Below are 205,878 nucleotides of genomic sequence, written 5' to 3' on the forward strand. Positions count from 1 at the left end.
GTCCGTGCCGTACGTGGCGTAGGGGGCGACCCGGACCCGGCCGCCGAGGGCCGCCGTCATGTAGTGGATGGCGGGCAGCTCGGTGACGAGCGTGGAGACGGCGGTGGCGTGCACGGCGTGGGTGTGCACGACGGCGCGCGCGTCCGTGTGCCGGTAGACGGCGAGGTGCATCGGGAGCTCGCTGGTGGGCGCGAGGGCGCCGGTGTGCCGCTCGCCGTCGAGTCCGACGGCGACGAGGTCGTCCGGGCCGAGCCGGTCGTAGGGCACGCCGCTGGGGGTGACGAGGACGGAGTCCCCCACCCGTATGGAGACGTTGCCGGAGGTGCCGACGACCAGGCCGTCGCGCACCGTCCTGCGAGCCGTCTCCACCAATTCTTGCCACGCCTGCTCGAGTTGCGTCATGCGGAGCATCCTGTCAGGCATCCTAAGTCGCATATGGGTACAAAACGACCACAGACGCCGACGCGGGCTGTGCCGAGCAGACACGGGGGAACCATGGCTCGTGACCACCGACCGTCCCGCCGCCGCGCCCGCCTCGCCGTGGCGACCTCGGTGGCCGCTCTCGCGCTGGGGGCGGCCACGCTCGCCGAGCTGCCCGCGCAGGCGGCGGGCAAGCCGAGAGGACACGACGTGTCCTCGCACCAGAAGAAGGTGAACTGGGCGAAGGCGAAGAGCAAGGGGTCCCGGTTCGTCTACGTCAAGGCGACCGAGTCGACCTCCTACAAGAACCCCTACTTCACCCAGCAGTACAACGGCGCCCGCAGCGCGGGCATCATCCGGGGCGCCTACCACTTCGCCCTGCCGAACAGATCGTCCGGCAAGGCGCAGGCCTCGTACTTCGTGCGCAACGGCGGCGGCTGGTCGCGGGACGGGTGGACGCTGCCGCCCGCGCTCGACATCGAGTACAACCCGTACTCCAAGGCCAAGTGCTACGGCATGAGCAAGACGAAGATGGTGTCGTGGATCAAGTCCTTCAGCGCCGAGACCCGGCGCAGGACGGGCCGGTATCCGGTGATCTACACCAATGCGCGCTGGTGGAAGCTGTGCACCGGCAACAGCCGCGCCTTCGCCGCCAAGCACCCCCTCTGGCTCGCGCACTACAGCAGGAGCGCGGGAACGCTGCCGGCCGGCTGGTCCTTCTACACGTTCTGGCAGTACGACAACGGCGGCAGGCTGCCGGGTGACCAGAATCTCTTCAACGGGTCGATGACCCAGTTGCGGCGTTTCGCCAAGGGGTGACGGGACAGCGGCCGAGGCCTCCGGAACCCGGGATTCCGGGCCTTTCCGGGGGCCGATCCGGAACCGCGCACACCGCGCCGCGCCAAGCAGGGTGAGATCACTCCGGATCGGGTCACCATGACGCCCCGCCCAGTTCATCTTCCGTTCACCCTGCTTACTTACGTTCGGCTTGCCACTGACGTCCAACCGAAGCCTGGGTAAATGGAACACATCACGCTGCTCCTGGCGATCGTGATCGTTACCGCGCTGGTCTTTGATTTCACCAACGGTTTCCACGACACGGCCAACGCGATGGCGACGACCATCTCGACAGGCGCCCTCAAGCCGAAGACGGCGGTGGCCATGTCCGCCGTGCTGAACCTCGTCGGAGCGTTCCTCTCCGTGGAGGTCGCCAAGACCATCTCCGGCGGCATCATCAACGAGGACGGCCTCAAGACAGAGGTCATTTTCGCGGCGCTCGTCGGCGCCATCCTCTGGAACCTCGTGACCTGGCTGGTCGGACTGCCCTCCAGCTCCTCGCACGCGCTGTTCGGCGGCCTCATCGGCGCCGCGGTCATGTCGATGGGCTGGTCCTCGGTGAACGGCGGGACCGTCGTCACCAAGGTGCTGCTGCCCGCGGTCGCCGCGCCGATCGTCGCCGGTCTCGCCGCGACGTTCGCCACGCGCCTGACCTACCGCATCAGCAAGCACACCGACGAGCGCGCCACCTCGAAGGGGTACCGCGCCGGGCAGATCGCCTCCGCGGGGCTCGTCTCCCTCGCCCACGGCACCAACGACGCGCAGAAGACGATGGGCATCATCACCCTCGCCCTGATCACCGGCGGCGTCCTCGCGCCGGGCGCCAACCCGCCGCTGTGGGTCATCGTCTCGGCCGGTCTGGCCATCGCCATGGGCACCTACCTGGGCGGCTGGCGGATCATCCGCACCATGGGCAAGGGCCTGACCGAGCTCGCGCCGCAGCAGGGCTTCGCCGCCCAGACCAGCGCCGCGACCGCGATCCTCGCCTCCTCGCACATCGGCTTCTCCCTCTCCACCACCCAGGTCTGCTCGGGCGCCGTGATGGGCGCGGGCCTCGGCCGCAAGGGCGGTGTCGTCCGCTGGTCGACCGCGACCCGGATGTTCGTGGCGTGGGGCCTGACCCTGCCGGCCGCCGGCCTGGTGGGCGCGGGCGCCGAGTTCCTGACGAAGCAGGGGCCCTGGGGCGTCGGCCTCACCGCGGCCCTCCTCGTCGGCGGCTCCGCGGTCATCTGGAAGCTGTCCCGCCGCGAGACCGTCGACCACACGAGCGTCACCCCGGACACGCCGGGCGCCGTGGAGGAGCCGGCCGGAGTCATAACCACAGCCATCGCCGCGGTCTCCCCGCCGCCGGTCGCCGCCACCGCCGACATCGGCGCCTCGGTCGACCTGAAGTCCACGATCCCCGCGATCCCCTCCCCCGCCACGGCCCCGGCCGCGGCCGACCCCGCGCGCCCCGCCGGCGCCACGCTGTAAGGGAACGACAGCCATGAACATCGACTGGGCGGCCCTCGCCTCCGTCTTCGGCGTCAGCCTCGTGACCACCGTGGCCCTGGTGGGCCTGTTCACCCTCGGCATCGTCGGCCTCTCCAAGCGCGAGGCGGCGGGGCGGAGCGGTGCCTCGGCGACGGCGGTCACCTCGGGCGCGTACGTGTGCTTCGCGCTGTGCGCGGCGGCCGTGGCGTACGGGATCTACCTGATCGTGGCCTGACACCTCGTCCGAAGGGTGGGGGCGGGACGCACTGCGTCCCGCCCCCACCCTTCGCCATGTCCTGTGGGTCTCCCCACACTGCGCTCCTCCTGGTCAACAGCAAGTTGACGTGCCTTCGCGCTGCGTGGTGGACTTCCCGGGCCATATTCGGCAGCAGTCCGAGGAAGCCGGTGCGAATCCGGCGCGGTCCCGCCACTGTGAGCCCTCTGTTTTCGGGGGCGAGCCAGGAACTCTCTGCTGCCGGTCTCGTCGAACCAGGGCGTGGACACCCTGAGTGAGGACAACTACCACCATGTTCGCCCCGCGCGGCACGGTGCGGGCCGGGCGCGTGTTCGCGTACGGGGCCGCAGCCGGACTCGTAGCCGACCAGTTGTTCGGTGATCCGCGCCGGGGGCACCCCGTCGCCGGTTTCGGCCGGGCCGCGGGCGCCGTGGAACGGGTGCTGTGGCGGGACCACCGCGGGTGGGGCGCCGCGCACACCGTGGTCTGTGCCGGGGGCGCCGCCGCGCTGGGAGCGCTCGCCGCGCGGACCGTACGTACCCACCCCGCCGCCTCTGTCGCGCTGACCGCCGCCGCCACCTGGGCCGTCGTCGGCGGCACCTCGCTCGGGCGGGAGGCCCGGGGGGTCGGGAGCGCCCTCGATGCCGGGGACGTGGAGCTGGCCCGGGAGCTGCTGCCGCGCCTGTGCGGGCGGGATCCGGAGGGGCTCGACGCGGACGGGATCGCGCGCGGGGTCGTCGAGTCCGTCGCCGAGAACACCTCCGACGCCGTCGTGGGCGCGCTGGTCTGGGGGGCCGTCGGCGGAGTGCCGGGGCTGCTCGCCTTCCGCGCCGTGAACACGCTCGACGCCATGGTCGGGCACAAGTCCGCCAGGTACCGGCGGTTCGGGTGGGCCTCCGCCCGCCTCGACGACGTCGCCGGATGGCCGGGGGCCCGGCTGACCGGCGCGCTCGCCGTGCTCGCCGGCGGGCGTCCGCGCGAGGCCGCCCGCGCCTGGCGCGCCGACGCGGGGCGCCATCCCAGCCCGAACGCGGGCGTCGTCGAGGCGGCCTTCGCGGGCACGCTCGGGGTGCGGCTCGGCGGGACGCTCGCGTACGGGGGCAGGGTCGAGCACCGGCCCGTCCTGAACGCCGCCGGGCGCCCGGTGCGGGTCGGGGACGTCGAACGGGCCGCGCGACTGTCGCGGCGAGTGAGCTGGATGGCCTGGGGAGTGTGCGTGGGCGGGCGGTTGCTGTGGGCACGGCGGCGAGCGGCGAAGGCGGGTGCGCTGCGATGAGCGGGGCCCTGAGCAGGTCGATGACAAGGGGCGGGCTGCTCGTCGCGGGCACGACCTCCGACGCGGGCAAGAGCGTGGTCACGGCGGGGATCTGCCGGTGGCTCGTACGGCAGGGCGTGAAGGTCGCGCCGTTCAAGGGGCAGAACATGTCCCTCAACTCGTTCGTGACGCGCGAGGGCGCCGAGATCGGCCGGGCGCAGGCCATGCAGGCGCAGGCCGCCCGCGTCGAGCCGACCGCGCTGATGAACCCGGTGCTGCTCAAGCCCGGCAGCGATCGCAGCAGCCAGGTCGTGCTCATGGGCAAGCCCGTCGGCGAGATGAGTGCGCGCGGCTACCACGGGGCCCGGCAGGGCGCGCTGCTCGACACCGTCGTGGGGTGCCTGGAGGAGTTGCGGGGCAGTCATGACGCTGTGATCTGTGAAGGCGCCGGCTCCCCCGCCGAGATCAACCTGCGCCGTACCGACATCGTGAACATGGGCATCGCGCGGGCGGCCCGGCTGCCCGTGCTCGTCGTCGGCGACATCGACCGCGGCGGTGTCTTCGCCTCCTTCTTCGGCACGACGGCGCTGCTCGCGCCGGAGGACCAGGAGCTGCTCGCCGGATATCTGGTGAACAAGTTCCGGGGCGACGTCAGCCTGCTCGAACCGGGTCTGGACATGCTCAAGTCCCTGACGGGACGCGCGACTTACGGGGTCCTCCCCTATCAGCACGGGCTCGGCATCGACGAGGAGGACGGCCTCCGGGTGTCGATGCGGGGCGCGGTGCGCGAGTCCGTCGTGGCGCCGCCGGTCGGCGCCGACGTGCTGCGGGTCGCCGTGTGCGCGGTGCCGCTGATGTCGAACTTCACGGACGTCGACGCGCTGGCCGCCGAGCCGGGCGTCGTGGTCCGCTTCGTGGACCGCGCGGAGGAGCTGGTCGACGCCGATCTGGTGGTCGTGCCCGGGACGCGGGGCACGGTCCGAGCACTGGAGTGGCTGCGGGAGCGCGGGCTCGCGGACGCGCTCGCCCGGCGGGCCGCCGAGGGGCGCCCCGTACTCGGCATCTGCGGCGGGTTCCAGCTCCTCGGGGAGCGCATCGAGGACGAGGTCGAGTCCCGGGCCGGTGTCGTGGACGGGCTCGGGCTGCTTCCCGTACGGGTGCGGTTCGCGCGCGAGAAGACGCTTGCGCGGCCGGTGGGTGAGGCGCTCGGCGAGCACGTCGAGGGGTACGAGATCCATCACGGCGTCGCCGATGTCCTCGGCGGGGACCCGTTCCTGGACGGGTGTCGGGTGGGGGCCGTGTGGGGGACGCACTGGCACGGGTCTCTGGAGTCGGACGGGTTCCGGCGGGCGTTTCTGCGGGCTGTCGCCGATGCGGCCGGGCGGGGGTTCGTGCCTGCGGCCGACACGTCGTTCGCCGCGTTGCGGGAGGAGCAGCTCGATCGGCTGGGGGATCTGATCGAGCGGGCCGCGGACACGGATGCGTTGTGGCGGTTGATCGAGGGGGGCGCGCCGAAGGGGCTGCCGTTCGTTCCGCCCGGAGCGCCGTCGTGAGCGGGGGTCTTGTGAGTCGCCCCCGTCGCCCCTTCCCGTCCCGTCCCCGGGGGCTGCGCCCCCGGACCCCCATGCGTTCGTTCGCACGTGCGGGTGCGTTTGGGCTTGGCGCGCCGTTCCCCGCGCCCCTAGGCAGTTCTTGTTCACCGGAGGTTGATCGCTGATGGCCCATCCGTATCCGTTCACCGCGCTCGTCGGGCAGGACGATCTACGGCTCGCTCTTCTGCTCAACGCCGTCTCGCCCGCCGTCGGCGGGGTGCTCGTGCGCGGGGAGAAGGGGACCGCCAAGTCCACCGCCGTACGCGCCCTCTCCGCGCTGCTGCCCGACGTGGACGTCGTTCCCGGGTGCCGGTTCTCCTGCGCGCCGGGGGCGCCCGACCCGCAGTGCCCGGACGGGCCGCACGAGGTCGGGCCCGGCGTGCGGCGGGCCGCGCGGATGGTCGAGCTGCCCGTCGGCGCCTCCGAGGACCGGCTCGTCGGCGCGCTCGACATCGAGCGGGCGCTCGCCGAGGGCGTCAAGGCCTTCGAACCGGGCCTCCTCGCGGACGCGCACCGCGGCATCCTCTACGTCGACGAGGTCAACCTCCTCCACGACCACCTGGTCGACCTGCTGCTCGACGCCGCCGCGATGGGCGCCTCGTACGTGGAGCGCGAGGGCGTCTCCGTACGGCACGCCGCGCGTTTCCTCCTCGTCGGGACGATGAACCCCGAGGAGGGCGAGCTGCGGCCGCAGCTGCTCGACCGGTTCGGGCTCACCGTCGAGGTCGCCGCGTCCCGCGAACCGGAACAGCGCGTCGAGGTCGTCAAGCGCCGCCTCGCGTACGACGACGACCCCGACAGGTTCGCCGCGCGCTTCGCCGGCGAGGAGGCGGAGGTGCGTGAGCGGATCGCCGCCGCGCGGGCCCTGCTGCCCCAAGTGCGCCTGGGAGATGGCGCCTTGACCCGGATCGCCGCGACCTGCGCCGCCTTCGAGGTCGACGGCATGCGGGCCGACATCGTCATGGCCAGGACCGCGACCGCGCTCGCCGCGTGGGCGGGGCGCACCGATGTGCTCGCCGAGGACGTGCGGCAGGCCGCGCTGCTCGCGCTGCCGCACCGGCGCCGCCGCAACCCGTTCGACGCGCCCGGCCTCGACGAGGACAAGCTCGACGAGACGCTGGACGAGTTCGGCCCGGACGACGACCCGGAGCCCGAGGGGCCGGACGACCAGGGCCCCGATGACGGCGGCCCCGAGGGCGGGCCCGACGGGGGGCCTGACGGCGGCAGTGGGATGCCGCCGCAGAACGGGCCCGAGCAGGACGCCCCCACCGAGCAGGACGCCCCCCGCCCGCAGGCGGAGTCCGGCCCGCAGGAAGCCCCCGAGACACCGGCGGCGCCCCCCGCACCCGGCCAGGCGGCGCAGGAGCAGCGCCCCGTCTCCCCCGGCGAACCCTTCCGTACGAAGATGCTGAGCGTCCCAGGCTTGGGTGAGGGCGCCGCCGGGCGCCGGTCCCGGGCGCGGACCGAGCACGGGCGCACGACGGGTGCCGTCCGGCCCCGGGGCGCCCTGACCAAGCTGCACCTGGCCGCCACCGTGCACGCGGCGGCGCCGCACCAGCGGGCGCGCGGGCGGTCGGGCCCCGGGCTCGTCGTGCGCCGCGACGACCTGCGGCAGGCGACGCGCGAGGGCCGCGAGGGGAACCTGGTCCTCTTCGTCGTGGACGCCTCGGGGTCGATGGCCGCGCGGCAGCGGATGGGCGCCGTGAAGGGCGCCGTCCTCTCCCTCCTCCTCGACGCCTACCAGCGGCGCGACAAGGTCGGGCTCGTGACGTTCCGCGGGACCGGCGCCGAGGTGGCGCTGCCTCCGACGTCGAGCGTGGACACGGCCGCCGCGCGTCTGGAGACGCTGCCTACCGGTGGGCGTACGCCGCTGGCCGCCGGGCTGCTCACGGCGCACGAGGTGCTGCGCGTGGAGCGGCTGCGGGACCCGGCGCGCCGCCCGCTGATGGTCGTCGTCACCGACGGGCGGGCCACGGGCGGGCCCGAGCCGGTGAAGCTGGCGGGCCGGGCGGCCGGGCTGCACGCCGCCGAGGGCATCGCGTCCGTGGTCGTCGACTGCGAGTCGGGCATGGTCCGGCTCGGGCTCGCCGCGCAGCTCGCGGGTGAGCTGGGCGGCACCGCCGTCACCCTTGACGAGCTGCGCGCGGACGCCATCGCCGGGCTCGTCAAGGACGTACAGGGACAGCGACGGACAACGAACCAGACCCGCAGGAGGGCCGCCTGATGCCACAGGGACAGCCGAGTGTCGTACCGGACGACGGACTGACGACGCGGCAGCGCCGCAACCGTCCGCTGGTGTTCGTGCACACGGGCGTCGGCAAGGGGAAGTCGACGGCCGCCTTCGGGCTCGCCCTGCGCGCCTGGAACCAGGGCTGGCCGATCGGGGTGTTCCAGTTCGTCAAGTCGGCGAAGTGGAAGGTCGGCGAGGAGAACGCGCTCAAGGTGCTCGGCGCCTCCGGCGAGGGCGGCACCGTCGACTGGCACAAGATGGGCGAGGGCTGGTCCTGGGTCCAGCGCGACGACCAGGCCGACAACGAGGAGAAGGCCCGCGAGGGCTGGGAGCAGGTCAAGCGCGACCTGGCCGCCGAGACGTACAAGCTGTACGTGCTCGACGAGTTCGCCTACCCGCTGCACTGGGGCTGGATCGACGTGGAGGAAGTGGTGGAGGTGCTGCGGGACCGGCCCGGTACGCAGCACGTCGTCATCACGGGCCGCAACGCGCCGGAGAAGCTGGTCGAGTTCGCCGACCTCGTGACCGACATGTCGAAGGTGAAGCACCCGATGGACACGGGCCAGAAGGGCCAGCGGGGCATCGAGTGGTGACGTCCGCATCCGCCGTACCCCGCCTGGTCGTCGCCGCGCCCGCGTCCGGGTCCGGCAAGACGACCGTGGCCACGGGCCTGATGGCCGCGTTCGCCGAGCGCGGCCTCGCCGTGTCGCCGCACAAGGTCGGTCCCGACTACATCGACCCGGGCTACCACGCCCTCGCGACCGGCCGTCCGGGCCGCAACCTGGACGCGTACATGTGCGGCCCCGACCTCGTCGGCCCGCTGTTCGCGCACGGCGCGCAAGGCTGCGACCTGGCCGTGGTCGAAGGCGTGATGGGCCTCTTCGACGGAGTCTCCGGGCAGGGCGAACTCGCCTCGACCGCGCACGTCGCCAAGCTGCTCAAGGCGCCGGTCGTGCTGGTCGTCGACGCGTCGTCGCAGTCCCGCTCGGTGGCGGCGCTCGTGCACGGCTTCGCCTCCTTCGACCCTGAGGTCCGCCTCGCGGGCATCATCCTCAACAAGGTCGGCTCGGACCGCCACGAACAGCTGCTCCGCGAGGCGTTGGAGGAGGTCGGCGTCCCGGTGTACGGGGCTCTGCGCCGCGCCCCGCAAGTGGAGACGCCCTCCCGCCACTTGGGCCTGGTCCCGGTGGCGGAGCGGAGCGCGGGCGCGGTGGAGTCGGTACGGGCGGCGGCGGCAATGGTCCGCGAGGGCTGCGATCTGGAGGGCCTGCTGACGCTGGCGAAGACGGCCCCGCCCCTGTCCGAGGAGGCGTGGAGTCCAGCTCGCTCAGGGGCGCGGGACTGTGCCGATCAGCGGCTCCGCCGCGGGGCGCGACCAGCCACGACGCCGCCGCACCCGCCGACGAAACCGATCGTGGCAGTAGCAGGAGGCGCAGCCTTCACCTTCTCGTACGCGGAGCACACGGAACTGCTCGCGGCGGCAGGCGCCCAGGTGGAAACGTTCGACCCCCTGAACGACGAACATCTTCCGGAGGGCACCGCCGCGATCGTCATAGGCGGTGGCTTCCCCGAGGTGTACGCCCCCGAACTCTCGGCGAACAACCAGCTCCGCAAGGCCGTAGCGGAGCTGGCCCGCACGGGCGCCCCCGTCGTCGCGGAGTGCGCGGGCCTCCTGTACCTGGCCAGATCCCTCGACGGCCAGGAGATGTGCGGGGTACTGGACGCCGACGCCCGGATGACGAAGCGGCTGACGCTCGGCTACCGGGACGCGGTCGCCGTCTCCGACAGCGTGCTTGCCCCGGCGGGGACGCGGCTGCGCGGCCACGAGTTCCACCGGACCGTCCTCGAACCGGGCGCGGGCCCGTCCCCGGCGTGGGGCATGCGGCTCCCGGAGCCGCGCGTCGAGGGCTTCGTACAGCAGGGTGTGCACGCCAGTTATCTGCACACGCACTGGGCGGCGCTGCCGGACATCGCCCGGCGTCTCGTGGACCGGTGCGCCGCGCCATGACCTCAGCCCGCGACGCCCACGACGAGCCAGATGAACGCCGCGCCCGCGACCGTGCACAGCAGGGTGGAACGGGCCGGGTGGTCGTGGTGGGCCTCGGGCAGGATCTCGGCGGCGGCCAGGTAGAGCAGGACGCCGCCGAAGAAGCCGAGATAGCCGCCGAGCAGTTGCTCCGGAATGGTGAACAGGAGCGTGGAGGCGGCACCGACGACGGGCGCCGCCGCGTCGGCCAGGAGCATGATCGTCGCCTTGCGGCGGGCGTTCCCGTACAGGCGCGTGATCGTGTATGTGTTGAAGCCGTCGGCGAAGTCGTGGGCGATCACCGCGAGGGCCACGGCGACGCCCATGCCGCCGCCGACCTGGAACGCGGCGCCGATCGCGATGCCGTCCATCATGCTGTGCCCGACCATCGCCCCGGCCGCCGTGAGGCCCACCTCGGGGGCCCGGCCGCCCTCGTGCCCGCCCGCGCCGTGGGCGGCCTGGCGCTGGGCGAGGAGGTGTTCGAGGACGTGCGCGGCGAGGAACCCGGCGACGAAGAGCAGCAGCGCGGCGGGCACCCCGAAGACCGGCCCGTCGGCCGCGTCGAGCGCCTCCGGAAGCAGGTCGAGGCCGACGACCCCGAGCATGAGGCCGCCCGCGAGTCCGAGCACCAGATGACGCCGGTCGGTGACCCTCCTCGCGGTCCAGCCGCCGACCAGGGTCATCACAAAGGCGCCGAGCGCCACGAACACCGCCATGCGCCTTTGCTAACCCATCCGGTACCCCCGGCGCACGTCGTGGTCGGGGTCGGCGCGCGTGCCGGGGTCTCCGCCGAGGAGGTTCTCGGGCTCGTCCGGGCCGTCCTCGACGAGGCCGGTGCCGGTCCTGACGGCGTCGCCGCCCTCGCGACCGTCGAGGCGAAGGGCCGGGAGCCTGGGCTCGTGGCGGCGGCGTCGAGGCTCGGGGTGCCGCTGTTGTCGTACGCGGCCGAGCTCCTGGCCGACGTTTTGGTGCCGCATCCGTCGGACCGGGTGGACGCGGTCGCCGGTACGCCCTCGGTCGCGGAGGCGGCGGCGCTGGCCGCGTCCCGGGGGGAGCTGGTCGTGCCGAAGCGGGTCTCCCGCGGGCGGGTGACCTGCGCGGTGGCCGCCCTCGGTCCCGGCCGCCCCTTCGTCCCTCTGGTCCCCCGTCACTAGGAGTCCGATCCGTGCTCACCCCTCCCCCGGCCCTGCTCGCCGCCCTGGCGCAGTGCGCCGACCGCTTCCCGTCCGGGCGGGACGACGTGGTGGTCCTGCTCGTGGGGCGCGGCTCCTCCGACCCCGTCGTCAACGCCGAACTCAGCGCCGCCGCACGGCTGTTGTGGGAGGACGGCGGCTTCGCCGGGGTCGAGACGGCGTTCGTCTCGGGTGCCGTGCCGGATGTGGCCTCCGGGCTCGACCGGTGCGCCGCGCTCGGGGCGCGACGGATCGTCGTGCAGCCGTACGGGGATGTCGACCCGGGCGCGTTCTGGGCGGAGGCCCAGGGGTGGGGCGGTGCGCGTCCTGACGTGGAGGTGCGGCTCGGGGCCTCCCCCGTACCGGCGGGCGAGGAGAGCGGGCCCGATCTGCGGCATCACGGGGACGCCGAGGTGCGGGACGACGGCGAGAAGCTGGTCGACCTCGCCGTGAACGTCCGCACCGGGACGCCGCCCGCGTGGCTGCGGGAGCACATCGCCGCTTCCCTGGAGGGGCTCGCGGCGTACCCGGACGGGCGCGCGGCCCGCGCGGCGGTCGCCGCCCGGCACGGGGTGCCTCCGGAGCGGGTGCTGCTCACGGCCGGGGCCGCGGAGGCGTTCGTGCTGCTCGCGCGGGCGCTCGGGGTGCGGCGGCCCGTTGTCGTCCACCCGCAGTTCACGGAGCCGGAGGCGGCGCTCGCCGACGCGGGGCACTCCGTGGGGCGGGTTCTGCTGCCGGAGTCCGACGGGTTCCGGCTCGACGCGGCGCTCGTGCCCGAGGAGGCGGATCTCGTCGTCGTGGGCAATCCGACGAACCCGACGTCGGTTCTGCATCCCGCCGAGGAGATCGTCCGGATCGCGCGGCCGGGGCGGGTGCTCGTGGTCGACGAGGCGTTCATGGACGCGGTGCCGGGTGAGCGGGAAGCCCTGGCCGGGCGGGTCGATGTGCCGGGGCTCGTGGTGTTGCGGAGTCTGACGAAGACGTGGGGGCTCGCGGGGCTCCGGGTGGGGTACGTGCTCGCCGAGCCGGGGATCATCGCGGCGCTTGAGCGGGCGCAGCCGTTGTGGCCGGTGTCCTCCCCCGCGCTGGTCGCTGCGCGGGCGTGTGTGTCCGGGCGGGGGGTCGCCGAGGCGGAGGAGGCGGCTCGGGCTGTTGCCGCGGACCGGGCGTATCTGGTGGGGCTGTTGGAGGGGCTGGCCGGGTTCGGGGTGGAGGTGGCCGGGCCTGCGGAGGGGCCGTTCGTGCTCGTGCGGGTGGACCGGGCGGGTGCGGTGCGGGAGGTGTTGCGGGGGGTCGGGTTCGCTGTACGGCGGGGGGACACGTTTCCGGGGCTGGGGCGGGACTGGGTGCGGGTCGCTGTGCGGGATCGGGGCACCAGTGCGGAGTTTGTGGGGCGGTTGAAGGGGGTTCTGGGGTCCCTCGGGTGAGGGGGCTGGGGGATCGCCTCGGCGCCGTTGTGTGGACCGCCGTCGGCGGGTGCTTGTGCGTCGTGGCTGGGCGCGCCGTTCCCCGCGCCCCTGACGGGGCACCTTCCCGGTGGCACGCCGCGGGTCTCGTCGTTGTTGCTCGCGCCGTTCCCCGCGCCCCTGACGGGGCGCCGGTTGCCCGGCGCCCCGCTTTTCGGGTTACGCCCTCGCTCGGTTCCTGCGGGTCAGGGCCAGGGCGCCGCCGCCCGCTGCGACCAGGAGGACCGCGCCGCCCGCGATGTACGGGGTTGCCGAGCTGCCGCCCGTTTCGGCCAGGTCCGCGGGGGGCTCCTCCTTGCCGCCCTGGGGGATCACCGTGTCGGGGGACGGGGTGGAGACCACCGGGGTCTCCTTCTCGGGGGCGGGGGGCTTCGGGGACTCGCAGGTGGCGCCGGCCAGGGTGACCTCGCCGTCGACCTCGGCGACGTTCAGCTTCAGCGGGTTGACCGAGACCTTGAGCCGGAGCGCGGAGGCCGCCGCCGTGCGGGAGGTCGTCGAGGTGGAGGAGAGGGCCAGGGAGACCTCGCCGACGCCCGGGACCTTGACCTCCGTCGTGCCGCCCGCCGTCAGCGTGACCTTCTTGCCGAGGACCGTGACCGAGCCGAGCAGATTCGATTCCGCAACCGGCTTCCTCCCCGCCTCGCACAGCGCCTTGGACGTGACCTGGTCCACCTCGATCAGGGAGAGGAGAGGAAGGCCCGGCACGTGCACCTTGGCGTGGACGAGCTGGGTGAAGCCCTCCGCCTTCTTCGCGTCGACGGTCGCCCTGGCCTTGGCCACGTCCGCGCGCAGCACGTTGAACGGGCGGCCGTTGTCGACGCCGTCCAGGTTGACGGTCAGCGCGGTCTTCTCGGCGCTCGCGGGGGCCTGCACCTCGTTCAGCGCGACCTTGAGGGGGACGTTCACCGTCTTGTTGAGGAGCGAGACGTCCAGGCCCGTGCGGAGCACGACCGCGCCGGCCTTGCCGCCGTGGTCGCCCGTCGCCGCGGCGGGGGACGCGGTGGCGAGCACGGCGGGGGCTGCGGCGAGCACGGTCGCGACGGCCGTCGCGGCGAGGCGGCGGGCGGGCGTGCGCGGAGCGGTGGTGACAGTGGAGCTGGGCATGCTGGTGGGACCCCCAGGAGAGGACAGAACGGGACAGGTCCGCCGAGGGGCGCGCACAGGGACAGCACGGGCGCCGCCGACGGTGTCGACTGGTCATCGATGAGGAGATCTTTACGCACGAAGAGTGAACGGGGGCCGACAGGCGGTGAGTTCACCCCATCGGGCGGTTTTAGCGCACGCCTTCGAATCTTGCGGCTCGCTTGTTCCCTGCCGCCACTCTGTCGTGGTCCATCACGGGGGCGCGGCCAAGTGCTGTGCAACGAGCGGCGCCCGCCCGGGTAACGCCCCGTCAACGCCTCACCCGACCACCTTTCCCCGCAGCACGATCCTGCGCGGAGCGGCCAGGACCCGTACGTCCTCGCGCGGGTCCGACCCGTACACCACCAGGTCCGCCGGGGCGCCCTCCGCCAGGGCGGGGCGGCCGAGCCAGGCGCGGGCGCCCCAGGCCGTCGCCGAGAGGGCCTCCACCGGGGGGATGCCCGCCTTGACCAGTTCGGCGACCTCGCCCGCGACGAGGCCGTGGGCGAGCGAGCCGCCCGCGTCCGTGCCCACGTAGACCGGGATGCCCGCGTCGTAGGCGTTGCGGACCGTGTCGTAACGGCGGTCGTACAAGCGGCGCATGTGGGCCGACCAGCGCGGGAACTTCTCCTCGCCGCCCTTGGCGAGGTCCGGGAACGTGGCGATGTTGACCAGGGTCGGGACGATCGCCACGCCGCGCTCCGCGAAGAGCGGGATCAGGTCGTCGGTGAGGCCCGTGGCGTGCTCGATGCAGTCGATGCCCGCCTCGACGAGGTCGCGCAGCGAGTCCTCGGCGAAGCAGTGGGCGGTGACGCGGGCCCCGAGCCGGTGCGCCTCGGCGATGGCCGACTCGACGGCGCCGCGCGGCCAGCAGGCGCCGAGGTCGCCGGTGGAGCGGTCGATCCAGTCGCCGACGAGCTTGACCCAGCCGTCGCCGCGCCGGGCCTCCCGGGCCACGTAGGCGGTGAGGTCCTCGGGTTCGATCTCATGGGCGTAGTTGCGGATGTAACGGCGGGTGCGGGCGATGTGCCGGCCCGCGCGGATGATCCTCGGCAGGTCCTCGCGGTCGTCGATCCAGCGGGTGTCGGACGGCGAGCCCGCGTCGCGCAGGAGCAGCGTGCCGTGGTCGCGGTCGGTCAGCGCCTGCTTCTCGGCGGTCTCGGCCGGGACGGGGCCGTGGGCGTCGAGGCCGACATGGCAGTGGGCGTCGACCAGGCCGGGCAGCGCCCAGCCGTGCACCGTCGTCACGTCCAGGCCCGGGGTGCGCGGGCGGTCGTAGGTGACCTTGCCGTCGATCACCCACAGTTCGTCGCGTACGTCATCGGGTCCGGTCAGGACCCGTCCGGTCACGTGCAGCGCCCCCGCCGGGCTCGGCTCACTCATGCGCGAAGCCTATGAGCGGGGTCGGTACGCTCGACAGCGGCATCCGCCCGAACCCCTGAGCATCTGTCCGAACCCGTGAGCGAAGAGAGCACCACCGTGACGCATCCGTTTCTCGATCTGGCCCCCCTGAGCGCCGAGCACTTCGCCGCCGTCGAGGACCGTGTGGCCCGCCTTCTGGAGACTTCCCAGGACGTCGTAATCATGCAGGGTGAGGCGCTGCTCCCCCTTGAGGGCGCGATCCGTGGCGCCGCCGGGCCCGGCACCGTCGCGCTGAACGTGATCACGGGCCCGTACGGGCAGACCTTCGGCGACTGGCTGCGCGACTGCGGGGCCACCGTGCACGACCTGGCGGTGCCCTTCCACACGGCGGTGACGGCCGGGCAGATCCGGGAGGCGTTCGTCGCCCACCCCGACATCGACTTCGTCTCGCTCGTGCACGCGGAGGCGGCGACCGGCAACACCAACCCCGTCGCCGAGATCGGCGAGGTGGTGCGGGAGCACGGCGCGCTGTTCTACCTGGACGCGGTGGCGTCGATCGCCGCCGAGCCGGTGCTGCCGGACGCGTGGGGCGTGGACCTGTGCGTGATCGGCGCGCAGAAGGCGATGGGCGGCCCGGCCGGGGTCTCGGCCGTGTCGGTGAGCGCGCGGGCCTGGGAGCGGATGGCCGCCAACCCGCAGGCGCCGCGCCACTCCTACCTCTCCCTGCTCGACTGGAAGCAGCGCTGGATCGACGGCGGCCGGAAGGCGCTGCTGCACGCGCCCGCGCAGTTGGAGATGCTCGCCCTCGAGGCGTGCGTGGAGCGGATCGAGAGCGAGGGGCTCGACGCGCTGATGGCCCGTCACGCGAGCGCCGCGGCGGCGACCCGGGCCGGAACGCTCGCCCTCGGCGGCGGACTTGAGCCGTACGTGCACGAGGCGCGGGACGCCGCGCCGGTCGCCACGACGCTGCGGGCGCCCGCCGGGACGGACGCGCGCGAGCTGGTCGCGAAGGCGCTCGCCGCCGACCCGGTGCTGCCGCTCGTGGCGGGCGGCGGCGCGCTGGCGAAGGAGATGATCCGGGTCAACCACTACGGCCCGCAGGCGACGCGCGGTGTCGTGCAGTCCTCGCTCGCCGCGCTCGGCGGGGCGCTCGCGGAGGCCGGGTGCACGGTGGACCTGGAGGGGGCCCGCAGGGCGGTCGCCGCCGCCTGGGCATAACCGGAAGCGCATTCCGCAATTCCGCCGTCCACAAACCGGCGCCGCCCCGAAAAGGGCGGCGCTTTTCTTTGTCTCCGCGCGATTGATCGAATGGCATTCTTCAGGTAATTATCAGAGCAGCTTCCCGTACTGCTTCTGCCCGCTTCCCGGGAACGTAAACACTAAGATTTCAACAACACGAGACGGCGCAATCCGGACACCTGTCTGACCAGGCAGAATGGTGTGACGTACTCCACACGGGCTGCACTATGCCCGCTTTTGTCCGTGGCAAATCGGTATATTTCACCGGCTGCTCCTGCGCGTGCTCACCTGCGCGCGATAACACAGATCGCCGCGCCACGTAACCCCGCTCGCAGATGCAATCGCAGAAATTGCTGGGTAAATTCAATTTGCATGACCGCCGTACAAGCGAAATTCCAGCTCGACCAGCCCGGCGTGGCCGACGGTGCCGCGATCTGGCGTATCGCACGTGACTCGAAGGTGCTCGACCTGAACTCGTCCTACAGCTATCTGCTCTGGTGCCGTGACTTCGCCGCCACCTCGGCGGTGGCGCGGGACGAGGACGGCGAGGTCGCCGGGTTCGTCACCGGGTACACACGGCCGGACCGACCGGGCACTCTGGTCGTATGGCAGATAGCCGTGGACTCCGCCCACCGCGGGCACGGTCTGGCCGGCGAACTCCTGGACGGTCTGGCCGCGAGGGTCGTCGCCGAGCGGCAGGTCACCACCGTCGAGACGACGATCACCCCGGACAACGAGGCGTCGCAGGCGCTGTTCCGCTCCTTCGCCCGCAGGCACGGGGCCGGCGTGGAGCGCACCGTCCTGTTCGACGCCGGACTCTTCCCCGACGACGGACACCTCCCCGAAGAGCTGTACCGGATCGGGCCGCTCGCGCCCGCCGCCTGACCGGCCGAGCCCCACAAGCCGAAGCCTTGCAAGCCGAACCCCCGCTACTCCCCTCCCAAGAGGAGCTTTCGCTGTGACCATCACCCAGCCGGACCTGAGCGTCTTCGAGACCCTTGAGTCGGAGGTGCGCAGCTACTGCCGCGGCTGGCCCACCGTCTTCGACCGGGCCCACGGCAGCCGTATGTACGACGAGGACGGCCACGAGTACCTGGACTTCTTCGCGGGCGCAGGGTCGCTCAACTACGGCCACAACAACCCCGTGCTGAAACGCGCGCTCATCGACTACTTGGAGCGCGACGGCGTCACGCACGGCCTGGACATGTCGACGACGGCGAAGCGCAACTTCCTGGAGTCCTTCCAGAACATCATCCTGCGCCCGCGCGACCTGCCCTACAAGGTCATGTTCCCGGGCCCGACGGGCACCAACGCCGTCGAGTCCGCGCTGAAGCTGGCCCGCAAGGTCAAGGGCCGCGAGTCGATCGTGTCCTTCACCAACGCCTTCCACGGCATGTCGCTGGGCTCGCTGGCGGTGACCGGCAACGCGTTCAAGCGGGCCGGCGCGGGCATCCCGCTCGTGCACGGCACGCCGATGCCGTTCGACAACTACCTGGACGGGCAGACCCCGGACTTCATCTGGTTCGAGCGGCTCCTCGCCGACCAGGGCTCGGGCCTGAACCAGCCCGCCGCCGTGATCGTCGAGACGGTCCAGGGCGAGGGCGGCATCAACGTCGCCCGCGCCGAGTGGCTGCGCAAGCTCGCCGACGTCTGCGAGCGCTGGGACATGCTGCTCATCGTCGACGACATCCAGATGGGCTGCGGCCGCACCGGTGCCTTCTTCTCCTTCGAGGAGGCGGGCATCGTCCCGGACATCGTGACCGTGTCGAAGTCCATCAGCGGGTACGGGCTCCCCATGTCCCTGTGCCTGTTCAAGCCGGAGCACGACGTCTGGGAGCCCGGCGAGCACAACGGCACGTTCCGCGGCAACAACCCCGCGTTCGTGACGGCCGCCGCCGCCCTGGAGACCTACTGGACCGACGGTCCGGCCATGGAGAAGCAGACGCTCGCCCGCGGCCAGCAGATCGAGGAGGCGCTCGGCGCGCTGCGCGACGAGTTCCGCGACGAGACCGTGCAGTACCGCGGCCGCGGCCTGGTCTGGGGCCTGGAATTCCGCGACAAGGACCGGGCGGGCAAGGTCGCCAAGCGCGCCTTCGAGCTCGGCCTGCTGATCGAGACCTCCGGCCCGAACAGCGAGGTCGTCAAGCTCCTCCCGGCGCTGACGATCACGCCCGACGAGCTGGAAGAGGGGCTGCGCACGCTCACCAGGGCCGTGCGCGAGACCGCCTGACATCCCTTCAGGGAACGCAACAAAGAGAGGCAGCGACCCACCGTGATTGTCCGTTCGTTCAAGGAGATCGAGAACACCGACCGGCACGTGAAGGCGGCGTCCGGCACGTGGGAGACCAAGCGCATCGTCCTCGCCAAGGAGAAGGTCGGCTTCTCCCTGCACGAGACGATTCTCTACGCGGGCACGGAGACGAAGATGTGGTACAAGAACCACATCGAGGCCGTACTCTGCGTCGAGGGCGAGGCCGAGCTCACCAACGAGGAGACCGGCGAGAAGCACTGGATCGAGCCGGGCACCATGTACCTCCTGAACGGCCACGAGCACCACACGCTGCGCCCCAAGACCGACTTCCGCTGCGTGTGCGTGTTCAATCCGCCCGTGACCGGGCGGGAGGACCACGACGAGCACGGCGCCTACCCGCTGCTGACCGAGGACGAGGAGGCCTGATCCCCATGACCGCCATCTCTGTGGACCACCGCATCGCCGATCTGTACCCGACCCGCGGCACCTCGGAGGTGGCCACCCCGCGCGTCGACCCGGTCGTCTGGTCGGCGCCGGGGACCCGGGGCCCGATCCGCGAGTCCGACCTCGCGGGCTTCGAGCGGGACGGCTTCCTCGCGATCGACGAGCTGATCGGCGCGGACGAGATCGGCACCTACCAGGCCGAGCTCCAGCGGCTGATCACCGATCCGGCGATCAAGGCCGACGAGCGCTCCATCGTCGAGCCGAAGTCGCAGGACGTGCGCTCCGTCTTCGAGGTGCACAAGATCAGCGAGGTGTTCGCGAACCTGGTGCGCGACGAGCGCGTCGTGGGCCGGGCCCGGCAGATCCTCGGCTCGGACGTCTACGTCCACCAGTCGCGGATCAACGTCAAGCCCGGTTTCGGGGCGAGCGGCTTCTACTGGCACTCGGACTTCGAGACCTGGCACGCCGAGGACGGCCTCGCGAACATGCGGACGGTGTCCGTCTCCATCGCCCTGACGGAGAACTACGACACCAACGGCGGCCTCATGATCATGCCGGGGTCGCACAAGACGTTCCTCGGCTGCGCGGGCGAGACGCCGAAGGACAACTACAAGAAGTCGCTGCAGATGCAGGACGCGGGCATCCCCTCCAACGAGGCGCTGTCCAAGTTCGCCGACGCGCACGGCATCAAGCTGTTCACCGGCAAGGCGGGCTCGGCGACCTGGTTCGACTGCAACGCCATGCACGGCTCGGGCGACAACATCACGCCCTACCCGCGCTCGAACGTCTTCATCGTGTTCAACAGCGTGGAGAACGAGGCGGTGGAGCCGTTCGCGGCGCCCGTACGCCGCCCGGAGTTCATCGGGGCGCGGGACTTCACCCCGGTGAAGTGACGCCACCGCGCGCATGAGTGGGGCGGGACCGGTGACCGGTCCCGCCCCACTGCTGTGCGGGCTCAGGGGAGTTCAGAGCCAGGCGAGTCGGGCCGCCTCGTCGAGGACGGTGCGCACGGCCCCGTCGTCGCCCCGCGCGGCCATGGGCACGGTGTGAGCGGCGACGCGGCCGCCGATGAGGTGGCAGAAGTCGACGGCGTCCAGGGTGAGTTCGGCGCGTACGGGTTCGCCCTCCGCGCCGAGGACCCACTCCGTGGAGCGGCCCGCGTCGGTGACGGTCAGGGCGACCGGTTCGGCGGCGGTGCCGAGCGCGAGGCCGAGGATGCGGACGCCGAGCCGCACCAGGCGCCACAGGTGGCCGACGGGCGGCGGGGGCACCGGACGGCCCAGGGCGCGCCCGATGTCGTCGGCGTGGATCCACGCCTCGAAGGCGCGGACCAGGAAGTGGTCGGCGACGGGCAGCCGCGCCCCGACCAGCGTCGCGGGCAGCGCCGCCACTTCGGGGTCGTGCGCGGCCGGGGTCGCGAGCAGCGCGGCGGCCTGCGCGCGCCAGGTGGCGACCGTGGCCTGCGGAGTGCGGCTCCGCTCGTGGGCGATGACCCTGTGGGTGCGGGTGGCCCAGGCCGTGCGCCAGCCGGTGTCCTGCGGGGCCGTCGGTCCCGGCGGCGGCTCGTTGGCCGGGAGACCCAGGTGGACGGCGAGGTGCTCGTCGGCGGCGATGAGGTGGGCGACCGTGTCCCGCACGGTCCAGTCGTGCACGACGGGCGTGCGCCAGACGTCCGGGTCCGGCGCGGCGTCGGGCTCGGGGTCGAGTTCGGCGAGGAGCGCCTGGAGCGCGGCGACGGCGGCGGCGTAGGGCTCGGCGTGCGGGGCGGTGCGGGGCACGGCCGGGCGGCCGCCGAGGACGCGGGCCAGGATGTCGTCGCCCGCGCCGCGGGGGGTGGTGTCCAGGTTCTCCATCGGGCCGTCCAACAGTCGTACGGTCTCTCGCAACCGCTCCGCCTCCGCCGCGCACTCCGGGCAGCGCGCGAGGTGTTCGGGGACGGCGCGCTCCTCGTCGGCGGGCAGGGCGTGGACGGCCCAGGCGCCGAGGAGGTCGCAGATCGCCGCGTGGTCGTAGGCGTCGGTCGCCATCACGCGCTCCTTTCCGTGGCCGGGTCCGGGGGGTCGGCCAGGGTCTCGGCCAGCCGGTGCAGGGCCGTGCGCAGCCGGGTCTTCGCGGTGCCCTCGGGGATGCCGAGTTCGGCCGCCGCCTGACGGTACGTCCGTCCGGCGAAGTACGCCAAGTGGACCACCTGCCGCTGGGGCAGCGGGAGTTCGGCGAGGGCGGAGTGGAGCAGGAGGGCGCGTTCGCGGTCCACGACCCGCTCGTCGGGGCCGGGGTCCTGCGCCGGGATGGCGTGCAGGACCTCGTCGTCGGCGGTGGCCGCCTTGCGGTGTCTGGCCTCGCTGCGCACCCAGTCGACGGCGCGGCGGTGGGCCAGCATCGTCAGCCAGGTGCGCAGGGTGCCGCGGCGCTCGTCGTAGGCGTAGGGCCGGGCCCACAGGTGGGCGAAGACCTCCTGGGCGACGTCGTCGGCGGCGCCGGCCTGGCGGGTCACCCGGACCGCGACTCCGCGCACGAGCCCGCCGTAGGTGTCGTACACCTCGGTGAGCGCGGTCTCGTCGCCGTAGACCAGCCGCCGGTGCAGCTCGGCGTCGGCCGTCGGCTCTGCCCCGTGCTTGGTCCCCTGCTCGCCGGCCACCGGCACCACCACCTCGTCACTGCCTTCCTAGCGTCCGGCGGGCCCGCGCGCCAGGTGTGGCGGCGCGGCAGTGACGAGGGGTGGTCAGTGGGACAGAGCGGTCAGGAGCCGGTCGACGTCCTCGGCCGTGTTGTAGAGGTGGAAGGCGGCCCTCAGGTTGCCCGCGCGGTCCGCGACCTCGATGCCCGCCGTACGCAACTCCCCCTTTTTCGCGCCGAGTTCGGGGACGGAGACGATCGGGGAGCCGGGCGCGGGGACCGGTGTGCGGCCGAGGTCGGCGAGGCCCGCGCGGAAGCGGTCGGCGAGCGCCAGGTCGTGGGCGCGGACGGCGTCCGGGCCGAGCTCCTCGATCAGGGCGAGGGACTGGCGTGCCGCGGTGTACGCGAGGAGGCTCGGCGCCTCGTCGAACCGGCGCCCGGAGCGGGCGGGTTCGGTGACGGGCCCGTAGCAGCTGTCCATCGGGACCTCGCCGGAGACGTAGCCGCCGAAGACCGGCCGCAGCTCGTCCGGGTCCTCGGGGCCGACGAAGAAGGCGGTGCCGCGCGGGCAGGAGAGCCACTTGTAGGCGACGGCGGAGAGGTAGTCGGCGCCGACCTCCTCCAGCGGGTACCAGCCCACGGCCTGCGAGGCGTCGACGTAGAGGCGGGCGCCGTGGGCGCGGGTCGCCTCGCGCAGGGCGGCCAGGTCGGCGACGCGGCCGTCGGCGGACTGCACGGCGCTGACGGCGACGAGCGCGGTGTCCGGACCGACGGACTCGGCGAGCGCGTCCAGCGGGACGACGCGGACCTTGAGGTCGCCCCGGACGTGGAACGGGTTGACGGTGGAGCTGAAGTCGTTCTCCGCGGTGAGGACCTCGGCGCCCGGGGGCAGCGACGCGGCGACCAGGCCGCCGTAGACCGCGACGGACGCGCCGGCCGCGACCCGCGCCACCGGGGCCCCGGTTATCCGTGCGAAGGAGGCGCGGGCCTCCTCCACGTCGGCGAAGAGCGCGTCGAGCGGGCGGCCCGCCGCCATGGTGTCGACGGCGATGCGCACCGCGTCGGCCGCGCGTGCGGGCAGCACCCCGAAACTTGCGGTGTTCAGATAGGTGCCGTCCGGGTGGTACTGGGCGCGGACGAGATCAAGGTCGAGCGCGGGTTCCGGCGGGAGGTCCAGGGCGGGGACGTCGGGCTGGTGATCGTGGAGGGGCGGGTGCGCGGACTCGGGTGTGGTCGGGTGCGCGGACTCGTGCGGGGTCGCGTGCGCGGACTCGTGCGTGGTCTCACCAGTGGTCTGCATGACCTCACTGTGCCCGAGCGGGTGTGCGACCACGCCCCTTTTTCGATCAGCCCCTCCCCCCGGGGTTCAGCTCTGCGGGACCGCGCATCCGTCGGGCCCGCACGCGTCGCCGCCGTCCGCGCTGTCGATCACCGTCAGCGGGGAGCGGCTCTCCCACGCCTGGGTCAGGGCCTGCGTGAAGACCTCGGCGGGCTGGGCGCCGGAGACGCCGAACTTGCGGTCGAGGACGAAGAAGGGGACGCCGTTGGCGCCCAGCGCGGCGGCCTCGCGCTCGTCGGCGCGGACCTCGTCGGCGTACCGCTCGGGGTCGGCGAGCACGGCGCGGACCTCGGCCTCGTCGAGACCGGCGTCGACGGCGAGGCGGACCACGTGCTCCTCGTCGGCGAAGACGGAGCCCTGCTCGGCGAAGTTCCCCCGGTACAGCGCGTCGATCATGGCGTCCTGGACGCCCTTCTCGTGCGCGAGGTGCAGCAGGCGGTGCAGGTCGAAGCTGTTGCCGTAGTCGCGGCCCTCGGTGAGGTAGGGCAGGCCGAGCGCCTGCGCCTGCTGTCCGAGCCCCTGCTCGTTGGCGGCGGCCTGCTCCTCGCTGATGCCGTACTTCTTCGCGATGTGCGGGACGACGAGCCCGGTGTCGCCCATGGCAATGGTCGGGTCCAGCTCGAAGGAGCGGTGCACGACCTCGACCTGGTCCTTGTGCGGGAAGGCGTCGAGGGCCTGCTCGAACCGGGACTTGCCGATGTAGCAGAACGGGCAGTTGATGTCGGTCCAGATCTCGACGCGCATGGGGTCTCTCGCTCCAGTGGATACGTACGGCGCAGGGGGTGCCCTGCGCCGTACGTCAACCGGCCGCAGCCGTGGCTAATTCCCGTCCCGCAGGTCCTTCGGCGCGCCGGGGCGCAGTTCGATGCGGTCGAAGGAGACCTCGCACCCCTCCCCCGTCGGCGACTGCGCGAGGAAGCCGACCTGCGCCGCCGCCGCGGACTCCTCGTCGCCGAGGGCGAAGACGCGGACGAAGGTCCACTGCTCGCCGTCGGTGGAGGCGTGGAAGGCGAACGCGGTGCCGGTGCGGGTGATCCGCAGCCACACCGTGTTCCCGGGGACCACGAAGGAGTTCGCGTCGTCGGAGCGGCCGCGCGTCACGACCGTGCAGATCGTGGGCTCGTCCGGGGAGCGCTCGTAGCAGAGCTTGGCCCACTCCCGCTCCCCCACGTGCAGGTAGAGGACGCCCGCGTCGAACGCCGCCGCGAAGCCGACGGTCACGCGGGCGATCAGCTGGAAGTCGCCCTCGGGCGCGGCGCCGAGGAGGCGGGGCGCGTCGGAGGCGGGTTCGAGCGCGTCGCCGGCCGGGGGCACGAAGCGGTCCTGGCGGGCGCCCGCGCGGCCGGTGAGCACGCCGTCCGCGTAGGCCCAGTGCCCCTCGGGACCGTGGGCGTGCAGCGGGAAGGGCAGCTCGGGCAGGTGGAGTGTCATGATCGTCAGTTTTCCAGGCGGCCGTTGTAGCGGCGCGGCAGGCCCAGCGGGTTGTCGTCGCGCAGCTCCGGAGGCAGCAGCGCCTCGGGCGTCGTCTGGTACGAGACCGGGCGCAGCCAGCGCTCGATGGCCGTGCCGCCGACGGAGGTGGAGGTGGAGGTCGTCGCCGGGTAGGGGCCGCCGTGATGCTGGGCGGGGGCGACGGCGACGCCGGTCGGCCAGCCGTTGACCAGGACGCGCCCTGCCAGCGGGGTCAGCTCGGCGAGGATCTCGGTGCCGCGCCCCTCACCGGCGGCCTCCTCGGCGGAGAGCTGGACGGTGGCGGTGAGGTTGCCGGGCAGGCGGGAGAGGACAGCGGTGATCTCGTCGGCGCTCTCGTAGCGGGCGACGACGGTGACCGGGCCGAAGCACTCCTCCAGGAGCAGGTCGTGCTCCGAGCCCTCGACGGCGAGCTTCGTGGCCGGGACGGTGAGGAAGCCGGGGCTGACGGTGTGCTCGCCGCCCGCGCCGGGCGTCACCGGCGCCTCGACGTCCGGGAGCTGTGCGCGCTCGGCGACGCCCGCGACGAAGTTGTCCCGCATCCGGTGGTCGAGGAGCACGCCCCCGGCGGTGTCGCTGACGGCGGCGGTCAGGGACTTGACCAGTGCGTCGCCCGCGTCGCCGCTCGGCGCGAACACCAGGCCGGGCTTGACGCAGAACTGGCCGACGCCGAGGGTCATGGAGCCCGCGAGGCCCGTACCGATCTGCTCGGGGCGCTCGGTGGCGGCTGCCTCGGTGATCACGACGGGGTTGAGGGAGCCCAGCTCGCCGTGGAACGGGATCGGCACCGGGCGGGCCGCCGCGGCATCGAACAGCGCGCGCCCGCCGCGTACGGAACCGGTGAACCCGGCGGCGGCGATCAGCGGGTGCTTGACCAGCTCGACGCCCGCCTCGAAGCCGTGCACGAGTCCGAGCACGCCCTCCGGGATGTCGTGCCGGGCGGCGGCGCGGCGGAGGACGGAGGCGACCAGCTCGGAGGTGGCGGGGTGGTCCGGGTGGGCCTTGACGACGACGGGGCAGCCCGCGGCGAGCGCGCTCGCGGTGTCGCCGCCGGGGACGGAGAAGGCGAAGGGGAAGTTCGACGCGGAGTAGACGGCGACGACGCCCAGCGGGATCTTGTAGCGGCGCAGGTCCGGGATGGGCGGGGTGGCCGTGTCGTCGGGGTGGTCGATGACGACGCCGAGGAAGGCGCCCTCGTCGACGATGCTCGCGAACGCGCGCAACTGGAAGCTCGTCCGGGCGAGTTCACCGCCGAGCCGGACGGGGCCGAGGGCGGTCTCCGCGTCGGCGGCCTCGACCAGGTGGTCCTTGGACTCGTCGAGCAGATCGGCGGCGGTGCGCAGGAAAGCGGCGCGCACGGTCCGGTCCTTCAGGGCGGAACGGGCGTCGTGGGCGGCGCGGACCGCCTGGTCCACCTCCTGGGCCGTGGCCTCGGTCGCGACCTGTTCCCGCTGCTTCCCGGTTCGGGGGTCGACACTCCAGACTGGTGCTGCTGCCACGGCGAATTCCTCCAGCTTTTCCCGCGGCTCGCCGGACGAGCCACGAGAGTCGTTCGATATACTGAACGCTGTCTCTGTCGATGAACTCTACGGAGACTATTTCTCGTCGAACGAAGGGGTCAAGGGCGATGTCGGCAGACGAGACGGGGGCTGTCGCGGGCACCGCGGCGGGGGCCGCGCAGGGTGGCGCGCAGGTCAAGTCGGCGGTGCGCACGGTCGAACTGCTCGAATACTTCGCGGGCCGTCCCGGCATGCACTCCCTGGCCGCCGTCCAGGAGGCCGTCGGCTACCCGAAGTCGAGCCTCTACATGCTGCTCCGCACGCTCGTCGAGCTCGGCTGGGTGGAGACGGACGCGACCGGCACGCGGTACGGGATCGGGGTGCGGGCGCTGCTCGTCGGCACCTCCTACATCGACGGCGACGAGGTCGTGGCCGCCGCCCGGCCCACGCTCGACCGGCTCTCCGACGACACCACCGAGACCATCCACCTGGCGCGGCTCGACGGCACCAACGTGGTCTACCTGGCCACCCGCCAGTCCCAGCACTACCTGCGGCCCTTCACGCGCGTGGGGCGACGCCTGCCCGCGCACTCCACCTCGCTCGGCAAGGCGCTGCTCGCCACGTACAGCGACGAGCAGGTCCGCAAGATGCTCCCCGAGACGCTGCCCGCGCTGACCGAGCACACGATCACCGACCGCGAGAAGCTCATCGAGGAGCTGCACGCGGTGCGCGAGCAGGGCTTCGCCGTCGACCGCGAGGAGAACACGCTCGGCCTGCGCTGCTTCGGCGTGGCGATCCCTTACCGGACCCCGGCCCGTGACGCGATCTCCTGCTCGGTGCCGGTGGCGCGGCTCACGCCCGCGCACGAGCAGATGGTGAAGGACGCGCTGTTCGACGCGCGGGACCGGCTGACGCTCGCGACGCGCAGGCTCTGATCCCGGCCCCGTCCGGGCTGGATGAGAGCTTCCTGAGAAAACCGGCCTTATCGGAACGATTCGCTCCCGGCCGCTCGTCCTACCGGCGGGATGAACAAGACGATCAGGCGCGCCTCCGTCTTCAGTCTGCTGCTCGTGTTCGCTCTGCTGGTCAGGGCGACATGGGTGCAGTTCTACGACGGCAAGGCCCTCGCGGACAACGACAAGAACCGGCGGAAGACGATCGCGCAGTACGCGTATCCGCTCGGCGACATCATCGTGGGCGGAAAGGCGGTGACAGGGTCGGCGCCGACGGGCGGCGGCAGCGACCTGAAGTACAAGCGGACCTACAAGGACGGCTCGCTGTACTCCGCGGTCACCGGCTTCACGTCGCAGGTGTACGGGTCGACGCAGCTGGAGGCCCTGTACCAGGACGTGCTCGACGGCACGGCGACCCGGCTGAAGAACCCGCTCGACACGGTCACCGGCAAGCGCTCCGCCCCCGGTGACGTGATCACGACCATCGACCCGGCCGTGCAGAAGGCGGCGGCGAAGGCGCTCGGCTCCACCAAGGGCGCCGCCGTCGCGATCGACCCGGAGACCGGGCGGATCCTCGGCATGGTGTCGTCGCCGTCGTACGACCCGTCGAAGATCAGCGGCTCGGGATCGGCCGACGCGAAGGCGTGGAAAAAGCTGTCCGACGACGAGGACGTGCCGACCCTGAACCGCGCCCTCAAGCAGGCGCTGCCGCCGGGCTCGACGTTCAAGCTGGTGGTGGCGGCGGCCGCCCTGGAGAACGGGCTGTACGCGTCGGTCGACGAGAAGACGGACTCCCCGAACCCGTACCTCCTGCCCGGCACCAGCACGTACCTGAAGAACGAGAGCGCGAGCGCGCCCTGCGAGAACGCCTCGCTGCGCACCGCGCTCCAGTACTCGTGCAACAACGTCTTCGGCAAGATCGCCGTCGACCTCGGCCAGGACAAGGTCCGGGCGATGGCGGAGAAGTTCGGCTTCGACGACAAGAAGCAGGACGTGCCGGTGCGCGCCGCCCAGAGCGTCTACCCCTCCGGCATGGACAAGGCGCAGACCGCGCTCTCCGGCATCGGCCAGTTCGACGTGACCGCCACCCCGCTCCAGATGGCGATGGTCTCCGCGACGCTCGCCAACGGCGGCGAGCAGGCGTCCCCGCACACGGTCTCCGAGGTGACGGACGCGGACGGCGACGCGGTCGAGAGCTACCCGGACTCGGACACGGAGCGGGTGGTCAGCGAGTCGACCGCCTCGCAGCTCCAGTCCGCGATGGAGACCGTCGTGACGAAGGGCACGGGCACGAACGCGCAGATCCCGGGCGCGACGGTGGGCGGCAAGACGGGCACGGCCCAGCACGGCGAGAACAACAGCAAGACGCCCTACGCCTGGTTCACCTCGTACGCCAAGGACGACGCCACCGGCAAGGAGGTCGCCGTGGCGGTGCTGGTGGAACAGTCGGACGCGGCCCGCTCAGAGGTCAGCGGCAACGGCCTGGCCGCCCCGATCGCCAAGGCGATGATGTCGGCAGCACTGAAGGATTAGCCTCGGGCACGGCCGCCCCCTGAGATGCCGCACGCAGTGCGCATCCCAGGGCGCGGGGAACGGCGCGAGCAACCACGACGGCGCCGCACCCGGCAACGACCGAAGAGGTGCCGCACGCAGTGCGCACCTCAGGGCGCGGGGAACTGCGCGACCAGCCACGACGGCGCCGCACCTGCCACGCCACCACCGCCCAGCCAAGCAGCAGAGGCACCGCCGCGCCGGCCAACGCACCCGTCACGAACCCCGCACCCGTGCTCGCCTCCCCGTCCGCACGGAGAGTGCGACCGCCGCGACGACCAGCGCCACGGTCGCCAGCCCCAGCGTCAGAGAGAACCGGCGGCTGGAGAACGCGTGGCGGGCGGGGACCGCGGGGGCCGGGGCGGTCAGCTCCGCCGCAGGCCCGAGCGTCGCCGCCTTGGGCCGCTTGTACCACCCGTACACGACCCACGTACCGCACGGCTCCCAGCCCTCGACGGCGAGTTCACGGTCGAGGGCGGCGCGCCCCCGGGTCACCAGCTCGCGGCGGTACTCCCAGCGCTGGGGCCGCTCGGGGTCCCGGTGGCTGACGAAGCGGCCGAGGGCGTCGATGCGCTCGACCTCCCAGCCCTCGTCACCGAAGCGGCCGAGGAGCGCCTCGTCGGCGAAGGTGTCGGCGGTCCAGCGCCAGGTCTCGACGTGCTCGTCGGGCACCGCACCGTCCGGTGCCGCGCTCTCCGGCGCCAGCTGCCGGGCGAACTCCCCGACCGGGCCGAACTCGTCCTCGGGGTCGACCGGGCCGGACTCGGCCAGGTGCGCCGCGAGGTCGTCGAGGGTGGCGGTGACATGGTCGCCGGGCAGCCCGTGATCGCGCAGGAGGCGGCTCAGCTCGGCCAGGTAGTCGTCGGCCTTCATCGCACGCCGCCCTTCGCCAGCATCGCCCGTACCGACGCGTCGAACTCCCGCCACAGCGCCCCCTGTTCGGCGAGCGTGGCCCGCCCCGCGCCGGTGAGTGTGTAGTAGCGGCGGCCCGGCCCCTTCTCGGTGGCGCGGAACTCGGCCGCGACGAGACCCGCCTCTTCGAGCCGGTTGAGCACGGGGTAGAGCGTGCCGCCCTTGATCTGGCCGAAGCCCGCGCCGTCCAGGGTCTTGGCGATCTCGTAGCCGTAGCTCTCGCCGTCGGTGAGGGAGGCGAGGACGAGCAGGTCGAGAACGCCCTTGAACCAGCTGGCGCGGCGGTCGCCGCTCACGCGGTGCGGCCCTTCATGACGGCGGCCGGCAGGTGGACCAGGTCCCGCAGGGAGAGCAGCGCGTGCACGGCCACGGGCAGCAGCAGGCTGCCCGTGGACAGGTACAGCGCGGTGCACAGGGCGCCGAAGAAGGCGAAGACGACGACCCCGGAGCGACCTTGGTAGAGCCCGGCGGCCGCGTAGATCACGAGGGCGAGCGCGGCGGCCACGTACAGGTGCAAACCGAGCGCGCCGACGCCGAAGGCGATGAGCAGGCCCCGGTAGAGGAGTTCGGAGCCGACCGCGTCGACGAGGGCGACGGCCACCGCGTGGCCCCGCTCGCGCCGCGTGCGGGGCAGCATCGCCGCGACCGCGTCCAGGCCGGGCACGTGCTTGCCGTCGCGGGCCAGCGCCCGCATCCGGCGCCCGCCGAGCAGGACGGCCACGAGCAGCGCCCCGGCGAACGCGGTCACCGCCACCGGCCCGTCCCCCGCGACCAGTCCGAGGTCGGTGGCGGTGAGACCCGGCGACAGCGCGTACACCGCGCCGAACGAGGCTCCCAGGACCGCCCAGCACCCCAGCACGGACCGGAAGTACCGGACCAGCGCGGCCGGTTCGGTGTCGCGCCGCCGTGCCAGCGACGCGTACATGCGCCGTCCCACGAGCGGCTCGCCGACGGCGAGGTAGAGGGCGACGACGGCTCCCGTCACCACGGATGCGGTGGTGAGGTGCGGCGAGATGTGCAGAGCGGCGTTCATGGTCATAGACCGTACGGCTACCTAGTTAGGTATGCAACCTAGCTCGGTATCCGATCCCTCTCGTTCCGATCATGTCCGAAATCTCGCACGCCCTTCGAATCGCCGTACGCAACGCTGGTACGCTCTCGCATCCCGTCGAGCCACATCGAGCCGCATCGAGCCGCACAGTGAGGGGAGGGATCCGCGTGAGCACTGTCGTGGACGACGACAACTCCGCCGAGTTCCATGCCTTCTTCGAACGGCACCACGCAGAACTCGCCCGCCTGGCACACCTCCTGACCGGCGAGCCGGACGCCGCCGACGATCTCGCGGCGGACGCGCTGCTCGCGCTCTGGCACCGCTGGGACCGGGTCAGGGACGCCGATCACCCGGTGGCGTACGCGCGTGGTGTCGTCGCCAATCTCGCCCGCACCCGGATCCGCAGCGCGGTCCGGGAGCGGCGGCGCGTCGCCCTGTTCTGGTCGGGCCGGCAGGAGCGCGCCGAGGACCCGGACGTGCCCGCCGTGGTCGACGTGCAGGGCGCGCTGCGCGAACTCCCGTTCCGCAAGCGGGCCTGCGTCGTGCTGCGGCACGCGTTCGACCTGTCGGAGAAGGACACCGCGCTGACCCTCGGCATCTCGGTCGGTACGGTGAAGAGCCAGACGTCCAAGGGCATGGCCGAGCTGGAGAAGCGGCTCGGGTCCGGCGAGCGCGAGGGCCCGGCCCCGCGCCGCGTACGGGCGGTCGGGGCGACGGCGGAGGGGGGCCGGCGGTGAACGAGGAAGTGCGGCGGCGGCTGCGCGAGTCCGCCGACGCGCACCACCCCGACCGGGAGCGGATGCTCGCCCGGATCGAGCGCGGCATGTCCGAGCCGTATCCGGCGCCGGGAGCGCGGCGCCGCCCCGCGCTCGGGTGGGTGCGGATCGCGGGCGCCGTGGCCGGGGTCGCGGGGGCTCTCGCCGTGGGCGCGTTCGCGGTCGGCGCGACCCTGCGCGACGACGACGGCGGCCCGCGCCAGACGGTCGCCGTGACACCGACGCCGGGCCCCAGTCGCTCCGTGGCGCAGGCGCTGTGGTCGGAGGGGACCGTCGACCCCGGGTCGAACCGGTACTGGGCGCAGAGCGACATCACGTTCAAGGCGCGGCGGCAACTCACGGCTCTGACACTGGAGTTGCGGGTCGCCCAGACCGGCGGGGTCGCCGGCACCGGCAACTGGCGGTCGCTGCCCGCCGAGGACTTCACGGTCTCGGTGAGCGAGCGCGGCGGGTTCCTGGTGTACCGGTGGGTCCTGAAGAACGGCCGCACGGTGCCCGCCGGGCAGTACGTGTTCGCCGGGCAGTACAACCACGCCGAGGGCGACCGGGACGCGGGCGGTGACTCGTACTCGGTGTGGGGCCGCACCGTGGGCGGCGAACAGGTGGCCGTGAGCGGCGATTTCGGCTGAGCGGAACGCCCGGCGAGGCAACCGGCGGAGGTCCCCGGGAGGCGGCAACCTTTCCCCGCCACCCGGCGACCAAGGGGCATGACCAAGACAGGCACCCCCTCCCCGCACCGCCACCGGCGCCGCGTCACCCGCCGCCGGGCCACCCTCGGCGGACTCCTCGCGGTGACCCTCACCGGCGCCGCCCTCGCCACGACGGGCATGCTCAGCCCGGCCGGGGCCGCGACCGCCTGGCCGACGGCCACCGGCACCCAGGCCGTGAGCAGCAGCATCTCGGTCTCCGGCACCTACGACGGCTCGTACAAGCGGTTCTACGGCTCCGGCGACCTCGGCAGCGGCGGCCAGGACGAGGGCCAGGACCCGATCTTCAACCTGAAGGACGGCGCCACCCTCAAGAACGTCATCATCGGCTCCCCCGCCGCCGACGGCGTGCACTGCGCGGGCAGCTGCACGCTGCAGAACGTCTGGTGGGAGGACGTGGGCGAGGACGCCGCCACGTTCAAGGGCAAGTCCACGTCGTCCGTCTACACCGTGTACGGCGGCGGCGCGAAGAAGGCGTCCGACAAGGTGTTCCAGTTCAACGGCGCGGGCAAGCTCGTCGTCACCAAGTTCCAGGTGTCGGACTTCGGCAAGCTGGTCCGCTCCTGCGGCAACTGCTCGACGCAGTACAAGAACCGCAACATCATCATCAACGACGTCGACGTGACCGCCCCGGGCAAGTCGATCGTCGGCATCAACTCCAACTACGGCGACACGGCCGCGCTGCGCAGCGTCCGCATCCACGGCGACAGCAGCAAGAAGATCAAGCCGTGCGTCCGCTACAACGGCAACAGCACCGGCGCGGAGCCGACGGAGGTCGGCAGCGGCCCCGACGGCACGTACTGCCAGTACACGGCGTCGGACCTCACGTACGACTGAGCCGGACGGGGAGGCGGCCGGGCGCCCGCCCGGCCGCCGTCCCCGCTGGTCAGGGCCTCAGCCCACGAAGTACGTCGGGTTCGGGAACTTGTACGTCCTGTCCGCGTACCCGCCGTCGAGGTCGGACTGCTGGTCGCCGAAGTTGCCGACGATGTCGTAGCCGAGCGACTCGATGTGCTTGCGGGTGCCCGACTTGTACTGCACGGTCGTGCACTTCCAGGCCCCGGCGGTGGCGCAGCCGCTGAGGTAGGCGGGCGGGTTGTCCGCGTTCTTCAGGTACACGTGGCGGGCGTCGAAGTCCGTGTCGATGCCGACCTTCTTCAGGTTCGTCACGGCGGCGTCGCGCTGCGCCTCGGTGAGCCCGGAGTTGTAGAAGACCTCGACGCCCTTGCTCTCGGCGTACTTGACGAGGGCGGGGGTGCCGAAGACGGCCGGGCGGTCGGCGTCGGCCACGTAGGCCGCCCAGGAGGCGCTGTTGTAGACGTAGTTGGTGCGCACCTCGTAGTCGAGGCTGAGCAGCAGCGTGTCGTCGATGTCGAAGACGACCGCGGGCCTGGTGTGGTGGTGCCGGGCCTTCTCGGCCGCCTTGGCGATGTCCTTCTTGGCGCGCGCCTGGATGCGCGCGAGGTCGTCGGCGTAGGCGCTGTGGGGGTCGGCCCGCCAGGTGCCGTCGGCGTCCTGTGTGGCGCCGTAGTACGACTTGATGTCGCCGACGAGCTTGCCGATGTTGTAGGGCTCCGCCGTGGTCCTGGCGGTGGGGGCGTCGGCGCCGGCCGTGCCGGTGCCGTAGAGGGCGCCGCCCGCGAGGGCGCACGCGGCGGCGATACCCGCGACTGTGATGGACTTCCGCATGGCCGATGTCTACGCGCATCACATGGGGCGGCGCGAGAGCAGTTATTGGATCGATACACGTATCGCTCGAACCATTGCTCAGCGATGGCGGCGGCTTGACCTGGCCTTTGGGCGCCTCGTCCTACGCTCACCCAGTGCAGTCGCCGTTCGCCGTCGCCTCTTCCTCGCACGGGCAGTCGCCCGTGCTGCTCACCGTGTTCGCCGTGGGCGGCGTCATCGCGCTCTGGGCCGGGCTGAGCTGGGCGTTCGACATACGCGGACTGCCCGTACGGCGTACGCACACCGCCGGGCAGCCACGCTTGCTCGGTGCTCTCCTCGCCCTCGCCGGTCTCGTCCTCCTCGCCATCGTGTACGCACTGTGGCAACTGGGCTGACATGTCTCACACAGGCGGACGCCAGTCCCCGAGGTACCGCGCGCGGGTGTGCCGGGCCGCCTCGGCACGGGTGAGCCGCGGCCGGTTCTCCGGCACGGTGACGACCGCGCCGGGGCCGGAGTTGCGGTACTCGGCGAACCGCTGCTCCTGCCACGGGTAGCTGTCGGACATGTTGGCGTAGGGCGCGACGGCGTCGATCCCGGGCCCAAGACAGGTGTCCCGCACGACGAGCATCGGCCGGGCGGTGGTGTCGGAGCTCGGCACCCACGGCCGGGCCAGCTTGTAGTACGCGTCCGGCGCCGCCGAGCTGATCCGGGAGCGGCTGACCAGGTACCCCAGCGGATTGGCCGCGGCGGTGGACGGCGCGAAGACGAAGCCGTACGGGGCGCCCGCCAGGTCGGTGCGGACGAGCGTGCGGAAGTGGCAGTCCTCGAAGACTGCGGTGCCGCGCCCGAAGACGAAGTCCACGCCGCCCTCGACGTAGCAGCCGTGGAAGTACTGCCGCGCGAAGGTGGTGAGGGCGGGCGAGTCCGCGTACAGCGTGTCCTGGTGCCCGAGGAAGCGGCAGTCGAGGAAAGCGGAACGGTCGCCCATGACCTTCACCGCGACCGCCTGCGTCCCGGTGACGCCCGGGTGGTCGGCGCGCAGCCAGTCGTTGGCGAAGGTGATCCCGCGCGCGGTGAATCCGTCGGCCCGCAGCGTCACGGTCGCCGACCCGCTCGTGCCGTAGGTACCGGACCCGTCGGGCTTGGCCGTGCCCGCCGCGTTGTCGAACACGACGACGGTACGACGGGGATCACGGGCGGCGCCGAGCCAGGTCAGCCCGGTGGCGGTGGCGGGCACGGAGACGGTCTCGCGATAGACACCGGGCGCGAGAACGAGGGTGTACCCGTCCCCGGCGACGGCGTCGACGGCCCCCTGCACGGTGGTGTGATCACCGCCCCCACGAGGATCGACGTAGAGCGTCCGCGGACCGAGCCGCCGCGCGGTCGACCCATGGGCCGAGCCGCCACCCCCGAGAGCGAGGGCGGCACCGAAACCGACACCGGCGGAGAGAAACCGCCGCCGCGATGAGCGAACTTGGGAGTGCTGATGAAACACAGTCTGATCCGATCACCCTGGGGGCGCGGGGAACTGCGCGAGCAACCACGCACCCCCCGCACCCGGCGAACAACAGAACCTCAGCGGAGCTGACCGGCCCCGGCGCCCCGCCCGACAACCCGGGCCACAGCCTTCGCCGGGTCGACATGCGTCCGCAGCACCGGTCGCCAGCCGGCCCCAGAGGCAAGCGGAGTCGTGGGATTGGCCGCGTTGTAGGCGGCGATCAGATCAGTCTCCGCACCGTTCACGACATTGCCCGTCGCGGTGAGCGGAAAATCGTTCCACCGGTGCAGGACCGCCGACGCGTCGACCCCCTTCGGCAACGTGAAGGAATTCTTCTCGGCGAAGAGCTGCGACTTGAACCCGATCCCGAACGAGTACCCGTAGTCGGCCCCCGCGACATAGGAGTTGTTGTACGCGTCGACCTGCCCGAACCGCACGCGCGGCGCCCGCTCGACAAGGTTCCGGAAGAGGTTGTGGTGCAGGGTGACCCGAAGCTTGCCCTCGTCGGTCGCGGCCGCGCCGTCGCTGTTGCCGATCATGAACGTCTTGTCGTGGTCCTCGAAGACGTTCCAGGACGCGGTGACGTAGTCGGCGCCCCGGACGACGTCCAGCTCGCCGTCGTGCTGCTGGAAGATCCGGCCGTAGTGGCTGGGCAGCGTCGAGTCGGGGTGGGCGCCGTCGGTGAACGTGTTGTGGTCGAGCCAGACGTGTGTGGCGTTGTAGACGACGGCGGCGTCGTACTCGGAGTTCCAGTTGCCGGTGTCGCCGTCCGTCGGGTCCCACTGCGGGAAGCAGTCGAGCGGCGACTCCAGGGTGAGGCCGCGCACGATGACGTTGTCGACGCCGTTGATCTGGAGGCTGCCGCCGACGATGCCCGCGTCGCGGCCGACGCCGATGATTGTGGTGTTGGCGGGGACGGCGGCCTTGATGGCCTTGGCCTGGGCGGCGGCGGACTGGTTGCGCAAGTACTCCTGGGTGCCCGCAGTCGCCTTCTCGCCCTCCAGGTCGACGTCGTAGCCCCAGACGGCGGGGTCGTAGTCGGCGAGGTACTGGTCGAAGTCGTAGCCGGCGACGGCGAACCCGGAGCAGTCCGCGCCGTCCGCGTCGAGCGTGCCCCTGACCTTGATGATGCGCGGGGCGGTGCCCTCGACGGCGAGGGCCGCCTTGAACTCGGCCCAGGTGGTGACGGTGAAGACCCGGTCGGAGGCGGCTGCCGCGCCGCCGGTGGTGCCGGTCGTCGCGGCGGCCCAGCCGTCGCGCGCGGGCAGCGTCTGGCGGGCGAGGTCGCGGCCGTGGGCCTGGGCGGCGCCCGTGGTGGTGGCGGCGAGGACGAGGGCGGTGCAGCCCACGAGCCCGGCTATGACGCGCGCATGACATCTCCGAGTGTGCACTGTGCGGCTCCTGAGAAGTGAGAGACAGGTTTAAGCGGGGGTGGTGCCGGACAGCCACGTCAGCCGTGACCGCCACACCTCCGACAGTTCGTCGATCTCGTCGCCGAGACGGCGCACGTCGCGCGCGGGCAGCACCCGGCGCTTCAGCAGCTCGGTGGCGACGAGGCGGGCCACGGCGATCGCGCCGGGCGGGTTGGCGTGTGTGTTGTCCTGCTCGGTGGCGGTCCAGTTGAAGTAGACCTTCGTCTCCTCGACGCCGAGCCGCTGCCACAGCGCGAGCGAGAGCGCCTGGATGTCGAGGAGCGCGACGCCCTCCTCGCGGGCGAGGGCGCGCATCGCCGCCGGGTACTCACCGTGGGTGGGCAGCGCGGTGCCGTCGGCGTCGAACTTGCGGCGCTCCACGGAGGTGGCGAGCACCGGGCGGGCCCCCTTGGCCCGCGCCCCGTCGACGTACAGCTTCAGGTACTCCTGGTACGTCGACCAGGGCTCGGTGTAGCGCGTGGGGTCGGCGCTCTTCTCGTCGTTGTGCGCGAACTGGATCAGGAGCAGGTCGCCGGGGCGGATCGCGGAGAGGATCGCGTCGAGGCGGCCCTCGTCGGCGAAGCTCTTCGAACTGCGGCCGTTGACCGCGTGGTTGGCGACCCGGACGCGCGAGGAGAGGAAGAACGGCAGGGCCATGCCCCAGCCGGTCTCGGGCGCGGCGTCCGCGTACTTCTGGGCGGCGGTGGAGTCGCCCGCGACGAACAGGGTCCTGCCCCCGGCCGGTCCGGCGGCGGCCGGGGTCGCCGTCGCGAGGGGCAGTGCGGCGAGCGCGGCGAGGGCCGTTCTTCGGGTCGGCACGATGCCGTTCCTTTCGGGAGTCTGCGGGGTGGCTGGAGGATCCGGCGGCGGGAGTGCGGCGGGGCAGCCTGGTTCATCCCGCCGCCGGACCGGTCTCGTACGGGCGCGTGGCGGCCTCGGGCCCTACTTGGCCTGCGCCTTCCACTCGTCCTGAGCCTTGTTCAGCTGCTCGGCGAGGGTGTCGAGGAACTTCTTGGCGGACTGCTTGCCGAGCATGACCTTCTGCAGGTCGTCCTCGTTGTCGGCCTTGGAGATGGTGTTCCAGTCGGGCAGGTAGTACGGCAGGTTCACGATCTTGGTGGAGCCGGAGGAGAGCGCCTCGGCGGCGAGCCGGGTCGGCTCGGACTTCTGCACCCAGGCGTCCTTGGCGGCGTCGGTGTTGGCCGGGATCTGCTTGGCCTGCTCGTTCCACTTGCTGTTCGAGGCGTGCGAGGCGGCGAACTCGATGAACTTCCAGGCGGCCTGCTTGTTCTTGCTCGCCTTGAAGAGGCCGAGCCCGTCGACGGGGTTGGAGACCTGGACGCGGGTGCCGCTCTCACCGGTCGGGCTCGGCAGGCCGCGGAACTTGTCGCCGAACGCCTTCACGTGGTCCTCGTAGGAGCCCAGGTTGTGGCTGAGCATGCCGATCTGGCCGCTGTCGAACTGGGCGACCATCTTGGTGAAGTCGTTGTTGACGTCGGCGGACGGCGTGGCCTTCTTGTAGAGGCCGACGTACTTCTCCAGGGCGGTCACGTTCTTCGGGTCGTTGACCGTGGTCTTGGTGTTGTCCGCGTCCCAGAACGACGTGATGCCGCTCTGCCCGTACATCGCGTCGAGGGCCTGCGCGATGGAGCCCTCGCCGCCGCGGATGGTGTAGCCGAACTTGTTCTTCCCGGTGTCGGTGAGTCTGGCGGCGGCGTCGAAGAACTTCGGCCACGTCGTCGGCGCCTCCACGCCAGCCGCCTTGAACAGATCGGTGCGGTAGTACAGGACGCCGTTGTTGGCCGAGGTCGGGACGGTGAACAGCTTCGAGCCCGAGCCGCCCGCCGATTTCACGGACTCCACGAAGGCGTCGTTGAGCTTGCCGTTGAGGGAGCTGGTGGCGAGCCGGTCGTCGAGGGGTTCGAGGGCGTTCTGCGCGGCGATCCCGGCGAGCATGGCGGTGCCCACGCCGCCGACGTCCGGGAGTCCGCCGCCCTGGATCGCGGTGTCGTACTTGGACTGCACGTTCTCGGCGGGGATGCCGACGTACTTCACCTTGATGTCCGGGTTCGCCTTCTCGAAGTCCTTGATGATCTCCATCCAGACGTCACGGCGCACCGCCGTGTTGTTGTCCCAGAAGGTGATCTCACCCTTGCCGGAACCCTCGTCGCCCTTGTCACCGCCCGCGCCGCTGCCGTCGTCGCCGCAGGCGGTCGCGGTGAGCGCGAGGACGGTGGTCAGGGCGAGGGCGGTACCGGTGCGGAGCGCGCCTTTGCGCATGCGGATGTTCATGGTCGGCTCTCTTCTTCTGGATCCAACTGAGGGTGTGTCGCGGTGGTGATCTGGAAGTGCGTGAACAGGGCGGTGCCGGCCGGTCCCGGACCGGGCGGTGCCGCCGCGAACAGGGCGAGGAGCGCGCCGACCCAGCGCCAGGGCGTCGCGGCGAAGACCTGGCCCGAGGGCAGGAAGCCGGCGCCGTCGCCGGTGTCGAGGGCGAAGCGGCAGCGCGCCCCGTCGGTGACGTCGATCCGCAGCCGGGCCGTGCCGTCCGGCGCGGGGCGCGCGGTCGCGGCGTCGCGTTCGGCCTCGGCGACCGTCTCGGCGAACCGGTGCACGGCGCGGGCGGTGCCGTCCTCGCCGCGCTCCAGGCCGATCCAGGAGTACGCGTCGCCGAGGACGGCGAGCCCGGCCCGGGCGCCGGGCGCGGTGCTGGTGAGGCTGAGATCCACCTCCACCCGGGACGGGAGCAGGGGCAGCCGCTGGGTGAGCAGGTGCGGGACACGGCGCAGGTCCCGGACCCCGTCGGCGGACCGGACGCAGGTGAGCCGCAGACCGTCCCCGGCGTGCGAACTGGCCCAGCCGTCGCGCGGGTTGGCGGTCCACTGCCACTGCCGGCCGAACCGGCCGCCGGGGAAGTCGTCGTCCGTGGCGGGCGCGGTGACCGGCTGCGCGGGCAGCGCCGGTTTGCGGTGCACGGGGACGGGGGCGCCGTCGTCCCCCAGCACGGGCCAGCCGTCGGCGTCCCAGCGCATCGGTTGCAGATGCACGACACGCCCGTACGGGCCGCGCTGCTGGAAGTGCAGGAACCAGTCCTCGCCCGCGCCGGTCCGCACCCAGCCGCCCTGATGGGGGCCGTTGACGTCGGTCGCGCCCTGTTCCAGGACGACGCGCTCCTCGTACGGCCCGAAAAACGAGCGGGAGCGGAAGGCGCCCTGCCAGCCGGTCTCCACGCTGCCCGCCGGGGCGAAGATCCAGTACCAGCCGTCGTGCCGGTAGGCCTTGGGGCCCTCGACGGTGAACCAGCCGGGGATCGCGTCCCCGTCGATGACGACCTGCCCCTCGTCGAGGAGTTCGCGGCCGTCGGGGCTCATGCGGTGGCCGGTGAGCCGGTTCTTGATGCCGGCGCGCGAGCGGGCGTAGGCGTGCACGAGGAAGGCTTCGCCGCTCTCCTCGTCCCAGAGGGGGCAGGCGTCGATGAGCCCCTTGCCCGCCTTGAGGAGGTGGGGCGCGGTCCACGGGCCGCGGACGGACGGCGCGTTGATCTGGTACACGCCGTGGTCGGGGTCGCCCCAGAAGATCCAGAAGCGGCCGTCGTGGTGGCGCAGGGACGGGGCCCAGACGCCGCAGTCGTGGCGCGGCGTCGTGAACGCCTCTGCGGGTTCGAGCCGGTCCAGGGCGTGGCCGACGAGCGTCCAGTTGACGAGGTCGCGGGAGTGCAGGAGCGGCAGGCCCGGTACGCGGCCGAAGCTGGACGCGGTGAGGTAGAAGTCGTCGCCGACGCGGAGGACGTCGGGGTCGGACCAGTCGGCGGCGAGGACGGGGTTGCGGTACGTGCCGTCGCCCAGGTCACCGGTGATCGGGCGGGCGGCGCTCATGCGGTCACCGCCTTGCGGACCAGGGCGGCGGCGCGGGCCCGGTCCAGGCGGCCGTCGGCGACGACCGTGACGACGCGGCGCACGGCGGTCTCCCCCGCGCCGATCCGCAGCCGCGCCCGCGAGGCGAGCGAGGAGCCGACGCCCGGGTACTCCCCTGTGCGTACGAACCACGGGTCGCGGCGGGTTTCGGCGGTGGCCCCGGCGAAGACGAGGGTCCAGCCGTCGCCCGCGAGGGCCAGCCAGTCGGCGGTGCGGCCGTGCACGGCGGACTCGCCCTCGGCGGCGGCGGTGAAGACGGCGGGCGGGGCCGTTTCCTTGGGCGCGCGCCAGAAGAAGCCTCCGTACGCGGCGCCGGGACGGCCGTTGGTGGCGGGGCTGCCGATGCCGATGTCCTCGCCGCCCGGGTTGGTGAGGGTGAAGGTGAGGTCCAGCGCCCAGGCGTCCGGCGCGAGTCGGGTCGTGGCGACGGTGCGGCGCTCGCGCAGGACGAGGCAGCCGCCGGCCGTCCACTCCAGGTCCTCGACGAAGCCGTCCGGGTCGCACAGCTTGAACTCGACGTGGCGCTGCTCGCCGTGGTTGTCGAGGTCGGTGGGGCCCTGGTCGCGTACGTAGGTGCGGCCGCCCCAGAAGTTGAACCCGGCGACGTCCGGCACGGCGACGCTGACGCCCAGGTGGTGGAGGTGGTCGGCGGGCGCGAACTCGGTGACGGGGGTGCCGCCGAGGGTGCTGACCGGGTGCAGGCAGGGGCGCGGCGAGAGCCGGTGCTCGACGTCGGGGCGCAGGTCGTAGCGGGCGACGGGGCGGCCCGCGCAGCTGAGGGTGAGGGGGGCGGTGATCTGTCGGAGGGAGTGGTTCACGATGCTGCCTCCAGTCCTTGCCGGGCCCAGGGGGCGCCGAGCCCGGCGTAGCCGGTGAGGGAGTCCGCGCTGGCGGCGACGAGTCCGTCGATGCCGTGCACGACACGGCGGGGGGCCGCGCCCTCGCCCGCGCCCGGAGGGGCCGGGAGAAGGGTCCAGGCGTCGGCCGGGAGGGCGCGCGGGTCCGGGGCGCGCCGGATCTCCTCGACGACGCGCATGAAGGCGCCGGTCGCCGCGGGCGGTACGAGGAGGTCGGCGCCGCACGTCAGATGGTCGAGGAGGTTCTCCAGGAGGTCCGTGCGCCCGAAGACCGTCTCCTCGGGACCGTGCCCGGCGCGCTGTACGAGGACGCGGTCCTGCTTGTACCAGAAGGTGATCCGGCCCCGGCTGCCGTGCACGACGACGTACGGCTCCTCGGCGTGCTCGGCGCAGAGCGTGGCGGCGACGGTGACGCGGGCGCGGGCGCCGTCGCGCGGGGTGATCTCGACGAAGGAGGTGTCGTCGGCCTCGATGGCGTTGGCGCGGAAGAGTTCGGTGCGGACGGCGGCGAGGTCGTCGGCGCCGGTCGCGCCGGAGAGGGCGAGGGCGGTGGAGACGGCGTGGGCGAGGGGGTTGGTGAGGACACCGTCGACGACGTCCACGTACCCCGTGCCGGCGCGGTCGGGGAGGCGGCGGTGGCCTGCCCAGGGGGCGCGCCGGAAGTAGGCCTCGTCGCGGACCCAGGCCCCCGCGGCGCCGATGCCGAGCACGTCACCGATGCGGCCCTCGCGCACGAGATCTCGTATATGGGACATCGCGTGCGAGCCCAGCGACTGGAACCCGATCTGGCAGGCGACCCCCGCCTCCGCCACGCCCCGCACCATCCGCTCGTATTCCGTATATGACGGCGCGGGCGGCTTCTCCAGGAGGAGGTGGACGCCCCGGCGCGCGGCGGTCAGCGCCAGCTCCGTGTGCGTGGGGATCGGCGTGCAGATGACCGCGACGCGGGCGCCGGTGGTGTCTAGGAGGGCGCCGAGGTCGTCGCCCTGCGCGACGGGGCCGAAGCCTTCGAGCTCCCGCTCCTCCAGCGGCTTGAGTTCGCAGACCCCGGCGAGCGTGACCCGTCCGGCGTCGGCGAGGCGCCGCAGGTTGTTCAGGTGCCAGCGGCCGTGCCCGCGCGCACCGGCGAGGACGACGGGGACCGGCTCGGCGGGACCCGAGGCTGCGGGGTGCGGGCCGCTCATCCCTTCACCGCCCCGGCGCTGAACCCCGTGACCAGCCACTTCTGGATGAACGCGAAGACGATGACGACGGGGACGGCCGCGACGACACCACCGGCGGCGAGCGCGCCCAGGTCGACGGAGTCGGCGCCCATGAGCGTGGCGAGCCCGACCGGGATCGTCTGCTTGTCCTGGTCCGAGAGGAACATCAGCGCGAACAGGAAGTGGTTCCAGCTGTGCACGAAGGCGAAGGAGCCGACCGCGATGAGGCCCGGCCGAAGGAGCGGGAGCACCACGGCGCAGAAGGCCCGGAAGCGCCCGCAGCCGTCGACCCAGGCCGCCTCCTCCAGGGAGTACGGCACGTTCTTGATGAACCCGCTGATCAGGATCATCGTGAGCGGCAGCTGGAAGACGGTCTCGGCGATGATGACGGAGCCGAGCGAGTTGATCATCTTCAGGTTGGCGAAGATCTGGAAGAGCGGGACCAGCATCAGGGCACCCGGAATGAACTGCGAGCACAGCAGCGCCAGCATGAAGCCCTGCTTGACCTTGAAGTTAAAGCGGGCCAGGGCGTATCCGCCGGCGAGGGCGACGACAGTCGTCATCAGCATCGAGGCGACGCCGACGAGCAGGCTGTTCTGGAAGAAGATCCCGAAGGACCGCTCGTTCCACACCTTGTCGAAGTGGTCGAAGGTCAGCGGCCACGGCACGAGCGAGGTGGACCCGGCGGGCCGGAACGCGAAGAGCAGCATCCAGTAGAACGGGATCAGCGTGAAGAGGAGGTAGACGCCGAGCGGCAGATAGATCTGCCAGCGCGGTACGTCGTCGTAGGAGCGGCCCTTCTTCGACGGGACGGGGGCCGGCCGGTGGCGGTGGCGGCCGGACGTGGTGCGGTCGGGTGCGGTGACAGTGGTCAACTGGGCTTCCTTGACGTTCACTTCTCCTCGCCCCCGAACTTGCTCAGCCGCAGATAGACCATCGAGCAGAAGAGGAGGATCACGAAGGCGATGGAGGTCAGCGCGGACGCGTAGCCGAAGTCGTGGCTGTCGACGGCGATGGAGGCGATGCGCAGCGGCAGGGTGGTCGTCTCACCCGCGGGCCCGCCGCCGGTGAGGGTGTAGAGCAGGTCGACGTTGTTGAACTCCCACACCGCACGAAGGAGCGTGGAGAGGATGATCGCGTCCTTCAGGTGCGGCAGCGTGATGTGCAGGAACTGCCGCCAGCGGCTCGCGCCGTCGACCTCGGCGGCCTCGTACAGGTCCTTCGAGACGGACTGCAGGTCGGCGAGGATGAGGATCGCGAAGAAGGGGACGCCGCGCCACAGCTCGGCGGTGACGACGGCCGGGAAGACGGTCGCGGTGTCCGACAGCCACGAGGTGCCGTAACTGCCCACGCCCACGTCGGCGAGGTAACGGGTGATGCCGGTCTGGGAGTTGTAGAGCAGCATCCAGACGGCGGAGGTGAGCACGCCGGAGACGGCCCACGGGGAGAAGACGAGGGCGCGGGCCATCGCGCGGCCGACGAAGGTCTGGTTGACGACGAGCGCGAGGCCGAGGCCGAGCAGCAGCTGGAGCACCACCTGCACGACGACCCACTGGAGGCTGAAGCCGAGCGTGTGCCAGAAGTCGGGGTCGTCGGTGAACGCGGTGACGAAGTTGTCGAAGCCCGCGAAGCCGTTGCGCCACGGCTTGGTGGGGTTGAAGTGCTGGAGGCTGTAGTAGAAGACGCTGATCACGGGGTACGCGATGAAGCCCAGCATCAGCAGCCCGGCGGGGGCGATCAGCAGGTACGGCAGCCTGCGCGGGGTGGCCGACTTGCGGCGCCGGCCGGGCGGGGCTTTCGCCACGGCAGTGGCTTGGGCCATGACTGGACTCCGATCTCGAAAGCGCTTTCCAGAGAGGGTGCGGTGGGTCTGGGCGCGGGGTGGTCTGGGTGCCGGTGGGAGGGCGACGGGGCGCGGGTCAGCCCGCGTAGGGGTCGGGGACCTCGCCCGGCTTGGCCAGGAAGGCGAAGTCGCAGCCGGTGTCGGCCTGGGTGATCTGCTCGTTGTAGAGCGCGCCGTAGCCGCGCTCGTAGCGCTCGGGGGGCGCGGTCCATGCGGCGCGGCGCCGCGCCAGCTCGTCGTCGGAGACGTTCAGTTGCAAGGTGCGGGCGGCGACATCAAGGGTGATCGAGTCGCCGGTGCGGACGAGCGCCAGCGGTCCGCCGACGTATGACTCGGGGGCGATGTGCAGCGCGCACGCCCCGTAGCTGGTGCCGCTCATCCGGGCGTCGGAGATCCGCACCATGTCGCGTACGCCCTGCTTGAGCAGGTGGTCGGGGATCGGCAGCATCCCGTACTCGGGCATCCCGGGTCCGCCCTTGGGTCCTGAGTTGCGCAGGACGAGGACGGTGTCGGCGGTGATGCCGAGGTCCGGGTCGTTGATGGTGCGCTGCATCGTCCTGTAGTCGTCGAAGACGACGGCGGGCCCGGTGTGCTTGAGCAGGTGCGGCTCGGCGGAGATGTGCTTGATGACGGCGCCGTCGGGGCAGAGGTTGCCGCGCAGGACGGCGACGCCGCCCTCGGTGGCGACCGGGTTCTCACGGGTGCGGATGACGTCGTCGTCGTGGACGGCCGCGTTCGCGAGCTGGTCGCCGAGGCGGCCGTTGACGGTCGGGCGGTCCAGGTGGAGCAGGTCGGTAATGCGGGAGAGGAACGCGGGCAGGCCGCCGGCGAAGTAGAAGTCCTCCATCAGGTACGTCTGTCCGCCCGGCCGGACGTTGGCGAGGACGGGCACGGTACGGGCGATGCGGTCGAAGTCGTCGAGGGTGAGGCGGACGCCCGCCCGGCCCGCCATGGCGATCAGGTGGATCACGGCGTTGGTCGAGCCGCCGAGGCCGAGGACGGTGGTGACGGCGTCCTCGAAGGCGTCCGCCGTGAGGATCGCGGACGGCTTGAGCGCGGTCCAGGCCAGCTCGACCGCGCGCCGTCCGGAGGCCGCGGCCATCCGCTCGTGCGCCGAGTCGACGGCGGGGATCGAGGAGGCGCCGGGCAGCGTCATGCCGAGCGCTTCCGCGGCGGCGGTCATGGTGGAGGCGGTCCCCATGGTCATGCAGTGACCGGGCGAACGGGCAAGCCCGCCTTGCAGCTCGCGCAGGTCGCAGTCGGTCAGATTTCCCGCCCGGTGCTCGTCCCAGTACTTCCACATGTCGGTGCCGGAGCCGAGGGTCTCGCCGCGCCAGTGTCCGGGCAGCATCGGCCCGGCGGGCACGAAGAGGGACGGTACGTCGGCGGAGGTGGCGCCCATGAGCAGCGCCGGGGTCGACTTGTCGCAGCCGCCGAGCAGGACCGCCGCGTCGACCGGGTAGGAGCGCAGCAGCTCCTCGGTCTCCATGGCGAGCAGGTTGCGGTAGAGCATCGGGGTCGGCTTCTGGTACGTCTCCGAGAGCGTGGAGACGGGGAACTCCAGCGGGAAGCCGCCCGCCTGCCAGACGCCCCGCTTGACCGCCTCGGCGCGTTCGCGCAGGTGGACGTGGCAGGGGTTGATGTCCGACCAGGTGTTGAGGACGGCGATCACCGGGCGGCCCCGGTACTCCTCGGCCTCGTAGCCGAGCTGGCGCATCCGGGCGTTGTGCGACCAGGTGCGCAGGGCACCCTCGGTGCCGTACCACTGGTGGGAGCGGAGCTGTTCCGGGGCCAGTCTTGGCAGGTCGCCGGTCATATGGACCACCCCGCGGCGATCTCGGCGACCTCGGCGCGCTCCGCCTCCGGCAGCTCCTGGCTCGGCGGCCTGACCTCGCGGCGGCACAGGCCGAGCGAGGCGAGGGCCTCCTTGACGACGGTGACGTTGTTGGCGGAGGCGTCGGCGCCGCGCAGCTCCTCGAAGCGGCGGATCTGCTCCCACACCTTCATGGCCTTGGGATAGTCGCCGGATCGAAGCGCTTCGATCATGGACAGCGAGACGCCCGGCGCGACGTTCACGAGCCCCGACGTGAAACCGGTGGCGCCCGCCGAGAAGTAGGAGGGCGCGTACGGCTCGGCGAGCCCCGCGACCCAGACGAACCGGTCCAGACCCGCGTCCCGCGCGAACGCGGCGAACCGCGTGGCGTCCGGCACGGCGTACTTCACGCCGATCACGTTGGGGCAGTCCGCGCCGAGTTCGGCGAGGCGGGCGCCGGGCAGCGCGGCGTTCTTCAGGTAGGGGACGACGCCGATCTCGGGGACGGCCCGCGCGATGGCCCGGTGGTAGTCGACCCAGCCGCCCTCGGAGACGTACGGGTGCACGGGCTGGTGCACCATCACCATGTCGGCGCCGAGATCATGGGCGTGGCGGGCGGCCTCGACGGCGGTCGGCACGTCGTGGCCGACGCCGACCAGGACCGAGGTGCCGGGCCGCTCCCCCGTCTCCGCGAGGGTCAGCTCCGTGACGAGGCGGCGCTCCTGCGGGGTCAGCGCGTAGAACTCGCCGGTGTTCCCGTTCGGGGTGAGCGTGCGCACCCCTGCGTCCAGCAGCCGCCGCAGCAGGGCCGTGTAGGTGGCTTCGTCGACCGTCCCGTCCTCGGCGAACGGGGTCACGGGGATCGCCACCACGTCGGCCAGCGCGGTCCGCTGGGTCTGGAACGCGTACGACGCTGTCGTGCCTGTCATGAGCGCGGCTCACCCTTCTGGTTCGGCTGCTGCTTCGGCTGGTCCGGGCCGAGGATCTCGATCTCGGGGAACGCCCGCCGCACGAACGAGGCGATGTGGTCGCGCAGCGCGCGGGAGGCGCCCTGCGCGTCGCCGGCGAGGGCCAGCTCCAGGATCTCCTGGTGCTCGGCGGCCTCCCGGTCCCAGGAGGGGTGCGCGGCCCAGGCCACGGCGGAGACGAGCGCGGCCTGGTCGCGGACCTCGTCGAGCATCTTGCCGAGCAGCGGGTTGCCGCACGGGACGTAGAGCGCGCGGTGGAACTCCCGGTTGGCGAGCGAGCGTTGGGCGGTGTCGCTCGCGGTGGCGGCGCGCTCCAGTGCCTCGCGGGCGACGTCGAGGGAGGCGCGGCGGTGCACGGTGCGGCGCAGCGCCTCGGGTTCGAGGAGGAGGCGCACGTCGTAGACCTCGCGGGCCATGTCCGCGTCCACCATGCGCACCGTGACGCCCTTGTACTGGCTCATCACGACGAGTCCGGTCCCGGCCAGGGTCTTGAGCGCCTCGCGCACCGGCGTCTTGGAGACGCCGAACTGCGCGGCGAGGTCGGTCTCCACCAGCGGCTGGCCCGGCCTCAACTGCCCGGTCAGGATGCGGTGCTTGATCTCGTCCTGCACGTACTGCGTACGGGAGGAGGGGATCGGAGTGGGCACTGAGGTCATGCGCGCCTCTCGCGTGTGGGTGCGGCGGTACGGGTGTCGCTGTTCGTGCATCCCGTATCGCGTATCGCGTCTCATATATGACGTACGAAGTACGACGCGTTGAAGCTAGAAGCACGGCGATGTTTCGTCAACGCTTCCGACGAAAGAAGTTCGGGCGGCTCCGAAAAAGACGACTGCCCTTCGCGGGGTGCTCAAGTGCGTCCCCACGAAGGGCAGTTGGAAGCGGTCGACGGAACTCCGCTTACGCCTTCCAGGCCGGGTCGCGGCCGCTCAGGCCGATGACGCGGTCGAGCAGCGGGGCGTCGTCGGGCACGGGCACGATGGGCCCGAACAGGCCGTCGCCGTTCTCCGCGTCGGCGTCCTCGGCGCCGCCCTGCGGGGCCGCCGGTGCGAGGAGGTCGCGGGCGGCCCGCACCGCCGCCTCGTCGGGGAGGTAGGCCTGGCCGGTGGCGCGGGCCAGGTCCCAGCCGTGCACGACCAGCTCGTCGGCGGTGACCAGGCCAGCGACCGCGCCGGGCAGGTCGAGCCCGCCCGCCCGCGTCATGCCCTCCCAGGCCGCGGGCTCGCTCCAGGTGTCGACCAGCGCGTCCAGCGCCTTGGGCAGGGCGGCGCGCCAGTCGGCCGGGAGTTCGGGCAGCCCGGGGCCCGGATCGCTGCCCTCGGTCTCCTTGCGTCCGGCGGCGCGCAGCCCGGCGGCCAGGCCGACGAGGTGGCCGAGCAGCTCGCGCACGGTGTAGTCGGGGCACGGGGTGGGCAGGCCGAGCTGGTCCTCGCGGACGCCGTGGGCGAGGCGCGCGACGATGCGGGCCTGGGGGCCGAGGTCCACTGCGGTGTCACTCATGACGATGGGGCGCCCTTCCGGTGAGTACGGGGTTCTCCGGCAAGGTGGACTCGCCGGGGACCCGGAACTCATCGCCGCGCGCGGTCACAGCTCGGCGAGCGCCTCCTTCACCGCGGCCAGGTCCGCGTCCGAGGCGAGCCCCGCGTGGTAGAGCCGCAGCTCGTCCGCGCCCAGGTCGCGGGCGGCGCGGGCGTCCTCGGCGAGGGTGCCGGGGCTGCCGCCCATCCCGCGTACGACGGTCAGGTTCGCGGCGACCACTCCCCTGCCCTGCGCGACGAACGGGCGCAGCAGACCCGCGCCGCCCGTGCAGGGCACGACGACGCCGTCGGCGACGGAGAGGATGTGCGCGGGGTCGACCCCGACGTTGGCGCCGCAGTGGTACGGGACCGGGTCGGCGTGGAGCAGCACCTGGAACCCCGGCGGGGCCGCCTCCCGCACCGCCGCCACCGCGGCTTCCTGGAGGGAGCGGGCGGTCGCGTCGCGGTGGGCGCGGGTGGCGGCGGCGGTCTCGGCGCCGAGGAGCTTCTCGACGGTGGGCCAGCCGTCGTCGGAGGCGTGGCCGCGCCAGAGGGGTTCGAGGGCGGAACGGACGGCTTCCGCCAATTGCTGTGCGGACAGGCCGTGTTGGGCGTACCCCCGCCCGCAGGCCGCGCAGAAGCACAGGGACATCAGGTACTGCCCGGCCTCGCCGAGGGCGACGCCGGCCGTCTTGTCGTGGGCGTGCAGATGGGCGAGGCCGTACCAGCCGAGGGACTCCAGTTCGGTGCCGCGCGCGCCGGGCCGGGTGGCGGCCTCGGCGGCGAGGTCGGTCAGGTAGGCGCGGGTGGCGGGCTGCGCGATGCACGGGGCCCACGGGTAGCGGTCGCCGTAGGCGTTGCGGACGGAGGTGTCCGGGTGCTCGGCGCCGAGGCGGCTGTTGTGGGCGAGGACGACCCAGGTGTGGACGTCGAGCCCGGCGTCGGCGAGGGCGGCGGCGGCTTCGCCGTAGGCGTCGCCGGGGGCCCACTCCCCGGCGGGGTACGGCCTCGGCTCCCGCCCCCGCCACCGCTGTTCGTCGACCGGATACAGCGCGGAGGCGTGTTCGGCGGTGACGACGCGGTGGCGCGGGTGGCGCGGGGTGAGGGCGCGGGTGGAGTGGTAGGCGGCGGCGAGGGTGACCTGCTGGACGCCGAGGTCGGCGATGCGGCGGGCGGCGTCCGGGTCGCCGTTGACGTCCCAGGGGTAGACGAACGCGGAGACCTTCACGCGTCACCCGCCTCGGCGCTTTCGAGGAGCGCCTGGCCGCGCTCGATCAGTTCGGCGAGCCGCTTGACGTGCTCCCCGGTCGGCTCCTGGAGCGGCGGGCGGACCTCGCCGACGTCGAGCCCGCGCAGCCGTACACCGGCCTTGACCAGGGAGACGGCGTACCCCTTCCCCTGATTGCGCAGCTCGACGAGCGGCCGGTAGAAGCCGTCGAGGAGCTTGTTCACGGTCGCGTCGTCGCCCGAGTTGAGCGCTGTGTGGAAGGCCTGCGCGATGTCGGGTGCGAAGCAGAAGACGGCGGAGGAGTAGAGGGTGATGCCGATGCCGCGGTAGGCGAGGCCGGTGAGTTCGGCGGTGGGCAGCCCGTTGAAGTAGAGGAAGTCCGCGTCCGGTGCCTCGCCGCGTACGGCGCTCACCGTGCGCTGCATCAGGTCGAGGTCGCCGAGCCCGTCCTTGAGGCCGAGGATCTTGGGGTGGCGGGCGAGCTCGACGACCGTCTCCGGGGTGAAGACGGCGTTGTCGCGCTGGTAGACGATGACGTCGAGGGAGGTCGCCTCGGCGAGCTGCGTGTAGTGGCGCAGGAGCCCCTCCTGTCCGGCCACGACAAGGTAGGGCGGCATCGCCAGCAGCCCGTCCGCGCCCGCCCGTTCGGCCAGACGCGCGTACTGAACCGCGAGAGCCGTGCCGTATCCGGCGCCCGCGACGACGGGCACCCGGCCCTCGGCCGCCTCGACCGCGGCGGCGACGCAGGCCTCGAACTCCTCCGGGGCGAGCGCATGGAACTCCCCCGTGCCGCAGCAGGCGAAGACGGCGGCGGCCCCGGCCTCGACGCCGCGCCGCACATGGGTGCGGTAGGTGTCGAGGTCGATGGCGGCGCCGGTGCCGTCGCCGTCGGGCCCGTACGCGGTGACGGGGAAGAACAGCGGACCGCTGGGGACGCTGAGTCGGGCGGCGAGGGCGGCTGAGGTCACGGGCTCTCCCTGTACATGAGGTTGATCATGTGCACGTATTTGATCCGCGTCTATATTTCTGAACGCGCTCACGGTAAGCCGCCGCAAAGGGGACGGTCAAGCACTTGGACCCGCCCCGAACTCGCCGGGCGAACACCACCCTTGACGGGCTCGGAGGGCGCTCCTTACCGTGGCCCCGCATGTGTCCACGCATGTGAATGCAGCTCACAGACACGGAGACCCGCACATGTCAGTGCCCTCGCCGTCCTCGCCACCCGCCGGCCCCCGCACCATTCTCCTCACCGGCGCCGCCGGCGGACTCGGCACCCTCATGCGGGAGCTGCTGCCCGCGCACGGCCACCGGCTCCGGCTGCTCGACGTGCGCCCCATCCCCGACGCGCCGGACGCGATCGTCGCCGACCTCAACGACACGGAGGCGCTGCGCGAGGCGGTGCGCGGCGTCGACGGCGTGCTGCACCTGGCGGGCATCTCCCTCGAGTCCACCTTCGAGAAGATCCTCGACTCGAACATCAAGGGCACCTACCACCTCTACGAGGCGGTGCGCGCCGAGGCGGAGACCCGCGCGGACGGCAGGGCCCCCCGCGTCGTCTTCGCCTCCTCCAACCACGCGATCGGCTTCACCCCGCGCCCGCACACGGAGGACGGCGCCCCGCTGGTCCCGGTCTCGACGCTGCGCCGCCCCGACACCTACTACGGCCTGTCGAAGTCCTTCGGCGAGGACCTGGCCCAGTTCTACTGGGACAAGCACGGCGTGGAGACGGTCTCCGTCCGCATCGGCTCCTGCTTCAAGGAGCCGACCGACGTCCGCATGATGTCGGTCTGGATGAGCCCCGCGGACGGCGCCCGCCTCTTCCACGCGGCCCTGACCGCCCCGGACGTCGGCCACACCGTCGTCTACGGCTCCTCCGCCAACACCCGCCTCTGGTGGGACCTGACCAGCGCCCGCGCCCTCGGCTACGACCCCCAGGACGACTCGGAGGAGTACGCGGAAACCCTCCTCGCCGAGTTCGGCCCCCTGACCGACGACAACCCGGCCCACCAGTACATGGGCGGCCGCTTCATCAACGACCCCCCGATCTGGCCGTACTGAGCACCTCTCTTCGAACGGGCAGCAGGGCGGACGGGCACCGAACGGGCCCGTCCGCCCTGCTGTTCGGGCATTCAGGGCGCCCGAACAGGCACGCCGCACCGCTTCTCCGCAGGTCCGCGCCGGGAGGCCCGCTTTCCGAACGGGCCGAGACGGGCAGCATCTTGTCCGCAACAGGCCTGGTCACCGCCGCCCGGCGCCGGTAAAACTTCCGGTGCGGGCCCTTCCGGGCCCGAACGGGCAACGGAGCTGCTGCCAGGGAGGCGCGTCGGCATGAGTGCGGAGGAACGTCAGCGGGAGATCGTGCGGACCGCACGCCGCACCGGCTCCGTCGACGTCACGGAACTCGCGATCGAGCTGGGCGTCGCCAAGGAGACCGTCCGCCGCGACCTGCGCGCCCTGGAGGACCACGGCCTGGTCCGGCGCACGCACGGCGGGGCGTACCCGGTGGAGAGCGCCGGGTTCGAGACGACGCTCGCGTTCCGTACGACGATGCACGTGCCGGAGAAGCGGCGGATCGCCTCGGCCGCCGCCGATCTGCTCGGCGACGCCGAGACCGTCTTCATCGACGAGGGGTTCACCCCGCAGCTCATCGCCGAGGCGCTCCCCCGCGACCGGCCGCTGACCGTCGTCACCGCGTCCCTCGCCACGGCCGGCGCGCTCGCCGAGGCCGACAACACCACCGTGCTGCTGCTCGGCGGCCGGGTCCGCGCGGGCACGCTCGCCACCGTCGACCACTGGACGACGAAGATGCTGGCCGGGTTCGTCATCGACCTCGCCTACATCGGCGCCAACGGCATCTCCCGCGACCACGGCCTGACCACCCCCGATCCCGCCGTCAGCGAGGTGAAGGCGCAGGCCATCAGGGCGGCCCGGCGCACGGTCTTCACGGGCGTGCACACCAAGTTCGGGGCGGTCAGCTTCTGCCGGTTCGCACCCGTGGGCGCGCTCGAAGCGATCGTCACCGGCAGCCAGCTCCCCACGTCCGAAGCACACCGGTACTCACTGATGGGCCCGCAGGTCATCCGCGTCTGACCCCGTACACGTCACCAGCACACGTCACCAGCAAGAACACCCCGCACCACCGCTCGGGCACCCCCATGCCCGAAACCGCATCCCCTGTATTCCCTGTTTCCCCTTCATCCCCACACGCCCCATAAGTCCAGGAGCAACCATGCGAACCCAGAGCCGACGGAGGCCGCCGGGCGCCCTGCTCGCCACGGCCGCCGCAGGGACGCTGCTCATCCCCCTCCTGTCCGGCTGCTGGGCCGGCGCCGGCGGGCTCGGTACGGGCGGCGACGCCATCAACGTACTGATGGTGAACAACCCGCAGATGACCCAGTTGCAGAAGCTGACCTCCCGCTACTTCACGCGCGAGACCGGCATCAAGGTCAACTTCACCGTGCTGCCCGAGAACGACGTCCGCGACAAGATCAGCCAGGACTTCGCCAACCAGGCGGGCCAGTACGACGTGGCGACGCTCAGCAACTACGAGATCCCCATCTACGCGCGCAACGGCTGGCTGCACGACCTCGATCCGTACGTGCGGGAGGACACCGGCTTCGATCAGCAGGACATCCTCAAGCCCATGCGCGAGTCGCTGACCGGCGACGACGGCAAGCTCTACGGTGAGCCCTTCTACGGTGAGTCGTCCTTCCTCATGTACCGCAAGGACGTCTTCGCGAAGAAGGGGCTGAAGATGCCCGACCGGCCGACCTGGCAGCAGGTCGCCGACCTCGCCGCGAAGGTGGACGGCGCGGAGTCCGGCATGAAGGGCATCTGCCTGCGCGGCCTGCCCGGCTGGGGCGAGCTGATGGCGCCGCTGACCACGGTCGTCAACACCTTCGGCGGCACCTGGTTCGACAAGGACTGGACCGCGCGCCTGGACGACAAGGGCTTCAAGGACGCGACGAAGTTCTACGTGGACCTCGTGCGCGAGCACGGCGAGTCGGGCGCGGCCCAGGCCGGGTTCGCCGAGTGCCTCAACAACCTCACTCAGTCCAAGACGGCCATGTGGTACGACGCGACCTCCGCCGCCGGTTCCCTCGAGTCCGCGAACTCCCCGGTCAAGGGCAAGATCGGGTACGTGCCCGCGCCCGTCGTGAAGACCGAGGGCAGCGGCTGGCTCTACACCTGGGCGTGGGGCCTGCAGAAGGCGTCCCACAACCCCGACAACGCCTGGAAGTTCATCTCCTGGGCGTCCGGCAAGGGGTACGAGAAGCTCGTCGGCGAGAAGGTCGGCTGGTCCGACGTCCCGGCCGGCAAGCGCGCCTCGACGTACGAGATCCCGGCGTACCGGCGCGAGGCCGCCGCCTTCGTCGACGTGACCCGCACCGCCATCGAGGGTGCCCGGCCGCGCGACCCGGGTGTGCAGAAGCGGCCCGCGCCCGGCATCCAGTTCGTCGGCATCCCCGAGTTCACCGACCTCGGCACCAAGGTCTCGCAGGAGATCAGCGCGGCGATCGCCGGGCGCCAGTCCGTCGACTCGGCCCTGAAGAAGTCCCAAGAACTCGCCGCCGACATCGCGAAGGAGTACGAGGGCCGATGACCAGCACATCGACGCCGCCGGTGCCCGCGGCCCCCGCCGCCGCCACCCGCGTGCCCGACGCCCGCCCCGACGCGCCGGGCAGGCTCCGCGCCTGGGCCACCCGCGCGCCCCTCCTGCCCGCCCTGATCTTCATGATCGTCGTGACCCAGCTGCCGTTCGTGGCGACGCTGGTGATCTCCCTCTTCGACTGGAACGCGCTCTACCCGGACGCCCGCCACTTCACCTGGTTCGGCAACTACTCGGAGGTCCTCTCCGACGCCGACCTGCGCAAATCCGTCCTGACGACCATCATCCTGACCGTCACGGTCGTCATCGTGAGTCTTGTCGTCGGGCTCGGGCTCGCCCTGCTCCTCGACCGCAAGTTCCGGGGGCGCGGTCTCGTCCGTACGCTGCTCATCGCGCCGTTCCTCGTCGTGCCCGTGGCGGCCGCGCTGCTCTGGAAGCACGTGCTCTACAACCCGGAGTACGGGCTGCTCAACGGTCTCCTGCACTACGTCGGCGGGCCGCAGCCGGACTGGATCTCCAACACCCCGCTGATCGCGGTGGAGATGGCGCTGATCTGGCAGTGGACACCGTTCATGATGCTGATCCTGCTCGCGGGCCTGCAGTCGCGCTCCGCCGAACAGATCGAGGCCGCCCGGATGGACGGGGCGAGCCCGTGGCAGATCTTCCGCCACCTCACCCTGCCGCATCTGCGTCGCTACCTGGAGCTGGGCGCCCTGCTCGGTTCGATCTACATCGTGCAGAACTTCGACGCCGTCTTCACGCTCACCTCCGGCGGCCTGGGCACGGCGAACCTGCCCTACACCGTCTACCAGAGCTTCTACCAGGCCCACGAGAACGGCCTGGCCTCGGCCGCCGGCGTCCTGGTCGTCATCGGTTCGATCATCATCGCGACGTTCGCGCTGCGCGTCGTGTCGTCCCTGTTCCGTGAGGAGGTGTCACGCGGATGACCTCCACCGGCATCAGCCAGAACCAGCCCCCGAAAAAGGGCTTTCTCAAGACCCAGGGTCTCGGTCTCGCCGCCTGGCTGCTCGGCATCATCTTCTTCCTGCCCATCGCCTGGATGGTGCTCACCTCCTTCCACTCCGAGGAGGACGCGGCGACGAACCCGCCGTCCTTCGCGGCCTCGCTCACCCTCGACGGCTACCGCGAGTTCTTCGGCGCGGGCGGCGGCGCCAGCCCCTGGCCCGCGCTGATCAACTCGACGGTCGCCTCGCTCGCCTCGACCCTCTTCGTCCTGCTCCTGGCCCTGCCGGCGGCGTACGCGCTGTCGATCCGGCCGGTGAAGAAGTGGACCGACGTTCTCTTCTTCTTCCTCTCCACGAAGATGCTGCCCGTCGTCGCGGGGCTCCTTCCGCTCTACCTCTTCGCGAAGAACACCGACTTCCTCGACAACATCTGGCTGCTCGTCATCCTCTACACCTCGATGAACCTGCCGATCGCGGTGTGGATGATGCACTCGTTCCTCGCGGAGGTGCCGGTCGCGGTCATCGAGGCCGCGCAGATCGACGGCGCCCGGCTGCCCACCGTGCTGACCCGGGTGGTGGCCCCGATCGCGCTGCCCGGCATCGCGGCGACCGCGCTGATCTGCTTCATCTTCAGCTGGAACGAACTCCTCTTCGCACGGGTGCTGACCGGCGTCGTCGCCGAGACCGCCCCCGTCTTCCTGACCGGCTTCATCACCAGCCAGGGCCTGTTCCTGGCGAAGGTGTGCGCCGCGTCGCTCGTCATCTCCCTGCCGGTGCTCGCCGCGGGGTTCGCCGCCCAGGACAAGCTGGTCCAGGGCCTGTCGTTGGGAGCTGTGAAATGAAGGCCGCGATCGTCGAGTCCGTCGGCAAGGTCGTCGTCGGGGAGGTGCCGGACCCCACGCCGGGGCCCCGCGACGTCGTCGTGGAGGTGGCGGCCTGCGGCCTGTGCGGGACCGATCTGCACATCCGGCAGGGCGAGTTCGCCCCCACGCTGCCGGTGGTACCGGGCCACGAGTTCGCGGGCACGGTCGCCGAGGTCGGCAGCGCCGTCACCGAGGTGCGGGTCGGCGACCGGGTCGCCGTCGACCCCTCGCTGCACTGTCACGAGTGCCGCTTCTGCCGTGCGGGGCGCGGCAACCTCTGCGAGCGCTGGGCCGCCATCGGCGTCACCACGGCGGGCGGCGCCGCCCAGTACGCGCTGGCCCCCGTCGCCAACTGCGTCCGCCTCCCCGACCACGTACGCACCCAGGACGCGGCCCTCATCGAGCCGCTGTCCTGCGCGGTGCGCGGCTACGACGTGCTCCAGTCGCGGCTCGCCTCGCACGTCCTGATCTACGGGTCCGGGACCATGGGGCTGATGATGCTGGAGCTGGCCAAGCGCACGGGCGCGGCGAGCGTCGACGTGGTCGACCTGAACCCGGAGCGGCTCGCCACGGCCAAGCAGCTCGGCGTCTCGGCCTCCGCCGCGAACGCCGACGAGCTGGACCGGCCCGAGGGCTGGGACGTGGTCATCGACGCGACCGGCAACGCGGCGGCGATCCAGGACGGCCTCGGCCGCGTCGCCAAGGCGGGCACGTTCCTCCAGTTCGGCGTCGCGGACTACGCGACCCGGGTGGAGATCGACCCGTACCGGATCTACAACCAGGAGATCACCATCACCGGCTCGATGGCCGTCCTGCACAGCTACGAGCGGGCCGCCGAGCTGTTCGCGGGCGGCGTCCTCGACCCGGAAGTCTTCATCAGCGACCGACTGCCGCTCGACCAGTACCCGCAGGCGCTCGACCAGTTCGCGTCCGGGGTCGGCCGGAAGATCGTCGTCGTGCCGTAATCCACTGGAACGCCGGGCACGGCCGGGACTACTCTCCCGGCCGTGCCCACACCCCACGGATTCACCTACACGCGGCGCGCCGACGGCAGCGTCACGATCACTCACTCCGGGCGCGACGCGGGCGTCCTGCGCGGCGCCCGGGCCGAGAGATTCCTGGCCGAAGTGGCCTCGGGCGACGACCAGTTGGTCATGGCCCGCTGGACCGGGAACTACCGCAGGGGGAACGAGCGCCAGGCCCGCTCCCACCCGCGCAACCAGCGGTAGCCGGTCCCGGCCTCAGAGCGCCTGGGCCGCCGGCTTCACCATGCCGCGCACCGTGCGCGATTTCACGAAGTCGCCCATCGCCGTCATCTCCCACTCGCCGGAGAACTGCCGGATGAGCTTGGCCATCATGACGCCGGTCTGCGCCTCCGCGTTCGTCAGGTCGAAGCGGACCAGCTCCTCGCCGCTCGCCGCGTCGAGCAGACGGCAGTACGCCTTGGCGACGTCGGTGAACTTCTGGCCCGAGAACGAGTTCACCGTGAAGACCAGGCCCGTGACCTCCTGCGGCAGGCGGCCCAGGTCGACGACGATCACCTCGTCGTCGCCCGCGCCCTCGCCCGTGAGGTTGTCGCCGGAGTGCTTGATCGCGCCGTTCACGATCGAGAGCTTGCCGAAGTAGCAGCTGTCGATGTGGTTGCGCTGCGGGCCGTACGCGATCACCGACGCGTCCAGGTCGATGTCCTTGCCGCGGAACGCGGGCTCCCAGCCAAGGCCCATCTTGACCTGGCTGAGCAGCGGCTTGCCGCCCTTGACCAGGGACACCGTCTGGTTCTTCTGGAGGGAGACCCGGCCCTTGTCGAGGTTGATCTTCCCCGAGCCGGGCGCGGGCGCGGCCGGTGCGGCGGGCGCCGCGGCGGGCGGCGGGGGCGGCGCGATGCGCGGGTCGACCGGCGGGGTGGTCGGCGCGGGCATGGCGGCGGCCGGGCTCGCGGCGGGGGCGGCGACGGGCGGGGCGGCGGGCGCGGCCGGAGCCGCGGGCGCCGCCGGTTCCTCGACCGAGACGCCGAAGTCGGTGGCGATCCCGGCCAGGCCGTTGGCGTAGCCCTGGCCCACCGCGCGGGCCTTCCATGCCCCGTTGCGCAGATAGACCTCCATGACGACGAGGGCCGTCTCCGTGCCGAGCTGCGGCGGCGTGAACGTGGCCAGGACCGAGCCGTCGTCCGCGCTGCGGATCGTGGCGGTCGGCTCGATGCCCTGGAACGTCTGGCCCGCGGCGTCCGGGCTCGCGGTGACGACGATCTTCTCGATGCCCGGCGGGACGGCGGTGGTGTCGACCGTGATCGAGTCGGGGCTCGTGCCCCCGCCCGACGTGTACGTGACACCGGGGCCCGCGGGCTGGTTGTAGAAGATGAAGTCGTCGTCCGAGCGCACCTTGCCGTCGGCGGTGAGCAGCAGGCCCGACACGTCGAGCCGCACGGGGGCCGAGACGTCCACCGCCACACGCTGCGCCGTGAGCGGGATGTTCGAACCTGGGGTCATTGCTGTCATACCGGGGACAACGAGCGACTCCGCTTTACCGTTCCCTTACCGAAGGCCAATTTTCCGGGCCCCTCCCCCGAACGGAGCGCGCCCTCCCCCGTACGGCGCGCCCCCTCCCCCGTACGGACGACACGGCACAGGACCGGTTGCGTAAGCCACCGATCGGCGCCGCGCAATGCGAGAGTTCCCGGGGTGAACCTGCACAAAGACTCCCACTCAGGACATTCGCCGGACGATCCCACGGCCGCGGAGGGCGTCGCCGACGCGGGCGACCTCGGCTACAGCAAGGCCCTGAAACCCCGGCACATCAGCATGATCGCGATTGGTGGCGCGATCGGCACGGGGCTCTTCCTCGGCGCGGGCGGCAACCTCGCCAAGGCGGGCCCCGCGCTGGCGTTCGCGTACGCGGTCAGCGGCGTCTTCGCGTTCTTCGTCGTCCGGGCGCTCGGCGAGATGGTCGTGCACCGGCCGTCCTCCGGCTCGTTCGTGAGCTACGCGCGCGAGTTCCTCGGCGAGCAGGGCGCGTACATCGCGGGCTGGATGTACGTCCTGAACTGGTCGACCACCGGCATGGCCGACATCACGGCGATCGCGCTGTACGTGCACTACTGGTCGATGTTCACCTCCGTACCGCAGTGGGTGCTCGCGGCGATCGCCCTCGCCATCGTGCTCACGGTGAACCTGATCTCGGTCAAGAGCTTCGGCGAGATGGAGTTCTGGTTCGCCATCGTCAAGGTCGCCGCGATCGTGGTGTTCCTGCTGATCGGCGTCTTCTTCCTGGCGTCGCGCCAGGAGATCGAGGACCATGCGGCGGGTCTCTCGCTGATCAGCGACAGCGGCGGCTGGTTCCCGATGGGCGTGCTGCCCGTCATCCTCATCACGCAGACGGTGATCTTCGCGTACTCGGCGGTCGAGATGGTCGGCGTGACGGCGGGCGAGACCGCCGACCCGGAGACGATCGTGCCGAAGGCGGTGAACTCGATCATGTGGCGTGTGGCCGTCTTCTACGTCGGCTCGGTCGTGATGCTGACGCTGCTGCTGCCATGGACGGCGTACTCGGCGGGCGAGAGCCCGTTCGTGACGGTCCTGTCGAAGATCGGCGTCCCGGCGGCGGGCGGCATCATGAACCTGGTCGTGCTCACGGCCGCGATGTCGTCCCTGAACTCCGGGCTCTACACGACGGGCCGCATCCTGCGCTCGATGGCGATGGCCGGATCCGCGCCGTCCTTCACCGCGCGGATGAGCCGCAGCCATGTCCCCTACGCGGGCATCCTGCTGACGTCGACGGTGGCCTTGTTCGGCGTCGCGCTCAACGCATGGCTGCCCGAAGACGCGTTCGGGATCGTCACCAACGTGGCCTCGCTCGGCGTCATCTCCACCTGGTGCATGATCATGCTCTGCCATCTGGTGTTCGTGCGCCGCGCCAAGCAAGGGCTCGTGCGGCGGCCCGGCTTCCGGCTGTGGGGCTCGCCGTGGACCGAGCTGGTGACGATCGCGTTCCTGCTCGCGGTGCTCGTCATGATGTGGTTCGACACGGAAGGACCGGGCCGCGACACCGTCCTGCTGCTCATCCCGATCGCGCTCGCGCTCGTGGCCGGCTGGTTCGCGGTACGGCGCAGGGTCCACCGGATCGCCTGCGAACGGGAGGCGCCTCCGGTGGACCCGCTGGGCTGAGAACCCGGCTGTTGCGCATCTGGGTCAGCGCTGGCGCTTCCAGGGGCCGGTGATCGCCAGCATGATGCCTGGCGTCTGGATGTTGGCGTACAGGGTGCGGCCGTCGGGCGAGAACGTGACGCCGGTGAACTCGCTGTACTCCGGCTCCTCCGCGGTGCCGATGTTCAGCTCGTTGCGCGCGATCGGGTACGTGTTGCCGCGCTCGGTCGCGCCGAACAGGTGCTGGACGCCCTCGCCGTCCTCGGCGATGACCAGACCGCCGTACGGGGAGACGGTGATGTTGTCCGGGCCGTCGAAGGCGCCGTCGACGGACGGGTCCGGGTTGACGCCGAGCAGCACCTTCAGGGTCAGCGTGCGGCGCTTCGGGTCGTAGAACCAGACCTGGCCGTCGTGCGCGACCGGGCTCTCGGAACGGGCGAAGGAGGAGACGACGTAGGCGCCGCCGTCCGCCCACCACATGCCCTCCAGCTTGCGGGCGCGGGTGACCTCGCCGTCCTTGAACTGCTTGCGCGTGGAGACCGTCTTGGCATCACGGTCGGGGACGTCGACCCAGTCGACGCCGTAGACCGTGCCGGTCTTCGTGGCGCGGGACAGGTCGTCGACGAATCGGCCGCCGGAGTCGAAGCACTTGAACGCCTGGAGGACGCCCGCGTCGTCGGCTAGGGTGCGGAGCTTGCCGCGGCCGTGGCGGAAGCCGTGCGGCGGGACCCAGCGGTAGAGCAGGCCGTTGGGGCCCGAGGCGTCCTCGGTGAGGTACATGTCGCCGCGCTTCGGGTCGACGACGACCGCCTCGTGCGCGTACCGGCCGAGGGCCTTGATCGGCTTCGGGGAGCGGTTGGCGCGTCGATCGGCGGGGTCGACCTCGAAGACGTAGCCGTGGTCCTTGGTGAAGCCGTTCTTGCCGGCCTTGTCCTCGGTCTCCTCGCAGGTCAGCCAGGTGTTCCAGGGGGTGGAGCCGCCCGCGCAGTTGGTGGCGGTGCCCGCGATGCCGACCCACTCGGCGACCTCGCCGCCGCGGCGCACCTCGACGACCGTGCAGCCGCCGGCCGCCATCGGGTCGTAGACCAGGCCCTCGGTGAGCGGCACCGGGTGCGGCCAGTCGGCGCGGGCGCCCGCCAGCTCGTGGTTGTTGACGAGCAGGGTGGCGCCGCGCGGGCCCTCGAAGGTGGCGGTGCCGTCGTGGTTGGACGGCGTGAACTCGCCGGACTCCAGCTTCGTCTTCCCGCAGTAGGTGACGATCTTGTACGAGAACCCGGCGGGCAGCGCGAGGATGCCCTTGGGGTCGGAGCGCAGCTCACCGTATCCGGCGCCGTGGTGGCCGTGACCGTGCCCGTGGTCGTGGCCGTGGCCCTTGCCGGCGAGAGCGGCGTCGTCGAAGTCGTCCGTGGCGGCGAGGGCGCCCGGCGCCGTGGCGAGCGCGCCGACGGACCCGGCCAGGGCGACGCCCGCGCCGGTGGCCGCCGAGCGTACGGCGAAGTCCCTGCGAGTGAGTGACATGGTGGCTGTCTCCTGCTGACGGTGAACGGGGGCGGGGCCGGGTGGGGTCGCGGACCCTGTTTCCGGCCACACGTTCCCGTCCGCGCCTGAACGGCGGTTGAACGCGGCCCTACGTCCAGGGGCCCGCTTCGCCGACTTCCGTGAACGCCCGGGGCGCAGGAGAAGGCGAGGGAAGAATCTTCGTAAGGAAGGTCATCAGCCGCACTTCAGGACCGAAGCCAAGATTTCGCGCGGAACGCCTTGACCCCCTTCCCGGACGGCAATAGACAGGCCCTACCTGCATCACCGCATCACCGCATCACCCGTCTAGGGGGTGGCGAGCCGAGTGGACGCACGCCAGGCACGCGACCTCCATGCCGACCGGCTGCTGCAGCTGGCCAATGTCAACGGGGTCGCCACCGGGAAGGACGAGCACTCGGGCGCGGACGTCATCGTCGTCTTCGTCGTCCGGAAAGTGCCCCGCGACCGGCTCCGTGCGCACGACGTGATCCCCGACGAGCTCGAAGGCGTGCCGGTCCGCGTGCTCGCGGTCGGCGGGCTCGACGCCCAGGAAGAGACGGGCGACGAGCCGTAGGGACCACGTACTCAGGCGAAAGTCAGGGGAAGAGGTGGTCTGGCGTGAACCAGCCCGAATTGATGCGAGGACCCGCCGGCGGTCAGCTCAGCGACAGCTCCCGCCAGCAGGCGACCAGTGACTTCCTGCGGCGCGAGTCGCCGCTCGCCAATGTCGTCGGCTTCGGCCACGGCGTGAAGTGGATCGACGGCAGGCCGACGGGCGAACCGGCGGTCCTCGTCTTCGTGACCCAGAAGCTGCCCGAGTCCATGCTGCCCGAGCGCGACGTCATCCCGCGCCAGATGGACGACGGCACCCCCACCGACATCGTGGCCGTCGGCCAGATCTCCGCCCAGCGGCGCCAGTCGAGGCCGTCGGGCGCCCGCTCCGAGGAGTCCGTCTCCTACGGGCCCGACGGCGGCGTCTCCCAGCAGTTCGGGCAGTACGGGCACGCGCTGCACGAGGACTTCGGGGGCATGGCGACGTTCGAGCCGCAGCTGCTCGTCCGCCGGATGCGGCCCGCGCCGTCCGGGTTCTCCGTCGGCAACGTGGCCGTCACCGCGGGCACCCTCGGCAGCGTCGTCTACGACTTCCTGCCGGGCGCCACCGTCGACCCGCCCGGCGCCGGGCTCGGCACCCCGTCCAAGTTCTACATCCTCTCCAACAACCACGTCCTCGCCGACTCCAACCGGGCCCAGCTCGGCAGCGCCATCGTGCAGCCCGGCACCTTCGACGGCGGCACGAACCCGGCCGACCGGATCGCGACCCTGTCCCGGTTCATCACCATCCAGTTCGCCCCGCAGACCCCGCTCGACCAGCAGAACAACGTGGTCGACTGCGCGCTCGGCGAGGTCCAGTTCCAGGACGCGACCCGCGAGCAGTACTTCAGCGGGGCGCCGCGCGCCTGGCGCCGCAAGGCGAACGTCGCGGTCGGCGACCTCGTCAAGAAGTCGGGCCGCACGACGAACATCTCCTTCGGTCGCATCATCGCGACCGACGCGACGGTCGACGTCAACTACGGCACGGCGGGCACGGCCCGGTTCAAGGACCAGATCATGACCACGAACATGTCGGCGGGCGGCGACTCCGGTTCGCTGGTGACCTCCCTCGACAACGTGGCCGTCGGTCTCCTGTACGCCGGTTCGTCGCAGGTCACCATCGCCAACCACATCGAGAACGTACGCGCGCTGCTGCGCGTCGAGATCGCCGAACTGCTGGCCTGACCACCACACCCCCGAAGGGAGGCCGGTCCATGACCACTCAGGCACGCAAGCAGAAGGGCCAGACCCGCGGCGAGCACCGCTTCCACAATCCGCAGGGCGCGGAGGTCAAGACGCGCGACGAGGCGTTCGCCGCGCAGCAGGACGTGTCCACGGAGGCCGTGTCGGTCGACTGCAAGCTGGAGCTCAACAACGGTGCGGTCACCTTCGCCATCACGGCGAAGATCGACCCCAACACGCACCCCTACGTGGTGACCGGGGGTCAGATCACGTCCGGCATCTGCGGAGCCCCGTGGGACATCACCGGTGGGTTCATCGGTGACACGATCCGGCTCGACGCGAAGCGGGCCGGGCAGGGTTCCTGCGCGAACACGATCACCGTGGTCGGCGAGTACCAGAACCCTCCGGCGTACCGGGGCACGTACGGCTTCGACGGAGCGACGTCATCCTTCAAGCACACGACACGCTATCTCTGCTAGCGGGTGTCGGGCGGGGCTGGTGAGGGCCTGCGCAGGCCCTCACCAGCCCCGCCAGGGGCGCGGGGAACTGCGCGACCAGCCACGACGAAGGCCGCAGACGCGTCTGCCTCGCGAGGTGCTATGGCGCGTGCGGCCTGTACGTGGCTGAGCGCGCAGTTCCCCGCGCCCCTGACGGGGCACAGCTCGCCCCGGACTCAGCCGCGGGCCGACGCGTCTGCCCTCACTCGCGCGTTCGCGTCCGCGGCCACGTCGTGGCTGGTCGCGCAGTTCCCCGCGCCCCTAGGGGGCTCCGGTCAACCGGCGGACGCCGACCTCGCCTTGAAGGCGGCCTTGCGGGCCTCCTTGGCCACCTTCTTGTCCGGGTGGAGGCGGCCCATGGCCTCCAGGACGTCCGCCGTGGCGGGGTGCTCGACGCGCCAGGCCGTCGAGAAGAAGCCGCTGTGCTGCGCGGCGAGCCCCTCGACCAGGGACTGGAGTTCGTCCGAGTTGCCCTCCAGGGAGAGCTGCGCGGCGATCGTGTCGATGGTCAGCCAGAAGATGAGCGCCTCGGAGGGCGGAGGCACGTCCGTCGCCCCGTGCTCGGCGAGCCAGACCCGGGCGAGGCCGCCCAGCTCGGCGTCGTCGAGAACCTCCCGGAGCGCGGGCTCGGCCTCGGCACCGACGAGGGACAGCGCCTGCTGGCAGCGGAGCCGACGCAGAGGCGCCCCCTGATCCGCACCGCGCGCGGCCGCGAGCAACTCCCGCGCCGCGCCGAGCGATTCACGCCGGGCGAGCCACTGCTCGATCTCGGCCTGCGCGGCGGCCTGCGGAAAGGACGACGTGCTGTCGAGGAGCGTGTCGGCCCCCTTGTCGACAAGGTCGCCGACCGCGGGCGCCGCGATGCCCGCCTCCAGCATCCGGGCCCGGATCCCGTACAGACCGAGCGGAGTGAGCCGCACCATGCCGTACCGGGCGACGTCCGCCTCGTCCACCGGCTCGGCCACGGGCTCATCCGCGTCGATCTCCGCCATCAGCGCCTCGTCGACCGGCTGGAACTCCACGAGCCCGACCGGTTCGAGCAGCCGGAACTGGTCGTCGAGCCGCATCATCGCGTCCGACACCTGCTCCAGGACGTCGTCCGTGGGCTCCCCCATGTCGTCGGGGACGATCATCGACGCGGCGAGCGCGGGCAGCGGCACGGGCCCGTCCCCGGCGCCCTCGGAGACGGTCAGCAGGTACAGATTTCCGAGCACGCCCTCCAGGAACTCGGACTCCGCCTCGGGGTCCCAGTCGAGCTGCGAGAAGTCGATCTCGCCGCCGCCCTCCTCCAGGGCGCCCATGATGTCGTCGAGGTCGGGCACGCTCGCGTCGGCGAGGACCGTGTCGAGCGCCCCGAGCCACAGCGCGAGCACGTCGGAGGGCCCGCCGGAGGTGAGCGTCGCCAGCTCCTCGCCGGCGGTGACGGTGCCCTCCTCCTCGTCGACGACCTCGACGAGACCGGTGTCGACGGCGGCGTTCCACGCCTCGCTCGCGTACGCGAGCCCCTCCTCGTCGCCGCCGAGCCCCAGCTCGGCGACGGCGGCGGGCAACTGCTCCTCGACGAGTTCGCCGCCCGCGCCGACGCGGGTCCCGGGCCCGGCCCAGCGGGCGAGCCGCACGGCGCGGGAGAGCAGGGGGGTGGCGAGGGCGTCCCGCGCCAGCTCCGCTTCGGCGGGCAGCCGGACCGGCGGCAGGGGGGAGCTGTCTGACATCGGTGGGTTCTCCTTGGAGGCGTACGGTGCGACCGCTCAGCCTAGACGGATTTGACCCTTTGCTGTCGGGTTCATGTACTCGTCAGATTTCGGCCGCCCCGTATCCACCCGCGAAACCTTGACAACTGCCGGGCTCAGGCCAGAGATTGACGCGCGTAGAAACGGCGCCGTCGACCACCCTCGACCGGCAGCCGCCGCCCCTCGTCCCGGCGCTCGCCACTCGCACGTCCCCGGAGGGATCCCCTTGCCGAGCAAGACCGCTCATCCGCTGCTCTCTGTGTTCTCCCGCTCCCGCCTCGCCGCCCTCGCCGTGACGACCGCCTGCTGCGCGTCGTACGCCGTGGTCACCGCGGGCCCGGCGGGCGCGGCCACGACCGCCGCCATCCACGACGTCCAGGGCTCGACCCGGATATCCCCGCTCGCCGGCCAGCAGGTGACGGGCGTGACCGGGGTGGTGACCGGGGTCAGAACGTACGGCTCGTCCCGCGGCTTCTGGTTCCAGGACACCAAGCCCGACAACGACCCGGCCACCAGCGAGGGCGTCTTCGTCTTCACCAGCTCCGCGCCGACCGTGAAGACGGGCGACGCGGTGACGGTCTCGGGCACGGTGACGGAGTACGTGCCCGGCGGCGCCTCGTCCGGCAACCAGTCGCTCACCGAGATCACCAAGCCGACGGTGACCGTGGACTCGTCCGGCAACGCGGTACCGGTCACGACGATCAGCGCCAAGTCGGTCCCGGCCGCGTACACCCCGGCCGGCGACCCCGCGGCGAACGGCTCGATCAACGGCCTGACCCTGCGCCCGAAGAAGTACGCCCTCGACTACTACGAGTCCCTGGAGGGCCAGAACGTCCGGATCGGCTCGTCCCGGGTCGTCACCGCCTCCGACCCGTACGCGGAGCTGTGGGTCACGGTGAAGCCCCGCGAGAACACGACCGAGCGCGGCGGCGCCCGCTACGGCTCGTACACCTCGCAGAACACCGGCCGCCTGCAGATCCAGTCGCTCGGCGCGGTCGCCGAGTTCCCCGTGGCCGACGTCGGCGACGTCCTGTCCGGCACCACCGAGGGCCCGCTCGACTTCAACCAGTACGGCGGATACACGCTGGTCGCGCGGGAGATGGGCGCGCTGGAGCAGGGCGGTCTCCAGCGGGAGACGACCCGGGCGCAGGCGAAGAACGAGCTGGCCGTGGCCACGTACAACGTCGAGAACCTCGACCCGACCGACGCCACCTTCGAGGAGCACGCGGCGGCGATCGTCACCCACCTGAAGTCGCCCGACATCGTGTCCCTGGAGGAGATCCAGGACAACAACGGCGCGAAGGACGACGGCACGGTCGCCGCCGACGTGACGGTGAACAAGCTCATCGACGCGATCGTCGCGGCGGGCGGCCCCCGCTACGACTGGCGTTCGATCGACCCGGTCGACAAGGCCGACGGCGGCGAGCCCGGCGGCAACATCCGCCAGGTCTTCCTCTTCAACCCGGAGCGGGTGTCCTTCACGGACCGCGCGGGCGGCGACGCCACCACGCCCGTCGGCGTCGTCCGCAGCCACGGCAAGGCCGCGCTCACCGCATCGCCGGGCCGGATCGACCCGGCGAACGAGGCGTGGAAGAACAGCCGCAAGCCGCTCGCGGGCGAGTTCACCTTCCGCGGCGAGCCCGTCATCGTCATCGCCAACCACTTCGCGTCCAAGGGCGGCGACCACCCCCTGACCGCGCAGTTCCAGCCGCCGGTCCGCAGCTCGGAGACGCAGCGCCACGCGCAGGCGGAGTCCGTGAACGCGTTCGTGAAGGACGTGCTCAAGGTCCAGCGCAACGCCGACGTCATCGCCCTCGGCGACATCAACGACTTCGAGTTCTCCGGCACGGCGCAGCGCCTGGAGGACGGCGGCGCGCTCTGGTCGGCGATCAAGTCCCTGCCGCGCGACGAGCGTTACACGTATGACTACCAGGGCAACAGCCAGGTCCTCGACCAGATCCTGGTCAGCCCCTCGATCCGGAAGAAGGGCGCCTTCCGGTACGACAGCGTGCACATCAACAGCGAGTTCCACGACCAGATCAGCGACCACGACCCGCAGGTGCTGCGCGTCCGCCCCTAACCGCTGAGCCCCGACGGCCCGTCTCCGCCGCCCGTCGCGCGGCCGAGGCGGGCCAGCTGGTTCTGGAACCAGTCGAGCCGGGCCTGCAGCAGGGCGGCCTCGGCGGCCAGTTCCGGCACTCCGGCCGCCGGGGAGCTCGCGGCTTCTGTACCGGGCGCGGCGCACACGGCGAGCCCGTCCCCGCCGAGCCGAGCGAACGCGTCGAGGGTCCACCGCTGCCGCCCGCCGACACACCCGGCGCAGGCCGCTTCGAGGACCCGCCGCCCGTCCCGCCCCCACCCGGCGTCGGCGAGCACGGACGCGGTGGCGCCGCACGGGCAAGGTCCGACGGTCGCGGCCCGCACCCGCTGGCGGGCGTACCGGAAGCCGCGCTCGAACCGGATGTAGGCCCCGAGGACGGACACCTCCAGGAGCACGGCCCTGCGGTGCTCGGCGTGCACGAGCAGCCCCTCCGCCGTGCGCCGCTCGTGCACGCAGTGGAACCCGCAGTCGCAGCGCCGGTGCGGGGCGCGGTGCCGGCGCCCGTAGACACAGCGCGCCTCGTCGAGCACGCGGTAGGGCGCCGCCGCGCCGAGGGAGACCCCGAGGAATCCGGCGCGCCCGCCGTCCGCGTCGAGCACGGGGTGCGCGATCTTGTATCCGGTGGGCGGCTCCGCAGGGCGTTCCTCGGGGAGCCGCGCCCTCATCGGACGGCCGGGACCTCGACGGCTTCCGGCAGCGGCTCGACGACGGCGTCGGCCCGCTCCTGTTCCGTACGGGCGGCCTCCGTCTCCTGCGGGGCCTCTTCGGCGATCCCGGTGGCGAGTGCTTTGCCGAGCCTCATGGCGCCTCCCCTGAACGGCCTGCGGTCCGTCTCATGGTGGCGCAGGCGGAATGGCCCAGAAAGGCCGGAACGAGCCGTTCGCTTCCCCGACCGGCCTCCCGGGCGCGGTGACGGCGAAGGCCCTGCTCAGCGACCTCGGCCTGCCGGGCGGCGGCCCGGTCCGCGCGCCACCGCAGCCCGCCGACAGGGATGCGGTCGACGGGCTGCGGAGGGCCTACGAGGAGCTGCTGGGCGCTTAGTTGTGGCTGTGCAGGACCTCGTTGAGGCCACCCCACACCGCGTTGTTCGGGCGGGCCTCGACCGTGCCCGTCACCGAGTTGCGGCGGAAGAGGATGTTGGAGGCGCCGGAGAGTTCACGGGCCTTGACGATCTGCCCGTCGGGCATGGTCACGCGGGTGCCCGCGGTGACGTAGAGGCCCGCCTCGACCACGCACTCGTCGCCGAGCGCGATGCCCACACCGGCCTCGGCGCCGATGAGGCAGCGCTCGCCGATGACGATGCGGACGTTGCCGCCGCCGGAGAGGGTGCCCATGGTGGAGGCGCCGCCGCCGATGTCCGAGCCGTCGCCGACGACGACGCCCGCGGAGATGCGGCCCTCGACCATCGACGAGCCGAGCGTGCCCGCGTTGAAGTTGACGAAGCCCTCGTGCATGACCGTGGTGCCCTCGGCGAGGTGCGCGCCGAGCCGGACCCGGTCGGCGTCGGCGATGCGGACGCCCTTCGGGACGACGTAGTCGGTCATCCGCGGGAACTTGTCGACCGAGGTCACCTGGAGGTGCAGCCCCTCGGCGCGCGCGTTGAGCCGCACCTTCTCGATGTCGTCCACGGCGACCGGGCCGAGCGAGGTCCAGGCGACATTGGGGAGGAAGCCGAACTGGCCGTCCAGGTTCACGCCGTGCGGCTTGACCAGGCGGTGCGAGAGGAGGTGCAGGCGCAGGTAGACGTCGTGGGCGTCCAGCGGCTTGTCGTCCACGGAGGCGATGACCGTACGGACGGCGATGATCTCCACGCCGCGCCGGGCGTCCGGGCCGATGGCCTTCGCGGCGCCTTCGCCGAGCAGCTCGACGGCCTGGTCGGCGGAGAGCTTCCCGGTGCCGGCCGGGCCGGGCTCGGCGGCGAGCTCGGGCGCGGGGAACCAGGTGTCGAGAACGGTGCCGTCGGCGGCCACGGTGGCGAGGCCCGCGGCGACGGCGCCGGTGGAACGAGGAGCAGTCGTGTCGGTCATGAGGGCAACCTAACCGGCCCGGGGTTCCCGAGGCCAACCCGCCCCGGCCCCGTCTCGGGCTACGGGATGAGCCGGGCCAGCATCTCGCGCGCGTACGCGGCGTCGTACTCCCCGCCCGTGAGCAGCACCTGGAGGCAGATCCCGTCCATGAGGGCGACCAGCGCGCGGGCCGTCACCGGGTCCGTGCGCTCGGCCAGCGGACCGGCCAGGTCCTGGCACCAATCGGCGGCGACGGGACGCAGCGCGGGGCGTCGCAGGGCCGCCAGGTACAGCTCGTACTCCAGCTCCACGCCGGTGCGCTCGCCGCTCAGCCACTCACCGAGCAGCCCGGCCAGCTCGTCGGGGAGGTCGAGCGCCGGGTCCTGGAAGGCGCCGCGCGCCGCGACGACCTTGGCGAACCCCTCGTTGGCCTGCCGCAGCGCGGCCACGAGCAGTTCGTCGAGCGTCGCGAAGTGGTACGTGGTCGAACCCAGCGGCACATCGGCCTCGGCCGCGACCGTGCGGTGGCTGAGCCCGGCTATGCCCTTCTCCCCCACCACCCGGATCGCGGCGTCGATGATCCGCTGGCGCCGCTCGGGGTCGTAGCGGCGCGGCATCAGTGCGCCCCGCCCAGATTGAGCAGCACGACGCCGCCGATGACGAAGACGATCCCGGCGACCTTGGCGACGCTCAGCCCCTCCCCCAGGAAGATCATGCCGATCGCGGCGATGACGGCGGTGCCGACGCCCGCCCAGATGGCGTACGCGGTGCCGATCTGGACGGTCTTCAGCGTCTGCGCGAGCAGCGCGAACGCGATCACATACCCGGTGACGGTGATCAGCGAGGGCCACAGCCTGCTGAAGCCCTCGCTGTACTTCATGGCGGTCGTGGCGGCCACCTCCGCGGCGATGGCCCCCGCCAGCAGCACATATCCCATGCGTACGAGTGTACATATCGGTGCGTACGCCCGTACACAACCCGGATCCTCGCGAGCTACGAGACGGTGAACCAGGCGGCCCGCGACTTCTTCCACTCGTCGTGGTCCAGGTCCTTGGCCTCGGTCCCGTCCCCGTACAGATCCGCCGAACCGTCGTCCGTGATCACCTGCACGCGCTGCCCGGACACGGACAGATCCGGTACGGAGACGAGCGCCTCCCAGCCGCCCGGGTCGCTGGTCGGCAGGTCGATCCGCTTGACCGGGGCGTGGCCCGCGACGCCGTCCCACGCGTACAGGGCGTACGGGTCCGCGTTGTCGTCGGCGGCCCAGCTGCCCGCCACGATCAGGTACTGGTTCGCGGCGTTCTTGCGGATGTCGCGGACGGCGAGGCCGCCCAGGTCCAGCTCGATGGCCGTACCGAAGACCGGGGTCGCGCCGCTCGCCACCACCTTGTCCATGTTGGTGACGGGCACGATCAGCCCCTTGCCGCCCTCCTTCGGCGGCACGAGCGGCGCGCGGAAGCCGAGGTAGGCGGTGGAGGTGGAGCCGGGCGCGAACTCCAGCCCCTCGACGTTGAAGCCGTCGATCTGCTTGGGCGCCTGGCCGTCCTCGGTCCCGGCGGCGAACCCGTAGCGGTCGCCGTTGTCCTCGTCCCAGTCGACCAGCTTGTCGCGGAGCTTCTTGTAGGCGTGCGCGTACGTCAGCTCGGTCGCGGCGCCGGAGCCGCTGACCGTCGTGGTGAAGACGGTGTTGCGGTCCGCCTTGTACTCGCCGTCCTTGTTGTTGCCGAGCGAGCCGGTCCAGTAGATGAGGTTCCCGACGCGGGCGGCGCCCTCGATGTCGACCTCCTTGTCCACGCCGATCTTCGACGACAGGTCCCAGGTCCTGACCGGCGCCCCGGAGACTGCGCCGTTGTAGAGGCGCAGAATGTTGGACTCGTCGTCCGCCACGACGACGTAACCGCCGCCCACGTCGACGGCGGCGGAGGCGTCGGAGGAGCCGGTGAGGTACCGGGCGTCGGCCGCGCCGCTCACCGCACCGGAGGCGGCGTAGTGCAGCTTCGTGGTGGCCGAGGAGCCGCCGCTGCCGGTCACCTTCAACGTCAGGTCGGTGTAGCCCTGGCCGCGCGCGGCGACGGAGACGGTGCGGGTCGCGCCGGTGCCGGTGACGGTGACGTCGGTGGTGCGGGCCACCGCCGTCCTGCTGCTGGCGCTCGAGGTGACGGTGAGCGCGGAGGCGTCCGTACCGCTCTGCGCGATCTTCACGGTGACGGTCGGGTCGCCGACCCCTCCGACAGCTCCGCTGAGGTAGGCCGCCGAGAGCGAGATCGTCGGCGTGGCCGAGGCGGCGGCCCCTGCGGGGTGGCCTGCGGCCAGCGCCAGCAGGCCACCGGTGGCGACGGTGACGCTCGCGCGGCGTATGAGGGTGCGCGGGGCGGGATACGGCACGGGCTGCTCCTTCATCGACCTGATGTCGACGGAAGGCTCCGCTCCACGTGCCAACGACCGGTGTCGATCTTCCGTACGGGGGGCGAACAGCGCCGGTCAGGGGCGCGGGGAACTGCGCGACCAGCCACGACGAAAGCCGCGGACGCGTCTGCTCGGTGCGTGAGCAGACGCGTCCGCGGCTTTTCGTGGGCTGGTCGCGCAGTTCCCCGCGCCCCTGGCAGCGCTGGATCAGACGTTGAACCCCAGTGCGCGGAGCTGTTCGCGGCCATCGTCGGTAATTTTGTCCGGGCCCCACGGCGGCATCCAGACCCAGTTGATCCGCAGCTCGTTGACGATGCCGTCGGTCGCGGACTTCGCCTGGTCCTCGATGACATCGGTCAGCGGGCACGCCGCGGACGTCAGCGTCATGTCGATCGTCGCGATGTTCGCGTCGTCGATGTGGATGCCGTAGATCAGGCCGAGGTTGACGACGTCGATGCCCAGCTCGGGGTCGACGACGTCGTACAGGGCCTCGCGGACCTCCTCCTCGGAGGCCGGCTTCATCTCCACTGCCGTGCTGTCACTCATGCGGTCTTCGCCTCCTCCGCGAAAGCTTGCGCCGTCGCGTCCTTCCACGCCATCCAGCTCAGGAGAGCGCACTTCACCCGGGCCGGGTACTTGGAGACCCCGGCGAACGCGACCGCGTCCTCCAGGATGTCCTCCATCGACTCGTCCGGCTCGATCTGGCCCTTGGACTGCATCAGCTCCAGGAACGTCTCCTGGACCTTCCGCGCGTCCGCCAGCTCCTTGCCGACCAGCAGGTCGTTCAGTACGGAGGCCGACGCCTGGCTGATCGAACAGCCCTGGCCCTCGTAGCTGACATCCTCAATGGTCTCGCCGTCGTACTTGACGCGCAGCGTGATCTCGTCGCCGCACGTCGGGTTGACGTGGTGCACCTCGGCGTCGCCGTCCCGCAAGCCCCGCCCGTGCGGGTGCTTGTAGTGGTCCAGGATGACTTCCTGGTACATGGAATCCAGCTTCATCAGTCGACCGTCCTGCCCGCTACCCGAAGAAGTTCCGTACGTGCTCCAGGCCGTCGACCAGTGCGTCGATCTCGCCCGGCGTGGAGTACAGATAGAACGACGCTCGCGTGGTCGCAGGAATTCCGTACCGCAGGCAGACCGGCCGCGCGCAGTGGTGGCCGACCCGGACCGCGATGCCCTGCTCGTCGAGGACCTGGCCCACGTCGTGCGGGTGGATGTCGCCGAGCGTGAAGGAGATCGCGGCGCCGCGCTCCTCCGCCGTCGTCGGACCGATGATGCGCAGGTCCTGCACGTCCTGGAGCCGCTTCACGGCGTACTCGGTGAGCGCCTGCTCGTGGCGCAGGACGTTCTCCATGCCGATGGCGCTGAGGTAGTCGATCGCCGCGCCCAGGCCGATGGCCTGCGAGATCGGCGGCGTACCGGCCTCGAACTTGTGCGGCGCGGGAGCGTACGTCGACGAGTGCATCGAAACCGTCTCGATCATCTCGCCACCGCCGAGGAACGGCGGAAGGTCCTCAAGCAGCTCCTGGCGTCCCCACAGCACGCCGATGCCAGTCGGGCCGCACATCTTGTGGCCGGTGAAGGCCACGAAGTCGGCCTGGAGCGCCTGCACGTCCAGCGGCATGTGCGGCGCGGCCTGGGAGGCGTCGACGAGGACGAGCGCGCCCACCTCCTGGGCGCGGCGCACGATGGCCTCGACCGGGTTGTGGGTGCCGAGGATGTTCGACACGAGCACGAAGGAGACGATCTTCGTCTTCTCCGTGATCACCTCGTTGATGTTGGACAGGTCGAGACGGCCGTCGTCGGTGAGGCCGAACCACTTCAGCTTCGCGCCGGTGCGCTGCGAGAGCAGCTGCCACGGCACGATGTTGGAGTGGTGCTCCATCTCCGTGATGACGATCTCGGTCTCGTGGTCGACCTTGTACGGCTCGTCCGCCCAGCCCAGCATGTTGGCGACGAGGTTCAGCGACTCCGAGGCGTTCTTCGTGAAGATGACCTCGTCGCGGCTGGGCGCGTTGATGAACGCGGCGACCTTGTCGCGGGCGCCCTCGTAGAGCGCCGTGGCCTCCTCGGCGAGGACGTGCACGCCGCGGTGGACGTTGGCGTTGTGCTGCTCGTAGTACTCGTTGAGCACGTCGAGCACCTGGCGCGGCGTCTGCGAGGTCGCCGCGTTGTCCAGGTACACGAGCTTCTTGCCGTCGTGGATCGTGCGATCCAGGATCGGGAAGTCCTTGCGGATCGCCTCGGTGTCGAGGAGGCCGGTGAGCCCCTGGTGGGCCACTGTCACGCTGATACGCCGCCCTTCGTGTACTTCTCGTAGCCCTCGGCCTCAAGAGTGTCGGCCAGCTCGGGACCACCGGACTCGACGATCTTGCCCGCCGAGAAGACGTGCACGAAGTCCGGCTTGATGTAGCGCAGGATGCGCGTGTAGTGCGTGATCAGCAGGGTGCCGACCTCGCCGGTCTCGCGGACGCGGTTGACGCCGTCCGACACCTGGCGAAGGGCGTCGACGTCGAGGCCGGAGTCGGTCTCGTCGAGGATCGCGATCTTCGGCTTGAGAAGCTCCATCTGGAGGATCTCGTGGCGCTTCTTCTCACCGCCGGAGAAGCCCTCGTTCACGTTGCGCTCGGCGAAGGCCGGGTCCATCTGGAGCTGCTCCATCGCGCCCTTGACCTCCTTCACCCAGGTGCGCAGCTTGGGGGCCTCGCCGCGGATGGCGGTGGCGGAGGAGCGCAGGAAGTTGGAGACGGAGACGCCGGGGACCTCGACCGGGTACTGCATGGCGAGGAACATGCCGGCGCGGGCGCGCTCGTCGACGGACATCTCCAGGACGTCCTCGCCGTCGAGGGTGACGGTGCCCTGCGTGATCGTGTACTTGGGGTGACCCGCGATGGAGTAGGCGAGGGTCGACTTGCCGGAGCCGTTCGGGCCCATGATGGCGTGCGTCTCGCCCTGCTTCACGGTGAGATCGACGCCCTTGAGGATCTCCTTCGTGGCGTTGTCGGCCTCGACGGTGACGTGCAGGTCTCGGATTTCAAGCGTTGCCATGGGTGCCTCAGGACTCCTGGGAGAGGGAGACGAGCACGTCGTCCCCTTCGATCTTTACGGGGTATACGGGGACGGGGCGCGTCGCGGGAAGGCCGGACGGCTTGCCGGTGCGGAGGTCGAAGGCGGAGCCGTGCAGCCAGCACTCGATCTGGCAGTCCTCCACCTCGCCCTCGGAGAGCGACACGTTCGCGTGGCTGCAGATGTCGTTGATCGCGAACACCTCGCCCTCGGTGCGGACGACCGCGACCGGCGTGCCGTCGAGCTCCACCCGCTTGGGGGTGTCCTCGTCCAGCTCGCTCAGTCCGCAGGCGCGCACGAACACGGGGGTGTCAGTCATCAGACCGACGCCTCCAGCTCTTCGGCGATCTTGGCGAGCAGGCGCTCCTCGATGTCCGGGACACCGATCTGCTGGACCAGCTCGGCGAAGAAGCCGCGCACGACCAGGCGACGCGCCTCGTCGGCGGGGATGCCGCGGGCCATCAGGTAGAACAGCTGCTCGTCGTCGAAGCGGCCGGTCGCGGAGGCGTGGCCGGCGCCGACGATCTCGCCGGTCTCGATCTCCAGGTTCGGCACGGAGTCGACGCGGGCACCGTCGGTCAGAACCAGGTTCCGGTTCATCTCGTAGGTGTCCGTGCCCTCGGCGGCGGCCTCGATGAGAACGTCACCGATCCAGACGGCGTGCGCGTCGTCGCCCTGGAGCGCGCCCTTGTAGACGACGTTGGACTTGCAGTGCGGGGTGTTGTGGTCGACCAGGAGGCGGTGCTCCTGGTGCTGGCCCGCGTCGGTGAAGTAGAGGCCGAACAGCTCGGCCTCGCCGCCGGTGGCCGCGTACTGGACACGCGGGTGCAGGCGGACCACGTCACCGCCGAAGGTGACGACGACGGACTTGAAGGTGGCGTCGCGGCCGACCAGCGCATTGTGCTGGGCGACGTGGACGGCCTTGTCGTCCCAGTCCTGAACGGAGACGACCGTCAGCTTCGCGCCGTCGCCGATCAGGTAGTCGACGTTGGCGGCGATCAGCGCGTCACCGGTGTGGTCGATGACGACGACGGCCTCGGCGAACGCACCCAGCTCCACGACCGTGTGGCCGTAGCGCGTGCCGCCCTCGCCGTGCACGCGGATGCGGATCGGCTCGCTCAGCACCGTCTCCTTGGGCACGGAGACGACGGAGGCCTGCTCGAACGACGAGTACGCCTGCGCGGCGACACGGTCGACGGGCTTGCCGGCCTTGCCGACGCGGGCGTCGTCCCGGCCGACCGTCTCGACGCTGACGCCGGCCGGCGCCTCCACGTCGACCTTGACGCCGGTGCCGGTGGCGACGGCGGTGCCGTCGTGCAGGCCGCGCAGCCGCTCCAGCGGCGTGAACCGCCACTCCTCCTCACGGCCGTGCGGGACCGGGAAGTCCTCGACGTCGTAGGAGGGGGGCGCGCTCATGCGCGTGGCGACGGTCGACTCGGCGGCCACCGCGATGGTTCCGGCGGTCGTGGAACCACCGGGGATGTTCTGAGCCTCAGCCATGGCTGTCGTAGCGCTCGCTTTCATACGTAAGGGCTTGGCGGGTGGATCGGGTGGCTGAGGTCAGCCGACCGAGCCCTCCATCTGCAGCTCGATCAGCCGGTTGAGCTCAAGGGCGTACTCCATGGGCAGCTCCTTGGCGATCGGCTCGACGAAGCCGCGCACGATCATCGCCATGGCCTCGAACTCGCTCAGGCCGCGGCTCATCAGGTAGAAGAGCTGGTCCTCGGAGACCTTGGAGACGGTCGCCTCGTGGCCCATGGAGACGTCGTCCTCGCGGACGTCGACGTAGGGGTACGTGTCGGAGCGGGAGATCGTGTCGACGAGCAGCGCGTCGCACAGCACGTTCGACTTCGAGCCCGGGGCGCCCTCGCCGATCTCGACGAGACCGCGGTAGGAGGTGCGGCCACCGCCGCGCGCCACGGACTTCGAGACGATGTTGGACGACGTGTTCGGCGCCATGTGGACCATCTTGGAGCCGGCGTCCTGGTGCTGGCCCTCGCCCGCGAAGGCGATGGAGAGCGTCTCGCCCTTGGCGTGCTCACCCATGAGGTAGACGGCGGGGTACTTCATCGTCACCTTGGAGCCGATGTTGCCGTCGATCCACTCCATGGTCGCGCCCTCGTACGCCACGGCGCGCTTGGTGACCAGGTTGTAGACGTTGTTCGACCAGTTCTGGATGGTCGTGTAACGGCAGCGGGCGCCCTTCTTGACGATGATCTCGACGACCGCGCTGTGCAGAGAGTCGCTCTTGTAGATCGGCGCGGTGCAGCCCTCGACGTAGTGGACGTAGGCGTCCTCGTCGACGATGATCAGCGTCCGCTCGAACTGGCCCATGTTCTCCGTGTTGATACGGAAGTAGGCCTGGAGCGGGATCTCGACGTGCACGCCCTTCGGCACGTAGATGAAGGAGCCGCCGGACCACACGGCGGTGTTCAGCGCGGCGAACTTGTTGTCACCGGCCGGGATGACGGTCCCGAAGTACTCCTTGAAGAGCTCCGGGTGCTCCTTCAGGGCGGTGTCGGTGTCGAGGAAGATGACGCCCTGCTCCTCCAGGTCCTCGCGGATCTGGTGGTAGACGACCTCGGACTCGTACTGGGCCGCGACACCGGCGACGAGGCGCTGCTTCTCCGCCTCCGGGATGCCGAGCTTGTCGTACGTGTTCTTGATGTCCTCGGGCAGGTCCTCCCAGGACTCCGCCTGCTTCTCCGTGGAGCGCACGAAGTACTTGATGTTGTCGAAGTCGATCCCCGACAGGTCCGAGCCCCAATTCGGCATGGGCTTCTTGCCGAACAGCTTGAGGCCCTTGAGACGGAGCTTGGTCATCCACTCCGGCTCGGACTTCTTGGCGGAGATGTCCTTGACGACGTCCTCGTTGATGCCGCGCTTGGCAGAGGCACCGGCCGCGTCGGAGTCTGCCCAGCCGTATTCGTACTTGCCCAGGCCCTCGAGCTCGGGGTGGGCAGTCTCCTCGATGGGGAGAGTCATGCGGGGTTCCTCCCGGCGGTGCGTGCAGATGCGTTTGCGTTGATATCGGTCTTCAGGGTGTTCTTGCCGGCCTTCACACCGCTCCGCGGGATGAACGTCGTGCAGACGCCGTCGCCGTGGGCGATGGTGGCCAGCCGCTGTACGTGCGTGCCGAGGAGCTGCGAGAACATCTCCGTCTCGGCCTCGCACAGCTGCGGGAACTGCTCGGCGACGTGGGCGACCGGACAGTGGTGCTGGCAGAGCTGCTCGCCCTGTTGCGGAAGGGGCGCGCTGCGGGCCGTAGCAGCGTACCCGTCCGCGCTCAGCGCCTTGGCCAGGGCCGCGGCGCGGTCACCGGCCGGGGCGCCCTCCACCGCCGCGCGGTAGGCCTCGGCCTGCGCGGCGAGCCGGGCGCGGGCGAAGGCGACGACCGCCTCGTCCCCGCCGGACTGCTCCTGGATCCAGCGGAGCGCGTCCGCGGCGAGCTTGTCGTAGGACTGGTCGAAGGCGTCCCGGCCGCAGTCGGTCAGCGCGAACACCTTCGCGGGCCGCCCGCGCGTGCGCGCGCCGTAGACCCGCTGCTCGCGGGCCTCGACCACGGCGTCGGCCGCGAGGGCGTCGAGGTGGCGACGGACGGCGGCCTGGGTGAGACCGAGGCGTCCCGCCAGATCGGCGACGGTCGACGGGCCGTGGTCCAGGATGGAGCGCGCGACCCGGTTCCGCGTCGAACGCTCACCGGTCGCGAGCTCTTCCTGAGGGGCCCCCGAGGGTGCCTCCTGAGCCTCGCCGACGTTTTTCACAACGCCATTGTTGCGTAATTCCTCAGACCCTGACAAGCGGAGTCCTTGGCGGACGGCGGTGCGGTACATCACTTAGGCAAGCCTAAGTGGACACGCGGCGTGACCTGGGCAAACGATCTTTGATCGATCATCGCAGGTGGGTGGGGTGCGGGTGGGCGAGGCGCCGTAGGGGTTGCGGACCGTGGGCGTGCGTGAGGTGCGTCGTGGTTGCTCGCGCAGTTCCCCGCGCCCCTGAGGGCACGGCCTGTCGGCCAGCCCCTCAGGGGCGCGGGGAACTGCGCGGCCAGCCACGACGCGACCCGCAGACGCCCCCACCCGCGCAACCCCCACGGCGCCTCGCCCACCCGCGCCCGAATCGCTGCGGCACCGCACCATGCCCGCGACCCGCGCGCCGCGCATCGGGTCGGCCTCCCTAGACTTGCTCACCATGCGAAGCGACCCCGTCGTCCGGATCTCGAGTCTGGTCAAGCGGTACGGAGACAAGACCGCGGTCGACGGCCTCGACCTGGAGACCGGGCCCGGGATCACGGCCGTGCTCGGCCCCAACGGCGCCGGGAAGACCACCACCGTCGAGACCTGCGAGGGGTACCGCAGGCCGGACTCCGGCACGGTCCGGGTGCTCGGGCTCGACCCCGTCAGGCAGGCGGCACAGCTGCGCCCCCGCATCGGGGTGATGCTCCAGTCCGGCGGCGTCTACTCCGGCGCCCGTGCCGACGAGATGCTGCGCCACATCGCCAAGCTGCACGCCCACCCGCTCGACGTGGACGCCCTCATCGAGCGGCTCGGGCTCGGCTCCTGCGGCCGTACGACGTACCGGCGCCTCTCCGGCGGCCAGCAGCAGCGGCTCGCGCTCGCCATGGCCGTCGTCGGGCGGCCCGAACTCGTCTTCCTCGACGAGCCGACCGCGGGGCTCGACCCCCAGGCCCGGCACGCCACCTGGGACCTGGTCCGCGACCTGCGCACGGACGGCGTCTCGGTCATCCTCACCACGCACCACATGGACGAGGCCGAGCAGCTCTCCGACGACGTGGCGATCGTCGACGCGGGCAAGGTCATCGCCCACGGCTCTCCCGAGCAGCTGTGCCGCGGCGGCGCCGAGAACACCCTGCGCTTCTCCGGCCGCCCCGGCCTGGACGTGGCCTCCCTCCTCAAGGCGCTGCCCACCGACTCCGCCGCGGCCGAGCTGACCCCGGGCTCCTACCGCGTGACCGGCAAGGTCGACCCGCAGCTTCTGGCGACAGTTACTTCCTGGTGCGCGCAGCACGGCGTGATGCCGGAGAAGATCTCCGTCGAGCGGCACACCCTCGAAGACGTGTTCCTGGAACTGACCGGCAAGGAGCTGCGCGGATGAGCGCCGGTACCTACACCCCGAAGCCCGGCGCGGCCCCGCTTAGCCGCATGATCGCCGCGCAGGCCGTCCTCGAGACGAAGATGCTGCTCCGCAATGGCGAGCAGCTTCTGCTGACCGTCGTCATTCCGACGCTCCTCCTTGTGCTGTTCTCCTCCGTCGACATCGTGGACACCGGCTCCGGCGAGGCGGTCGACTTCCTGACCCCGGGCATCCTGGCGCTCGCCGTGATGTCGACGGCGTTCACCGGCCAGGCCATCGCGACCGGCTTCGAGCGCCGCTACGGGGTCCTCAAGCGGCTCGGCGCCTCCCCGCTCCCCCGCTGGGCCCTGATGACCGCCAAGACCCTCTCCGTGCTCGTCACGGAGGTGCTTCAGGTCGTCCTGCTCACGCTCATCGCTTTCGCGCTCGGCTGGTCGCCGCACGGCAACCCGTTCGCCGTGCTGCTGCTCCTGGTCCTCGGCACCGCCGCCTTCTCCGGGCTCGGCCTCCTCATGGCGGGCACGCTCAAGGCGGAGGCCACGCTCGCCGCGGCCAACCTGGTGTTCCTGCTCCTGCTCGTCGGCGGCGGCGTCATCGTGCCGCTCGACAAGTTCCCGGACGCCGCACAGTCGGTCCTCGGCCTGCTGCCCATCTCGGCGCTCTCCGACGGCCTCCGTGACGTCCTGCGGGACGGCGCCGCGATGCCCTGGGGCGACCTGGGCATCCTCGCGGTGTGGGCGGTCGTGGGGCTCGGCGCTGCGGGCCGTTTCTTCCGCTGGGAGTAGGCGGCGCGCCCGTAACCCGCGTCACAATCGGCCCGCTTTCGTCCCCCTCGTGAAGCCGTGCACAAGCGGCCCCCTACGATGGTGCGCGTGCCCAACGTGACCCGCGCCGACGCCGCCCAGGCGATCCGCAACCCGCTTCGCTTCATCGCAGAGCGCTGGACCCCCACGCAGCGGACGGTTCAGCGAGCGGCCATGTCCGCCGTCCTGATGACGGTCGTCATCGTCGTGACCGGCGGCGCCGTGCGCCTGACCGGGTCGGGCCTCGGCTGCCCGACCTGGCCCAAGTGCACCGACGAGTCGCTGACCACGACGAGCGAGATGGGCTTCCACGGCGTCATCGAGTTCGGCAACCGCCTGCTCACGTACGTGCTGTGCGCCGCGGTCGGCTGGGCGATCATCGCCGCCCGCTCGCAGAAGCCGTGGCGGCGCCCGCTGACCCGGCTCGGCTGGACCCAGTTCTGGATCGTCATGGGCAACGCGGTGCTCGGCGGCATCGTCGTCCTGGTCGGCCTCAACCCGTACACGGTCGCGGCCCACTTCATCCTGACGACCGCGCTCCTCACCGTCGCCGTGCTGATGTGGCAGCGCACCCGCGAGGGCGACGCCGAGCCGCGTCCGCTGGTCGGCGCCGCGATCAAGCAGCTCGTCTGGGTCCTGGTCGTGGTGACGGGGCTGCTCGTCGCGGTCGGCACGGTCGTGACCGGCGCGGGCCCGCACGCGGGTGACTCCAGCGACGTGCACCGAATGCCGCTGGACTGGGAGACGGTGGCGAAGGGCCACGCGGTCCTGGCCTGGATCGTGGTGACGCTGACGTTCGCGCTCTGGTTCGTCCTGAAGGCCGTCGACGCCCCGAAGGGCCCGCTGCACCGCACCCGCGACCTGTTCCTGATCCTGCTCGCCCAGGGCGTCATCGGCTACGTCCAGTACTTCACGGACCTGCCCGAGATCCTCGTCGGCCTGCACATGCTGGGCTCGGCCCTGGTGTGGATCGGCGTCCTGCACGTCCTGCTGTCGCTGCGCGAGCGCCCGCAGGTCACGGCGGGCGTCCCGGCCCAGGCGGACCCGGAGCTGTCGGCGGTCTGACCCGGGCCCCTCAGGCGGCGGCCGGGTCGCCGAGCCCGTAGACCCGCTGCGCCGTCCCCGACGCGATCATCGACGCGACCCGCTGCGCGTCCGTCAGCGACCACGCCCCCTCGGCGACCCAGGTGCCGAGGACCCGGCCGAGCGCGTCGCGGAACAGGCGGGCGCCGACCACGTGCAGTTCGGGGATGCCGTGGGCGCCGCTGGAGAACAGCAGCTTGCCGAACGGGGCCAGTTCGAGGATCTCCGCGAGGACCGCTGCCGCCCGCGCACCCGTACGGGCGAGCGCCGGGCCCAGATCGGCGTAGACGTGCGGCAGGATCCCCGCCAGATGCGCGGCGTGCCGGTGGTACGGGTAGCCGTGCAGCAGGATCAGGTCGGTGCCGAGGCCCGCTGTCGCGCGGGCGAAGTCCGTGAGGAGCACCGGGTCCGTACGGTCGATGCGCAGGCCCGGTTCGCCGAGACCGGCGTGCAGTTGCAGCGGGCGGCCGGAGGCGACCGCGATCCACAGCAGGTGGCGCAGCAGGACCGGGTCCGTCAGCGGCCCGCCGACCGCGCGCCCCGCGAGCCAGCGCCCCGCCGCCCCCCGTACCTCGCCAGGGCCCGGCGGCTGCGGCGCGAGCGCGAGGCCGTGGCGTACGCCCGCGACGGAGGTGAAGGCGACCGCGTGCGCGGCGGCGGCGTGCACCGACTCGGCGAGGTTGGCGAGGAAGGACTCGACGGTGCCGGAGGTGTCCGCGACCTGCTCGGCAAGGAGTTCCAGGCGCACGATCTCGTGCGCGTCGGCCTCGGCGGTCCGGCCCAGCTCGGCCGGGTCGGTGAGGTCGCCGGGCAGCCCCGTGTCGACGAGGTACGTGGTGATGCCACTGCCGCGCAGAAGGCGCCGGCCCGCTTCGAACACGCCGAGCTCACGACGTCTGGCCAGGTATCTGGCGGGCGCGCAGTGCGGTTCGAGGCCGAGGAGGGGCGGGCACCAGCGGCGTACGGCGAAGCCGGTCTGCGTGTCGAAGAAGGTGGTGCCGGGGGCGGGCGGGCCCTCGCCCCGGCCGAGATGGGCCTCGAACGTGCCGAGGCCCAGTTCCGTGCGGAGCACCCCGTGACAGTACTGGTCCACCAGGGACGGCGTTTCGATCATCGGGGCTCCCGTCGGTGGACCGTGCTCCTACGGTCCTAACGGGTGAACGGGCGCCTGGTGTTGCGGAAACCGCGGCTCGCACACCTGCGCCCATCGCTCGCCGCGCGGCGGAATTTCAGCCGCCGATCTGGATGCCCGCCATGCGCTTCCACTCGTAAGGACCCGTCTCGACCTTGGCGGCGAACTCGCCGTCGAAGTCCTCGTGGACCGTGATGCCGGCCTTCTCGACCGCCTTCTGCGCGATTTCGTACGTACGGGCCATCAGGTCGCCCCAGCCCCCGTCCTCGCCGACGAGGACGATGCGGGTGCCGCGCTCGCCCACGTACGCCAGCTGGCCCTCGGCGCCGCCGTGCGCCTTGGCGAACGCGCCGATGTCCTTGGCCAGCCGGGCCGCCCGGCGCTCGTCCCTCGCCGCCCCACGGGGCTGCTCCACCGCTTCAGTCTCTGCCATGGACAGGATGCTACCGACGAGTAGCCAAACTGGCGATGGGTGGGGTGCGTGGCCTGGGCCACGCACCCCACCCATCGGGAAGCACCTGTGACTGCTCAGCGCAGGAAGGGGTCCACCGCGACCGCGACGAAGAGCAGCGAGACGTAGGTGATGGACCAGTGGAACAGCCGCATCTCCTTGAGCTTGCCGCCGGTGACCTCGGCCTTGGCGCGGTTCTGCAGACCGTGCGCCTCCCACAGCCAGAAGCCGCCGGACAGGAGCGCGACCACGGTGTAGAACCAGCCCGTGTAACCGAGCGGTGTCAGGAGCAGCGAGACCGCGACCATCATCCAGCTGTAGAGGACGATCTGCCGGGCGACCACCTTGTTGGAGGCGATGACGGGCAGCATCGGCACGCCCACGCGCGCGTAGTCGTCCTTCACCTTCATCGACAGCGGCCAGTAGTGCGGCGGCGTCCAGAAGAACATGACGAGGAAGAGGATGACCGGCGCCCACGACATCGAGTTGGTCACCGAGGACCAGCCGATGAGGACCGGCAGGCAGCCCGCGATGCCGCCCCACACGATGTTCTGCGAGGTGCGCCGCTTCAGGATCATCGTGTAGACGACCACGTAGAAGAGGAGCGCGCCGAGCGACAGCCAGGCCGACAGCCAGTTGACCGCGAAGCCGAACAGGAGCGTGGAGATCACGGCGAGGGAGATGCCGAAGACCAGGCACTCGGCCGGGCTCACCATGCCGGTGACCAGCGGACGCTGCGACGTACGGTCCATCAGCGCGTCGATGTCGCGGTCGTACCACATGTTCAGCGCGTTGGCGCCGCCCGCGGACAGGTAACCGCCGAGGCAGGTGATCAGCACCAGCTTCAGATCGGGCACACCCTGTTCGGCGAGGAACATCACCGGCACCGTGGTGATCAGCAGAAGCTCGATGATCCGCGGCTTGGTCAGCGCCACGAACGCCTTGACGCGAGCCCCGAACGGCCGCCGGCCCTGGTTGCTGCTGCTCGTCAGCGCTCCCGCTGGACGGGATTCGACGGCCGTCACGCACACCCCTGACAAAGACTCCAGCGAGCCCCAGGCCGTTCACTTGATGTGAGGTCCCGGTAAAGACTCGCGCGTACCACGCCACTGTAGACGTTGCCTATACCTCGCTCTTCGCGGGGGTGGGCTCGTGTTGAGCGGGTACTCCGGATGAGCTTCCCACCCCCCTTTTGAGCCCCCGTTCGAGCGGTCCCCTCATCACTTGATGACCCGCTCCTTTCCTTGTCAGGAGGCGGATGCCGGAGAGTCCCGGCAGTCTGGAACGGATCGAAAGAATGCTTGTTCCGGCGGGGGTAGGCTCGACAACAGCCGGTGAGACCGACGTCACCGGTATGAGACATGTGGAGAGGAGCCCTGACCCAGGGTGAGCACCAAGCCGACCACCACTGACCTCGAGTGGACCGATGTGGACCAGCGGGCCGTAGACACGGCGCGCGTCCTGGCCGCCGACGCCGTACAGAAGGTCGGCAACGGCCATCCCGGTACGGCGATGAGCCTGGCCCCGGCCGCGTACACCCTCTTCCAGAAGGTGATGCGACACGACCCGGCGGACGCCGACTGGGTCGGCCGGGACCGTTTCGTCCTGTCCGCGGGCCACTCGTCCCTGACGCTCTACATCCAGCTCTACCTGGCCGGGTTCGGCCTGGAGCTCGACGACCTCAAGGCGTTCCGGACCTGGGGCTCCAAGACCCCCGGCCACCCGGAGTACGGCCACACCACCGGCGTCGAGACCACCACGGGCCCCCTCGGCCAGGGTGTCGCCAACGCCGTGGGCATGGCGATGGCCGCCCGCTACGAGCGCGGTCTGTTCGACCCGGAGGCGGCCCCCGGCACCTCCCCGTTCGACCACTACATCTACGCCATCGCCGGTGACGGCTGCCTCCAGGAGGGCATCTCCTCCGAGGCGTCCTCGCTCGCGGGCCACCAGAAGCTCGGCAACCTGGTCCTGCTGTGGGACGACAACCACATCTCGATCGAGGGCGACACCGAGACGGCCGTCTCCGAGGACACCTGCAAGCGCTACGAGGCCTACGGCTGGCACGTCCAGCGCGTCGACCCCAAGCCCGACGGCGACCTCGACCACGAGGCGATCTACAACGCCATCGCGGCGGCCAAGAAGGTGACGGACAAGCCGTCCTTCATCGCCATGCGCTCGATCATCGCCTGGCCCGCCCCGAACGCGCAGAACACCGAGGCCGCGCACGGCTCGGCGCTCGGCGACGACGAGGTGGCCGCCACCAAGCGCGTCCTCGGCTTCGACCCGGAGAAGTCCTTCGACGTCTCCGAGGAGGTCATCGCCCACACCCGCAAGGCGCTCGACCGCGGCGCCGAGGCCAAGGCCGAGTGGGAGAAGTCGTTCCAGGAGTGGCGTTCGGCCAACCCGGAGCGCGCCGCCGAGTTCGACCGGATCAACGCGGGCGAGCTGCCCGACGGCTGGGAGGAGAAGCTCCCGGCGTTCGAGACCGGCAAGGGTGTCGCCACCCGCGCCGCCTCCGGCAAGGTCCTCCAGGCGCTCGGCCCGGTCATCCCCGAGCTGTGGGGCGGCTCCGCCGACCTCGCGGGCTCGAACAACACGACGATCGACAAGACGTCGTCGTTCCTGCCCGAGGGCAACGCGCTGCCGGAGGCCGACCCGTACGGCCGCACGATCCACTTCGGCATCCGCGAGCACTCGATGGCCGCCGAGATGAACGGCATCGCGCTGCACGGCCACACCCGTATCTACGGCGGCACGTTCCTCACCTTCTCCGACTACATGCGCAACTCCGTGCGCCTGTCGGCGCTGATGCACCTGCCGGTGACGTACGTGTGGACGCACGACTCCATCGGTCTCGGCGAGGACGGACCGACGCACCAGCCGGTCGAGCACATCGCGTCGCTGCGCGCGATCCCGGGTCTGAACGTGGTCCGCCCGGCCGACGCCAACGAGACGGCGATCGCCTGGCGCGAGATCCTCAAGCGCGGCAAGAAGGACTACGGCAAGAGCGCGCCGCACGGCCTCGTCCTGACCCGTCAGGGCGTGCCGACGTACGACGCGAACGAGGACACGGTCAAGGGCGGCTACGTCCTGGCCGAGGCCTCGAAGGACACCCCCGACCTCATCCTGATCGCCACCGGTTCCGAGGTGCAGCTCGCCGTCGAGGCCCGCGAAGCCCTGGAGGCGGACGGGGTCGCCACGCGCGTGGTGTCCATGCCGTCCGTCGAGTGGTTCGAGGAGCAGGACCAGGGGTACCGGGAGAGCGTCCTGCCGTCCGCGGTCAGGGCCCGTGTCGCCGTCGAGGCCGGGATCGGCCTGACGTGGCACAAGTACGTGGGCGACGCCGGCCGCATTGTTTCGCTGGAGCACTACGGTGCTTCGGCCGACGGCAAGGTGCTCTTCCAGGAGTTCGGTTTCACTGCCGAGAACGTGGTGGCCAAGGCCCGGGAATCCCTCGCCGCGGTCCAGCGCTGACGCCTCTATACGACACGTAGGAGATGCAATTTCCATGACAGACGCACTGAAGCGCCTCTCCGAGGAGGGCGTCGCGATCTGGCTGGACGACCTGTCGCGCAAGCGGATCACCTCGGGCAACCTCGCCGAGCTGATCGACCAGCAGCACGTCGTGGGCGTCACGACCAACCCGTCGATCTTCCAGAAGGCGATCTCGCAGGGCGACGGTTACGACCAGCAGCTCTCCGACCTCGCCGCCCGCCGGGTCACGGTCGAGGAAGCCATCCGCATGATCACGACGGCGGACGTCCGCGACGCCGCCGACATCCTGCGCCCCGTCTTCGACTCGACGGGCGGCCAGGACGGCCGCGTGTCGATCGAGGTCGACCCGCGCCTGGCGCACGACACCCACGCCACCGTCGCCGAGGCCAAGCAGCTGGCCTGGCTGGTGGACCGGCCGAACGCGCTCATCAAGATCCCGGCCACCGAGGCGGGCATCCCGGCGATCACCGAGGTCATCGGCCTCGGCATCAGCGTCAACGTGACGCTGATCTTCTCGCTCGAGCGCTACCGCAAGGTCATGGACGCCTACCTCGCAGGCCTGGAGAAGGCCAAGGAGCGCGGCCTGGACCTGTCGCAGATCTACTCCGTGGCGTCCTTCTTCGTGTCCCGCGTGGACACCGAGATCGACAAGCGCCTCGACGGCATCGGCACGGACGAGGCCAAGTCCCTCAAGGGCAAGGCCGCCCTCGCCAACGCCCGGCTGGCGTACGAGGCGTACGAGGAGGTCTTCTCCTCCGACCGCTGGGCCGCGCTCGACAAGGCGCAGGCGAACAAGCAGCGTCCGCTGTGGGCCTCGACCGGCGTCAAGGACCCGGCCTACAAGGACACCCTGTACGTCGACGAGCTGGTGGCGCCGAACACGGTGAACACCATGCCGGAGGCGACCCTGGAGGCCACCGGGGACCACGGGCAGATCACCGGCAACACCATCAAGGGCACCTACGACCAGGCGCGCTCCGAGATCGCCGCGGTGGAGAAGCTCGGCATCTCGTACGACGAGGTCGTGCAGCTCCTGGAGGACGAGGGCGTCGAGAAGTTCGAGGCGTCCTGGACCGACCTGCTCAAGTCGACCGAGGCCGAGCTCAAGCGCCTCGCCCCCTCGGAGGGCTGACACCTTGACCGCACACGGAGCCAACCCGCTCCGTGACGCCGCCGACCGACGGCTCCCGCGCATCGCGGGGCCGTCGGGCCTGGTGATCTTCGGCGTTACGGGCGATTTGTCACGTAAAAAGCTGATGCCCGCTGTGTACGACCTTGCCAACCGGGGTCTGCTTCCGCCGGGTTTCTCGCTGATCGGATTCGCCCGCCGCGACTGGGAGGACGAGGACTTCGCCCAGGTCGTGCACGACGCGGTCAAGCAGCACTCCCGCACCCCCTTCCGCGAAGAGGTCTGGCAGCAGCTCATCCAGGGGATGCGCTTTGTCCAGGGCAACTTCGACGACGACGAGGCGTTCGAGACCCTGAAGTCGACGATCCAGGACCTGGACAAGTCGCAGGGCACGGGCGGCAACTTCGCGTTCTACCTCTCCGTACCCCCCAAGTTCTTCCCGCTGGTCGTCAAGCAGCTCAAGGAGCACGGCCTCGCGGACGCGCCCAAGGGCTCCTGGCGGCGCGCCGTCATCGAGAAGCCGTTCGGCCACGACCTCGCCTCGGCGAAGGACCTGAACGCGATCGTGCACGAGGTGTTCGACCCGGACCAGGTGTTCCGGATCGACCACTACCTCGGCAAGGAGACGGTCCAGAACATCCTGGCGCTGCGTTTCGCGAACCAGATGTTCGAGCCGATCTGGAACCGGTCGTACGTCGACCACGTGCAGATCACGATGGCCGAGGACATCGGCATCGGTGGCCGCGCGGGCTACTACGACGGCATCGGCGCCGCCCGTGACGTCATCCAGAACCACCTGCTCCAGCTGATGGCGCTGACCGCGATGGAGGAGCCCGCCTCCTTCGACGCCGACGCGCTCGTCGCCGAGAAGGCCAAGGTGCTCGGCGCCATCCGGCTGCCGAAGGACCTCGGCAAGGACACGGTGCGCGGCCAGTACGCGGCCGGGTGGCAGGGCGGCGAGAAGGCCGTCGGCTACCTGGAGGAAGAGGGCATCGACCCCAAGTCGAAGACCGACACCTACGCCGCCGTGAAGCTGGAGGTGGACAACCGCCGCTGGGCGGGCGTCCCCTTCTACCTGCGCACCGGCAAGCGGCTCGGCCGCCGCGTCACCGAGATCGCGGTCGTCTTCCAGCGCGCCCCGCACTCCCCCTTCGACTCCACCGCGACGGAGGAGCTGGGCCAGAACGCCATCGTGATCCGCGTCCAGCCGGACGAGGGCATCACGGTCCGCTTCGGCTCCAAGGTGCCGGGCACCTCGATGGAGATCCGGGACGTGTCGATGGACTTCGCCTACGGCGAGTCGTTCACCGAGTCGAGCCCGGAGGCGTACGAGCGGCTGATCCTGGACGTCCTGCTTGGCGACGCCAACCTCTTCCCGCGCACGGAGGAGGTCGAGCTGTCCTGGAAGATCCTCGACCCGATCGAGAACTACTGGGACAAGCACGGCAAGCCCGCGCAGTACCCGTCCGGCACGTGGGGGCCCGCCGAGGCGGACGAGATGCTCGCACGAGACGGACGGAGCTGGCGCCGGCCATGAAGATCGACCTCACGGACACCACCTCCAGCAAGATCAACAAGGCGCTTGTGAAGGCCCGCCGTGCCGTCGGCACCCCCGCCGTCGGCATGGTCCTCACCCTCGTCATCGTCACCGACGAGGAGAACGCCTACGACGCCCTGAAGGCGGCCAACGAGGCGTCGCGCGAGCACCCCTCGCGCACGCTCGTCGTCATCAAGCGCGTCTCCCGCTCCCCTCGCGACCGGACGAAGTCGCGGCTCGACGCCGAGGTGCGGGTCGGCGTCGAGGCGGGCACCGGCGAGACCATCGTGCTCCGCCTTTACGGCGACATCATCGACCACGCCCAGTCGGTCGTCCTGCCGCTCCTCCTCCCCGACGCCCCGACGGTCGTGTGGTGGGCGGTGGACGCGCCGCTGGACCCCGCCAAGGACCCGCTGGGCGCATTGGCCCAGCGCCGCGTCACGGACACGTACGCGGCCGAGGAGCCGGTCAAGGAGCTGGAGGCCCGCGCCAAGTTCTACGCCCCCGGCGACACGGATCTGTCCTGGACCCGCATCACCCCGTGGCGCTCCATGCTGGCCGCCGCCCTCGACCAGGTGACCTGTGACGTCACGCGGGTCGAGGTGGAGGGCGAGGAGTTCAACCCGAGCTGCGAGCTGCTCGCCATGTGGCTCGCGGAGCGGCTCGACGTGCCGGTGGCCCGTTCGTACTCGCCGGGCCCCGGCCTGACCGGTGTCCGCATGGAGTCCACCTGCGGCCCGATCGTCCTGGACCGGGCCGACGGCGTCCTCGCCACGCTCTCCATCGAGGGCCAGCCGGACCGCTCCGTCGCGCTCAAGCGGCGCGAGACGTCCGAGCTGATCGCCGAGGAGCTGCGGCGCCTCGACCCGGACGACACGTACGCGGCGGCGCTGCGGTTCGGCGTGGAACGGCTCGCCGAGTCGGCCGAACGGGCGTCCGCGCCCAGTGGCGAGGCGGCACCCTCCCCCGCCGAGGACGCGCCCGGACCGGTGAAGAAGGCGCCCGCGAAGAAGGCACCGGCCAAGAAGGCACCCGCCAAGAAGGCCGCCGAGGCGCCGGTCAAGGCACCCGCCAAGAAGGCGGCCAAGGCTCCGGCCAAGAAGGCGGCGGCGAAATGAGCGCGGCACCCCAACTCGTCGTCCACCGCGACAAGGAGCTGATGGCGCAGGCCGCCGCGGCCCGCCTCATCACCAAGATCGTGGACGCCCAGGCGGCCCGCGGGTACGCGTCCGTCGTCCTGACGGGCGGGCGCAACGGGAACGGCCTCCTGGCCGCGCTCGCCGCCGCGCCCGCCCGGGACGCCATCGACTGGAGCCGCCTCGACCTGTGGTGGGGCGACGAACGGTTCCTGCCCAACGGGGACCCGGAGCGCAACTACACGCAGGCCAAGGAGGCGCTCCTCGACTCGGTGCCGCTCAACCCCGCGCGCGTGCACCCCATGCCCGCGTCGGACGGCCCGTACGAGGCGGACGCCGCGGCCGAGATCTACGCGGCCGAGCTCGCCACCGCCGCGGGGCCCGAGGACCACGGCGGCGTGCCGACGTTCGACGTCCTGATGCTCGGCGTCGGCCCGGACACGCACGTCGCCTCGCTCTTCCCCGAGCTGCCCGCCGTCCGCGAGACGGAGCGCACGGTGGTCGGCGTGCGCGGCGCGCCGAAGCCGCCGCCCACCCGCATCACGCTCACGCTCCCGGCGATCCGGGCCGCGCGCGAGGTGTGGCTGCTCGCGGCGGGCGAGGACAAGGCGAAGGCGGCCGCGATCGCCCTGTCCGGGGCCGGGGAGATCCAGGCCCCGGCGGCGGGCGCGTACGGCCGTTCCCGGACGCTGTGGCTGCTCGACTCGGCCGCGGCGTCGCAACTGCCGCCGGAGCTGTACCCGCCGGCGATCGCGTAGTCCCCTGGTCGTACGTGAGGCCCCGCTTCTTTCAAGAGGCGGGGCCTCACGCGTGCGCCGGGACCCGGTAGTCCGATCCGTCCGCCTCCCGTACGAGGAGGCCGTCGCTGACGCAGTAGCGGCGCAGCGCGGCGGTGTCGTCGTGGACGGTGCCGAGGGCCGCGTTGATCTCGCGCTCGCTGTAGGTGCGGTCGGTGTCGAACAGGGTGTCCGTGAGGTGGACGAGGAGTTCGTGGCGCACGGTGGCGCGGACCGGAATCGCGGTCAGTCTGCCGCGCGCGAAGAAGCCGGTGAGGTGGCGCGGGACGGTCGAGGCGGGCTCGGGCGTCCGGGCCCGGCGGAACACCTCGGGCCCGGCGCGCAGCGACCCGTCGTCGAGCCGCTCGACGAGCCCGGCGGCGATCAGTCGGCCCAGGTGCTTGCGGGCGACCGGGGAGTCGGCCTCGCGCGGCGGCAGCTCGTCGAGGACGATGCGCGCGTACAGCCTGAGTCTTTCGGGGTCGGCGAGGGCCGACATGAGGTGGTCCACGGGGGTGCCTCCCGGCAGGGTCACGGACGGGCAGTCTGACCCGCCGGGCGGCGCCCCCGCATCCGATTAACTCGAACGCCCGTCAGTTCGAACGTCCGCGCAGCGCGCGGTACTTACTGACGAGCGCCTGGGTCGACCCGTCGAGCCCGGGAACGTCGGCGCCGTCGGTCAGTGCGGGTTCGACGCGCTTGGCGAGGACCTTGCCGAGTTCGACGCCCCACTGGTCGAAGGAGTCGATGTTCCAGACGGCGCCCTGGACGAACACCTTGTGCTCGTAGAGGGCGACCAACTGGCCGAGCACGGACGGCGTCAGGGACTTGGCGAGGATGGTCGTCGTCGGGTGGTTGCCCTTGAACGTCTTGTGCGGCACCAGCTCGTCGGGCACGCCCTCGGCCCGCACCTCGTCCGGCGTCTTGCCGAACGCGAGCGCCTGCGTCTGGGCGAAGAAGTTGGCCATGAGCAGGTCGTGCTGGGCGACGAGGCCCGGCAGCAGGTCGGCGACCGGCTCGGCGAACCCGATGAAGTCCGCCGGGATCAGCTTCGTGCCCTGGTGGATGAGCTGGTAGTAGGCGTGCTGGCCGTTGGTGCCGGGGGTGCCCCACACGACGGGCCCGGTCTGCCAGCCGACGTCCTCGCCGTCGCGCTGCACGGACTTGCCGTTGGACTCCATGTCGAGCTGCTGGAGGTACGCCGTGAACTTCGACAGGTAGTGCGAGTACGGCAGCACGGCGTGCGACTGGGCGTCGTGGAAGTTGCCGTACCAGATGCCGAGGAGGCCGAGGAGGAGCGGCACGTTGGTCTCGGCGGGGGCGGTGCGGAAGTGCTCGTCGACGAGGTGGAAGCCGTCGAGCATGTCGCGGAACGCGTCCGGGCCGATCGCGATCATCAGGGTGAGGCCGATGGCGGAGTCATACGAATAACGTCCGCCGACCCAGTCCCAGAACTCGAACATGTTGGCGGTGTCGATGCCGAATTGGGAGACCTTCTCGGCGTTGGTCGACAGGGCCACGAAGTGCTTGGCGACGGCGTCCTGACCGGCCCTCAGCTCGGTGAGGAGCCAGTCGCGCGCGGAGGTCGCGTTGGTGATCGTCTCGATGGTGGTGAACGTCTTCGAGGCGATGATGAACAGCGTCTCCGCCGCGTCCAGGTCCCGTACGGCCTCGTGCAGGTCGGCGCCGTCGACGTTGGAGACGAAGCGGACGGTGAGGTCGCGGTCGGTGAAGGAGCGCAGCACCTCGTAGGCCATCGCGGGGCCGAGGTCGGAGCCGCCGATGCCGATGTTGACGATGTTCTTGATGCGCTTGCCGGTGTGCCCGGTCCATTCACCGGAGCGGACCTTGTCCGAGAAAGCGGCCATCTTGTCGAGCACGGCGTGCACGGCCGGGACCACGTTCTCGCCGTCGACCTCGATGACCGCGTCGCGCGGGGCGCGCAGGGCGGTGTGCAGGACCGCCCGGTCCTCGGTCGTGTTGATCTTCTCGCCGCGGAACATGGCGTCCCGCAGGCCGAAGACGTCGGTCGCCGCGGCCAGCTCGCGCAGCAGCCGCAGCGTCTCCTCGGTGACCAGGTGCTTGGAGTAGTCGAGGTGCAGGTCGCCGACGTCGAGGACCAGGCTCGTGCCGCGCGCCGGGTCCGCGGCGAACAGCTCGCGCAGCTGCACGTCGCCCAGCTGCTCCCGGTGCTTGGCCAGCGCCTGCCACTCGGCCGTCTGGGTGAGCCGCGCGCGGCTCCCTGCGCCTGCTTCGAACGCGTTCATCTCGGACTTCAGCTGCCTCTCGTACGTGCGTACGTGCCATGCCCCGCTCTGTCGACCAACCTAATCGATCAGCGGCCGGTATGAGCGGGTTGGTCCGCAGCGCGCGGCACGAGTGGCGCTCAGTGGCCACCCCGGTGCAGGCGCCCCGCGTAGTGGTCCTCCAGGCGGCCGTTGCGCTCGAAGCCGCCGGGCAGGTTGGCGGAGACGTAGACGGGCGGCTCGTGCCCCTCGGCGAGCAGCAGGGCGACGGCCTCGGCCACGACCATCTGGACGAGCAGCGCCGAGGTGATCGTGGAGACGCCGCAGAGCGTGCCGCCGTCGGGGAGCGGGAGGATGGCGTCGCCGGTCGGGGCGCAGTTGTCGAGGACGGCGTCGGCGTGGTCGGCGAGGCGGCTGCCGCTCGCGTGCAGGGCGGGCACGGACCGGGTGTGTTCGAGCGAGGTGAGGGCGACGAGGGCGTGCCCCTTCTCCTTGACCAGGAGCGCCATGTCGACGATGGAGTTGTTGACGCCCGAGTTGGAGATGATCACGAACAGGTCCTGCGGGCGCGGGGTGCTGAGTTCGTAGAGCCGGGCGGCGAGCCCGGGGCGGCGCTCCAGGAGCGGGTCGTCGAGCACGGAGCGGTCCTCGCCGCCGCGCAGGACGAGGTCGTGCAGGGCGACGCGGGTGGTGGGGATGAGGCCGCCCGCGCGCCCCGAGATCTCCAGGGCGGTCGCCTGCGAGTGCCCGGTGCCGAACGCGTGCACGACGCCGTCGGCGGCGACGCAGTCCGCGATGAGGCGGGCGGCCGCGGCGACACCCTCCTTGTTCGAGGCGACGGCGCGCTCGACGTGCTCGCGCACCTGGTCCGCCAACACGTCCGCGCCGAGCGGCTGTTCCGTCATGCCCCGACCACCTTCGGTTGATTGATTCAGGAAGGATCGTACGAACGGAAAGACTGAGCCAGACATGGGGCGCCGTCAAGAGGGCGCATCGCGGACCGCCGGCTCGTTGGATCGCCGGGCGTGGCGCCGTCAACCGGGACCCGGCGTCCCGTCCGTCAACAGCCGGGCCAGCGCGACCGCGCCGTCCACGCCGTCCGGCACCGCCGAGCACCGCAGTCCCAGCGGGTTCACTGCCGCGCGCAGCCGCTCCCCCAGGGGGCCGCCGGGACCGAGGAGCCCGCCGGTGATGATCAGCGATTCACCGGGCTCCGGGTCCAATGCGCTCACGGTGTCGGCGAGTTGGACGGCGGCCTCGTCGAGCAGCGAGCGTGCCCAGGCGTCCCCGCGCTCCGCCGCCGCCACCACGAGCGGGCTCATCTCGGCGAGCACGACCGGGCGTTGCGCGTACGCCCAGACCGCTATGTGCTGCTTGAGCCGGTGCCGGCCCGCCCAGTCGAGCGCCGGGTCGGCGCGGCCCGGCACCACCCGGTCGAGCACCAGCGTGACCAGCGGGCCCCACTCGGCGCGGCCGTCGACCGCGCGCAGCGCCCCGCGCAGCGCCTGCCGCCCGAGCCAGAAGCCGCTGCCGGTGTCGCCGAGCAGCCAGCCGTCGCCGTCCACGACCCGCACGGTGCGGCGCCCGGCGACCCGGGCCGCCGCCGCGCCGGTCCCGGCGATGAGGACGAGCCCGTCGGCCGGGGCGCCGGGCCCTGAGGCGCAGGCCACCTCCACGTCGCCGTAGACGCGCAGCGCCGCGCCGCCGATGCCGAGCCGGGTCAGCGCCTCGGCCAGGCACTCCTCGGCGGTGCCGCGCCCGCGCGCCGGTGCGCCGCCCTCGCCTGCGCCCGCGAATCCGCCGACGACCCCGGCGACCGCGCCGCGCACCTTCTCGGGCACGGCCGACTCCAGCGCCTGTGCGAGGTGGCGGACGAGTGCGGGCCGCTCGACGCTCAGCGCGTTGCCCGGTCCGCCGTGCCCGGTGCCGACGAGCCGTCCGTCCGCGTCGACGCAGCGCGCCCGCACCCGGGTGCCGCCGGCGTCGAGGCCGACGGCGAGCGGAGCCGCGTACGGACCGGTGTGATCGATGGATTCAGTGAGCACACCGCATGATGATTGATAGATTCAGTGCGGGACAATCCCCCGCGCAGGCCCCGGCACCCGCACGGACGCCGCCCCCGACCGAGAGACCGTCATGATCACAGCCCGCATCCGCTCGGAACTCCCCACCCTCAGCGGCTCATTGCGCAAGGTCGGTTCGTACGTGCTCGCCGACCCGGCCGCCGTCGCGGGCGTCTCGGCGGCCGACCTCGGGCGGCGGACCGGCACCTCGCAGGCGACGGTCACGAGGTTCTGCCAGGCGCTCGGCCTGGAGACGTACCAGCGGCTGCTGCTCGAACTCGCCAAGGAGCAGGGCGAGAACGGCCAGGAGGCCGGGCGGGGCGGACAGGAACGTCCCCTCGGCCCGGACATCGGGCCGGACGACGACCTGGAGCACCTGATCTCCGTCGTCGCCCACGCCGACCTCCAGGCGCTGCGCTCCACCCGCGACCAACTGGACCGCGCCGCTCTGGAGTCGGCCGCGCAGGCCCTCGCCAAGGCGCGCCGCATCGACGTCTACGGGGTGGGCGGCTCGGGCATCCTCGCGCGGGAGACCGAGGCGCGCCTCTTCGGCATCGGGATGCCGGCCCGCGGCTGGACGGAGGTGCACGCCGCGGAGACGTCGGCGGCGCTGCTCACCCCCGCCGACGCGGCGGTGGCGCTCTCCCACTCGGGCCGCACCCGTGAGGTCCTCGGCCCACTGCGCCTGGCCGCCGAACGGGGCGCGACGACGATCGCGGTCACCGGCGACCCGCGCTCCCCCGTCGCCCAGGCGGCGGCGGTGCACCTGACGTGGACGGCGGCCGAGACGAGCTTCCGGCGCGGCAGCTTCGGCGCGCGCCACTCGGCGCTGCTGATCCTCGACTGCCTCTACGCGCGCGTGGCGCAGCTGACCTATGACCGGGCGACGGCCTCCATCGCGTTGACGGCGCACATCTCCGAGGAGCACGCGGCGCGCCCGCGCCGCCGCCCCTGACAACGGCGCGGAACAGCACCGGCCGGGCGCCTCGGAGGCACCCGGCCGGTCGTCACGTCGTCTAGATCTCGCCCCGCAGTTTCGCGAGCGCCTCGGCGAGGATCGCCTCGCCGTCCGCGTCACTGCGCCGCTCCCGTACGTACGCGAGGTGCGTCTTGTACGGCTCGGTGCGCGGCGGGTCCGGCGGGTTGTCCCGGTCCTGCCCGGCGGGGAAGCCGCAGCGCGGACAGTCCCAGGTCTCCGGCACCTGCGCGTCGGAGGCGAAGCTCGGCTGCGTCTCGTGCCCGTTCGAGCACCAGAAGGAGATGCGCAGGCGCGGCGCGGACTCGCCGCGCTCGGCCTCACCCATCGGCCCCGCCCCGACCCGACTTCCTCGGATCGCGTTGCCACTTGCCACGGTCGTAACTCCCTGCGTGATGGTGCCGCGAAGCGTGTCGGCGTCTCGCTTCGCCGCGGAGCGCCTCAGTCTACGTAAGGCCCAACGCGCGTCCAGTGATTGGAGTTACCTCGTCTCACCTAGACGCAAGCCCCATGATAGGCGGCGCTGTTGAGCGCGTACCGGACATGGGGCTTTACGTGAGCTCTGTGCAGTTGTGACGGTTCGCTCCGACGGGTGCGAACCAGTGGCTCGGCGCGTGAAGGTCAGTTGTTGATCTTCATGAGGATGCCGAGCACGACGATGCACGCGAACCAGAGCAGACCGAGCACGATCGTGATCCGGTCCAGGTTCCGCTCGGCGACCGACGAGCCGCCGACGGAGGACTGCATGCCGCCACCGAACATGTCGGAAAGGCCGCCGCCCTTTCCCTTGTGCATGAGCACCAGGAGCATCAGCAGCAGGCTGAAGACGATCAGGGCGATCGAGAACCCCATAACCACGGCTGGACCAACTTCCTCGGACTTTTCCGGACGACGGGGCCGAGGCTCTCAGCAAGAGAGGAGCTTCGGCCCCGCAAGGGTACGACGTATCGCCGCTAGCGCATACTCACAGGCCGCGCCACTCGGCGATCATCCACTGATCACTGCTCGTGGAAGCGGACGATCTTGACGAACTCGTCGGCGTCCAGGGAGGCGCCGCCGATCAGGGCGCCGTCGATGTCGGGCTTGCCCATGATCTCGGCGACGTTGCCCGACTTCACCGAACCGCCGTACTGGATGCGCACCTTGTCGGCGAGCTCCTGCGAGTACAGCTCGGCGAGCTTGGCGCGGATGGCGGCGCAGACCTCCTGCGCGTCGTCGGCGCCGCAGACCTTGCCGGTGCCGATGGCCCACACCGGCTCGTAGGCGATGACGATCGTCTCGGCCTGCTCGGCGGGCAGGTCCTTGAGACCGCCCTCGACCTGGGTGAGCGTGTGGGAGACGTGGTTGCCCGCCTCGCGCACGTCCAGCTCCTCGCCGACGCAGAGGATCGGGGTCAGGCCGTGCTTGTAGGCGGCCTTCACCTTGGTGTTGACCAGCTCGTCGCTCTCGGCGTGGTACTGGCGGCGCTCGGAGTGCCCGATCGCGACGTACGTGCACTTAAGCTTGGCGAGCATGGCGCCGGAGATCTCGCCGGTGTAGGCGCCGGAGTCGTGCGCCGACAGGTCCTGGGCACCGTACTTGATCTTGAGCTTGTCGCCGTCGACCAGCGTCTGAACCGAGCGCAGGTCGGTGAAGGGCGGCAGGACGGCGACCTCGACGGCCTCGTAGTCCTTGTCCGCGAGGGCGAAGGCGAGCTTCTGGACGTGGGCGATGGCCTCGAGGTGGTTGAGGTTCATCTTCCAGTTGCCCGCCATCAGCGGCGTGCGGGTGCTCATTAAGGGTCAGTCCTCCAGTGCGGCGAGACCGGGCAGCGTCTTGCCCTCGAGGTACTCGAGGGAGGCGCCGCCACCGGTCGAGATGTGGCCGAATGCCTTTTCGTCGAAGCCCAGGGTACGGACGGCCGCGGCGGAGTCGCCGCCGCCCACCACGGTGAAGCCCGGGGAGTCGATGAGGGCCTGGGCGACCGCCTTGGTGCCCTCGGCGTAGTCGGGGTGCTCGAAGACGCCCATCGGGCCGTTCCAGAACACGGTCTGCGCGTCGGCGAGCTTCGAGGCGTACAGCTCGCGCGTCTTCGGGCCGATGTCCAGGCCCTCCTGGTCGGCCGGGATGGCGTCCGCGTCGACGGTGGAGGGGTTGGCCGGGGTCTTGCCCTTGAGGTCGGGGAACTCCGTGGAGACCAGGACGTCCACCGGCAGGACGATCTCCACGCCGTTCTTCTCGGCGCGCTCCAGGTACTCCGTGACGGCCGGGATCTGGTCCTCCTGGAGGAGGGAGATGCCGACCTCGTACCCCTTGGCCTTGAGGAACGTGTACGCCATGCCGCCGCCGATGAGCAGACGGTCGGCCTTGCCGAGCAGCTGGTCGATGACGGCGAGCTTGTCGGAGACCTTGGCGCCGCCGAGCGCGACGACGTACGGGCGCTGAACGTCGGCGGTGAGCTTCTTCAGGACGCCGACCTCGGTGGCGATGAGGTAACCGGCGTAGGCGGGCAGCTTCTTCGCCAGGTCGTAGACCGAGGCGTGCTTGCGGTGCACGGCGCCGAAGCCGTCGCTCACGTACACGTCGGCGAGGGCGGCGAGCCGGTCGGCGAACTCGCCGCGCTCGGTGTCGTCCTTGCTGGTCTCGCCCGCGTTGAAGCGCAGGTTCTCGATGACGGCGACCTGGCCGGGCTCCAGGCCGTTCACGGCGTCGTGCGCGGCGGCGCCGACCGTGTCCTGGGCGAACGCGACGGGCTTGCCGAGGAGTTCACCGAGCCGCTCGGCGGCGGGCAGCAGCGAGAACTGCGGGTCCGGCGCGCCCTTGGGGCGGCCCAGGTGCGAGGCGACGATCACCTTGGCGCCGGCGCCGGCGAGCGCCTCGACGGTGGGCAGGACGGCGCGGATGCGGCCGTCGTCGGTGATGCGGCCGTCGGCCAGCGGCACGTTGAGGTCGGCGCGGACGAACACCCGCTTGCCCTCGACCCCTTCGGCGAGAAGTTCCTCGATGGTCTTCATGACTGGGCTACTCCTGATAGTGAAGCTGTTCCGGTTGGCGCCCTAAGGCTGTGAGACCGACGCGGCGAAGGCCCGGAACGCCGCGCGGCGTCGCGCGGGGTCCGGACCTTCGCTCACATCGAGATGCTCTGCTGCTCTGGAACTTTAGAGCTGACCACCGACGAAGACCGTCAGGTCGACGAGGCGGTTGGAGTAGCCCCACTCGTTGTCGTACCAGCCGAGGATCTTCACCGTCTTGCCCTCCTGGACCATGGTCATGGAGGAGTCGAAGGTGCAGGAGGCCGGGTCGCTGACGATGTCGGACGACACGATCGGGTCCTCGGTGTAGTAGAGGTAGCCCTTCAGGTCGCCGTCGTCGGCGGCCTTCTTGAACGCGGCGTTGACCTCGTCCTTGGTGACCTCGCGCTGCAGCTCGACGACCAGGTCGGTGGCGGAGCCGGTCGGGACCGGGACGCGCATCGCGATGCCGTCGAGCTTGCCCTTGAGCTGCGGCAGGACCAGGGCGGTGGCCTTGGCGGCGCCCGTCGTGGTCGGGATGATGTTCTCGGCGGCGGCGCGGGCGCGGCGCAGGTCCTTGTGCGGGAAGTCAAGGATGCGCTGGTCGTTGGTGTACGCGTGGACCGTGGTCATCAGGCCCTTGACGATGCCGAAGTTCTCGTCGAGAACCTTGGCCATCGGCGCCACACAGTTGGTGGTGCAGGAGGCGTTGGAGATGACGTGGTGGTTGGCCGCGTCGTACTTGTCCTGGTTGACGCCCATCACGATGGTGATGTCCTCGTCCTTGGCCGGAGCCGAGATGAGGACCTTCTTGGCGCCGCCCGCGATGTGCTTCTCGGCGTCGGCCTTCTTGGTGAAGATGCCGGTCGACTCGATGACGATGTCGACGCCCAGGTCGCCCCACGGGATGTCGGCGGGGTTGCGCTCCGACAGGACCTTGATGGTCTTGCCGTCGACCGTGATGGTGTCCTCGGTGTGCGACACCTCGGCCTTGAGCTTGCCAAGGATGGTGTCGTACTTCAGAAGATGCGCGGTGGTCGCGGTGTCACCCAGGTCGTTGACAGCCACGATCTCGATGTCCGCACCCTGCTCAAGGAGCGCGCGGAAGTAGTTGCGACCGATGCGGCCAAAGCCGTTGATGCCTACGCGGATCGTCACGAACCGATCTCCTCGTTGGTACGCCGGATTCGACGCCGGCGAGATGTATTGGGATGTCCCCGACCGCCTTCGACCCTACCTCCCATAAGGCCTTGGGGTGACATCGAGCGGCCCTATGCAGGACACAGCGGCCCGTACTCGCCAGTAACGTACGGGCCGCCGCCTATTTCCCCGGTATTTCGGCGTCAATCAGTCGCTAATTGAGCGCAGTGCCTTTCTGATGAGCGCATTTCGATCCGCTGTCGCGGTGACGTGTTCCAGACCGAATCCCAGAAGAACGCTGTCCGGGGTACTGATCGCCCCGTACGTCGTGAAGAGGTCCTTGGCGAGCGCCCAGTCCTCGACGGCGGGCGGGCTGCCCGCGGGCGGTCCGGGGACGGTCCAGACGCCCAGGGACGTCTCGAAGTCCTCGTTCTGGGTGACCTGGCCGCCGATGACGACGGCGGCGTTGTCGGCGCGCACGCCCTCGCCGCCGGAGCCGGGGTCGGTGACGTACGCGAGCGAGACCTCGACGGAGCGGCCCGCGTAGGCGCTCAGGTCGTAGGAGACCGTCTTCCAGTCGTCCGAGGAGCCGGTGAGGCTGTTCCACGCGCCGCTGGTGCCGGTGTTCTGGCAGGCGGCGCCGCCCCCGGTCAGGTAGCGGGTGAGCGCCGGGTGGTCGGCCAGGAGGAACCCGGCCTCGCACTCGGTGGGCACGGCGTCGGACGTGAAGCCCGTGGTGTCGGGGAGCGTCGTCCAGTCCTCGGCGCCGACGGTGTGCGCCTCCAGGATCGCGTGGTCGTAGCCGGTCTCGGTGTCCCACAGGAGCTGCATCCGCAGGGTCGGCTGCTGCGCCGCGGTGACGTTCGTGAGGTCGATGGTGCGGGTCAGGCGCTTGTAGGCGTCGTCCGTGTGCACGGCGGCGGCCATTCCGGCGCCCTCGTACTGGCCCGCCCCGGCGCTCTCGAACTGCGGCAGGGTGGCCGAGGTGACCTCGTAGAGACCGGCGCCGCCCAGCGGGTTGCCGGGCGCGTCACCGAGCGCGGCCTCGATCCCGGACAGCTCGCCGGAGCCCGTGAACCGGGTGGCGACCGGCGCCGCGGTGCGGGAGTAGGCGCCCAGGTAGTACTGGCTGAAGTCGTTCGTCGTGGTGTCGCCGATGTCGACGGAGCCGCCCGCCTTCTCGCCCGCCTCGATCAGCTTGCCGCCCTCGTTGAGGTAGTCGCGCACGGCGAGCTGGGTGGTGAGCCCCGGCCGGTCCGCGTTCGTGTAGTGCACGACCGTCCTGAAGTGGCTCAGCACGCCGAGCGGGTCGGGGGCGCCCTGCTTGGCGACGTTCCAGACGGCCGCCTTGTGCCCGGCCGCCTTCAGCGCGTCGACGTAAGCCGCTGTCTGCTGACCCGCGGCGTCGTTTTCCGCGAGGACGAGCGTGTCGGCCTTCGGACGCTCGGCGACGGTGTACGTGAAGTGCGAACTGGACGTGGCCTTTCCGGATTTCGTCCGCCCCGTGAACCACACCTCCACCTTGTCGCCCACATCGGCGTCCTCCACCTTCGCCCGATACTCGTCGAAGTGGAGATTGTCCTCACCGCCGTAGGTCTCGCCACCCTTCCAGGCGCGCAATTCCTCGTCGTGCGAACGGCCGCCATTGATCCGGTAGTTCAGCTCCTTGTCGCGTACGGACTTCCGCGCGACGACGGAGACTTCCTGGTCGCCTCCGCGCGCGTACGAGGTCGGGAAGGCGGCCGGGGTGAAGTCGGCGGCCTCCAGACCGACCGCGGAGGACGGCTGGTCGGGGTGGTGCGCCGTCTCGGCCAGGGAAAGCGCGAAGGGGATGTTCTTCGCGAACTCGGCCTGGATCAGTTTCTCGTCGTCCGGGAAGGTGAAGATCGACGCGCAGTCCTGGGGGCGCCAGGCGTCGTTCGGGTCGACGTTCGAGGCCGTCTGGCAGGTGCTCATCTCGGGGGTGAACATCGAGATGCCGTTGACGTTGGCGGCGTGGCCGTCCGCCTCGCCGTTGGTCGTGTACAGCTCGGAGGAGACCTGCGGGTGGTAGCCGGGGATCGCGGAGTTCGCCGGGGTGCCCGCGAGCGCCTCGTAGAGCACGTCGTCCGGGGTCGGTGTGGCGACCTGCCAGCCCACGCCGTACAGGAGCAGTTCGGCGGCGGAGTGGTAGTTGATGGCGTAGTCGAAGCCGATCCGCTTCTCGAAGGCGTCGACGGCCTTGGTCTCGGGCTCGGAGTTCGGCCCGGTGCCGCGGTAGGTCTCGCTGGCGGGGCGCGGGGAGGAGCCCTCGTCGTCGTAGCCCCACTTGTAGGCGAAGTTGCGGTTGAGGTCGACGCCGTCGCCGCTGGTGATGGCGCCGTCGCCGTTGACGTCCCGCAGGTTCTTGCGCCACTGGCGGTTGGCGGCGGCCTTGTGCGTGAAGTCGTAGCCGTCCGGGTTGGCCGACAGGACGAACCACAGCTCCGTGGAGTCGACGATCTTCTTGATCCGCCGGTCCTTGGCGTAGTTGTCGAGGTAGTAGTGCATGAGGCGGCGGGTCATCTCGGGCGTGATCCACTCGCGCGCGTGCTGGTTGGACATGTAGAGGACCGACGGCTTGGCGCCGTCCTTGGTCTTCTTCGCGCCCTTGCTGAGCTTCAGCGCGAGGATGTCCTGGCCCTGGATCGTCCTGCCGATGGAGACGACCTTCGTGAGGTCCGGGTTCTCCTGCCCGGTGCGGACTATCTCCTCCCGCAGGCCCCCCGCGCCGCTGTACGGGCGGAAGACGCCGTCGCCCGCGGCCTTGAGGCGGGACTCGGTCCTGGCGGCGACCTTGTGCTCGGCGAGCTTCACGCCCTTGCCGCGCAGCGCCTCGGCCTGCTGGTCGGTGAGGTAGACCTCGACGTCGGCGGTGCCCTTCTCGGGCGCCTGCTCGCTCAGTTCGTGGGCGTCCTGCCCGGCTTGCAGGAGCAGGGGTATCTGCTCCTTGGTGACCTTCGCACGGAACACCTTGACGGCGTCCGCGCCGGGGTCCGCGCTCGTGGCTTCCCTGCTCCGCGGACCTCCGTCGTCCGCCTGGGCGACGGGTGCCAGCGCGGCCCCTCCCACCCCCAGCACCAGTGCTCCGACAGCGAGGATCGATCTCGCTCTTCGTCTCATGAGCCCCCCTTGCAGTTGTCTGCCGCGGTCGTGGCCACTGCCACAGAAGCGAACTGGCGCCAGACTCATGACAGTTCATGGTCAAGTCAAGGGGGCGGGCCCGGGGGCCTTGCGGGGCCTTGCCGGGCGGCAAAAAAGCGGTGGCGGCGCCTCCATGGGCGCCGCCACCGGCAGGGTGGGCCGGTTTCCGGCCCGCGGGTCAGCCCGCCATGTTCTCCGCGAGGTTCCCGGCCATCTCCTCGGCCATCTCCTCCACCAGCTCCTCGGCCAGCTCCTCCGTCAGGTTCGACTCGGTGCCGGGGATGCCGAGGTCCTGGGCGCGCTTGTCGGCCATCGCGAGGAGGCGGCGGATACGGCCCGCGACCGCGTCCTTGGTCAGCGGCGGGTCCGCGAGGGCGCCCAGCTCCTCCAGGGAGGCCTGCTTGTGCTCCATGCGCAGGCGGCCCGCGGCGGCCAGGTGCTCGGGGACCTCGTCGGCGAGGATCTCCAGGGCGCGCTGCACGCGCGCGCCCGCGGCGACGGCCGCGCGGGCCGAGCGGCGCAGGTTCGCGTCGTCGAAGTTGGCGAGGCGGTTGGCGGTGGCGCGGACCTCGCGGCGCATCCGCCGCTCCTCCCAGGCGAGCACCTGCTCGTGTGCGCCCATCCGGGTGAGCAGCGCGCCGATCGCGTCGCCGTCCCGGACGACCACGCGGTCCACGCCGCGCACCTCACGCGCCTTCGCCGCGATGGAGAGCCGGCGGGCGGCGCCGACCAGGGCGAGCGCCGCCTCCGGGCCCGGGCAGGTCACCTCCAGGGAGCTGGAGCGGCCGGGCTCGGTCAGCGAGCCGTGCGCGACGAACGCGCCGCGCCAGGCCGCCTCCGCGTCGCAGGTGGCCCCCGAGACCACCTGCGGCGGCAGGCCCCGGATGGGACGGCCCCGGCCGTCCACGAGCCCCGTCTGGCGGGCCAGCTGATCGCCGCCCGCGACCACTCGTACGACAAAACGCGAGCCGCGGCGCAGCCCGCCGGGCGCCATCACGATCAGCTCCGAGCTGTGCCCGAAGATCTCGAGAATGTCCCGCTTGAGCCGCCTCGCGGCCATCGCGGTGTCCAGCTCCGCCTCGATCACGATGCGGCCGCTCACCAGGTGAAGGCCGCCCGCGAACCGCAGAACCGCCGATACCTCGGCCTTTCTGCAGCACGTCCGGGTGACGGGGAGCCGGGAGATCTCGTCCTTCACCGCTGCCGTCATCGCCATGGGCCGATCCTTCCATGCATCCGAAAAATACGGTCGTACGCGGCGGCCAACAGCTCCGGATCATGGATCGGAGTCCCATCGGGCCTGGCCACCGGCGCCAGCTCGACCGCGGCACCGAAACGCTCCTTGGCGGTGTCGGTGAGTGACGCGCGGTCGGGCACGGCGGCCTCGTCGGCCAGCACCACGTCCAGGGCGAGTTTAGGGGCGTGTCGTCCCAAAACCTCCAAATGACGCTGCGGGGAGAAGCCATCGGTTTCTCCGGGTTGCGGAGCGAGGTTGAGCGAGAGGACCCGGCGCGCCTTCGTCTCGACGAGCGCGTCGAGCAGTTTGGGGACGAGCAGGTGCGGGATCACGGAGGAGAACCAGGAGCCCGGACCGAGCACCACCCAGTCCGCGTCGAGCACCGCCTCGACGGCCTCCGGCACGGCCGGCGGGTCGTTCGGCACGAGGTGCACGGACTGCACCTCGCCGGGTGTGAGCGCGACGGTCGCCTGCCCGCGGACCGTGTCCACGTCGTCCGGACGCTCCGGGTCGTGCCCCTTGACCAGGGCCTGCAGCTCCAGCGGCACCGCGGACATGGGCAGCACGCGCCCGTGCGCGCCGAGCAGCTTGCCGACCAGGTCGAGCGCCTGCACATGGTCCCCGAGCTGCTCCCACAGGGCGACGATCAGCAGATTGCCGACCGCGTGCTCGTTCAACTCGCCCGGTGAGTGGAAGCGGTGCTGGATGACGCGGGCCCAGGTCTGGCCCCAGTCGTCGTCGCCGCACAGCGCCGCGAGGGCCTTGCGCAGGTCGCCCGGGGGCAGCACGCCCAGTTCGTCGCGGAGGCGGCCGCTGGAGCCGCCGTCGTCGGCGACCGTGACGACGGCGGTCAGGTCGCCGGTGATGCGGCGCAGCGCGGCGAGCGAGGCGGACAGGCCCATGCCGCCGCCGAGCGCGACCACTTTCGGGGTCGCGCCCCTGCGGCGCATCGCCGGTGCGTTCCTACGGCTCAGCCTGCTGGTGAGCCGTAGCGTGCGGCCTGTCATTCGCGGCCCATGTCCCGGTGGACGACGACGGTCTCCACGCCCTGCGAGGCCAGCCGGGCGGCGAGCTTCTCCGAGGTGGCGACGGAACGGTGCTTGCCGCCCGTACAGCCGACGGCGATCGTCACGTACCGCTTGCCCTCGCGGCGGTAGCCCGCGGCGATCAGCTGGAGCAGCTCGGTGTAGCGGTCGAGGAACTCCTTGGCGCCGGGCTGCGAGAAGACGTAGTTGGAGACCTCCTCGTTGAGCCCGGTGAAGGGGCGCAGCTCGGGCACCCAGTGCGGGTTGGGCAGGAACCGCATGTCCACGACGAGGTCGGCGTCGACGGGCAGCCCGTACTTGAAGCCGAACGACATCACCGTGGCCCGCAGCTCGGGCTCCTCCTCGCCCGCGAACTGGGCGTCCATCTTGGCGCGCAGCTCGTGCACGTTGAGGCTGGAGGTGTCGATGACGAGGTCGGCGTCGCCGCGCAGCTCGCGCAGGAGTTCGCGCTCGGCCGCGATGCCGTCGACGATGCGGCCGTCGCCCTGGAGGGGGTGCGGGCGGCGCACCGACTCGAAGCGGCGCACCAACGCCTCGTCGGAGGACTCCAGGAAGACGATGCGGCGGGTGACGTGCTTGGCCTCAAGGTCGGCCAGGGACTCCCGCAGGTTGTCGAAGAACCGCCGCCCCCGTACGTCGACGACGACGGCGATCCGGGCGACGTTGCCCTGCGAACGGGCGCCGAGCTCCACCATCGTGGGGATCAGCGCGGGCGGCAGGTTGTCGACCACGAACCAGCCGAGGTCCTCCAGGCACTTCGCCGCGGTGGAGCGGCCCGCGCCGGACATCCCCGAGATGATCACCAACTCGGGGATGACGGCTTCCGGGATGCCCGGGGCCGTCTCGACCTTCGATCCGGTGCCGTTACTCGTACTGCTGCTCACCTGAACTCCGTGCTCCGCTTCCGCCGGGGCGGGACGGCTGTGCGCCGGGCCGCCGGTATCACTGATGCCGCTGCCTGCTTGCTCGTCGTGCTCGTCGTACTCGTCGTGCTCGCTCATGGCTCCTGCCCCCGTCGCTCTTCCGAGGCGCCCGCCCCAACGGGCTCCTCACCGGTACGCGCGCCTGCCGCGCGCTCCGTGGTGGTGTCCTGATCGTCATCCTGCGCACCGCGCCGGGCACCTTCGTCGGCGTCCGCGCGGCGGCGGGCGTCGGGCTGTGAACCGGCCGGGGCCGGGGCGTGTGCCGGGGCCTGGGTTGGGGCCCCGGCTGCGTCATGCGGCAGCCTCTCGGCCGGGGCGTCCGCCCGACCGCCGCCGTCGGCGGGGCCGCGGACGCCGTCGGCGGGGCCGTGGACGTCGCCGTCGCCGTCGCCGTCGCCGTCGCCGTCGGCGGGACCGTGGGCATCGCCCCGGGAGGCCTTCCGGCCGTCGCCGTGAGCGCCCTCGGCGGCATCCCCCTGCGGGCCCACGTGGGCCGCCGCCCGAGGGCCACCGGAAAGGGTCACCGGGGTGTCCCCGGGGGCGCCCCGCTCGGAGTCGTCCGGGACGTCGCCCCGGGAGCCCTTCCGGCCGTCGCCGTGAGCGCCCTCGGCGGCATCCCCCTGCGGGCTAGCGGGGGCCGCCGCCCGAGGGCCACCGGGAAGGGCCGCCGGGGTGTCCCCGGAGGCGCCCCGCTCGGAGTCGTCCGGGACGTCTGCCGCGTCGTCTTCCCGGGTGGCGGCCGCGGGCGGCTCGTCCGTGGCGGTCGTGGAGGGCTCGTCCGTGGCGGCCGCGGGCGGCTCCTCGGTGGCGGCCGCGGGCGGCTCGTCCGTGGCGGTCGTGGGCGGCTCGTCCTCCAGGATTTCGCCCGTCGTCATGTTCACCGCCGGCGCCGCAGGCTCCGCCTTCGCGAAGGCCGCCGCGATCGTCTCCGCTGTTCTGCGGCCTATGCCGGGGACCTCGCAGATCTGGTCGATCGTCGCGGCGCGGAGGCGCTTGACGGAGCCGAAGTGCTTGATGAGGGCCTGCTTGCGGGTGTCGCCGAGGCCGGGCACGTCATCGAGGGGCCCGGCGCGGAAGCGCTTGGCGCGCTTGGTGCGCTGGTAGGTGATGGCGAAGCGGTGGGCCTCGTCGCGGACGCGCTGGAGGAGGTAGAGGCCCTCGCTGGTGCGGGGCAGGACGACGGGGTCCTCCTCGTCCGGCACCCACACCTCTTCGAGCCGCTTGGCGAGGCCGCAGACGGCGACGTCGTCGATGCCCAGCTCGTCGAGCGCTCGCTTGGCCGCCGCCACCTGCGGCTGGCCGCCGTCGACCACGACGAGCTGCGGCGGGTACGCGAACTTCTTGGGGCGGCCGTCCTCCTCCGTGAGGGTCGACTCGCTCGGCCCGGCGTCATCGCCGTCGCCGTCGCCGCCCAGCTCCGCGTCGGACCACTCCCCCGACTTCTCCTGCGCGGAGAGGTACCGCTTGAAGCGACGCGTGATCACCTCGTGCATGGAGCGGACGTCGTCCTGCCCCTCGAACCCCCTGATCTGGAAGCGGCGGTACTCGCTCTTGCGGGCGAGGCCGTCCTCCAGGACCACCATGGAGGCCACGACGTCGTCGCCCTGGAGGTGCGAGATGTCGTAGCACTCGATGCGCAGCGGCACGCTGTCCAGGCCGAGCGCCTCGGCGATCTCCTCCAGGGCGCGCGAGCGCGTGGTGAGGTCGGAGGCGCGCTTGGTCTTGTGCAGGGCGAGCGCGTGCGTCGCATTGCGGTGCACGGTCTCCATCAGCGCCTTCTTGTCGCCGCGCTGCGGAATGCGCAGCGACACGGCCGACCCGCGCCGCTCGGTGAGCCACGCCTGGACCGGCTCGACCGGGTCGGGCAGCGCCGGGACCAGGACCTCCTTGGGAACGGAGTCCCCGGTCTCCTCCCCGTAGAGCTGCTGGAGCGCGTGCTCGACGAGGTCGCCGCTCGTGACCGCCTCGACCTTGTCGGTGACCCAGCCGCGCTGACCCCGCACGCGCCCGCCCCGGACGTGGAAGATCTGGACGGCGGCCTCCAGCTCGTCCTCCGCGAGGGCGATGAGGTCGGCGTCGGTGGCGTCCGCGAGGACGACCGCGCTCTTCTCCATGGCCTTGCGCAGGGCGCCGACGTCGTCGCGCAGCCGGGCCGCGCGCTCGTACTCCATGTCCTCGGCGGCCTCCGCCATGTCCTTCTCCAGGCGGCGGATGTACGTGCCCGTGCGCCCGGCCATGAAGTCGCAGAACTCCTCGGCCAGATCCCGGTGCTCCTCGGGCGTGACGCGGCCCACGCACGGGGCGGAGCACTTGCCGATGTACCCGAGCAGGCAGGGGCGGCCGGTCCGCGCGGCGTTCTTGAACACGCCCGCGGAGCACGTACGGACCGGGAAGACGCGGAGGAGCAGGTCGACGGTGTCGCGGATGGCCCACGCGTGGCTGTACGGGCCGAAGTACCGCACGCCCTTCTTCTTCTGGCCGCGCATCACCTGGACCCGCGGATACTCCTCGTTCATCGTGACCGCGAGGTACGGGTAGCTCTTGTCGTCGCGGTACTTGACGTTGAACCGGGGGTCGTACTCCTTGATCCAGGAGTACTCCAGCTGCAGCGCCTCGACCTCCGTCGACACCACCGTCCACTCCACCGAGGCGGCCGTGGTGACCATGGAGCGCGTGCGGGGGTGCAGGTTCGCCAGGTCCTGGAAGTAGTTCGCCAGGCGCTGGCGCAGGCTCTTCGCCTTTCCGACGTAGATCACCCGGCGGTGCTCGTCGCGGAACCTGTACACCCCTGGGGAGTCGGGAATCTGTCCCGGCTTGGGGCGGTAGCTGGAAGGGTCGGCCATGTCAGACACCCTACTGGCGGGGTGTGACAGTCCGGCGCTCCTGGGGACGGGGCTTCCGCGCCGGCCCCCGCGGGGCTTGTCGAGTGCAGGACAACAACGCTTCAATGCCGGGTGTCCACGCCCGGATGGCAGGAGGCCGGATGCGGCTCGGCGAACGGCACGAACAGCCTGATCGGCTCGATCGGCTCGATCGGCTGAAACAGCATGATCGGCTTGATCGGCCGACACAGACTGATCGGCTTGATCGGCTCGATCGGCCGCCCTTACACGAACCGGTGGAGCGGGACCCCGCCCTGGAGGCGGTCCTGCGCACCGGCCCGTTCCACCTCGCCCTGCGCGCGGCGATCGCCGCGCGGCGGCTGCCGCTCCACCGGGTCCAGCACCATCTCTCCCGCCACGGCATCAAGGTCGGCGTCACGAGCCTCAGCTACTGGCAGCAAGGCGCCCGGCGCCCGCAGCGCTCCGAGTCCATGCGGGCCGTACGCGCTCTGGAGGAGATCCTCGACCTGCCCGAGGAGTCGCTGATCCGGCTGCTCGGCCCGGCCACCCCCGCGGGCGCGCCCCAGCGGCCCGCCGCCCGCCCATACCGCTCGCTCGTCGAGGCGTCCGGCGTGCTCGGCCGGCTCCTCACCGAACTGGACCCGGCGGCCCCGCCGGACGGCGGCCTGCACAGCGTCGGCCAGCACGAACGGGTCCGCATCGGCGTGCACAGGCAGTTGCTCGGCAGGGACTCCCAGCACGTCGTACGGGCCCACCGCGACGGGGTGGACCGCTATGTCGCCGTCCACCAGGGCGACCCGGGGTGCTCGCCGGGCGACGTCGCCGTGCACGCCATGGAGAACTGCCGTACGGGCCGGGTGCGCTGGGACGGCGGGACCGGCGTCCTGGTGGCGGAGCTGCTCTTCGACGCGCGGCTGCGGGCCGGGGAGACGCATCTGTTCCGCTACGGGTTCGAGGACGGCACGGCCGGTGCCTCGACGGAGTACGTCCGCGGGTTCGGCGGAACGGGCGGACAGTACGTCCTGCAGGTCGCGTTCGCCGACGACGCGCTGCCCGTGCGGTGCCACCGGTTCGCCCAGCAGTCGACGGCCGCGCCGCGCGGCGGACGCCAGGAGCTGACGCTCACCGGGCGGCCCCGTTCGGTGCATCTGGTGGAGCCGCAGGTGCGGGCTGGGCTGATCGGGATCGGCTGGGACTGGGAGTGAACCCGCGCGGGTGACGCCGCCTCCGCGTCACTCCTGCATCACTGCGTCACTCCTGCGTCCTTGCGTCACTGCTGCGTCACTCCTGCGTCACTTCTGCGGGCCGGCCACGATCTTGCCGCCCTCGACCTTCACCGCAAGCTCCTCCAGCGGCGTCGTCGCCGGGGCGTGCAGCACCTTGCCGGTCGTGGCGTCGAACTTGCTGCCGTGGCAGTTGCAGGTCAGCTCCGTGCCCTTCAGCATCCCGATCGGGCATCCGGCGTGCGTGCAGATGGTGCTGAACGCCCGGTACTGCCCGCCCTCCGCGCGGCTGACGACGACATGCTCGTCCTTGTAGAGCTTCGCCCCGCCCTCGGGCACCTCGTCGGCCTTGCCGAGGTCGACCGGCGCGCTGGGCGCGGCCGCCGCGCCACCGCCCGACCCGGTCGAGCAGGCGGTCAGCCCGAGCCCGGCCGTCCCCGCGACGGCCGCGCCGCGCAGGGCGGTACGACGAGAGATACGGGACGGGGTCGTGCCGGGCATCTGGGCTCCATGAACGTGAACGGGCGTGAACGGGCGCGAACGGGCGTACGAGCCCGGCCGGACGAGAACGGACGTGCGTAACAGATCAGACGATACCGACGAGCAACCGCCCGCTGGTGACACCCCCACGCTGCTCGGGGCCACCGGACCCGCCCTGCCCGGCGACTTGGGCCCCGCCCTGCCCGAACCCACCGCCCCCGTGCCCGTACCGCCGCTCACCCGTGCCCGTGTCCGGGACGCCTGCTGACCTCCGGGCCAGGACGTTCTACCCTGCCGTCGGCACCCGGGTGCGCCCCGCGTGTCATCGGCACCGGGCGCGCCCCCGTGCCGTCCGTCCCCGTCCGAGAGGAACAAGCGTGATCGTCGTCGCCGGAGAGGCCCTGATCGACCTCGTGCCGTTGAGCGCGGGCGGTGACGGCGGCGCGCTGCCCGCGCTCGCGCCCCGGCTCGGCGGTGGCCCGTACAACACGGCGGTGGCGCTCGGCCGGCTCGGTTCCGCGACCGCCTTCTGCTCGCGCGTGTCCCGGGACGCGTTCGGCGAGGCCCTGCTCGACGGGGTCCGGGCGGCCGGTGTCGACGTGACCCCCGTGCAGCGCGGCGACGAGCCGACGACGCTGGCCGTCGCGTCCATCGGGGCGGACGGCTCGGCCGGTTACACGTTCTACGTCGAGGGGACCGCCGACCGGCTGTTCGCGGTGCCGGACGCGCTGCCCGCGGGCACGCGCGCGGTGTCGTTCGGCACCTGCTCGCTCGTCCTGGAGCCGGGGGCGACCGCGTACGAGGAGCTGATGCGCCGGGCCGCCGCGCAGGGCCTGTGCACCGCTCTCGACCCGAACATCCGGGCGGGCCTGATCCCGGACGCCGACGCCTACCGGGCCCGCTTCAAGAGCTGGCTGCCGTCCACCACCCTCCTGAAGCTCTCCGAGGAGGACGCCGAGTGGCTCGGCGGGACGCCCCGGGAGTGGCTGTCGGCGGGCCCCGCGGCCGTCGTGGTCACCCGGGGCGGCGACGGGCTCATCGTCTTCACCCGGGACGGCGGTGAATTGTCAGTGCCGGGCGAGCGCGTCGACGTCGTGGACACGATCGGCGCGGGCGACACGGTCAACGCGGCGCTGCTGCACGGCCTCGCCCAGCAGGACGCCCTGTCCCCGGCGGCCCTCGCGGAGCTGAGCGAGGACGGCTGGGCGCGGCTGCTGCGGTTTGCGGCCCGCGCGGCGGCCGTCACGTGCTCCCGGGCGGGGGCCGAGCCGCCGTACGCGTCCGAGGTCGGCGCCGTCTAGCCGGCCGGAACCCCGCAACGCAGTGCGCCCCGCGGAAGTCTCCCGCGGGGCGCACTGCTGGTCAGGGTCAGGCCGGTCCGGCGACCGATCAGGCCTTACGGGCCCGAGTCGTCGCCGCCTTCTTCGCCGCGGGCTTCTTCGCGGCCGACTTGGCGGCGGGCTTGGCCGAGGCCGACTTCGCCGCCTTGCCGGAAGCGGTGGCCTTGCCGGAGGCGGACGCCTTCGCCGTGGCCGTCTTCTTCGCCGGAGCCGCACTGGCGGCCACCGTCTTCTTCCGCGCCGCGCTCTTGCGGGCCCGCCCGGCAGGCGCGGACGCGTCCGTGACCCGGTCGGCGCCGAGGATGTCCCGCAGGAACTTGCCGGTGTGGCTGGCCGGCTCCGACGCGACCTGCTCCGGGGTGCCCTCGGCGACGACGATGCCGCCTCCGCTGCCGCCCTCGGGGCCCATGTCGACGACCCAGTCCGCCGTCTTGATGACGTCCAGGTTGTGCTCGATCACGATGACCGAGTTGCCCTTGTCGACCAGCCCGGAAAGGACCGTGATCAGCTTGCTGATGTCCTCGAAGTGCAGACCGGTGGTCGGCTCGTCGAGCACGTACACCGTGCGGCCAGTGGAACGCTTCTGCAGCTCGCTCGCCAGCTTCACGCGCTGCGCCTCACCGCCCGACAGGGTCGGCGCGGACTGCCCGAGACGGACGTAGCCGAGACCGACGTCGTTGAGCGTCCTGAGGTGGCGGGCGATCCCGGGGACCGCCTCGAAGAAGTCGAGCGCCTCCTCGATCGGCATGTCCAGGACCTCGGCGATGGACTTGCCCTTGTAGTGGACCTCCAGGGTCTCCCGGTTGTAGCGGGCGCCGTGGCAGACCTCGCACGGGACGTACACGTCCGGCAGGAAGTTCATCTCGATCTTGATGGTGCCGTCGCCCGAGCAGTTCTCGCAGCGGCCGCCCTTGACGTTGAAGGAGAAGCGCCCGGGCAGGTAGCCCCGCACCTTCGCCTCCGTCGTCTCCGCGAACAGCTTGCGGACGTGGTCGAAGACGCCCGTGTACGTCGCCGGGTTGGACCGGGGCGTACGGCCGATGGGCGACTGGTCGACGTGCACGACCTTGTCGACCTGGTCGTCGCCCTCCACGCGCGTGTGGCGGCCGGGAACCGAACGCGCGCCGTTCAGCTCGCGGGCCAGGTGCGTGTAGAGGATGTCGTTGACCAGCGTGGACTTGCCGGAACCCGAGACGCCGGTGACGGCCGTGAGGACACCGAGCGGGAAGGACACGTCGATGTCCCGCAGGTTGTTCTCCTTGGCGCCGTGCACGGTGAGCTGCCGTGACGGGTCCACGGGGCGCCGGACGTCCGGGACCGGGATCGCCTTCTTGCCCGACAGGTACTGCCCGGTCATCGACTCGGCGTTGCTCAGCAGCTCCTTCAACGGGCCGCTGTGCACGACCTTGCCGCCGTGCTCGCCCGCGCCGGGGCCGATGTCCACGACCCAGTCGGCCACCTTGATGGTGTCCTCGTCGTGCTCGACCACGATGAGCGTGTTGCCCATGTCGCGCAGCCGGACCAGGGTCTCGATCAGACGGTGGTTGTCGCGCTGGTGCAGGCCGATGGACGGCTCGTCGAGCACGTACAGGACGCCGACGAGGCCGGAGCCGATCTGCGTCGCCAGGCGGATGCGCTGCGCCTCGCCGCCGGAGAGCGTGCCGGCCGCGCGGTTCAGCGAGAGGTAGTCGAGGCCGACGTCGACGAGGAAGCGGAGCCGCTCGTTGACCTCCTTCAGCACACGCTCGGCGATCTTCTTGTCGCGCGCGTTCAGCGTCAGCTTCCTGAGGAAGTCGGCGCAGTCGCTGATGGACATGGCCGAGACCTCGGCGATGGACTTGTCCATGACCGTGACGGCCAGCACGATCGGCTTGAGGCGTGTGCCCTCACAGGTCGGGCAGGGCACCTCGCGCATGTAGCCCTCGAAGCGCTCGCGGCTGGAGTCCGACTCGGCCTCGCTGTGGCGGCGCTTCACGAACGGCAAGGCGCCCTCGAACGGCGTCGTGTACCGGCGCTCGCGCCCGTACCGGTTGCGGTAGCGGACCTCGATCTGCGTCTTGTGGCCGTGGAGCAGGGCCTTCTTCGCCCGCTGCGGCAGCCCGGCGAACGGGATGTCCGTACGGAAGCCGAGGGCGTCGGCGAGCGCGCCGATGAGCCGCGCGAAGTAGTCCTTGGTGTGACCGTGCGACCAGGGGTGGATGGCGCCCTCGTCGAGCGACTTCTCCTCGTCCGGCACGATCAGGTCGGGGTCGACCTCCATGCGCGTACCGATGCCCGAGCAGTCGGGGCAGGCGCCGAAGGGCGAGTTGAAGGAGAAGGAGCGGGGCTCCAGCTCCTCGAACGACAGGTCGTCGTGCGGGCAGTACAGGTGCTCCGAGTACATGCGCTCGCGCTCGGGGTCGTCCTCGGGGAGGTCGACGAAGTCGAGCACGACCATGCCGCCGGAGAGGCCGAGCGCGGTCTCCACGGAGTCGGTCAGGCGGCGCTTGGCGGAGTCCTTCACCGTGAGGCGGTCGACGACCACCTCGATGGTGTGCTTCTCCTGCTTCTTCAGCGTCGGCGGCTCGGTGAGCTGGATCGTCTCGCCGTCCACCCGCGCGCGGGAGTAGCCCTTGGTCTGCAGGTCGCCGAAGAGGTCGACGAACTCGCCCTTGCGCTCGCGCACCAGCGGCGACAGGACCTGGAAGCGGCTGCCCTCGGGCAGCTCCAGGACCTTGTCGACGATGGCCTGCGGCGACTGGCGCGCGATGGGCCGGCCGCACTCGGGGCAGTGCGGCTTGCCGATGCGCGCGAAGAGCAGACGCAGGTAGTCGTAGACCTCGGTGATGGTGCCGACCGTGGAGCGCGGGTTGCGCGAGGTCGACTTCTGGTCGATCGAGACGGCCGGGGAGAGGCCCTCGATGAAGTCGACGTCCGGCTTGTCCATCTGGCCGAGGAACTGGCGGGCGTACGAGGACAGCGATTCGACGTAGCGCCGCTGTCCCTCGGCGAAGATCGTGTCGAACGCGAGCGAGGACTTGCCGGAGCCGGACAGACCGGTGAAGACGATGAGGGAGTCGCGCGGGAGGTCGAGCGAGACATTCCGGAGATTGTGCTCGCGCGCGCCACGGACGATGAGACGGTCGGCCACGCCGGTCCGTACCTTTCCTTGGAGAAGTGACAGGAAGCCCTGTACGGCAGGAAACCGATGAGAAGCCTGCCGTTTCGAAGACTAGAGGGAGCCACTGACAACGCGGTCGGCTTCCCGTCTTCGGTAACAAACCCGGACCTTCAAGCATGCCCGAAGCCGCCTTCGACCATATAGCACGTACATTCGATTCCGGCATGATGTCGGCCACCTTCACCCGAACGTGTGGCACCGCTACCGTCTGCGCCATGGATCATCACGAGCGTGACCTGCTGTCTGTACGTGAAGCGACCGAACGACTGCTCGCCGCGGTCGGCACCCTGGACAACGCGGCTGTGACGCACCCGTCACGCCTGCCCGGCTGGACCCGCGGTCATGTCCTCGCCCATCTCGCCCGCAACGCGGACGCGCTCGTCAACGTCCTCGCCGGGCGCCCCATGTACGAGAGCGCGGAGGCGCGGGACGCGGACATCGAACGCGGCGCCCCGCGCGAGCTGCGGGCCCAGCTGGACGACGTACGGGAGAGCGCGGCCCGCTTCCAGGCCTCCACCGCCCAGGACGCCGACTGGTCCCGCACGGTCGAACTCCGCAACGGCGTCAAGGACACCGCCTCCCGCATCCCCTTCCGCCGCTGGGCGGAGATCGAGCTCCACCACGTGGACCTGGACATCGGCTACGAGCTGGAGGACCTGCCGGAGGAGTTCACGCAGCGGGAGACCGACTTCCTGACGCAGCGCTTCCGCGATCACCTGCCGGACATGTCAGCCGTCCACGGTTCCCCGGCGGACCTCCTCGGCTGGCTGGCAGGCCGTAGGGACGGCGGGGCGCTCTCCGTCGACCGTGGCTCCCTGCCCGCGCTGCCCCCGCTATAGGCTGAGCGCATGACGTACAGCGGAGCGGTGAAGGTCGGCGGCCCGGCGGACGTGCACGAGCTGCAGGACCTGATGATCTCCAAGGTCGCGGTCGGGCCGATGGACAACAACGCCTATCTGCTGCGGTGCCGCGCGACCGACCAGCAGCTCCTCATCGACGCGGCGAACGAGGCGACGACACTGCTCCGCCTCATCGGTGACGACGGCATCGCGGCCGTCGTCACCACGCACCGCCACGGCGACCACTGGCAGGCGCTCGCCGAGGTCGTCGCCGCCACGCGCGCGCGTACGTACGCGGGGCGCGACGACGCCGAGGGCATCCCGGTCCCGACGCAGGTCCCGGTCGCGGACGGCGACACGATCGAGTTCGGCCGCATCACGCTCACGGCCCGCCACCTCGTCGGCCACACCCCCGGCTCGATCGCCCTGATCTACGACGACCCGCACGGGCACCCGCACGTGTTCACCGGCGACTGCCTCTTCCCGGGCGGCGTCGGCAACACGTGGAAGGACCCGGAGGCCTTCACGAGCCTCATCGACGACGTGGAGACGAAGATCTTCGCCCCGCTCCCCGACGAGACCTGGGTCTACCCGGGCCACGGCAACGACACGTCCCTGGGCGCCGAGCGCCCGCACCTCCAGGAGTGGCGCGCGCGGGGCTGGTAGCCCTTCAGGCCCGCGCGGCCCCCGCCGCCGCCAGCGACGCCACCCGTTCCACCCCGAACGCGTACCCCTGCACGCCGCAGCCCGCGATCACCCCGTCCGCGCGGACCGAGACGTAGGAGTGGTGGCGGAAGGTCTCCCGCTGGTGGATGTTCGAGATGTGGACCTCGATCACAGGGAGGCCGTCGCAGGTGTTCAAGGCGTCCAGGATCGCGACGGACGTGTGGGAGTAGGCCGCCGGGTTGATGACGATGCCGACGTGGTGCTCGCGGGCCTCGTGGATCCAGTCGACGAGTTCGCCCTCGTGGTTGGACTGGCGGAAGTCGACCGTGGCGCCGTGGGCGGCGGCCGCCTTGGTGCAGAGGGCCTCGACGTCGGCGAGGGTGTCGCGGCCGTAGATCTCGGGCTGGCGCTTGCCGAGGAGGTTCAGGTTCGGGCCGTTCAGGACCAGGATCGGCGCGGTGGCGAGGGTGTGCGGCACAAGGACCTCCGTACGTCGGGCGGATGCTCCTTGTGGGTCTATCACGCGGGCGTCAGGGGGTGACCGCCAGTTCCACGTACGCCGCCAGGACGACCAGGTGCACGCCGCCCTGGAGGGGCGTGGCGCGGCCCGGGACCACCGTCAGCGTCGTCACGATCAGGGTCAGGGCGAGCAGGGTCATGTGGGTGGCGCCCAGGCCCAGGACGAGCGGGCCCGACAGCCAGAACGAGGCGATGGCGACGGCCGGGACCGTCAGGCCGATGCTGGCCATGGCGGAGCCCAGCGCCAGGTTGAGGCTGGTCTGGACGCGGTCGCGGCGGGCCGCGCGCAGGGCGGCGATGGTCTCGGGGAGCAGCACGAGCAGCGCGATGATCACGCCGACGACGGCCTGCGGCATCCCCGCCGCCGCCACCCCGTGCTCGATCGTCTTCGACACGCCCTTGGCGAGGCCGACGACCGCGATGAGCGCCAGCGCGAGCAGCCCCAGGCTCGTCAGGGCCGTGCCGGTGCTCGGCGCGTTCGCATGGTCGTCGGCGTCGATGACGTCGCCGTGCTTGGTGATGGGCAGGAAGTAGTCGCGGTGGCGCACGGTCTGCGTGGCGACGAAGAGCCCGTACAGGACGAGCGCCGCGATCGCGGAGAAGAGCAGCTGCGACGTGGAGAACTCCGGGCCCTGCTTGCTGGTCGTGAACGTCGGGAGGACCAGGCAGAGCGTGGCGAGGGTGGCCACCGTCGCGAGCGCGCTGCCCGTGCCCTCCGACTGGAAGACCGCCACGCGGTGGCGGAGGGCGGCGGTGAGCAGGCTGATCCCGACGATGCCGTTGCAGGTGATCATCACGGCGGCGAAGACCGTGTCCCGGGCCAGGGTGGCGCTCTTGTCGCCGCCGTCGGCCATCAGGGTGACGATGAGCGCGACCTCGATGACCGTGACCGCGACGGCCAGGACGAGCGAGCCGAAGGGTTCGCCGACGCGGTGGGCGATGACCTCGGCGTGGTGCACGGCGGCGAGGACGGACCCCGCGAGGACGACGGAGACGACGGCGACCAGGACGCCCGGCAGGGAGCGCCCCCAGGTGAGGGCGAGCAGCACGACCGCCAGGACCGGGACGGCGACGGTCCACCGCGTGGCCAGGGCCCGGAGTCTGGTGATCATGCTGTCGATGGTGCCGGGGGTGCGGCGGGGCCGCGACTCAGGCGGTGTCTCCTGAGCCGGGTCCCTCGCGTCACTTCAGCTCGCGCGCGTCCCGCAGGTCGTAGTTGCCGAAGGAGGGCGGTCGCGTGCAGAGGGCGATCAGCTGTTCGTTCAGCTGGGCGACCTCGGGGCGGGCGTCGTTGCGCATCGCCTCGTCGTACGACGCGAACTCGAGGACCGCGAGGTAGCGGCCGGCGTGGTCGCGGTCCTGGAGCATCATGCGGTGCATGGGTCCGCCGGACTCCCCCGCCATGCGCTGCTCGAACCGGTCGAGCAGCTCCTTCATCTCGTCGAAGCGCCGGGTCTCGAAGTCGACGATCTGTACGAACTTCTGGCTCATGGGGCCTCCCCCGCACGGCCGGCGTGCCCCGGGCCGGGGTGCGCTCACGGCACAGGCAAGCACCGGGCGACGCGCGCGGCAACCGTCCGCGCGCACCACCCGGTGCTGGTCATGCCTACGCCCGTCGTGGTCAGGCGTCGATGCTGTCCTTGCGGTCCCGGCCGGTCGCCGCGTCCCGCTCGGCCTGCTTCTTCGAGGCGATGAGGCTGGTGATCGTGGTGATGACCAGGACACCGCAGATGACGCTCAGGGAGACCGGAATGCTGATCTCCGGTACGTGCACCCCGTTCTCGTGCAGGGCGTGCAGGACCAGCTTCACACCGATGAAGCCGAGGATCACGGACAGGCCGTAGCTGAGGTGGACCAGCTTCTTGAGCAGTCCGCCGATGAGGAAGTACAGCTGGCGCAGGCCCATGAGCGCGAACGCGTTGGCCGTGAAGACGATGTACGGGTCCTGGGTCAGGCCGAAGATCGCGGGGATCGAGTCCATCGCGAAGAGCACGTCGGTCATGCCGATGGCGAGCATGACGACCAGGAGCGGCGTCATGATCTTCTTGCCGTGCTCACGGATGAAGAGCTTCGTGCCGTGGTACCGGTCGGCGACGCCGAACTTCGTCTCGATGGACTTGAGCAGGCGGTTCTCCTCGAACTCCTCCTCCTCGTCGTCGCCCATCGCCTCCTTGACGAGCTTCCACGCGGTGTAGATGAGGAATGCGCCGAAGATGTAGAAGACCCACGAGAAGTTGGCGATGACGGCGGCACCCGCCGCGATGAAGATCGCCCGCAGCACGAGCGCGATCAGCACACCGAACAGCAGCACGCGCTGCTGCAGATGGGTCGGCACCGAGAACTTCGCCATGATCAGGATGAAGACGAAGAGGTTGTCGACGCTGAGCGATTTCTCGGTGATGAAGCCCGCGAAGAACTCGCCGCCCGCCTGGCTGCTGCCCCAGATGGTCACGCCGATGCCGAAGAGCACGGCGAGCGCGATCCAGACGACGGTCCAGATCCCGGCTTCCTTGATGGATACGTCGTGGGGCTTGCGCCCGATGAAGAAGTCGACCGCGATCAGGGCACACAGACCAAGAATGGTCAGTACCCAAAGGGTCATCGATACGTCCACTGCGCCTCCGGCGTCGTACGGCTACTGATCAGCGTCGTCGCTGCCGGAGGTCTCTTCCACCCGGGCGCGTGCCGCGCCTCGGGCCGACGCCCCGGGATCGACCGGCCATCGGGCCGCATCGTCCGTATTGACGGGAACGCCGCGTACGGGAGTACTCCCCTCCGCGTAAAGGAGCGTACTCGAAACACCCATGAAAGGTAAAGGTTTAGGTAAAGGTCATCCCAAAACCGCAGGTCAGCAGAGTCTCCTTGCGCAAAGAAGAAGTCAGAGGTTCCGCTCCCGCCGGGCCCTCGCCACCTCTCCCAGGACCCGCCGCAGGACCGCGCTGCCGTCCGGGATCGCGGGCGGCTCGTACGTCCAGGCGTGTCCCACCCAGGGGTCGGCGAGGTGGTCGTCGGGGACCGGGGTGAGACGGAGCAGGGCCCGCCACAGCGGGTCGAGGAGCGGTCCGTACTCGGCGGCGTCCTCGCGGTCGGCCACGAGCAGCAGGTGCACGCCGACCTGCGGGCCCTCGTCCGCGAGGTAGCGGAGGCGGGTCACCGCGCGGTCGTCGAAGCCGTGCGGGAAGTCGTGCACGACCAGGAGCTGCTCGGCGACGTCGAGGCCGGGCGGCAGGGCGTCCACCGCACCGCTGCGGACCGCCATCTGCACGAGGTCGACCCGCTCGGTCAGCCGCGTCAGCGTCTCGGCGACGCCCGCCGTGCCCCGGGCCACGGGTCCGGCGAGCACCCCGGCGTCGACGAGCGGGGCGAGCGCGCCCGCCGCCGTGCCCGCCGGGTCGACGACATGCACGCTGAACTCGCCCGCCGGGTAGGCCGCGAGCAGCCGTGCCACCAGCTCGGTCGCGGTGCGGGCGGCGCGGGCGCGCAGCTCGTCGGCGTCCGCGAGCACCTCCGGGTCGGACGCGCCCGCGTCGATCCACAGGCCGCGCTCGAGCGGCAGCCGGACCAGCATGGGGATGCGCAGGCCGACGCTGTCGCTCTCGGGCAGCCGCAGCTCGCCGAGGCGGACGGCCATGGGGATCTCCATGGGGTTGCGGTACGCGTGCCAGCACGGGTTGTCCCAGCCCGCGTACGGGGCCGGGAGCGCGGGTTCGACGACCTCGGACTCGGCGGCGAGCTGGGCCAGGTCCCGGTCGAGCGCTTCCCGCGCGCGGTCGACGAGGGCGGCGTGCTTGGCGGCGGCGCTCTCGCGGGCGGCGTCGGCCTGCCCGCCGATGCGGCTGCGCGGGTCGGAGAGGACCTTGTCGAGCTCCTGCTCCATGCGGGAGTCCGCGAAGTCGACGGCGCTGCGGTAGGCCGCGGCGGTCCGGGCCAGGTCCTCGAACATGCCCCACACCTGGTTGTAGAGCCGCTCGTCCATGGACCAGCCGGTCGCGTCGCCCGCCACGGGCGCGGCGGGCCCGCCACCCGGTGCGGCGGCCTGCGCCGGGACGGGCGGCGGAGGCGCCTGGCGCCCGGGGTGGGTGTAGTCGATGGGGCCGGGCGGGGTGCCGGGGGCCGGTGCCGGGGCGGGCGCGGCGGGTGGTGCGGGGCTCGCCGCCTGTCCTGCCGTGGCCGGCGCGCGGACCTGGGTCTCGTCGGCGGGGCGCGGCGCGGGCGCCACCGTGCGGGCCAGGCTCTGGGCGACGGCCTGGTGGACGGCGGTCGCGAGGGCGTGCGCGTCGGGCACGCCCTGGTCGGCGAAGAGGGCGCCGAGCCCGTCCGCGTAGCCCTGGCCGACGGCGCGGACCTTCCAGGCGCCCTGTCTGCGGTACAGCTCCAGGGCGGTGACGGCCGACTCGGTGTCGAGCCCGGTGATGGTGTAGCTGGCCACCTCGGCGCCGTCGAGCCCGGTGACCGCGACGTACGGGGCCGCCACCGCGCCGAACCGGGTGGGCCCGCCGGTGGAGAGCGGCAGGGCGAGCAGCACGGTGACGCGGTGCACGTGCTCGGGCATCGCGTCCAGGTCGACGGCGAGCCGGTGGTCGGCGGCGGCCTGGCGCGGCACTTCGAGCCCCGGCAGCGCGGGCGCGCCGGGGTGGGCGACCTGGCCGGGGCCGCGCACGGTGCCCCGGTCGTCGGCGAGCGTGGCGCCCGCGACGACCGGGCGGCCGGCCGACACCCGGATCTCGAGGCGCGTCCGGGTCAGCGGGTGATTCTGGCCCCGCACCAGTTCGGCCGCCATCGTCGGCCCCGTTACAGGCTGGGCAGGATCGCGGGCATGAGGTCCTGGAAGGTGCGGCCGTTGGCCGCCGTGCCCAGGGCCGTCATCTTCCAGCCGCCCGCTGTGTCGCGGTGCACCTTCGCCATGATCTGCGCCGTGTACTGGCCGCCGCCGTCGAGCGTGTACCGGGCGAGCTCCTCGCCGTTCGTCTCGTCGACCAGGCGGCAGAACGCGTTCTGCACTTCCTGGAAGGTCTGCCCCGTGAAGGAGTTGACCGTGAAGACGATCTGGTCGATGTGGACCGGGACGCGGGCCAGGTCGACCAGGATCGCCTCGTCGTCGCCGCCCTGTCCGACGCCACCGACCAGGTTGTCACCGGTGTGCCGCACCGAGCCGTCGTCGCTGACGAGGTGGCGGAAGAAGACCACGTCCACCGGCTGCTTGTCGGCGAAGAGCACCGCGGAGGCGTCCAGGTCGATCTCCCGGGTGCGGGAGCCGAACAGGCCGCGGCGCGGGGCGGCCTGCCAGCCGAGGCCCATGCGCACGGCGGTGAGGGTGCCTCCGCCCTTCTTCTCCAGGCTGATGGCCTGGCCCTTGGTCAAGCTGATGCCAGGGCCTTTCGAAAAACCCGCAAAATCGGCCGTCACGCGCTGTCCCCTCTCGAACTGTCCCCTGTTGCCGCGGCTTGCGCGCGGTGGGGCAAACCCTATGGGGCCCCACCGGCAACGCCGCCACCGCGGTCGGGAATTTGTGGCGGCATTGCAACACAGCGCCCCCTGCGCTCCGCCCGTCGTGACAGGTCAGGCGATGCCCGCCTCCCGCATCTGGCGCAGCTCCTTCTTCATCTCGGACACCTCGTCGCGCAGGCGCGCCGCGACCTCGAACTGGAGATCCGCGGCGGCGGCCCGCATCCGGTCCGTCAGCTCCTCGATCTGCGCGGAGAGCTCGGCGGCGGGTCGGTCGGTGGGCACCGTCTCGGCCGCCTTGCCGCGCTTCTTCTTGCCGGTGTCCGCCTTGCCGAGGGAGGGAACGGGCGCCTTGCCGGGCTTCCCGTCCTTGCCGCCCTTGCGGTAGCCGGTGCCGAGCAGCGCCTCGGTGTCGACGTCCTCGCGCGCGATGGACGCCACGATGTCGTTGATCTTCTTGCGCAGCGGCTGCGGGTCGATGCCGTTCGCCTTGTTGTACGCGATCTGCTTCTCGCGGCGCCGGTTGGTCTCGTCGATGGCCTTCTCCATCGCCGGGGTGATCTTGTCGGCGTACATGTGGACCTGGCCCGACACGTTTCGCGCGGCGCGGCCGATGGTCTGGATCAGGGAGGTGCCGGAGCGCAGGAACCCCTCCTTGTCGGCGTCGAGGATCGCGACCAGCGAGACCTCGGGCAGGTCGAGGCCCTCGCGGAGCAGGTTGATGCCGACCAGGACGTCGTACTCGCCCGCGCGCAGTTCGCGGAGGAGTTCGACGCGGCGCAGGGTGTCGACGTCGCTGTGCAGGTAGCGCACCTGGATGCCGAGCTCCACGAAGTAGTCCGTGAGGTCCTCGGCCATCTTCTTGGTGAGCGTGGTGACCAGGACGCGCTCGTCCTTCTCGGCGCGGGTGCGGATCTCGTGCACCAGGTCGTCGATCTGGCCCTCGGTGGGCTTGACCACGACCTCGGGGTCGATGAGGCCGGTGGGGCGGATGATCTGCTCGACGTAGCCGTCCCCGCGCGAGAGCTCGTAGGTGCCGGGGGTCGCGGAGAGGTAGACGGTCTGGCCGACGCGCTCCTGGAACTCCTCCCACTTCAGCGGGCGGTTGTCGAGCGCGGACGGCAGCCGGAAGCCGTGGTCGACGAGGGTGCGCTTGCGGGAGGCGTCGCCCTCGTACATGGCGCCGATCTGCGGCACGGTGACGTGCGACTCGTCGATGACCAGGAGGAAGTCCTCCGGGAAGTAGTCGAGCAGCGTGTTCGGCGGGGAGCCGGGCTCGCGGCCGTCGAAGTGCATCGAGTAGTTCTCCACGCCGGAGCAGGTACCGATCTGGCGGAGCATCTCGATGTCGTAGGTGGTGCGCATCCGCAGGCGCTGGGCCTCCAGGAGCTTGCCCTGCTTCTCCATGCTGGTGAGGCGCTCGCCGAGCTCCTTCTCGATGTCGTTGACCGCGCGCTCCAGGCGCTCGGGGCCCGCGACGTAGTGCGAGGCGGGGAAGACGTAGAGCGACTGGTCGTCGCTAATGACCTCGCCGGTGAGGGGGTGCAGCGTGGAGAGCGCCTCGATCTCGTCGCCGAACATCTCGATGCGGACGGCGAGCTCCTCGTAGACCGGGAAGATCTCGATGGTGTCGCCGCGCACGCGGAAGGTGCCGCGCTGGAACGCCAGGTCGTTGCGCGTGTACTGGATGTCGACGAAGCGGCGGAGCAGCTCGTCCCGGTCCATCTCGGCGCCGACCTTCAGGGGGACCATGCGGTCCACGTACTCCTGCGGCGTGCCCAGGCCGTAGATGCAGGAGACGGAGGCGACCACGACGACGTCCTTGCGGGTCAGCAGGGAGTTCGTCGCGGAGTGGCGCAGGCGCTCCACCTCCTCGTTGATCGAGGAGTCCTTCTCGATGTAGGTGTCCGACTGCGGGACGTACGCCTCGGGCTGGTAGTAGTCGTAGTACGAGACGAAGTACTCGACCGCGTTGTTCGGCAGCAGCTCGCGGAACTCGTTCGCCAGCTGGGCGGCGAGCGTCTTGTTCGGGGCCATCACCAGGGTGGGGCGCTGGAGCTTCTCGATCATCCACGCCGTGGTGGCGGACTTGCCGGTGCCGGTCGCGCCGAGCAGGACGACATCCTTCTCGCCTGCGCGGATGCGCTTGTCCAGCTCGGCGATGGCCGTGGGCTGGTCGCCGCTGGGCTGGTACGGGCTGACGACCTCGAAGGGTGCCACCGTGCGTTCGATCTTCGTTACGGGCCGCATGGAATCAACCGTACGACCCGCCACTGACAACCGGGGGCGATCCGGGCGCGGGGCGCCCTCTCACCAGCCGTGCGGGGTGCGTGTCGTCGGCCGCTCGGTGACGCCGCGGGGCCGCGGCACGCCCGCGCGGGAGAGGCCCTCCCGCTCCGCCTCCAGGGCGTCGCGCCAGTCGGGGCGGCCCATGACCATCAGCGGGTCGAACATGACGACCACGCCCGCGAGGAGCAGGAAGCACAGGGGGCCGATCATCATCGGGGCGAGTATCCCGGTGGCGGAGTCGCCGCCGGGGGCGCCGCTGACGTCGCCGTGCGGGTGGACGCTGACGGCGGCCATCCCCATGTAGTGCATGCCGGAGACGGCGAGCCCCATGATCAGGCTCGCGCCGAGGCTCCACAGGATGCCGCGGACCTGGACGGCGGCCCACAGGGCGGCGGTGGCGGCCACCATGGCGATCACGACGGAGGCGCCGACGACGAAGGTGTTGTACTCGATCGTCGCGTGCAGCCGCATTCCGGCCATGCCGAGGTAGTGCATGGACGCGACCCCGAGCCCGGTGATCGTGCCGCCGGTGAACAGGGCGACGCCGGTCGCGCCCTTGTAGCCGACGATGAAGACGCCGATGCCGACCATGACGATGGCGAGGCCGAGGCTCGCGAACGTCAGCGCCTTGTCGTAGTGGATCGGCACGCCCTCGACGGTGAAGCCCATCATGGCGATGAAGTGCATGGTCCAGATGCCCGAGCCGATCGCCGCCGAGCCGAGCGCGAGCCAGCCGGCGCGCCAGGTGCTGGCCACGCGGAGCGATCTCGTGGTGCACCGCAGTCCGAGGGCTCCGCCCAGGCAGGCCATGAAATACGCCACCAATGGCGTAACCAGCCCGTAACTGAAGCCGTCGACCGTCCCTTGCATGTGCCGCAGCCCTTCCGCCCGATTCCGTGCCCGAGATGTCCGGTACGTTCCCTGTCAACGACCACTGGGGCGGCCGTGGTTGAGGCTGAGATTAAAGCGCACCCCGGAACGTCCGATTGATTTTCCGGCAAAGAAACCCGCGCCTCGAACGCGGGGTGGGTCGCTGACGAGTAACTCCGTTCAACTTATGACCATCCTTCGCCTGTGTTCTGTTGGCCACTCCCTGTCAGTCTCGTCCCGTCCGTGTTCTCACCACGCACGAGGAGCAGATGTGTACGTACGCGCAGTAGCCGCCCTGGCCACCGTGACCGGCTCCGCGGTCATCGGTGTCCTTGTCCTGCCCACCGCCGCTCAGGCCGCCTCCCGGCACGACAGTCCCGTGATAATCGCTCACCGCGGCGCCTCCGCCTACGCTCCCGAGAACACCCTCGAGGCCATCGACGAGGCCGACGACCTCGGCTTCGACTGGGTCGAGAACGACGTGCAGCGCACCAAGGACGGCGCGTTGGTCATCATCCACGACACCACCTTGAACCGGACGACCGATGTCGAGGAGCTCTACCCCGACCGCGCGCCCTGGAACGTGCGGGACTTCACCGCCGCGGAGATCGCCAGGCTCGACGCGGGCAGCTGGAAGGGCGCCGAGTTCGCCGGGCAGCGGATCCCGACCCTGCACCAGTACCTGCGGCGCGTGGACCACAACCGCCAGAAACTGCTCATGGAGATCAAGTCGCCCGAGCTGTACCCGGGCATCGAGGCGCAGATCATGCGCGAGCTGCGCAACGACGGCTGGCTGAGCCGCGGGCACGTCAAGCGCCGCCTGGTCATCCAGAGCTTCAGCGCGGACAGCGTACGGACGGTCCATACGCTGCGCCCGGACATCGTCACCGGGTTCCTCGGCACGCCCGCCGTCGCCGACCTGCCCTCCTACGCGGCGTTCACGGACCAGATCAACCCGAGCAACACCACGATCTCCACGGACTACGTGAACGCCGTGCACGCCCTCAAGGGCCCGCACAAGAAGACGCTGGAGGTCCACACCTGGACCGTCAACGACGCGGCGACCACGCAGCGGGTGGCCGGGTACGGCGTCGACGGGATCATCACGAACGCGCCGGACGTGGTGCGCAAGGCGCTCCGCGGCTGACCCGGCCCCTCGGGCGTCCGGCGTTGTCAGTGCCCGGCTCTACCGTGGTCGGTATGGACGCCACTGGGCAGGATCCCGCTGAGCAGAGGACCGTCGGCCAGGACACCGCCGTCGGCCGTGACGCCGTCGGTCTCGACCCCGTCGGTCGAGGCCGCGTCGTGTGGGCCGTCGTGCCCAGCGACATCGGGCCGCTGCTGCTCGCCGCCACCGACGAGGGCCTGGTGAGCGTGGTCTTCCACGCCACCGACGCGGTACGGGACGACATACTCGGCCGGCTCGGCGCCCGCTTCGGCGCCGCGCCGGTCGAGGCGCCGGACGCGCCGGTCGTCGCGGCGGCGCGGGAGCAGCTCGCGGAGTACTTCGCCGGGCGGCGCCGCGACTTCGACCTCCCGCTCGACTGGTCGCTCAGCGCCGGGTTCAACCGGGAGGTGCTGCGCGCGCTGGCGTCCGGCGTGCCCTACGGGGCGGTCGTCGGGTACGGGGAGCTGGCCGCGCGGGTCGGGCAGCCCGGGGCCGCGCAGGCGGTCGGCGCCGCGATGGGGGCGAATCCCCTGCCGGTCGTGGTGCCGTGCCATCGGGTGGTGGAGCGGGACGGGGGGATCGGGGGGTTCGGGGGCGGGCTGGAGACCAAGCGGAAGTTGCTTGCGCTGGAGGGGGTGTTGCCTGAGCCTCTCTTCTGACAGGGGCCGGGCTTTTTTGCGTATGCCCACGCGCCGTGGAGGCTTTCGCTTCGTTCGCGGCCTTCCGTCGCGTCGTGGTTGCTCGCGCAGTTCCCCGCGCCCCTGGCGGGGCTCAGGTACGCGGGATTTCAGGGGTGGGGGTCAGTGGTGGTTGTCGTCGACGGGGTGGTGGTCGCTGGGGTGCAGCGGCGTACTCAGCGGGTGCTGGTCGTCTCGCAGATTCTCGGGGGGCTCGGGACCGCCACCGGGATCGCGCTCGCCGCTGTGCTGGCCAAGGAGGTCAGCGGGGACGAGGCGCTGTCGGGGCTCGCGTCGACGGCCAGTGTCGCCGGGACGGCCGTGCTCTCGATGCCGCTCGCCGCGCTGATGAACGCGCGCGGACGACGGTCCGGGCTCGTGCTCGCCTACGTCGTCGGCGCGCTCGGCGCCGCCCTGACCGTGCTCGCCGCCGCGGCCGGGAACTTCCCGCTGCTGCTGATCGGGCTCGCCGGGTTCGGCGCCGCGTCCTCCGCCAACCTCCAGGCCCGCTACGCCGCCGCCGACCTGGCCGCGCCCGACCGGCGGGCCCGCGCCATCTCCACCGTCGTCTGGGCCACCACCATCGGCGCCGTCCTCGGCCCGAACATAGCCGCGCCCGCGGGCCGCAGCGTCGCCGGGCTCGGCATACCCGCCGAGTCGGGCCCCTTCGTCTGGGCGGCCGGGGTGTTCCTCATCGCCGCGGCCACCGTCCACCTCACCCTGCGCCCCGACCCGCTCCTCACCGCGCGGGCGCTCGCCCCCGCCGAGGAGCAGACCCGCGAGGCGCGCTCGCTGCGCGCGGGGTTCACCGCCGTCTCCGCGTCGCCGCGCGCCCGGCTCGCCCTGGCGACCGTCGCCGTGTCGCACACCGCGATGGTGTCGGTCATGTCAATGACACCGGTGGACCTCGAACACCACGGCGCGGGGATCGAGTTGATCGGCCTGGTCATCAGCGGGCACATCGCCGGGATGTACGCGTTCTCGCCGGTGATGGGGCGCCTCGCGGACCGTTACGGGCGGCTGGCCGTGATCGGCCTCGCCGTGGCGCTCCTGGCCTGCGCGGCGCTGCTCGCCGGGACCGCGGGCGGCAGCCACGCGCAGAGCGCCGCGGGGCTCTTCGTGCTCGGGCTCGGCTGGTCGGCGGGGCTCGTCGCGGGCTCCGCGCTGCTCACCGACTCGGTGCCGGGTGCCGCGCGCGCCGCCGCGCAGGGCCTGTCCGATCTGACGACCAGCCTCTCTGCGGGGATCGGCGGCGCGACGGCGGGCCTGGTGGTGGCGACGGCCAGTTACGCGTGGCTGAACCTGGCGGCGGCGTGCCTGCTGCTGCCGCTCGCCGCCTTCGTCCTGTTCACGTCCCGGGCCCGCCCCTCGTCACCGTGACCGTGACCGCGGACCGGGGTCAGTCCAGCGTCAGGTGATACGCCTTGCGGAGCGTCTCGTGCACGGTCCATGTCGTACGGTCGCCCGCCCGCAGCACCGCCGCCGTGCCGGGGACGAGTTCGAGGACGCCGCCGCCCTCGACCTCGACGGTGGCCCGGCCGCTGACGACCACGAACAGTTCGTCCGCCTCGGTGTCGGTGACGACGCCGGGCGTGATCTGCCAGACGCCGCGCATCTGCGTGCCGTCAGCTGACTCCCACAGCACCGCGCCGGTGACGACCGGATCGCCCGAGAGGATCCGGCCCGGGTCGAGCGGCTCCGGCTCCATCTCCACGTCGGCGACGTGGAAGGCGAAGGAGGGCGGAGCGGGAGGGTTCGTGGTGGTCATGGAGCGTCACCCTAGACACCCCGCGCCCCTCCCCTCACTGGACGCCTCGTAGCGGATGCGCGGCGACGACTGGACGGCCCGTCCAGGGGCAGACGTCCCTCAAGAGTCAAGAGGCTGTCATAGAGGTTTGTCGACATGTCACCCGGAGGCAGGGCATGGAGATCTCGGGCATTGTCAGCGCCATCCTGATCGGCATCGTCATCGGTGTGCTCGGCCGGCTCGCGCTGCCCGGCCGGCAACGCATCGGCGTCCTCGCCACCATCCTCGTGGGCATCGCGGCGGCCTTCCTCGGGTCGGCGATCGCCGCGGGCTTCGACGTCCAGGAGACGAACGGCGTGGACTGGATCGAGTGGCTCATCCAGATCGGCCTCGCGGCGCTCGGTGTCGCCCTGCTCGACCGGGGCAGCGGCCGCCGCGTGCGCCGCTGAGCGACGGGGCGGCCGGGCACCACCGCCGCCCCTCCCCCGTTCCCCCTCCCCCATCCCCATCGCCCCGTTCTCTTCTCTCTTCAACGACCCGGCCCGCCGGGTCTCCTCAGGACGCCCGTCCGGTAGCAGACTCCGCCGTGCGCACAGCCGGAACATCCGCCGTACGGCGCGTCGCACGCCGTGCCGTACGCCGCGTCACTGAGCCGAAGGGACGGCGAACAGGCATGAGCGGGAACAAGGCAGTCGCTTATCTCAAGCCGGGTGCGGTCGAGGTCAGGACCATCGACCACCCCACGCTCGAACTGAAGGACGGGCCGGGGGTGGCGTCGGCGAACATCGGGCGCACCTGCCGGCACGGCGTGATCCTCAAGGTCCTCGCCACCAACATCTGCGGCAGCGACCAGCACATGGTGCGTGGTCGCACCACCGCGCCCGAGGGCCTGGTCCTCGGCCACGAGATCACCGGCGAGATCGTCGAGAAGGGCCCGGACGTCGAGTTCCTGGGCGTCGGGGACGTCGTCTCGGTGCCGTTCAACATCGCGTGCGGCCGCTGCCGCAACTGCAAGGAGCGCAAGACCGGCATCTGTCTGAACGTCAACCCGGCACGGCCCGGCGCCGCCTACGGCTATGTCGACATGGGCGGCTGGGTCGGCGGGCAGGCCGAGTACGTCATGGTCCCCTACGCGGACTTCAACGTCCTGCGCTTCCCCGACCCCGAACAGGCACGCGAGAAGCTGCTCGACCTCACGATGCTGTCGGACATCTTCCCGACCGGCTTCCACGGCGCGGTGACCGCGGGGACGCAGGTCGGTTCGACGGTCTACGTCGCGGGGGCCGGACCCGTCGGCCTCGCGGCGGCGGCCTCCGCGCAGCTGCTCGGCGCGGCCGTGGTGATCGTCGGCGACCTGAACGCCGAACGGCTCGCGCAGGCGCGGAGCTTCGGCTGCGAGACCGTCGACCTGACGCGCGGCACCGTCGAGGACCAGATCGCCGAGATCCTCGGCGTGCCCGAGGTGGACGCGGCCGTGGACGCGGTCGGGTTCGAGGCGCGGGCGCACGGCCCGGACTCCGCCGAGGCGCCCGCGACCGTCCTCAACTCCCTGATGGGCCTGACGACGGCCGGCGGCGCGCTCGGCATCCCCGGCCTCTACGTCACCGACGACCCGGGCGGCGTCGACCAGGACGCGCGCACCGGGACGCTGAAGGTGCGGCTCGGGCTCGGCTGGGCCAAGAGCCACCGGTTCACGACCGGGCAGTGCCCCGTCATGACGTACCACCGGGGGCTGATGATGGCGATCCTGCACGAGCGCGTGCACATCGCCAAGGCCGTCAACGCGACGGTGATCGGCCTGGACGACGCGCCGCGCGGCTACGCCGAGTTCGACCAGGGCGCGAGCAGGAAGTACGTCCTCGATCCGCACGGCGCGCTGAACGGCGTACGGCCGGTCTAGCCGGTCCAGGAGGAAGCGGGGAGAAGCGGGGGGCGGGGCCGCACGCGCGCGTGCGGCCCCGCCGTCCTGCGGGCTCACCACGCCGGGGATCGTCGCAGCCGTTGTCGGTGGCGGCTGGCAGACTGGCCCGCCACGTACGGGAACCCGTACGAGAACGCGAACGGGAACGGCGCAAGGAGCCGAGCATGTCGATGGCGGGCAACCTGCGGAGGGTCGGCGGTCTGCGCGGGGTGAGCGGGCTGCGGAAGGTGGCGCGGCTCGCACGGCGGCGGCGACGGGTCGATCTGAGCCACCCGGCGCGCTCCCCGCTGGGCTCGGCGGTCGTCAACTGCGTGACGTACCGCGACGGCGTGCGCGAGCGCGGCGGCCGCGATCTCGTCGAGGCGGTGCGCGCGGTGCGCAAGGCGGACGACGGGTTCGTCTGGCTGGGGCTGCACGAACCGTCCGAGGCGGAGATCGCGGACATCGCCGAGCTGTTCGACCTGCACCCGCTGGCGGTGGAGGACGCGGTCCACGCGCATCAGCGGCCGAAGGTCGAGCGGTACGGGCAGACGCTGTTCGCGGTCCTGAAGACGGTCTGTTACGTCGAGCACGCCGAGCTGACGGCGACCAGCGAGATCGTCGACACCGGCGAGATCATGGTCTTCGTCGGGCGGGACTTCGTGATCACGGTGCGGCACGGGCGGCACGGCTCGCTCGGGCCCGTGCGCGAGAGCCTGGAGGCGGCTCCCGAGCAGCTCGCCAAGGGGCCCGCCGCCGTGCTGCACGCCATCGCGGACAGCGTCGTCGACGACTATCTGAGGGTGGTCGACGAGATCCAGGCGGACATCGACGAGGTCGAGACGGACGTCTTCGCGCAGAACGGGGCGCGGGCCGACCCTGGCCGCATCTACCAGCTCAAGCGCGAACTCCTGGAGCTGAAGCGGGCGGTGTCGCCGCTGGCCCGCCCGGTCATGGAGCTGGCCGGGCACCCGTTCCCCGTCGTGCCGCCCGAGATACAGGCGTACTTCCGGGACGTGTCGGACCATCTGCTGCGCGCGGTCGAGCAGATCGCGGCCTTCGACGAGCTCCTGAACTCGATCCTCCAGGCGCATCTCGCGCAGGTGACCGTCGCGCAGAACGAGGACATGCGCAAGATCACCGCGTGGGCCGCGATCGTCGCAGTGCCGACGATGGTGTGCGGGATCTACGGCATGAACTTCGACCACATGCCCGAGTTGCACTGGCGGTTCGGTTATCCGCTGATGCTGTCCGTCATCGCCGCGATCTGCGTCGTCGTCCACCGGGGGTTCAAGCGCAACGGCTGGCTGTGAGGGGCGGGGCCAGGCCGGTCACCGCCGGCCCCAGGCCGGGTGGCGGGGGTCGTCCGCGCGGATGACGATGTCCGCCCGCTCGGCCGGCGCTGTCTCGTCGTCGTAGCGTGCGAAGGCCGGCAGCGTCCACCGCTCCTCCTCGGGGGTACGCCGTCGCAGCGCGCCCGGTGTCAGGCCGACGTGGACCGTCAGGTCGAACGGGAACCAGTGGTTGAGCAGGAACGGGCCGTGCAGCAACAGGGCGCCGGTGGGCGGAAGGTGGACGTACGGGCTGCGGGTCGCGCGGTCCGTGGCCGGGTCCCACAGGTCGGGCAGGACACGGCCGGTGCCGTCGGGTTCGAGGGGGCCGAACACCTCGCGCCACAGGGCGCCCGTGTCGAACCAGCCGCCGTAGTACGAGTCCGGGTCCTCGTGCCCGAACTCGTAGCGCAGGGAGGCCGGGCGCAGGAAACCGTCCGTGCCGACCGGCAGGGAGGAGCGGCCGCGGACGCGCAGGGCCTCGGCGACGCGGGCCGCGAGGTCGCCGGGGCGGGCGGCCGGGGCGCCGTCGAAGGCGACCTTCGGCCAGGGGCCGCCGTCGCCCGGCTTCAGGTCGAGCAGGCGCTCGGCGAGGGCGTCGCCGAGCCGTTCCCAGGTGATCGGTTCCAGTCGCACAGGCTCCATGATGCCGGGCGGTCGTGCGGGCGCCCGGGCGGTGCGGTGGCGTGGGCGTCCGGGCGGTGCGGTGGCGTGGGCGTCCGGGCGGGCATGACGTCCGTATGACCAGCACGACGCCGCCCTCCATGCCGCCCTCCCCCTCCATGCCGCCTTCCACCGCACTCTCCACGTCGCCCTCCACGCCGCCCGCGCGCGGGCCCGTCGTCTTCCGGCCGGTCAAGCGCAGGCGGTGCGGCGCCTGCCGCGCGGGCCCGCTCCCCCTCCTCGTCATGGCGGAGGGGCAGCCGCGCTGCCTGGACTGCGCCGACCTCGGCCACCTGGTGTACCTGCCGCGCGGCGACACCGCGCTGACCCGCAGGTCACGGGAGGAGAGCGGGCTCTCGGCGGTCGTCGTACGGTTCCACCGGCGGCGCGGCCGGTACGAGCGTCAGGGCGTCCTCGTCGAGGAGGCGGCGCTCGCGCGGGCCGAGGCGCGCTGCCTCGCGGACGCCGAGGCGCGGGCCCGGCGCCGGGAGCGGGACGCGGCGTACCGCGCGGCCCAGGACGTGCGCTTCGAGGCGGCGTTCGCGGCGGAAATCCTGCGCCTGTTCCCGGGGTGTCCGCCGGAGCGGGCGGCGGCCGTCGCCCGGCACGCGGGGGCGCGGGGCAGCGGGCGGGTCGGCCGCAGCGCGGCGGGGCGTGCGCTGACGGAGGGCGCGGTCACGGCGGCGGTGCGGGCCGCGGTCCGGCACGTCGACACCCCGTACGACCGGTTGCTGATGGAGGGGGTGGGTTGGCGGGAGGCGCGGGCGCGGGTGACGGGGACGGTGGAGGCGGTGCTTCGGTCGTGGCGGGCGGGCTGAGGGCGGGGCCGGGCGCCGTCCGTCCTGATGCGGTGCGAGAAGGAGTGTCTGTCCCGGTGAGGGAAAGCGCTGCACACCCCGGTGCGGAAAAGCGCTGCACACCCCGGTGCGGAAAAGCCCTGCACGTCCCGGTGAGGGAAAGCGCTGCCTGTCCCCCGGCTTCTGCGAGATGATCCCTCCCACCAGGGGACGCCGGAGGGGGCTGGGGATGATCGAGGGGCCGTATTTCGTGCTCGTCGTGTGCGGGGCGCTGTGGTGCGGGCTCGTCGCGGGGGTGTTCGTCGCGTTCTCCACGTTCGTGATGCGGGGGCTCGGCGCGCTGCCCGCCGCGCGGGGCATCGCGGCGATGAACGCCGTGAACGTCGCGGCGGTGACCCCGCCCTTCATGGTGGTCTTCCTCGGCGCGGCGCTGCTGTGCGCGGTGATCGCCGTGGTCACGTTCGTGCTGTGGCCCGACGAGGGCACCGTGGAGCTGCTGCTGGGCTGCGCCCTGTACCTGGTGGGCGCGTTCGGGGTGACGATCGCGGCGAACATCCCGCGCAACAACGCGCTGGCGGCGCTCGCCGGGGACGAGGAGTCCGAGAGCAGCGGCGCGTACTGGCGTACGTATCTGCGGGAGTGGGTCCTGTTCAACCATGTGCGGAGTGCCGCCTCGCTCGCCGCGTCGGCGTCGTTCGTGCTGGCCCTCACGTAGCCGCCGCCGGCTGGACGCGCACCCTTCGGGGCTCCGGACGTATCGTGACGAAAAGAGCCCTGCGTAGGGAGACGGCCATGGCCGACCCCAAAGGCTTTCTCCGGACGCCCCGCGAGGAGGCACCCCGCCGCCCGGTCGGGGAGCGGGTCCGCGACTGGGACGAGGTGTACGTTCCCGGCGGGCTGCTGCCGGTCATCGGGGCGCAGGCCGACCGGTGCATGGACTGCGGGATCCCGTTCTGCCACGACGCGTGTCCGCTGGGCAATCTGATTCCGGAGTGGAACGAGCTGGTCGGACGGGACGACTGGCGGGCCGCGAGCGAGCGCTTGCACGCCACGAACAACTTCCCCGAGTTCACGGGGCGGCTCTGTCCCGCGCCCTGCGAGGCGGGCTGCGTCCTCGCGATCAACCAGCCCGCGGTGACGATCAAGAACGTGGAGGTGGCCATCGCCGACCGGGCCTGGCAGGACGGGCTCGTCGCCGCGCGCCCGCCGGACCGGCTGAGCGGATGGACGGTCGCCGTCGTCGGCTCGGGCCCCGCCGGGCTGGCGGCGGCGCAGCAGCTGGTCAGGGCCGGGCACACGGTGGCGGTGTACGAGCGGGACGACCGGCCGGGCGGGCTGCTTCGGTACGGGATCCCCGCGTTCAAGATGGAGAAGCGGCACCTTGAGCGCAGGCTGGCGCAGTTGCGGGACGAGGGCGTGCGGTTCCGTACGTCGGTGGAGGCCGGCCGTGACATCACCGCCGACGAGCTGCGGGCCCGCCACGACGCCGTGGTGATCGCCACCGGGGCGACCGCCTGGCGCGACCTCGACGTGCCGGGCCGGGAGCTCGCCGGGATCCATCAGGCGATGGAGTACCTGCCCGCCGCCAACCGGGTCGGCGAGGGCGACCTCGACGTGTCGCCGCTGAGCGCGGCGGGTCGGCACGTCGTCATCGTCGGGGGCGGGGACACCGGCGCCGACTGTCTGGGCACGGCCCTGCGCGAGGGGGCGGCGTCCGTCACGCAGCTGGACATCTACGGCCGGCCCGGTGACGTACGGGACGAGGAGGCCGAGCCCTGGCCGACGTACCCGAAGCTGTACCGGGTGTCGCCCGCGCACGAGGAGGCGGGCGCCCTGCGCACGGCCCCGGCGGCGCACGCGGACGCGCGACTCTTCGCGGCGTCGACCTTGCGGTTCTCGGGGGACGAGCGCGGCCGGGTCCGGGCGCTGCACGTGGTCGAGGTGGACGCGGCGCGCCGCCCTCGCGCGGGTTCCGACCAGGAACTGCCGGCCGACCTGGTGCTGCTCGCACTGGGTTTCACCGGCCCGGAGCGCGAACCGGGCGGGCTGGTGGAGCAGTTGGGGCTCGATATGACGCCGCGGGGCGGCCTGGCCCGTGACGCGGCATTCGGCACGGGCGTCCCGGGTGTCTTCGTGGCCGGGGACGCCGGCCGCGGGGCGTCCCTCGTGGTCTGGGCGATCGCGGAGGGCCGAGCGGCGGCAGCGGCGGTCGACCACTGGCTGACGGGCAAGTCCCGCCTCCCGTCCCCCATCGGGGCGCATGACCGGCCTATGACGGCTTGAGGGGACACCGAGACAGGGGCAGTGAACCACCGTCCGACGAGCAGCCCCGCCTCCCGGCCCCCATCGGGGCGCACGACCGGCCTATGACGGCTTGAGGGAACGCCGGGGCGGGGGCGTGAACCACCGGCCGACGAGCAAGCCCCGCCCACCGGCCCCCATCGGGGCGCATGGCCAGCCCCTAACAACTTGAGGGGACACCGAGACAGGGGCACTGAACCACCGGCCGACGGGCAAGCCCCGCCTCCCGTCCCCGATCGGGGCGCACGACCGGCCTATGACGACCTACGGGGACGCCGGGGCGGTGGGCTGGCAGCTGATGGCACGTCTCGTAATTGGTGCCTAGACGGGGCGCATGGCCGCTCACAGCGGCCCGGGAGAACGCTGGGCGGGGCTTCGAAACACGCAGGCCCGCCTCAGCGGCGCGGTGGGCGGCCGGCTGATGGCGGGCCCGGTACTCGGCGGGTCGGGTGCGCGGTCGCGCCGCGGCGGCGCGGAGAGGCGAGGCCTCAGGACAGCAGGAAGTCCGCCGCCCCCGACTTCGCTCCCTCGATGAACGCGTTGATCTCGCCCGGCGTGTAGATCAGCGCGGGGCCGTCCGGGTCGGAGGACTGGCGGACCGCGACCCGGCCGTCGGCCAGCTTCATGGCTTCGAGGCAGTTGCCCCCGTTGCCGCCGCTCCACGGCTTGTGCCAGCCCTCGGTGCCGAGGTCGCGCGCGGGCATGCCGTTGTAGATCGGCTCCCCGTCGACGCCTCGTATCCGGTCCTTGATCCGGTCCATTCACAGCTCCTTGCGGAGATCGCGGAGGATCTCCTTTGTGCGTTGTGCCGTCGCGGCCTGCGCCGCCATGCGGTCCATGACCTCCAGGTGGGTGGCCACCTCGGGGCGCGCGTCCAGGTAGACGGCGCCGGTCAGGTACTCGCTGTAGACCATGTCCGGCAGTTCTGACATGGCAAATCGGAACAGGACGAAGGGTCCGAACGTGCCCGGGTGGGGGCCGGTGGCGAACTCCGCGACCTGGAGCGTGACGTTGGGCCGCTCCATCACCTGGAGCAGCCGGTCGATCTGTCCGCGCATGACGTCCGCGTCGCCGACGGGGCGGCGCAGCGCCGTCTCGTCCATGACGACCCAGAGCCGGGGCGCGTCCTCCCGGGTGAGCAGGTTCTGGCGCTGCATGCGCAGGGCGACATGGCGCTCGACGAGGTCGGGGTCGTCGGCGAGGGCCCGCCCTATCGCGCCGGATCTGAGCACCCCGCGCGCGTAGTCCTCGGTCTGCAGCAGGCCGGGCACGAAGTGCGGCTCGTAGGACCTGATGAGCGCGGCGGCACCCTCCAGGCTGACGTACATGGAGAACCAGCCGGGCAGGATGTCGTGGAACCGCTGCCACCAGCCGGGCTTGTTGGCCTCCTCGGCGAGCTGCACGAACGCCTCGGCCTCGGCGTCGGTCACGCCGTAGGACTTCAGGAGGAGCTGGAGGTAGGGGATCTTGAGCCCGACTTCCGCGGTCTCCATGCGCCGCACGGTCGCGGCGGTCACTCGGAGTACTTTCGCGGCCTCTTCGCGCTTGAGTCCGGCGTTCTCGCGAAGGTCCTGGAGGCGTCGGCCCAGAACGACCTGGCCGACCGTCGGCGCGGACCGCGGTTCGCTCACGCCCGTTACCTCCCAGTAGTCAAGTCTCCGAACCGCAGCCGCGGCGGAAAGGCCCGGCGAGGTCGTTCACCGGCGGTTTCCCCGCGGCACACCCGCTGTGGGCGCCGCGCGACGAGCTGTCTGGAGCAGTGTGCCATGTCCCTTCGGCGCGGCACACTGCACTCTGCACTTTTCAGAGTGGCTCTTGCCAAGTGTTCACGACGGGGAGATAGTGGCAAACGTGATTCCGTCCGCGCCTTTAGGAACAGAAGCCGGCGAGGCTACGCTGAGTGACCGTCCGGGCACCCCCCAGGGGCCCGCGACCCGGCGCAGCAGCTTCGAACTGGCTCCCCACCCGGGCTCCGCCGCACAGGCCCGGCGCATGACACGTGCCCACCTCACGGGATGGGGGGCGTGCGAGGACACCTGTGACGCCGCGGCGCTCGTCGTCTCCGAGCTGGTCACGAACGCGATCGTGCACACCGCCAGCAGACGCATCCACTGTGAACTGCACGAACTGCGCGACGACGCCGGTGAACGGGTGCGGATAGCCGTGCGGGACGAGGGCTGCATACCCGACGACCCACGGACCGGCGGCCGTATCGCCCCCGAGGAGGAGCACGGCCGGGGACTGCTGCTCGTGGCCGCCGTCTCCACGGCGTGGGGCGCCCAGGAGACCGGCCCCGGACTGCTCGTCTGGGCGGAGCTCCCCCGGGACGCGCGGGCCGCGACCGGCCCGGTGCCCGCGGCGGACGCCATCGGCGGCGCCGGCTGGGCCTGGTGAGCGAGGCCCGCCCTTGACCACGGCGGGCTCGGAACGACGAAGTGCGAGGCGGGAACGGATGGGCGTGGCGTGGTGACGACGCGGACGATGCAGCTGGATTCGCTGGTCGGGCTCGCCCGGCGACGGCGTGACCCCCGCCCGGACCGGACGATACGGCTCAGCGTGCCGGACGGCATGACCGTCCCCCTCGGCTGCGACGCGGTCGCGGTGCCCGAGGCGTGCGGCCGCGCGATGACGCGGCGGCTGCCGCGCATGGGGTGCGTGTACGCCGACGAGGCGCACTGGTGGTGGCTGGTCCCCTCGGACTCGGACGTGGCCCTGGAGTGGCCCGCGCCCGCGCGCTACACCGCGGGCATCCTCGTGCCGGACGCGGGGCGCGCCCCCGACCTCATCCACTGCCCCGACAGCTCGGTGCCGTACACCCCGCCCATCCCCCTGTACCTGGCGCTGTGCCGGGTGACCGGAACGACGCCTTCCTGGTCCCGCCCCCTCAGCGCGTCCTGACTACGCCGCCCCGTTCCGCGTAGAGGACACCAAAGCCGGGGAGGATGTCGCCGGTGGCGGACTCGCACGGGGACGGGGTGGTCCGATGGCCAGGAAGAGGCCGGGCACCGGGCCGGAGCTGGACACACCGGTGACATCGGAGTCGGAGGAGCTGCTGTTCGGCGGCCCCCTGCGGTACGACATGGGCTGGTCGGCGCATGACGACGCCTTCCTCCAGCTGACCTTCAGGTCGATGCTGACGCGGCTGCCCGCGCTGCTCGCCTCCAGTTTCCGGCTCGCCCGCGACGCGGACCGGCGCGCGGCGGCCGTCGTCCTCGCCGCCGAGTCCGGCCGGGGCGTCGCGCAGGCGGTGAGCCTGCTCGCCGTCAACAGCGTGCTCGCGCGGCTCGTCGCGGGCGGCACGATGGCGGAGCGGCTGCGCGGCGCCGCTCCCGCGCTGATCGCCATGGCCTCCGTGCTCCTGATCGCGGCGCTGCTGCGCGCGGCGTCGACGTACGCGACCGGCCGTCTCGAACCCAAGGTCGAACGGCTCGCCACCGAGCGGTATCTGGAGCGGGCGGCGGCCGTGGAGCTGGCGGCGATCGAGGACGACGCGTTCCACAAGCTGCTCGACAGCGCGCAGTACGGGGCGCAGTCCGCGCGCCGGATGATCACCATCGCGACCCGCGTGGTGAACGCGCTGATCTCGCTGATCGCGGCGGCGAGCGTGCTCGCGGTGCTGCATCCGTTGCTGCTGCCGCTCCTCGTGACGATGGTGCTGCCGAGTGCGTGGGGCGCCCTGACGATCGCGCGGCGCCGCTACCGCTCGTTCCATGTGTGGGTGCAGCACGTCCGGGCGGGACGGCTGATCAGCGGCCTGCTCATCGACACGGCGGCGGCGCCGGAGATCCGGGTGCACGGCGTGGGCCCGTTCCTGCTGCGCCACTTCCGCTCGATGTCGCAGACGCAGGAGGCCGAACAGGAGCGGCTCGCCGGGCTCGCGGCGCGCACCGGCCTGGTCGCCGCCGCGTGGACGGGGATCGCGACGACGGCGACGTACGCGATGCTCGGGCTGCTCCTCCTGACCGGCGCGATGGCCCTGTCGGTGGCGGGTACGGCGGTCATCGCGATCCGCACCGGCTCGCAGAGCCTCGACACGCTCGTCCTGGAGCTCAACTCCCTGCACGAGGACGCTCTGTACGTCGGCGACCTCAAACGCCTCTACGTGGAGGCGGCGCGGCGCGCGATCCCGACGGGCGGGGCGCGACTCCCCCGCGAGCCGCGGGAGATCAGCTTCGAGCACGTCACGTTCACCTATCCGGGCAGCGCCGCGCGTCCCGCGCTCGACGACGTGACGCTGACCGTGCCGACCGGCCGCATCGTCGCGCTCGTCGGCGAGAACGGGTCGGGCAAGACGACGCTGGTCAAGCTGCTCGCCGGGCTCTACGCACCGCAGAAGGGGCGCATCCTGTGGGACGGCGTCGACGCGGCGGGCGCCGACCGGGCGCAGCTCGCCGAGCGGGTCGCGATGGTGGCGCAGGACTTCAAGCGCTGGCCGTTCACGGCGCGCGTCAATGTCGGCATCGGCCGCGCCGCGTTCGAGCCGACCGAGGAACGGATCGGCGACGCGGTCGCGCAGGCGGGCGCGGGCGAGGTCGTACGGGATCTGCCGCGCGGCATCGACACGCTGCTCGCGCGCGCGTTCAGCGGCGGGCACGAGCTGTCGGGCGGCCAGTGGCAGCGGCTCGGCATCGCGCGCGCCGCGTACCGCCGGGGCCGCATCCTCATCGTGGACGAGCCGACGGCGGCGCTCGACGCACGCGCGGAACTGGAGGTGTTCGAGAAGATCCGGTCCCTCGCGGGCACCGGCCAGACGGTCATCCTGATCACGCACCGGCTCGCGTCGGTCCGCCACGCCGACCTCGTCCACGTCCTGGACCAGGGCCGGCTCGTCGAATCGGGCTCGCCCGAGGAGTTGCTGGCCGCGGGCGGGGTCTACGCCGAGCTGTACGGGCTCCAGGCGGACCAGTTCAGCCGACGGGCTCCGGAACCGCCTCCGCCTCCGCCGCCCGCACGATCACCAGGAACGCGTCCGTCGCCAGGTCCATGACCACCTCGGCCGGCTGGCCCTCCAGGCGGCGCAGGTTCGCGAACTCCTCGGCGGGCCAGGAGCCGCGGGGTCCGCCGGCCGGGAATCGTCGCAGTACCACTCGTCCGTTGATCATCGTTCTTCCTTGCCCCCGTGATCGTGCCGATGTGCACGGCGCCGGAACGTTCCGACGCCTCATGGGGGAGAACGCTGACAGGGCGGGTCCGGACTCGCAACGTGACGAGAATGACACCTTCTCGGTACGGGGTTGGGCCGGATGGAGGCGGATTCGTGACAGGCGGATCGGGCCGGGTCCTGGGGCCGGGCTCGGTTCCGGCTCAGTCGTCGTACTCGTCGTGGTAGCGGACCCCCGCGCTGCCCGCGGGCGCGCCGAGGGCGGAGGCGCGGCCGGCCGGTTTCTCCCACTCCTCCTGGCGCCCGAGGGCGGTGAGGTCGAGGAGGTTCGAGGTGAAGCCGAGGTGGTCGAGGCCGCGGTCGAACGCCGAGTAGGTGTGGAAGACCCGCTCCCCTTCCCGCAGGAAGCAGCTGATCGCGGGCCGCTCCTGGGGTCCGTCCCCGTTTCCATCCCGGTCCTCGTTCTCGACGGTGGCGCCGAAGTCCTGGTTGAAGTCGCTCAGGTGCGACGAGTACCAGGGCACGGTCCACCCCATCCGGGCCTTGAACGGCAGGATCTTCGTGAACGGCGCGCGCGAGACGGCGGCGAACGCGGTTCCCCGGGCCCGCAGATGCGCCAGATGGCCGATCTGGTCGAGGAACCCCGAGCAGCTGCGGCACCCCGCGTCCCACTCGGGCGCGAACATGAAGTGGTAGACCACGAGCTGGGCCCGCCCCTCGAAGAGGTCGAGCAACTCCGCCTTGCCGTCCGCCCCTTCGAACAGGTAGGTCCGGTCGACCTCGACCATGGGCAGCTCGCGCCGCCTGGCGTTCAACGCGTCCCGCGCGCGCGTCGCCGCCTTCTCCAGCACAAGCAACTCCTCCCGCGCCACACGCCACTCCTCCCGCGTGACCACTTCGGGCAGCCCCATGATCCCTCCTCGGGTCGGATCTCGAACCGGGCCCTTCGGGAGGGGGACTGGGGGCGGGGGCGGAACTCATCGGTCCTGGGGGAGTTTTTTTCTGGGGCGGACGTGATCGGGGCCGGGGCGCGGCGCACTTGGGGCCGGGGTCGGAGCGCGGCCGGTCTTGACCGGAGCCGGGTGCGGCCGGGGCCGGGGCACGGCCAGGGCCGGGACGCGGCCAGGGCCAGGTGCGGCCAGGGCCGGGACGCGATCGTGGCCAGGCTCGGCCAGGGCCGGGTGCGGCCAGGGCTGGGGCACGGCCAGGGCCAGGACACGACCGGGGCCGGAACGCGGCCAAAGCCAAGACGCGATTGTGGCCGGGCTTGACCGGGACGCGACCGGGGGCGGAGCGGGCCAGGCCGGGCTCGGCCAGGGCCGGGACACGTCCGAGGCCGGTGCGCACTCGGGGTCGGTGTGCGGCCGGAGTCGGGGTCGGAGTCGTAGCGCGGTCCGGGCCATGGCTTGGGCGCGTCCCGCCGGGCTGTGGTCGGTCCTTCGTACGTCAGTACGTCCGGCGGACCACCGGTCCGTCCTGCGTCCCGCCCACCCCGACCGCGCATCGGGGCCGCCCCCTGTTCCCCCGGCGGGACCACTGACACGCTGGCGGACCCCGGCCCCGCCCGGGCCGGATCGTCCGAGGATGGAGTGCGCCATGCTCGTCGGCACCTGGAACCTGGAGAACCTCTACCGGCCCGGAGGACCGTTCGGGCCCCGCGACAAGGCCGCGTACGACGCGAAACTCGCTTCGCTCGCCACCACCGTCAACCTGCTGCGCCCCACACTGCTCGGGCTCCAGGAGGTGGGCGACCCGCAGGCGCTCAACGACCTCGTGGAGCTGCTCGACGGCCGGTACACGGCCACCCTCTCGCGCTTCCCCGACGAGCGCGGCATCCGGGTCGGCTTCCTCAGCGACCTGCCGGTGAACGTCGTCGCCGACACCGCCGCGCTCCCCGACGGCCTGCGTCCGGTGCAGGTCGACGACAGCGGCCGGACGACGGACCGGGCGGGCCGGGGCGTCCTCGTCGTCGAGTTCTCGACGCGGGTGACCTGGCTGACCGCCGCCGTCTGCCACCTCAAGTCGAAGCTGCTCAGCTACCCCGGCGGCCGGTTCGCACCGCACAACGAGGGCGAGCGCGCCCGCTACGCGACGTACGCCCTGCACCGCCGCGCGGCGGAGGCCGCGGCCGTACGCGTCCTCGCCGACACGCTGATCGGCGACGACGGCCGCCGCGCCCGCGTCGCCGTCCTCGGCGACTTCAACGACGAGGTCGGCGCCGCCACCACCCAGATCCTCCAGGGCCCGCCCGGCTCCGAGATCGGCACACCGGGGTTCGAACGCCCGGACCGCGGCGACGCCAAACGCCTCTGGAACATCGCGCCCCTCATCCCCGAGGACCAGCGCTACTCACGCGTCCAGGCGGGCCGCCGCGAACTGATCGACCACGTCTTCGTGACCCGGGACATGATCGACCGCATCACGCACGCGGGTACGGGCCTGCCGCACGACGCGGCGCAGTTGCCCTCGGTCGGCGAGGACCCGGACGCGCGCCGGGACGCGCCGGGCTCGGACCACGCGCCGGTGTGGATCGTGCTGACGAGGTGAAACCTCCGCCGCCACCCGTTCGCTGAGAAGGCACTGTTGTCCGCTGAGCCTCACGCCCCCACAATGCTCATGCGCGTCATCGCAATGCTCATGCCAAAACTGGCGCACGCCCCACCCGGTGCACCACCCTCAGCACGGGAGAGGAACCCCCCACATGAAGAAGACACTGCTCGGCGCGGTTGCCGGCGTTGTGCTCTGCGCGGCGTCAGCCGTACCGGCCGCGGCCCACGCGGCGCCGGAGGCGCCCAGAGCCCAGGCGGTCTCCTTCGCCGGAACCGTCGCGCTCAGCAACTGCTCCGGCTCCGTCGTCCGCGTCCCCAACTCCAAGGCCACCGACCCGGCGCTGGTCATGTCCAACGGCCACTGCCTGGAGACCGGCTTCCCCGGCCCCGGCGAGGTGCTCGTCAACCGCGCCTCCAGCCGCACCTTCAGCCTCCTCAACGCGGCCGGCAGCAAGGTCGCGACGCTGCGCGCGAGCAAGATCGCGTACGGCACGATGACCGACACGGACGTCTCCCTCTACCAGCTCACCAGCACCTATCAGAGCATCGAGAACTCGTACGGCATCAAGGCCCTGGAACTCTCGGCCGCGCACCCCGTCACGGGCACGGCGATCAGCGTGGTCTCCGGCTACTGGAAGCGGACCTACAACTGCGCGATCGACGGTTTCGCCTACCGCCTGAAGGAGGGCGAGTGGACCTGGAAGGACTCGGTCCGCTACACCTCCGCCTGCCAGACCATCGGCGGCACCTCCGGCTCCCCGGTCCTCGACCAGGCGACGGGCAAGGTCGTCGCGGTCAACAACACCGGTAACGAGGACGGTGGCCGCTGCACCGACAACAACCCGTGCGAGGTGAACGAGGCGGGCCAGGTGACGGTCCGCCAGGGCATCAACTACGCGCAGCAGACGTACGGAATCGTCCCGTGCGTCACCACAGGCAACCAGATCAACCTGTCAGCCGCAGGCTGCACCCTCCCGAAGCCCTAGCGGCTTCGCCTGGCGGGGCACAGGACACCCTGCGCCCCGCCAGGCACACGGGACACCCTGCGCCCTGCCAGGGGCGCGGGGAACGGCGCGCCCAGCCACGACGCCGCGCCACCGGACGGCAAACCGTCACCCCCTCAGGGGCGCGGGGAACTGCGCGACCAGCCACGACGGCGCAGCAGTCGGCACACCACCGCACGCCGCCCGGCGCTACGCCGCCAACTCGGCCTCAGCCAACAGCCCGCTGATCCGCTCCGCGTCCCGCACCGACACCCCGCCCATCTCATCCCCCCGAACCGCACAAGCCGTAGCCGCGTCAACCAACCGCTCAAGCACCACGGTGACCCGCCGCGACCCATCCGAGTGCCGCGCCAGCACAGGCAACTCCGCCGCGGCCAGCTCAACCGCCGCAGCCGCCTCCGCGAGCGCCCGATACGCCTCCCGCCGCAACACCCACCGCCCGACCCGGTCCGCCCCCGTGTCCTCGCTCAGCACATGCGTCACATACGAATGCGCCGCCTCCCGCGCGACAGCGACCCGCATCCGCACACCGCCCCCGTGATGCGCGCCGGGCCACGGCAGATGACCGGCGACGAGTACGAGGGCGCAGGCGAGCAGCGTCTCGTAGACCCGGCTCCACGACGCCTGGGGCTCCCCGCCGACCATGACCAGGGCCAGTACGAGCACGGTGATCACGGCGGTCTGCGCGGCGAAGTGCCGCAGCGAGACGGGGATCAGCGCCCCGGCCACGGCCACGAGCGCGACCAGGCCGAAGGGGCGCGGCAGCACCATGGCGAGCCCGGCGAAGAGCAGCGCCCCCGCCACGGTCCCGGCCGCCCGGCACAGCACGCGCGAGGCCAGCGGCCCGAGATCGGGCTTGACGAGGAAGACGGCGGTGACGGGCAGCCAGTACCAGTGCACGGGCTGCAGGGCCTGGGCGACGGCGGCGCCGGCCCCGTACGACAGTCCGACCCGGACCCCGTACTCACGTCCGGCGGGCCCGGTCATCCTGCGCAGCACGGCGCCCGGGGTGGCACGGCGCCGGGTCGCGACCCCGTCCCCGTTCCCCCGGTCGAACACCTCGGCGGCCCGCAGCAGCGCGTCGTCGAGCGCCCGCAGCCCCGCCCCGGTCCGCGCCGGCGCGGGCAACGCCCCGACCGGCGCCCCGGACCGCACGGCGGCGGCAAGCCGTGCGGGGCCCGCCGCCGCCCGCGCCGGAACGGGCGCCCCGGCCCAGGCCAGCGCGGTGGCCGCCTCGGCGAGCGGCAGCGCGGCCCCGAGCTGCGCCCGCAGCCGCCGCGTGCCGGGCGACCGCCCACGCAGGGCGTCCTGCGCCTGGTCGAGCGCGGCGGTCAGCGCGACACGACGAGCACGGGCCTCGTCCCCACCGGCAGCGAGCAACAACCCAGCTACGGCGTCGTACACGGCGGCAACAGCGGCGCGCTCACCGTCGTACAGGTAACCGAGCCGCTGCCCGCGCACGGGCGACGGCAGCACAACCCGCAACGCGATCAGCCAACCGGCACCGCACAAGAACAACGCGGCCCGCTGCCACCCGCTCTCCGGCAACGGCATTCCCGCGCTCATGGCGGCGGTCACAAGGAGCTGCGTCACGGCGGCGGACGCGACGGGCCCGACGGCGCTGGCCGCCCCGCCCACCAGGCCGAGCCCGACGAACGCCCCGACGATCACCCACCCGCTCCCGGCGAGCCACCCGCCGAGCACCATCCCGAGCGCCCCCGCGAGCGCGGGCCCGCCGAGCCGGGTGAGGGCGGCGCGCCGGGTGCCCGGCCGGTCGATGTTCCCGGCGAGCATGGCGCCGAGGGCGAGCAGCACCCCGCTGGACGCCCGCCCGGCGAGCACCCCGACAAGGAGCAGCGGCCCGGCGGCGAGCGCCCCGCGCACGACGGCCGGCCACGGCACGGGCGCGCGCTGGGCACGCAGGGCATGGCCGAGCCAGGGCGGAAGGGTGTGCGGGCGGATCATGAGGATGCGCAGGCTCCTGTCGTACGAGGACGCGGTGGCGCCGGACGACATCGGCCAGCCTGAAACTGGAACGGCCACTGGAACTGGAATCAGTTCCTCAACGGTACTGGATGGTGTGTGAGGTGCGGAAACGTCCAAGTTTCCGCAATGTGACACTTGGCTGTGCCCGAGAATGCTGTGCCCGAGAACACCACGCCGGACGACGGCTGGCCCGACGCGCCGGGCGACACTGCCCTGACGATCCACGTCCCGGAGGCGGACGCGCTGGTCCGCACGGGTGCGCGTGCCCACGTGACGGTGCTGTACCCGTTCCTGCCGGTGACGAGCATCACGCCCGACACGGAGGCGGCGCTGAAGTCCGTGTTCGCGGTCACGCCACCCTTCACGTGCATGTTCGCCGAGGTCCGCCGCTGGCCGGGCGTCCTGTACCTGCACCCGTCCCCGTCGGACCCGTTCCGCACCCTGCTGAAAGCGCTGCGCGAGCGCTGGCCGGAAACGCTCCCCTACCGGGGCGTCTTCGGCGACGAGGGCCTGGACCCGCACCTGACGCTGGCGAGCGGCGCGGGCACGGACGCCGTCCCGGCGGACACGTTCACGCAGGCCCTCCCCCTGCACGCGAAGATCAGCTCGGTCCGCCTGATCGTGACGGACGGCCCGGGCACGGGCTGGCGGGACGCGGCGGACTACCCGCTGACGGGACCCTGCTGACGGGCGGCGCGCACGGCGCCGCCGAGCAGTTCCCGAGCCCCGTCGACGATGTCACCGAGCCCCACTGAACCGTCGGCGAGCAGCTCATCGACGGCCCGCAGCCCGGCCCGCGCCAGCAACCGCTTCTCGTTGGTCACCCACTCCCCGCGCGCGGCGAGCACGGCGTGTCCTGCCTGCGCGGCGGCGACGGCGACAGCGCCGACGACCTCGGTACGCCCGCCGAGCGGCACGTTGCCCGTCCGGGCGTAGTGCAGGGTGATCTCGGCGCGGCCCCACCACTCCTCGGGCGCGGTCTTCCGCAGGGCGGCCGGATAGCGCTCGACCCGGGGCGCCTCACCGCGCAGCACCCGATTGACGGCCAGCTCGGCGACGACGAGGTACGACGGAATCCCGGCGAGGTGGAACATCAGGGGTTCCCAGTGCCACCGCCCGGCCTCGGCCTCGGCCAGCTCGTGTTCGACGCTGTCGAGATCCCGGTAGTGCACGTCCACGCGCCGCCCGTCGACATCCAGCCAGGCCCCACCGTTGAACACGCCTCCGCCCCAGCCCCCGATCTCGGAGACCTCGCCCTCCCAGCCCAGGTCACGCAGGTGCCGTGGCGCGAAGAGCCCCTCGCTCCCGCGGTAGTAGACAGCGGTGTCCCAGTCGCTGGCGTCGGTGTGCGTGCCCTGCGCCCGCGACCCGCCGAGGCTGACGGCGCGGACGCCGGGCAGTGCGGCGAGCCTGTCGGCAAGGTGGTCGAGGAAGGCGCCGTCGGTGAGTCCGGTCATGTCGGCACGGTAGGCCTGCCGGGCTCAGCCGCGCGCGGCGAATTCCACGAACGCGGCCCACGCCGACGGCGCGACGTCCATCATGGCGCGGCCCCGGTCCTTGGTATCCCGCACGTGAACCATCGCGGCACCAGCGGCAACCTCAACGCATTCGCCACCGGCACCACTGCTGTAGCTGCTCCTGAACCACGCCAGTTCAGCCACGCCCGGCACCACCCTCTCGCACCGCGAACCCCACGAACGCGGCCCACGCCGACGGCGCGACGTCCAGGGTGGAGCGGCCCCGGTCCTTGGTGTCACGTACGTGGACCATCGCGGCACCGGCAGCGACCTCAACGCATTCGCCGCCCTCACCGCTGCTGTAGCTGCTCTTGAACCACGCCAGTCCAGCCACGTCCGGCATCGTCTGTTCGACGTTCATGTCTCTCCCAGCAACCGCTCCACGAGGGCCAGCGACTCACTCGGCGTGAGCGCCTGAGCCCTGAGGATTCCATACTGCTCCTCGAACTCACGGACCGAACTCCGCTCCGTGAAGAGACGACTCTCCTTGTGCACCTCTACGTAGGCGATTCTGCGCGCCTCTCTGGTCTCGATCAGGGTGAACGGCCCGCCCAGAGCGGCATGTTCCTTCTGGCTCAGCGGCATCACCTGGATCTCGACGTTACGACGCTGTCCGCACAAGAGGAGTTGTTCCAGTTGGCCCCGCATTACCTGCTCGCCCCCGATAGAGCTGCGGATAACGGCTTCCCAGATCACGAAGCTGATGGTGGGCATCGGCCTGCTGGAGAAGATCTTCTGCCGTCCCATACGAGCAGCGACTCGCTGAGCGACGGTGTTCTCGTCCAGCAGAGGGCGCCGCATCCTGAACACGGCCTCCGCGTATTCCTCCGTCTGCAACAACCCAGGAATCGCCATCGTTGCAAAGACGTGCAGCTCAACGGCCCTGGCCTCAAACTTCGCCGCCCCCCTGAAGAACGCCGGATACTGTGCCCGCTCAACCTCCTCCGCCCGCTCCCAAAGCACCCCATGCGCCTCCAGCACGTCATCGACCTGCTCGATGAACCGTCCCGGAGCAATCCGTCGCCCCTGCTCAAAGCTGGCGATGGTCGCCGCGGAGTACCCGGTCCGCGCACCGACCTCCGCCCGGCTCAGCCCCTTCCACTCGCGGAACCTCTTCAACTGCCGCCCGAAGGACAACAGCACCCCGCTGACGTCCTCACCGCCGACTTCCCCGTCACCCACGTCCACGTCCACACCGGCCCCTTTCTAGGTCGCCCTCCCCGGAACAACTCCCCGTCCCCGTGCTCCGGTCACGCCGCAACCCGCGTACAACGGATCCCCCAACGCGTACAGAAACCGCTCGTCAGCGCACCGCTCACCCCACCACGCTAGGCACGCCACGCCCACCGGCCCACACAAAGCGCGCAACTCCCCAAGACCGGCATATTCGTCAACGCACCACACCCGAACGGCAGTTCAAGCCGCACTCCCGCAACCACGTACAACAGGGCCCCTGACCACGTACAACAACAACCGGTCCTCCCCTGGCCCCTGGCAGCCACACCCGCCCTCCACAACGCTCACTGCCATGCACCACGCAACCCATGAGACCCGGTTCGCCCTGCGCTTCACCTCGACGCCGCGCGGCGCCCGCCTGGCCCGCCGTCTCGTCTCGCACCGCTTGAACGAATGGGGACACCCCTATGCGAGTCCCCTCAACGAGACCCTGACCCTGATCACGGCGGAGCTGACCGCGAACGCCGTGCGCCACGGTCACGTCCCGGGCCGCGACTTCCTGCTCAGCCTGACCCGGACTCCGCAGGGCACCTACCGCGTCGAGGTCTCCGACACCCGGGGCGAACGCGTCCCCGCCCCGGCCCCGCGCCACGCCGACCCGGACGACGAGACAGGCCGCGGCCTCCTCCTCGTAGCAGCACTCGCGGACGACTGGGGCTGCGTCCCCCGCCGGGATGCCCCCGGCAAAACGGTTTGGGCCACAACAGGTGGGCCCGCCGAACTCACCCCGCCGGCTTGCCCAGCGCCACCCCACCTTCCGACGGGACCGGAGACCGCGGAGCCTTCGGGCGGCGCCGCGCGTGATCCTCGGCCTCGCACCGAAGACGGTCGACCAGCTCGGACAACGTCCCCTGGTACCGGCTGAGGGCGACATCGATGGTGAGCGCGGTCCGCTCGGCGTCCGGGCCCGCGTAATCGACACCCGAACGCTTCTGCCGGTTCGCGACGAGGATCATCGTGCGGCCGCGCTCGTGGTGCCGGTGCTCGCTCCAGTGCGCGTACTCCCAGCTCCTGTTCCGGCGACCGGCGAAGAGGACGCGGAGATTGGTGACCACCACGTCGCCCTCGCCGGGCTGGTCCTCGTCGTACGGCACTCCGTCCCGCTGCCGCGTCTCGACCATCCTCCCGGTCGTGAGCCACAGGACTTCCTCGTCCTTGCGCCGTCTGCTGCTCCACCGCCAGGCGGCACCAGCGGAGCCGGACCCTCCGCTCTCCAGGTCGCGTGCCATGGAGACCCGTGCGGCGAGCCGCTTGCGCTCGGCTTTCCACGTGGCCAGCTCGCGCTCGTACGCCTGCTGCGCGCGCCGGAACTGCTCCTTCTCGCGGGCCTCGTCCTTGGCCCGCTCATCGGCCCGGCGCTGCCGCTCCTGCTCCGCCGCGCGAGCGATGCGCTGTCGCCGCCGCGCCTCCCGCCCGGCGGCGATCCGCTCCCGGCACAACCACGCCACCACCGCGCCGACCAGGACCAGCGTCACAAGGATCAGCGCCGCCACGATCTGTCCGGTCGTCCAGTCGTCGGAGACGCGGACGGTGAGCTTGCGGGTGCTGCTGTTCCCGGCCCGGTCGGTCACGGTCATCGCGACGGCGACGTCCCCGGGCGCCGCCGACATCCGCAGCGTCCGGCGATGCTTCCCGTCCAACGTGAGTTCGCCGCCCGCCAGGTCCTCGGGCGCCGTGATCCGTACCGTCGCGTCGGCCTCGCCCGTGATGACGAGCACCAGTTCCTGGTGGTGTGCGCGCTCCTCGTCGTACGTGAGCGTCGCCTGCGGGGCCTTGGTGTCCACGACGGTCCCGGGCCCCTCGGCCTCGGCGGCGCGGCCGAAGGGGTCGGTCAGCGCGACCTTCGGTACGTACGAGCCGTCGGCGAGCGGCAGCGCGACCGTGGCGTGTCCTGCGTCGTCGAGCGTGAGCTTGCGCTTCTCCGTGCCGACCTCGAAGGTTCCGCGAGCCGCACGCGGACCCGTGATCGTGAAGTGGCCGCCCTCGCGCGAGGGGGACTTCGATTCGATCAGCGGCGTCAGCGCGTCGATGCGCACCACGGCCGTCGTGTCGCGCTTCGTGACGTTCCCGGCGTCGTCACGCAAGGAAACGGAGATCCTGTGCTTGCCGTTCGGGAGCCAGAGCGGCTCCACAACATCGCCGGCACCAGCAGTGCCGCGGAGACGGACCTTCGTGCCCGCCACCCGCACGTCGTATGCGGTGGCCGGATCAGTGGTGAAGGAGAGGTTGACGGCTCCGGTGCTGCCGTCCGGGTCCGTGACGTCGAGACCGCCGAGCGCGGGCCCGTCGGCGTCCACGTCGACGGTGAACTCCTCGCTCGGCTCGCTGGAGTTGTCGGCCGCGTCGACGGCTATGAGCACATACGTGTGCTTGCCGCTCTCGGCCGTGAACCGGATGGTCTGGGCCGCGCCGGTCGCCGTCGCCTTCGCGACCGTGTCGCCGTCCTCGGGGTAGTCCGGGTCGGTCACCTCGCGCACCTCGATGCGCGAGCCGCTCTCGGCCTGCGCCGTCACGGTCACCTCGCCCCCGGCGCCGGTCCTGGGCTTCTCGGCCGTCGGCGCCTCCGGGGCCTCGTAGTCCTCGGCGGTCTCCACGCCGTCGTACGCACCGGAACCCGCGCCCGCACCGTAGTCCGCGCCCGGATCCACCCCGGGGTCCGCACCGGTGTCCGCACCCGTGTCGTCGTCCGCGCCGTAATCCGGGTCCGGGCCCAGGTCCGTCTCGTCGTCGCCGACGCCGGGGTCCGCACCCGCGTCGTCGTCCGTACCGGGGTCCGGCAGGCTGTCGTAGCCGCACTCGGAGAAGTACCCGAGGTCTCCGCAGACGTACGAGCCGGTGTCGGAGGGGCAGGAGTGCCAGCGGTGGCAACCGTCCCGGTGCGCGAGGGCGGACGGTGCGCCGAGGAACAGACCGGAGACGGTGAGGGCGAGAACAGCGCCGCCGGTCGCACACCGGCGCAGAAAGACACGGACGTTCACGTGCGGTGGTTCCCCCTGTTGCGAAGCCGCTCCGCGCGGCGAAGGAGCGCAGCTTTACACACGAAATCCGCACACCACAATCACAAGAACAGCAACTGCTGACGCGGGCGGACCCGTTGCCCCACGCCCATCCCACCCCGCCCATCGGCGAAGATGGACCCATGACAACGGTCGAACCCCTGGGCGCGGTGCGCGAGCGCGTGCTCGCCACCCTGCGGCAGGACATCATCAGCGGCCGCCTGCGCCCGGGTGACCGGCTCGTCGAGCGGGAGCTGGCCGAGCGGTTCGGGGTGTCGCGGGTGCCGGCGCGGGAGGCGATCCGGGCGCTGCTCGCCGAGGGGTTCGTGACGTTCGAGACGCCGCGGCGGGCCGTCGTCCGCACCCTCACCCGCACCGACGTCGCCGAACTGTACGAGCTGCGCGAGGCGTTGGAGGTCTACGCGGCCGGGCTCGCCGCCGAGCGGGCCGGCAAGGAGGACGTGGCGCACCTCGCCGAGCTGCTCGACCGCGCCGCGGCGGCCACCCGCACCGGCGACGACGAGGCCATCGCCGACATCAACAGCCTCTTCCACGACCGCCTCCTCGCCATGGCGGGCAACGGCCTCCTCATCGGCGTCATGCAGCCCGTCGACGGCCGCCTGCGCTGGCTGACCCGGCGCAACGAGGCGTGGTCGCAACAGCTCGACGAGCACCGGAAGCTGTACGACGCCGTCGCCGCCGGTGACCCGGAGCGGGCGCGGGCCGTGGCCCTGGGGCACGTACGCACCAATTACCGTTCCACCGTGCGTCATCTCTTCGGTGACGACGACGCCCAGAACCCCGCGTGAAAGACCCCAGGAGCACCGTGCCCACCCTCATAGGCGCCGCCCGCACCCGCCCCTGCACCCTCGTCGTGTGCCGGGGCTGCTGCTGCGGTGACGCCCGCAAGAACCCCGGCTACGACCATGAGTGGCAGCTGGAGCGGCTCCGGGCCGCGGCCGCCGCGTCCGGGGGGCGGCTCGCCGTGCGGGTCAGCGACTGTCTCGGGCCGTGCGACCAGGCGAACGTAGTCGTCGTGCAGCCGTCGGGGCAGGGGCGCGCCCGGGGCGGACGCGCCGCGTGGATCGGCTGGTCCATGGGGGACGACGCCACCGACGAGATCCTGGCGTGGGCCGAGGCGGGCGGGCCCGGTGTCGCGCCCGCCCCCGCCGCCCTGGAGCTGCAGTTCATCGAGGCGCAGGGCGAGCGCGTCCGGCGGCGTCGCCAGAAGCGCTGAGCCCCGCCCCGGTTCCAGCCGTCCGCGCTCACTCCGCCTTTGTCGTCCGCATCCGCCCCAGCGCGTACACGCACCCCGCAAGGGCCAGGTCGGAGAGGAGCATGAACCCGATCGAGTACGAGTCCTTCGCGCTGTAGATGGCGCCCATGACCAGCGGCGGAACGAAGCCGCCGAGGCCGCCCATCGCGCCGACGATGCCGGTCACCGAGCCGACCTGCGACTGCGGGGTCACCTGCGAGACCAGGGCGAAGACGCTGCCGCTCGCGGTGCCGAGGCCCGCCGCCATCAGCAGGAAGCAGATCGTGCCCAGCGGGTTCAGGGCCGGGTCGAATGCCTGCACGATCGCGAAAAGGGCTACGAGGGCGAGCGCCCACGCGGTGACGGTCGCCGGGTGGATACGGTCCGAGAGCCAGCCGCCGATCGGCCGGAAGATCACCGTGACGAGCGCGAAGCCCGCCGCCTTGGTGCCCGCGTCCGTGGGGCTCAGCTCGTACCACGTCTTGAGGTAGGTGGGCAGGTACACGCCGAACGCGACGATGCCGCCGAAGCCGATCGCGTAGAGCGCCGAGAGTTCCCAGGTGACCCGGAGTTTCCCGGCCGCGCCGAGCCGCTTGCCCAGCGACGTCGTGGGGATCTTGCGGTCCGGGTGGTCCGTGATGAGGACGGCCGCGATCACCGCGTAGACCGCGAGCGCGATGGCGACCACGACGAACGGCAGGTTCTCGCCGTGCTTCGCCATCCGCGGCGTGAAGTAGCCGGACAGCGCCACGCCGCCCATGCCCATGCCGAAGATGCCGAGCGCGAGGCCCCGGTGCGCGGGCGGGAACCACGAGTTCACCAGCGGGATGCCGATGGCGAAGGTGGTGCCGCCGAGGCCGAGGAGGAACGCCACGACGATCATCGCCCCGAAGTTGTGCCGGGCGGGGATCACCAGGAGTACGGGGATGATCGTCAGCGCCGAGATCAGCGGGAACAGCAGCCGGGCGCCGTAGCGGTCGGTGAGCGCGCCGACCGGAATGCGGCCGAGCGAACCGACGAGCACGGGCACGGCGACGAGGAACGACTGGGCGAACGAGGTGAGGTCGAGGTCCGAACCGAAGACCCCGGCGAGCGGCGCGATCAGGTTCCAGGCCCAGAAGGTGAGGGCGAAGCCGATCGTGGCCACGATCAGGTTGCGGTAGGCCGCGGCCGGAGGGTGGCCGCTCGTCCGCGAGGCCGTCGGCGTGGAAGGCGTGGAGGGCGTCTTCGGCGCGGAGGAAGGTGTCGTCACCTTTTGCAGGCTATGAAGCCCGGGGCGGCGGTTCCAGATCTGTTGCGCCGAACGGGGACACATCGAGCCCCGCCTCCACGGCGGCGGTGCGGAGCACTCCGCGCAGCATGGGCGGGGTGAGGCGGCCGGTGAAGGTGTTGCGCTGGCTGACGTGGTAGCAGCCGAACAGCGTGAGGCCGCCGAGGTCCACGCGGGCGCCGTGGCCGAACACGGGGCGCGGGCGCGGCACCGTCCAGCCCGCCTCGGTGAACGCGGGCAGCGCCGCCTGCCAGCCGAACCCGCCGAGCACGACGACGGTCCGCAGGGTGGGCCGCAGCAGTTCCAGCTCGCGCACCAGCCAGGGGCGGCAGGTGTCACGCTCGCCCGTGGTCGGCTTGTTCTCGGGCGGCGCGCAGTGCACGGGCGACGTGATGCGCACACCGTGCAGGGTGAGGTCGTCGTCCAGGCCGACCGCGTCGGGGCGGGACGCGAGCCCGACGTCGTACAGCGCCTGGTAGAGCACGTCGCCGGAGCGGTCGCCGGTGAACATGCGGCCGGTGCGGTTGCCGCCGTGCGCGGCGGGCGCGAGGCCGATGAGCAGCATGGACGCGTCGTGCGGCCCGAAGCCCGGCACCGGCCTGCCCCAGTACGTCTCGTCGGCGAACGCGGCCCGCTTGGTCCGCGCGACCTCCTCGCGCCAGTCGACCAGGCGGGGGCAGGCCCGGCAGTGCGTGATCCGCTCGTCGAGCCGTCCGAGCCCGTCTTCCCTTGGGTCGTTCATTCCTTCGACCATAGGTGACAGTGGGCGGGACTAAGGTCGACGCATGGCATCGGAGACATCGGGCACATCTGATTCGCCGACCGTACGGGTCGACAGCTGGATCTGGGCCGTACGCCTGGTCAAGACCCGTTCGGCGGGCGCCTCGGCCTGCAATGGCGGCCACGTCAAGGTCAACGGCGTCAGCGTGAAGCCCGCGCACGCGCTGCGCGTCGGCGACGAGGTGCGGGTGCGGCTGCCGGGCGTCCGCGAGCGGCTCGTCGTGGTGAAGCGGCTGATCCGCAAGCGGGTCGGCGCCCCGGTGGCCGCCGAGACCTACGTCGACAACTCCCCGCCGCCACCGCCGCGCGAGGTGATCGCCCCGGTCGGCGTCCGCGACCGCGGCACGGGCCGCCCGACCAAGCGGGACCGCAGGGAGCTGGAGCGCCTGCGCGGCGTCTTCGGCCAGGGGCCGGGAGACGAGGACCCCGGACAGCACTGAACCGGGGTCCACCTGGGTGGACCCCGGCCAGGGCGGGATCTACGGGCCCCGCACCGTCAGGCGCCGGCCTCACGCGCGACCGGGCCGCGCGTCAGCAGAGCCACCAGCTCCCGGTTCCGGCCGCGGTGCGCCCGGGCAAGGGCAACCAGCGGGACGAGCAGGATCAGCGGAGTCGCCGCGTTCTCCCCGCCGAACGCCACGACCTGCATGAAGAACGCACCGACCATCAGCATGCTCAGCCCGATCGGGGCCAGGCCGGACAGCACGGGGACGACGAGGCCGATCGCCCCGGCGACCTCGACCGCGCCGATCGCGTACATGCCCAGCGCACCCCACCCGATCGAGTCGAACGCCTCCACGGCGGCGGGCGCGGCGAAGAGCTTGGGCGCTCCGCTCGCCACACCGAAGAACAGGGCGAGCAGGATCGCGGTCGTGCGCAGCGTGATCCGGGCGCGCCGGGAGCGGGCGGGGGCGGTGGTGGAGGCGGCGGGAGCGGCGGCGGGAGCGGTGGCGGCGAGGTTCGTCATGGCGGTCTCCTGTGAGCGGTGCGAAGCGTGCGCTGCTGTCACCGGATAAGACCGGCCCCGCCCCCAGAACTCATCGCCCCGCCGGCATCGTTCGAGCCGGCCTCACGCGGACGCCGCCGCACCTCCGCGCCCCGGGCGCCCGGTCACACCGGCACCGCCCGCACCCAGCTCTGGTCCTCCGTCAGATACGCGTCGACCCGCAACCCGGCCTCGCCGAGCGCCCGTTCGAACTCCGGCACCTTCATCGGCCGGATCCGGTACGTCTGCGTCCACACCGCGTCCGGAAACACGTACTCCACACACACCGACCGCACCCCGTCACCCCCGGCGCCCCCGTCACCCGAACCGACCGGCTCCGACGACACCTTGCGGATCACGCCCCCGTCCGGCAGGACATGCTCGCGCGGCAGCCCCTCGTGCACCCCGTCCCGCTCCCGCTGGATCAACACGCAACCCCCGTCCGCGACATGGCGTCGGCACGTGTCCAGCATCCCGCGCCGCACCGCCGCGTCCCCCGTGTTGACCAGGATCGAGCCGAGCATCACCACGTCGAACCGCTCGCCGAGGTCGAGCCCCTCGATGGTGGAGCGGACGGCGCGCGCGCCCCGCACCCGCTCCAGCATCTCCGGCGACTCGTCCACCGCGGTCACCCGGAACCCGCGCTCCACCAGCGGATGGGTCACCCGCCCGACCCCGCACCCGAGACGAACCGCCCGCACCCGCCGTTCCCCGCGCGTCCTCGCCCGCCTACGCCTACAGCCGGAACCAGCCGTGCCCGGGGTGCCAGTGTCCGCCCGCGTCCAGGTGGTCGAGGACGGCACGCTGCACGCTCGTCCGGCGCGGCAGCCGCTCGCGCGGCGTCTCGGTGCCGCCGAAGACGAAGGCGACCGGGGTGTCGTCCTGCGCCTCCTCGTCCACGTACGCGATCTCGAACCGGTCCTGGAAGCGGACGATGTTCGACCCGGTCGGCAGATACTGCCGCAGTTGCGGGTCCAGGAGCCAGGAGTGGCAGACCGCCACCTCGGCCCGTTCCTCGGGGAAGTGCCGGGCGAAGAACGCGCGCGCCCGCGCCACCGAGTCGTCGCACGCCTCGGGCGTCATGGGCCCGCGGAAGTCCGGGATGTGCACGCCGAGCACCAGGTCCCCGGGCCCGGCCCCGGCGGACGCGAGCCGCTCCCCCGTGCGCCGCCCGAGCCGCCACCGCTCGAACTGGAGTCGCCCCAGCTGGTACAGCTCGCCGCGGAAGTGCCGGGTCGGCCACCAGGGCACGGAGAGGCCCGTCGCGCCGAACCGCCGGCGGTGCAGGGCGAGGTTGCGGCCGAGGTCGGCGAGGGTGCGCCGGGAGATGTCGTCGGGGATGCCGCGTTCGCGGTGCAGGGCGCGGGTGTGCGGCAGCGCCGCGGCGAACACGAACACGGCGAAGCAGCGCCCCATCGCCCCGGCCGCGGCGGGGAACAGCGGCAGGCCCGTGCCCTTGCCCGGCTCGCCGAGCCGCCACAGCAGCCCGCCGACCGCCCGTTCGAGGAGGTCCCGCAGCTCGGGTGAGGCGACCAGCTCGGCCCGCAGCCGTACCAGCTCGTTGATGTCCTCGTGCGGTACGGCCAGGTCGAGCAGGACGTCGGGCAGGTCGAGCGCGCCCGGCAGCTCGGCCGCGAGGCGGGGCAGCGCGGGGTCGTCGAGCGCCGCCAGCCACTGCGCGCAGGCGGCGTCCCCCTTGAGTACGTCCAGCACACCGGCTCCTTCGTTCGTGGTGGCACCCTGGGAGGGGGAGCCCTACCCGGCCCCCTCCTCCTCCCGAGAGGATGGTGCCCATGCGTCACGCGCATCTGGTGCGTACGGGTGACGAGCCGGTCACCGCGCGCAGCCCCCTGCGGCTGCGGTTCGGCCTGGCCCTGTTCGGCTTCGTCTGGACCGCCTTCGGCACCGTCGCCTTCGCGCTGACGGAACGCCCGTGGTGGGCGCTGGCCTGCGGTGTCCTCGCACTGATCACGGCGGTCGACCTCGTCATGATCGTGCGCCACATCCGCCAGGGCCCGCACTACCAGCCCGGCCGCGACGTCCCACCGTACCGAAGGGGATCGTGAACGCTCAGTCGTCGAAGCGGGCCGCGGCCAGGTACTCCGGCTGCGGGTCGAGCGCGGCGGCGAGCCGGAAATGGCGGCGCGCCTGCTGCGGCTTCGCCCACCGCTCATAGGTCCTGGCCAGCGCGAAGTGCGCGAACGCGTTGTCCGGCTCCCGCTCCAGGACGATGGAGAACTCCAGCTCGGCGGCGCGCAGTTGCGCGGCGGCGAAGAACGCGCGCGCCCGCAGCAGCCGGGCCGCCGTGTTCTCGGGGTGCGCCGCGATCACGTCGTCCAGGAGCTTCACCGCGCCGCGCGGATCGCGCGCGGCCAGCAACTGCTCGGCCGCGCGGTAGTCGATGACGTGCGTCTCCGGAGTGGCATCGGGCACGGTGAACTCCCTTCTGGTGCCGACCTGTAGCTCAGATCAACGTCGCAGGAGCAACGCCACGCCCCACACTTCCTATTCCTGCGCCCGTCGACGCAGATCGGCCCACACCGCGTCGACCTGCTCGACGAGCCGCTCCAGGGGCACATCGTTGTCGATCACGACATCGGCGATCTCGCGCCGCTTCTCGCGGGTGGCCTGCGCGGCCATCCGCGCCCGCGCGTCCTCCTCGGTCATGCCGCGCAGCCGGGTCAGCCGGTCGAGCTGCGTCTCGGGGCTCGCGTCGACGACGATCACGAGGTCGTAGAGCGGGGCGAGCCCGTTCTCGGTGAGCAGCGGCACGTCGTGGACGACCACGGCATCGGGTCCCGCCGCGGCCTCCAGCTCGGCGGACCGGGCACCGACGAGCGGATGCACGATCTTGTTCAGGACGGCCAGCTTGCCGGCGTCGGCGAAGACGATCGAGCCGAGTTTCGGCCGGTCGAGCGTGCCGTCGGCGGCGAGGACCTCCTCGCCGAACGCCTCGACGACGGCCGCGAGCCCCGGCGTGCCGGGCTCGACGACCTCACGGGCGATCCTGTCCGCGTCGACGAGCACGGCGCCGCGCTCCACGAGCAGCCGGGACACTTCGCTCTTCCCGGCGCCGATACCACCGGTCAACCCCACCTTCACCATGGACAAGAGCTTATGTCCCGCGACTCAGGCGTCGCCCTCCCGCTCGGCGAGGAACTTCTCGAACTCCAGGCCGATCTCCTCGGCGGAGGGGATGTCGGCGGGTTCGGCCAGCATGTTGCCCCGGGACTCGGCGCCCGCGGCGGCGTCGTACTGGTGCTCAAGACCCTGGACGAGCGCGACCAGCTCCTCGTCCCCGGCCTGGACCTGCCGGTCGATCTCGGTCTGCGTGCGGTGCGCCTCGGTGCGCAGGCCGTGCGCGATGCCCGGCAGGACGAGCCCGGTCGCGCCGGTGATCGCCTCCAGGACGGTGAGCGCGGCGTCCGGGTAGGCGGAGCGCGCGATGTAGTGCGGGACGTGCGCGGCGACACCGAGGACGTCGAACCCGGCCTCCATCAGCCGGTACTCGACCAGCGCCTCGGCGCTGCCCGGCACCTGCGCCTCGTCGAACGGGCTGCGGTGCCCCGGCACCAGGTCCGTACGGTTGCCGTGCGGCGTGAGCCCGACCGGACGGGTGTGCGGAACGCCCATCGGAATGCCGTGGAAGTTCACCGCGAGGCGGACGCCGAGGCGCTCGACGATCTGCTGCACGGCGGCCGCAAACCGCTCCCACTCGACGTCCGGCTCGGGCCCCGCGAGGAGCAGGAACGGCGCGCCGGTGGCGTCCTGGACGAGCCGCACCTCGATCGAGGGCACCTCGTAGGAGGTCCACTGATCGCCCTTGAAGGTGAGCAGCGGGCGGCGGGCCCGGTAGTCCACGAGCCGGTCGTGGTCGAAGCGGGCCACGACCTGGTGGGGCAGCGAGTCGAGCACCCGGTCGACGATCTGGTCGCCGGTCTCACCCGCGTCGATGTATCCGTCGAAGTGGTAGAGCATGATAAGGCCGGCGGACTCCTGGGCGAGCGCCATGTCCACCACGGCAAGGCCCTTCGGCTCCCATGTGTACAAATCCTGCGCATCAAGCACTGTGACCGCTCCTCCTAGTGTTCCTAGAGGAGAACGCGCACCCAACCCCGAGACATTCCCAGAAAGCGCCCCGAAGGGGCGCGGGGAACGGCGCGAGCAACCACGACGAACGCGCACCCGCGACAAAGGAAGAACCCCTACGGCGCGAAGGCGCGAAAAAAGCAGTGGGCCCGCACCGGACGGTGCGGACCCACTGCTCAACTACCTGCTAGCGCAGAGCGTTTCAGCTCTGGCCACCCGCCAGCTTCTCGCGAAGCGCGGCGAGCGCCTCGTCCGAGGCGAGCGCGCCGGAGTTGTCGTCCGACTCCGAGGAGTACGAACCGCCGCCGCTGCCGCCGGAGGCCGCCGGAGCGGCACCCGGGGTGGACGCGCCCTCGGCCTCGGCCTGAGCGTCGGCCTCGCGGGACTTGATGACCTGAGCCTGGTGCTGCTCGAAGCGCTGCTGCGCCTCGGCGTACTGGGTCTCCCAGGCCTCGCGCTGGGTCTCGTAGCCCTCGAGCCAGTCGTTGGTCTCGGGGTCGAAGCCCTCGGGGTAGATGTAGTTGCCCTGGTCGTCGTAGGACGCGGCCATGCCGTACAGGGTCGGGTCGAACTCGACGGCCGACGGGTCGGCGCCGAACGCCTCGTTGGCCTGCTTCAGCGAGAGGCTGATGCGACGGCGCTCGAGGTCGATGTCGATGACCTTGACGAAGATCTCGTCGTTGACCTGGACGACCTGCTCCGGGATCTCCACGTGGCGCTCGGCCAGCTCGGAGATGTGCACCAGACCCTCGATGCCCTCGTCCACGCGGACGAACGCACCGAACGGAACCAGCTTCGTGACCTTGCCGGGCACGACCTGGCCGATCTGGTGGGTGCGGGCGAACTGCTGCCATGGGTCTTCCTGCGTCGCCTTCAGCGACAGGGAGACACGCTCGCGGTCCATGTCCACGTCGAGGACCTCGACGGTGACTTCCTGGCCGACCTCGACAACCTCGGACGGGTGGTCGATGTGCTTCCAGGACAGCTCGGAGACGTGCACCAGACCGTCGACGCCACCCAGGTCCACGAAGGCACCGAAGTTGACGATGGAGGACACGACGCCGGAGCGGACCTGACCCTTCTGGAGGGTCGTGAGGAACGTCTGGCGGACCTCGGACTGGGTCTGCTCGAGCCAGGCACGGCGGGACAGGACCACGTTGTTGCGGTTCTTGTCCAGCTCGATGATCTTCGCCTCGAGCTCCTTGCCCACGTACGGCTGGAGGTCGCGAACGCGGCGCATCTCGACAAGGGAGGCCGGCAGGAAGCCACGGAGGCCGATGTCGAGGATGAGACCACCCTTGACGACCTCGATGACGGTACCGGTGACGATGCCGTCCTCTTCCTTGATCTTCTCGATGGTGCCCCACGCACGCTCGTACTGCGCGCGCTTCTTCGAGAGGATCAGGCGGCCTTCCTTGTCCTCCTTCTGGAGAACCAGGGCCTCGATCTCGTCGCCGACGGCCACGACCTCGTTCGGGTCGACGTCGTGCTTGATCGAGAGCTCGCGGCTCGGGATGACACCTTCGGTCTTGTAACCGATGTCGAGGAGAACCTCGTCCCGGTCAACCTTGACGATGACGCCGTCGACGATGTCGCCATCGTTGAAGTACTTGATCGTCTCGTCGATGGCGGCGAGGAAAGCTTCCTCGTTACCGATGTCGTTGACCGCAACCTGCGGGGTGGTGGCGGTGGTCTCGGTGCTGCTCGTCATGTGGGAAAGGGCTCCGGCGGACATTGAAAGTCGGTGGGTACTGCTACGCCGAGAACCTGTTTCGCACCGAAGAAGCCGGACAGCCTGGGAAGCGCCGAGCCGGTGGTCGCGTTTCCACGACCGCGGTGGCGCCTCGACAACCGAGGGGACATGCAACAGATGCGAGCACAGCCTGCTATGTCTGAGGTGCGCAGGCCCGCAGCGCAACTTGTAGCATACGGGGGCTGCCGGGCAGGGTCAATGTCGCGAAGGCGCACACCGGGGGCGGAACGCCGCATACCCGGCACAAAACCTGTCGCACGAGGCTACGCGGGCCGCAAGGCGCGCTGTGGACACCCTCCCCTGTCGCGGGTTGGACGGAAGAGTACGACGAGGGAGCCGATCATCCAAGAGTCCGGACCATCAAAAACACAGGCCCCGCAGGAGCCGGGCGGCTCGTCGGTGGACGACGAGTCGACGGCCACCCGGCGCGAGGCCGGCACCACGGAGAGTTCGCGGGCCAACCGCGGCTGGTGGGACCGCAACGCCGACGACTACCAGGTCGAGCATGGCACATTCCTCGGCGACGACCGCTTCGTCTGGGGCCCCGAGGGCCTCGACGAGGTGGAGGCCGAGCTGCTCGGCCCCGCCGAGGAGCTCGACGGCAAGGATGTCCTGGAGATCGGCGCGGGCGCCGCGCAGTGCTCGCGCTGGCTCGCCGCCCAGGGCGCGCGGCCCGTCGCCCTGGACCTCTCGCACCGCCAGCTCCAGCACGCGATGCGGATCGACGGCGGCAAGGTGCCCCTGGTCGAGGCCGACGCGGGCGTCCTGCCCTTCAAGGACGCCTCCTTCGACCTGGCCTGCTCCGCCTACGGGGCGCTGCCCTTCGTCGCGGACCCCGTCCAGGTGCTGCGCGAGGTGCGCCGGGTGCTGCGGCCCGGCGGCCGCTTCGTCTACTCGGTCTCGCACCCCATCCGCTGGGCCTTCCCCGACGAGCCGGGTCCCGAGGGGCTGAGCGTCTCCGCGTCCTACTTCGACCGCACGCCGTACGTCGAGCAGGACGACGAGGGGCGGGCCGTCTACGTCGAGCACCACCGCACCGTCGGGGACTGGGTGCGGGCCGTCGTCGCGGGCGGCTTCCGCCTGGTGGACATCGTGGAGCCCGAGTGGCCGGCCTGGAACACCCAGGAATGGGGCGGCTGGTCCCCGCTGCGCGGCAATCTCATCCCCGGTACGACGATCTTCGTCTGCGAGCGGGACGCGGCGCCCGCCGGAGGTGCTGGAGACTGAGCGGGTGATCCGCGCCGACCTCCTCGACCAGCTGCCCGTACGGTCCGCCCTGCCCGCCCTGCGCACCGCGCTCGACGCGGGCGGGGCGGCCGTCCTCGTCGCCCCGCCCGGCACCGGCAAGACGACGCTCGTGCCGCTGGTCCTCGCCGGGCTTCTCGACGCGGACGCGCCCGCGCGCCGGGTCGTCGTCGCCGAGCCCCGGCGGATCGCGGCGCGGGCGGCTGCCCGCCGGATGGCGTGGCTGCTCGGCGAGAAGGCCGGGGAACGGGTCGGCTACACGGTGCGCGGCGAGCGGGTCGTCGGGCCGCACACGCGCGTGGAGGTCGTCACGACGGGCGTGCTGCTGCAACGCCTCCAGCGCGACCAGGAGCTGTCCGGCATCGACGCCGTCATGCTCGACGAGGTGCACGAGCGGCACCTCGACGCGGACACCGTCACGGCGTTCCTCTGCGACGTACGGGCCGCGCTCCGGCCGGAACTCCAGCTCGTGGCGGCCTCCGCGACCACCGACGCGCAAGGGTGGGCGGAGCTGCTCGGCGACGCCCCGGTCGTCGAGGCGGCGGGTGTCTCGCACCCCGTCGACGTGGTCTGGGCGCCGCCCACGCGCGCGGTGCGGCCACCGCACGGGATGCGGGTGGACCCGGCGCTCCTGACCCACGTCGCGGCGACGGTGCGGCGCGCCCTCGCGGAGCACACCGGCGACGTCCTCTGCTTCCTGCCCGGCGTCGGCGAGATCGCGCGCGTCGCGAACCAGCTCGGGTCGATCGGTGACGCGGAGGTCCTCCAGGTCCATGGGCGCGCCCCGGCCGCCGTGCAGGACGCGGTGCTCTCGCCGGGGTCCCGGCGGCGCGTGGTCCTCGCCACGTCGGTCGCGGAGTCGTCGCTGACGGTGCCCGGGGTGCGGATCGTGGTCGACTCGGGCCTGGCCCGTGAGCCCCGCGTGGACCACGCGCGCGGGCTGAGCGCGCTGACGACCGTACGGGCTTCGCGCGCGGCCGGGGCGCAGCGCGCGGGGCGTGCCGGACGTGAGGCGCCGGGGGTCGTGTACCGCTGCTGGGACGCGGCGGAGGACGGGCGGCTTCCGCGCTTCCCCGCCCCCGAGATCAAGGTGGCGGACCTGACGGCGTTCGCGCTCCAGGCCGCCTGCTGGGGCGATCCGGACGCCGCGGACCTGGCCCTGCTCGACGCGCCGCCCGCCGGGGCGATGGCGGCGGCCCGCTCCGTCCTGACGGCGATCGGCGCGGTGGAGCCGGACTCCGGCCGCGTCACGCCCCGGGGCACCCGCCTCGCCCGCCTCGGCCTCCACCCACGCCTCGGCCGCGCCCTGCTCGACGCGGCCCCGCAGGTGGGCACCCGGCGCGCGGCCGAGGTCGTCGCCCTGCTGAGCGAGGAGCCGCCGCGGGAGTACGGGGACGACCTGGCCGGGGCGCTGCGGACGGCCCGGCGCGGCGGCGACGCGTACGGGGCGCGGTGGCGCCAGGAGGTGCGGAGGCTGTCCGGGCTGGCGCAGGAGCCGCGGGACGCACCTGGGGACACTGTCTCCGACGATCACGTCGCCGGGCTCGTCGCCGCTCTCGCCTTTCCCGAGCGGGTCGCCCGGCGGGGTGGCGGGTCGTATCTGATGGTGTCCGGGACGCGGGCGGAGGTCGGGGACGGGTCGGGGCTGCGGCACGCGGAGTGGGTGGCTGTCGCGGTGGCCGACCGGCCGGTGGGGGCCGGGCACGCGCGCGTGCGGCTCGGGGCCGTGGTGGACGCGGAGGTCGCGCGGCGGGCGGCCGACCCGTTGTACGCCGAGGGCGATGAAGTGGCGTGGGCGGACGGGGAGCTGGTGGCGCGCCATGTGACGCGGCTCGGGGCAGTCGAGCTGGCCGTGCGGCCGCTCAGCAAGGCCGCGCCCGGCCTCGTACGGGAGGCGCTGCTCGAAGGGCTGCGGCGGGAGGGGTTCGGGCTGCTGCGGTGGGACCGGGACGCCGAGGTGCTGCGGCAGCGGCTGGCCTTCGTGCGGCGGCAGGCCGGGGAGCCGTGGCCCGATGTGAGCGACGAAGGGCTGCACGCGCGCGTGGACGAGTGGCTGGAGCCCGAGCTGAGCGCGGCGCGCCGCCGGGCAGATCTGGGCCGGATCGATGCCGGGCAGGCGCTCAGGCGGCTGCTGCCGTGGGCCGGCGGGGAGGCGGCGCGCCTCGACGAGCTGGCTCCCGAGCGGATCGAGGTGCCCAGCGGGTCGCGGATCCGGGTCGACTACACGGACCCGGCGCAGCCTGTCCTCGCCGTCAAGCTCCAGGAGATGTTCGGGCTCGACGCGACGCCGCGGCTGGCCGGGGTGCCGGTGCTCGTGCACCTCCTCTCCCCCGCCGGGCGGCCCGCCGCCGTCACCGCCGACCTGGCCTCCTTCTGGCGGGACGGCTACCGCTCCGTACGGGCCGACCTGCGCGGCCGGTACCCGAAGCACCCGTGGCCCGAGGACCCGGCCGCGGCGGAGCCGACCCGGTTCACGAACGCGCGGCTCAGGCGCTGACCGGCTCCGGCTCCCGCGCGCCCGACTCCTCCGGCTCCCCGGGCCGCCTCCCGCGCGCCTCCAGCCACAGGGCGAGCGCGAGCAGCAGCACCCCGAGGATCAGGAACCCCCAGGGGAGGTACGAGGTGAGCAGCAGGACGGCGACGCGCTGGGACTTGACCAGGTCGACCGTGGACCGGATGTAGTCCTCGCGCATTTTCACGTCGCCCGCGAACGCGGTGACCTTCTTGCCGTCGCCGAGCAGCGTCCCGCCGCGCATCTCCTCCTTGTGCCGCTCCTCGCCGTAGACGGGCGCGCCGGTCGTCGGGTCGACCAGGAAGGTGCGGACCGTCGTGTACCACATCTGCGTACCGGTCTGGGCGAGGGAGTCCGCCGTGACGCCCTCGACGGGCAGCTTCTTGGGGAAGGGGACCTTCGTCCAGGGGATGGTCTGTTCGAACCGGTAGATCTCGACGCCGCGGAACGTCTCGGTCCCCTTGTAGTGGATGGGGCGGGTGACGCGGGCGCGCGCGTCGAAGTACTCGTAGTCCCGCTTCTCCGTCAGGAACGGCCACTTGAACTCGATGCCCTCGCGCCGGACCGGGTCGCCGTCGACGGACTCGCCGGTGGCGTGCACCGGCTCCTGGCTGTGCGCGTCGAAGATGTAGCGCTCGGGGACCTGGGAGACGAACGCGCCGTCGGGGCCGACGACGTAGCTGAGCCCGTCCCAGACGACGACGTCGCGCCCGGCGCTCTTCTCGATCTTCTCGGACTCCTCGACGTTGCCCTTGAGGGTCTGCACGACGGTGAGCCTGGGGACCGTCTCGGCCCGCATGGAGCCGTAGTCGATCAGGGTCGCGTCCTTCGCCTCCAGGACCATCGTCTGGTACTGGCTCGGCGGGACCTTCGCCAGGCGCGGAAACACGTACCAGCGCACCAGTGGGGAGAGCGCCGTGAAGAACACGGCGAGGGCGAGCAGGATCAGGCTGGCCTTGCGGCGCATCGCGGCGGCCCCCTCGCTACGGGTGGTCGGGGACGGTGGTCAGGAGCGGTTTCGGGGACGTCTCGCCCGGCGGGGCGCCGAGCGCCGTGAGGGCGAGGACCAGGGCGACGGCGAGGGCGAGTCCGCTCGCCGCGGCGATGAGGGCGCGCATCTCCGACCTCCCTGCGGCCGTGCCGGGCGGCACACGGGACCTGATGAGGCGTCAGGCCTCTGGGTCGGGGCACCGTAGCAACGGCGGGGCGAGATGAGAACAGGTGCGGCACGCGCCCGCGACGAAGCCCTCCGGTCCCGACAGGACGACAGGACCGGAGGGCTTCGTACGGCGTCGCTCAAGCGGACGGGCTCGGGCTCGGGGACTCCGCCGGGGCCTCGGTCACCTTCAGTTCGACGAGGAGCGTCGCACCGCCCGCCGTGGTGATCCGCAGCAGGAACGTGCCGGCGGCGTCGTCCGCGTACAGCTTCGGGAGCGTGAGCAGGCCGTCGGCGTCGGTCTTCAGACCCTTGAGGCCACGGATCTTGTTGCCGTCCGCGTCCTTGAAGTACGGGCCCTTCTCCGCCTCGGCCGGGTCGTCCTTCGCCTTGACCAGCGTGGCGGTCGCCGCGACACCGTCGGCGACGGCGCCCTTGTACGTGGCCTTGAGCTGGACGGCGTCCGCGAACTCCTTGCCCGCGACGCAGGTCAGCTCCTCGGTTCCGGTGCGGGCCAGCGCGTCGGCGGCGCGCGCGGTGACCGTCGCCGTGTGGTCGAGGGCGGGCACGGAGCGGCCCACGACCACGGCGCGGACCGTGAACTCGCCGGTCTTCTCGCCCGCGACGAGCTTGGGCGCGGTGGCCACGCCCGCGCTGTTGGTGACGGCGACGGCGCTGTCCTCGCCGCCCGCGAACCGCGCGTCCGTCCCGCCGACGAGCGTGAACCGTACGCGGACCTTGGCCACGCCCTTGCCCTTGGCGTTCTCGGGGCGCACCGCGACCTGCTCGGCGAAGGTGTCGCCGGCCATCGCGGTCAGCTTGCCGGTGCCCGCGTCGGTGATCTTGGTGACGGACTCGGTGGGCGTCGGCGTGGTGGGCGGGGTCGTCGGCGGTGTGGTGGGTGGCGTGGTCGGAGGCGTGGTGGGCGGGGTGGTCGGAGGCGTGGTGGGCGGGGTGGTCGGAGGCGTGGTGGGCGGCTTCGGGGTTTCCGAGCCGCCCGGCGAGGTGGGCTGGTGCGGCGACGGCGACGTGCTGGGCAGGGGCGAACGCGACGGGGGCACCGTCGTTGTCGGCGACGGGGACGTGCCGCCGCCCGCCGGGATCGTCGGCGGGGTCGTCGGCCGGACACCGGAGCCGTTGGGCACCTCGTGCGTGCCCTTGCGGTAGTACTCCAGCCAGGACAGGACGGTGGCGAGGTAGTCCGAGGAGTTGTTGTAGCTGAGGATCGCCTTGTTCAGGTGCGACGCGTCGGACAGGTCCCAGCCGTTGCGGCACAGGTAGTGGCCGGCGGCGAGGGCCGCGTCGTAGATGTTGTTCGGGTCGCGCTTGCCGTCGCCGTTGCCGTCGCGGCCCGCCCATTCCCAGGTGGAGGGGATGAACTGCATGGGGCCGACGGCGCGGTCGTGCGCCGTGTCGCCGTCGTAGGAGCCGCCGTCGGTGTCGGTGATCAGCGCGAAGCCCTGGCCGTTCAGGGCCGGGCCGAGGATGGGCGTGATCGTCGTGCCGTTCGCGTCGACGTTGCCGCCGCCGGCCTGGCCCGACTCGACCTTGCCGATCGCGGCGAGCAGCTGCCACGGCAGGTTGCAGCCGGGCTTGCCGGCCGCCAGCTCCGCCTCGGCCTTCTTGTACGCGTCCAGGACGGTGGCGGGGATGCCGGCCTCGGCGTCACCGGTGGCCGTGCCCGGCCCGGCGGAGGGGTCGGCGGTGGGGCTGTCCAGCGGCGGCAGCTCCGTGTAGTAGTCGGGGCCCGTCGCGCCGTCGGGAGCCGCGTCGTCGGAACGGTCCGCCGCGGAATGGCCGCCGCCCGCGTCCGTCCGCGGAGCGGTCACGCCCGGGGCCTGCGACGCGGAGAGCGCCGCCACCGCCGCGGCGGCGACCGCTGCCGTCATCGCGCTCTTGCGCAGCCTCCTGCCGATTACCGCCGCCATGCGCCGAACCCTCCCGTGTTGCCCGCCAACGCCTTACCGGATCCTTGCGCTCCCCAGAGCACGGACCCCGCCGACACTACGACAACTTCCGCCGCGCATACACCCGTTCGTGACCGTTATTAACCGATTGGCCATGTACGTGTTGTCGTAGGCTCCTCGCTTTCACGCTCGCACCTACTCGCACGTATGCGAACCCGGGGGGCTTTGTGCCGTTCACCATCAGCCATGCCGCGGCGGTGCTGCCGTTCCTGCGCCGGGACGGGTCCGGGCGGGGGCGGCTCGTGCCGTCGCTGCTCGTCGCGGGGTCGTTCGCGCCGGACGTCACGTACTTCGCCGCGAGCGCGGTGCCCGGGGCGATGGGGTTCGGCGACGTCACGCACTCGTTCCCCGGTGTCCTCACGGTCGACGTCCTCATCGCGCTGGGGCTCGTCGGGCTTGAACGGCTGGTCCGGGAGCCTGTGCTGGCGCTGTTGCCCCGGTGGGTACGGGTACGGGTGCGGGTACGAGGACGGGAGCGGGTCGGGGGGCGGACGGGTGGGCGCCGGTCGCCGGGGTGGTGGTACGTGTCCGCCGTGCTCGGGGGGCTCACGCACGTGGTCTGGGACGCGTTCACCCATCCCGGCCGGTGGGGGTCGCGGGTGTTCCCGGCGCTCGACGAGAATGTGGCCGGATCGCCGCTGTACTGGTGGGTGCAGTACGGGAGTTCGGCCCTGGCGATGGGGGTGCTCGGGGTGTTTCTGTGGCGGGCTCTGCGGGGGCCGGGGGCGGGGGTGGCGCCTGCCGGGGCTTCTGTGCGGCGGCGGTGGGGGGCGTTCCTGCTGATCGGCGGCTGCGTGTGCGGCTGCGCGGCGGTTCGCTTGGCGCGGTGGCTGTCGTACGTGCGTGAGGCCGGCCTCGCGTGGAAACCCTGGGAGGTCATCCCGACGCTGTGCTTTGGGGCGGGGGCCGGGTTGGTGCTGGGGGTTGTGCTGTATGCGCTTGCTGCGAGGGGGTTGCGGGTACCTGCGGATGTCGCGGGCTAACGGGGCCGTCGGCGAGTGCGGGCCCATCGTGGCTGGTGGCGCCGCTGGGGCGGTTGCGGACTCGTCCACACGTGCGCGTCCGTCGTGGCTGGTCGCGCAGTTCCCCGCGCCCCCGGGGGCGGTTGCGGACTCGTCCACACGTGCGCGTGCGTCGTGGCTGAGCGCGCCGTTCCCCGCGCCCCTTTGGGGCGGTTGCGGACTCGGTCCTCGCTTGCGCGTGCGTCGTGGCTGAGCGCGCCGTTCCTCGCGCCCCTGAGGGGGTTGCGGGGTCGTCCATGCTTGCGCGTGCGTCGTGGCTGAGCGTGCCGTTCCTCGCGCCCCTGGAGGCGCGGCGTAGCCGGGTGCCTTCAGGGGCGCGGGGAACTGCGCGAGCGACCACGACGGTGGTGCACCCGTCCTGCCGGGGCATGGGGCAGACGCTCCGTCACGGTGCGCAGTTCCAGGGGAACGGGGAACTGCGCGACCAGCCACGACGAACCCCGCCCGCCGGCGCCGGAGGCTAGTGCGCGGCCGACTCCCAGTCACGGCCCAGGCCCACCGACACATCCAGCGGCGCCCGGAGGGCAACCGCTCCGGCCATTTCGCGGCGGACCAGTTCCTCCGCGACCGCCGCCTCCCCGGGTGCGATCTCCAGGACGATTTCGTCGTGGACCTGGAGCAGCATCCGGGAGGCGAGCCCCGCCTCACGCAGCGCCCGGTCCACGTTCAGCATCGCGATCTTGACGATGTCCGCCGCCGTGCCCTGGATCGGCGCGTTGAGCGCCATCCGCTCGGCCATCTCCCGGCGCTGCCGGTTGTCCGAGTTCAGGTCGGGCAGGTACCGGCGACGGCCCAGCATGGTCTCCGTGTAGCCCGTGGCCCGCGCCTCGTCCACCGCGCGGCGCAGATAGTCCCGGACGCCGCCGAACCGCTCGAAGTACGTGTCCATCAGGACCCGCGCCTCCCCGGGCTCGATGTTGAGCTGCCCGGACAGGCCGAACGCCGACAGGCCGTAGGCAAGCCCGTACGACATCGCCTTGATCTTGCGGCGCATCTCCGCGTCGACCGCGTCCCGGCCCACCCCGAACACCTGCGAGGCGACGGTGGTGTGCAGGTCCTCGCCCGAGTTGAACGCCTCAAGCAGGCCCTCGTCCTCCGACAGGTGCGCCATGACACGGAGTTCGATCTGGCTGTAGTCGGCCGTCATCAGCGACTCGTAGCCCTCGCCCACCACGAAGCCGCGCCGGATCGCCCGGCCCTCGTCCGTGCGGACGGGGATGTTCTGCAGGTTCGGGTCGGTCGAGGAGAGGCGGCCGGTCGCGGCGACCGTCTGGTTGAACGTGGTGTGGATGCGGCCGTCCGCCGCGATCGTCTTGATCAGGCCCTCGACGGTGACGCGGAGCTTGGCCTGCTCACGGTGGCGCAGCATGATCACGGGGAGTTCGTGGTCGGTCTGCTGGGCGAGCCAGGCGAGCGCGTCCGCGTCGGTGGTGTAGCCGGTCTTGGTCTTCTTCGTCTTGGGGAGGTCCAGCTCGCCGAAGAAGACCTCCTGGAGCTGCTTGGGCGAGCCGAGGTTGAACTCGTGGCCCACCGAGGCGTGTGCCTCCTGCACCGCCTGCTGGACCGCGCCCGCGAACATCTGCTCCATGTCCTGGAGGTGCGGGCGGTCGGCGGCGATGCCGTACCGCTCCATGCGGGCGAGCAGCGCGGAGGTGGGCAGCTCGATGTCGGTGAGCAGCTCGGCGGCGCCGACCTCCTTCAGGCGCGTACCGAACGCCTCGCCGAGGTCGAGGATGGCGCGGGCCTGCACCATGAGCGCGTCGGCCTCGGCCTGCTCGTCCTCCTCGCTGCCGAAGGCGAGCTGTCCGTCGGGGGCGCCTGCGGGGGCCAGCTCGCGGCCCAGGTACTCCAGGGTGAGCGCGTCGAGCGCGAAGGAGCGGCGGCCCGGCTTGACCAGATAGGCGGCGAGCGCGGTGTCCATGGTGACGCCCTCCACCGTCCACCCGTGCTCGGCGAAGACCCGCATCACCGCCTTGGCGTTGTGCAGCACCTTGGGCTTGGCGGCGTCCGCCAGCCACGCCGCGAACGCCTTCTCGTCGGCCTCGTCGAGCAGCGAGGGGTCGAACCAGGCGGCCTGGCCCGCGGCGGCGGCGAGCGCGACCTCGGTGACCGATCCGGTGCCGAGCGTCCAGGTGTCGACGGAGGCCAGGCCCAGGACGGCGGTGCCGTGCTCGGCCAGCCACGGCGCGATCTCGCCCGTGGTCAGGACCGTCCCGTCGACGTCGACGCCGGGCTCGGCCGGGGCCTCCTCGGCCTCGGCGGCGCCCGGGTCGACGGCGAAGAGGCGCTCGCGCAGCGACGGGTTACGGATCTCCAGGGTGTCCAGGATCATCGCGATCGCCGTGCGGTCGTACGCCGTGCGCTCCAGGTCACCGACGGTCTTCGGCAGCTCGACGTCGCGAACCATCTCGGTGAGGCGGCGGTTGAGCTTGACGGCCTCCAGGTGCTCCCGGAGGTTCGCGCCCGCCTTGCCCTTGACCTCGTCGACGCGCTCGACCAGCTCGGCGAACGAACCGAACTGGTTGATCCACTTCGCGGCCGTCTTCTCGCCGACGCCCGGAATGCCCGGCAGGTTGTCCGACGGGTCGCCGCGCAGCGCCGCGAAGTCCGGGTACTGCGCCGGGGTCAGGCTGTACTTCTCGAAGACCTTCTCCGGCGTGAAGCGCGTCAGCTCGGAGACGCCCTTGGTCGGGTACAGGACCGTGACGTGGTCCGAGACGAGCTGGAAGGAGTCCCGGTCGCCGGTGACGATCAGGACCTCGTACCCCTCGGCCTCGGCCTGGGTGGCGAGCGTGGCGATGACGTCGTCGGCCTCGAAGCCCTCGACGGCGAAGCGCGGCGTGTGCATCGCGTCGAGCAGCTCGCCGATCAGCTCGACCTGGCCCTTGAACTCGTCCGGCGTCTTCGACCGGTTCGCCTTGTACTCGGTGAACTCCTCCGAGCGCCACGTCTTGCGCGAGACGTCGAACGCCACCGCGAAGTGCGTGGGCGCCTCGTCGCGCAACGTGTTCGCCAGCATCGACGCGAAACCGTAGATCGCGTTCGTCGGCTGGCCCGTCGCCGTCGTGAAGTTCTCCGCGGGCAGCGCGAAGAACGCCCGGTAGGCCAGGGAGTGCCCGTCCATGAGCATCAGCCGGGGGCGCCCACCCGCACCGCCGGTCGCCTTCGTCGCCGTCGTCTTCGCCGTCTTCGCTGCTTTCTCTGCCACGTCCCCGATCCTGCCACGCCCCACTGACAGCCCGGCCCATCCCCGACCGGGCGGGGGCCCTGTCAGTCGTACGTGCGAGGATCGACGGACGCATGAAAAGCAGCGCCGAGCGCTGCGCCGCACGCTCGCAGGACCAGCTCGAAGGGGAGCCAGCCATGGCCAGCAAGCCGCCCGCGTCGGACCCGGTTCAGGACGCGCCGCAGGTCGCGGCCCCGCAGCACCATGCCGCGGGGATCCCCGCCGTCCGGCAGTCCCTCAAGATCGCCCGCGAGCAGATGGGCGTGAAGCGCACCGCTCTCACCCTGCTCCGCGTCAATCAGAAGGACGGCTTCGACTGCCCCGGCTGCGCCTGGCCCGAGCCCGAGCACCGGCACACGGCCGAGTTCTGCGAGAACGGCGCGAAGGCGGTCGCCGAGGAGGCCACCCTGCGCCGGGTCACCCCCGAGTTCTTCGCCGCGCACCCGGTCGCCGACCTGGCCACGCGCTCCGGGTACTGGCTGGGCCAGCAGGGCCGCCTCACCCACCCCATGTACCTGCCCGAGGGCGGCGACCGGTACGAGCCGGTGACGTGGGAGCGGGCCTTCGACATCATCGGCGACGAGCTGGCCGCGCTCTCCTCCCCCGACGAGGCCGTCTTCTACACCTCGGGCCGCACCAGCAACGAGGCGGCGTTCCTCTTCCAGCTCTTCGCCCGCGAGTTCGGCACGAACAACCTGCCCGACTGCTCGAACATGTGCCACGAGTCGTCCGGCTCCGCGCTGACCGAGACGATCGGCATCGGCAAGGGCAGCGTCCTCCTGGAGGACCTCTACAAGGCGGACCTGATCATCGTCGCCGGGCAGAACCCGGGCACCAACCACCCGCGCATGCTCTCCGCCCTGGAGAAGGCCAAGGCGGGCGGCGCCCGGATCATCTCCGTGAACCCGCTGCCCGAGGCGGGCCTGGAGAAATTCAAGAACCCGCAGACCCCCAAGGGCCTCACCAAGGGCGCCTCCCTCACCGACCTGTTCCTGCAGATCCGGCTCGGCGGCGACCAGGCCCTCTTCCGTCTCCTCAACAAGCTCATCCTGGAGACGGACGGCGCCACCGACCGTGCCTTCATCGACGAGCACACGCACGGCTACGAGGAGTTCGCCGCCGCCGCCCGCGCCGCCGACTGGGACGAGACCCTCAAGGCGACCGGCCTCTCCCGCGCGGACATCGAGCGCACCCTGGAACTGGTCCTCGCCTCCAAGCGCACCGTCGTCTGCTGGGCGATGGGCCTGACCCAGCACAAGCACTCCGTGCCGACCATCCGCGAGGTCGTCAACTTCCTGCTGCTCCGCGGCAACATCGGCCGGCCCGGCGCCGGTGTCTGCCCCGTCCGCGGCCACAGCAACGTCCAGGGCGACCGCACCATGGGCATCTTCGAGCGCCCCGCCCCCGCCTTCCTCGACGCCTTGGAGAAGGAGTTCGGCTTCGCTCCCCCGCGCGAGCACGGCTTCGACGTCGTCCGCGCCATCCGCGCCCTGCGCGACGGCGAGGCGAAGGTCTTCTTCGCCATGGGCGGCAACTTCGTCTCCGCCTCCCCCGACACGGAGGTCACCGAGGCGGCCATGCGCCGCGCCGCCCTCACCGTCCACGTCTCCACGAAGCTCAACCGCTCGCACGCCGTCACCGGCGCCCGCGCCCTGATCCTGCCCACGCTCGGCCGCACCGAGCGCGACGTGCAGGGCAGCGGCGAGCAGTTCGTCACCGTCGAGGACTCCATGGGCATGGTCCACGCCTCGCGCGGGCGCCTTGAGCCCGCGAGCCGCCACCTGCTCTCCGAACCGGCCATCGTCGCCCGCCTCGCCCGCCGCGCCCTGGGCGACGGCTCCGCCACCCCGTGGGAGGAGTTCGAGAAGGACTACGCCACGATCCGCGACCGCATCGCGCGCGTGATCCCCGGCTTCGAGGACTTCAACGCGCGCGTGGCCGACCCCGCCGGGTTCGCGCTGCCGCACGCCCCGCGCGACGAGCGCCGCTTCCCCACCGCCACTGGCAAGGCCAACTTCACCGCCGCGCCCGTCGAGTACCCGCACCTGCCCGAGGGCCGCCTCCTCCTGCAGACCCTGCGCTCGCACGACCAGTACAACACCACGATCTACGGCCTGGACGACCGCTACCGCGGCATCAAGAACGGCCGCCGCGTCGTCCTCGTCAACACCGAGGACGCCAAGGACCTCGACCTCGCCGACGGCTCCTACGTCGACCTCGTCAGCGAGTGGAGCGACGGCGTCGAGCGCCGCGCCCCCGGCTTCCGCGTCGTGCACTACCCGACCGCGCGCGGCTGCGCGGCCGCGTACTACCCGGAGACCAACGTCCTGGTGCCGCTGGACGCCACCGCGGACACCAGCAACACCCCCGCCAGCAAGTCCGTCGTCGTCCGCCTGGAACAATCGAGCACCGACTGAGCGTTTGCTCAGCCACCTGGACGACACAGGCAGTGGACTACGGACGGAGCCGGGCCCCATGGGCGAGCAGAACCACGTGAAGTTCCCGCAAGAGGTCATCGACGAGTACGCGACGCTCGGCGTCGACCTGCCCGCCCTCTTCTCCGCCGGCCACCTCGGCACCCGCATGGGCGTCGAGATCAAGGAAGCGGCAGCGGACCGCGTCGTCGGCACGATGCCCGTCGAGGGCAACACCCAGCCCTACGGGCTGCTGCACGGCGGCGCCTCCGCCGTCCTCGCCGAGACCCTCGGCTCGGTCGGCTCCATGCTCCACGGCGGCCCCGGCAAGATCGCCGTCGGCGTCGACCTGAACTGCACCCACCACCGCGGCGCCCGCTCCGGCCTCGTCACCGGCGTCGCCACCCCCGTGCACCGCGGCCGCACCACCGCCACGTACGAGATCGTCATCACCGACGAGCAGGACAAGCGGGTCTGCACGGCCCGCCTGACCTGCCTCCTCAAGGACGCCCCCACAGCGCCCGCAGCCCCCGCAGCACCTACGGCGCCGTCGGCAGCGTGAGCGACGCGGACCCGGCGCGCACCGTCATCCTCGTGCCCGCCGGGTACCGCAGCGTGTAGTCGTAGTCGGTCGAGATCAGGACGACACCGAGCCGGTGCCCGGCCTCGAAGACATAGTCCTGCGGCTGCATGTCCCAACGCAGCCGGTACTCACGGCCCTCCACGACCTTGCTCTGACGGGCGTACGAGTGCCGGTTGCGGGCGTCGAGCCAGCCCCGCGTCACGATCTTGAAGTCGGCCGTCTCGGTGACGTGCCGCGTCCGGTACGCGCACCCCGTCTCGCCCGGCAGATCCGGCACGCCCTCGCCGTAACAGACCTGCCGCGACGTGTCGGTGACCGTCCCGGACGTCGCCCGCGTGGCGCGCCCGTAGTCGACGAGCAGCGCCGTCACGTACGGCGACGTACCGGAGAGCGACGCCCGGACGTCGATTTTGGGCACGCCGTTGAGCCGCAGATCGCGCGCGAGCGGCCCCGTCGTGTACGCGAGCCGGTTCGGGTTCGCACTGTCGGGCGCCGTGACGAGCTGCTCGGCCGGGACGGTACGGCCCGCGTCGGTCAGCCCCTGCACGCGCTGCGGGCCCGCAAGACGCCCCAGCGTCCCGTCGGCGCGCAGCCGCAGCGTGAGACCGCGGGTGCCGGGCTCGGGCCAGTCCCGCTGCTGGCGCCAGCCGAAGTCGGCCTGCTCGACATCGACCCGGGGCTCGTCCAGGACCCCGTTGCGGATGCCGTAGAGCCAGTAGTCGAACCAGCGGTGGACCTGGCCGAGCCACTCCTCCATCCGCAGCGGCATCGGGTTGGCGTGCCCGGCCTGGTGCAGCCACAGCTTGCGCGGAACGTGGTTCTTCTTCAGCGCCTCCCACAACTGCCCGGCGTTCTTCGTCTTCACGTTCCAGTCGTTCAGGCCGTGCACGACGAAGACGCCCGCCTTGATCCGGCGCACGTCCTTGAGATAGTCGCGCTCCTGCCAGTACGGCGACCAGTCGCCCGTCACCCGGTCCTGGTCGCGCTCCAACGCGTCGAGCACCGGCTCGCAGATCTCCCGGTCGGCGCGCGAGTACACGTACCGGGCGAGTACGTCGGTGTCCTCGCCCTGGAAGGTGCCGGGCGCGACGACACCACCGTTCGCCCGGTAGTAGTCGTACCAGGACGAGATCCCGGAGATCGGCACGATCGCCTTGAGGCCCCGCACACCCGTGGTGGCCACGGCGGTCGGCAGCGTGCCGTTGTAGGAGATGCCCATCATGGCGGCGTTGCCGGTCGACCAGTTGGCACGCACCGGGTTCCCGTCGAGGTCCCACCCCTCCGCCCGGCCGCCCAGCCAGTCGATCGCGGCCTTCGCGCCGAGCGTCTCGTTGCGACCGCCCGAGGTGGGACAGCCGGTGGAGCCGCCCGTACCGAGACTGTCGACCTGCGCCACGGCATAACCGCGGGGCAGGAAGTAGTTGTCGTAGTAGCCGGACCAGGCGACCGCCGGACCGGTCAACCCGGGCCTCTTCAGCCCCAGCTGCTGCGCCGGTCCCGCGACCGGCAGCCCGTCCTCGTCGAGGTCCACACCGTGGTTCGGCACGTCATTGCCGCCCGCCCAGTACGGACTCGCCTCCACGATCGTCGCGACCTTCAGCCCCGCCGTCCGCGTCTCCTTCGGCCGCAGGATCCGCATCCGTACGGTGTCGCGCTCACCGTCGCCGTCACTGTCGGCCTCCGTTTGGATGTCGACCTGCTGCAGCACGGCGTCGGCCCGGGAGAAGACGGGTTGCGTCTCCTGCCCGGACACCACCAACTCCGCGCGTGGCGCGCCCTGTTCAGCGGCGTACGCGGACGGCGTGGCCAGCACCGCCGCCAGCGCGCACACCACGGCCGGACCGCGCAAGCGGCGTGCTCTCATACCGGTGGATCTCACCATCGTGCCTCCAAGGGCGCGAGAAGGGAGTGCCTCGCGGGACGCGGGTGTTCCCGCGTATTCCAGCGCGCCCCACCCCGTCCCGCCAGAGGGCGTGCGCCACGGGGGAACGGCGGACGGGCACACGGCCTTGTTCGCCGACGCCGGCCCCGCAGCCCGACCGCGGCCCCGCAGCCCGACCGCGGCCCCGCAGCCCGACCGCGGCCCCGCAGCCCGACCGCGGCCCCGCAGCCGACGGCGGCCCCGCAACCCGACCGCGGCCCTGTAGCTGACCGCGGCCTTGTAGCCGACCGCGACCCTGTAACCGACCGCGGCCTTGTAGCCGACGGCGACCGGACTTACCTTCAGCTATGACCGGCATCGGCCCCGTCGAGCCCTGCGAACCGACCGGCACCGGCCCGCCACCCGGACCCCGGCCCCGGCTCGACACCCTCTCGACCCCCCGCTCAGAAATACCCCGCCTCACCGAGCGCTGGGCCACCGTGCCGGTGACACGCCGCCGCGCCGCCCTCGCACTGGCCCTCGCCACCACCGCCGCCACCGCACTCCTCCTGCTGCGCCCGGCACCCGCGACGCCCGCGCCCCCGCCCTGGCCCTCGCAGGTGACCGCGTTGCGCTACGACGGACCGGGGCCCGAGCCGGGACGCTTCCGGTTCACCGTGCACGTCAGCGGCGCGAGCCCGGTCACCGTCCACCGGCTCACCACCGGGCCCGCCCGACTGACGGCGGACAGCGCCCCCACACTCCCCGTGACGGTCGAACCGGGCAGCCCCTGGCATCTCACCGCCCATCTCACCCCCCACCACTGCGCGTCCCTGCCGCACGGCATCAACGAGCCCTACATCGAACTGACCCTGAGCAACCGGCGCGCCCGACAGGACCACGCCTTCCTCTTCGGCGACGCCTACCGCCGCGACCTGTGGCAGTGGATCCGGGCCTCCTGCCACCCGTCACCGGCGGCCCGGACGATCATGCGTGGAAGTTACACACAGTTACCACCGTCGTAACACGGCCATGCCACCCCGCACGGCCGTCCATTACACCGCCGCCACCCCGTGGACAAGCCCCCGGACGCCACCGAATGGATCCGAAGTAAGGACCAAGATCGACTCAAGTCCCTTAGCGGAACTGGGCGTTCTCACATTGCGAACACGCGAGTGCGGTATGCATACGCCCCAATCGCCCCCACTGCACCCACCCGGAGCCACCCCGGCATAACAAGAGCGTCACATCCTCTCCCGCACTACTCCCCACTCTGCGACCTGCGCTTATAGTCACGGCCAGTCACCGCGCCGCCGGGCGCGTCCATTGCACGGCCCCTGTACCACCAGTACGGCCCGGCGAGACACACGATCCCCGACCACGGGGATCGCGCCAGGGAGAGGAATGATCGTGCGACACCGTTCTCTGCTCATACTCACCACCGTGCTCACCACCGGAGCACTGACGCTCACCGCCTGCGGATCGCGCGACGACGACAAAGGGTCGAGCAGCGACAAGAAGACCACCGTCGTCATCGGCGTCGACGCCCCTCTGACCGGCGCCAACTCCGCGACCGGCCTCGGCATCCAGTACGGCGTGCAGATCGCCGTCGACGACGCCAACAAGAAGAACACCGTTCCCGGTGTCACCTTCAAGGTCAAGGCGCTCGACGACAAGGCCGTCCCCGCCACCGGCCAGCAGAACGCCACCGCGCTCGTCGCCGACAAGGACGTGCTCGGAGTCGTCGGCCCCCTCAACTCCGGTGTGGCCACCTCCATGCAGCAGGTCTTCGCCACGGCCAACCTCGTCGAGATCTCCCCCTCCAACACCGCCCCCGAACTGACCCAGGGCAAGAACTGGCAGACCTCGAAGAAGCGCACGTACAAGACGTACTTCCGCACCGCCACCACCGACGCCCTCCAGGGCGGCTTCGCCGCGGACTACGCCTACAACACGCTGAAGAAGAAGAAGGTCTACGTCGTCGACGACAAGCAGACCTACGGCGCGGGCCTCGCCAAGCTCTTCACCGCCGGCTTCAAGAAGGCGGGCGGCCAGGTCGTCGGCACCGACCACGTCACCACCATCTCCAGCGGCGGCAGCAGCGACTTCGGCACCCTCGTCACCAAGATCAAGAACTCCGGCGCCGACCTGCTCTACTACGGCGGCCAGTACGACGAGTCCCAGGTCCTCACCAAGCAGCTCAAGGACGCCGGCGCCAAGATCCCGCTCTTCGGCGGCGACGGCATGTTCACCCCGACCTACATCAAGACCGCCGGCAAGACCGCCGAGGGCGACCTCGCCACCTCCGTCGGCGTCCCCGTCACCACCCTGCCCGCCGCCAAGGAGTTCATCTCCACCTACAAGGCGAAGAAGTACCCCGGTGACTACGGCACCTACGGCGGCTACTCCTACGACGCCGCCACCGCCATCATCAAGGCCGTCGGCGCCGTCGTGAAGGACGGCAAGGTCCCCTCCGACGCCCGCGCACAGGTCGTCGAACAGGTCCAGAACAGCAAGTTCGACGGCATCGCCGGACCCGTCGCCTTCGACCAGTACGGCGACACCACCAACAAGCAGCTCACCGTGTACCAGGTCAGCAACGGCGAGTGGAAGGCCGTCAAGAGCGGCACCTTCAACGCCGGCTGAACCGACCGCACCGCACGCACCATCCCAGGGGCCGCGCGGCCATGACGACCGTCATCACCGCGCGGCCCCACCCATCTCCTGCCCCAGACTCCCCACCCATGGAGGCCACGCGGTGAACACGCTGCCGCAGCAGCTGGCCAACGGGCTGTTCCTCGGCTCGATGTACGGGCTGATCGCCATCGGCTACACGATGGTGTACGGCATCGTCCAGCTCATCAACTTCGCCCACGGCGAGATCTTCATGACCGGCGGCTTCGGCGCGCTCACGGTCTACCTCGTACTCCCCGACGGCATATCCATGTGGATAGCCCTCCCGGCCATGCTCATCGGCGGCGCCCTCGTCGCCACCCTCATAGCCGTCGGAGCGGAACGGTTCGCCTACCGGCCACTGCGCGGCGCACCACGCCTCGCACCACTGATCACCGCGATCGGACTCTCGCTCGCCATCCAGCAGCTCGTCTTCAACCTCTACCCCGACGCCAAGGCCGCCCGCGTCTTCCCGCAACTCCCCTTCGGGCCCTACCACCTCGGCTCCATCCGCATCCAGAGCGGCGACATCTTCCTCATCATCGCCGCCCCGCTCTGCATGGCGATCCTCGCCGTCTTCGTCCGCCTCTCCCGCACCGGCCGCGCCATGCAGGCCACCGCCCAGGACCCGGACACCGCCCAGCTCATGGGCATCGACACCAACCGCATCATCGTCATCGCCTTCGCCATCGGCGGTGTCTTCGCCGCCGTCGCCGGCGTCGCCTACGGCGTCAAATACGGCTCCGTCCAGTACGACATGGGCTTCGCCGCCGGACTCAAAGCCTTCACCGCCGCCGTCCTCGGCGGCATCGGCAACATCTACGGAGCCATGCTCGGCGGCGTCGTCCTCGGCCTCACCGAAGCCATGGCCACCGCCTACATCTCCGACATCCCCGGCATGCAGCAACTCGGCGGCCAGGGCTGGGCCTCCGTCTGGGCGTTCGTCCTCCTCATCCTCGTCCTGCTGCTACGACCACAAGGTCTGCTCGGCGAACGCGTCGCGGACAGGGCGTGACCACCATGACCACACCCCGGACCACACCCGACAAGACCGAGACCCCCACCGGGCTCATCCACCTGCCCGACGGCGCCGCCCGCATCCTCGTCGCCGTCGGCGCGATCGGCACCATCGCCAGCACCTTCATGTCCTGGACCTGGACCGACGAGTTCCCCGGCGACCTCACCGTCTACGGCTACCCCGCCGGCCTCCAGATCGTCGCCCTCGTCTCCGGCATCATCACCCTCCTGTTCGCCCTGCGCCTGTGGGACGTCCGAGGCGTGCGCTGGCTCAACCCCGCAGGCGCCACCTCACCGCTCCTGCTCTCCGCGGTCGCCGGCCTCACCGTCTGCTGGTTCTCCGCCATCGCCATCACCGTCGACCTCGGCGGCCTCGCCAACCTCGACCCCGGCGCCTACGTCGCCGTGATCGCCTCGGCACTCCCCGTCCTCGGCGCCCTCGCCCTGCCCCACCCGGGCCACACCCTCAAGGACTACCTCACCAAACCCGACCAGCCCGCCCCCACCCGCGAACTCGCGCCCTGGGCCCAGCGACTGGTCATCACCGCCGGCATCACCCTCGGCCTCATCGCCTTCACCTACGGCATCGGCATCCCCGACGAGGACAGCGAGACCTTCATCGGCTTCTCCCTGCTCATCCTCTTCACCGCCTGGGCCCTCGTCCACGCCGGACAACTCGACCGCTTCTCCAGCCTCGCCGCCCGCCACAAGGGCTTCGCCGCCGGCATGGCCTTCCTCGCCGCCGCGATCTTCCCCTTCACCCAGAGCGACGACCACAACGCCAACCTCGGCGTCAACATCCTGATCTTCGCCACCGTCGCCCTCGGCCTCAACATCGTCGTCGGCCTCACCGGCCTCCTCGACCTCGGATACGTCGCCTTCCTCGGCGTCGGCGCCTACGCCGCCGCCCTCGTCTCCGGCTCCGAGTTCTCCCGCTTCTCCGGCGTCCAGTTCCCCTTCTGGGCCGCCGCCCTCACCGGCATGGCCGCCTCACTCGTCTTCGGCGTCCTCATCGGCGCACCCACCCTGCGCCTGCGCGGCGACTACCTCGCCATCGTCACCCTCGGCTTCGGCGAAATCTTCCGCATCGCCGTCAACAACATGGACGGCTCCTCCGGACCCGACATCACCAACGGCCCGGACGGCATCCCCTCCATCCCCGACCTCGAAATCTTCGGGTTCAACCTCGGCGTCAGCCACGAAGTCGCCGGCTTCACCCTCGGCCGGTTCGCCAACTACTTCTTCCTGATGCTCATCATCACGGCGATCGTCGTCCTGGTCTTCACCCGCGCCGCCGACTCCCGCATCGGCCGCTCCTGGATCGCCATCCGCGAGGACGAGACAGCGGCAACCGCCATGGGCATCAACGGCTTCCGCGTCAAACTCATCGCCTTCGCCCTCGGCGCCACCCTCGCGGGCCTCGCCGGCACGGTCAGCGCACACGTGACGTACAGCGTCGTCCCCAGCCCCTACCAGTTCGCCGGCGCCGCACCGCCCAACTCCGCGTTCCTCCTCGCCGCCGTCGTCCTCGGCGGCATGGGCACCGTCAGCGGCCCCCTCCTCGGCGCGAGCTTCCTCTACCTCATCCCCGAGAAGCTCAACTTCCTCAAGGAGTACCAGCTCCTCGCCTTCGGCATCGCGCTCGTCCTCCTCATGCGCTTCCGCCCCGAAGGCATCATCGCCAACCGCCGCCGCCAGCTGGAGTTCCACGAAACAGGCCAACTCGACATCCCGGAGCAACAAAGCCTGCCCGACAGCACCACCGGCGCCGCCAAGGCGACCAAGGCAGGGGCGTGACCACCATGACGACACCGACCACCACCACCCAGACGGTCCTCGAAGCCAGCAACGTCACCATGCGCTTCGGCGGACTCACCGCCGTCCGCTCCGTCGACCTCACCGTCAACCAAGGCGAGATCGTCGGACTCATCGGCCCCAACGGCGCGGGCAAGACCACCTTCTTCAACTGCCTCACCGGCCTCTACATCCCCACCGAGGGCAAGGTCTCCTACAAGGGCAACGTCCTGCCGCCCAAACCCCACCTCGTCACCAAGGCCGGCATGGCCCGCACCTTCCAGAACATCCGGCTCTTCGCCAACATGACCGTCCTGGAGAACGTCCTCGTAGGCCGCCACACCCGTACGAAGGAGGGCCTCTGGTCCGCTCTCCTGCGCGGCCCCGGCTTCAAGAAGGCCGAAGCGGCGTCCGAGGAACGGGCCATGGAGCTCCTGGAGTTCATCGGCCTCGACCACAAACGCGACCATTTGGCCCGCTCCCTCCCCTACGGAGAACAGCGCAAGCTCGAAATCGCGCGCGCCATGGCCAGCGAACCCGGCCTGCTCCTCCTCGACGAGCCCACCGCCGGCATGAACCCGCAGGAGACCCGCGCCACCGAAGAACTCGTCTTCGCCATCCGCGACAAGGGCATCGCCGTCCTCGTCATCGAGCACGACATGCGCTTCATCTTCAACCTCTGCGACCGCGTCGCCGTCCTCGTCCAGGGGGAGAAACTCGTCGAAGGCACCAGCGAGGTCGTCCAGGCCGACGAACGCGTCATCGCCGCCTACCTCGGCACCCCCTTCGAAGGCGCCCCCGAGGACGCCGCGCTCCAGGACGTCCAGGCAGCCGAGGCGCACGCCGCGGAAGGCGGCCCGTCGGGCGCATCGTCGGACGGTTCCGCGGCCGGCACCTCGGAAGGCTCTGCGGAAGGAACGAACAAGTGACCGCCCTGCTGGAGGTCGAGGACCTCAAGGTCGCCTACGGCAAGATCGAAGCCGTCAAGGGCATCTCCTTCACCGTCGAGGAGGGCCAGGTCGTCACCCTCATCGGCACCAACGGTGCGGGGAAGACGACGACCCTGCGAACGTTGTCAGGACTGCTCAAGCCCCTGAGCGGCCGCATCCTGTTCAACGGCCAGCCCCTCACCGGCATCCCGGCCCACAAGATCGTCGCCATGGGCCTCGCCCACTCCCCCGAAGGCCGACGCATCTTCCCGCGCCTGTCCATCATGGAAAACCTGCAGCTGGGCGCCTTCCTACGGAAAGACCCGGCGGGGATAGAAAAGGACCTGCAGCGCGCTTACGAGCTCTTCCCGATCCTCGGCGAACGCCGAAAGCAAGCGGCCGGAACCCTCTCGGGCGGCGAACAGCAGATGCTCGCCATGGGCCGCGCCCTCATGTCCCAGCCCAAACTCCTCATGCTGGACGAGCCCTCCATGGGCCTCTCCCCCATCATGATGCAGAAGATCATGTCGACGATCGTCGAGCTCAAGTCCCAGGGCACGACGATCCTCCTCGTCGAACAGAACGCCCAGGCCGCGCTCTCCCTGGCCGACCAGGGACACGTCATGGAGGTCGGCTCGATCGTCCTGTCGGGGACGGGCCAGGACCTCCTCGTGGACGAGTCGGTCCGTAAGGCGTACCTCGGCGAGGACTGACCCTGTTCGTGCCTGTGCTTGTACGTGGCTGAGGCCCGCGTCCCGAGTTCTCCTTCAACTCGGGACGCGGGCCTTAGCGCTGCGTATTGCTCTGGGCCTCAGCCCTTGGACGCCTTCTTCTCCTCGGCGTCCTGGATGACGGCCTCCGCGACCTGCTGCATCGACAGGCGCCGGTCCATCGACGTCTTCTGGATCCAGCGGAACGCCGCCGGCTCCGTCAGCCCGTACTGCGTCTGCAGCACCGACTTCGCCCGGTCCACCAGCTTCCGCGTCTCCAAGCGCTGGGTGAGGTCCGCGACCTCCTTCTCCAGCGTCTTCAACTCCGTGAACCGGGACACGGCCATCTCGATCGCCGGGACCACATCGCTCTTGCTGAACGGCTTCACCAGGTACGCCATCGCACCGGCGTCCCTCGCCCGCTCGACGAGGTCGCGCTGCGAGAACGCGGTCAGCATCAGCACGGGGGCGATCGACTCCCCGGCGATCTTCTCGGCCGCGCTGATGCCGTCCATCTTCGGCATCTTCACGTCCAGGATGACGAGGTCGGGCTTGTGCTCGCGGGCCAGCTCGACGGCCTGCTCGCCGTCGCCGGCCTCGCCCACGACGGAGTAGCCCTCTTCCTCGAGCATCTCTTTGAGGTCGAGGCGGATCAGGGCCTCGTCCTCGGCGATGACGACACGGGTCGTCAGCGGCGGGACGTGCGACTTGTCGTCGTCGGCGGCGTCAGCGGGCTGGGGCGACTCGGGGGCGGTCACGGGGGCGCTCCTTGGTTATGCAGGGCGGGGGTACTGCTGACAAGAGCCTACCTAGCTGCGGTAAGGTGGTCGGGCAGCGGGTCAGGGGAAACCTTAGATTCCGTGGGCCCCGGTAGCCCAATTGGCAGCAGGCAATGGATTCAAAACCCATACAGTGTCGGTTCGAGTCCGACCCGGGGCACTTTTCCTTGGATTCCAAGGTCGCCAGTTGAAGCGGATGTTCACGTACCGGTGAACATCCGCTTTTTGCTGCACGTCGCGCGGCGGCGCGGCTCATGGTGCTCATATGTACGGCACGGGCACACGCAAGCAAGCCTTGGCACTGGTCGCGCAGGGCCGCAGTCTCAATTCGGTGAGCCAGGAGACCGGGATCTCCCGCGCAGCGATCCGGTCCTGGCAGACCCGGATCGAGCCGCTCGGTTGGAACCGCGCCGCCTCGTGCCCACGCTGCCAGGAAGTGCCTGAGCCGCCCTCCGACCCCGGCGCTTACACGTACCTGCTTGGGCTGTATCTCGGCGACGGCTGCATCAGCCACCTTCGACGAGGTACCTATTTCCTTCGCATCACCTGCGCCAACGACTGGCCCGGCCTGATCGACGCCTGCGCCGAAGCGATGCAAACCGTGCGGCCCGCCAACAAAGTGTTCCGCGTGCAACGCCAGGGCTGCCAGAACGTGACCTGTTACAGCAACCACTGGCCTTGCCTGTTCCCGCAACATGGCCCTGGCAAGAAGCACAACCGCGAGATTGTCCTTGCACCCTGGCAACAGGAGCTTGTCGACGCCCACCCCTGGGAGTTCGTCCGGGGCCTGATCCACTCCGACGGGTGTCGGATCACGAACTGGACCGAGAAGACCGTCGGCGGTGTACGCAAGCACTACGAATACCCCCGGTACTTCTTCACCAACAAGTCGGACGACATCCGGAAGCTGTACACGGACACACTCGACGCCGTCGGCGTCGAGTGGAGTTCGCTGGCCCGGGGCGTCAACCTGTTCAACATCTCGGTCGCCCGCAAAGCCTCCGTAGCCCTCATGGACAAGCACGTAGGCCCGAAATACTGACCCGGGGCGGAACCTACTTGGGCGCGTCGTCCTCCCCGATGTGATGTACACGGACCAGGTTCGTCGAGCCGGCCACCCCGGGAGGGGAACCCGCCGTGATGACCACGATGTCGCCGCGCTCGCAGCGCCCGATCTTGAGCAGCATCTCGTCGACCTGGGCGACCATCGCGTCCGTGGATTCGACGTGCGGGCCGAGGAACGTCTCGACGCCCCACGTCAGGTTCAGCTGGGCGCGCGTCGACGCGTCCGGCGTGAACGCGAGGAGCGGGATCGGGGAGCGGTAGCGGGAGAGGCGGCGGACCGTGTCTCCGGACTGGGTGAAGGCGACGAGGAACTTGGCGCCGAGGAAGTCGCCCATGTCCGCCGCCGCGCGGGCGACCGCGCCGCCCTGGGTGCGGGGCTTGTTGCGTTCGGTCAGCGGCGGCAAGCCCTTCGCCAGGATGTCTTCTTCCGCCGCTTCGACGATGCGGGACATGGTGCGGACCGTCTCGATCGCGTACTTTCCGACGCTGGTCTCGCCGGAGAGCATGACCGCGTCGGTGCCGTCGATGACCGCGTTGGCGACGTCGCTCGCTTCCGCACGGGTGGGACGTGAGTTCTCGATCATGGAGTCGAGCATCTGGGTCGCGACGATGACCGGCTTGGCGTTGCGCTTGGCCAGTTTGATGGCGCGCTTCTGGACGATCGGGACCTGTTCGAGCGGCATTTCGACGCCGAGGTCGCCGCGGGCGACCATGATGCCGTCGAACGCGGCGACGATGTCCTCGATGGCGTCGACGGCCTGGGGCTTCTCGACCTTGGCGATGACGGGGAGGCGGCGGCCCTCCTCGTCCATGATGCGGTGGACGTCCTCGATGTCGCGGCCGCTGCGGACGAAGGAGAGGGCGATGACGTCGGCGCCGGTGCGCAGGGCCCAGCGGAGGTCGTCGCGGTCCTTCTCGCTGAGTGCGGGGACGGAGACGGCGACGCCGGGGAGGTTGAGGCCCTTGTGGTCGGAGACCATGCCGCCTTCGACGACCTGGGTGTGGACGCGGGGTCCGTCGACGCCGGTGACCTGGAGGCTGACCTTGCCGTCGTCGACGAGGATGCGTTCGCCGGGGGTGACGTCGTCGGCGAGGCCGCTGTAGGTGGTGCCGCAGCGCTGGCGGTCGCCTTCGACGCCGTCCTCGACGGTGATGGTGAACTCGTCGCCGCGTTCAAGAAGTACGGGGCCTTCGCTGAAGCGGCCGAGGCGGATCTTCGGGCCTTGAAGGTCGGCGAGGACGCCGACGCTGCGGCCGGTCTCCTCGGCGGCCTTTCGCACGCGCTGGTAGCGCTCCTCGTGCTCGGCGTAGCTGCCGTGGCTGAGGTTGAAGCGGGCCACGTCCATTCCGGCTTCGACGAGTGCCTTGATCTGCTCGTACGAGTCGGTCGCGGGGCCCAGGGTGCAGACGATTTTTGCTCGGCGCATGGTTCGAGCCTAGGGCTTACCGGCGGGTAGGGAATTGGCCAGGGGCGACTACTCAACAACCTTTGCGTAAAGGGCTATTGACAAACATCGACATGTTTTGAATATGCGCGGGCTACCGCTCTGATGAGCGCAGAAATCTGTGGGGCGGGGGTTCAGAGGGTCGGCGGGTGGAGGGTGAAGGCGGCGCTGACCGTGGCCTGGATGTGCTGGCGCTGGGGTTCGAGGTCGAGGGCGGCGGGGGGTTCTTCGGCGGGCTCTCCGGCGAAGGAGGCGCGGGTCCAGCCGCGGCTGCCTTCTCGCCGCATCCAGTCGTGATTGTCGGTGCCGGTGTCGGAGAGTTCGAGCAGGGCGGCGACGGTGGTGCCGAGGGCGTCGGCGTATTCGCGGGCGCGTCGGACGGCTTCGCGGACGGCTTGGTTCCTGGCCTGGGCGTGGACGGGTGAGGTGCGGCGCAGGGACCACCAGGGGCCGTCGACGTGGGTGAGGTCGAGGTCGGCGAGGCGGGTGGTGAGTTCGCCGAGTGCGGTGAAGTCGGCGAGTTCGGCGGTGAGGGTGGTGCGGCCGTGGTAGGTGTGGACGCGTTCGCCGCGGCCGTGTTTGGTGAATTCGGGGGCGAGGGAGAAGGTGCCGGTCTCGACGTTGTCGACGGCTTCCCCGTAGGACTTGATGAGGTCGAGGGCGTTGCTGTTGCGGCGGGTGAGGTCGTCGAGGGTGGTGCGGCGGTCGGCGCCGCGGGCCTGGACGGTGACGCGGATGCGGGCGAGTTCGGGGTCGGCTTCGAGGTGGGCTTCGCCGCGGACGGTGATGCGGGGTGCGTCGGGTGTCCCGTACGGGGTGGATTCGGGGGGTGTGGGTCCGGTGGGGGTGGTGGTCATGCGTCTCACTGTCCCATCGCCGGCCCCGGTTCGGTCGGCGTCCGGACATCGGATCGCAACCTGTGGGGGGTGTTGCGGGGGGTGTGTTCTGAGCCAGAATCCAGGATCTACGCGCGTTACAGGTGCGTCGCTACAGATGCGTCGCCACGGACGCGTCGACCCGTGGTGCCCTCCAAGGAGTACAGAGATGCCGTTGAACCGCAGAAGGTTTCTGGGACAGTCCGCCGCGACGGGTGTGGGGGTGGCGCTGACGGGTGCCGTGGTCGCGCCCGCCGCGGAGGCGTCCTCGCACCACCACCACAAGCCGCACCCGCAGAAGCCGAAGGGCAAGCGGTACTCCTTCACCGTGATGGGCACGACGGACCTGCACGGTCACGTCTTCAACTGGGACTACTACAAGGACGCCGAGTACACGGACGCGGCGGGCAACGCGCAGGGTCTGTCGCGTATTTCGACGCTGGTCAAGCAGGTGCGGGAGGAGAAGGGGCGCGGCAACACGCTGCTGATCGACGCGGGTGACACGATCCAGGGCACGCCGTTGACGTACTACTTCGCGCGCGTGGAGCCGATCACCGCGAAGAACGGTCCGGTGCACCCGATGGCGCAGGCGATGAACCAGATCGGGTACGACGCGGCGGCGCTGGGCAACCACGAGTTCAACTACGGCATCGACACGCTGCGCAAGTTCGAGTCGCAGCTGAGGTTCCCGCTGCTCGGGGCGAACGCGGTGGACGCGAAGACGGAGAAGCCGGCGTTCCGCCCGTACGTGATCAAGCAGCTGCGCACGCCGCACGGGCGGGACGTGAAGGTGGCGATCCTGGGGCTGACGAACCCGGGTATCGCGATCTGGGACAAGGCGTATGTGCAGGGCAAGCTGAAGTTCCCGGGGATCGAGGAGCAGGCCGCGCTGTGGGTGCCGAAGCTGCGGTCGATGGGCGCGGACGTGGTGGTCGTGTCGGTGCACTCGGGGGCTTCGGGCACGTCGTCGTGGGGTGACCAGTTGCCGTACGTGGAGAACGCGGCGGCGACCATGGCGGCGAAGGTGCCGGGGATCGACGCGGTGCTCGTCGGGCACGCGCACGTCGAGATCGAGCAGCAGGTGGTGAAGAACGAGAAGACGGGCAAGTCCGTCGTGCTGGCGGAGCCGCTGTGCTACGCCGAGCGGCTCGCGCTGTTCGACTTCGACCTGGTGTGGGAGAAGGGCCGCTGGTCGGTCGAGTCGGTGACGTCGAAGCTGCTGAACTCGGCCTCGGTGCAGGACGACCCGAAGATCACGAAGCTGCTGGCGGACGAGCACGCGCTGGTCGTGAAGTACGTGAACCAGGTGGTCGGCCAGGCGACGACGACGCTGACGACGGTGGAGGCCCGGTACAAGGACGCGCCGATCATCGACCTGATCAACAAGGTGCAGGCCGATGTGGTGACGGAGGCGCTGAAGTCGACGCAGTACGCGTCGCTGCCGGTGCTTTCGCAGGCGTCGCCGTTCTCCCGTACGTCGGAGATCCCGGCCGGTGACGTGACGATCCGGGACCTGTCGGGTCTGTACGTGTACGACAACACGCTGGTGGCGAAGTTGCTGACGGGCGCGCAGGTGCGGGCGTACCTGGAGTTCTCGGCGCAGTACTTCGTGCGGACGGCGGCGGGGGCGCCGGTGGATGTCGAGAAGCTGACGAACGCGGAGAACCGGCCGGACTACAACTACGACTACGTGTCGGGCGTGACGTACGACATCGACATAGCGCAGCCGGCGGGTTCGCGGATCAAGAACCTGAAGTTCGGGGGCAAGGACCTGGACGACGCGGCGCAGTTCGTGTTCGCGGTGAACAACTACCGGGCGAACGGTGGTGGCGCGTTCCCGCACGTGGCGTCGGCGCAGGAGCTGTGGTCGGAGTCGACGGAGATCCGGACGCGGATCGCGGAGTGGGCGACGGCGAAGGGTGTGCTGGACCCGGCGGACTTCGCGTCGGTGGACTGGAGGCTGACGCGGACGGGTCCGTTTCTGACCGTGCTGGTTACTGGCTGCGCAGTTCGATGAGGGGGCCGCGTTCTCCTGCCTGGTGTCCGGGCCGGGGGGCGCGGCTTTCGTCGTGCGGCGTGAGGCCGAAGGTGGTGAAGGCGGTGCGGCGGGGCTGGGGGTAGGGCTCGTTCCCCGTCAGGGTGTTGAGGATGGTGGCGCTGCGCCAGGCGGCGAGGCCGAGGTCGGGGGCGCCGACGCCGTGGGTGTGGCGTTCGGCGTTCTGGACGTAGACGGCGCCCTTGACGGTGTCGTCGAGGACGAGGCGGAACTGTTCGTCGACGCGGGGGCGGGCGGAGGCGTCGCGGCGGAGGTGGGGGTCGAGGCCGGCGAGGAGCTGGTCGAGGGGGCGTTCGCGGTAGCCGGTGGCGAGGACGACGGCGTCGGTGGTGAGGCGGGAGCGGGTGCCCTGGCGGCGGTGTTCGAGGTGGAGTTCGACCTTGGCGGCGCCGACCCGTCCTGCGGTGCGGACGCTGACGCCGGGGGTGAGGGTGGCGTCGGGCCAGCCGCCGTGGAGGGTGCGGCGGTAGAGCTCTTCGTGGATGGCGGCGATGGTGTCGGCGTCGATGCCCTTGTGGAGCTGCCATTGGGCGGGGACGAGGTGGTCGCGTTCGGTTTCGGGGAGGTGGTGGAAGTAGCGGGTGTAGTCGGGGGTGAAGTGTTCGAGGCCGAGCTTGGAGTACTCCATGGGTGCGAACGCCTCGGTGCGGGCGAGCCAGTGGATCTTCTCGCGGCCCTCGGGGCGGGCGCGGAGCAGGTCGAGGAAGATCTCGGCGCCGGACTGTCCTGAGCCGATGACGGTGATGTGGTCGGCGGTGAGCAGGTGCTCGCGGTGGGTGAGGTAGTCGGCGCTGTGCAGGACGGGCACGGTGGGTTCGAGGGCGAGGGGTTTGAGGGGTTCGGGGATGTGGGGTTCGGTGCCGACGCCGAGGGCGATGTTGCGGGTGTAGGTACGGCCGAGTGCCTCGGCCTCTCCGTCGGCGTCGAGCTGGGTGTGGTCGACCTCGAAGGCGTTGCGGTCGGGGTTCCAGCGGACGGCGTCGACCTGGTGGGAGAAGCGGAGTTCGGGGAGGTTCTCGCTGACCCAGCGGCAGTAGGCGTCGTACTCGGCGCGCTGGATGTGGAACCGCTCGGCGAAGTAGAAGGGGAAGAGGCGGTCGCGGGTGCGGAGGTAGTTGAGGAAGGTCCAGGGGCTGGTGGGGTCGGCGAGGGTGACGAGGTCGGCGAGGAAGGGGACCTGGAGGGTGGAGCCGTCGATGAGGAGGCCGGGGTGCCAGTGGAAGGCAGGGCGCTGGTCGTAGAAGACGGTGTCGAGGGCGGCGAGGGGGTGGGCGAGGGCGGCGAGGGAGAGGTTGAAGGGCCCGATGCCGATGCCGACGAGGTCGCGGGGTGCGTCGGTGGGGCGTTCGGCTGGCACGGCGTTCATCGGGGGGTGTGTCCTTCCACCGGGTTGTGAGGGGTTCCGTCGGGCGTCGGGGGCCTGGGGCCGGCGCGGGTCAGCGGGGGATGTGGCCCTCCACCGGGTTGTGAGGGGTTCCGTCGGGCGTCGGGGGCCGGGGCCGGCGCGGGGTCAGCGGGGATGTGGCCCTCCACCGGGTTGTGAAGGGTTCCGTCGGGGGCCTTGGCTCGGCGCGGGTCAGCGGGGGATGTGGCCCTCTACCAGCTTGAGGAGTGCGGCCAGGTCGACCGGGTCCGTGTGCGGGTTGAGGAGGGTGGCCTTGAGCCAGAGGGTGCCGTCGTCGGTGCGGGCGCGGCCGAGGACGGCGCGGCCCTCGGTGAGCAGGGCGCGGCGGATCGCGGCGATGGCGTCGGCGTCGGCGCCGCGGGGGCGGAAGAGGACGGTGGAGAGGGTGGGGGTGTCGTAGAGGTCGAAGCCGGGGTGTACGTCGATGAGTGCGGCCAGGTGATGGGCGAGGGTGATGACCTGGTCGGTGAGCGCGCCGAGTCCGGTGCGGCCGAGGGCTTTGAGGGTGACGGCGATCTTGAGGATGTCGGGGCGGCGGGTGGTGCGCAGGGAGCGGCCGAGGAGGTCGGGGAGGCCCGCTTCGGTGTCGTCGTCGGCGTTGAGGTAGTCGGCCTGGTAGGTGAGGGCGGCGACGTCGGCGGGGTCGCGTACGGCGAGGAGTCCGGCGGCGACCGGCTGCCAGCCGAGTTTGTGCAGGTCGAGGGTGGTGGTGTGGGCGCGGTCGAGGCCGGTCAGGAGGGTGCGGTGGCGGGTGCTGAAGACGAGGCCCGCGCCGTAGGCGGCGTCGATGTGGAGGCGGGCGCCGTGGCGTTCGCAGACGTCGGCGATCTCGGGGAGGGGGTCGATGAGGCCGGCGTCGGTGGTGCCCGCGGTGGCGGCGACGAGTTTGGGGCCGGGGAGGTCGGTGAGGGCTTCGTCGAGCGCGGCGGGGTCGAGGGTGCCGCCGGGGGCGGGCACGGTGAGGGGGGCGGGGAGGCCGTAGAGCCAGGTGGCGCGCGGGAGGCTGTGGTGGGCGTTGGCGCCGACGAGGAGCTGGACGGGTTCGGGGTGGGGGTTCCTCTCGCGGGCGAGGAGGACGGCGAGCTGGTTGGCTTCGGTGCCGCCGGTGGTGACGAGGGCGTCGGCGTGGTGCGGGGTGCCGTCCGTGCCGTAGACCTCGTGGGCGAGGGTCGCGGTGACGAGGTCCTCGAGGGCGGAGGCGGCGGGGGCCTGGTCCCAGCTGTCCATGGAGGGGTTGAGGGCGCTCGCGGCGAGGTCGGCGGCGGTCGCGACGGCGAGCGGCGGACAGTGCAGGTGAGCGGCGCACAGCGGGTCGGCGGGGTCGGCGGCGCCTTCGGTGAGGGCGGTGACGAGGGTGCGCAGGGCGTGCTCGGCGCCGGTTCCGTGCGTGGGGAGCAGGGGGCCCGCGTGCTCCCTGAGCAGGGCGGCGACGGCGTCCGGGCCGCCCGCAGGGAGGGGGCCGTCGCGGCGGACGGCGCCTTCGTGGAGTGCATCGAGGACGGTGTCGAGCAGCGGCCGCAGTGCGGCGGGTCCCTGGGTGCCTCCGGCGAGGGGCGGGGTGCTGCTCATGCATGTCCTTCGGTCCGTGACGGGCGGGTGCGGCGCGGCCGGATGAGCCGCGCCGCACCAGTCTTGGACCTCAGGTAAGGGTGCCTTTACCGAATGGAAGGAGGGCAACCCGAAAGGGGTACTCGTGTACGGGGAAGGGGTGTTGGTGGTGTATAGGGCGTACGGGGCTGTTGTGGGGGGTCTCTTATGGGTGGCGGGGGGCGCGGACCTTCAGGGCGCGGGTGAGGTCGTCGAGCTGGTCGACGAGTTTGCGGCGCAGGGCCGGGGTGGGGGCGCCGGCGGTGAGGCACTGCTCGCCGAGGCGGAGGGTGTCCTCGTCGACGGCGTGCGCGGGGAAGGCGTAGCGGCCCGCGGCTTCGGCGATGGCGGGGCCCCGGCGGGCGGCGAGGGCGGTGGCGTCGTCGAACCAGCGGGGGACGTAGCGGCGCAGGAGGTCGGTCTGTTCGGGCTGCCAGAAGCCCTGGGCGGTGGCGGTGAACAGGTAGTTGGAGAGTTCCTGGGCGGGGTCGGTGGTGAACAGGGCGTTCCAGGCGGCTTCCTTGGCCTGGGGGTCGGGCAGGGCGGCGCGGCAGCGGGCGGCGCCTTCCTGGCCGGTGGCGCTGGGGTCGTGGGCGAGTTCGGCCTCGATGACGGCGTCGTCGATGGCGCCGAGGACGCTGAGCCGGCCGAGGATGCGCCAGCGCAGTTCGGGGTCGAGGTCGGGGCCGCCGGGGACGGAGTTGGCGTCGAGCCAGCCGCGGATGGTGTCGGCGTGCTGGGCGGCGGCGATGAGGTGGCGTACGGCGGTGAGGCGCAGGCCGGGGTCGGTGCCGTCCTCGGTGCGGCGCAGCAGGTCCTCGCCGAGGGTTGTGAGGAGGGTGAGCGCGGCGGGGCGTTCGGCCGGGGTGCTGTAGCGGTCGGCGATCTCGGTGCGGGCGAAGGCGAGGACGCCCTGGACGAGGGCGAGGTCGGTCTCGTCGGGGAGGTGCGCGGCGGCGGTCTCGAGGTAGGCGGCGGGTTCGAGTGCGCCGTCGCGGACCATGTCGCGCAGGGTGTTCCACAGGACGGCGCGGGTGAGTGGGTCGGGGACGCCGGAGAGTCCGCGCAGGGCCGCTTCCTGGGAGGCGGGGTCGAGGCGGATCTTGGCGTAGGTGAGGTCCTGGTCGTTGGGGACGACGAGGGCGGGGCGGTCGCCCTGGGAGGCGAGCCCGATGGACCCGCCGTCGCCGAGGTCGACCTCGCGGCGGTCACGCAGGGTCAGTCGGCGCGGGTCGTCGGGGTCGGTGTCGTAGAGGCCGACGGCGAGGCGGTGCGGGCGCTTGGAGGGCGCGTGGGCGATGGAGGTGAGGTGCTTGCGGTCACCGCGGTCCAGGGCGGGGTCGGGGCCGGTCCAGGTGCCGGGGCTGCCTTGGTTGGTCAGGCCGAGGTGCCATGACGTGTCGTCGGTTTCGACGGTGGCCGTCAGTGTGTCGACACCGGTCGTGCGGAGCCATGCGTCCGCCCAGGCGTGGACGTCGCGGTCGGTGCCGGAGGACAGGGAGTCGATGAAGTCGGCGAGGGTGGCGTTGGCGAACTTGTGGCGGGCGAAGTGGGTGTTGATACCTGCCAGGAAGTCCTTCTCGCCGAGCCAGGTGACGAGTTGGCGCAGGGCGCTGGCGCCCTTGGCGTAGGAGATGCCGTCGAAGTTGAGGAGGGCGGAGGCGGTGTCGGGGACGGCTTCGGGGGCGACGGGTGGGTGGAGGGGCGCTGGTCGGCGTCGTAGCCCCAGGCTTTGCGGGCGACGCCGAAGTCGACCCAGGTGTCGGTGAAGCGGGTGGCTTCGGTGAGGGTCTGGTAGCCCATGTACTCGGCGAACGACTCGTTGAGCCAGATGTCGTCCCACCACTGGAGGGTGACGAGGTCGCCGAACCACATGTGGGCCATCTCGTGGGAGATGACCATGGCGCGGGTCTGCCGCTCGGTGTCGGTGACGGCGGAGCGGTAGACGAACTCGTCGCGGAAGGTGACGAGTCCGGGGTTCTCCATGGCGCCGGCGTTGAACTCGGGGACGAACGCCTGGTCGTAGGAGTCGAAGGGGTAGGGCTCGTCGAACTTCTCGTGGTAGCGGTCGAAGCACGCGCGCGTGATGTCGAGGAGTTCGTCGGCGTCGGCGTCGAGGTGGGGCGCGAGGGAGCGGCGGCAGTGGAGGCCGAAGGGCAGGCCGCGGTGTTCGGTGCGGACGGAGTGCCAGGGGCCCGCGGCGACGGCGACGAGGTACGTCGAGAGGAGGGGGGTGGTGGCGGCCCGCCACTTCCCCTCCCCCAGGTGCTCGGTGACGGAGTTGGCGAGGACGCTCCAGCCGTCGGGCGCGGTGACGGTGAGGTCGAAGACGGCCTTCAGGTCGGGCTGGTCGAAGGCGGCGAAGACGCGCTGGACGTCCTCCATGAAGAGCTGGGTGTAGACGTAGGTCTCGCCGTCGGTGGGGTCGGTGAAGCGGTGCATGCCCTCGCCGGTGTGCGAGTAGCGCATGGCGGCGTCGACGCGCAGTTCGTGCGCGCCCTCGGTGAGGCCGGTGAGGGGCAGCCGGTTGCCGTCGAGGGCGGCGGGGCCTTCGAGGTCGAGGGGCTGTCCGTCGAGGGTGACGGAGCGCAGCTCGGCGGGCTTGAGCTCGACGAAGGTGTCGCCCGGGGTGCGGGCGGTGAAGCTGATCACGGTGCGGGAGTCGAAGGTGTCGCTGCCGCGGGTGAGATCGAGGTCGACGGTGTACCGCTGGACGTCGATCTGTCGGGCTCGGGTCTGCGCTTCGTCGCGTGTCAGTACGGGCATGGGGTCATGCTGCCGTACGCCTCGGACATCGGGACAGGGTGATCCCGATCAGCCCGGTCGGCCCGCTCAGCGCTTGCTGTCCTCGGCGATCTGCTCGTGGTGGCGGATGACCTCGGAAATGATGAAGTTGAGCAGTTTCTCCGCGAAGGCCGGGTCGAGTTTCGCGCTCTCGGCAAGCTGGCGCAGCCGTTCGATCTGGCGGGCTTCGCGGGCGGGGTCGGCTGGGGGCAGTGCGTGCTGGGCCTTGAGGTGGCCGACCTGCTGGGTGCATTTGAAGCGTTCGGCGAGCATGTGGACGACGGCGGCGTCGATGTTGTCGATGCTGTCGCGGAGGCGGTCGAGCTCGGCGCGGACGGCCGGGTCGACGGGCGGCTGGGATGCGGACGTAACGGAAGTCATGACAGGTCAGCCTACGTGGAGCATGGGTGGGTCGTCAGGGTCGGGGATGCGGTCGGACCAGCCGCCGGGCACGGCGCGGCCCTGCTGCTCGCGGAAGCGGACGGGTGCGGTGCCGACGCGGCGGGTGAAGAGGCGGGAGAAGTAGGCGGGGTCGTCGTAGCCGACGCGGCGGGCGACGGCGGCGACGGGCAGTTCGGTGGCGGCGAGGAGTTCCTTGGCGCGGCCGAGGCGGATGCCGAGGAGGTAGTCCTTGGGGCTGCAGCCGGCGCCGCGGCGGACGGCGGTGCGCAGTTCGGCGGGGGTCATGCCGTGCCGGGCGGCGTGTTCGGCGACGGACAGGGGCCGGAAGGCGTCGCGGGCGAGGGCCTGGAGGACGGGGTCGCCGTCGGGGGCCATGTCGGCGCGGGCGCGGCGCAGGGTGACGAGGAGTTCGTGGACGGCGGCGCCGGTCTCGACCTCGAGGAGGGGGTTGCCGCGGCGGGCGGCGCGGGCGATGCGGCCGACGACGGCGCGGGCGGCTGCCGCCTCGGAGAGCGGGACGAGGGGCCGGTCGGCGTCGATGTAGCCGAGTTCGGTGTAGGTGGTGGTGGCGGGTCCGGTGAAGTCGACGAAGCACTCGTCCCAGCCGGTGTGGGGGTCGGCGCCGTAGTGGTGGGAGGTGCCCGGGGTGAGCCAGAGGAGGGCGGGGGCGGTGACGGGGGCGCGTTCGCCGTCGGGCAGTTCGATCCAGCCGCTCCCGGCGGTGATGACGACGGCGACGTGGTGGTCGAGGGTGCGGGGGCCGACGGCGGGCAGCAGTCCGTGCTGGAGTCCGACGCCGAGGCAGACCAGTCCGAGGCGGTGGTGGACGGGGCTGGGTGTGAAGTACCGCATCCAGGTGTGGTACGCGGACATGTGTCCCCTCCCATGGTGCCTTGGTGGTGCCACGGTGGTTCCGTGGTCCCGTGGTGGTTCCGTGGTTCCGTGGTGGTTCCGTGTGCCGGTCATGGCCTCGCGTGGCTCCCGTCCAACACCAGCCGATCTTTGTCCATGGACCCCGTCGCCCGCCAGAGGTGACAGTGACGGCCGGTGGGTGATGTGCCCATCAGGCGCGAAGGAGCAGGTCATGGCCGAGTTCAGGGTGGGCGGGGACGATTTCGAGGTGGACGGCCGTCCGGTGCGGCTGCTCTCGGGCGCCCTGCACTACTTCCGGGTGCACGAGGAGCAGTGGGGGCACCGGCTGCGGATGCTGCGGGCGATGGGCCTGAACTGCGTCGAGACGTACGTGCCCTGGAACCTGCACCAGCCGCGCGCGGGCGAGGTGCGGGACGCGGCGGCGGTCGGCCGGTTCCTGGACGCGGCGCGCGAGGCCGGGCTGTGGGTGATCGTGCGGCCGGGCCCGTACATGTGCGCCGAGTGGGAGAACGGCGGGCTTCCGCACTGGGTGACGGGGGCGCTGGGCTCGCGCATCCGTACCCGGGACGCGGAGTTCCTGGCGGCGGTCGAGCGGTGGTTCCGGGTGCTGATGCCGTTCGTCGTGGAGCGGCAGATCGACCGGGGCGGCCCGGTGATCATGGTCCAGGTGGAGAACGAGTACGGGAGCTACGGCTCGGACGCGCGGTACCTGCGGGCGCTGGCCGATCTGTTGCTGGACACCGGTGTGACAGTGCCGCTGTTCACCTCGGACGGGCCCGAGGACCACATGCTGACGGGCGGCTCGGTCCCGGGCGTCCTCGCCACGGCCAATTTCGGCTCCCACGCGCGCGAGGCGTTCGCCGCGTTGCGCAGGCACCGGCCTACGGGGCCGTTGATGTGCATGGAGTTCTGGTGCGGCTGGTTCGACCACTGGGGCGCGGAGCATGTCGTACGGGATCCGGGGGACGCGGCGCGGGCGCTGCGCGAGATCCTGGAGTGCGGGGCGTCCGTCAACCTGTACATGGCGCACGGCGGGACGAGTTTCGGCGGCTGGGCCGGCGCGAACCGGGGCGGTGAGCTGCACGACGGGCCGCTGGAGCCGGATGTCACCTCGTACGACTACGACGCGCCCATCGACGAGTTCGGCCGCCCGACGGAGAAGTTCTGGCTGTTCCGGGAGGTGCTGAGCGCGTACGCGGAGGCGCCGTTGCCGGATGTTCCCGCGGCGCCGGCGGTGCTTGCGGAGGCGGTGAGCGCCGAGTTGGGGGTATCCACGCCGCTGGATGAGGTTCTTGAGGCGCTGGGCGGGCCGGAGTCGGAACACGCGGTGCCGCCGTCGTTCGAGGAGCTCGACGTGGACCGGGGGCTGGTCCGTTACGCGGTGACCGTGCCGGGGCCGCGGCAGCCGTATCCCCTGCGGGCCGTCGGGTTGCGGGATGTCGCCGTCGTGTACGTCGACGGGGAGCGGGCCGGGGTGCTGACCGAGGAGGAGCCGGTGCTCCCCGGGCCGGTTGCCGGGCACGCGCGCGTGGAGCTGTGGGTGGAGTCCCTGGGCCGCGTCAACTACGGCCCGCGCACGGGTGAGCGGAAGGGGATCACGGGGGGTCTGCTGCATGAGCGGCAGTACCTGCACGGGGTGCGGGCGCGCGGGCTCCGCCTGGACGGGTTCTCGCCCGAGGGGGTTGCCGGTTTGACGGCGGGTGTGGCGAGTGGTGACGGCCGGGGTCTGCACCGGGGGGCCTTCGAGGTGGCCGGGGGCGGGGCCGGGGATGCGGTGCTCGAACTGGGGGACGGCTGGACGCGGGGGTTCGTCTGGGTGAACGGGTTCTGCCTCGGGCGGTACTGGGGGGTCGGGCCGCAACGGGGGTTGTATGTGCCCGGGCCTGTGGTGCGGGTGGGTGTCAACGAGGTGTGGGTGCTTGAGCTGGAGGGGGCGGGTGAGCTGCGAGTCCGTTTGAGCGCCATGCCCTCAGCCGGGTGACTGCGTGTCCGCGCGCGCGGGTGCGTCGTGGCTGGTCGCGCAGTTCCCCGCGCCCCTGGGGGGCTGTCCCCCGGGGGCTGTCCCTGGGGAAATGTCGCACGGAGTGCGCATTTCAGGGGCGCGGGGAACTGCGCGATCAGCCACGACGCACGCGCACCCGCCGACGCGCGGTCACCTGGCAGACGGTCGCGCGGGACGTCACATCACATCGGCCTCGCTGACCTCGAACCCGTCCAGGACGAACTCCGCCGTCCCGTGGTCCCCGACCTTCCGGAGCCCGACCCAGACCTCCCCCTCCGCCGGCGCGGCGAACTCGTAGGACAGGGTGCTGGGCTCCACCGAGACAGCCAGCGCCCGGCGGCTCAGCTCCGTGGCCCCGGGCCCGTCGACCCCGGTGACCCAGGCGTACTGGCCCGCCAGTTCACACGCGTACCGCAGCCGCACCCGGTACCGCCGGCCAGGCAGGAAGCGGACGGTGTGCGGGACCGTGCGGTAGACGAGGCCCTCGTTCTCCCCACGCGACTTGAGGGACTGCGTGCCGTCGATGACGTCGTCGATGGTCTTGCCGTTCCAGCCGCGCTGGGTGAAGGGCGCGTGGCGCTGGGCGATATGGGTGCGCGGGTCGGTGGAGCCGCCCGCGTCGCCCTTGACGAAGGGGCCCCACCCCTGCGGGACGTGCTCGAAGCTCTCGGAGACCACCACACCCGCCCGGAGGGCGGGGCGCTCGGCCGCGACGACCCGGACGTTGTCGAAGCGCACGCGCGCGGCCCCGGCCGCGGCCCGCAGCGTCAGAACCGTGGCGCCGCCACCTTGCGGCACCGTGAAGTACACGAACATCCGCTGGAAGCGCGTCCCGTGCTTGCGGTCGGCGGCGACGTAGTTCCCGGCGGTCGACGTGTCGGTCCAGTTGGTGGCGGTCACGCCGTCGGCCGTGCGCACCTCCAGCGAGGCCCGGCGCCGCTCTCCCGCCGTGGTGCCCACCTCGACCTGGACGGACGCGGCGTACGTACCGGGCGTGAGCCGGCGCAGACGCTGCGCGACGGTCGAAGCGGCGCCGGGTGCGACGACCACCTCGTAGTCGCCGAGGGCGCTGCGCACGACGGACGCCGGGCCCGTCACCTGCCAGCCCTCCAGCGACCCCGCGTGGAAGCCCGGGTCGTGCAGCGGCGTGCCCTCGCCCCAGGCGGGGTCGCGGTCGAGGTCGGCGCGGCGCCGGTACACCACGTAGGGCTGGTCGGCGTCGGCGGTGAGCGTGACCTTGCCGGCGGCTGCGGGGACGTGGGAGACGAAGACCCGGCCCTGGTCGGTGAGGCGGTACAGGGCGACGCGGGACAGCCGCGCCCACGCGCGCGGGAGCTGCCAGGTCGAGGAGCCGCCACCGGGGTTGTAGTGGTACAGCTTCGCGGGGTCGCCCGCTTTCCGGGGTTCCCAGGGCAGCAGATACGTACCGTCGTCGTAGACGAGGCGGCCGTCGGTGGTGATGCGGCGGGTGCCGCTCGCGTCGCTGACGGAGGTGCGCCCGTCGCCGAAGAACGTGATCTCGTGCTCGTCCCACGTCCTGATCGGCTGAGCCTGCAGATATTTAGCGGGGAGCGCGTGCGTCCAGATCAGGCGGTAGAACGCCGTCCAGTCCGTCTTTCCCGTCCAGCCCTCGAAGTTGCCCATCCGGGCGACGCCGAGCAGCGTCGGCCATTTGTCGGCGAAGACGTCCTTCTGGTGGTGGCGGATGAAGCGGATGAGCTTGGAGTTGATGCCTCGGGAGGTGTCGGGGCCGTAGTCCGTCTCGGTCGCCCAGTGCGACCACAGGGACGAGCGTTCGAAGCCGTGGCCCCACTCGGAGGTGACGTTCCAGCCCTGGTCGCGGAAGGCGCGCTGGAGGCGGTCGGAGGTCCAGCCGGATTCGCGGAAGACGTCGATGTAGAGGGTGTTGAGGGCGGGTTCGGTGTCGCGGCGCAGGGCGGCGAAGCGTTCGATGATGTCGCCGGAGACGAGGTCGCGGCGCTGGTCGATGCGGTAGCTCTGGTCGAGCCAGTCCCACTGCTTGTTCGTCTTGTCGACGAGGGTCTCGGAGAAGGCGTGGGCGACCGGGTAGGACTCGGTGGCGTTGACGTGGACGCCGAAGTCGCTGTTCCACGTGGCGCCTTCGCGGACGAGCGTGTTGAGGTCGGGGAGGCCGCCCGCGCGCGTGTTGTAGTTCCCGGCGTAGTCGGGGTGGGCGGAGTCGTGGCCCTCGGACTGGTAGCCCTTGAGGAGCGTGTACTGGCGCAGGCCGTCGGTGGCGAGGGAGATGCGCTTGACGTTGTCGAGGGTCGCGAGGAACGGGTTGGTCGCCTGGGAGGCGAAGTTGAACGGAATGTGCGGGACGACCCGCAGGTGCTGTGTGTCGGCGCCGCGCGGGGTGACGGCGATGTCGCGGAAGGCGATGGCGGCGTCCTGCCAGTCGACGCGGCCGTCACCGTTGCGGTCACCGGTGATGATCACGGTGGCGTACGGGAGCGGTTCCGTCGCGTCGACGGGGGCGGTGGCGGCGCGGTGCGTCCACTGGCCGGGGGCGAGGCGCGCCTCTGTGTACCCATCGGAGCCGCGGGCCACGGTCTCCCGCCAGAGGCGGCCGTTCTCCCAGGTGGCGCCGCCGGTCGGTTTGTCGTAGACGGTGTTGGTCTCGATGGCGCCGCCGAGCGTGTCGTGCGCGAGCACGGCGTACGCGCAGCCGGTGGGCGCCTCGGCC

Annotated in this window: 188 protein-coding genes, 1 tRNA gene, 4 pseudogenes and 1 riboswitch (1 of these 194 only partly in view); of the genes and pseudogenes, 84 read left to right on the top strand and 109 right to left on the bottom strand. The window is 71.5% G+C overall.

The window, feature by feature from the left end:
* Nucleotides 1–402, bottom strand: the 5' portion of a protein-coding gene (locus N5I75_RS07700) for a class II aldolase/adducin family protein (RefSeq protein WP_476675642.1). 240 nt of this gene lie to the left of the window's left edge; the window shows 402 of its 642 coding nt (coding positions 1–402); its start codon is at nucleotides 400–402; the stop codon falls past the left edge of the window.
* A 93-nt stretch (nucleotides 403–495) separates the two neighbouring features.
* On the opposite strand from N5I75_RS07700, the gene N5I75_RS07705 reads away from it, so the two are divergent.
* From N5I75_RS07705 to N5I75_RS07740, 8 genes are all read left to right on the top strand, one after another.
* Nucleotides 496–1,239 carry a lysozyme gene (locus N5I75_RS07705; RefSeq protein WP_476675644.1) on the top strand — a complete coding sequence of 248 codons (744 nt, stop codon included), beginning with the start codon at nucleotides 496–498 and terminating at the stop codon, nucleotides 1,237–1,239.
* 201 nt (nucleotides 1,240–1,440) lie between these two features.
* Entirely contained in the window at nucleotides 1,441–2,730 is a 1,290-nt protein-coding gene (locus N5I75_RS07710) for an inorganic phosphate transporter (protein WP_476675646.1), read from the top strand.
* 13 nt (nucleotides 2,731–2,743) lie between these two features.
* Nucleotides 2,744–2,965 (top strand): hypothetical protein, encoded by a 222-nt coding sequence (locus N5I75_RS07715; protein WP_476675648.1) that lies wholly within the window; start codon nucleotides 2,744–2,746, stop codon nucleotides 2,963–2,965.
* A gap of 137 nt (nucleotides 2,966–3,102) precedes the next feature.
* Nucleotides 3,103–3,218, top strand: a riboswitch (cobalamin riboswitch).
* 60 nt (nucleotides 3,219–3,278) lie between these two features.
* The gene (locus N5I75_RS07720; protein WP_476676957.1) at nucleotides 3,279–4,241 is read left to right on the top strand and encodes a cobalamin biosynthesis protein; all 963 of its coding nucleotides are present in this window, start codon (nucleotides 3,279–3,281) and stop codon (nucleotides 4,239–4,241) included.
* A 20-nt stretch (nucleotides 4,242–4,261) separates the two neighbouring features.
* Nucleotides 4,262–5,773 carry a cobyric acid synthase gene (locus N5I75_RS07725; protein WP_476676959.1) on the top strand — a complete coding sequence of 504 codons (1,512 nt, stop codon included), beginning with the start codon at nucleotides 4,262–4,264 and terminating at the stop codon, nucleotides 5,771–5,773.
* A gap of 163 nt (nucleotides 5,774–5,936) precedes the next feature.
* The gene (locus N5I75_RS07730; protein WP_476675650.1) at nucleotides 5,937–8,036 is read left to right on the top strand and encodes a putative cobaltochelatase; all 2,100 of its coding nucleotides are present in this window, start codon (nucleotides 5,937–5,939) and stop codon (nucleotides 8,034–8,036) included.
* Complete coding sequence (gene cobO / locus N5I75_RS07735; protein WP_476675652.1) at nucleotides 8,036–8,635, top strand: cob(I)yrinic acid a,c-diamide adenosyltransferase; 600 nt, start codon at nucleotides 8,036–8,038, stop codon at nucleotides 8,633–8,635. The genes N5I75_RS07730 and cobO overlap by 1 nt, the downstream gene beginning before the upstream one ends.
* Nucleotides 8,629–10,050 carry a cobyrinate a,c-diamide synthase gene (locus N5I75_RS07740; protein ID WP_476675653.1) on the top strand — a complete coding sequence of 474 codons (1,422 nt, stop codon included), beginning with the start codon at nucleotides 8,629–8,631 and terminating at the stop codon, nucleotides 10,048–10,050. Before cobO ends, N5I75_RS07740 begins: the two co-directional genes overlap by 7 nt.
* Nucleotides 10,051–10,052: 2 nt before the next feature.
* Here the strand turns inward: N5I75_RS07740 and N5I75_RS07745 are convergent, their stop codons facing one another.
* Nucleotides 10,053–10,784 carry a ZIP family metal transporter gene (locus tag N5I75_RS07745; protein ID WP_476675655.1) on the bottom strand — a complete coding sequence of 244 codons (732 nt, stop codon included), beginning with the start codon at nucleotides 10,782–10,784 and terminating at the stop codon, nucleotides 10,053–10,055.
* 6 nt (nucleotides 10,785–10,790) lie between these two features.
* Here N5I75_RS07745 and N5I75_RS07750 point away from each other — a divergent pair, with 6 nt between their 5' ends.
* The 3 genes and pseudogenes from N5I75_RS07750 (at nucleotide 10,791) to cobC (ending at nucleotide 12,667) form a co-directional block, all read left to right on the top strand.
* Complete coding sequence (locus tag N5I75_RS07750; RefSeq protein WP_476675657.1) at nucleotides 10,791–11,222, top strand: cobalamin biosynthesis protein; 432 nt, start codon at nucleotides 10,791–10,793, stop codon at nucleotides 11,220–11,222.
* Nucleotides 11,223–11,323: 101 nt separating this feature from the next.
* Nucleotides 11,324–11,497: pseudogene (locus N5I75_RS07755) on the top strand (CbiX/SirB N-terminal domain-containing protein); the annotation flags it as partial.
* Nucleotides 11,498–11,578: 81 nt separating this feature from the next.
* A complete protein-coding gene (gene cobC, locus N5I75_RS07760; protein ID WP_476676960.1) occupies nucleotides 11,579–12,667 on the top strand; it encodes an Rv2231c family pyridoxal phosphate-dependent protein CobC in 1,089 nt (362 codons plus the stop codon).
* Between the two features lie 198 nt (nucleotides 12,668–12,865).
* Here the strand turns inward: cobC and N5I75_RS07765 are convergent, their stop codons facing one another.
* Together N5I75_RS07765 and N5I75_RS07770 are read right to left on the bottom strand one after the other, a co-directional pair.
* Entirely contained in the window at nucleotides 12,866–13,810 is a 945-nt protein-coding gene (locus tag N5I75_RS07765; protein WP_476675659.1) for an SCO1860 family LAETG-anchored protein, read from the bottom strand.
* A gap of 297 nt (nucleotides 13,811–14,107) precedes the next feature.
* Entirely contained in the window at nucleotides 14,108–15,211 is a 1,104-nt protein-coding gene (locus N5I75_RS07770; protein WP_476675661.1) for an amidohydrolase family protein, read from the bottom strand.
* A gap of 51 nt (nucleotides 15,212–15,262) precedes the next feature.
* Here N5I75_RS07770 and N5I75_RS07775 point away from each other — a divergent pair.
* From N5I75_RS07775 to thpD, 5 genes and pseudogenes are all read left to right on the top strand, one after another.
* A pseudogene (locus N5I75_RS07775) lies at nucleotides 15,263–16,408 on the top strand (pyridoxal-phosphate-dependent aminotransferase family protein); the annotation flags it as partial.
* 393 nt (nucleotides 16,409–16,801) lie between these two features.
* A complete protein-coding gene (gene ectA / locus N5I75_RS07780) occupies nucleotides 16,802–17,314 on the top strand; it encodes a diaminobutyrate acetyltransferase (protein ID WP_476675663.1) in 513 nt (170 codons plus the stop codon).
* 73 nt (nucleotides 17,315–17,387) lie between these two features.
* Nucleotides 17,388–18,659, top strand: a complete 1,272-nt coding sequence (ectB, locus tag N5I75_RS07785) for a diaminobutyrate--2-oxoglutarate transaminase (protein WP_476675665.1) — start codon at nucleotides 17,388–17,390, stop codon at nucleotides 18,657–18,659.
* A gap of 42 nt (nucleotides 18,660–18,701) precedes the next feature.
* Nucleotides 18,702–19,106: an ectoine synthase gene (locus N5I75_RS07790; protein WP_476675667.1), complete on the top strand. Its 405-nt coding sequence runs from the start codon at nucleotides 18,702–18,704 to the stop codon at nucleotides 19,104–19,106.
* A gap of 5 nt (nucleotides 19,107–19,111) precedes the next feature.
* Nucleotides 19,112–20,017, top strand: coding sequence for an ectoine hydroxylase (thpD, locus tag N5I75_RS07795; RefSeq protein WP_476675669.1), 906 nt, complete (start codon nucleotides 19,112–19,114; stop codon nucleotides 20,015–20,017).
* A gap of 72 nt (nucleotides 20,018–20,089) precedes the next feature.
* On the opposite strand, the gene N5I75_RS07800 is transcribed toward thpD, so the two are convergent.
* The 6 genes from N5I75_RS07800 to N5I75_RS07825 all read right to left on the bottom strand — a co-directional run bounded on the left by N5I75_RS07800 (nucleotide 20,090) and on the right by N5I75_RS07825 (nucleotide 26,048).
* Entirely contained in the window at nucleotides 20,090–21,151 is a 1,062-nt protein-coding gene (locus N5I75_RS07800; protein ID WP_476675671.1) for a maleylpyruvate isomerase family mycothiol-dependent enzyme, read from the bottom strand.
* A complete protein-coding gene (locus N5I75_RS07805; protein WP_476675673.1) occupies nucleotides 21,151–21,762 on the bottom strand; it encodes a sigma-70 family RNA polymerase sigma factor in 612 nt (203 codons plus the stop codon). Before N5I75_RS07805 ends, N5I75_RS07800 begins: the two co-directional genes overlap by 1 nt.
* A gap of 84 nt (nucleotides 21,763–21,846) precedes the next feature.
* Nucleotides 21,847–23,040 (bottom strand): aminotransferase class V-fold PLP-dependent enzyme, encoded by a 1,194-nt coding sequence (locus N5I75_RS07810; protein ID WP_476675675.1) that lies wholly within the window; start codon nucleotides 23,038–23,040, stop codon nucleotides 21,847–21,849.
* A gap of 66 nt (nucleotides 23,041–23,106) precedes the next feature.
* Nucleotides 23,107–23,823 (bottom strand): DsbA family oxidoreductase, encoded by a 717-nt coding sequence (locus N5I75_RS07815; RefSeq protein ID WP_476675677.1) that lies wholly within the window; start codon nucleotides 23,821–23,823, stop codon nucleotides 23,107–23,109.
* A 75-nt stretch (nucleotides 23,824–23,898) separates the two neighbouring features.
* Nucleotides 23,899–24,510 carry a DUF1349 domain-containing protein gene (locus N5I75_RS07820; protein ID WP_476675679.1) on the bottom strand — a complete coding sequence of 204 codons (612 nt, stop codon included), beginning with the start codon at nucleotides 24,508–24,510 and terminating at the stop codon, nucleotides 23,899–23,901.
* A gap of 5 nt (nucleotides 24,511–24,515) precedes the next feature.
* Nucleotides 24,516–26,048 carry an aldehyde dehydrogenase (NADP(+)) gene (locus N5I75_RS07825; protein WP_476675681.1) on the bottom strand — a complete coding sequence of 511 codons (1,533 nt, stop codon included), beginning with the start codon at nucleotides 26,046–26,048 and terminating at the stop codon, nucleotides 24,516–24,518.
* Nucleotides 26,049–26,176: 128 nt separating this feature from the next.
* On the opposite strand from N5I75_RS07825, the gene N5I75_RS07830 reads away from it, so the two are divergent.
* Both N5I75_RS07830 and N5I75_RS07835 read left to right on the top strand, forming a co-directional pair.
* Nucleotides 26,177–26,983: an IclR family transcriptional regulator gene (locus tag N5I75_RS07830; protein ID WP_476675683.1), complete on the top strand. Its 807-nt coding sequence runs from the start codon at nucleotides 26,177–26,179 to the stop codon at nucleotides 26,981–26,983.
* A gap of 90 nt (nucleotides 26,984–27,073) precedes the next feature.
* Nucleotides 27,074–28,534 carry a peptidoglycan D,D-transpeptidase FtsI family protein gene (locus N5I75_RS07835; protein ID WP_476675685.1) on the top strand — a complete coding sequence of 487 codons (1,461 nt, stop codon included), beginning with the start codon at nucleotides 27,074–27,076 and terminating at the stop codon, nucleotides 28,532–28,534.
* 234 nt (nucleotides 28,535–28,768) lie between these two features.
* On the opposite strand, the gene N5I75_RS07840 is transcribed toward N5I75_RS07835, so the two are convergent.
* From N5I75_RS07840 to N5I75_RS07850, 3 genes are read right to left on the bottom strand one after another with little or no spacing between them, the layout of a single operon-like run.
* A complete protein-coding gene (locus N5I75_RS07840) occupies nucleotides 28,769–29,425 on the bottom strand; it encodes a hypothetical protein (protein ID WP_476675687.1) in 657 nt (218 codons plus the stop codon).
* A complete protein-coding gene (locus N5I75_RS07845) occupies nucleotides 29,422–29,760 on the bottom strand; it encodes a PadR family transcriptional regulator (RefSeq protein WP_476675689.1) in 339 nt (112 codons plus the stop codon). The genes N5I75_RS07840 and N5I75_RS07845 overlap by 4 nt, the downstream gene beginning before the upstream one ends.
* On the bottom strand, nucleotides 29,757–30,497 hold the full coding sequence (locus tag N5I75_RS07850) for a CPBP family intramembrane glutamic endopeptidase (RefSeq protein WP_476675691.1): 741 nt from the start codon (nucleotides 30,495–30,497) through the stop codon (nucleotides 29,757–29,759). The genes N5I75_RS07845 and N5I75_RS07850 overlap by 4 nt, the downstream gene beginning before the upstream one ends.
* A gap of 185 nt (nucleotides 30,498–30,682) precedes the next feature.
* Between N5I75_RS07850 and N5I75_RS07855 the strand changes: the two genes are divergently transcribed.
* The 3 genes from N5I75_RS07855 (at nucleotide 30,683) to N5I75_RS07865 (ending at nucleotide 32,835) form a co-directional block, all read left to right on the top strand.
* Complete coding sequence (locus N5I75_RS07855) at nucleotides 30,683–31,252, top strand: SigE family RNA polymerase sigma factor (RefSeq protein WP_476675693.1); 570 nt, start codon at nucleotides 30,683–30,685, stop codon at nucleotides 31,250–31,252.
* Nucleotides 31,249–31,920 carry a hypothetical protein gene (locus tag N5I75_RS07860; RefSeq protein ID WP_476675695.1) on the top strand — a complete coding sequence of 224 codons (672 nt, stop codon included), beginning with the start codon at nucleotides 31,249–31,251 and terminating at the stop codon, nucleotides 31,918–31,920. Before N5I75_RS07855 ends, N5I75_RS07860 begins: the two co-directional genes overlap by 4 nt.
* 78 nt (nucleotides 31,921–31,998) lie before the next feature.
* Entirely contained in the window at nucleotides 31,999–32,835 is an 837-nt protein-coding gene (locus tag N5I75_RS07865; RefSeq protein ID WP_476675697.1) for a pectate lyase, read from the top strand.
* A gap of 57 nt (nucleotides 32,836–32,892) precedes the next feature.
* Here the strand turns inward: N5I75_RS07865 and N5I75_RS07870 are convergent, their stop codons facing one another.
* The gene (locus tag N5I75_RS07870; RefSeq protein ID WP_476675699.1) at nucleotides 32,893–33,687 is read right to left on the bottom strand and encodes an HAD family acid phosphatase; all 795 of its coding nucleotides are present in this window, start codon (nucleotides 33,685–33,687) and stop codon (nucleotides 32,893–32,895) included.
* A gap of 134 nt (nucleotides 33,688–33,821) precedes the next feature.
* Between N5I75_RS07870 and N5I75_RS07875 the strand changes: the two genes are divergently transcribed.
* Nucleotides 33,822–34,061 carry a hypothetical protein gene (locus N5I75_RS07875; RefSeq protein WP_476675701.1) on the top strand — a complete coding sequence of 80 codons (240 nt, stop codon included), beginning with the start codon at nucleotides 33,822–33,824 and terminating at the stop codon, nucleotides 34,059–34,061.
* Nucleotides 34,062–34,067: 6 nt separating this feature from the next.
* On the opposite strand, the gene N5I75_RS07880 is transcribed toward N5I75_RS07875, so the two are convergent.
* The 15 genes from N5I75_RS07880 to N5I75_RS07950 form a co-directional block, all read right to left on the bottom strand.
* A complete protein-coding gene (locus tag N5I75_RS07880) occupies nucleotides 34,068–35,162 on the bottom strand; it encodes a pectinesterase family protein (protein ID WP_476675702.1) in 1,095 nt (364 codons plus the stop codon).
* A gap of 80 nt (nucleotides 35,163–35,242) precedes the next feature.
* Complete coding sequence (locus tag N5I75_RS07885; RefSeq protein ID WP_476675703.1) at nucleotides 35,243–36,556, bottom strand: pectate lyase family protein; 1,314 nt, start codon at nucleotides 36,554–36,556, stop codon at nucleotides 35,243–35,245.
* A 30-nt stretch (nucleotides 36,557–36,586) separates the two neighbouring features.
* Entirely contained in the window at nucleotides 36,587–37,399 is an 813-nt protein-coding gene (locus tag N5I75_RS07890; RefSeq protein WP_476676962.1) for a rhamnogalacturonan acetylesterase, read from the bottom strand.
* 120 nt (nucleotides 37,400–37,519) lie between these two features.
* On the bottom strand, nucleotides 37,520–38,869 hold the full coding sequence (locus N5I75_RS07895) for an ABC transporter substrate-binding protein (protein ID WP_476675705.1): 1,350 nt from the start codon (nucleotides 38,867–38,869) through the stop codon (nucleotides 37,520–37,522).
* Nucleotides 38,866–40,452, bottom strand: coding sequence for a glycoside hydrolase family 43 protein (locus N5I75_RS07900; protein ID WP_476675707.1), 1,587 nt, complete (start codon nucleotides 40,450–40,452; stop codon nucleotides 38,866–38,868). The genes N5I75_RS07895 and N5I75_RS07900 overlap by 4 nt, the downstream gene beginning before the upstream one ends.
* Nucleotides 40,449–41,309, bottom strand: coding sequence for a DUF6807 domain-containing protein (locus N5I75_RS07905; protein WP_476675709.1), 861 nt, complete (start codon nucleotides 41,307–41,309; stop codon nucleotides 40,449–40,451). Before N5I75_RS07905 ends, N5I75_RS07900 begins: the two co-directional genes overlap by 4 nt.
* On the bottom strand, nucleotides 41,306–42,532 hold the full coding sequence (locus N5I75_RS07910) for a Gfo/Idh/MocA family protein (protein WP_476675711.1): 1,227 nt from the start codon (nucleotides 42,530–42,532) through the stop codon (nucleotides 41,306–41,308). The genes N5I75_RS07905 and N5I75_RS07910 overlap by 4 nt, the downstream gene beginning before the upstream one ends.
* Nucleotides 42,529–43,425 (bottom strand): carbohydrate ABC transporter permease, encoded by an 897-nt coding sequence (locus N5I75_RS07915; RefSeq protein WP_476676964.1) that lies wholly within the window; start codon nucleotides 43,423–43,425, stop codon nucleotides 42,529–42,531. The genes N5I75_RS07910 and N5I75_RS07915 overlap by 4 nt, the downstream gene beginning before the upstream one ends.
* Before the next feature lie 17 nt (nucleotides 43,426–43,442).
* Entirely contained in the window at nucleotides 43,443–44,372 is a 930-nt protein-coding gene (locus tag N5I75_RS07920) for a carbohydrate ABC transporter permease (protein ID WP_476675713.1), read from the bottom strand.
* Between the two features lie 97 nt (nucleotides 44,373–44,469).
* A complete protein-coding gene (gene araD / locus N5I75_RS07925; protein WP_476675714.1) occupies nucleotides 44,470–46,209 on the bottom strand; it encodes an L-arabinonate dehydratase in 1,740 nt (579 codons plus the stop codon).
* A complete protein-coding gene (locus N5I75_RS07930; protein WP_476675716.1) occupies nucleotides 46,206–47,135 on the bottom strand; it encodes a dihydrodipicolinate synthase family protein in 930 nt (309 codons plus the stop codon). The genes araD and N5I75_RS07930 overlap by 4 nt, the downstream gene beginning before the upstream one ends.
* On the bottom strand, nucleotides 47,132–47,830 hold the full coding sequence (locus N5I75_RS07935) for a GntR family transcriptional regulator (RefSeq protein WP_476675718.1): 699 nt from the start codon (nucleotides 47,828–47,830) through the stop codon (nucleotides 47,132–47,134). The genes N5I75_RS07930 and N5I75_RS07935 overlap by 4 nt, the downstream gene beginning before the upstream one ends.
* Nucleotides 47,831–48,071: 241 nt before the next feature.
* On the bottom strand, nucleotides 48,072–48,671 hold the full coding sequence (locus N5I75_RS07940; RefSeq protein WP_476675720.1) for a TIGR03086 family metal-binding protein: 600 nt from the start codon (nucleotides 48,669–48,671) through the stop codon (nucleotides 48,072–48,074).
* Between the two features lie 84 nt (nucleotides 48,672–48,755).
* Nucleotides 48,756–49,916, bottom strand: a complete 1,161-nt coding sequence (locus N5I75_RS07945) for a hypothetical protein (RefSeq protein ID WP_476675722.1) — start codon at nucleotides 49,914–49,916, stop codon at nucleotides 48,756–48,758.
* A complete protein-coding gene (locus N5I75_RS07950) occupies nucleotides 49,913–50,884 on the bottom strand; it encodes a 5-dehydro-4-deoxyglucarate dehydratase (RefSeq protein WP_476675724.1) in 972 nt (323 codons plus the stop codon). The genes N5I75_RS07945 and N5I75_RS07950 overlap by 4 nt, the downstream gene beginning before the upstream one ends.
* Nucleotides 50,885–51,110: 226 nt before the next feature.
* Between N5I75_RS07950 and N5I75_RS07955 the strand changes: the two genes are divergently transcribed.
* The 7 genes from N5I75_RS07955 (at nucleotide 51,111) to N5I75_RS07985 (ending at nucleotide 57,582) form a co-directional block, all read left to right on the top strand.
* Complete coding sequence (locus N5I75_RS07955) at nucleotides 51,111–51,974, top strand: NAD-dependent epimerase/dehydratase family protein (RefSeq protein ID WP_476675726.1); 864 nt, start codon at nucleotides 51,111–51,113, stop codon at nucleotides 51,972–51,974.
* A 270-nt stretch (nucleotides 51,975–52,244) separates the two neighbouring features.
* On the top strand, nucleotides 52,245–53,006 hold the full coding sequence (locus tag N5I75_RS07960) for a DeoR/GlpR family DNA-binding transcription regulator (protein WP_398197540.1): 762 nt from the start codon (nucleotides 52,245–52,247) through the stop codon (nucleotides 53,004–53,006).
* A 139-nt stretch (nucleotides 53,007–53,145) separates the two neighbouring features.
* On the top strand, nucleotides 53,146–54,519 hold the full coding sequence (locus N5I75_RS07965) for an ABC transporter substrate-binding protein (protein ID WP_476675728.1): 1,374 nt from the start codon (nucleotides 53,146–53,148) through the stop codon (nucleotides 54,517–54,519).
* On the top strand, nucleotides 54,516–55,472 hold the full coding sequence (locus tag N5I75_RS07970; RefSeq protein ID WP_476675730.1) for a carbohydrate ABC transporter permease: 957 nt from the start codon (nucleotides 54,516–54,518) through the stop codon (nucleotides 55,470–55,472). Before N5I75_RS07965 ends, N5I75_RS07970 begins: the two co-directional genes overlap by 4 nt.
* Complete coding sequence (locus N5I75_RS07975) at nucleotides 55,469–56,332, top strand: carbohydrate ABC transporter permease (protein ID WP_476675732.1); 864 nt, start codon at nucleotides 55,469–55,471, stop codon at nucleotides 56,330–56,332. The genes N5I75_RS07970 and N5I75_RS07975 overlap by 4 nt, the downstream gene beginning before the upstream one ends.
* Entirely contained in the window at nucleotides 56,329–57,318 is a 990-nt protein-coding gene (locus N5I75_RS07980; protein WP_476675734.1) for a zinc-dependent alcohol dehydrogenase family protein, read from the top strand. The genes N5I75_RS07975 and N5I75_RS07980 overlap by 4 nt, the downstream gene beginning before the upstream one ends.
* A gap of 42 nt (nucleotides 57,319–57,360) precedes the next feature.
* On the top strand, nucleotides 57,361–57,582 hold the full coding sequence (locus N5I75_RS07985; RefSeq protein WP_476675736.1) for a hypothetical protein: 222 nt from the start codon (nucleotides 57,361–57,363) through the stop codon (nucleotides 57,580–57,582).
* A 12-nt stretch (nucleotides 57,583–57,594) separates the two neighbouring features.
* On the opposite strand, the gene N5I75_RS07990 is transcribed toward N5I75_RS07985, so the two are convergent.
* Nucleotides 57,595–58,839, bottom strand: coding sequence for a TerD family protein (locus tag N5I75_RS07990; RefSeq protein WP_476675738.1), 1,245 nt, complete (start codon nucleotides 58,837–58,839; stop codon nucleotides 57,595–57,597).
* A gap of 198 nt (nucleotides 58,840–59,037) precedes the next feature.
* On the opposite strand from N5I75_RS07990, the gene N5I75_RS07995 reads away from it, so the two are divergent.
* Complete coding sequence (locus tag N5I75_RS07995) at nucleotides 59,038–60,513, top strand: amino acid permease (RefSeq protein ID WP_476676965.1); 1,476 nt, start codon at nucleotides 59,038–59,040, stop codon at nucleotides 60,511–60,513.
* A 24-nt stretch (nucleotides 60,514–60,537) separates the two neighbouring features.
* Here N5I75_RS07995 and N5I75_RS08000 read toward each other — a convergent pair whose 3' ends face one another.
* Nucleotides 60,538–62,010: an alkaline phosphatase PhoX gene (locus tag N5I75_RS08000; protein WP_476675740.1), complete on the bottom strand. Its 1,473-nt coding sequence runs from the start codon at nucleotides 62,008–62,010 to the stop codon at nucleotides 60,538–60,540.
* A gap of 325 nt (nucleotides 62,011–62,335) precedes the next feature.
* On the opposite strand from N5I75_RS08000, the gene N5I75_RS08005 reads away from it, so the two are divergent.
* From N5I75_RS08005 to N5I75_RS08015, 3 genes are all read left to right on the top strand, one after another.
* Nucleotides 62,336–62,584 carry a hypothetical protein gene (locus N5I75_RS08005; RefSeq protein ID WP_476675742.1) on the top strand — a complete coding sequence of 83 codons (249 nt, stop codon included), beginning with the start codon at nucleotides 62,336–62,338 and terminating at the stop codon, nucleotides 62,582–62,584.
* 62 nt (nucleotides 62,585–62,646) lie between these two features.
* Nucleotides 62,647–63,786, top strand: coding sequence for a chymotrypsin family serine protease (locus tag N5I75_RS08010; RefSeq protein WP_476676967.1), 1,140 nt, complete (start codon nucleotides 62,647–62,649; stop codon nucleotides 63,784–63,786).
* Nucleotides 63,787–63,815: 29 nt separating this feature from the next.
* Entirely contained in the window at nucleotides 63,816–64,262 is a 447-nt protein-coding gene (locus tag N5I75_RS08015; RefSeq protein ID WP_476675744.1) for a hypothetical protein, read from the top strand.
* Nucleotides 64,263–64,555: 293 nt separating this feature from the next.
* Here N5I75_RS08015 and N5I75_RS08020 read toward each other — a convergent pair whose 3' ends face one another.
* Nucleotides 64,556–65,992 carry a hypothetical protein gene (locus N5I75_RS08020; RefSeq protein ID WP_476675745.1) on the bottom strand — a complete coding sequence of 479 codons (1,437 nt, stop codon included), beginning with the start codon at nucleotides 65,990–65,992 and terminating at the stop codon, nucleotides 64,556–64,558.
* 244 nt (nucleotides 65,993–66,236) lie between these two features.
* Between N5I75_RS08020 and N5I75_RS08025 the strand changes: the two genes are divergently transcribed.
* Nucleotides 66,237–68,090: an endonuclease/exonuclease/phosphatase family protein gene (locus N5I75_RS08025; RefSeq protein WP_476675747.1), complete on the top strand. Its 1,854-nt coding sequence runs from the start codon at nucleotides 66,237–66,239 to the stop codon at nucleotides 68,088–68,090.
* On the opposite strand, the gene N5I75_RS08030 is transcribed toward N5I75_RS08025, so the two are convergent.
* Both N5I75_RS08030 and N5I75_RS08035 read right to left on the bottom strand, forming a co-directional pair.
* Nucleotides 68,087–68,776 carry a hypothetical protein gene (locus N5I75_RS08030; RefSeq protein ID WP_476675749.1) on the bottom strand — a complete coding sequence of 230 codons (690 nt, stop codon included), beginning with the start codon at nucleotides 68,774–68,776 and terminating at the stop codon, nucleotides 68,087–68,089. The two genes, N5I75_RS08025 and N5I75_RS08030, sit on opposite strands and share 4 nt — an antisense overlap.
* Complete coding sequence (locus N5I75_RS08035; protein WP_476675751.1) at nucleotides 68,773–68,913, bottom strand: hypothetical protein; 141 nt, start codon at nucleotides 68,911–68,913, stop codon at nucleotides 68,773–68,775. The genes N5I75_RS08030 and N5I75_RS08035 overlap by 4 nt, the downstream gene beginning before the upstream one ends.
* A 50-nt stretch (nucleotides 68,914–68,963) precedes the next feature.
* On the opposite strand from N5I75_RS08035, the gene N5I75_RS08040 reads away from it, so the two are divergent.
* Complete coding sequence (locus N5I75_RS08040) at nucleotides 68,964–69,152, top strand: hypothetical protein (protein ID WP_476675753.1); 189 nt, start codon at nucleotides 68,964–68,966, stop codon at nucleotides 69,150–69,152.
* Here N5I75_RS08040 and dapD read toward each other — a convergent pair.
* From dapD to N5I75_RS08100, 12 genes are all read right to left on the bottom strand, one after another.
* Nucleotides 69,149–70,138: a 2,3,4,5-tetrahydropyridine-2,6-dicarboxylate N-succinyltransferase gene (dapD, locus tag N5I75_RS08045; RefSeq protein ID WP_476675755.1), complete on the bottom strand. Its 990-nt coding sequence runs from the start codon at nucleotides 70,136–70,138 to the stop codon at nucleotides 69,149–69,151. The genes N5I75_RS08040 and dapD overlap by 4 nt on opposite strands.
* A gap of 59 nt (nucleotides 70,139–70,197) precedes the next feature.
* Complete coding sequence (locus N5I75_RS08050; RefSeq protein WP_476675757.1) at nucleotides 70,198–70,734, bottom strand: TetR/AcrR family transcriptional regulator; 537 nt, start codon at nucleotides 70,732–70,734, stop codon at nucleotides 70,198–70,200.
* Nucleotides 70,734–71,054, bottom strand: coding sequence for a DMT family transporter (locus N5I75_RS08055; protein WP_394435057.1), 321 nt, complete (start codon nucleotides 71,052–71,054; stop codon nucleotides 70,734–70,736). Before N5I75_RS08055 ends, N5I75_RS08050 begins: the two co-directional genes overlap by 1 nt.
* 56 nt (nucleotides 71,055–71,110) lie before the next feature.
* The gene (locus tag N5I75_RS08060) at nucleotides 71,111–72,502 is read right to left on the bottom strand and encodes a hypothetical protein (protein ID WP_476675759.1); all 1,392 of its coding nucleotides are present in this window, start codon (nucleotides 72,500–72,502) and stop codon (nucleotides 71,111–71,113) included.
* 228 nt (nucleotides 72,503–72,730) lie between these two features.
* Nucleotides 72,731–73,069: a metal-sulfur cluster assembly factor gene (locus N5I75_RS08065; RefSeq protein ID WP_361081375.1), complete on the bottom strand. Its 339-nt coding sequence runs from the start codon at nucleotides 73,067–73,069 to the stop codon at nucleotides 72,731–72,733.
* The gene (sufU, locus tag N5I75_RS08070) at nucleotides 73,066–73,524 is read right to left on the bottom strand and encodes a Fe-S cluster assembly sulfur transfer protein SufU (protein ID WP_398197497.1); all 459 of its coding nucleotides are present in this window, start codon (nucleotides 73,522–73,524) and stop codon (nucleotides 73,066–73,068) included. The genes N5I75_RS08065 and sufU overlap by 4 nt, the downstream gene beginning before the upstream one ends.
* A 19-nt stretch (nucleotides 73,525–73,543) precedes the next feature.
* Complete coding sequence (locus tag N5I75_RS08075) at nucleotides 73,544–74,812, bottom strand: cysteine desulfurase (protein WP_398197494.1); 1,269 nt, start codon at nucleotides 74,810–74,812, stop codon at nucleotides 73,544–73,546.
* Nucleotides 74,809–75,573 (bottom strand): Fe-S cluster assembly ATPase SufC, encoded by a 765-nt coding sequence (gene sufC, locus N5I75_RS08080; RefSeq protein WP_361081383.1) that lies wholly within the window; start codon nucleotides 75,571–75,573, stop codon nucleotides 74,809–74,811. The genes N5I75_RS08075 and sufC overlap by 4 nt, the downstream gene beginning before the upstream one ends.
* Nucleotides 75,574–75,580: 7 nt before the next feature.
* A complete protein-coding gene (locus tag N5I75_RS08085) occupies nucleotides 75,581–75,910 on the bottom strand; it encodes a non-heme iron oxygenase ferredoxin subunit (protein WP_476675762.1) in 330 nt (109 codons plus the stop codon).
* Nucleotides 75,910–77,091 (bottom strand): Fe-S cluster assembly protein SufD, encoded by a 1,182-nt coding sequence (sufD, locus tag N5I75_RS08090; protein WP_476675764.1) that lies wholly within the window; start codon nucleotides 77,089–77,091, stop codon nucleotides 75,910–75,912. The genes N5I75_RS08085 and sufD overlap by 1 nt, the downstream gene beginning before the upstream one ends.
* A gap of 60 nt (nucleotides 77,092–77,151) precedes the next feature.
* Nucleotides 77,152–78,576, bottom strand: coding sequence for a Fe-S cluster assembly protein SufB (gene sufB, locus N5I75_RS08095; protein ID WP_394435050.1), 1,425 nt, complete (start codon nucleotides 78,574–78,576; stop codon nucleotides 77,152–77,154).
* Nucleotides 78,573–79,355 carry a helix-turn-helix transcriptional regulator gene (locus N5I75_RS08100; protein WP_476675766.1) on the bottom strand — a complete coding sequence of 261 codons (783 nt, stop codon included), beginning with the start codon at nucleotides 79,353–79,355 and terminating at the stop codon, nucleotides 78,573–78,575. Before N5I75_RS08100 ends, sufB begins: the two co-directional genes overlap by 4 nt.
* A 427-nt stretch (nucleotides 79,356–79,782) precedes the next feature.
* Here N5I75_RS08100 and N5I75_RS08105 point away from each other — a divergent pair, with 427 nt between their 5' ends.
* From N5I75_RS08105 to N5I75_RS08115, 3 genes are all read left to right on the top strand, one after another.
* Nucleotides 79,783–80,706, top strand: coding sequence for an ABC transporter ATP-binding protein (locus N5I75_RS08105; RefSeq protein ID WP_476675768.1), 924 nt, complete (start codon nucleotides 79,783–79,785; stop codon nucleotides 80,704–80,706).
* Nucleotides 80,703–81,470, top strand: coding sequence for an ABC transporter permease (locus N5I75_RS08110; protein WP_476675770.1), 768 nt, complete (start codon nucleotides 80,703–80,705; stop codon nucleotides 81,468–81,470). Before N5I75_RS08105 ends, N5I75_RS08110 begins: the two co-directional genes overlap by 4 nt.
* 78 nt (nucleotides 81,471–81,548) lie before the next feature.
* Nucleotides 81,549–82,553 (top strand): COX15/CtaA family protein, encoded by a 1,005-nt coding sequence (locus N5I75_RS08115; RefSeq protein WP_476675772.1) that lies wholly within the window; start codon nucleotides 81,549–81,551, stop codon nucleotides 82,551–82,553.
* Between the two features lie 10 nt (nucleotides 82,554–82,563).
* Here the strand turns inward: N5I75_RS08115 and N5I75_RS08120 are convergent, their stop codons facing one another.
* The 3 genes from N5I75_RS08120 to N5I75_RS08130 all read right to left on the bottom strand — a co-directional run bounded on the left by N5I75_RS08120 (nucleotide 82,564) and on the right by N5I75_RS08130 (nucleotide 85,089).
* Nucleotides 82,564–83,685, bottom strand: coding sequence for an amidohydrolase family protein (locus N5I75_RS08120; protein ID WP_476675774.1), 1,122 nt, complete (start codon nucleotides 83,683–83,685; stop codon nucleotides 82,564–82,566).
* 115 nt (nucleotides 83,686–83,800) lie between these two features.
* Nucleotides 83,801–84,136 carry a hypothetical protein gene (locus N5I75_RS08125; RefSeq protein ID WP_476675776.1) on the bottom strand — a complete coding sequence of 112 codons (336 nt, stop codon included), beginning with the start codon at nucleotides 84,134–84,136 and terminating at the stop codon, nucleotides 83,801–83,803.
* Between the two features lie 95 nt (nucleotides 84,137–84,231).
* Nucleotides 84,232–85,089 (bottom strand): heme o synthase, encoded by an 858-nt coding sequence (locus N5I75_RS08130; protein ID WP_361081180.1) that lies wholly within the window; start codon nucleotides 85,087–85,089, stop codon nucleotides 84,232–84,234.
* A 451-nt stretch (nucleotides 85,090–85,540) separates the two neighbouring features.
* Between N5I75_RS08130 and tkt the strand changes: the two genes are divergently transcribed.
* The 5 genes from tkt to pgl are packed head-to-tail and all read left to right on the top strand — an operon-like array spanning nucleotide 85,541 to nucleotide 92,209.
* Nucleotides 85,541–87,628, top strand: a complete 2,088-nt coding sequence (tkt, locus tag N5I75_RS08135; RefSeq protein ID WP_476675778.1) for a transketolase — start codon at nucleotides 85,541–85,543, stop codon at nucleotides 87,626–87,628.
* Nucleotides 87,629–87,662: 34 nt separating this feature from the next.
* Nucleotides 87,663–88,781, top strand: coding sequence for a transaldolase (gene tal, locus N5I75_RS08140; RefSeq protein WP_476675780.1), 1,119 nt, complete (start codon nucleotides 87,663–87,665; stop codon nucleotides 88,779–88,781).
* A 4-nt stretch (nucleotides 88,782–88,785) separates the two neighbouring features.
* Complete coding sequence (gene zwf / locus N5I75_RS08145; RefSeq protein ID WP_476675782.1) at nucleotides 88,786–90,315, top strand: glucose-6-phosphate dehydrogenase; 1,530 nt, start codon at nucleotides 88,786–88,788, stop codon at nucleotides 90,313–90,315.
* Nucleotides 90,312–91,433, top strand: coding sequence for a glucose-6-phosphate dehydrogenase assembly protein OpcA (opcA, locus tag N5I75_RS08150; RefSeq protein ID WP_476675784.1), 1,122 nt, complete (start codon nucleotides 90,312–90,314; stop codon nucleotides 91,431–91,433). Before zwf ends, opcA begins: the two co-directional genes overlap by 4 nt.
* Nucleotides 91,430–92,209 carry a 6-phosphogluconolactonase gene (gene pgl / locus N5I75_RS08155; RefSeq protein ID WP_394435039.1) on the top strand — a complete coding sequence of 260 codons (780 nt, stop codon included), beginning with the start codon at nucleotides 91,430–91,432 and terminating at the stop codon, nucleotides 92,207–92,209. The genes opcA and pgl overlap by 4 nt, the downstream gene beginning before the upstream one ends.
* Before the next feature lie 46 nt (nucleotides 92,210–92,255).
* Here the strand turns inward: pgl and N5I75_RS08160 are convergent, their stop codons facing one another.
* From N5I75_RS08160 to N5I75_RS08175, 4 genes are all read right to left on the bottom strand, one after another.
* Nucleotides 92,256–92,762, bottom strand: a complete 507-nt coding sequence (locus tag N5I75_RS08160) for a DUF2087 domain-containing protein (RefSeq protein WP_476675786.1) — start codon at nucleotides 92,760–92,762, stop codon at nucleotides 92,256–92,258.
* Between the two features lie 58 nt (nucleotides 92,763–92,820).
* The gene (gene pgi / locus N5I75_RS08165; protein WP_476675788.1) at nucleotides 92,821–94,494 is read right to left on the bottom strand and encodes a glucose-6-phosphate isomerase; all 1,674 of its coding nucleotides are present in this window, start codon (nucleotides 94,492–94,494) and stop codon (nucleotides 92,821–92,823) included.
* Nucleotides 94,495–94,613: 119 nt separating this feature from the next.
* Nucleotides 94,614–95,378 (bottom strand): sugar isomerase domain-containing protein, encoded by a 765-nt coding sequence (locus N5I75_RS08170; protein ID WP_476675790.1) that lies wholly within the window; start codon nucleotides 95,376–95,378, stop codon nucleotides 94,614–94,616.
* Nucleotides 95,379–95,507: 129 nt separating this feature from the next.
* The gene (locus N5I75_RS08175) at nucleotides 95,508–96,518 is read right to left on the bottom strand and encodes an N-acetylglucosamine kinase (RefSeq protein WP_476675792.1); all 1,011 of its coding nucleotides are present in this window, start codon (nucleotides 96,516–96,518) and stop codon (nucleotides 95,508–95,510) included.
* Between the two features lie 91 nt (nucleotides 96,519–96,609).
* On the opposite strand from N5I75_RS08175, the gene N5I75_RS08180 reads away from it, so the two are divergent.
* Nucleotides 96,610–97,491 (top strand): MurR/RpiR family transcriptional regulator, encoded by an 882-nt coding sequence (locus N5I75_RS08180; RefSeq protein WP_476675794.1) that lies wholly within the window; start codon nucleotides 96,610–96,612, stop codon nucleotides 97,489–97,491.
* A 61-nt stretch (nucleotides 97,492–97,552) separates the two neighbouring features.
* On the opposite strand, the gene N5I75_RS08185 is transcribed toward N5I75_RS08180, so the two are convergent.
* From N5I75_RS08185 to uvrC, 10 genes are all read right to left on the bottom strand, one after another.
* Nucleotides 97,553–97,888 carry an RNA polymerase-binding protein RbpA gene (locus N5I75_RS08185; protein ID WP_003976875.1) on the bottom strand — a complete coding sequence of 112 codons (336 nt, stop codon included), beginning with the start codon at nucleotides 97,886–97,888 and terminating at the stop codon, nucleotides 97,553–97,555.
* 245 nt (nucleotides 97,889–98,133) lie between these two features.
* On the bottom strand, nucleotides 98,134–98,364 hold the full coding sequence (gene secG, locus N5I75_RS08190) for a preprotein translocase subunit SecG (protein ID WP_324766249.1): 231 nt from the start codon (nucleotides 98,362–98,364) through the stop codon (nucleotides 98,134–98,136).
* Nucleotides 98,365–98,510: 146 nt separating this feature from the next.
* Nucleotides 98,511–99,287 (bottom strand): triose-phosphate isomerase, encoded by a 777-nt coding sequence (gene tpiA / locus N5I75_RS08195; protein WP_476675797.1) that lies wholly within the window; start codon nucleotides 99,285–99,287, stop codon nucleotides 98,511–98,513.
* Nucleotides 99,288–99,293: 6 nt separating this feature from the next.
* Nucleotides 99,294–100,505, bottom strand: a complete 1,212-nt coding sequence (locus N5I75_RS08200) for a phosphoglycerate kinase (RefSeq protein WP_476675799.1) — start codon at nucleotides 100,503–100,505, stop codon at nucleotides 99,294–99,296.
* A 144-nt stretch (nucleotides 100,506–100,649) separates the two neighbouring features.
* Nucleotides 100,650–101,660, bottom strand: a complete 1,011-nt coding sequence (gene gap, locus N5I75_RS08205) for a type I glyceraldehyde-3-phosphate dehydrogenase (protein WP_476675801.1) — start codon at nucleotides 101,658–101,660, stop codon at nucleotides 100,650–100,652.
* A 189-nt stretch (nucleotides 101,661–101,849) separates the two neighbouring features.
* Nucleotides 101,850–104,783, bottom strand: coding sequence for a M14 family metallopeptidase (locus N5I75_RS08210; protein WP_476675803.1), 2,934 nt, complete (start codon nucleotides 104,781–104,783; stop codon nucleotides 101,850–101,852).
* A gap of 199 nt (nucleotides 104,784–104,982) precedes the next feature.
* Complete coding sequence (gene whiA, locus N5I75_RS08215) at nucleotides 104,983–106,020, bottom strand: DNA-binding protein WhiA (protein ID WP_476675805.1); 1,038 nt, start codon at nucleotides 106,018–106,020, stop codon at nucleotides 104,983–104,985.
* Nucleotides 106,011–107,048, bottom strand: a complete 1,038-nt coding sequence (locus N5I75_RS08220) for a gluconeogenesis factor YvcK family protein (protein WP_476675807.1) — start codon at nucleotides 107,046–107,048, stop codon at nucleotides 106,011–106,013. Before N5I75_RS08220 ends, whiA begins: the two co-directional genes overlap by 10 nt.
* The gene (gene rapZ, locus N5I75_RS08225) at nucleotides 107,045–108,088 is read right to left on the bottom strand and encodes an RNase adapter RapZ (protein ID WP_476675809.1); all 1,044 of its coding nucleotides are present in this window, start codon (nucleotides 108,086–108,088) and stop codon (nucleotides 107,045–107,047) included. The genes N5I75_RS08220 and rapZ overlap by 4 nt, the downstream gene beginning before the upstream one ends.
* Nucleotides 108,085–110,853 (bottom strand): excinuclease ABC subunit UvrC, encoded by a 2,769-nt coding sequence (uvrC, locus tag N5I75_RS08230; RefSeq protein ID WP_476675811.1) that lies wholly within the window; start codon nucleotides 110,851–110,853, stop codon nucleotides 108,085–108,087. The genes rapZ and uvrC overlap by 4 nt, the downstream gene beginning before the upstream one ends.
* Nucleotides 110,854–111,128: 275 nt before the next feature.
* Here uvrC and N5I75_RS08235 point away from each other — a divergent pair, with 275 nt between their 5' ends.
* Entirely contained in the window at nucleotides 111,129–112,058 is a 930-nt protein-coding gene (locus N5I75_RS08235; protein ID WP_476675813.1) for a hypothetical protein, read from the top strand.
* 87 nt (nucleotides 112,059–112,145) lie between these two features.
* Here the strand turns inward: N5I75_RS08235 and N5I75_RS08240 are convergent, their stop codons facing one another.
* The gene (locus N5I75_RS08240; protein ID WP_476675815.1) at nucleotides 112,146–112,577 is read right to left on the bottom strand and encodes a Rieske (2Fe-2S) protein; all 432 of its coding nucleotides are present in this window, start codon (nucleotides 112,575–112,577) and stop codon (nucleotides 112,146–112,148) included.
* A gap of 73 nt (nucleotides 112,578–112,650) precedes the next feature.
* On the opposite strand from N5I75_RS08240, the gene N5I75_RS08245 reads away from it, so the two are divergent.
* Complete coding sequence (locus N5I75_RS08245; RefSeq protein WP_476675817.1) at nucleotides 112,651–112,824, top strand: hypothetical protein; 174 nt, start codon at nucleotides 112,651–112,653, stop codon at nucleotides 112,822–112,824.
* A 109-nt stretch (nucleotides 112,825–112,933) separates the two neighbouring features.
* Complete coding sequence (locus tag N5I75_RS08250) at nucleotides 112,934–113,857, top strand: carbohydrate kinase family protein (protein ID WP_476675819.1); 924 nt, start codon at nucleotides 112,934–112,936, stop codon at nucleotides 113,855–113,857.
* Between the two features lie 88 nt (nucleotides 113,858–113,945).
* On the opposite strand, the gene uvrA is transcribed toward N5I75_RS08250, so the two are convergent.
* Nucleotides 113,946–117,026, bottom strand: coding sequence for an excinuclease ABC subunit UvrA (gene uvrA, locus N5I75_RS08255; RefSeq protein ID WP_476675821.1), 3,081 nt, complete (start codon nucleotides 117,024–117,026; stop codon nucleotides 113,946–113,948).
* 245 nt (nucleotides 117,027–117,271) lie between these two features.
* Here uvrA and N5I75_RS08260 point away from each other — a divergent pair, with 245 nt between their 5' ends.
* The gene (locus N5I75_RS08260) at nucleotides 117,272–117,895 is read left to right on the top strand and encodes a maleylpyruvate isomerase family mycothiol-dependent enzyme (RefSeq protein ID WP_476675823.1); all 624 of its coding nucleotides are present in this window, start codon (nucleotides 117,272–117,274) and stop codon (nucleotides 117,893–117,895) included.
* A 9-nt stretch (nucleotides 117,896–117,904) separates the two neighbouring features.
* Nucleotides 117,905–118,561 carry an MBL fold metallo-hydrolase gene (locus tag N5I75_RS08265; RefSeq protein WP_476675825.1) on the top strand — a complete coding sequence of 219 codons (657 nt, stop codon included), beginning with the start codon at nucleotides 117,905–117,907 and terminating at the stop codon, nucleotides 118,559–118,561.
* A gap of 4 nt (nucleotides 118,562–118,565) precedes the next feature.
* On the opposite strand, the gene aroQ is transcribed toward N5I75_RS08265, so the two are convergent.
* From aroQ to N5I75_RS08305, 8 genes are all read right to left on the bottom strand, one after another.
* A complete protein-coding gene (gene aroQ / locus N5I75_RS08270) occupies nucleotides 118,566–119,039 on the bottom strand; it encodes a type II 3-dehydroquinate dehydratase (protein ID WP_476675827.1) in 474 nt (157 codons plus the stop codon).
* 52 nt (nucleotides 119,040–119,091) lie between these two features.
* The gene (locus tag N5I75_RS08275) at nucleotides 119,092–120,192 is read right to left on the bottom strand and encodes a calcium:cation antiporter (RefSeq protein ID WP_476675829.1); all 1,101 of its coding nucleotides are present in this window, start codon (nucleotides 120,190–120,192) and stop codon (nucleotides 119,092–119,094) included.
* Between the two features lie 70 nt (nucleotides 120,193–120,262).
* Nucleotides 120,263–120,571, bottom strand: a complete 309-nt coding sequence (locus N5I75_RS08280; protein ID WP_476675831.1) for a hypothetical protein — start codon at nucleotides 120,569–120,571, stop codon at nucleotides 120,263–120,265.
* Nucleotides 120,572–120,701: 130 nt separating this feature from the next.
* On the bottom strand, nucleotides 120,702–121,694 hold the full coding sequence (locus tag N5I75_RS08285) for a TerC family protein (RefSeq protein WP_476675833.1): 993 nt from the start codon (nucleotides 121,692–121,694) through the stop codon (nucleotides 120,702–120,704).
* Nucleotides 121,695–121,958: 264 nt separating this feature from the next.
* The gene (locus N5I75_RS08290) at nucleotides 121,959–123,860 is read right to left on the bottom strand and encodes a TerD family protein (RefSeq protein WP_476675835.1); all 1,902 of its coding nucleotides are present in this window, start codon (nucleotides 123,858–123,860) and stop codon (nucleotides 121,959–121,961) included.
* A gap of 11 nt (nucleotides 123,861–123,871) precedes the next feature.
* Nucleotides 123,872–124,441, bottom strand: coding sequence for a TerD family protein (locus tag N5I75_RS08295; protein WP_476675837.1), 570 nt, complete (start codon nucleotides 124,439–124,441; stop codon nucleotides 123,872–123,874).
* 198 nt (nucleotides 124,442–124,639) lie between these two features.
* The gene (gene uvrB, locus N5I75_RS08300) at nucleotides 124,640–126,775 is read right to left on the bottom strand and encodes an excinuclease ABC subunit UvrB (RefSeq protein ID WP_476675839.1); all 2,136 of its coding nucleotides are present in this window, start codon (nucleotides 126,773–126,775) and stop codon (nucleotides 124,640–124,642) included.
* Between the two features lie 60 nt (nucleotides 126,776–126,835).
* Entirely contained in the window at nucleotides 126,836–127,684 is an 849-nt protein-coding gene (locus N5I75_RS08305; RefSeq protein ID WP_476675841.1) for an MHYT domain-containing protein, read from the bottom strand.
* A gap of 271 nt (nucleotides 127,685–127,955) precedes the next feature.
* Here N5I75_RS08305 and N5I75_RS08310 point away from each other — a divergent pair, with 271 nt between their 5' ends.
* From N5I75_RS08310 to N5I75_RS08320, 3 genes are all read left to right on the top strand, one after another.
* Nucleotides 127,956–128,831 carry a glycerophosphodiester phosphodiesterase gene (locus N5I75_RS08310; protein ID WP_476675843.1) on the top strand — a complete coding sequence of 292 codons (876 nt, stop codon included), beginning with the start codon at nucleotides 127,956–127,958 and terminating at the stop codon, nucleotides 128,829–128,831.
* Nucleotides 128,832–128,989: 158 nt separating this feature from the next.
* On the top strand, nucleotides 128,990–129,511 hold the full coding sequence (locus N5I75_RS08315) for a methylated-DNA--[protein]-cysteine S-methyltransferase (protein WP_476676969.1): 522 nt from the start codon (nucleotides 128,990–128,992) through the stop codon (nucleotides 129,509–129,511).
* 144 nt (nucleotides 129,512–129,655) lie between these two features.
* Entirely contained in the window at nucleotides 129,656–130,909 is a 1,254-nt protein-coding gene (locus tag N5I75_RS08320; protein ID WP_476675845.1) for an MFS transporter, read from the top strand.
* A gap of 19 nt (nucleotides 130,910–130,928) precedes the next feature.
* Here the strand turns inward: N5I75_RS08320 and N5I75_RS08325 are convergent, their stop codons facing one another.
* Nucleotides 130,929–131,297: a cupin domain-containing protein gene (locus N5I75_RS08325; RefSeq protein ID WP_476675847.1), complete on the bottom strand. Its 369-nt coding sequence runs from the start codon at nucleotides 131,295–131,297 to the stop codon at nucleotides 130,929–130,931.
* 155 nt (nucleotides 131,298–131,452) lie between these two features.
* Here N5I75_RS08325 and N5I75_RS08330 point away from each other — a divergent pair, with 155 nt between their 5' ends.
* The 3 genes from N5I75_RS08330 to N5I75_RS08340 all read left to right on the top strand — a co-directional run bounded on the left by N5I75_RS08330 (nucleotide 131,453) and on the right by N5I75_RS08340 (nucleotide 134,489).
* Complete coding sequence (locus N5I75_RS08330; RefSeq protein WP_476675849.1) at nucleotides 131,453–131,725, top strand: GlsB/YeaQ/YmgE family stress response membrane protein; 273 nt, start codon at nucleotides 131,453–131,455, stop codon at nucleotides 131,723–131,725.
* A 224-nt stretch (nucleotides 131,726–131,949) separates the two neighbouring features.
* Nucleotides 131,950–133,176 carry a formaldehyde dehydrogenase, glutathione-independent gene (gene fdhA / locus N5I75_RS08335; RefSeq protein ID WP_476675851.1) on the top strand — a complete coding sequence of 409 codons (1,227 nt, stop codon included), beginning with the start codon at nucleotides 131,950–131,952 and terminating at the stop codon, nucleotides 133,174–133,176.
* Between the two features lie 185 nt (nucleotides 133,177–133,361).
* Nucleotides 133,362–134,489: a magnesium and cobalt transport protein CorA gene (locus N5I75_RS08340; RefSeq protein WP_476676971.1), complete on the top strand. Its 1,128-nt coding sequence runs from the start codon at nucleotides 133,362–133,364 to the stop codon at nucleotides 134,487–134,489.
* A gap of 18 nt (nucleotides 134,490–134,507) precedes the next feature.
* On the opposite strand, the gene N5I75_RS08345 is transcribed toward N5I75_RS08340, so the two are convergent.
* Nucleotides 134,508–135,152, bottom strand: coding sequence for a nucleoside/nucleotide kinase family protein (locus N5I75_RS08345; protein ID WP_476675853.1), 645 nt, complete (start codon nucleotides 135,150–135,152; stop codon nucleotides 134,508–134,510).
* A gap of 137 nt (nucleotides 135,153–135,289) precedes the next feature.
* On the opposite strand from N5I75_RS08345, the gene N5I75_RS08350 reads away from it, so the two are divergent.
* The 3 genes from N5I75_RS08350 (at nucleotide 135,290) to N5I75_RS08360 (ending at nucleotide 138,250) form a co-directional block, all read left to right on the top strand.
* The gene (locus tag N5I75_RS08350) at nucleotides 135,290–135,988 is read left to right on the top strand and encodes a DUF2293 domain-containing protein (protein ID WP_476676972.1); all 699 of its coding nucleotides are present in this window, start codon (nucleotides 135,290–135,292) and stop codon (nucleotides 135,986–135,988) included.
* A gap of 208 nt (nucleotides 135,989–136,196) precedes the next feature.
* Nucleotides 136,197–136,682, top strand: coding sequence for an anthrone oxygenase family protein (locus N5I75_RS08355; RefSeq protein WP_476675855.1), 486 nt, complete (start codon nucleotides 136,197–136,199; stop codon nucleotides 136,680–136,682).
* 77 nt (nucleotides 136,683–136,759) lie between these two features.
* Nucleotides 136,760–138,250 carry a glutamate synthase subunit beta gene (locus tag N5I75_RS08360; RefSeq protein WP_476675857.1) on the top strand — a complete coding sequence of 497 codons (1,491 nt, stop codon included), beginning with the start codon at nucleotides 136,760–136,762 and terminating at the stop codon, nucleotides 138,248–138,250.
* Between the two features lie 506 nt (nucleotides 138,251–138,756).
* On the opposite strand, the gene N5I75_RS08365 is transcribed toward N5I75_RS08360, so the two are convergent.
* Together N5I75_RS08365 and N5I75_RS08370 are read right to left on the bottom strand one after the other, a co-directional pair.
* The gene (locus N5I75_RS08365) at nucleotides 138,757–139,029 is read right to left on the bottom strand and encodes a DUF397 domain-containing protein (RefSeq protein ID WP_398197377.1); all 273 of its coding nucleotides are present in this window, start codon (nucleotides 139,027–139,029) and stop codon (nucleotides 138,757–138,759) included.
* Nucleotides 139,030–139,899, bottom strand: coding sequence for a helix-turn-helix domain-containing protein (locus tag N5I75_RS08370; protein ID WP_476675859.1), 870 nt, complete (start codon nucleotides 139,897–139,899; stop codon nucleotides 139,030–139,032).
* Nucleotides 139,900–140,221: 322 nt separating this feature from the next.
* Here N5I75_RS08370 and N5I75_RS08375 point away from each other — a divergent pair, with 322 nt between their 5' ends.
* The 3 genes from N5I75_RS08375 to N5I75_RS08385 all read left to right on the top strand — a co-directional run bounded on the left by N5I75_RS08375 (nucleotide 140,222) and on the right by N5I75_RS08385 (nucleotide 143,255).
* Complete coding sequence (locus N5I75_RS08375) at nucleotides 140,222–140,662, top strand: ATP-binding protein (protein ID WP_476676974.1); 441 nt, start codon at nucleotides 140,222–140,224, stop codon at nucleotides 140,660–140,662.
* Between the two features lie 87 nt (nucleotides 140,663–140,749).
* Nucleotides 140,750–141,166, top strand: coding sequence for a hypothetical protein (locus tag N5I75_RS08380; RefSeq protein ID WP_476676976.1), 417 nt, complete (start codon nucleotides 140,750–140,752; stop codon nucleotides 141,164–141,166).
* 85 nt (nucleotides 141,167–141,251) lie between these two features.
* Entirely contained in the window at nucleotides 141,252–143,255 is a 2,004-nt protein-coding gene (locus N5I75_RS08385) for an ABC transporter ATP-binding protein (RefSeq protein WP_476675861.1), read from the top strand.
* Here N5I75_RS08385 and N5I75_RS08390 read toward each other — a convergent pair.
* Together N5I75_RS08390 and N5I75_RS08395 are read right to left on the bottom strand one after the other, a co-directional pair.
* The gene (locus tag N5I75_RS08390) at nucleotides 143,176–143,370 is read right to left on the bottom strand and encodes a hypothetical protein (RefSeq protein ID WP_476675863.1); all 195 of its coding nucleotides are present in this window, start codon (nucleotides 143,368–143,370) and stop codon (nucleotides 143,176–143,178) included. The two genes, N5I75_RS08385 and N5I75_RS08390, sit on opposite strands and share 80 nt — an antisense overlap.
* Nucleotides 143,371–143,572: 202 nt before the next feature.
* Nucleotides 143,573–144,280, bottom strand: a complete 708-nt coding sequence (locus N5I75_RS08395) for a DUF899 domain-containing protein (protein ID WP_476675865.1) — start codon at nucleotides 144,278–144,280, stop codon at nucleotides 143,573–143,575.
* A gap of 685 nt (nucleotides 144,281–144,965) precedes the next feature.
* Between N5I75_RS08395 and N5I75_RS08400 the strand changes: the two genes are divergently transcribed.
* Entirely contained in the window at nucleotides 144,966–145,916 is a 951-nt protein-coding gene (locus N5I75_RS08400) for an endonuclease/exonuclease/phosphatase family protein (RefSeq protein WP_476675867.1), read from the top strand.
* Nucleotides 145,917–146,070: 154 nt separating this feature from the next.
* Nucleotides 146,071–146,904, top strand: a complete 834-nt coding sequence (locus tag N5I75_RS08405; protein ID WP_476675869.1) for a S1 family peptidase — start codon at nucleotides 146,071–146,073, stop codon at nucleotides 146,902–146,904.
* Nucleotides 146,905–147,111: 207 nt separating this feature from the next.
* On the opposite strand, the gene N5I75_RS08410 is transcribed toward N5I75_RS08405, so the two are convergent.
* Entirely contained in the window at nucleotides 147,112–148,887 is a 1,776-nt protein-coding gene (locus tag N5I75_RS08410) for an FUSC family protein (RefSeq protein ID WP_476676978.1), read from the bottom strand.
* 162 nt (nucleotides 148,888–149,049) lie between these two features.
* Here N5I75_RS08410 and N5I75_RS08415 point away from each other — a divergent pair, with 162 nt between their 5' ends.
* On the top strand, nucleotides 149,050–149,595 hold the full coding sequence (locus N5I75_RS08415; RefSeq protein WP_476675871.1) for a 2'-5' RNA ligase family protein: 546 nt from the start codon (nucleotides 149,050–149,052) through the stop codon (nucleotides 149,593–149,595).
* Here the strand turns inward: N5I75_RS08415 and N5I75_RS08420 are convergent.
* From N5I75_RS08420 to N5I75_RS08435, 4 genes are read right to left on the bottom strand one after another with little or no spacing between them, the layout of a single operon-like run.
* Nucleotides 149,571–150,365 (bottom strand): nucleotidyltransferase domain-containing protein, encoded by a 795-nt coding sequence (locus tag N5I75_RS08420; protein WP_476675873.1) that lies wholly within the window; start codon nucleotides 150,363–150,365, stop codon nucleotides 149,571–149,573. The genes N5I75_RS08415 and N5I75_RS08420 overlap by 25 nt on opposite strands.
* A 24-nt stretch (nucleotides 150,366–150,389) precedes the next feature.
* Entirely contained in the window at nucleotides 150,390–150,569 is a 180-nt protein-coding gene (locus tag N5I75_RS08425; RefSeq protein WP_476675875.1) for a DUF397 domain-containing protein, read from the bottom strand.
* Entirely contained in the window at nucleotides 150,562–150,786 is a 225-nt protein-coding gene (locus N5I75_RS08430; protein WP_476675877.1) for a DUF397 domain-containing protein, read from the bottom strand. Before N5I75_RS08430 ends, N5I75_RS08425 begins: the two co-directional genes overlap by 8 nt.
* The gene (locus N5I75_RS08435; protein ID WP_476675879.1) at nucleotides 150,783–151,619 is read right to left on the bottom strand and encodes a helix-turn-helix domain-containing protein; all 837 of its coding nucleotides are present in this window, start codon (nucleotides 151,617–151,619) and stop codon (nucleotides 150,783–150,785) included. The genes N5I75_RS08430 and N5I75_RS08435 overlap by 4 nt, the downstream gene beginning before the upstream one ends.
* Before the next feature lie 334 nt (nucleotides 151,620–151,953).
* Between N5I75_RS08435 and N5I75_RS08440 the strand changes: the two are divergent.
* A pseudogene (locus N5I75_RS08440) lies at nucleotides 151,954–152,361 on the top strand (ATP-binding protein); the annotation flags it as partial.
* Nucleotides 152,362–152,383: 22 nt separating this feature from the next.
* On the opposite strand, the gene N5I75_RS08445 reads toward N5I75_RS08440, so the two are convergent.
* Nucleotides 152,384–154,639 carry a hypothetical protein gene (locus N5I75_RS08445; RefSeq protein ID WP_476675881.1) on the bottom strand — a complete coding sequence of 752 codons (2,256 nt, stop codon included), beginning with the start codon at nucleotides 154,637–154,639 and terminating at the stop codon, nucleotides 152,384–152,386.
* Nucleotides 154,640–154,800: 161 nt separating this feature from the next.
* Between N5I75_RS08445 and N5I75_RS08450 the strand changes: the two genes are divergently transcribed.
* Together N5I75_RS08450 and N5I75_RS08455 are read left to right on the top strand one after the other, a co-directional pair.
* Nucleotides 154,801–155,466, top strand: coding sequence for a GntR family transcriptional regulator (locus tag N5I75_RS08450; RefSeq protein WP_476675883.1), 666 nt, complete (start codon nucleotides 154,801–154,803; stop codon nucleotides 155,464–155,466).
* A gap of 17 nt (nucleotides 155,467–155,483) precedes the next feature.
* Nucleotides 155,484–155,894: a (2Fe-2S) ferredoxin domain-containing protein gene (locus N5I75_RS08455; protein ID WP_476675885.1), complete on the top strand. Its 411-nt coding sequence runs from the start codon at nucleotides 155,484–155,486 to the stop codon at nucleotides 155,892–155,894.
* Nucleotides 155,895–155,922: 28 nt separating this feature from the next.
* Here the strand turns inward: N5I75_RS08455 and N5I75_RS08460 are convergent, their stop codons facing one another.
* Together N5I75_RS08460 and N5I75_RS08465 are read right to left on the bottom strand one after the other, a co-directional pair.
* Nucleotides 155,923–157,065 (bottom strand): nitrate/nitrite transporter, encoded by a 1,143-nt coding sequence (locus N5I75_RS08460; protein WP_476676979.1) that lies wholly within the window; start codon nucleotides 157,063–157,065, stop codon nucleotides 155,923–155,925.
* Between the two features lie 109 nt (nucleotides 157,066–157,174).
* Nucleotides 157,175–157,924, bottom strand: a complete 750-nt coding sequence (locus N5I75_RS08465) for a uracil-DNA glycosylase (protein WP_476675887.1) — start codon at nucleotides 157,922–157,924, stop codon at nucleotides 157,175–157,177.
* A 43-nt stretch (nucleotides 157,925–157,967) separates the two neighbouring features.
* Between N5I75_RS08465 and N5I75_RS08470 the strand changes: the two genes are divergently transcribed.
* Entirely contained in the window at nucleotides 157,968–158,402 is a 435-nt protein-coding gene (locus N5I75_RS08470) for an RNA-binding S4 domain-containing protein (protein WP_476675889.1), read from the top strand.
* A gap of 56 nt (nucleotides 158,403–158,458) precedes the next feature.
* On the opposite strand, the gene N5I75_RS08475 is transcribed toward N5I75_RS08470, so the two are convergent.
* The 3 genes from N5I75_RS08475 to N5I75_RS08485 form a co-directional block, all read right to left on the bottom strand.
* Complete coding sequence (locus N5I75_RS08475) at nucleotides 158,459–158,929, bottom strand: DoxX family protein (protein ID WP_476675891.1); 471 nt, start codon at nucleotides 158,927–158,929, stop codon at nucleotides 158,459–158,461.
* Nucleotides 158,930–159,072: 143 nt separating this feature from the next.
* Complete coding sequence (locus tag N5I75_RS08480; protein ID WP_476675893.1) at nucleotides 159,073–159,750, bottom strand: class I SAM-dependent methyltransferase; 678 nt, start codon at nucleotides 159,748–159,750, stop codon at nucleotides 159,073–159,075.
* On the bottom strand, nucleotides 159,683–160,660 hold the full coding sequence (locus tag N5I75_RS08485) for an acyltransferase domain-containing protein (protein ID WP_476675895.1): 978 nt from the start codon (nucleotides 160,658–160,660) through the stop codon (nucleotides 159,683–159,685). The genes N5I75_RS08480 and N5I75_RS08485 overlap by 68 nt, the downstream gene beginning before the upstream one ends.
* 80 nt (nucleotides 160,661–160,740) lie before the next feature.
* Between N5I75_RS08485 and N5I75_RS08490 the strand changes: the two genes are divergently transcribed.
* Nucleotides 160,741–161,013, top strand: a complete 273-nt coding sequence (locus N5I75_RS08490; protein WP_476675897.1) for a DUF6343 family protein — start codon at nucleotides 160,741–160,743, stop codon at nucleotides 161,011–161,013.
* 4 nt (nucleotides 161,014–161,017) lie between these two features.
* Here the strand turns inward: N5I75_RS08490 and N5I75_RS08495 are convergent, their stop codons facing one another.
* The 4 genes from N5I75_RS08495 to rpsA all read right to left on the bottom strand — a co-directional run bounded on the left by N5I75_RS08495 (nucleotide 161,018) and on the right by rpsA (nucleotide 164,747).
* Nucleotides 161,018–161,380: a tetratricopeptide repeat protein gene (locus N5I75_RS08495; RefSeq protein ID WP_476675898.1), complete on the bottom strand. Its 363-nt coding sequence runs from the start codon at nucleotides 161,378–161,380 to the stop codon at nucleotides 161,018–161,020.
* 72 nt (nucleotides 161,381–161,452) lie between these two features.
* Nucleotides 161,453–162,052 carry a dephospho-CoA kinase gene (coaE, locus tag N5I75_RS08500; protein WP_476675900.1) on the bottom strand — a complete coding sequence of 200 codons (600 nt, stop codon included), beginning with the start codon at nucleotides 162,050–162,052 and terminating at the stop codon, nucleotides 161,453–161,455.
* 24 nt (nucleotides 162,053–162,076) lie between these two features.
* A complete protein-coding gene (locus tag N5I75_RS08505; RefSeq protein WP_476675902.1) occupies nucleotides 162,077–163,015 on the bottom strand; it encodes a PAC2 family protein in 939 nt (312 codons plus the stop codon).
* A 223-nt stretch (nucleotides 163,016–163,238) separates the two neighbouring features.
* Nucleotides 163,239–164,747 carry a 30S ribosomal protein S1 gene (gene rpsA, locus N5I75_RS08510; RefSeq protein ID WP_361074882.1) on the bottom strand — a complete coding sequence of 503 codons (1,509 nt, stop codon included), beginning with the start codon at nucleotides 164,745–164,747 and terminating at the stop codon, nucleotides 163,239–163,241.
* Between the two features lie 381 nt (nucleotides 164,748–165,128).
* Between rpsA and N5I75_RS08515 the strand changes: the two genes are divergently transcribed.
* Both N5I75_RS08515 and hrpB read left to right on the top strand, forming a co-directional pair.
* Nucleotides 165,129–166,016 (top strand): class I SAM-dependent methyltransferase, encoded by an 888-nt coding sequence (locus N5I75_RS08515; protein WP_476676981.1) that lies wholly within the window; start codon nucleotides 165,129–165,131, stop codon nucleotides 166,014–166,016.
* A 4-nt stretch (nucleotides 166,017–166,020) separates the two neighbouring features.
* Nucleotides 166,021–168,531, top strand: a complete 2,511-nt coding sequence (hrpB, locus tag N5I75_RS08520; protein WP_476675904.1) for an ATP-dependent helicase HrpB — start codon at nucleotides 166,021–166,023, stop codon at nucleotides 168,529–168,531.
* On the opposite strand, the gene pgfA is transcribed toward hrpB, so the two are convergent.
* From pgfA to N5I75_RS08535, 3 genes are all read right to left on the bottom strand, one after another.
* Nucleotides 168,521–169,513 (bottom strand): cell envelope lipid trafficking protein PgfA, encoded by a 993-nt coding sequence (gene pgfA, locus N5I75_RS08525; RefSeq protein ID WP_476675906.1) that lies wholly within the window; start codon nucleotides 169,511–169,513, stop codon nucleotides 168,521–168,523. The two genes, hrpB and pgfA, sit on opposite strands and share 11 nt — an antisense overlap.
* Nucleotides 169,514–169,529: 16 nt before the next feature.
* Nucleotides 169,530–169,664: an SPW_0924 family protein gene (locus N5I75_RS08530; RefSeq protein WP_476675908.1), complete on the bottom strand. Its 135-nt coding sequence runs from the start codon at nucleotides 169,662–169,664 to the stop codon at nucleotides 169,530–169,532.
* A gap of 178 nt (nucleotides 169,665–169,842) precedes the next feature.
* On the bottom strand, nucleotides 169,843–171,630 hold the full coding sequence (locus N5I75_RS08535; RefSeq protein ID WP_476675910.1) for a lytic transglycosylase domain-containing protein: 1,788 nt from the start codon (nucleotides 171,628–171,630) through the stop codon (nucleotides 169,843–169,845).
* A 206-nt stretch (nucleotides 171,631–171,836) separates the two neighbouring features.
* Here N5I75_RS08535 and N5I75_RS08540 point away from each other — a divergent pair, with 206 nt between their 5' ends.
* Nucleotides 171,837–172,652, top strand: a complete 816-nt coding sequence (locus N5I75_RS08540) for a DUF4184 family protein (protein WP_476675912.1) — start codon at nucleotides 171,837–171,839, stop codon at nucleotides 172,650–172,652.
* Nucleotides 172,653–173,151: 499 nt separating this feature from the next.
* Here N5I75_RS08540 and polA read toward each other — a convergent pair whose 3' ends face one another.
* On the bottom strand, nucleotides 173,152–175,821 hold the full coding sequence (gene polA, locus N5I75_RS08545; protein WP_476676983.1) for a DNA polymerase I: 2,670 nt from the start codon (nucleotides 175,819–175,821) through the stop codon (nucleotides 173,152–173,154).
* Between the two features lie 233 nt (nucleotides 175,822–176,054).
* Here polA and N5I75_RS08550 point away from each other — a divergent pair, with 233 nt between their 5' ends.
* Both N5I75_RS08550 and N5I75_RS08555 read left to right on the top strand, forming a co-directional pair.
* Nucleotides 176,055–178,334 carry an FdhF/YdeP family oxidoreductase gene (locus tag N5I75_RS08550; protein ID WP_476676985.1) on the top strand — a complete coding sequence of 760 codons (2,280 nt, stop codon included), beginning with the start codon at nucleotides 176,055–176,057 and terminating at the stop codon, nucleotides 178,332–178,334.
* A gap of 58 nt (nucleotides 178,335–178,392) precedes the next feature.
* The gene (locus tag N5I75_RS08555) at nucleotides 178,393–178,893 is read left to right on the top strand and encodes a PaaI family thioesterase (RefSeq protein WP_476675914.1); all 501 of its coding nucleotides are present in this window, start codon (nucleotides 178,393–178,395) and stop codon (nucleotides 178,891–178,893) included.
* On the opposite strand, the gene N5I75_RS08560 is transcribed toward N5I75_RS08555, so the two are convergent.
* Nucleotides 178,871–180,778 carry a Xaa-Pro dipeptidyl-peptidase gene (locus N5I75_RS08560; RefSeq protein WP_476675916.1) on the bottom strand — a complete coding sequence of 636 codons (1,908 nt, stop codon included), beginning with the start codon at nucleotides 180,776–180,778 and terminating at the stop codon, nucleotides 178,871–178,873. The two genes, N5I75_RS08555 and N5I75_RS08560, sit on opposite strands and share 23 nt — an antisense overlap.
* A gap of 365 nt (nucleotides 180,779–181,143) precedes the next feature.
* Here N5I75_RS08560 and N5I75_RS08565 point away from each other — a divergent pair, with 365 nt between their 5' ends.
* From N5I75_RS08565 to N5I75_RS08590, 6 genes are all read left to right on the top strand, one after another.
* A complete protein-coding gene (locus N5I75_RS08565; protein WP_476675918.1) occupies nucleotides 181,144–181,800 on the top strand; it encodes a hypothetical protein in 657 nt (218 codons plus the stop codon).
* Between the two features lie 379 nt (nucleotides 181,801–182,179).
* The gene (locus tag N5I75_RS08570; RefSeq protein ID WP_476675920.1) at nucleotides 182,180–183,421 is read left to right on the top strand and encodes a branched-chain amino acid ABC transporter substrate-binding protein; all 1,242 of its coding nucleotides are present in this window, start codon (nucleotides 182,180–182,182) and stop codon (nucleotides 183,419–183,421) included.
* 112 nt (nucleotides 183,422–183,533) lie between these two features.
* Nucleotides 183,534–184,463: a branched-chain amino acid ABC transporter permease gene (locus N5I75_RS08575; RefSeq protein WP_394434967.1), complete on the top strand. Its 930-nt coding sequence runs from the start codon at nucleotides 183,534–183,536 to the stop codon at nucleotides 184,461–184,463.
* A 5-nt stretch (nucleotides 184,464–184,468) separates the two neighbouring features.
* A complete protein-coding gene (locus N5I75_RS08580) occupies nucleotides 184,469–186,262 on the top strand; it encodes a branched-chain amino acid ABC transporter permease (protein WP_476675922.1) in 1,794 nt (597 codons plus the stop codon).
* A gap of 5 nt (nucleotides 186,263–186,267) precedes the next feature.
* Nucleotides 186,268–187,188, top strand: a complete 921-nt coding sequence (locus N5I75_RS08585) for an ABC transporter ATP-binding protein (RefSeq protein ID WP_476675924.1) — start codon at nucleotides 186,268–186,270, stop codon at nucleotides 187,186–187,188.
* Entirely contained in the window at nucleotides 187,185–187,901 is a 717-nt protein-coding gene (locus N5I75_RS08590; RefSeq protein WP_476675926.1) for an ABC transporter ATP-binding protein, read from the top strand. The genes N5I75_RS08585 and N5I75_RS08590 overlap by 4 nt, the downstream gene beginning before the upstream one ends.
* A gap of 98 nt (nucleotides 187,902–187,999) precedes the next feature.
* Here the strand turns inward: N5I75_RS08590 and N5I75_RS08595 are convergent, their stop codons facing one another.
* Nucleotides 188,000–188,656: an ANTAR domain-containing response regulator gene (locus N5I75_RS08595; RefSeq protein ID WP_476675929.1), complete on the bottom strand. Its 657-nt coding sequence runs from the start codon at nucleotides 188,654–188,656 to the stop codon at nucleotides 188,000–188,002.
* Between the two features lie 106 nt (nucleotides 188,657–188,762).
* On the opposite strand from N5I75_RS08595, the gene N5I75_RS08600 reads away from it, so the two are divergent.
* Both N5I75_RS08600 and N5I75_RS08605 read left to right on the top strand, forming a co-directional pair.
* Nucleotides 188,763–188,837 (top strand) — tRNA-Leu (locus tag N5I75_RS08600).
* Between the two features lie 105 nt (nucleotides 188,838–188,942).
* Nucleotides 188,943–189,719: a helix-turn-helix domain-containing protein gene (locus N5I75_RS08605; protein WP_476675931.1), complete on the top strand. Its 777-nt coding sequence runs from the start codon at nucleotides 188,943–188,945 to the stop codon at nucleotides 189,717–189,719.
* 13 nt (nucleotides 189,720–189,732) lie between these two features.
* Here the strand turns inward: N5I75_RS08605 and pyk are convergent, their stop codons facing one another.
* Together pyk and N5I75_RS08615 are read right to left on the bottom strand one after the other, a co-directional pair.
* Nucleotides 189,733–191,169, bottom strand: coding sequence for a pyruvate kinase (gene pyk, locus N5I75_RS08610; protein ID WP_476675933.1), 1,437 nt, complete (start codon nucleotides 191,167–191,169; stop codon nucleotides 189,733–189,735).
* Nucleotides 191,170–191,321: 152 nt separating this feature from the next.
* The gene (locus N5I75_RS08615) at nucleotides 191,322–192,044 is read right to left on the bottom strand and encodes an SIMPL domain-containing protein (RefSeq protein ID WP_476675935.1); all 723 of its coding nucleotides are present in this window, start codon (nucleotides 192,042–192,044) and stop codon (nucleotides 191,322–191,324) included.
* A gap of 187 nt (nucleotides 192,045–192,231) precedes the next feature.
* On the opposite strand from N5I75_RS08615, the gene N5I75_RS08620 reads away from it, so the two are divergent.
* Nucleotides 192,232–194,079 (top strand): bifunctional metallophosphatase/5'-nucleotidase, encoded by a 1,848-nt coding sequence (locus N5I75_RS08620; protein WP_476675937.1) that lies wholly within the window; start codon nucleotides 192,232–192,234, stop codon nucleotides 194,077–194,079.
* On the opposite strand, the gene N5I75_RS08625 is transcribed toward N5I75_RS08620, so the two are convergent.
* From N5I75_RS08625 to N5I75_RS08650, 6 genes and pseudogenes are all read right to left on the bottom strand, one after another.
* The gene (locus N5I75_RS08625; RefSeq protein WP_476675939.1) at nucleotides 194,057–195,484 is read right to left on the bottom strand and encodes a lysine N(6)-hydroxylase/L-ornithine N(5)-oxygenase family protein; all 1,428 of its coding nucleotides are present in this window, start codon (nucleotides 195,482–195,484) and stop codon (nucleotides 194,057–194,059) included. The two genes, N5I75_RS08620 and N5I75_RS08625, sit on opposite strands and share 23 nt — an antisense overlap.
* A gap of 210 nt (nucleotides 195,485–195,694) precedes the next feature.
* On the bottom strand, nucleotides 195,695–197,092 hold the full coding sequence (locus N5I75_RS08630) for a pyridoxal phosphate-dependent decarboxylase family protein (RefSeq protein ID WP_476675941.1): 1,398 nt from the start codon (nucleotides 197,090–197,092) through the stop codon (nucleotides 195,695–195,697).
* 184 nt (nucleotides 197,093–197,276) lie between these two features.
* Complete coding sequence (locus N5I75_RS08635) at nucleotides 197,277–198,953, bottom strand: ERAP1-like C-terminal domain-containing protein (RefSeq protein WP_476675943.1); 1,677 nt, start codon at nucleotides 198,951–198,953, stop codon at nucleotides 197,277–197,279.
* Nucleotides 198,860–199,876 (bottom strand): annotated as a pseudogene (locus tag N5I75_RS08640) (M1 family metallopeptidase); the annotation flags it as partial. The pseudogene N5I75_RS08640 and the gene N5I75_RS08635, both read right to left, overlap by 94 nt.
* Nucleotides 199,877–199,942: 66 nt before the next feature.
* On the bottom strand, nucleotides 199,943–200,275 hold the full coding sequence (locus tag N5I75_RS08645; protein ID WP_476675945.1) for a chorismate mutase: 333 nt from the start codon (nucleotides 200,273–200,275) through the stop codon (nucleotides 199,943–199,945).
* A gap of 6 nt (nucleotides 200,276–200,281) precedes the next feature.
* Nucleotides 200,282–201,169, bottom strand: coding sequence for a helix-turn-helix domain-containing protein (locus N5I75_RS08650; RefSeq protein ID WP_476675947.1), 888 nt, complete (start codon nucleotides 201,167–201,169; stop codon nucleotides 200,282–200,284).
* Between the two features lie 211 nt (nucleotides 201,170–201,380).
* Between N5I75_RS08650 and N5I75_RS08655 the strand changes: the two genes are divergently transcribed.
* A complete protein-coding gene (locus N5I75_RS08655) occupies nucleotides 201,381–203,150 on the top strand; it encodes a glycoside hydrolase family 35 protein (RefSeq protein WP_476675949.1) in 1,770 nt (589 codons plus the stop codon).
* A 198-nt stretch (nucleotides 203,151–203,348) separates the two neighbouring features.
* Here the strand turns inward: N5I75_RS08655 and N5I75_RS08660 are convergent.
* Nucleotides 203,349–205,878, bottom strand: a 2,530-nt coding sequence (locus N5I75_RS08660; RefSeq protein ID WP_476675951.1) for an endo-alpha-N-acetylgalactosaminidase family protein, incomplete at its 5' end; no start/stop codon positions are given.

The sequence above is a fragment of the Streptomyces sp. R818 genome (assembly GCF_056172735.1).

What these genes read in the sequence shown, in the direction of transcription:
- N5I75_RS08010 (WP_476676967.1), top strand. Translation starts at nt 62,647, where the DNA reads ATGCGAGGACCCGCCGGCGGTCAGCTCAGCGACAGCTCCCGCCAGCAG.
- N5I75_RS08055 (WP_394435057.1), bottom strand. Translation starts at nt 71,054, where the DNA reads ATGGGATATGTGCTGCTGGCGGGGGCCATCGCCGCGGAGGTGGCCGCC.
- N5I75_RS08395 (WP_476675865.1), bottom strand. Translation starts at nt 144,280, where the DNA reads ATGGGGCTGCCCGAAGTGGTCACGCGGGAGGAGTGGCGTGTGGCGCGG.
- N5I75_RS08625 (WP_476675939.1), bottom strand. Translation starts at nt 195,484, where the DNA reads ATGAACGCCGTGCCAGCCGAACGCCCCACCGACGCACCCCGCGACCTC.
- N5I75_RS08650 (WP_476675947.1), bottom strand. Translation starts at nt 201,169, where the DNA reads ATGTCCGCGTACCACACCTGGATGCGGTACTTCACACCCAGCCCCGTC.
- N5I75_RS08345 (WP_476675853.1), bottom strand. Translation starts at nt 135,152, where the DNA reads ATGGAGCCTGTGCGACTGGAACCGATCACCTGGGAACGGCTCGGCGAC.
- N5I75_RS08405 (WP_476675869.1), top strand. Translation starts at nt 146,071, where the DNA reads ATGAAGAAGACACTGCTCGGCGCGGTTGCCGGCGTTGTGCTCTGCGCG.
- N5I75_RS08220 (WP_476675807.1), bottom strand. Translation starts at nt 107,048, where the DNA reads ATGACAGGCCGCACGCTACGGCTCACCAGCAGGCTGAGCCGTAGGAAC.
- sufB (WP_394435050.1), bottom strand. Translation starts at nt 78,576, where the DNA reads ATGACTCTCCCCATCGAGGAGACTGCCCACCCCGAGCTCGAGGGCCTG.
- N5I75_RS07865 (WP_476675697.1), top strand. Translation starts at nt 31,999, where the DNA reads ATGACCAAGACAGGCACCCCCTCCCCGCACCGCCACCGGCGCCGCGTC.
- N5I75_RS07730 (WP_476675650.1), top strand. Translation starts at nt 5,937, where the DNA reads ATGGCCCATCCGTATCCGTTCACCGCGCTCGTCGGGCAGGACGATCTA.
- N5I75_RS08170 (WP_476675790.1), bottom strand. Translation starts at nt 95,378, where the DNA reads ATGACGGAACAGCCGCTCGGCGCGGACGTGTTGGCGGACCAGGTGCGC.
- N5I75_RS08645 (WP_476675945.1), bottom strand. Translation starts at nt 200,275, where the DNA reads ATGACTTCCGTTACGTCCGCATCCCAGCCGCCCGTCGACCCGGCCGTC.
- N5I75_RS08000 (WP_476675740.1), bottom strand. Translation starts at nt 62,010, where the DNA reads ATGTCACTCACTCGCAGGGACTTCGCCGTACGCTCGGCGGCCACCGGC.
- N5I75_RS08410 (WP_476676978.1), bottom strand. Translation starts at nt 148,887, where the DNA reads ATGATCCGCCCGCACACCCTTCCGCCCTGGCTCGGCCATGCCCTGCGT.
- N5I75_RS08105 (WP_476675768.1), top strand. Translation starts at nt 79,783, where the DNA reads ATGCGAAGCGACCCCGTCGTCCGGATCTCGAGTCTGGTCAAGCGGTAC.
- N5I75_RS08585 (WP_476675924.1), top strand. Translation starts at nt 186,268, where the DNA reads ATGACGACACCGACCACCACCACCCAGACGGTCCTCGAAGCCAGCAAC.
- N5I75_RS07840 (WP_476675687.1), bottom strand. Translation starts at nt 29,425, where the DNA reads ATGAAGGCCGACGACTACCTGGCCGAGCTGAGCCGCCTCCTGCGCGAT.
- pyk (WP_476675933.1), bottom strand. Translation starts at nt 191,169, where the DNA reads ATGCGCCGAGCAAAAATCGTCTGCACCCTGGGCCCCGCGACCGACTCG.
- N5I75_RS08355 (WP_476675855.1), top strand. Translation starts at nt 136,197, where the DNA reads ATGATCGAGGGGCCGTATTTCGTGCTCGTCGTGTGCGGGGCGCTGTGG.
- N5I75_RS07710 (WP_476675646.1), top strand. Translation starts at nt 1,441, where the DNA reads ATGGAACACATCACGCTGCTCCTGGCGATCGTGATCGTTACCGCGCTG.
- N5I75_RS08120 (WP_476675774.1), bottom strand. Translation starts at nt 83,685, where the DNA reads ATGATCGAAACGCCGTCCCTGGTGGACCAGTACTGTCACGGGGTGCTC.
- N5I75_RS07810 (WP_476675675.1), bottom strand. Translation starts at nt 23,040, where the DNA reads ATGCAGACCACTGGTGAGACCACGCACGAGTCCGCGCACGCGACCCCG.
- dapD (WP_476675755.1), bottom strand. Translation starts at nt 70,138, where the DNA reads ATGACCGACACGACTGCTCCTCGTTCCACCGGCGCCGTCGCCGCGGGC.
- N5I75_RS07930 (WP_476675716.1), bottom strand. Translation starts at nt 47,135, where the DNA reads ATGACAGGCACGACAGCGTCGTACGCGTTCCAGACCCAGCGGACCGCG.
- N5I75_RS07920 (WP_476675713.1), bottom strand. Translation starts at nt 44,372, where the DNA reads ATGGCCCAAGCCACTGCCGTGGCGAAAGCCCCGCCCGGCCGGCGCCGC.
- N5I75_RS08200 (WP_476675799.1), bottom strand. Translation starts at nt 100,505, where the DNA reads ATGAAGACCATCGAGGAACTTCTCGCCGAAGGGGTCGAGGGCAAGCGG.
- fdhA (WP_476675851.1), top strand. Translation starts at nt 131,950, where the DNA reads ATGAGCGGGAACAAGGCAGTCGCTTATCTCAAGCCGGGTGCGGTCGAG.
- N5I75_RS07955 (WP_476675726.1), top strand. Translation starts at nt 51,111, where the DNA reads ATGTCAGTGCCCTCGCCGTCCTCGCCACCCGCCGGCCCCCGCACCATT.
- N5I75_RS07715 (WP_476675648.1), top strand. Translation starts at nt 2,744, where the DNA reads ATGAACATCGACTGGGCGGCCCTCGCCTCCGTCTTCGGCGTCAGCCTC.
- N5I75_RS08360 (WP_476675857.1), top strand. Translation starts at nt 136,760, where the DNA reads ATGGCCGACCCCAAAGGCTTTCTCCGGACGCCCCGCGAGGAGGCACCC.
- N5I75_RS08350 (WP_476676972.1), top strand. Translation starts at nt 135,290, where the DNA reads ATGCCGCCTTCCACCGCACTCTCCACGTCGCCCTCCACGCCGCCCGCG.
- pgi (WP_476675788.1), bottom strand. Translation starts at nt 94,494, where the DNA reads ATGAACGCGTTCGAAGCAGGCGCAGGGAGCCGCGCGCGGCTCACCCAG.
- thpD (WP_476675669.1), top strand. Translation starts at nt 19,112, where the DNA reads ATGACCGCCATCTCTGTGGACCACCGCATCGCCGATCTGTACCCGACC.
- N5I75_RS07850 (WP_476675691.1), bottom strand. Translation starts at nt 30,497, where the DNA reads ATGAACGCCGCTCTGCACATCTCGCCGCACCTCACCACCGCATCCGTG.
- N5I75_RS08330 (WP_476675849.1), top strand. Translation starts at nt 131,453, where the DNA reads ATGGAGATCTCGGGCATTGTCAGCGCCATCCTGATCGGCATCGTCATC.
- N5I75_RS08275 (WP_476675829.1), bottom strand. Translation starts at nt 120,192, where the DNA reads ATGATCACCAGACTCCGGGCCCTGGCCACGCGGTGGACCGTCGCCGTC.
- uvrC (WP_476675811.1), bottom strand. Translation starts at nt 110,853, where the DNA reads ATGGCCGACCCTTCCAGCTACCGCCCCAAGCCGGGACAGATTCCCGAC.
- araD (WP_476675714.1), bottom strand. Translation starts at nt 46,209, where the DNA reads ATGACCGGCGACCTGCCAAGACTGGCCCCGGAACAGCTCCGCTCCCAC.
- N5I75_RS07980 (WP_476675734.1), top strand. Translation starts at nt 56,329, where the DNA reads ATGAAGGCCGCGATCGTCGAGTCCGTCGGCAAGGTCGTCGTCGGGGAG.
- cobO (WP_476675652.1), top strand. Translation starts at nt 8,036, where the DNA reads ATGCCACAGGGACAGCCGAGTGTCGTACCGGACGACGGACTGACGACG.
- N5I75_RS08570 (WP_476675920.1), top strand. Translation starts at nt 182,180, where the DNA reads ATGATCGTGCGACACCGTTCTCTGCTCATACTCACCACCGTGCTCACC.
- N5I75_RS07835 (WP_476675685.1), top strand. Translation starts at nt 27,074, where the DNA reads ATGAACAAGACGATCAGGCGCGCCTCCGTCTTCAGTCTGCTGCTCGTG.
- N5I75_RS08065 (WP_361081375.1), bottom strand. Translation starts at nt 73,069, where the DNA reads ATGAGTGACAGCACGGCAGTGGAGATGAAGCCGGCCTCCGAGGAGGAG.
- N5I75_RS08475 (WP_476675891.1), bottom strand. Translation starts at nt 158,929, where the DNA reads ATGACGAACCTCGCCGCCACCGCTCCCGCCGCCGCTCCCGCCGCCTCC.
- N5I75_RS07970 (WP_476675730.1), top strand. Translation starts at nt 54,516, where the DNA reads ATGACCAGCACATCGACGCCGCCGGTGCCCGCGGCCCCCGCCGCCGCC.
- N5I75_RS07815 (WP_476675677.1), bottom strand. Translation starts at nt 23,823, where the DNA reads ATGCGCGTCGAGATCTGGACCGACATCAACTGCCCGTTCTGCTACATC.
- N5I75_RS08560 (WP_476675916.1), bottom strand. Translation starts at nt 180,778, where the DNA reads ATGAGAGCACGCCGCTTGCGCGGTCCGGCCGTGGTGTGCGCGCTGGCG.
- N5I75_RS07770 (WP_476675661.1), bottom strand. Translation starts at nt 15,211, where the DNA reads ATGAGTGAGCCGAGCCCGGCGGGGGCGCTGCACGTGACCGGACGGGTC.
- N5I75_RS07895 (WP_476675705.1), bottom strand. Translation starts at nt 38,869, where the DNA reads ATGAACATCCGCATGCGCAAAGGCGCGCTCCGCACCGGTACCGCCCTC.
- rapZ (WP_476675809.1), bottom strand. Translation starts at nt 108,088, where the DNA reads ATGAGCGAGCACGACGAGTACGACGAGCACGACGAGCAAGCAGGCAGC.
- polA (WP_476676983.1), bottom strand. Translation starts at nt 175,821, where the DNA reads ATGCTCATGGACGGGCACTCCCTGGCCTACCGGGCGTTCTTCGCGCTG.
- sufU (WP_398197497.1), bottom strand. Translation starts at nt 73,524, where the DNA reads ATGAAGCTGGATTCCATGTACCAGGAAGTCATCCTGGACCACTACAAG.
- N5I75_RS08365 (WP_398197377.1), bottom strand. Translation starts at nt 139,029, where the DNA reads ATGGACCGGATCAAGGACCGGATACGAGGCGTCGACGGGGAGCCGATC.
- N5I75_RS07725 (WP_476676959.1), top strand. Translation starts at nt 4,262, where the DNA reads ATGACAAGGGGCGGGCTGCTCGTCGCGGGCACGACCTCCGACGCGGGC.
- N5I75_RS07960 (WP_398197540.1), top strand. Translation starts at nt 52,245, where the DNA reads ATGAGTGCGGAGGAACGTCAGCGGGAGATCGTGCGGACCGCACGCCGC.
- N5I75_RS07870 (WP_476675699.1), bottom strand. Translation starts at nt 33,687, where the DNA reads ATGCGGAAGTCCATCACAGTCGCGGGTATCGCCGCCGCGTGCGCCCTC.
- N5I75_RS08265 (WP_476675825.1), top strand. Translation starts at nt 117,905, where the DNA reads ATGACGTACAGCGGAGCGGTGAAGGTCGGCGGCCCGGCGGACGTGCAC.
- rpsA (WP_361074882.1), bottom strand. Translation starts at nt 164,747, where the DNA reads ATGACGAGCAGCACCGAGACCACCGCCACCACCCCGCAGGTTGCGGTC.
- N5I75_RS08325 (WP_476675847.1), bottom strand. Translation starts at nt 131,297, where the DNA reads ATGACCACCACGAACCCTCCCGCTCCGCCCTCCTTCGCCTTCCACGTC.
- N5I75_RS08615 (WP_476675935.1), bottom strand. Translation starts at nt 192,044, where the DNA reads ATGACCACCACCCCCACCGGACCCACACCCCCCGAATCCACCCCGTAC.
- N5I75_RS07800 (WP_476675671.1), bottom strand. Translation starts at nt 21,151, where the DNA reads ATGGCGACCGACGCCTACGACCACGCGGCGATCTGCGACCTCCTCGGC.
- N5I75_RS08305 (WP_476675841.1), bottom strand. Translation starts at nt 127,684, where the DNA reads ATGCAAGGGACGGTCGACGGCTTCAGTTACGGGCTGGTTACGCCATTG.
- N5I75_RS08110 (WP_476675770.1), top strand. Translation starts at nt 80,703, where the DNA reads ATGAGCGCCGGTACCTACACCCCGAAGCCCGGCGCGGCCCCGCTTAGC.
- N5I75_RS08465 (WP_476675887.1), bottom strand. Translation starts at nt 157,924, where the DNA reads ATGAACGACCCAAGGGAAGACGGGCTCGGACGGCTCGACGAGCGGATC.
- ectA (WP_476675663.1), top strand. Translation starts at nt 16,802, where the DNA reads ATGACCGCCGTACAAGCGAAATTCCAGCTCGACCAGCCCGGCGTGGCC.
- N5I75_RS07910 (WP_476675711.1), bottom strand. Translation starts at nt 42,532, where the DNA reads ATGAGCGGCCCGCACCCCGCAGCCTCGGGTCCCGCCGAGCCGGTCCCC.
- pgfA (WP_476675906.1), bottom strand. Translation starts at nt 169,513, where the DNA reads ATGCGCCGCAAGGCCAGCCTGATCCTGCTCGCCCTCGCCGTGTTCTTC.
- N5I75_RS08125 (WP_476675776.1), bottom strand. Translation starts at nt 84,136, where the DNA reads ATGGCAGAGACTGAAGCGGTGGAGCAGCCCCGTGGGGCGGCGAGGGAC.
- N5I75_RS07745 (WP_476675655.1), bottom strand. Translation starts at nt 10,784, where the DNA reads ATGGCGGTGTTCGTGGCGCTCGGCGCCTTTGTGATGACCCTGGTCGGC.
- N5I75_RS07975 (WP_476675732.1), top strand. Translation starts at nt 55,469, where the DNA reads ATGACCTCCACCGGCATCAGCCAGAACCAGCCCCCGAAAAAGGGCTTT.
- N5I75_RS08390 (WP_476675863.1), bottom strand. Translation starts at nt 143,370, where the DNA reads ATGATCAACGGACGAGTGGTACTGCGACGATTCCCGGCCGGCGGACCC.
- N5I75_RS08115 (WP_476675772.1), top strand. Translation starts at nt 81,549, where the DNA reads ATGGTGCGCGTGCCCAACGTGACCCGCGCCGACGCCGCCCAGGCGATC.
- N5I75_RS08470 (WP_476675889.1), top strand. Translation starts at nt 157,968, where the DNA reads ATGGCATCGGAGACATCGGGCACATCTGATTCGCCGACCGTACGGGTC.
- N5I75_RS08030 (WP_476675749.1), bottom strand. Translation starts at nt 68,776, where the DNA reads ATGAGGGCGCGGCTCCCCGAGGAACGCCCTGCGGAGCCGCCCACCGGA.
- N5I75_RS08620 (WP_476675937.1), top strand. Translation starts at nt 192,232, where the DNA reads ATGCCGTTGAACCGCAGAAGGTTTCTGGGACAGTCCGCCGCGACGGGT.
- secG (WP_324766249.1), bottom strand. Translation starts at nt 98,364, where the DNA reads ATGGGGTTCTCGATCGCCCTGATCGTCTTCAGCCTGCTGCTGATGCTC.
- N5I75_RS07965 (WP_476675728.1), top strand. Translation starts at nt 53,146, where the DNA reads ATGCGAACCCAGAGCCGACGGAGGCCGCCGGGCGCCCTGCTCGCCACG.
- N5I75_RS07830 (WP_476675683.1), top strand. Translation starts at nt 26,177, where the DNA reads ATGTCGGCAGACGAGACGGGGGCTGTCGCGGGCACCGCGGCGGGGGCC.
- N5I75_RS07705 (WP_476675644.1), top strand. Translation starts at nt 496, where the DNA reads ATGGCTCGTGACCACCGACCGTCCCGCCGCCGCGCCCGCCTCGCCGTG.
- N5I75_RS08430 (WP_476675877.1), bottom strand. Translation starts at nt 150,786, where the DNA reads ATGAACGTCGAACAGACGATGCCGGACGTGGCTGGACTGGCGTGGTTC.
- pgl (WP_394435039.1), top strand. Translation starts at nt 91,430, where the DNA reads ATGAGCGCGGCACCCCAACTCGTCGTCCACCGCGACAAGGAGCTGATG.
- N5I75_RS08020 (WP_476675745.1), bottom strand. Translation starts at nt 65,992, where the DNA reads ATGTCAGACAGCTCCCCCCTGCCGCCGGTCCGGCTGCCCGCCGAAGCG.
- N5I75_RS08040 (WP_476675753.1), top strand. Translation starts at nt 68,964, where the DNA reads ATGGCCCAGAAAGGCCGGAACGAGCCGTTCGCTTCCCCGACCGGCCTC.
- N5I75_RS08450 (WP_476675883.1), top strand. Translation starts at nt 154,801, where the DNA reads ATGACAACGGTCGAACCCCTGGGCGCGGTGCGCGAGCGCGTGCTCGCC.
- N5I75_RS08085 (WP_476675762.1), bottom strand. Translation starts at nt 75,910, where the DNA reads ATGACTGACACCCCCGTGTTCGTGCGCGCCTGCGGACTGAGCGAGCTG.
- N5I75_RS08240 (WP_476675815.1), bottom strand. Translation starts at nt 112,577, where the DNA reads ATGCCCGGCACGACCCCGTCCCGTATCTCTCGTCGTACCGCCCTGCGC.
- N5I75_RS07900 (WP_476675707.1), bottom strand. Translation starts at nt 40,452, where the DNA reads ATGAGCGCCGCCCGCCCGATCACCGGTGACCTGGGCGACGGCACGTAC.
- whiA (WP_476675805.1), bottom strand. Translation starts at nt 106,020, where the DNA reads ATGGCGATGACGGCAGCGGTGAAGGACGAGATCTCCCGGCTCCCCGTC.
- N5I75_RS07990 (WP_476675738.1), bottom strand. Translation starts at nt 58,839, where the DNA reads ATGACCCCAGGTTCGAACATCCCGCTCACGGCGCAGCGTGTGGCGGTG.
- N5I75_RS08015 (WP_476675744.1), top strand. Translation starts at nt 63,816, where the DNA reads ATGACCACTCAGGCACGCAAGCAGAAGGGCCAGACCCGCGGCGAGCAC.
- tpiA (WP_476675797.1), bottom strand. Translation starts at nt 99,287, where the DNA reads ATGAGCACCCGCACGCCGCTGATGGCGGGCAACTGGAAGATGAACCTC.
- N5I75_RS08180 (WP_476675794.1), top strand. Translation starts at nt 96,610, where the DNA reads ATGATCACAGCCCGCATCCGCTCGGAACTCCCCACCCTCAGCGGCTCA.
- N5I75_RS08580 (WP_476675922.1), top strand. Translation starts at nt 184,469, where the DNA reads ATGACCACACCCCGGACCACACCCGACAAGACCGAGACCCCCACCGGG.
- N5I75_RS07820 (WP_476675679.1), bottom strand. Translation starts at nt 24,510, where the DNA reads ATGACACTCCACCTGCCCGAGCTGCCCTTCCCGCTGCACGCCCACGGT.
- N5I75_RS08530 (WP_476675908.1), bottom strand. Translation starts at nt 169,664, where the DNA reads ATGCGCGCCCTCATCGCCGCGGCGAGCGGACTCGCCCTCGCCGTCGCC.
- coaE (WP_476675900.1), bottom strand. Translation starts at nt 162,052, where the DNA reads ATGGTGAAGGTGGGGTTGACCGGTGGTATCGGCGCCGGGAAGAGCGAA.
- N5I75_RS08260 (WP_476675823.1), top strand. Translation starts at nt 117,272, where the DNA reads ATGGATCATCACGAGCGTGACCTGCTGTCTGTACGTGAAGCGACCGAA.
- N5I75_RS08630 (WP_476675941.1), bottom strand. Translation starts at nt 197,092, where the DNA reads ATGAGCAGCACCCCGCCCCTCGCCGGAGGCACCCAGGGACCCGCCGCA.
- N5I75_RS08210 (WP_476675803.1), bottom strand. Translation starts at nt 104,783, where the DNA reads ATGAGACGAAGAGCGAGATCGATCCTCGCTGTCGGAGCACTGGTGCTG.
- sufD (WP_476675764.1), bottom strand. Translation starts at nt 77,091, where the DNA reads ATGGCTGAGGCTCAGAACATCCCCGGTGGTTCCACGACCGCCGGAACC.
- N5I75_RS08035 (WP_476675751.1), bottom strand. Translation starts at nt 68,913, where the DNA reads ATGAGGCTCGGCAAAGCACTCGCCACCGGGATCGCCGAAGAGGCCCCG.
- sufC (WP_361081383.1), bottom strand. Translation starts at nt 75,573, where the DNA reads ATGGCAACGCTTGAAATCCGAGACCTGCACGTCACCGTCGAGGCCGAC.
- N5I75_RS07935 (WP_476675718.1), bottom strand. Translation starts at nt 47,830, where the DNA reads ATGACCTCAGTGCCCACTCCGATCCCCTCCTCCCGTACGCAGTACGTG.
- N5I75_RS08420 (WP_476675873.1), bottom strand. Translation starts at nt 150,365, where the DNA reads ATGACCGGACTCACCGACGGCGCCTTCCTCGACCACCTTGCCGACAGG.
- N5I75_RS07765 (WP_476675659.1), bottom strand. Translation starts at nt 13,810, where the DNA reads ATGCCCAGCTCCACTGTCACCACCGCTCCGCGCACGCCCGCCCGCCGC.
- N5I75_RS07940 (WP_476675720.1), bottom strand. Translation starts at nt 48,671, where the DNA reads ATGAGTGACACCGCAGTGGACCTCGGCCCCCAGGCCCGCATCGTCGCG.
- N5I75_RS08550 (WP_476676985.1), top strand. Translation starts at nt 176,055, where the DNA reads ATGGCCAGCAAGCCGCCCGCGTCGGACCCGGTTCAGGACGCGCCGCAG.
- N5I75_RS08280 (WP_476675831.1), bottom strand. Translation starts at nt 120,571, where the DNA reads ATGAGCCAGAAGTTCGTACAGATCGTCGACTTCGAGACCCGGCGCTTC.
- N5I75_RS08385 (WP_476675861.1), top strand. Translation starts at nt 141,252, where the DNA reads ATGGCCAGGAAGAGGCCGGGCACCGGGCCGGAGCTGGACACACCGGTG.
- N5I75_RS08400 (WP_476675867.1), top strand. Translation starts at nt 144,966, where the DNA reads ATGCTCGTCGGCACCTGGAACCTGGAGAACCTCTACCGGCCCGGAGGA.
- N5I75_RS08490 (WP_476675897.1), top strand. Translation starts at nt 160,741, where the DNA reads ATGCGTCACGCGCATCTGGTGCGTACGGGTGACGAGCCGGTCACCGCG.
- uvrB (WP_476675839.1), bottom strand. Translation starts at nt 126,775, where the DNA reads ATGCGGCCCGTAACGAAGATCGAACGCACGGTGGCACCCTTCGAGGTC.
- N5I75_RS08565 (WP_476675918.1), top strand. Translation starts at nt 181,144, where the DNA reads ATGACCGGCATCGGCCCCGTCGAGCCCTGCGAACCGACCGGCACCGGC.
- N5I75_RS08535 (WP_476675910.1), bottom strand. Translation starts at nt 171,630, where the DNA reads ATGGCGGCGGTAATCGGCAGGAGGCTGCGCAAGAGCGCGATGACGGCA.
- N5I75_RS08340 (WP_476676971.1), top strand. Translation starts at nt 133,362, where the DNA reads ATGTCGATGGCGGGCAACCTGCGGAGGGTCGGCGGTCTGCGCGGGGTG.
- N5I75_RS08290 (WP_476675835.1), bottom strand. Translation starts at nt 123,860, where the DNA reads ATGGCGGCCGAACTGGTGCGGGGCCAGAATCACCCGCTGACCCGGACG.
- N5I75_RS08380 (WP_476676976.1), top strand. Translation starts at nt 140,750, where the DNA reads ATGCAGCTGGATTCGCTGGTCGGGCTCGCCCGGCGACGGCGTGACCCC.
- tal (WP_476675780.1), top strand. Translation starts at nt 87,663, where the DNA reads ATGACAGACGCACTGAAGCGCCTCTCCGAGGAGGGCGTCGCGATCTGG.
- N5I75_RS08555 (WP_476675914.1), top strand. Translation starts at nt 178,393, where the DNA reads ATGGGCGAGCAGAACCACGTGAAGTTCCCGCAAGAGGTCATCGACGAG.
- N5I75_RS08655 (WP_476675949.1), top strand. Translation starts at nt 201,381, where the DNA reads ATGGCCGAGTTCAGGGTGGGCGGGGACGATTTCGAGGTGGACGGCCGT.
- N5I75_RS08605 (WP_476675931.1), top strand. Translation starts at nt 188,943, where the DNA reads ATGTACGGCACGGGCACACGCAAGCAAGCCTTGGCACTGGTCGCGCAG.
- opcA (WP_476675784.1), top strand. Translation starts at nt 90,312, where the DNA reads ATGAAGATCGACCTCACGGACACCACCTCCAGCAAGATCAACAAGGCG.
- N5I75_RS08050 (WP_476675757.1), bottom strand. Translation starts at nt 70,734, where the DNA reads ATGCCGCGCCGCTACGACCCCGAGCGGCGCCAGCGGATCATCGACGCC.